Below are 230686 nucleotides of genomic sequence, written 5' to 3' on the forward strand. Positions count from 1 at the left end.
AGCGGCCCGGTGTCCTGCACGGTACCCACCGGTACTTGCCATACCAGCTTGCGGGTCTTCAGATCGATGGCCGACATAGTGCCGAACGGTGGCTTCTGGCAAGGAATACCCGCCGCCGAGAGGAAGCGCTGGCGCATGGCGCCGAACGGCGTGCCTTCCTGGGGCACCACGCCCATTTCGATGCCACTGGCACCGGCAGCGATCTGATCCCGGGGGATCATGTAGTTGGCCAGGCCCAAACGCATGTCGTTGACGAACATGTAGTTGCTGGTGGGGTCCACCGACACGCTGCCCCAGTTCATGCCCCCCAGGGAGCCTGGGAACTGCAGTGCGTGATCCAACCCTGGCGGGGTGTACACACCTTCATGGCGCATGCCTTTGAACTGAATGCGGCACATCAGTTGATCGAAGGGAGTAGCGCCCCACATATCGGATTCGGTCAGGGTCTGGTTGCCAATGGACGGCATTTCCACCGAGAACGGCTGGGTCGGCGAATAACGCTCGCCCGGCACATTGCCCTGGGGCACCGGCCGCTCTTCCACCCGAGCAATGGGCTTGCCGGTCTCGCGATTGAGCACGAAGATCTCGCCCTGCTTGGTGACTTGCGCCAGCGCCGGCTGTACACCGCCCTTGTCGTCCGGGATGTCGTACAGCAGCGGCTGCGCCGGCAGGTCGAAATCCCAGAGGTCGTGGTGGGTGGTCTGGAAGTGCCAGCGCACCTGGCCGGTCTTCACATCGAGGGCGACGATGGAGGAGTTCCACTGGTCATCGAACTCGGTGCGTTGGCCGCCGAAGAAGTCCGGGGTGGCATTACCGGTAGGCAGGTACACCAGGCCCAGCTTGGCGTCATAGGACATCGCCGACCAGACGTTCGGGGTGCCACGGGTATAGGTTTCACCCGCAGGCGGGCGCTTGGTGGTGTTGGGATTACCGGGGTCCCAGGCCCACATCAGCTCGCCACTGCGCACATCGAAGGCACGTACCACGCCCGGCGGTTCCCCAGTGGAGAAGTTGTCCGCCACCCGGCCGCCCACGATCACGACGGACCCGGCTACCAGCGGAGTGGAAGTCTGCTGGTAGTAACCCGGCTTGATTTCGCCCATGTCGGTTTTCAGGTCGACAGTGCCCCGGTCGCCAAAGTCTTCACAGGGCTTGCCGGTTTCGGCGTTGATGGCGATCAAGCGCGCATCGCCGGTGGGCAGGAACAGGCGCTTGGTGCAAGCGGCCGGTGCGGTGGCTGGTGCACTCGCGGGGGTCGCGGAGGCATCGAAGTAACCCAGGCCGCGGCAACGCTGCCAGTTCGGCGCAAAGCCTTGAGGATCGAACTTCCAGCGCTCGGTGCCGGTGTCGGCGTCCAGGGCGAACACCTTGCCATAGGCGGTACAGGTGTAGACGGTATCGCCGATCTGCAAAGGCGTGTTCTGGTCTTCGGCACCTGCGCCGTTGCTTTCAGGCAGATCGCCGGTGCGGAAGGTCCAGGCCACCTGCAGTTGATCGACATTGCCCTTGTTGATCTGGTCCAGGGCCGCGAAGCGGTTGCCCGCCGGGGTATTGCCCCAATGCGCCCAATCCTTCTGTTCAGTACCTGGCGCCACTGGCTGGATCGCCGGCACGCTGCTCGCCTTGACCACATGGGTCGGCACGAACATGTAGGCCAGGGTAGCCACCACGCCAACCCCCAAAAGCCCCGCCAGCCCATAGGCGCCGCGTCCGGCACGAGCACCGGAAGCCCGCACCAGGCTCGGGTAGATCAACGCCACCACCAGGCCGATCACGGCGAAGGTCAGCACCCGCGAAACCAGGGGCCAGTACTCCAGGCCCGCATCCCAGACCGCCCAGATCGCAGTCAGCACCAAGGCCACCGCGTACAGCCAGGCGCCACGGGGGTTACGCCGAGCGATCATTACGCCGGAAGCCACCATCGCCAGGCCCATCAGCAGAAAATAGGCACTGCCTCCCAGGCTGAGGAGGTAACCCCCGCCGCCGGCCAGACCCAACCCGATCAAGGCAATGAGAATGCCCAGTCCCCCGAGCAGCCATTTGCTGCCTGGGGCAGCCCCTGTGTTTTTCATCGTCAAACCTCAGCCATCTTTAAAACCAGGTCGCGAGAATGTACTAACCAGTTACTTATGACAACTTGTCGCAGGTCATTTGTTTCAAAAAACTTCTGACCGCGTGAGCGTAGACCCGATCCAGACAAGCTCCGGGACCAGCAGCCAGGGTTGGCGCGAGGCTGTAACATGTGCGCTCCCTCGATAGCCGTGCTGGAGCCCATCTTGTTCGATAGCCGCCCTCCCGTTCTTGACGAAGTCGACCGTCAGTTGATCGCCGCCCTGCAGATCAACGCCCGCGAAAGCGTGGCAATGCTGGCCCGGCAGTTGGGTATCGCCCGTACCACCGTGACCTCGCGCCTGGCGCGTCTGGAAAAGACCCGGGTCATTACCGGCTATGGCGTGCGCCTGGGCCAAAGGGTGGTCGACGGCGGCTTGCAGGCTTATGTGGGCATCAAGGTTCAGCCGCGCTCCGGCAAGGAAGTGCTGCGCCGCCTGAGCGGCATGGCTCAGGTCCAGCAACTGTGCGCAGTCAGTGGCGAATTCGACTACGTAGCCTGGCTGCGCACCGAATCGCCAGAACAGCTGGACCAACTGCTGGACCAGATCGGCAGCGTCGATGGCGTGGAAAAGACCACCACTTCGATCATCCTCAGCAGCAAGATCGATCGCGGGCATGCGCTATGAGGCGCATGGCCTGATAATGCCACCTCGTCAATCTGCCTCATAAATTCGTCATACTGATAAATAACAACGCATAACGACGACAGTTTGCGTCTTATTTACGTGTTTCATCCTCCCTAGAATGGCTGCCATCTTTTCCTATACTCAGCACTCTGCTGAGCCGCCCGCCAAGGTCAGCCATGAACAAGAACAATCGCCATCCTGCAGACGGTAAAAAGCCGATCACCATTTTCGGCCCGGACTTCCCTTTCGCCTTCGACGACTGGATCGAGCATCCCGCCGGCCTGGGCAGCATTCCCCAAGCCCAGCACGGCACCGAAGTGGCGATTGTCGGCGCCGGTATCGCCGGACTGGTAGCCGCCTACGAACTGATGAAGCTGGGCCTCAAGCCGGTGGTCTATGAAGCGTCGAAGATGGGCGGCCGCCTGCGCTCCCAGGTCTTCGAAGGCGCCGAAGGGATCATCGCCGAGCTGGGCGGCATGCGCTTCCCGGTATCGTCCACGGCCTTCTATCACTATGTCGACAAGCTCGGTCTGCAGACCAAGCCCTTTCCCAACCCGCTGACCCCGGCTTCGGGCAGCACCGTCATCGATCTGGAAGGGCAGACCCACTACGCACAGAAATTGGCCGACCTGCCGGCCTTGTTCCAGGAAGTCGCCGACGCCTGGGCCGACGCCCTGGAGGACGGCTCGCGCTTCAGCGAGATCCAGCAAGCCATCCGCGATCGCGATGTGCCGCGCCTCAAGGAGCTGTGGAACACCCTGGTGCCGCTGTGGGACGACCGCACGTTCTACGACTTCGTCGCCACCTCCAAGGCCTTCGCCAAGCTGTCGTTCCACCACCGTGAAGTGTTCGGCCAGGTGGGCTTCGGCACCGGCGGCTGGGACTCGGATTTCCCCAACTCGATGCTGGAAATCTTCCGCGTGGTGATGACCAACTGCGACGACCACCAGCATCTGGTGGTGGGTGGCGTCGAGCAGGTGCCCCTGGGCATCTGGCGCCACGTGCCGGAGCGTTGTGCCCACTGGCCGGCCGGTACCAGCCTCAGTTCGCTGCACAACGGTGCGCCACGCACCGGGGTCAAGCGCATTGCCCGGGCCGCCGACGGGCGCTTCAGCGTCACCGACAACTGGGGCGACACACGGGAATACGCGGCGGTACTGACCACCTGTCAGAGCTGGCTGCTGACCACCCAGATCGAATGCGAAGAGTCGCTGTTCTCGCAGAAGATGTGGATGGCCCTGGACCGCACCCGCTACATGCAGTCGTCGAAGACTTTCGTCATGGTCGACCGGCCGTTCTGGAAGGACAAGGACCCGGAAACCGGCCGCGACCTGATGAGCATGACCCTCACCGATCGCCTGACCCGCGGCACCTACCTGTTCGACAACGGCGACGACAAGCCGGGGGTGATCTGCCTGTCCTACTCGTGGATGAGCGATGCCCTGAAGATGCTCCCGCAGCCCGTGGAAAAGCGCGTGAAGCTGGCCCTGGACGCACTGAAGAAGATCTACCCCAAAGTGGACATCGCCAGCCGCATCATCGGCGATCCGATCACCGTGTCCTGGGAAGCCGACCCGCACTTCCTCGGCGCCTTCAAGGGCGCACTGCCGGGCCACTACCGCTACAACCAGCGGATGTACGCGCACTTCATGCAGGACGACATGCCTGCCGAACAGCGCGGCATCTTCATTGCGGGTGACGATGTGTCCTGGACCCCGGCCTGGGTCGAGGGCGCGGTGCAAACGTCGCTCAACGCGGTGTGGGGGATCATGAAACACTTCGGCGGTGCCACCCATGCCGAGAACCCGGGACCAGGGGATGTGTTCCATGAGATCGGGCCTATTGCCCTGGCGGATTGAACAATACTGATCACGGCTGCATCGGATAACGACGAGAAGCCCTTGCGGGGCTTGGCGCCGGACCGTACGCCAAGACCGAGACATCGGCTACAGTGCCCGGTCAGCCAGTCAGAGGAGTGAGGACCATGCGTGTCGCCCTGTATCAGTGCCCGCCATTGCCGTTGGACGTGGCGGCCAATCTGCAACGCTTGCATCAGGTGGCCATGGAGGCCACCGATGCCGATCTGCTGGTGCTGCCGGAAATGTTCCTCAGCGGCTACAACATCGGCGTGGAAGCGGTCGGCGCCCTGGCCGAGGCCCAGGACGGCCCCTCGGCCCAGCGCATTGCCGCCATCGCCCAGGCGGCGGGTACGGCCATTCTCTACGGCTATCCGGAACGCAGCGCCGACGGGCAGATCTACAACGCCGTGCAACTGATCGACGCCCACGGCCAGCGCCTGTGCAACTACCGCAAGACCCATCTGTTCGGCGACCTTGATCACTCGATGTTCAGCGCCGGCGCGGATGACTTCCCCCTGGTGGAACTCAACGGCTGGAAGCTCGGTTTCCTGATCTGCTACGACATCGAGTTCCCGGAGAACGCCCGGCGTCTGGCCCTGGCCGGTGCCGAGCTGATCCTGGTGCCGACAGCGAACATGATTCCCTACGACTTCGTCGCCGATGTGACCATTCGCGCACGGGCATTCGAAAACCAATGTTACGTGGCCTACGCCAACTACTGCGGCCGGGAAGATCAGATCCGCTATTGCGGCCAAAGCAGCATCGCCGCCCCCGACGGTAGCCGGATCGCCCTGGCCGGACTGGACGAGGCCCTGATCATCGGCACCCTGGACCGTCAGCTGATGCACGAATCCCGGGCACTGAACCGCTATCTTGCCGATCGCCGTCCCGAGCTATACGACGACCTGAGCAAGCGCTGATCCGGGGATATCCGCTAGCATGGGCGCTTCTCTGTTCTGGAAGTGCTCATGCCCGCGCTGAACCACCCTCTGCCTCACGTGGAAACCCTGGCCAATGGCCTGCGGGTGTCCTTGCGTCATGCCCCTCATTTGAAACGTTGCGCCGCTGCACTGCGGGTATCTGCCGGCAGCCACGACGTACCATCGGCCTGGCCCGGGCTGGCGCACTTCCTGGAACACCTGCTGTTTCTCGGCACCGAGCGCTTCCCCGTCGAACAGGGATTGATGGCCTATGTGCGGGGCCAGGGAGGACAACTGAACGCCAAGACCTGTGAGCGCGCGACCGAGTTCTTTTTCGAGCTGCCGGTCAGCGCCCTGGCCGGCGGCCTGGAGCGTCTGTGCGACATGCTCGTCCGACCGCGGATGAGCCTTGAGGACCAGCGCCGGGAGCGAGAAGTGCTGCATGCGGAATTTATCGCCTGGTCCCGGGATGGGGCGGCGCAACGTCAGTTCGCACTGTTCGACGGCCTGTCCGCCGCTCACCCGCTGCGGGCCTTCCATGCTGGCAACCGCTACAGCCTCAATCTGCCCAGCCAGGCTTTTCAGCAAGCGCTGCAGCAATTTCACCGAGACTTTTACCAGGCCAGGCAAATGACCCTGAGCCTCGCCGGGCCACAGTCTCTGGAAGAACTCCGCGCCCTGGTCACACGCTATGGCGCAGATCTACCGGAAGGCCAGCGTCTTGAGCAGAGCGTGCCTCCTGCACTGTCCACTACCGGCATCGGCACTTATCAACAGCTCGATGCTCACCGTCTGGACCTGCTGTTCACCCTTGAACAGCTGCCCGAGGGCGCAACGCCCGCACTGGACTTTCTCTGCACCTGGCTGCAGTCCGCCAAGCCGGGCGGGCTGCTTGCCGGACTCCAGCAACGCCAACTGGCCCAAAGCCTGAAGGCGCAGACGCTGTACGAGTTTGCCGGGCAAGCCCTGCTGCATCTGCAGTTGAACCTGAGCACAACAGAGGCGACGGCCCCGGCCCAGGTCCGCGAACAGCTAGCGGATTGGCTGGGTTTCTTCAGCGCCCAGGACGATTGGCCAGCGCTGCGAACAGAATATGCCTTGCTGCAACAACGCCAGCTGCAAGTCGGCAGCGCCCTGGAGTTGGCCCAACGGGACAGCCGGCAGACCGTCGGCGAGCTGGATGTGCAAGGACTCAAGGCCCTCAAGGTGCTGCTGGCGCAGTTGCAGCCGCAGGTTGTGGATAACTTCAGCAGCGAGTGGCGCCTGCCACCGGGTAATCCTTTCCTGCGCAGCACCGCCGAGGCACCGCGGGCAGGACTGATTCGCGGGCAGACCAGCGCACACCGGGGACTACGCACCTTCGCCCAGGATCGCTCGCGAAGCCGGCGAGAGAGCTCGGCGTTGAACCTCAGCCAGGCGCTGCCTGCGGATAACCGCGAAGGGGCCTTGATTCTGCGCTGGCGCCTGGCTTCACCCGCTCCGACCGGCTTGCACGAACGCCTGCTGCGCAGCCTGGCACCCTTGCGCGACGACGCCGGCCAGGCCGGAGTAGCCCTGAGTTTCTCCAACAGTGGCGCTGATTGGTTGCTCAGACTCAGTGGCCTGCAGCAACCCATGCCCGCGGTGCTGCAACAGGCGCTGAAACAACTGAACCAGCCCGCCGAATCGTTCTGGCTGGAGCGCGCAGCTACGACAGACGATGCCCCCTTGATGCCGATCCGTCAGTTGCTCAAGGCCTTCAGCGAGCAGCCACAACCCGGCGAGCCGACAGTTGCACAACCCCAAACCCTGCAAGTGCTGTGGGCCGGGGCTCGATGGGATGGCCTGGCCCTGGCGCTATCAGCCGGCACTCAGGAAGCCCTCGGCCAAGCGCTGCAAAAGATGCCGGGAACAGCAGAGACGACCCTGTGCCAACCCTCACCGCCAGACGCCGCCTATCGTTGGCAGACGAACCCCGGGACATCCAGCGAACAGGCCCTGCTGCTGTTTTGCCCGACGCCCGACACCCGCCTGGCCGATGAGGCGGCCTGGCGCCTGCTGGGCCAACTCTGCCAGACGCCGTTCTATCAGCGCCTGCGGGTGGAATTGCAGTTGGGCTATGCGGTGTTCAGCGGCATCCGCCAACGCAATGGCCAGACCGGCCTGCTGTTCGGCGTGCAATCCCCCAAGGCGACGCTCACGGAAATACTTCAGCACCTGGAACAGTTCCTCCAGCAGTTGCCGGAACAGCTCCAGGCGCTCAGCGAGCAGCTCTGGAACGAGCAGCGACAGGCTCTGGCTCAACAGTTCCAAGCCTCGCTCCTGCCCCTGGAGCAAGCCGCTGAACTGCTGTGGCAGGCGAAACTGGCCGGCCATCCGTCGGATTATCTGGAGCGGCTGCACGACAGCATCCTGGCCCTCACGCCCTTAGCCGTGACCCAGGCCGCCACGGCCCTGCATTCGGCGACAGGAGGCTGGACAGTGCTGGCGAACGGACCTTGTCCGGGAGCGCCCTGGCAAGCGGCAGAATGATCATTACGGGTACTGCAACGAGCTTTCTTCAGAATTGCGGGCAACCTTTTGCGGGAATTTAGTAAGATAGCCCCCTAAGCATCTGAACATCTCCCGCCGGAGGTGGACTATATGTATAGGCAATACCCGTCCCACCCACCTCAAAGGAGCATTTTTATGACCTGGTCCAAACCTGCTTACACCGACCTGCGTATCGGCTTCGAAGTCACCATGTACTTCGCCAGCCGCTGATTTCTGCCTCTGGCCAGAAAACGCAGCGCAACGCCTCGGCCCGTCCGGGGCGTTTTTATTTTCAGTTCTCCGTCTTTTTCATGCCTTCATCCCAGGGAGCGTCCATGTTTGTCCAGATTCTAGGTTCCGCCGCCGGCGGTGGTTTTCCGCAGTGGAACTGCAACTGCGTGAACTGCGCAGGGTTTCGCGACGGCAGCCTGCGGGCCCAGGCTCGCACCCAATCGTCCATCGCAATTTCCGATGACGGGGTGAACTGGGTACTGTGCAATGCCTCCCCGGACATCCGCGCCCAACTGCAGGGTTTTGCCCCCATGCAACCGGGCCGCGCACTGCGGGACAGCGGGATCAGCGCCATCATCCTCATGGACAGCCAGATCGATCACACCACCGGCCTGCTCAGCCTGCGCGAAGGCTGCCCGCATCAAGTCTGGTGCACCGACATGGTCCACGAAGACCTGAGCACCGGTTTCCCCCTGTTCAAGATGCTCAGCCACTGGAACGGCGGCCTGAACTGGAACCGCATCGAGCTCGACCAGAGTTTCACGGTTCCGGCCTGCCCCAACCTGCGCTTCACCCCCCTGCCCCTGCGCAGTGCCGCACCGCCCTATTCGCCCCATCGTTTCGACCCGCACCCAGGAGACAACATCGGCCTGATCGTCGAAGACCTGCGCAGCGGCGGTAAGCTCTTCTACGCGCCGGGCCTGGGCAAGGTGGACGCGCCGCTGCTGGAGATCATGTCCGCCAGCGATTGCCTGCTGCTGGACGGCACCCTGTGGGAAGACGATGAAATGCAGCGCCGTGGCGTCGGTACCCGCACCGGCCGGGAAATGGGCCACCTGGCCCAGAACGGCCCCGGCGGCATGCTAGAAGTGCTGGAACAGCTGCCCCGCCAGCGCAAGGTGCTGATCCACATCAACAACACCAACCCGATCCTCGACGAAGACTCCGCCGAACGTGCCGAACTGGTACGCCGAAAGGTGGAAGTGGCTTACGACGGAATGAGTATTGAGCTGTAGGCCGTATCGCCCACAAGCTCGACCCAAGAGCCTTGGCCCCTTTGCGTAGGGGCGGGCTTGCCCACGAAAGGGCAGCCCCCCGGAGAACACACATGACCGACACCTCGCTGTCCCCCGCCGAATTCGAGCAGGCACTGCGCGCCAAGGGCGCCTACTACCACATCCATCACCCCTATCACGTGGCGATGTATGAAGGCCGGGCGAGCCGCGAACAGATCCAGGGCTGGGTCGCCAACCGCTTCTACTACCAGGTGAACATCCCCATGAAGGATGCGGCGATCCTCGCCAACTGCCCGGACCGGGAAATTCGCCGCGAGTGGATCCAGCGCCTGCTGGACCATGACGGCGCCCCGGGTGAAGACGGTGGCATCGAAGCCTGGCTGCGTCTGGGCCAGGCCGTGGGCCTGGACCCGGACCAGCTGCGCTCCCAGGAGCTGGTGCTGCCCGGCGTACGTTTTGCCGTGGACGCCTACGTCAACTTCGCCCGCCGCGCCAGCTGGCAGGAAGCCGCCAGCAGTTCGCTGACCGAGCTCTTCGCCCCGCAGATCCACCAGTCGCGCCTGGACAGCTGGCCCCAGCATTACCCGTGGATCGACCCGACCGGCTACGAGTACTTCCGCACCCGTCTGGGCCAGGCCCGTCGCGATGTCGAGCACGGCCTGGCGATCACCCTGCAGCACTACACCACCCGTGCCGGTCAGGAACGCATGCTGGAAATTCTCCAGTTCAAACTGGACATCCTTTGGAGCATGCTCGACGCCATGAGCATGGCCTATGAATTGAACCGCCCGCCCTATCACAGCGTCACCGATCAGCGGGTCTGGCATAAGGGGATCACCCTATGAGTTTCGACCGCAGCAAAACCCCACGCTGGCGTCCCGGCTACCGCTTCCAGTACGAGCCGGCACAAAAGGGCCATGTATTGCTCTACCCGGAAGGCATGATCAAGCTCAATGACAGCGCCGCGCTGATTGGCGGCCTGATCGACGGCGAGCGCGACGTGGCGGCGATCATCAAGGAACTTCAGCTGCAGTTCCCAGGCGTGGCCGAGCTCGGTGACGACATCGAGCAGTTCATGGAGGTCGCCCGTGCCCAGCACTGGATCGAACTCGGCTGAATCGGTGCTGCTGCCCGACAAACCGGAAGTCGGCCTGCCATTGTGGCTGCTGGCCGAGCTGACCTATCGCTGCCCACTGCAATGCCCCTACTGTTCCAATCCGCTGGACTTTGCCGAGCAGGGCAAGGAGCTGAGCACCGAACAGTGGATCAAGGTGTTCCGTGAAGCGCGGGAGATGGGCGCGGCGCAGTTGGGCTTCTCTGGGGGCGAGCCGTTGGTGCGCCAGGACCTCGCCGAACTGATCGGCGAGGCGCGCAAGCTGGGCTTCTATACCAACTTGATCACCTCCGGCATCGGCCTGACCGAGCAGAAGATCAGCGACTTCAAGAAAGCCGGCCTGGACCATATCCAGATCAGCTTCCAGGCCAGCGACGAGCAAGTGAACAACCTGCTGGCCGGTTCCAGGAAAGCCTTCGCCCAGAAGCTGGAGATGGCCCGTGCGGTCAAGGCTCACGGCTATCCGATGGTGCTGAATTTCGTCACCCACCGGCACAACATCGACAAGATCGACCGCATCATCGAGCTGTGCATTGCCCTGGAAGCCGACTTCGTCGAACTCGCCACCTGCCAGTTCTACGGCTGGGCCCAGCTCAACCGCGTCGGCCTGCTGCCCACCCGGGAGCAACTGGTGCGCGCGGAACGCATCACTAACGAATACCGCGCCAAGCTGGAAGCCCAGGGGCACCCCTGCAAGCTGATTTTCGTCACCCCGGACTACTACGAGGAGCGTCCCAAGGCCTGCATGAACGGCTGGGGCAGCATCTTCCTCACCGTCACCCCGGACGGCACCGCCCTGCCCTGCCACGGTGCGCGGCAAATGGCGGTGAAGTTCCCCAATGTGCGCGACCACAGCATGCAGCACATCTGGTACGACTCCTTCGGCTTCAACCGCTTTCGCGGTTACGATTGGATGCCGGAGCCATGCCGCTCCTGCGACGAGAAAGAAAAGGACTTCGGCGGCTGCCGCTGCCAAGCCTTCATGCTCACGGGGGACGCCAGCAATGCCGACCCGGTGTGCAGTAAATCGGAACACCACGGGATGATTCTCAAGGCCCGCGAAGAATCCGAAACGGCCACCCAAACCATTGAACAACTGGCCTTTCGCAATGAACGAAACTCACGCCTCATCGCCAAGGGTTGAGCCCTTCAGCGCCAACCAGGCCACCACCGCCGGGATCGATTTTGCCGAGCTGCAACTGACACCCGATGGCGTGTTCTGGAATGAATACCGTCCTGCGGACGCCAGCTGCCGGATCTGGCATTGGCAGCAAGGCCAGGCCCGCTGCCTGACGCCGCCGGGGTTCAGCGTCCGCAGCCGCGTCTATGAATACGGCGGGGGCGCCTTCTGCCTCAGCGGCGACTTCCTGCTGTTCGTCAATGAAGCGGACCAGCAACTGTATCGGCAGCCACTGACAGACGGCGCGCCAGTGGCCCTGACCCAGGGCGACTGGCGCTACGGGGACCTGCATGCTCACGCCGATCAAGTACTGGCCGTGGAAGAGTGCGCCAACGAGCACCGGCTGGTGGCCATCGACATCCACAGCGGCCAGCGCCGCCTGCTCGCCGCCGGAGCCGGCTTCTATGCCGCTCCGACCTTGAGCCCCAATGGCCAACGCCTGGCCTGGATCGAATGGGATCGCCCCCATCAGCCCTGGACCAGCACTCGCCTGATGCTCGTCGAACGCCTGGCCGATAGCACTTGGGGTGATCCCCGTTGCATGGCCGGTGATGGCCAGGAAGAGTCCCTGCAACAACCGCGCTTCGATCAGCACAACCAACTCTATTGCCTCACGGATCGCCAGGGTTTCTGGCAACCCTGGGCCGAATCGGCCAGCGGCTTGCGGCCGCTGCCCTGTGCCGCAGCTGATCATGCCCCTGCCCCCTGGCAGTTGGGGTGTCGCACCTGGATGCCCCTTGGCGGGGACTCCTGGTTCGGCAGTTGGACCGAGGAAGGGTTTGGCCGTCTCGGACTGAGTCACGCCGACGGTTCGCAACAGGACTTCAGCGGCAACTACAGCCGCTTTCGCGGCCTGGCGCTGGATAAGCGCTACCTGTATTGCATCGCGGCGTCCCCTGTCAGTCCTTCGGCCATCATCGCCATCGAACGTGAAACCCGGCAGGTGCATGTGTTGGCCGGCGGTGTCGCGCCACTGCCGAAGGAGCGCATCAGCCGACCGCAACCCCTGTGCTATCCCAGCGGCGAAGGACAGGCCCACGGTTTCTTCTACCCGGCCATGAATGGCGTCAACAGACCACCTCTGGTGGTGTTCATTCACGGCGGCCCGACCTCTGCCTGCTATCCGATCCTGGACCCGCGCATCCAGTTCTGGACCCAGCGCGGTTTTGCCGTGGCCGACCTGAACTACCGGGGCAGCAGCGGTTATGGCCGGGCCTATCGCCAGGCCCTGCATCTGCGCTGGGGCGAAGTGGACGTGGAAGATGCCTGTGCGGTGGTGTCCTATCTGGACCAACAAGGGCTGATCGACCCAAAGCTGGCGTTCATCCGTGGCGGCAGCGCCGGGGGCTACACCACCCTTTGCGCCCTGGCCTTCGCCAAGGTCTTCTGTGCCGGCGCCAGCCTATACGGGGTCAGCGATCCCATTGCCCTGACCCGCTCCACGCACAAGTTCGAGGGGGATTATCTGGACTGGCTGATTGGCGATCCAGAGCAGGATAACGAGCGCTATCTGGAGCGGACGCCACTGCTGTACGCCAGCAACATCAGCGTGCCCGTGGTGTTTTTTCAGGGTGAGTTGGACGCCGTGGTGGTGCCCCAGCAAACCCGCGACATGCTCAAGGCGCTCCAGGACCAGGGCATCGCCGCCGAGGCCCATTACTACCCGGATGAGCGCCACGGCTTTCGCAAGGCGGACAATCAGGCTCATGCGCTGGAACAGGAATGGCGGTTTTATCAGAAGGTGCTGCAAGCGCAATGCTGAGCGGGTGCTGCCCGTTCCGTTGGAACGGGCAGCTTGGATAATCAGCGTTTAGCGATGATATACACCGCGTGCACGATACCGGGGATGTATCCGCACAGGGTCAGCAGGATGTTCAGCCAGAAAGCGCCGCCAAAGCCCACTTGCAGAAAGACCCCCAAGGGCGGCAAGAGAATGGCGAAGATGATGCGAATCAAGTCCATAGGGCAGCTCCTGATAGAAGTCGGGCTCGGCTGAGCCTCACCAGCAATCGACCCTGGCCGCGTGCCAGGGTTCACCGCAAATCTTGCCCTCCTGAACAGCCCGGAGACAAAAAAACGCCCCGTGCGAAAAATCGGACACGGGGCGACGCGTTATACCGCGAGACGGTTCAGGAATTCAGTCAACGTAAAGTCGGATGTGCTCGGCACCGATCGTCAGAGAATGCTTCAGGATCAGCACAGATTTCAGACAGCTACTCCCTTGCGGCATTGCAACTGCGCGGTCCGCACGCGGGAAAAGGCCCGGGTCAGGCGCAGGAGCATTTCGTCGATATTGCCCTTGCTGACACTCAAGGCCGGGGTGAAACGCAAACAGTCCGATTGCGCAGCACTGAGCAACAGGCCCTCGTGCAACGCTGCCTTGAGTACCTCCTGCGCTGAGTCGTCCGCCAGGCTCATACCCCAGAACAATCCATGCCCTCGTACCTCGCCCTGGGCATAACGGCCCGCCAGTTGGGTCAACTGCTGTCCCAGGTACTGACCGTTGCTGCGCACTTGCTGCAGAAAACCATGCTCCTGCAGACTGTCCAACACGGCCAGGCCGGCGGAGGTCATCAATGCATTGCCGTGGTGGGTGCCGTCCAGCTCGCCCTGTTCGAAACAACAGGCCTTGCCCCGTGCCAGCAACGCCGCCAGGGGCACCCCGCCGCCGAGGCCCTTGCCCAAGGTGATGATGTCAGCGCGCACGCCATACAATTGCTCGGCCAAGAGGGTGCCGCAACGGCCGATGCCGGTCTGGACTTCATCGAGGATCAACAGAATGCCCAGCTCACGACACAGGCGCTCCACCCCTTTGAGGTAGTGTTCTGTCGCCGGAATGACCCCCGCTTCACCCTGGATCGGCTCCAGCATGATGGCCACGGTCTGAGCATCCACCGCCGCGTGCAAAGCAGGCAGATCATTGAAGGGCACCTGGCTGAAGCCTGGCAGCTGAGGTTCGAAACGATTGCCCGCAGAGCCATTGCCCGCAGCCGATAGCGCGGCAAAACCACGGCCATGACAACTGCGGCTGGCAGTGATGATGCCCGCCGCGCCGCCACGATGCAGCTGGCCCCACTTGCGTGCCAGCTTGATCGCCGCCTCACAGGCTTCGCTGCCACTGCTCAGCAGATAGGCCTGGTCGCTACCAGTGCTACGGCACAGCCGGTCGGCGAGCTTGAGCATGCCGCGGTTGTAGAAGCCCGAGCCGGGATTGATCAGCGACTGGGCCTGAGCGGCGATGGCGTTGACCAGTACCGAAGGGCTGTGGCCCAGGCTGTTGGCGGCCCCGGCCTGAGTGAAGTCCAGGTAGGTGCGATCATTGCTGTCCCACAGCCAGGAGCCCTGGCCACGGACGAACACCGGTTGCGGGCGCTGCACGCTGGGCATCAGGCACTCACTGGCGCAGGCATCGTCCGAGGCGCTCGCACAGGGCTCGATAACCAGATCGTCCAGGCTTGGCGGAGTACGGCGCAGATTGAACAGATTCATGCCCGCAGCCCCTCCAACGGCAGGCCCAGCAGGCGTGAGGACCAATCCTCGACACAGCCGGTGCGCAGACGCTTGATGGCGATATCGCGCCAGCGCGAGGACAGCGCCGGACAATCAATCAGGGTTTTCAGGCCTGTGTGCTCCAGAGGCTCCTGGAAAAAACAGCGCAGGGCCCAGGCCACGGTCAAGCCGGGATAACTGCGCTGGATCAGTTCGAAGGGTTCGTCCGCCTGGACAAAGCCGGGTTTGAGTACCCGGTAGAACCAGCCGCAGCGTCCGTTGTCCTGGGCTTGCTGGGGCAGATTGACCAGGCCCCAACGCTGGCTCAGACGGTAGCAAGGGGAACGGGGCTGGCTGATCTGCAACAGCGCACCGCCCCAACGGAACATGTCCCCCAGGCACACCTGATCTTCGGTCAGGCCACGTGTCGAGAGATTTTCCCCAAAGGCCGGAGCCGTCCAATCGAACTGTGGATAACGTTTGCGCCAGTGGGCGTAATGCTCAGCGGGATAGTGGTGCAGAGCTCGCTCAGGGCCCGTATGGAAGCGCGGATCACCCTGTTCATCGCTGCCCAGGCCTTGTGGCCATAACCAGAGACGGTTTGCAACCGGGTGCTTGTCGGTGTCTATGACCAGACCCTGGCCGAGATTTTTTGCCTTGCCTATGTAAACACCATCGACGTAAACGGTATTCATCGCGCGTCTTGGCCCTGTAAGCCCTGTGAATAGGAGCTAGACTAGGCGTCTTGCGGGCTTCGGGCCATTTCGTTTTTTAAGCTTTTTCGATAAGAAATACTTATGGATTTCAAGCAACTGCGTTATTTCGTCGCGGTGTATGAAGAAGGCCACGTGGGCCGTGCAGCGGAGCGCCTGTCGATCTCACAACCGGCACTCTCCCAGCAGATCCGTCAATTGGAGCAGAACCTCGACGTCAGCCTGTTTGAACGCAGCAGCAAGCGCCTGTTGCCGACCCTGGCCGCCCATACGCTGTACAACCACGCCCTGCCTTTGCTCGACGGCCTGCAACAAGCCCGTGAGGCCCTGCGCAACTTCAAGGGCCAGGCCCTGCGCACCCTGGCCATCGGCGTACTGCAGACGGTGCATAGCAGCCTGGTGCCGCAGATGCTTGAACGAGTGCGCAAGGCCCAGCCCCACCTGGTGGTGCAGATCTACGAATTGACCGGCCTGGAGATCGAACGACGCTTGCTCAATGGCTCGCTGGACATCGGCATCAGCTACCTGCCGCCACGCCAACCAGGTTTGCATGGTGTCCCGCTGTATGAAGATGAGCTGACACTGGTCATACCCGAGCAGCATCCACTGCGCGAGTTCAAGAAGGTCTCCATGAGCCAGGCTGCAGAGTTGCCGATGCTGCTGTTGGGCGAGGAGTTTCAGATCCGCCAGATCTGGCAAGCGCAGCTGGCCAATCTGGGGCGGCGCCCCCAGGTGCAGGCGGAGCTGAACAATATGGCCGGTATTCTCGACAGCCTGCCCCATACACGACTGGCCACCGTACTTCCGGGGCGCTCACAACAACAGCACGGCAACAAGGAACTGCTGTGGAAGCCTCTGAGCGAGCCGAGGGTGCCATTGAAAGTCGGATTGGTCTGTCGGGATCTGCAGCGTCAACAAGGAACGCTGGAACTGCTAAGGACGTTATTGGAGGATTCGATGAATACCCAAGATGGGCGCTTGGGCGGCACTGCGGTGCCAGAAATCCTGGGTTGAAGTCGCGAAAATAAAAAACCCAGACAAAAGAAAACCCCGCCGAAGCGGGGCTTTGCAGACTGTTTCCCTGACATCCTTTTCACTCCGCCATCCTGGCAGAATCCTACGTGTCCATGTTGTTGCTTTGCGCTTCCTGCGCGACGTCCATGTGAAGTAGATTAGCCTCAGCCGTCATCTACCGATATGGACGATCAGCAGCACGTTATGTAAGAGATGACTTACAAACGCTCTCCTCAATTAAAACTGCTCAGCCTCTAACAGGAACAGCGATTCACTACCCGCTTTCACCGAGGCGGTCAGCGAGTGAATACGCGGCAGCAGACGGGCAAAATAGAACCGCGCAGTCCCCAGTTTGCTGGCATAGAAGTCCTCTTCCTGCTCCTTGCCCAGCGCCGCCTTGGCCATCAGGGCCCACATGTAGGCGTAGGCGGTGTAGCCAAAGACCTGCAGGTACTCCACCGAAGCCGCTCCGATCTCGTTGGGGTTACTGATGGCCCGATCCAACAGCCAGGCTGTCAGCTCATCCAGATTATCCAGAGCCTCATTCAAAGGCCGAGTGAATTCGCCCAGTTTCCCATCGGCGGTGGCGGTGAAATGGCGAATTTCATCGGCGAACAGGCTGTAGAACGCGCCGCCGCTGCCGACGATCTTGCGCCCCACCAGGTCCAGCGCCTGAATGCCGTTGGTGCCTTCATAGATCTGGGTGATCCGCACGTCGCGCACCAACTGCTCCTGGCCCCACTCACGGATGTAGCCGTGGCCGCCGAAGATCTGCTGGCCATGAACCGTGGTCTCCAGGCCAAGGTCAGTAAGGAACGCCTTGGCCACGGGAGTCAGCAAGGCCACCAGGCTTTCCGCGCGCTTGCGGGTCTCGGCATTTTCGCTGAACTTGGCGGTATCCAGCTGCATCGCCACATAGGTGGAGAATGCCCGGCCACCTTCGTTGGCAGCCTTCATGGTCAGCAGCATGCGCCGCACGTCCGGGTGCACGATGATCGGGTCGGCGACCTTGTCCTTGGCTTGTGGCCCGGTCGGCGAACGGCTCTGCAGGCGGTCACGGGCATATTCCACAGCGTTCTGATAGGAGCGCTCACCGGTGGCCAGCCCCTGGATACCCACACCCAGGCGCTCGTAGTTCATCATGGTGAACATTGCTGCCAAGCCCTTGTTCGGCTCGCCCACCAGATAACCTATGGCTTGATCGAAGTTCATCACACAGGTGGCCGAGGCCTGGATACCCATCTTGTGTTCGATCGAACCGCAGCTCACCGGGTTGCGCTCACCCAGGCTGCCATCGACGTTGACCATGAACTTGGGCACCAGAAACAGGGAGATCCCCTTGGGCCCGGCCGGCGCATCCGGCAGCTTGGCCAGCACCAGGTGAATGATGTTTTCCGTCAGGTCGTGCTCACCACCGGTAATGAAGATCTTGGTCCCGCTGATGGCATAGGAACCGTCAGACTGAGGCTCGGCCTTGGTGCGAATAATCCCCAGGTCGGTACCGGCATGGGGCTCGGTCAGGCACATGGAACCGGCCCAGACACCAGCGTACATGTTCGGCAGGTAGGTGGTTTTCAGCTCTTCGCTGGCGTGGGCGTTAATCGACAGGCAAGCCCCGGCGGTCAGCATGGGATACAGGCCGAAGGCCAGGCTCGCGGAATTGACCATTTCTTCGACCTGGGCCGATACCGCCTTGGGCATCCCCATGCCACCGAACTCCGGATCACCGCCCACACCGACCCAGCCGCCTTCGGCGTACGTCTGGTAGGCCTGTGGAAAACCTTCCGGAGTGGTCACTGTCGTGTCCTTCCAGTGACAACCTTCCTCATCGGCGCTACGGCTCAGCGGAGCGATGCTTCTGGCAGTGACTTTGCCCGCTTCCTCCAGAATCGCCTCAACCGTCTCGGCGTCCACAGTTTCGGCCAGAGCTGGCAGTTGAGCCCAGAGTTTGGCGACCTCGAAGACTTCATTGAGGACGAAGCGCATATCGCGCAGGGGCGCTTTGTAGTCAGCCATGGCAAACCTCGCAAGATCTAAACAAGCGGGCCACAACGGGCCCATTTACGAAAAGCCGAGTGTACCCGAACAACTTTTGCGACACATAGGGTCAACTCATGACTTTATTGTTAATTTTAGTCACAACCAGATCCTCGCAAGAAAAAGCCCGCGAGAAGCGGGCCTTGTCCAGGGCACATCAGCGTACTTACAAGGCGAACATCTCCGCCGGCAGGCTCATCACGCAATCACTGCCTGCTTCGATTGCCGCCAGATGGGCGCCGGTACGTGGCAGCAGGCGCTTGAAGTAAAACGCACAGGTGGCCAGCTTGGCGGTGGCGAAATCGCCGTCGCTTTCACCCGCATCGAGTTGTTGCTGAGCCACCAGGGCCATACGCAGCCAGAGATAGCCCAGGACGATGTAACCGCTGTACATCAAGTAATCCAGGGCTGCGGCACCCACTTCCTCCGGGTTCTTCATGGCGGCCATGCCCACCTGGGTGGTCAACTCGCCCCATTGACGATTCAGACCATCGAGCTGCGCAACGTGGGCCTTCAACTGCGGATGCTCGGCATTGGCCACGCAGAACTTGTGCACGATCCTGGTGAAACCCAGCAACAGCTTGCCCTGGCTACCCAGCACCTTGCGGCCCAGCAGGTCCAGGGCCTGGATACCGTTGGTGCCCTCATAGATTGGCGCGATGCGACAGTCACGCACCAGCTGTTCCATGCCCCACTCACGAATGTAGCCATGGCCGCCAAACACCTGCATGCCGTGATTGGTCACCTCCAGCCCGGTCTCGGTCATGAAGGCCTTGCAGATCGGGGTGAGGAACGCCAGGAGGTCCTCTGCCTGCTGACGCTGCGCCTGGTCGCGACTCAGATGAGCCACATCCAGCAATTGGGCGGTGAAATAGGCCAAAGCCCGGTTGCCCTCATTGAACGCCTTCATGGTCAGCAGCATGCGCCGCACGTCGGGGTGGACGATGATCGGGTCAGCCGCCTTGTCCGGCGCCTTGGGCCCGGACAAAGAGCGCATCTGCAAACGATCGTTGGCGTACTTGATCGCTCCCTGAAAGCTGGCCTCCCCCAGGCACAGCCCCTGCATTCCGGTGCCCAGGCGCGCGTGATTCATCATGGTGAACATGCAGTTCAGGCCTTTGTTGGCCTCGCCGATCAGGAAGCCCTTGGCGCCGTCGAAGTTCAGTACACAGGTGGCCGAGGCCTTGATTCCCATCTTGTGCTCGATGGAGCCGCAACTCACACCATTGCGCTCACCGACTTCACCTGCTGCGTCCGGCAGGAACTTTGGCACGATGAACAGGGAAATGCCTTTGGTCCCGGCCGGGGCGTCCGGCAGTTTCGCCAGCACCAAGTGAATAATGTTTTCACTCATGTCGTGCTCGCCGGCAGAGATGAAAATCTTGCTCCCCGATAACGCATAACTGCCATCGGCCTGTGGCACCGCGCGGGTCTTGATGATGCCCAGGTCGGTACCGCAATGGGCCTCGGTCAGGCACATGGTGCCGGTCCACTGCCCTGCGGTGAGCTTGTTCAGGTACAGCTGCTTCTGTTCGGCGGTGCCATGGGCATGAATCGCCGACATCGCACCATGGGTCAGCCCCGGGTACATGCCCCAGGAGGTGTTGCTGGAACCCACCATCTCGCTGATCACCAGCCCCAGGGAATGGGGCAGACCCTGGCCACCATAGGCAGGATCGGCGGCCAAGCCATGCCAGCCGCCTTCGACGTATTGGGCGAAAGCCTGTTTGAAACCTTTGGGGGTGGTTACGACGCCATTGTCGAAATGGCAGCCTTCCTCGTCACCGGAGCGGTTCAGCGGCGCCAGGACGTTCTCGCAGAACTTCGCCCCTTCCTCGAGGATCGCGCGGACCATGTCCGGGCTGGCGTCGCTGGCTCCCAGTGCGGCGTAACCGCCATGAAAGTCGAAGACATGATCGATCAGGAAGCACATGTCGCGCAGGGGAGCTTGATACTCGGGCATGGTGATTTCTCCGGCAGCAGGTTTCTCCAACCTACTGCCGCCGCCCTCAGCCTGCCAATGACGCTCCAGTCGCTGAATGCGCCATCATCACTCAACCCGCAGCCGTATCCATGCGCACTGCACCACGGCGATTCTGCCCGAATGCCATGACGCAGTTACGCCCCGCGCCCTTGGCGCTGTAGAGCGCCTGGTCGGCGGACTTGAGCACTTCCTCGGGAGTCCGGTGCTCCATCAGCCGCTCGGCGACACCGATACTGATGGTCACCGAAACACTGGAAGCCGCCGCAACGCCACGGCGTTGGCGGCCTTGCTGGTCGTCCTGGGGGCGATTGTCCTGGTTGCGCAACTGAATGTTGTAGGTAGCGATGATCTCGCGAATCATCTCCAGGTGCGGCATGCACTCGTCCAGGGTCTTGCCGGCAAATACCACGGCAAACTCTTCCCCGCCGTAACGATAGGCACGCCCACCGCCAGTGACTTTTGACAGTTTGCTGGCCACCAGGCGTAGCACCTGATCCCCGACATCGTGACCGTGGGTGTCGTTGAATTTCTTGAAGTGATCGACGTCAGTCATGGCCAGCACATAATTGCGTCCCAGACGCTGCATACGCTCATTAAGCGCCCGACGCCCCGGCAAGCCGGTCAACTCGTCACGGAACGCCATCTGATAAGCCTCATGGGCCACCGCCGCGGCGATCATCAGCATGACTTGACTGCACATGATGTTCAGAGTGAATGGCAGGATGAACGTCTTGGGCAGCATCCAGAACAAACCCAGCAAGCCCACCAACTGCGCTGCGTGCAGTGGGCGCGGACTGCGCCAGTACTGGATCGCCAGCAGCAGGAATGCCGCGAAAAATACTGGATACGACAACTGGATCAGGCTCATCCAACTGCCATGCAACGCCGGCCATCGGATCTCTGCCAACCAGTTCAGCAACGCCTGTGGGTAACTCTGCTCCAGGCCCAGAGCGACGCTGCCAAACGCCAATAACACGGCAAAACGCGCCACCATGTCCTGAAACAGGTGGGTGCGTTCCTGCCAGGCCGCAAACAGGCCAAATAACAAGGGTAGCAACAGGCAGCAGAGGTGGAATACCACCGCGGCATCTTCGCGGACCCGGCCGTTATCCCGGTAGAAATCGGTCTGGGTATCCAGCAGAAAGTAGGCGATGTACACCGTGACCATCAAAAACAGTTCGCGCTGGCGTCGGTACACAGCGCAATAGGCTCCGCCAAGCAATAGCACCAGTGTTGGCAGCACATTGAACAGCGAAGTGAAGAAGACGTTGAGGTCTTTGACGTAGGCGGCCGCCAGCCCCGCAAGCAGAAGCAGCAAAGACGGTAGAAAGTGACTGAAACGTACAGCGGAAGAACGCGGCAAGGGTAAAACTCCGACCCGGCTGATCAATAGATGGCATTGTGCCTTCATTTGTTGAAGTTAAGCACACGCGGTGTGACAGACATCACATTGCCATCTCTTTAACGGCAGGAAATCGCTTCTGCTTAGCGATTTAGTCGGGAATTTTCATGAAGATTCTGCAGGCACAAAAAAGCCGCCCGACCCGAAGGGCGAGCGGCTTTCTGAAAAGGTTCGGTGGGGCTTAGTAGGCCAGGCCGAAGTCCTCTTCCTTCATGTCCATCAGGTTGTTGGCACCCGACAGCATGGTTGCAACGTGAGTGCGGGTACGCGGCAGGATGCGCTGGAAGTAGAAGCGCGCAGTCTGCAGCTTGGCGGTGTAGAAAGCCTCTTCGGTAGTGCCGGCTGCCAGCTTTTCAGCCGCCAGACGGGCCATGTCGGCCCAGAAGTAGGCCAGGCAGGCATAACCGGAGTACATCAGGTAGTCCACCGAGGCAGCACCCACTTCTTCACGGTCCTTCATCGCGGCCATGCCCACTTTCATGGTCAGCTCGCCCCACTCCTTGTTCAGTGCTGCCAGCGGTGCAACGAACTCCTTCACGGACTCATTGCCTTCGTTGTTCTGGCAGAACTTGTGGACGATTTTAGTGAACCCCTTGAGGGCTTCGCCTTGCGTCATCAGAACCTTGCGGCCCAGCAGGTCCAGGGCCTGGATGCCGGTGGTGCCTTCGTACAACATCGAGATACGGCTGTCGCGAACGTTCTGCTCCATGCCCCACTCAGCGATGAAGCCGTGGCCACCGTAGATCTGCACACCGTGGTTGGCGGACTCGAAGCCAACTTCAGTCATGAACGCCTTGGCGATTGGAGTCATGAACGCCAGCAGTGCATCAGCTTTCTTCTTCTCTTCTTCATCCACACCGTATTTGACGATGTCGACCTGCTTGGCGGTGAAGTACACCATCGCCCGGTTACCCTCGGCGAAGGCTTTCATGGTCAGCAGCATGCGACGTACGTCAGGGTGCACGATGATCGGATCAGCAGCCTTGTCCGGCGCTTTCGGGCCAGTCAGGGAGCGCATTTGCAAACGATCGCGAGCGTATTTCAGACCGCCCTGGAAGCCGATCTCGGCATGGGCCAGGCCTTGCAGAGCAGTACCCAGACGAGCGGTGTTCATAAAGGTGAACATGCAGTTCAGGCCTTTGTTCGCCGGGCCGATGAGGAAACCGGTGGCCGCGTCGAAGTTCATTACACAAGTGGCGTTGCCATGGATACCCATCTTGTGTTCCAGGGAACCACAGCTCACGGCGTTGCGCTGACCGACGCTGCCATCAGCGTTGGGCAGGAATTTGGGCACGATGAACAGCGAAATGCCTTTGGTGCCGGCCGGTGCATCCGGCAGGCGGGCCAGAACGATATGGACGATGTTGTCGGCCATGTCGTGCTCACCGGCGGAGATGAAGATCTTGGTACCGGTGACTTTGTAGGAACCATCAGCCTGAGGTTCGGCCTTGGTGCGCAGCATGCCCAGGTCGGTGCCACAGTGCGGCTCGGTCAGGCACATGGTACCGGTCCACTCGCCGGACACCAGTTTGGTCAGGTAAGCCTCTTGCTGCTCAGGAGTCCCGTGCTCGGAAATGGTGTTCATCGCGCCATGGGACAGGCCTGGGTACATGCCCCACGACCAGTTGGATTCACCGACCATTTCGCTGACTGCCAGGCCCAGGGATTCAGGCAGGCCCTGACCACCGTGCTCAACGTCGTGGGCCAGGCTAGGCCAGCCGCCTTCGACGAATTGCTTGTAGGCTTCTTTGAAGCCAGTCGGGGTCTTAACGCCGGATTCACTCCAAGTACAACCTTCCAGGTCGCCTACACGGTTCAGCGGCGCCAGTACCTGCTCACAAAACTTCGCACCTTCCTCGAGAATGGCGTCAACCATGTCCGGAGTGGCGTCCTGGCAAGCCGGGAGGCTCTGATAGTGCGCCTCATAGCCGAGCAGCTCGTCACGAACGAAGCGAATATCACGCAAGGGGGCCTTGTAGTCAGGCATAGCGATAAACCTCTGCTGATGTAACCGGGAATGAACAACCGCATCGAATTTTTATGGCGGTCAAACAGTTGTTTGAAACATACGTTTACGCCTAAATCTTGTCAAGCGTCGCGCAAATGCCTTTCGTCACCAGCACAAAATCAACGCCCAGGCGAACACCCACAGCACCGGCCATGAAATTGTAGGAGCCGGCTTGCCGACGATCAGCGATGCAGAGGAATAAAACGTGTTACAGAAAGGAAAGGCATGAAGACAAGCCTGCCTTCAATGGAAAGCAGGCTTTAGCAGAGGAGTATCAAGCGTAGGTATCGATCAGCGTACCGAGGACTTCATCAGAGGCCTTGGCGACCTTCACGCCCAGTTCCACCTGGATCTTGCCCATGGACATATCGACCATGCTGCTGGCCAGGTCCGAATCCTGGCTGCGATCCACGCCACGCAGACGATTGACCGAATCCACCGACGCCTGACTGTCGGCAGAGCGCTCAACGGCGCTGCTGGCGATCTGGCTGGAACCTTGATCGACACGATTCTGCCCAGTCTGAATCGCGTTCAGTCCGGCGTAGAAAGCGCTGTTCCCGGAAATTTCCATAGGAGAACTCGACCTTGAAAATGAATGACGGATGTTATTGAAGCAGACCCGTCAAAAAAACACCCGTCAAAAACACTAATGGCAATGTGCCTTGCCATAGGCAAAATCTAGTCCAGCAGATCCAACTGCAGATGCTCGGCCACCGCCTCGGCACTGGCTGGCTTGAGTCGCGGCACCCGACCCAGGCACGGCGCGGGCAAGCGCTCGGCCAAAGTCGCGAGGTTTTCTTCCAGACGAGAGGTCTTCGGATCGATGATATTGGCTACCCAGCCCGCCAGTTGCAGACCGTCCTGGGCAATGGCCTCGGCGGTCAACAATGCATGGTTGATGCAACCCAGACGCACACCCACCACCAGAATCACCGGCAAGCCCAGCGCCATGGCCAGATCCGACAGATTGTCCTGATCCGCCAGAGGCACTCGCCAGCCACCCGCGCCTTCGATCAGGGTGAAGTCCGCGCCCTTGGCCAGAAGGTGACGCATGGGCGTCAGCAATGACTGCACTGTCAGCGCTACCCCGGCTTCTCGCGCCGCCAGGTGCGGTGCGATGGGCGGCTCGAAAGCGATCGGATTGACCTCTTCATAGCTCAATGGCAACGACGACTGTGCCAGCAACGCCAGAGCATCGGCGTTGCGCAGGCCCTTGGCGCTCAACTCGCATCCGGAGGCCACAGGTTTGCCTGCCGCGGTACTCAACCCGGCCAGCCGCGCTGCATGCAGCAACCCCGCGGCAATGGTGGTTTTACCCACATCGGTGTCGGTGCCGGTAATGAAATAGGCAGCACTCATAACGGTTTCTCCAACACGGCATACACCACCTGATAGGTCGCCGGCAGTCCCTGGGACTGACGAAAACCCTCGTAAGCCTCGATCAACCCGGCGATACGCGCCCGTCCGGTGAGGCCGCCGGGACGACCGGGATTCAGATTGTGTGCCCCCAAGGCTTTCAACTCATGGGTCAGACTACGCACATCCGGGTAATGCAGGACATGGGGAACACTCTCCAGGCTACGTACCTGCAAACCACTGGCATCGCACAAGTGGCGATAGCGTGCGAACTCACGAAAGCGATTGACGTGGACCTGCCCATCGACCCGCCCCCAGCTCTCACGCAGCTCCTGCAAGGTGCCGACACACAGACTGGCGAACGCCAGCACGCCTCCCGGTTTCAGCACCCGCCGGGCTTCACTGAGCACTGCCGCAAAATCCGCGCACCATTGCACCGCCAGGCTGGAGAAAATCAGCTCGCAGCTGCTGCTCTGCAACGGCAGGCGCTCAGCATCTCCGGCCAAGAAGTGCTCGGCGCCACCCAGAGGCCGCGCGTGCTTGAGCATGCCCTCGGCAATATCCAGAGCCAGACCCTGACTGCCGGCGAAGCGTGCCCCCAGCACTCGACTGAAATGGCCCGTACCGCAGCCCAAATCCAGCCAGCGCGCAGGCGTCCAGCCTTCAGGCAAACGGCTCAGCAATTGCTGGCCGACCGTGCGCTGCAACTCGGCAACGCTGTCGTAACTGGCTGCGGCGCGGGAAAACGAAGCCGCCACCTGACGCTTGTCAGGCAGGCCTGCGGGCAAGACAGGAACAGACAAATCAGTCATCACCGGACTCATGCAAGAAAGCCTGGATTGCCCCCGCCACTCCGTGGGGATCCTCCAGAAGAAAACCGTGGCTGGCCTGCTCAATCAGACCAACTTCTACATCCGGCAACAACGCCAGCAGCTCGCTGGCGGCCTCGACGGGCACCAAGCCATCAAGCCCGGCGAACAGGTGCAACTGCGGCCCGCCAAACTCCTGCAACGCCGCTCGACTATCCAGCTGCGCCAGCAACTCCAAGCCCGCCATCAACACCGGCCCTGGGGTCGTCGGGGCGCCGCCCAGGAGCAACCGCGACAAACCTCGTGGGTCGGCAGCACCTTGGGCACAGAGCAGAGAAAAGCGCTTGAGGGTCGTTCGCGGATCAGCGGCGCAGCCGGCCAGGAAACCGTCGAAGGTTTGCGCAGCCATGGCACTGGACCACTGCTCATGCGCGACGAAACTGGGGTTGCTGGCCAGGGTCAGCAGGCCGCAGCAGCGCTCGCCGCGACGAGCCGCCAACTCCGAAGCGAGCATGCCACCCAGAGACCAGCCCCCCAGCCAGGCATTGTCCGGTATCGCGTCATCGAGTTCGTCCAGCCATTCCTGCAGATCACTGGAGGTCAGTTCCGGCAGCGGCTCGATCTCTACCCGCAAGTGTTCGTCCAGTCCCTGCAACGCTGCCGCCAAGGGTTGCAGAGGCGACACACCCAGCCCCCAGCCCGGCAACAGAATCAGTCGATCACGCATGGCTCGGCCCCGTTTGCAGTTCACTGAAACAATCCGCCAACGCGCTTAACAATAGCTGGACCTGCGCCTCGCTGTGGGCTGCGGACAAGGTCACCCGCAGCCGCGCACTGCCGGCCGGTACAGTCGGCGGACGGATGGCCGTGACCATGATTCCCCGCGAACGGAGCATCCGTGACAACTCCACGGCCCGGGCACTGTCGCCCACCATGATCGGCTGGATCGGCGTAAAGCTGTCCATCAGCTCCAGGCCGATCTGCTCGGCGCCCTGACGGAACTGACGGATCAGGTTCGCCAGGTGCTCACGCCGCCAGTGTTCGCTGCGCAGCAACTCCAGGCTTTTCAGGGTGGCGCAGGCCAGCGCCGGTGGCTGGCTGGTGGTGTAGATATAGGGCCGGGCGAACTGGATCAGGCTTTCGATCAGCTCTTCACTGCCGGCGACAAAGGCGCCGGCGGTACCGAAGGCCTTGCCCAGGGTGCCGACCAGCACCGGCACCTCATCCAGCCCCAGGCCGAAGTGTTCCACCAGCCCGGCACCGTTGGCCCCCAGCGGGCCAAAGCCATGGGCATCGTCCACCATCAACCAGGCACCGCGGGCCTTGGTTTCCCGAGCCAGGGCCGGCAGGTCGGCGACATCGCCGTCCATGCTGAACACCCCATCGGTGACCACCAGGGTATTGCCGGTGGCCTTCTCCAGACGTTTGGCCAGGCTCTCTGCATCGTTGTGCAGATAGCGATTGAAGCGCGCACCGGAGAGCAGGCCGGCATCCAGCAGGGAAGCATGGTTGAGACGGTCTTCCAGCACCGTGTCGCCCTGCCCCACCAACGCCGTGACCGCACCGAGATTGGCCATATAGCCCGTGGTAAACAGCAACGCCCGCGGACGCCCCGTGAGTTCGGCCAGGGCTTCTTCCAAAGCGTGATGGGGAGCGCTATGACCGATCACTAGATGAGAAGCACCGCCGCCCACGCCCCAGCGGCTGGCACCGGCGCGCCAGGCTTCGATCACCTGCGGGTGATTGGCCAGGCCCAGGTAGTCGTTGTTGCAGAAAGCCAGCAATGGCTGGCCGTCCACCACCACTTGCGGCCCCTGAGGGCTTTCAAGCAGCGGACGCTGGCGATAGAGATGTTCAGCACGACGGGCTGCAAGCCGTGCTGCGAGATCAAAAGACATGCTGGCCTCGATATTGGCTCACAGACACATTACCCGTAGGAACTGGCTTGCCAGCGAAACCGCCGACGCGAAACCCGTTGGACTTACGCAGTTCGCGGGATTCGCCGGCAAGCCGGCTCCTACCACAGGAGATCAGACGGCAGCGTTGTAGAACTGCTCGCTGCTCTTCTGCTCCACCAGGGCCTGCTCGATGGCCGCCTGGTGCACTTCGTCGGCATGTTCTTCCCGGGCTTCGGGCTGGATGCCCAGGCGCGCGAACAACTGCATGTCCTTGTCGGCCTGCGGGTTGGCGGTGGTCAGCAGCTTGTCGCCGTAGAAAATCGAATTGGCACCGGCGAAGAATGCCAGGGCCTGCATCTGCTCGTTCATCGCTTCGCGGCCGGCGGACAGACGCACGTGGGATTGCGGCATGAGGATCCGTGCCACGGCGAGCATGCGGATAAAGTCGAACGGGTCCACGTCCTCAGCGTTCTCCAGCGGCGTACCGGCCACCTTCACCAGCATGTTGATAGGCACCGACTCCGGGTGCTCCGGCAGATTGGCCAGCTGGATCAGCAGGCCGGCACGGTCGTCCAGGGACTCGCCCATGCCGAGAATGCCGCCGGAACAGATCTTCATCCCGGCGTCACGCACGTAGGCCAGGGTTTGCAGACGCTCGCTGTAGGTGCGGGTGGTGATGATGTTGCCGTAGAACTCCGGCGAGGTGTCGAGGTTGTGGTTGTAGTAGTCCAGGCCAGCCTTGGCCAGGGCCTCGGTCTGGTCCTGATCGAGACGGCCCAGGGTCATGCAGGTTTCCAGGCCCATGGCTTTCACGCCTTTGACCATCTCCAGCACATAGGGCATGTCCTTGGCCGAAGGGTGCTTCCAGGCGGCGCCCATGCAGAAACGCGTAGAGCCGATGGCCTTGGCCCGAGCGGCCTCCTCCAGCACCTTCTGCACTTCCAGGAGTTTTTCCTTTTCCAGACCGGTGTTGTAGTGGCCGGACTGCGGACAATATTTGCAATCTTCCGGGCAGGCGCCGGTCTTGATCGACAGCAAGGTGGAAACCTGGACCCGATTGGCATCGAAATGCGCGCGGTGCACCGTCTGCGCCTGGAACAGCAAGTCATTGAACGGCTGGACGAACAGGGCTTTGACTTCAGCCAAAGTCCAGTCATGACGCAGGGTAGCGGTGGTGCTGGCGCTCATGGGCGATTCCTTGATTATGCTTGGCAAGCGGCGCGGGACAGGGAAAGTCCACAGCCGCAACACGGATGTTCGGCATATTTAAGGAAGAGCCATGCACTGTCAACCCGAATACAAAGGACCGGTTTACATCTGGTCAAAAAACAAACAGATCTGTTTGCTATGCGATGAACCCAGCGATTCAGCTCTGGCCCTGTGCAGTTCATGTCAGGACGAACTGCCCTGGCTCGGCGCCCAATGCTCAGTCTGCGCCCTGCCCCTGCCCGCCGCCGACCTGATCTGTGGCCAGTGCCTGCAACGTCTCCCCGCATTTCGACGGGTCATCGCCCCCTGGCGTTACGATTTTCCGGTGGACAGCCTGATCAGCCGTTTCAAACACCATGAAAAGTGGCCTTTTGGCCGTCTGATGGCCGAGCTTCTCAGCCAATACCTTCACTATCGCTACGATGAAGGCCTGCCCCGGCCAGACTGCCTGCTGCCGGTGCCGCTGTCCCGCCGACGCCTGCGCCAGCGGGGCTTCAACCAGGCCGGCATGCTGGCCCAGTGGCTGGGAGAGCAACTGCAACTGGCGGTGGAACCCCATCTGCTGCTACGTACCCAGGACACCCCGGCGCAACAAGGCCTGGGTGCCCGTGCCCGTCATCGCAACCTGAACCAGGCCTTCGCCCTCACCGCCGACGCGCCTGTGGTCGGCCGGCACCTGGCCCTGGTGGACGACGTCCTCACCACCGGTGCCACCGCCCAGGCCCTGGCCCGGCTGCTGATCAACGCCGGCGCCCGTCAAGTGGATGTCTATTGCCTGGCCCGGACCGCAAGACCCGACACCCCCGACTGACTTGACTCTCATCGCTCAAGCCGCAAACTCCCTGTCCATCTTCGGTGCCCAAAGCGTCCTTGCCATGTCCTTGCCCACTCTGTTGACCCAGCACATCGTCCGCCGCCCGCAACGCATCGCCCTGCTGCAACACATTGCCGAACAGGGCTCCATCACCCGCGCGGCCAAAAGCGCCGGCCTGAGCTACAAGGCCGCCTGGGATGCCATCGATGAGCTGAACAACCTGGCCCAGAGTCCGCTGGTAGAACGCAGCGTCGGCGGCAAGGGCGGTGGCGGGGCCAAGCTCTCCGCCGAGGGCGAACGCGTGCTGCGCCTTTACCAACGCCTGCAAGCACTGCAGGCCCAAGTGCTGGAAGCCGCAGAAGATGCCAGCGATCTCGATCTGCTGGGGCGCCTGATGCTGCGCACCAGTGCCCGCAACCAGCTGCACGGCAAGATCCGCGGGATCGAGCCTCAAGGCTGCAATGACCTGATCAGCCTGGAACTGCCAGAAGGCCTGATCCTCAAGGCGCAGATCACCCACGACAGCACCCAGCGCCTGGAGCTGGCCCCCGGCACCGAAGTGGTGGCCTTGATCAAGGCCGGCTGGCTGGACCTGCATCCTGCCGATGCTCTGGTAACAACTGGACACAATTGCCTGAGCGGAATCATCGAGCAGATTCTCGACGCAGAAGATGGCCCCTGCGAGGTGCGCATCAGCCTGCCCAACGGCCAGACCCTCTGCGCCCTGGCCGAGCCGCACCGGCTCAAGACGCTGGAAATGACCGAAGGCAAACCGGTGCAGGTGCAGTTCTCTGCCTCCCATGTCCTGCTCGGCACCCCGTTGTAACCAGAGCGCAACGACTTCTGGCTGCAACATATTCGTCATAGGCGCTCATTAAGGTGGCTGCAAAAACCCGCAGGGAGCCTGATATGAGCCTGTTAGAAGAACACCAACCCACCGACCTGGAACAGATGGTCGGCCTCAGCCGTCGGGGTTTCATCGGCGCCGGCGCCCTGTGTGGCGCCGCCCTGTTTCTCGGTGGCGGACTGTTGAGCCGCAGCGCCCTGGCCGCCAGTGTCAGCGCCGGCAATAGCCAACTGCTGGGCTTTGCCGGCATTGCGGCCGCCACCAGCGACAAGATCACCCTGCCTGCGGGCTACACATCCTCGGTGCTGATCAGTTGGGGCCAACCGCTGGCCAAGAACGGACCGGCCTTCGACCCCAGCGGCAACGGTACCGCCCGGGCTCAGGAAGTGCAGTTCGGCGACAACAACGACGGCATGAGCCTGTTCGCCTTCCCGGACGACAAGCACCGGGCGCTGATGGCGATCAACAACGAATACACCAACTACCGCTACCTCTATCCCCACGGCGGCCAGCCGCAATCCGCCGAGGACGTGCGCAAGGCCCAGGCCAGCGAAGGGGTTTCGGTCATCGAAGTGCAGCGCAAGAACGGCCAGTGGCAGTTCGTCCAGGGTTCACGCTACAACCGACGCATCCACGGCAACACGCCGATCCGGCTCAGCGGCCCCGCCGCCGGCCACGACCTGCTCAAGACCAGCGCCGACCCCAAGGGCAAGAAAGTCCTCGGCACCTTCCAGAACTGCGCCAACGGCAAGACGCCCTGGGGCACTTATCTGACCTGCGAAGAGAACTTCACCGACTGCTTCGGCAGCAGTAACGCTGAGCAGAAGTTCGACGCGGCGCAGAAACGCTACGGCGCGGTGGTGACCAGCAAGGACATCAACTGGCACCCCCACGACCCGCGTTTCGACCTGGCAAAGAACCCCAACGAGCTCAACCGTCACGGCTGGGTAGTGGAAATCGATCCCTTCGACCCGCAATCGACACCGGTCAAACGCACCGCCCTGGGCCGCTTCAAACATGAAAACGCCGCCCTGGCACAAACACGCGACGGCCGCGCCGTGGTCTACATGGGCGACGATGAGCGCGGGGAATTCATCTACAAGTTCATCAGCCGCGACAAGATCAACCACCGCAACCCCAAGGCCAACCGCGACCTGCTGGACCACGGCACCTTGTACGTGGCGCGCTTCGATGCCGGCGACGGCAACCCGGACCGTCCCAAGGGCCAGGGTCAGTGGATCGAGTTGACTCACGGCAAGAACGGCATCGACGCCAGCAGCGGCTTCGCCGACCAGGCCCAGGTACTGATCCAGGCTCGACTGGCCGCCAGCGTGGTCCAGGCCACGCGCATGGACCGCCCGGAATGGATCGTGGTCAGCCCCAAGGACGGCCAGGTCTATTGCACCCTGACCAACAACGCCAAGCGTGGCGAAGACGGTCAGCCGGTGGGCGGCCCCAACCCGCGGGAGAAGAATGTCTACGGACAGATCCTGCGCTGGCGCACCGGCGGCGACGATCATGGCGCGATGAGCTTTTCCTGGGACCTGTTCGTGGTGGCCGGCAATCCCGGCGTGCATGCCGGCCAGCCCAAGGGCGGCTCGTCCAACATCACCCCGCAGAACATGTTCAACAGCCCCGACGGCCTGGGCTTCGACAAGGCCGGACGCCTGTGGATTCTCACCGACGGCGACTACAGCAACAGCGGCGATTTTGCCGGCATGGGCAATAACCAGATGCTCTGCGCCGACCCGGACAGCGGTGAAATCCGCCGTTTCATGGTCGGACCGGTGGGCTGCGAAGTCACCGGGATCGCCTTCGCCCCGGACCAGAAGACCTTGTTCGTCGGCATCCAGCACCCGGGAGAAACCGGTGGCTCGACCTTCCCCGAGCACCTGCCCAACGGCAAGCCACGTTCCTCGGTGATGGCTATCACCCGGGAAGATGGCGGCATCATCGGCGCCTGAACCCGCCCCTCGCCAAACCGGCCCCTACGCCCGTAGGAGCCGGCTCGCTGGCGAACCCGGCGCCCAGCCGAACCACCCGCAAACCCTCCCCCCACTGGCTCCCCGTCTGCGTTACCATGCTTGGCCGGACGCGGCAGCCTGCTGCGCGCAGGAGTAAGCATGTCGCACCCGTTTGAAACACTGACCCCCGACCTGGTTCTCGACGCCGTTGAAAGCATCGGTTTTCTCAGCGACGCCCGCGTGTTGGCGCTCAACAGCTACGAAAATCGCGTCTATCAAGTCGGCATCGACGAAGGCGAACCGCTGATCGCCAAGTTCTACCGCCCCCAGCGCTGGACCAACGAAGCGATCCTGGAAGAACACCGCTTCACCTTCGAACTCGCCGAGTGCGATGTGCCGGTGGTCGCGCCGATCATCCACGACGGCGCCAGCCTGTTCGAGCACGCGGGCTTTCGCTTTGCCCTGTTTCCCCGGCGTGGCGGACGCGCACCTGAACCGGGCAACCTGGATCAACTCTATCGCCTCGGGCAATTGCTCGGTCGCCTGCACGCCGTGGGCGCCATCCGCCCCTTCGAGCACCGCGAAGCCCTGGCCGTGAAAAACTTCGGTCATGACTCACTGGCGACCCTGCTGCAAGGCAACTTCATTCCCAAGAGCCTGCTGCCGGCCTACGAGTCCGTGGCCCGGGACCTGCTCAAGCGGGTGGAAGAGGTCTACCAGGCCACCCCGCACCAGAACATCCGCATGCACGGCGATTGCCACCCCGGCAACATGATGTGCCGCGATGAAATGTTCCATATCGTCGACCTGGATGACTGCCGCATGGGCCCGGCGGTGCAGGACCTGTGGATGATGCTGGCCGGCGACCGCCAGGAGTGCCTCAGCCAGCTCTCCGAGCTGATGGACGGCTACAGCGAGTTTCATGATTTCGACCCGCGGGAATTGGCCCTGATCGAACCGCTGCGAGCCCTGCGCCTGATGCACTACAGCGCCTGGCTGGCACGACGCTGGGACGATCCGGCCTTTCCCCACAGCTTCCCCTGGTTTGGCAGCGAACGTTACTGGGGTGAACAGGTCCTGGCCCTGCGCGAACAGTTGGCGGCCCTCAACGAAGAACCGCTCAAGCTGTTCTGACCCTGCCTGCAGGAACTGGCTTGCCAGCGAAGGGCCCCATGCGCTCGCCTTCGCCGGCAAGCCGGCTCCTACAAGAATCCGCCTCGATACAACGCTAACTGTAGGAGCTGGCTTGCCAGCGAAGAGGCCCGTAAGGTCGCATTGCCCACAAGCCCTCCCCCACAGAAACCGGCAGCGCAAAAGTCAGGACAGGTCTAGACAATTGTCCTTACAATCCCATCTTTGTTAGCTGCCTAAGCAAGGATTCTGCATGCAAGCCGCCAACCCGCGCCGCGGGTACATCCTGGGTCTGACCGCGTACATCATCTGGGGTCTGTTCCCGCTCTATTTCAAAGCCATCGCCAGCGTTCCTGCCGTGGAAATCATCGTCCACCGGGTGCTCTGGTCGGCGCTGTTCGGCGCCCTGCTGCTGATGGTGTGGAAGCACCCCGGCTGGTGGCGCGAGCTGCGGGAAAACCCCAGGCGCCTGGCCATCCTGGCCCTGAGCGGCACTCTGATCGCCGCCAACTGGCTGACCTACGTCTGGTCGGTGAACAACGGGCGCATGCTCGAAGCCAGCCTCGGCTACTACATCAACCCACTGGTCAACGTGCTGCTGGGCATGCTGATTCTTGGCGAGCGCCTGCGGCGCATGCAGTGGCTGGCGGTGATCCTGGCGGCGGTGGGCGTGGCCCAACAAGTGTGGCAGGTAGGCAGCCTGCCCTGGGTCTCGCTGATGCTGGCGCTGAGCTTCGGTTTCTATGGGCTGATCCGCAAGCAGGCGCCGGTCAAGGCCCTGCCCGGCCTGGTGGTGGAAACCTGGATGCTGGTGCCCATCGCCCTGGGTTGGCTACTGCTGCATCCCGATGCCAGCAGTGCCCATGCCGAATTCTGGAGCAGTTCCCAGGCCTGGTGGCTGGTAGCCGCCGGCCCGGTCACGCTGATCCCGTTGGTCTGTTTCAACGCCGCCGCCCGGGACCTGCCCTACACCACCCTGGGCTTCCTCCAGTACCTGGCGCCAACCCTGGTGCTGCTGCAAGCGGTGCTGTTGTTTGGCGAACATCTGTCCTCCAGCACCTTGCTGGCGTTCATGTTCATCTGGGCCGGCCTGGCGGTGTACAGCGTCGATGCCTGGTTCAGCCTTCGCGGGCGCCGCTGATCAATAAATGTACAAATCCATGCAGGCCATGCCATTCGTGGCCTGCAGCGGTTCTTCCCAAGGTTATCCACAACCTGATCCCCGCCGTTTGTGCACAAGCCATTGAAACTGCTGATTTTTTGATCAGAATACGGAACGCCGCGGCGGTACTGGGCTGGCGACGGGTCTCTACAGGTTATCCACAGGCGCATGCACGGATTACTGGGATAACCTGCGGGACGGGGTTCAGACCTCGCTGCGCAGCACCAACTCCACCATCAGATCGTCGGCCAGGGTTTCCAGGCGCGACTGCAACACATCCAGGGACAAAGTCAGGGGCACCGCCAGAATCGCCTCGGCATGAAACAGCGGCTCGCTGCTCATGGGCGCCGGGCGCACCTCGGTCACCAGCCGTTCGAGGTTGACCCCCTGCTCCGCCAGCAAGCGCGTGATATCCCGGACGATTCCCGGGCGATCATTGCCCACCAGTTCCATGGCGATGGGCTTCCAGGTGCAGGACTGCTCGATACCGCTTTCGGCGATCAATACCCGGATGCCCTGGGCCGAGAGCCCCTGCAAGGCATCCACCAACTCATCGTAGGCCTCGGCCGGGACCCCGACCCGCAAGATGCCGGCAAACTGCCCAGCCATGCGCGACAGACGGCTTTCCAGCCAGTTGCCCCCGTGCTCGGCGATGCACTGGGCAATCCGCTCGACCTGTCCGGCCTTGTCCGGGGCGAATACCGTGAGAACGAGATGGTCCATGGCGCAGCCCTCTTTTCATGATGAAAGAGCAATTATAGGCAGCCTCACTCCCCGCGCCTTCCAGCCCACATCGCAGCAGCTTGTGTAGGAGCTGGCTTGCCAGCGAAAGCGTCCGCAAGGCCGACGCAAACCCCGAAGGCCCTTTCGCCGGCAATCCGGCTCCTACGAGGGTGCATAGGGCAAAACACAAATCGTGTACAACTTTTTGTATTTATATGGAACAATCCACCGGCTTTTTGAGAACATCACGTTCCCCAGCGTGACCGCACTGCATTCTTAAGTCGCGGAACGACGTATTTAGTCTAATTTTCACAACCGCAATTCATCATGTAGTATGCCGCAGCGCGCACTACATAACGTTGGAACGATGTCTGCCAAAGCCTGATCGCAACCCTCGCAACCGCCCGTCAGCAAGGCTCTGCCGTTGATTGGAAGCACCCAGCCGCCAGCAATGGCATGTACTGGTGAACAGGGTTGTGCTTTAAATGGCCGCCGGCTTCATTGTTAATTTGAAGAGCTGAAAAGCGAAATAGCTGAGCAGAGTGAGGCAAGCAATGACTGAACACGTTCAAGTCGGTGGCCTGCAGGTCGCCAGAGTCCTGTTCGACTTCGTGAACAACGAAGCCATTCCCGGTACCGGCCTCACCGCCGACGCATTCTGGGCCGGTGCCGACAAGGTCATTCACGACCTGGCGCCGAAGAACAAAGCCCTACTCGCCAAGCGCGATGATTTCCAGGCGCGGATCGATGCCTGGCACCAGTCCCGTGCCGGCCAGGCCCACGATGCCGTGGCCTACAAAGCCTTCCTGCAAGACATCGGCTACCTGCTGCCAGAAGCGGCGGATCTCCAGGCCACCACCCAGAACGTCGATGAAGAAATCGCTCACATGGCCGGCCCGCAGCTGGTAGTGCCGGTGATGAACGCGCGCTTCGCCCTCAACGCTTCCAACGCCCGTTGGGGTTCGCTGTACGACGCCCTGTACGGCACCGACGCCATCAGCGAAGCCGATGGCGCGGAGAAAGGCAAAGGCTACAACAAGGTTCGCGGCGATAAGGTCATCGCCTTCGCCCGCGCCTTCCTCGATGAGTCGGCCCCACTGACTGCCGGCTCCCACGTGGACTCCGTGAGCTACAAGATCGTCGGCGGCAAGCTGGTGGTGGGCCTCAAGGGCGGCAGCAACAGCGGCCTGCGCAACGATGCCCAACTGATCGGCTATCAGGGCGATGCCGCAGCCCCCACCGCGATCCTGCTCAAGCACAACGGCCTGCACTTCGAGATCCAGATCGACGCCACCAGCCCGGTCGGCCAGACCGACGCCGCCGGGGTCAAGGACCTGCTGATGGAAGCGGCCCTGACCACCATCATGGACTGCGAAGATTCGGTCGCTGCCGTCGACGCCGACGACAAGGTGGTGATCTACCGCAACTGGCTCGGCCTGATGAAAGGCGACCTGGCAGAAGAAGTGGCCAAGGGCGGCAAGTCCTTCACCCGCACCATGAACGCCGACCGCGAATACACCGGCGTCAACGGTGAGCCGGTGAAACTGCACGGCCGTTCGCTGCTGTTCGTGCGTAACGTCGGCCATCTGATGACCATCGATGCGATCCTCGACAAGGATGGCAACGAAGTGCCGGAAGGCATCCTTGACGGCCTGGTCACCAGCCTCGCGGCGATCCACAACCTCAACGGCAATACCTCGCGCAAGAACAGCCGCACCGGTTCGATGTACATCGTCAAACCGAAGATGCACGGCCCTGAAGAAGCGGCGTTCACCAACGAACTGTTCGGCCGCATCGAAGACGTGCTGAACCTGCCGCGCAACACCCTGAAAGTCGGGATCATGGACGAGGAGCGCCGCACCACGGTCAACCTCAAGGCCTGCATCAAGGCGGCCAGCGAGCGCGTGGTGTTCATCAACACCGGCTTCCTCGACCGCACCGGCGACGAGATCCACACCTCCATGGAAGCCGGCGCCATGGTGCGCAAGGCCGACATGAAGGCCGAGAAATGGATCGGCGCCTACGAGAACTGGAACGTCGATATCGGTCTGTCCACCGGCCTGCAAGGCCGCGCGCAGATCGGCAAGGGCATGTGGGCCATGCCGGACCTGATGGCCGCCATGCTCGAGCAGAAGATCGCCCACCCGCTGGCCGGTGCCAACACCGCCTGGGTGCCGTCACCGACCGCCGCCGCCCTGCACGTGCTGCACTACCACAAGGTCGACGTGTTCGCCCGTCAGGCCGAACTGGCCAAGCGCACCCGCGCTTCGGTGGACGACATCCTGACCATCCCTCTGGCCAGCGACACCAACTGGTCGGCCGAGCAGATCAAGAACGAACTGGACAACAACGCCCAGGGCATTCTCGGTTACGTGGTGCGCTGGATCGACCAGGGCGTGGGTTGCTCGAAAGTGCCGGACATCAACGACGTCGGCCTGATGGAAGACCGCGCCACCCTGCGCATCTCCAGCCAGCACATCGCCAACTGGCTGCGCCACGGTGTGGTGACCCAGGAACAGGTGCTGGAAAGCCTCAAGCGCATGGCCCCGGTGGTTGACCGGCAGAACGCCAGTGACCCGCTGTACCGCCCGCTGGCTCCGGACTTCGACAGCAACATCGCCTTCCAGGCCGCCCTGGAGCTGGTGATTGAAGGCACCAAGCAGCCCAACGGCTACACCGAGCCGGTCCTGCACCGTCGTCGTCGCGAGTTCAAGGCCAAGAACGGCCTGTAACACCTCGCAGCAGCGCCAATGAAAAAGCCCCGGTCTAACAACCGGGGCTTTTTTTGTGCCGTGTGCCGAGGGACGGCTACAACACCACGCCCAGCTCATGCTTGACCAGGGCCAGCAACTTGCTGGTATCGATGGGCTTGAGCAGGAAGTCCACCACGCTCAAGTGCATGGCAGCAATGGCGTCGCGCACATCGGCGTCACCGGAAATGATGATGATCGGCAGCGCCGCCCGCTCCGATTCCCGCACCTGGCGGATCAGGTCAAGGCCACTGCAGGGGGCCATGCGCAGATCGGTGATCAGCAGGCCGATGGACTTGTTCGATTCGAGCAATTCGAGGGCGGCCTTGCCGCTGGCAGCGGTAAGGCAACGAATACCATCCAGGCCAAGAATTTCCGCGAGCAGTTCCCGTGCATCCTTGTCGTCATCGGCGATCAACACCCGCTGGGCCGGCAGATCCGGCTCCAGCATGACCGCACTCAGCGCCTCGCGCTCGGCGTCACTCAAAATATCGTGGTCGGGCATACATTTCTCTACATGAACAGATCAATCCCCTAGCACAGTGGTCAGACATCGCTAAGCAGGCCTCCAATGTGCACTTCGTCGGAAAAATTGCCAAGAGCCTTGATCAGAGCTTTTTCGCATCGATTACACGCCGCTCAAAGCCAAATGTCCGGGCTGCGACCGCTACCTAGACTTACGTCCAATGGGCACCTCGCGCTGGGAGTCCGACCATTGCCGTGATCCGACCACAACAAATCCAAAAAGACTGCGGTAATCGTTATGACTAAAGCGGACGCCTTCATCCAGGCAGGGAAGACCGCGGTGTTGCAGAACATCCAGGGGACCGTGCAGTTCCTGCAGCGGTTCCCGCCCTTCAACCAGATGGAAAACCTCCACCTGGCCTATCTGGTGGAACAATGCCAGCTGCGTTTCTACGGCCCCGGCGACAGCATCATCAAGCCTGCCGACGGCCCGGTTGAGCACTTCTATATCGTCAAGCAGGGCCGCGTGGTGGGCGAGCGCACCCACGCCGCCAAAGGCAGCACCGAAACCACCTTCGAGATCACCGCCGGCGAATGCTTCCCCCTGGCCGCGTTGCTGGGCGAACGCGCCACCCGCACCGAACACCGGGCCGCCGAAGACACCTTCTGCCTGCAACTGAACAAGAGCGCCTTCATCAAGCTCTTCGCCTTGTCCGCCGAGTTCCGCGACTTCGCCCTGCGCGGAGTCAGCAGCCTGCTGGATCAGGTCAATCAGCAGGTCAAGCAAAAGGCCGTGGAAACCCTCGGCACCCAATACTCGCTGAACACCCGCCTGGGCGATCTGGCCATGCGTCATCCCGTCGCCTGCTCCCCACAGATGCCCCTGCGTGAGGCCGTGGCCCTGATGCACGAGCAACAGGTGGGCAGCATCGTGGTCGTGGACGAGCGCAAGGCGCCCCTGGGGATCTTCACCCTGAGGGACCTGCGCCAAGTAGTTGCCGACTGCACCCAGGACCTCAACCAGCCCATCGAACGGCACATGACCCAGGCCCCTTTTTTCCTCAGCCCGGACCACAGTGCCTTCGACGCCGCCATCGCCATGACCGAGCGCCATATCGCCCACGTCTGCCTGGTGAAAGACCAGCGCCTGTGCGGCGTTGTCTCCGAGCGTGACCTGTTTTCCCTGCAACGGGTCGATCTGGTGCACCTGGCGCGCACCATCCGCAATGCTCCCCGGGTGGAGCACCTGGTGGCGCTGCGAGGCGAGATCGGCCAGTTGGTGGAGCGCATGCTGGCCCACGGTGCGTCGTCGACCCAGATCACCCACATCATCACCCTGCTCAACGATCACACCGTATGCCGGGTGATCGAGTTGACCCTGGCGGACAAGGGCGACCCGGGCGTGCCCTTCAGCTGGTTGTGCTTCGGCAGCGAAGGCCGGCGCGAACAGACTCTGCACACCGACCAGGACAACGGCATTCTATTCGAGGCCCGGGACGCGGCCCACGCCGCAGAGATTCGCGGCAAGCTGCTGCCCATTGCCCAGCAGATCAACCAGAGCCTGGCCCTGTGCGGCTTCACCCTGTGCAAGGGCAACATCATGGCCGGCAATCCCGAGCTGTGCCTGTCCCGCGCCGAATGGGCCCGACGCTTTGCCGCCTTCATCCGCGAGGCGACGCCGGAAAACCTGTTGGGTTCGAGCATCTACTTCGACCTGCGGGTGGTCTGGGGCGATGAACAAGGCGCCGAGCAACTGCGCCGGGGGATCCTCGACCAAGTCGGCGACAACCGCCTGTTCCAGCGCATGCTGGCGGAAAACGCCCTGCGTCAGCGGCCACCGGTGGGCCGCTTCCGCGAATTCGTCCTGGCCAAAAAGAACGGTGAAAAAGCCACCCTCGACCTCAAGGTCCAGGGCCTCACCCCCTTCGTCGACGGCGCCCGGCTGCTGGCCCTGGCCAATGGCATCGGTGCGATCAATACCCTGGAGCGCTTGCGCCAACTGGTGTCCAGGCAAGTCATAGAACCCCTGGACGGCGCAGCGTACGAAGAGGCCTATCACTTCATCCAGCAGACCCGCATGCAGCAGCATCAACGCCAGACCCGGGAGAACCAGCCCTACTCCAATCGGGTCGACCCGGACAGCCTCAATCACCTGGACCGACGCATCCTGCGTGAGTCCCTGCGCCAGGCCCAGCGCCTGCAAAGCAGTCTGGCCCTGCGGTACCAGCTATGAGTTATCAGCTATGAGCCTGTTTGCCTGGTTCCGTCCCGCCGTCAGCGTCCTGACTGCCGAACAGCAACAACGCCGCGACCGCCTGCCCGCTTTCACCGAGCTGGGCGAGTGCAGCCTGCGGGAGCAACGCTGGGTGGTGGTGGACGTGGAAACCACCGGCCTCAACCTCAACCGCGATCAGGTGCTATCCATCGGCGCGGTGGTGATCGAGGACGGCGCCATCGACTTCAGCCAGCAGTTCGAGCGCACCCTACAGCGCGAAGGCCACAAGCTCAGCCCCAGCGTGCTGATCCATGGCCTGGGGCCCAGCGCCATCGCCGCCGGCTGCGATCCGGTGGAGGCCCTGCTGGACTTCATGGAGTTCGTCGGCGACAGCCCGCTTCTGGCGTTTCATGCCCCTTTCGACCAGCACATGCTCGGTCGGGCACTCAAGGACAGCCTGGGCTATCGCCTGCAGCATGGCTTCCTCGATGTGGCGGACATGGCCCCCATGCTCTGTCCCCAGGCCGCTGTCCGTGAGGCTGGTCTGGATGACTGGATCAACGGGTTCAAGCTGCAAGTGGCCGAGCGTCACCACGCAGCGGCCGATGCCCTGGCCACGGCAGAGTTGGCGCTGATCCTGTTCAGCCGCGCCCGCCAGCAGCAGATCCACAGCCCGCTGAACCTGCAACAACGTCTCGGCCAATGGAAACGCCGGCAGCAAGCGCCCTCGTTCTGATCCACCACGACAGTACAGATCACTGTGGCGAGGGCGCCCTCTGCAGACGCAAGTCTTCGGCACCGGCCCGCTTCAGCAACAAGGCAGCCGACCAGCGTCAATTGCGCCACTGTTTCGCCTCTGCCACAATCGCGAATAATTCTCGTTATTTTAAACTTCTCGATTGGTGAGCCCCGTTGTCGTCAGTCCAAAGCCCCCACAATGAGCTGGTTGGTGCGCTGTATCGCGACCATCGCAGTTGGCTATTGGCTTGGCTGCGGCGCAACGTTGCCTGCGCCCAACGGGCGGAGGACCTGAGCCAGGACACCTTCGTGCGCCTGCTGGGCCGCGACGAACTCAAGGCTCCACGGGAACCCAGGGCCTTCCTGGTGGCCATCGCCAAAGGCCTGCTGTACGACTACTTCCGCCGCGCCGCCCTGGAACAGGCCTACCTCAGCGAACTGATGCTGATTCCCGAGGGCGAGCAGCCTTCGCCGGAGCAACAGCAGATGATCCTCGAAGACCTCAAGGCCATCGACCGCCTGCTGGGCAAGCTGTCGAGCAAGGCTCGGGCGGCCTTCCTCTATAACCGCCTCGACGGCCTGAGCCATGCCCAGATCGCCGAGCGTCTTGGAGTCTCGGTGCCACGGGTACGTCAGTACTTGGCCCAGGGCATCCGCCAGTGCTACATCGCCCTGTACGGGGAGCCGGTATGACCCCTATCAGCTCCAAGCCGGTGTCCGCCCAGGTGCTGGATGCCGCCATTGCCTGGCAACTATCCCTGGACGGCGGCGGCAGTGCGCTGGAGCGCGAAGAGTTCGCCAAATGGCATGCTGCCCATGAAGAACACGCACGCGCCTGGCGCCAGTTGGGCATGCTCGACCAGCGTTTCAGCGTAGCGGTCGGCCCGGCCCGCAATGCCTTGGTGCAATCTCGCGAAAGCCTGCGCCGGCGCGTGCGCAAGCTTGGACGCGGGGTCGCCAGCGTGGTGCTGGTGGCAGGGCTGGCGCTGTTTGCCTCCGAGCGCTACCTGCCTGTGGACTACTGGTTGGCCGATCAGCGCACCGCCACCGGCGAGCAACGTACCCTGCGCCTCACGGACGGCACGGTGATCAACCTCAATACCCACAGTGCGCTGGATGTGCGCTTCGATGAGCAGCAGCGGCGGATCGTTCTCCAGGAAGGCGAAATTCTCATCGAGACCGGGCACAACGACAGCCGCCCCTTCATCGTCGAAACCCGCGACGGCCGGATGCGTGCCTTGGGTACGCGCTTCCTGGTCAAGCGTGAAGACCAGGGCACCCGCCTCGGTGTACTGCAATCGGCGGTGGCGGCACGAGCGCAAGCCGGCCAGGACGAACAGGTGTTCAAGGAAGGCCAGCAAGTGCTGATGCGCCGGGACGGTCTCGAGCCGCTGCAGGCGCTGAACCTGGGGGCCGACGCCTGGACCCGGGGCATGCTGGTGGTGGACAACGCCCGGCTCGGTGACCTGATTGATGAGCTGGGCCGTTATCGCCGTGGTCACCTGGGAGTGGCCCCGGAAGTGGCCGACCTGCGCATCACCGGCAGCTTCCCCTTGCAGGACACCGACCTGGCGCTCAATGCCCTGCTGCCGACCCTACCCGTGAAGATCGAGCGGCACACTGCCTGGTGGGTGACGGTGGTGGCCAAGGCCGACGCCAAGCCCTGAGGTTGGTGTCGCAGCCTTCGCCAGCAAGCTGGCTCCTACATCGATCCCGTAGGAGCAGGCTTGCCAGCGAACCACCTCGACCGATCTAAATCTAAATTATTTTCAATTCGCCCTATCACTTTTCGAATCTCGTCCGGCACCTAGGCAATTGCGAAACATTTCCATTCAGGAGCCGCCGTATGCCCCGCCCGCTAGACACCCTGTTGCGCCCCAGTCTCTTGGCCGTTGCCATCGCCCTCAGCGCCCCCCTGGCCAGCCCGGCGCTGATGGCTGCCGAACAATCTTCCAGCGTGCGCGCCTACAACCTGCCGGCCGCGCCCCTGGCCAGCACCCTGAACCAGATCGCCAGCCAGGCCGGCCTGGCCCTGAGCCTGAATCCGTCCCTGGCGGCGGGCAAGACCTCGGCCCCGGTCAAGGGCCAGTTCGATGCCCCGGGCGCCTTGCGTGAAGCCCTGCGCGGCACCGGCCTGCAGCTTGAACACAGCGATGCCGGCAGCTACAGCCTGGTGACCATCCCCGACGGCGTGGTGGCCTTGCCGGAAACCAATATCACTGGCCAGGGCAGTTATGAAACGGCCTGGGGGCCGGTTGAGGGTTACATGGCCAAACGCACGGCCGTCGGCACCAAGACCGATACCGAACTGCGCGAAGTGCCCCGCTCCATCTCAGTGGCTACCCGTGAGCAGATGAGCGACCGCGCGGTGCAGAACCTCGACGATGCCGTGCGCTACATGCCCGGCGTCACCGCCAGCAGCTACGGCAGCGACAGCCGTGCCGAATGGCTGAAAGTGCGGGGCTTCGAACCTACCCAGTTCCTCGATGGCCTGCCCCTGCCCAAAGGCACCTACACCATGCCCAAGCTGGAAACCTGGGACCTGGAGCGCGTGGCTCTGCTTCGTGGCCCGGCGTCTTCGGTCTACGGCCAGACACCGCCCGGGGGACTGCTGGACATGGTCAGCCGCCGTCCGGAGGACAGCAGCAGCCACGAAGTGCAACTGCAGATCGGCAGCTACCAGCGCAAGCAGATCAGCTTCGACAGCACCGGCCCCATCGATGACCAGGGACGCTTCCTGTATCGCGTCAGCGGCGTGGTCCGCGACAGCAACACCGCCATCGAACACAACCAGGACAAGCGCTACAACCTGGCCCCCAGCCTGACCTGGAACATCGACGAAGACACCAGGCTGACCTTCCTCAGCCAGTTCAACCGCGACGATACCGGCATCACCAGCCAGTTCCTGCCGTTGCAGGGCACCAAGCTGGCGAGCCCGGCAGGCGAGATCAAGTACCACAAGAACCTTGGCGACCCGAGCTGGGAATACTACGACAAGACTTACTACGCACTGGGTTACGCGTTCGAGCATCGCCTGGATGACGTCTGGCAGTTCCGCCAGAACCTGCGCTACACCAAGAGCGACCTGTCGTTCCAGGGCATCACCGCCGGTGGCAGCTTCTGGCCCAACAAGCCCGACCAGGCAGTGAGTGCCGACGGCACCGTGCGCCGTGGCGCCAACATCGTCAACGAGGACATCAGCCAGTTCGCCGTGGACAACAACTTCCAGGCCGACTTCAACACTGGTGAGCTCAAGCACACCCTGTTGCTGGGCCTGGATCACCAGCGCGTCAACACCAACTACAAGTGGCTGTACGGTGAAGCGCCCACCAGCAACATCATCAACCCGATCTACGGCCAGGACTTCAGCAAAGTCGCCTACTTTGCCTACAACGATTACAACCAGAAGCGCCAGGGCACCGGGCTCTATGTCCAGGACCAGATGGCCCTGGACAACTGGCGCCTGACCCTGGGCGGACGCCAGGACTGGCTGCACACCGACTCCAGGTTCTACAACATCACCAACAAGCCCCACGACGAGCGAGACGATCACGCCTTCACCGGCAACGCAGCCCTCAGCTACGTCTTCGACTCCGGCTTCACCCCCTACATCTCCTACGCCGAATCCTTCCAGGCCGAGCCCGGCGGCAACGCCAAAGGCCAGGCCTTCGAACCCAGCACTGGCAAGCAGTACGAGCTGGGCCTCAAGTACCAGCCTCCGGGCAGCGAGATGCTGTTCACTGCCGCGGTATACGACCTGACCCGGCAGAACATCGTCCTCACCGACAGCCTGGGCGTCAGCCGCCCACTGGGTGAGGCCAAGGTCCGCGGCTTCGAGCTGGAAGCGGTGGGCAACGTCAATGAGAACCTCAAGCTGACGGCCGCCTATACCTACGCCAACAGCAAGATGACCAAGGTCGGCGACCCTCAGGACAAGAACCGTCCGCTGCCATTGACCCCGGAAAACCAGGCCTCGATCTGGGCCGACTACACCTGGCACAACGGGCTGCTGGACGGTTTCGGCGTAGGCTTCGGAGCCCGCTACATCGGCGAGACCAACAACGTTCCGGCAGGCAACCTGGCCTATGTAGCCCGCAAATCCGACGGCGATACCGCGGCTTATACCGTCTATGACGCTGCGGTGCATTACGACCTCGGCCGCCTGGACAACTCGCTCAAGGGCGCCAGCGTAGCCCTCAACGCCAACAACGTATTCGACAAGGAATACATGTCGACCTGCGACGGTACCTATTGCTACTACGGCGACCGCCGCAACGTCATGGCCAGCGTGAATTACAAATTCTAAGAAGGGAAATCCCTCACCCAAGGGCCGCCTGAACCGCGGCCCTTTTGCCTGTTGGAGCCTTGATGAAAAGCAAGACAATCCGCCGCTGGTCCTTTATCCACACCTGGACCAGCCTGATCTGCACGGTGTTCCTGCTGATGCTGGCGCTTACCGGCCTGCCGCTGATCTTTCACCACGAGATCGACCACCTGCTGGGGGACTCCCCCGAGCTGCGGCAAATGCCCGCCGACACCCCGCACCTGGACCTGCAACAGCTGGTCAAGGCCGCCGAAGCCCACCGCCCCGGCGAAGTCATGCAGTACTTCGGCTGGGACGAAGACGAGCCCAACGGCGTGATGGCGATCATGGCCAAGACCGCCGGCACCGAGCCCAATTCCTCCCACACCTTCATGCTCGACGCCCGCACCGGCGAAGCCGTGGCCATGCCTTCGGCCAATGGCGGGTTGATGATGGTCATGCTGCGCCTGCATGTGGACATGTTCGCCGGGCTGCCGGGCAAGCTGCTGCTGGCCTTCATGGGCCTGCTGTTTGTGCTGGCGATCATCTCCGGCACGGTGCTCTACCTGCCGTTCATGCGTCGCTTGAAATTCGCCAGCGTGCGCCAGGACAAATCCACCCGCCTGCGCTGGCTCGACCTGCACAACCTGATTGGCGTGGTGACCTTGACCTGGGCATTGGTGGTGGGGGTGACCGGGGTCATCAGCGCCTGCGCCGACCTGATCATCGCCGCCTGGCGCAACGACAGCCTCAGCGCCATGGTCGCACCCTACCGCGACGCCCCGCCGCTGGCCGCACTGGCACCGGCCAGCCGCCTGCTGGATATCGCCCGGGACGCGGCTCCGGGCATGCAGCCGGACTTCATCGCCTTCCCCGGTACGCGCTTCTCCAGCGAGCACCACTACGCGGTGTTCCTCAAGGGCAGCAGCCACCTGACTTCGCACCTGCTGACCCCGGTGCTGATCGACGCCGGCACCCTGCAGGTCACTGCCGTGGGCACGCGCCCCTGGTACATGGATGCCATGGGCATGTCCCAGCCGCTGCACTTCGGTGACTACGGCGGCATGCCGATGAAGGTGCTGTGGGCGACCCTGGATGGACTGACCATCATTGTCCTGGGCAGTGGCCTGTACCTGTGGACAGTCCGCCGGCGTGCTGCGAAGTCGGTTGCGCAGGTGCGCCCATGAAGCCTCGGCCATCGAACTTCTGGAAAGTCTTCAGGGTGCCGCTGGCCCTGGCCCTGCTCAGCGCCGGTGGCCTGTTCGCCGCGCTGCTGGGGGATGGGTTCTGGGACAGCCTGAGTTGGCTCGGCCTCGGCCTGCCGGCGCTGATCGCCCTTCGGGGCTTGTTCAGGCGCGGGCGAGCGGCTTGACGGCAGCCGAGGGAAAACCGCGCCACAGATACACCGACAGCCCCAGGCTGATCAGCAGCACCGGAATGAACACGCGGTTTTCCAGCAGCGCCTCAGCCGCGACCAGTACGCAAAACAGCGCCAGCCCCAGCAGTGGCACATAGCTCGCCGCCAGGCTCCAACGCCAGGGCCGGGTCACCGGCTCGGGGCCACGCAGGCCCAGCAGCCCGCACACCAGAGCCGGCAGGGCCAACGCCGGCAGCGCCCAGTACCAGGCCATATAGGCAAACGCCATGATCAGCTCGGGCTCACCCTCGCCATGGCGACGAAACTCGTATTGCAGGGCCAGGTACACCGCCAGCCCACCCAACAGAGTCAGGGCCAGACTGTACAGCCCGTGCAAAAGATAGGACCTGCGCATTCATCACTCCTTGTCTGTCCCTTATGCCGCCCCTGTGGCCAGTGCCACAGGCTGCGCTAAGATCCTCGGGCCGCGAGCCTGTGCTCCGCTCCCAACCGCGAGGAATATTCATGTCTACCCCAAGCATGACGCTGTTCCACAACCGGGCATCACCTTACGTACGCAAAATCATGGTGCTGCTGCACGAAACCGGGCAGCTCAACCGTGTGGCCCTGCAAGCCTGCCAACTGACCCCGGTAAACCCGGACAGCGCGCTGAACCAGGACAACCCCCTGGGCAAGATTCCTGCCCTGCGCCTGGCCAACGGCCAAGTGCTCTACGACAGTCGGGTGATCCTCGAGTACCTGGACCAGCAACATGTCGGCAACCCACTGATTCCCCGAGAGGGTTCGGCCCGCTGGCGGCGCCTGACCCTGGCGGCCCTGGCCGACGGGATCATGGAGGCCGCCGTGCTGGTGCGTTACGAGCTGACCCTGCGGCCACCGGAACACCACTGGGCGCCGTGGCTCGAAGGCCAGCGTGACAAGATCCGGCGAGCCCTGGCAGTGCTTGAGGCCGAGGCGCTGGCCGAGCTGACCAGCCACTTCGACGTGGCCGCCATCAGCGTCGCCTGTGCCTTGGCTTACCTGGACTTCCGCCATCCGGACCTGGAGTGGCGCCAGCAACAGCCCGGCCTCGCTGCCTGGTACTTCGAGGTCAGTCAGCGGCCTTCGATGCTCGAGACCCGACCGCCGCTCTAATCGGTCAGGCGATCGGGCCTTTTCGCCGGCAAGCCGACTCCTACAGCACGGGGCGTGGCTTGCTGGCGCACCAGCCACCACGCCTCCAGCGGAAACAACTCGCCAATGCGCAGCGTCAGGCTTTCCCGCAGACGCTGATCCTCGCGCAACCCCAACGACCTACTCACGCACCACCTCCAGATCGAACTGCAAGGGTGCCGGCTCCTTGCGCAAGCCAATGCCATACCAGTCCAGCTTGCGAGTCAGCACCATGAACACGCCCAGCAGACCAAACAGCAGCAGCGAACCCATCAGCAGCGCGTAGTCCTCGGCGCTGAGCAGGCCGTAGAGCAAGCCATACAAAGCCGCCAGCCCCGCCGCAAAGGCCGCACCATTGCGCCAGCTGTGCAGCACATGGCTGACATAGAAACCGATCAGGCCGACACAGGCCGCCGCCGACAGGCCATACGCCAGCTCGAAGCCCAAGTGCTCGGACAGCGACAGCAGCAACAGGTAGAAGAACGCCAGGGCCACGCCCACCAGGCCGTATTGGATCGGATGGACCGACAGGCTCTTGAGCACCTCGAAGAGGAAGAACCCGGCAAAGGTCAGGCCGATGAACAGCAACGCATATTTGATCGCCCGATCGCTTTTCAGGTACTGGTCCACCGGGTCGATGAAGCTCACGCCAAAACTGCGGCCATTAAAGTCGCGACACTCACTGGTGATCACGCAACGATCCAGGGCCTGCTGCAGGTTGGTGGAGAAGAACGAGGTCTGCCAGAGCGCCGAAAAGCCCTGCTCGGTGACCTCCCGCTGCACCGGCAGGTAGTTGCCGACAAAGCTTGGGTGAGGCCAGTTGGCCGTCAGCAGCACCTTGCTGGTCTTGCCCACCGGCAGCACCTGCAACTGCCCGGTGCCCTGCAGGCGCAGGTCGAAGGCGAAGTCCAGGCGGGTGCCTTTCTTCAGGTCCAGGGGCGGCAGCATCACGTGCACGCCTTCATCCAGCCAACTGACGAAGGTGCCCGGGGCGAAGTCCAGGGTTTGGCCATTGAGCTGCAGTTGCAGGGCGTTTTCGATACCGCGGATATCACTGATACCCACCGCCAGGAATGGCTGGTCGAACTGGTAGTCGGCGAAGTTTTCCTTGATGCCGTACTGCTCGGGAACCACAAAGTGGCCACTGATGTGGTTGTCGGCATGGAACAGCCGCGCCTCATAGATGCCCCGGGCCCGCAGCTCGGTCTGGGCCTTGCCGTCCAGCTCGAAATGCTCCGGCAGGAAGAACAGCCGCCCTTGCTCCTCGCTGGTTTCCTGGTAGCGTTTCTTGGTTTTTTCGTCGGTTTTCCAGGTGCGCACGGTCTGGCGGTAATCCACCACCATCACCGGGCCGCTGATCTGCTGCTGGGTGCTGGAGCTGCGGGCGATATCGTCGAGCACGCCGTCGCGCAGGGACTGCCGCTCGCCGATCAGGCCACTGATCATCAAGAGCGGGATCAGCAACAGCAGGATCAGCAGGCCGATGGCCCCGAGTTTAAAGGTCAAGTTACGGTTCATGAGGCTCTCCCGGTTCGAATGGGGGAGAGTCTGGGACGCGGCCATGGGGGTTTTATGGGGACAATGTGGAGACTCTGTGGAGAATCCCCAGGGCCTGTGTGGCGAGGGCGCTTGCTCCCTCGTCACATCCCCCCTTCAAGTCCGCTTGATCAGGGCAGGCGCACGCTCACCTGTACCCCGCCTGGGACGTTGGCAATGTGCATCTGGCCGCCATGCAGTTGCACCACTTCCTCGACGAAGTTCAGCCCCAGGCCCGTACTCTTGCGCCCGCTGTCCGGGCGCGGCAGGGAATAGAAACGCTCGCACAGGCGCGGCAGGGCGTAGTCCGGAATCGGCTCGCCCTGGTTGAACAGGACCAGTTCCACGCCCTGCTCCACACGTTGCGCGCTGCAACGCAGCAGGCCGCCCACGGGACTGAAGTCCAGGGCGTTGGTCAGCAGATTGCCCAGGGCCTGGCGTAGCAGGAACGGCTCGCCGGACCAGGCCAGGTCCGCCGGCACCGTCAATTCCACCTGCAGCTGTTTGCCTTCGATACGCCCGTGCTGGCTGTCGAGCAGTTCCTTGCACAAGGGCGCCAGGGGCACGCTGATCCGCTCTTCCAGGCCCTGGCGCTGTTCCACTTGCGCCAGGTTCAACAGGCGCTCGATCAGCTGCTGCATGCGTGCGCTTTCGCTGTCGATATTGCCGACGAAGCGCTGGCGCTGCTCCAGGGGCATCTCGCTTTGCAGCAGCTCCGCCGCGCCGCGAATCGCCGCCAGGGGGCTCTTGAGCTCGTGGGTCAGGGTGTGCACGTAGCGCTCCACATAGGCCTTGCCTTCGAGCTGGGTGCGCATGTGTTCCACCGCCGTCGCCAGTTGCTCCAGCTCGCCGCCGCGATAGTGCGGCAGCTCGGCGCGACGGCCTTCGCTGACCGCCAGGGCGTAAGCGGTCATGCGTCGCAGCGCTGCGCTCAGCCACCAGGACAGCAAGGCACCAAACAGCAGGCCCATGGCGATCAGCCCGGCGCCGTACCACAGCAGGCGGCGTTCGGTGCGGTCGACATAGGGCTGCAGGGAACTGTTGGGCTTGGCCACGGTGACCACGCCGATGATCTGGCCGTTGTCACGGATCGGCGCGCCCACGTGCATCACCGAGGAGTTGGGATCGTCGGCCAGCGAGCGCGACGAACGGGCGCCGTACTGGCCACGCAGGGTCAGGTACACGTCATTCCAGCGCGAATAATCCTGGCCCACCGCCAGGCCGCTGGAGTCCAGGACCACGATGCCCTTGGCGTCGGTGACGTAGATACGGTGGTTGACCTGATTCTTCGGCAGGCCCCAGATGGTCGCTGCCGGTTGCCGCTCGCCGTAAGCGCGCAGCAGCTGCGGCCAGCGGTTTTCGCTGAGGGTGCCGGCCTTGAAATCGTCCCGCAGGATCTCCGCCAGCAGGTTGGCGGTGTCCACCAGGGTTTCCTCGGTGGACTGGCGCACGCCGGGGCGGATCTCCTTCATCACCGTGCTCAGCACGAAATAGCCAGTCAGGCTGATGAACAGCAGATAGACCAGGAAGATGCGGATGCCCAGAGTCATCAGGCGTGACTCGGGCTGTAGCTGTAGCCCAGGCCGCGATGGGTCTGGATCGGCTCGGCCTGGGCCGCCACCAGGCGCAACTTGGCCCGCAGGCTTTTGATGTGGCTGTCGATATTGCGCTCGTAGCCCACATCCGCCACCACCCCCAGGGCGTCCAGCAGTTGCTCGCGGCTGAAGACTCGCTCGGGCTGCTCCAGCAGACATTGCAACAGACGGAATTCATGCCGGGTCAGGCTCAGGGGCTGGGCCCGATAACTGATCTGCACCCGTTCCGCGTCGATAGCAAACAAGGCCATCGCCGGTTCGGGGACGGCTCGCGGGGTCATGCGCTTGAGGATCGCCTTGACCCGCGCCGCCACTTCCCGCGGGCTGAAAGGCTTGACCACATAGTCGTCGGCACCGATCTCCAGCCCCACCACTCGGTCGATCTCACCGTCCCGGGCGCTGAGGAACATCACCGGCACCTCGCTGAAGCGGCGCAGCTCCTTGCAGGTTTCAAAGCCGCTGATATCCGGCAGACCGATATCGAGGATGATCAGGTCCGCCGGGGTGGCCCGCTGATAGTCCAGGGCCCCGCGGCCCAGGCTCAGCCAAGTGGTGGTGAAACCTTCGCCTTGCAGGGCAAAGATCAGGGTGTCGGCAATCGCCGCTTCGTCTTCGACAATCAGGATATGGGGCATGGCATCCAAGCACGCAAATTCAGTGGGCGAACGGTGCCGGATGCCCAGTAAGCCGTCAATCAGCAGTCGGGCTTGTCTGCGGTATAACGCCGCGCCGGGTTCACCGCCGCGCCGAATTCACGCAGAGCCTTGGCGCCGATCAGCAGCGGGTAGTTGAAGCTGCTGCGGTCGGTGAGGTTGACCTCCACCGTGCGCTTGACGTTGCCCAGGCACATTTCCAGTTCCACCACCGGGCGCTTGGCCGACTGCGGTTCTTCAACCTCATCGCCCTCGTCGGAACGGCTCTTGATCTTGCTGATCCGCGCCACCTTGTGTTCATAGACCTTGCTCCCGGCATCCTTGGTGGCCAGGCGGAAACGCACCCAGTCCTCGCCGTCGCGGGTAAAGGTCTGGATATCCTTGGCCGACAGCGAAGCGGTCAGGGCTCCGGTGTCCATCTTGGCCTGCAGGGTTTCGCCGATTTCCGGCAGGCGGATGTATTCGTAACGGCCATACAGCGTCGGCTCGGCGGCCATCACCGGCAGCGCCAACAGAGAAACAAGAGCAAGGACAGATTTCACGACAGTGGATTCCTTGTGAGAGGGGCAGCGGGATTTTAGACCGCTGCCAACGAATTGGTTCTACCCCTGCCCTGCAGGAGCCGGCTTGCCGGCGAAGAGGCCCAGCCTGCCCAACACCCTACCCGTCCCCAAGTGAAACATTCGTCAGCACACTAGCATTTGGCCTGTCCGGCGAAGCTGCTTATCATGGCGCGCCCAAAAGATTGTAAAGAGTGCCTTATGCGCCGCCTGCTCACCGGCTGTTTCGTCACCCTGCTCCTGCTGCTCAACACCCTGGTGCTGTTCGGCCCGCTGATGGTGTTTGCCCTGCTCAAGCTGGTCCTCCCGGGGCGCCTGCGGGACTACGCTTCCGCGGCGGTGATGTGGATCGCCGAAACCTGGGCCGAAATCGACAAGCTGATCTTTGCCCTGTGCATCCCTACCCGCTGGGACATCCGCGGCGGCGAAGGCCTGCGTGAAGACACCTCCTACCTGGTGGTGAGCAACCACCAATCCTGGGTCGACATCCCGGCGCTGATCCAGACCCTCAACCGGCGCACGCCGTTCTTCAAGTTCTTCCTCAAGAAGGAACTGATCTGGGTGCCCTTCCTCGGTCTGGCCTGGTGGGCCCTGGACTACCCCTTCATGAAGCGCTACAGCAAGGCGTTCCTGGCCAAGCACCCGGAACTGCAAGGCAAGGACCTGGAAATCACCAAGGCTGCCTGCGAGCTGTTCAAGCGCCAGCCAGTGACCGTGGTCAACTACCTGGAGGGCACCCGTTTCACCCCGGCCAAGCGCCAGCAGCAGAACTCCCCCTTCCAGCACCTGCTCAAGCCCAAGGCTGGCGGCGTGGCCTTCGTTCTCGCAGCTCTGGGTGAACAACTGGACGCGGTGCTGGATGTGACTGTGGTCTATCCACAAGCACGCACCCCCGGTTTTTGGGACCTGATCTGCGGCAGCGTGCCCAAGGTGATCATCGACATCCGTACCCGCGAGCTGGACCCGTCGCTGTGGCACGGCGATTACGAAAACGACCCGGCGTTCCGCCAGCAAGTGCAGGACTGGGTCAACCGGCTATGGACCGACAAGGACCAGCGCATCAGCGAACTGCTGAGCGAAAACCGCTGATCAATCGATGATCACGTGGGGCAGGAAGCGGCTGCTGTCCTTGGTGATCGGCGAGTTGTCCTCACGAATGCCAATCCCCGCCGGCTGATCGCCGATCACCCAACTGCCGATCACTGTGTGATTACCGGCAAAGGTCGGCAGCGGCTGAAACTGCTGGCGGATACAGGGGCCACCACCGTAGGGCCCGGCTTCGATCAAACGCTCGCCACCCGCGGTGCAGATTTCCACATTGGCCCCTTCACGGGAAAAGAACGGCTTGCGCACCCAGCCCGCATTCAGGCTGGCGCAGGGGGCGTCGTCGATGAACGACGGCAGCAGGTTCGGGTGCCCCGCGTGCCGCTCCCAGAGCAGGGCCATGGCGCCCTTGTTGGACAGGATCGCCTTCCACGGCGGCTCGACAAACTGCGTGCCGCTGCCGGCAATCGCCGGGCCAAAGGCTTCGTTGAACAAATGCTCCCAGGGATAGAGCTTGAACAGGCTTTCAATGGGCGTGCCCAGCAGGTCGACAAAACGCCCGCCGGCATTCAGGCCAATCGCCTCGATATCGATCAGCCGCGTACCCAGGCCGGCCTGACGGGCGATGTCCCGCAGGTATTCGACGGTGCCGCGATCCTCAAGCGAGTCCCTGACCGAGGCGAAGTGCATCGGCGACTTGAAGCCACCCTGGACGAAGGCCTGGAGCAGCTTGTCTTCGATGCTGTTGAACTGATCGCAGCCCGCCGGCAGTTGTCCGCGCTGCATCTGCTGTTCGAGCCAGACGTACTGGAAGAAGCTCGCCTCATACAGCGAGGTCGGCGTGTCGTAGTTGGTTTCCAGGAGCTTGGCCGGACCTGCGCCGTCGTAGCACAGGTCCATGCGCCCATAGAGATGGGGCTCGCCCTGCTTCCAGGACTGGCGGATCAACTCATGGAAGGCCTCGGGGATGGCCAGGCGCTCCAGCAACTCTTCGCTGTCCACCACCTCGGCCACCAGGGCCATGCACAGCTCGTGCAGTTCCTGGGTCGGGTCTTCCAGGTCGTCCTCGATCTGTCGCAGGTTGAAGCGGTAATAGGCCGACTCGTCCCAGTAAGGCTCGCCGTCGAAGGTGTGGAAAGCGAAGCCCAGTTGTTCCGCCGTGGCCTGCCAGTCCGCCCGCGGGGTGCTGGGGATGCGTTTCAAGAACCGAAGCTCCAACTGCTGTGGCTGGAGGAACCGAAGCCGCTGCGGCTGACCACTTCATGGGCACCGGCCAGGGAGTTGCCGGCGCTGGTGAAGTGTTCTGGGCTGGAAATACCGAAGCGTCCACCGTTGGCGCCGGAGAAGGTCTTGCCGGCCTCCACCTGCTGGCTGAGGGTGCTCAGTCGCGTACCGCCGCGACCGTCGCGCTCCTGATACAGGGGCTCGCTGAAATAGCGCGGCTCCGGGGTCGAGTCCAGGCCGATCCAGCGCCAGAAGCTGGAACCGGTGCTGGAGGAGTTGCTGCTACGGCCACCACCACCACCACCACCACCACCACCACCACTGCTGCTGCTACCTGAACTGCTGCTGGAGCTGCTCTGTTGCTGTTCTTCCTCGGGCTCGACCGGCACCGTGCGCTGAGTGGTCAGGGCAAAGCCGCTGGAAAGCGGCACGTAGGCGCGGTTGTCCCGGGAGACCATGCACTTGCCCGTGAAGAACTCCTCCTCACAGCGTTGCAGATCCAGGTAACGCGGGGCCACGCTCTCTCCACGCTCGCTGGCATCAGCCCGAGCCGCCTGGCAGATCGCCAACGGGATCTGTGCTCGCTCGCATTCACTCAGACTGGTGAAGTTCTGGGTTTGGCGCACTTCCCGGGTCGCCTGGGGCTGACCGTCACAGGCGGCCAGGGCGAACGGCACGCTGCCCAGCAGCACCAGGCGCACACTTTTACTGCGCTTCATGCCGACGCCCTCAGACCGATGGGGTCATGCAGGCCGCATTCAGCAGGCCGACACCGACAGAGACCGAAGCCACCAGGATCGCTGCGGCGTTTTCCTGGTTGGCGATGCGCTGGGACAGCCCCTTGAGGATCAGGCTGACCACAAAGAACGCCAGCAACTGCACCACCGAGGCGACGCCGGCCCAGAGCAGGAAATCGATGATCGAAATGGAATGGGAAATTGCGCTGGCCACCGGAATCGCAAAGCCCAGCAAGGCACCGGACAGGGCGATCGACGCGGCACTGTTGCCCTGGCGGATCAGGGCGAATTCGTTATAAGGCGTCAGGCGCGTGTAGATGAACGCGTAGAGGGCAAAGACCAGGGCAGCGCCCAGCATGTAGAGCATGAAACCGAGCACCGCATCGGCGGGCAGAGACATCTTCAGTGCATCCATGAACATCGCGTTCAAGCTTCCTTGGAAAACGGGGCGCGAGATATAGCACAGGCCCGATTCGACGAAAACTCCAGGAAAGGTAAAGACGAGTGCATCAACAATCAGGAAAAGCCCCAACGCGCCCGGCGCCGGGGCTGCAGGGCGTTACTTGGCCACGCCCCAGATGCCGCTCAGGCTTTGCAGCAGAGAACCGCCGACGCCCTGCTGGCCCAGGTACTGCAGGATCAACGGGGCAAACTGGCCGATCATGCCGCTGTCCATGCCCAGGGCACCAAAGGCGTTGTTCAAGTCATTGGTGTCCTTGACGTTGCCCAGGGCGCTGTCCAGGCCGGCGGTTTTACCGGAAGACTGACCGAGCAGGCCGCCCAAGGCGCCCAAACTGCCCAGGGCGTTGCTGCCCGAGAGCTGGTCCAGGCCCGGTACGCTTTTGCTCAGTTGTGAATAGTCCGAACTGCTCAGTTGATTCTTCGCCAGGCCGAGCATGGCGCCGGTGCCGCCGACGGCTTGCTCAGGGGTGACATTGAGTTGCGACAGGGTGCCCAGCAGACCGGCGGTCTGGGAGGTCGGTGCGGCAGCAGCGGCCTTGTCGCCGCCCTGCATGCCGGCAATGGCATTGGCCGCATCGTTCAGGCTGAAACCGCCGGCCAAAGCCGAACCGGCTGCCAGGGTCATCAGGGTAGCCAGGGCGAAACCGCGTGGAATATTCATCGAAACAACCTCATGGGGCGAGAAACCACCCGGATTCGGGCAGCGGGAAAACAGTGTTTTGACTGAGGCCGACGGCGAATGTTCCGACACCCACCCTGCCGTCCGGCGGCTGCATCCAGGCCCGCTGCTGCTACGTATATCGTTCACAAGCGCCTATCCCAGCCCCGGCACGAGGCAACAGGACGTGAATGGAACAACCGCCCCCCCTGGACTAATCTTTGGCTGCGTCAGTCGGCGTCTGTCGTTGCCCCTTGCCCCAGTTCCTGCCAGGAGAACCGCTATCTCGACCCTCGACACCGATCAGCTGCGGCACCTGCTGGCCCAGTGTTCACTGGGCGATCGCCGGGCCTTCGAAACCCTCTATCGCAGTGTTGCGCCACGCCTGCACGGCGTCGCCCTGCGCTTCATGGGCCGCCGCGATCTGGCCGAAGAGGTGCTGCAGGAAAGCTTCGTGCGCATCTGGAACAACGCCGTGCGCTACCAGCCGCACCTGTCCGCGCCCCTGACCTGGATGATCAACATCACCCGCAACCAGGCCATCGACCAGTTGCGCAAACACCGCGAACGGCCGTTGGGCGAGTTCGAAGAACAACAGCTGGAGGATCAAAGCCCTTCAGCCCACGAACAACTGGACAGCGCGCGCCAAGCCCAGGCCCTGAACCGCTGTCTGGAAAACCTCGACGGCATGCAACGCCAATCCATCACCGTGGCCTACTTCCAGGGCCTGTCCTGCTCGGAGCTGGCCGAACACTTGGCGGCGCCCCTGGGCTCGGTGAAATCCTGGATTCGCCGGGGCATGGAACGCCTGCGCCGGTGCCTTGAAGCATGAACTATCAAACCCCTGAACGACGCCGCGCCCTGGCCGCCGACTACGCCATCGGCCTGATGCAGGGCGCCGCACGCCGGCGCTTTGAAATGCTCTTGCTGGATGACACCGCCCTGCGTGAAGAACTGGCGCAGTGGCGGGAAAGCCTGTCCCCTTTGACCGACGCCTTGCCTGAAGAGGTGGTGCCGGAGCGGGTCTGGGAGGGTATCCAGGCACGCATCGAACCCCAGGTCCTGCATGTACCGAAGAAAAATCCACTGTGGATGCGCCTGCGCCTGGCGATTGCCGCCTGCGCAGTCGTGGCGACCCTGTACATCGGCTTTATCCAGCAAAGCGATCAGGTGCGCTACAGCGCCACCCTGCTCAGCGCCGACCAGCAACCGGCGCTGCGGATCAAGGCTCACGCCCAGTACCTGCAAGTCGAACCCCTGACCCTGGCGGCTGTTGGCCTGGACCGCAGCCTGGAACTCTGGGCGATCCCTGCCGACGGCCAGCCGATTTCCCTCGGCGTGGTGCCGGTGGGGGGCAAAGGCAAGATCAACCTGAGCCCGGCCCAGCGCGAGCTGCTGGGCACCCCGATCGCCCTGGCGGTGAGCCTCGAACCCCACGGCGGCTCGCCTACCGGGCAACCCACCGGGCCGGTGCTGTACCAGGGACAACTTACAGTGCTGTAACCGGCACCCGCTGGCGTAGGAGCGGGCTTGCCCGCGAACGCCCTCAAGGTAAACTCCGCGCCCAGGCCCCCACCCACGCCTTTGCAGACAGCCCCCCTGCCTGCCATGGAAGACCCCGCGCCACCTGGCGCCATCAACCGAACGGACTCTTATGAGAGCTGCGCTATACAGCTGCATCCTGCTGGCCCTGGCAACGGCCCTGTTCCTCTGGCGAATCGGCACCCCGGTCGATAGCAGCCAATGCACCGACGCGGCCCCGGGCCTCCTGACCGGCTTCATCCGCCAGCACTTCAGCGATCGCCAGGGAGCCGACTGGCGCGACGACGGCAGTGCCTTGGGCATTCTTGGCGTTGCCGAGGCCCAGGCGTTCGCCCGCCAACCCGAGCGTTACTACTGCGAAGCCCTGAACCTGCTGCAGGACCCAGAGCGAACCCAGACGGAAAAGGTGCATACCACGGCCCTGATGCTGTCCCTGCCCCTCGACTACTACCTGGACCTCATGGACCGCAGCCACCAGCTGTACCAGCGCGGCGCCATGGACCGCCCCGTCCTGACCCTGGTGCTGATACCAAGAGGCACGGCGCTGAACTACTGGTGGCTGCCCCAGTGGCGCTCGCGCTTCCAGCGGGATGCGCCAGGCATCCTGGCCGAGACCGACATAAAGGAAATCCTGAGTGGCGAACACTGGTTCGACTACCCGGGTAGAGGCTATTGACTCACCATCCGCAACCGTTACCGAGCACTCGCCGAACAACCGACAATTCCTGCAAGACATCAACCGATGGCTGCGACCTGATGGATGTGCTGGGACGGCGCTTGTGCGCCACACTGATCGCCTGATTGAAAGTGCCCTCGCCCCAGAAGAAAAAAACGCCGCGTTCTCGGCAAGAGAAGGCGGCGTTTTAAGTGACTGACAGGCTTCAACCCAAAGGCTGACTGTCCTCAGGCAGCGCTGAACAGCTTGTGCGGGTCGATGACGAATTTCTTCGGCACGCCGGCGTCGAACTCGCCATAGCCGCGCGGGGCGTCGTCGAGGCTGATGACTTCAACCCCCACCACGTCGGCAATGTTGATGCGGTCCCACATGATGGCCTGCATCAGTTGGCGGTTGTACTTCATCACCGGGGTCTGGCCGGTGTGGAAGCTGTGGGACTTGGCCCAGCCCAGGCCGAAGCGGATGCTCAGGCTGCCCATCTTCGCCGCGGCGTCCACGGCTCCCGGGTCTTCGGTGACGTACAGGCCGGGAATGCCGATCTTGCCCGCCACCCGCACCACGCCCATCAGCGAGTTGAGCACGGTGGCCGGGGCTTCGTGCTGGGCACCGGCATGGCCGTGACCACGGGCTTCGAAGCCCACGGCGTCCACTGCGCAGTCGACTTCCGGCTCACCGAGCAAATCGGCGATCTGTTCGTGCAGCGGGGTGTCCTTGGACAGGTCGGCAATTTCAAAACCCTGGGCCTTGGCGTGGGCCAGGCGCACCGGGTTGACGTCGCCGACAATCACCACCGCCGCCCCCAGCAAGCGCGCAGAAGCGGCGGCCGCCAGACCGACCGGACCGGCACCGGCCACATAAACGGTGCTGCCCGGGCCAACGCCAGCGGTGACGGCGCCGTGATAACCGGTGGGCAGGATGTCGGAGAGGCAAGTCAGGTCGCGGATCTTCTCCATGGCCTTGTCGCGATTCGGCAGTTTCAGCAAGTTGAAGTCGGCGTAAGGCACCAGCACGTACTCGGCCTGGCCACCGGTCCAGTCGCCCATGTCGACGTAACCGTAGGCACCACCGGCGCGGGCCGGGTTGACGGTCAGGCAGACCCCGGTGTGTTGCTCCTTGCAGGAACGGCAGCGCCCGCACGCCACGTTGAACGGCACCGAAACCAGATCGCCGATCTTCAGGTTCTCGACGTCACTGCCCTTCTCGATGACTTCGCCGGTGATTTCGTGGCCCAGGACCAGGCCGACCTGGGCGGTGGTACGGCCACGGACCATGTGTTGGTCCGAACCGCAGATGTTGGTGGAGACCACGCGCAGGATGACGCCGTGCTCAATCTTCCTGCCACGCGGGTCCTGCATTTTTGGATAGTCGATTTTCCGTACTTCGACCTTGCCGCTGCCGAGATACACGACACCACGATTACCAGACATGCTTTCACCTCGCTGTTGTTGTTATGGAACCGCGTTACCCACAGGGGAAACACGTGGATTGCTCGGGTACAGATGCTGTTTCGTTTTCAAAATCGCTTTCACGCGAACAGGCGCAACGCCTGTAGGAGCGAGCTTGCTCGCGAAGGGCTGCGCAGCCGCCCCAAGAATCATCAGAGCACCACCGTGCGGTTGCCGTTCAAGAACACCCGCCGTTCGATGTGATAACCCACCGCCCGGGCCAGGGTCAGGCCTTCGATGTCCCGGCCCTTGGCAATCAGGTCTTCGGGGTAGTAACTGTGGTCCACCACTTCCACGCCCTGGGCGATGATCGGGCCTTCGTCCAGGTCGTTGTTGATGTAGTGCGCGGTGGCGCCCACCAGTTTCACGCCCTTGTTGTAGGCCTGGTGATAAGGCTTGGCGCCCTTGAAACCCGGCAGCAGGGAGTGGTGGATATTGATCGCCTTGCCATCGAGCTTGCGGCACAGCTCCGGCGACAGCACCTGCATGTAGCGGGCAAGAATCACCAGTTCGGCACCGGAGTCCTCGATCACCTGCCACACCTGACGCTCCTGGGACGGCTTGTCGTTGGGGTCGAGGGGGAAGTGGTGGTAGGGAATCTGGTGCCAGTCGGCCAGGGGTTTGAGGTCCGGGTGGTTGGACACCACCGCCACCACGTCCATGGGCAACTGGCCGATGCGCTGGCGATAGAGCAAGTCGTTGAGGCAGTGGTCGGCCTTGGAGACCATGATCACCACCTTCGGCCGGTAGTGTGGCGCGGTCAGTTCGAAGTTCATCTCGAAGGCCTTGGCTCGCTGCGCCAGGCCATCGCGAAAGCCCTGTTCGTCGAGGCCGTCGGGCTGGCGAAATTCCACGCGAATGAAGAAGCGGCCCGAGAGCCGGTCATCGAAGGAATGGTGCTCGGTGACGTAGCAGCCCTGCTCGAACAGAAAGCGGGTCACCGCGTCCACCGTGCCGAGCACGCTGGGGCAATCGGCGGTGAGAATCCATGTATCGGGGGCGCGGCTCATGGGCAGTAACTCCTGTTCGTTGGGGCAACCGCAGCGCGGTCGATTCTCTACCAAGCCAAGCTGGGTTCAGGCCTGCACGCTAAGGCCATATTCGGCCGCGGCATCCTGCAGCCACATCCACCAGTAATCGGAAAAGCTGCGGCGTACCAGCAGTTCCCAGGTGTCTTCGCCTGTACGGCGAATCACCAACTGCGACTTGGCGAACACCGTGCCCACCGCCTTGCCCACCGGAAAGTTGTTCGGGTGCACGTCGTAGCTGGTGGACTTCATCAGCACCTGACGCACGTTGGGGCCGGACAGTTCGAGGATCTGCTGGCCACCGCTGACGTTGACGATCTGGATATGCAGGTCGCCCAGGGCTGCGCGCAGGTTCTGCTCGGCGGCGAATTCTTCACCGCTGGGCACGATCAGCAACCACTCATCCGGGCCCAGCCATTGCAGGCTGCTGTCGCCCTTGACCACCACGCTCAGGGCGCCCGGCAATTCGATTCCCAGGGCCTTGTGCACGCCGGCGGCGAAGGCCGGATCGTGGCCGTCGCCACGGATCGTCAGGTGGCCGAGGAGTTTTTTCTCGCGCAGGATCACCCCGGCGTTCTTGCGGCCCTTGCCCACCAGGCTCGGCAGGTCGGCGTGGTGCAAGGACGACTCGGCCTTGGCCCCGCTGGTAGGGCGCTGTTGGTAAACGTTGACTGCGGTCATAGAGCACCTGTCCTGAATTCTGTTGATAACGCCAGCCCTGTGGGGCGGCTGTCGGCGAAGAGGCGCTTGGGCCTTGTGCCGGCCCTGAGGCCGCCTTCGCCGGCAAGCCGGCTCCTACGTGAACCGTGTTGTGCCTTAGATGTTCTGACGATCGCCTTTGGGGTCGAAGAACACCGAGGAAACGATTTCCGCCTCGATCACCCGGCCATCGGCCAGGGGCGCGAAGACCCGCTCGCCCAAGCGCTTGAGGCCGCCCTTGACCACGCCCAGGGCGAAGGAATAACCCAGGGAGTTGTGGGCGTAGCTGGAGGTCACGTGACCGACCATGCTCATGGGAATCGCCTGCTTGGGGTTGAACACCAGTTGCGCGCCTTCCGGCAGCCACTGGGTCGGGTCGATCGGCTTGAGCCCCACCAGTTGCTTGCGCTCCTCGCGCACGCAGTCTTCCCGGTTCATCCCGCGCCAGCCGATCCACGAGAACGGCTTGGTCCGGCCCACGCACCAGCCCATGTTCAGGTCGTCCGGGGTCATGGAACCGTCGGTGTCCTGGCCAACGATGATGAAACCCTTCTCGGCCCGCAGCACGTGCATGGTCTCGGTGCCATAGGGGGTCAGGTTGTACTTCTTGCCAGCCTCGACGATCTGCTCCAGCACGCCCATGGCGTAGTCGGCCTGGACGTTGACCTCGTAGGACAGCTCGCCGGTGAAGGAGATACGGAACACCCGCGCCGGCACGCCGCCCACCAGGCCTTCCTTCCAGGTCATGAACGGGAAGCCGTCCTTGTCCAGGTCGATGTCGGTGACTTCGCTCAACAGCTTGCGGCTGTTGGGGCCCGACAGGGTCATGGTGGCCCAGTGGTCGGTGACCGAGGTGAAGTACACCTTGAGGTCCGGCCATTCGGTCTGCTGGTAGATCTCCAGCCACTGCAGCACGCGAGCCGCGCCGCCGGTGGTGGTGGTCATCAGGAAGTGGTTGTCGGCCAGACAGGCAGTGACGCCGTCGTCGAAGACCATGCCGTCTTCCTTGCACATCAGGCCGTAGCGGGCCTTGCCCACGTCGAGCTTGGTCCAGGCGTTGGTGTAGATGCGGTTGAGGAATTCACGGGCGTCCGGGCCCTGGATGTCGATCTTGCCCAGGGTCGAGGCGTCCAGCAGGCCAACGCTGTCACGCACGGCCAGGCATTCACGCTTGACCGCGGCGTGCAGGTCTTCGCCGTTTTTCGGGAAGTACCAAGGGCGCTTCCACTGGCCGACGTCTTCGAACTCGGCGCCGTTCTTCACGTGCCAGGCATGCAGCGCGGTGAAACGCACCGGCTCGAAGATGTGCCCACAGTGACGACCGGCCACGGCGCCGAAGGTCACCGGCGTGTAGTTCGGACGGAACATGGTGGTGCCCATCTGCGGGATGCTGACGTTCAGCGAGCGGGCAGCAATGGCCAGGCCGTTGACGTTGCCCAGCTTGCCCTGATCGGTACCGAAGCCCAGGGCGGTGTAGCGCTTGACGTGTTCCACCGACTCGAAGCCCTCGCGGGTCGCCAGTTCGATGGCGGCGGCGGTAACGTCGTTCTGCAAGTCGACGAATTGCTTCGGCGCCCGGGCAGTGCCTTTTTCATGGGGCACCTGGAACAGCGCCAGGGTCGGTTCTTCAAGACGGGCCAGGGCTTTGGGCAGCACGCCCTCCACGCTCTGGAAGCCAGCTTCGCTGGCGGCGCGTACACCGCCCTCGAAACCATCGGCCAGGGTGTCGCCGAGGCTGTAGACGCCGTTGATGCCACCGACGCACACGCGTTTCTGCGGCGCTTCACCGGGCACAAAACCGAGGATGTCTTCACGCCACACCGGCTTGCCGCCCAGGTGCGAAGCCAGGTGCACCACTGGGCTGTAGCCGCCGGAGCTGGCGATCAGGTCGCAATCGAGCCATTCGCCAGGGCTGGTGACCTTGTGCGCCTTGACGTCGATGGCCGCTATGCGCGCGCCGGTCACGTGTTTGCTGCCACGGGCTTCGATCACCGCACTGGAAGTGAGGATGCGGATGCCCTTGGCCCGGGCTTCTTCCACCAGAGCGCCGCGGGGGTTGTGCCGCGCATCGGCGATGGCCACCACTTGCAGGCTGGCGTCGAGCCAGTCCAGGGCCACGCGGTAGGCATGGTCGTTGTTGGTGGACAGCACCAGCTTCTTGCCCGGGGCCACGCCGTAGCGGCGCACGTAGGTGGACACGGCACCGGCCAGCATGTTGCCCGGCACATCGTTGTTGCCGTAGACCAGCGGCCGCTCGTGGGCGCCGGTGGCCAGCACCACACGCTTGGCGCGAACCCGGTGGATACGCTGGCGCACCTGGCCGATCGGCGCACGGTCGCCGAGGTGATCGGTGAGACGCTCGTGAATGGTCAGGAAGTTATGGTCGTGGTAGCCGTTGACCGTGGCCCGTGGCAGCAACAACACATCCGGCAGCGACTTGAGTTCGGCGACCACGCTGGCCACCCACTCCACCGCCGGCTTGCCGTCCAGGCTTTCGCGACTGTCCAGCAGGGTGCCGCCGAACTCTTCCTGCTCGTCGGCCAGGATCACCCGGGCGCCACTGCGGGCAGCGGCCAGGGCTGCCGCGAGACCGGCGGGGCCGCCACCGACAATCAGCACGTCGCAGTGCTGGTTCATGTTGTCGTAGGTGTCCGCATCGTTCTCAGTGGGCGAACGGCCCAGGCCCGCGGCCTTGCGGATGTACTTCTCGTAGGTCATCCAGAACGATTGCGGGTACATGAAGGTTTTGTAGTAGAAGCCCGGTGGCATCAGCTTGCCGCCGACCTTGCCGAGAATCCCCATCATGTCGTTGTTGACGCTGGGCCAGCCGTTGGTGCTGGTGGCCACCAGGCCCTGGTACAGCGCCTGTTGGGTAGCGCGCACGTTGGGGATCTGGGTGGCTTCGGTGGCGCCGATCTGCAGCACCGCGTTGGGCTCTTCACAGCCCGCGGCGAAGATGCCCCGGGGCCGGGAATACTTGAAGCTGCGACCGATGATGTCCACACCGTTGGCCAGCAGGGCCGAGGCCAGGGTGTCGCCCTCGAAGCCTTTGTAGGTCTGGCCGTTGAAGGTGAAGGTGAGGACTTTGTTGCGGTCGATGCGTCCGCCGTTGGACAGGCGATTGGTCTGGCTCATACCTTCTCTCCAGCAGCCTTGGCGGTGAACTGCGGTTTGGTGCCAATCTTGTAGGTTTCAAGAATTTCGTAGGTGACGGTGTCGCGGGTGGCGTTGAAGTACTGGCGGCACCCGGCGGCGTGAATCCACAACTCGTGGTGCAGGCCGCGGGGGTTGTCGCGGAAGAACATGTAGTCGCCCCACTCCTCGTCGGTGCAGGCGTTGGGGTCCAGGGGCCGTGGAATGTGCGCCTGGCCGGACGAGTGGAACTCCTCTTCGGAGCGCAGTTCGCCGCAGTGAGGACAGAAGATATGCAACATAGGTATTTGTCCTTTTAGTGGGCGACCGCAGCAGCGCCGTGTTCGTCGATCAGCGCACCGTTGTGGAAACGGTCGATGGAGAAAGGAGCGGCCAGAGGATGCATCTCGCCCTTGGCCAGACTGGCGGCAAACACGTTGCCCGAGCCCGGGGTGGCCTTGAAGCCACCAGTGCCCCAACCGCAGTTGAAGAACATGTTCGGCACCGGCGTCTTGGAGATGATCGGGCAGGCGTCCGGGCTGGTGTCGACGATGCCGCCCCACTGCCGGTTCATGCGCACTCGGGAGAGAACCGGGAACATCTCGACGATGGCCTGGATGGTGTGCTCGATCACCGGGTAGGAGCCGCGCTGGCCGTAGCCGACCCAGCCGTCGATACCGGCACCGATCACCAGATCGCCCTTGTCCGACTGACTGATATAGCCGTGCACCGCGTTGGACATGATCACGCTGTCGATGATCGGTTTGATCGGCTCCGACACCAGCGCTTGCAGCGGGTGGGATTCGATCGGCAAACGGAAGCCCGCGAGCTTGGCCATGTGCCCGGAGTTACCGGCCGTGACCACTCCGACGCGCTTGGCGCCGATAAAGCCCTTGTTGGTCTCGACGCCGATGCACACGCCGTTTTCCTTGCGAAAGCCAATGACTTCAGTCTGCTGGATCAGGTCCACGCCCAGGGCGTCGGCGGCCCGGGCGAAACCCCAGGCCACGGCATCGTGACGGGCCACGCCGCCACGGCGCTGGACCGTGGCGCCAAGCACCGGGTAGCGGGTGTTCTTCGAGCAGTCCAGGTAAGGGATCTCGTCCGCTACCTGCTGGGTGTTGAGCAGCTCGCCGTCGATGCCGTTGAGGCGGTTGGCGCTGACCCGACGCTCGGAATCACGGATGTCCTGCAGCGTGTGGCACAGGTTGTAGACCCCGCGCTGGGAGAACATCACGTTGTAGTTGAGGTCCTGGGACAGGCCTTCCCACAATTTCATGGCGTGCTCGTAAAGCTGCGCCGACTCGTCCCACAGGTAGTTGGAACGCACGATGGTGGTGTTGCGCGCGGTGTTGCCGCCGCCCAGCCAGCCTTTTTCCACCACCGCGACGTTGGTGATGCCGTGTTCCTTGGCCAGGTAGTAGGCGGTCGCCAGGCCGTGCCCGCCACCGCCGACTATGACCACGTCATAGACTTTCTTCGGGGTCGGCGTGCGCCACATGCGCTGCCAGTTTTCATGGTGGCTGAGAGAGTGCTTGAAGAGGCCGAAGCCCGAATAGCGTTGCATAGTCATTGCTCCAGTTGCGGCTCTCAGCGGTAAACCGGGAAATCAGCGCACAGGGTCGCCACCTGGCGAGCGACATTGGCCTCGACGTCGGCATCGCCGAGGTGGTCGAGGATGTCGCAGATCCAGCCAGCCAGTTCAATGCACTGGGTGACCTTGAATCCGCGGGTGGTGACCGCCGGGGTGCCGATGCGCAGGCCGGACGTCACAAACGGCGACTGCGGGTCGTTGGGCACGGCGTTCTTGTTCACGGTGATGTGGGCACGGCCCAGGGCGGCATCAGCATCTTTGCCGGTCAGGCCCTGGCGAATCAGGCTGACCAGGAACAGGTGGTTGTCGGTGCCGCCGGACACTACATCGTAGCCACGTTTGATAAATACGCCGGCCATGGCCTGGGCGTTGTCGATCACTTGCTGCTGATAGGCCTTGAAGCCCGGCTCCGACGCTTCCTTGAAGCACACCGCCTTGGCGGCGATCACGTGCATCAACGGACCGCCCTGGGCACCCGGGAACACCGCAGCGTTGAGTTTCTTCTCGATCTCTTCGTTGGCCTTGGCCAGGATCAGGCCGCCACGGGGACCGCGCAGGGTCTTGTGGGTGGTGGTGGTGACCACATCGGCATAGGGCAGCGGGTTGGGATACAGACCAGCGGCGACCAACCCGGCGACGTGGGCCATGTCGACGAACAGCAGTGCCCCGACCTTGTCGGCGATCTGCCGGAAGCGCGGGAAATCCAGGGTCTTGGAGTAGGCCGAGAAGCCGGCGACGATCATCTTCGGCTTGTGTTCAACGGCCAGGCGCTCGACCTCGTCGTAGTCGATCAGCCCGGTGCGGGTATCGATACCGTACTGCACGGCGTTGTACAGCTTGCCCGAGGACGACACCTTGGCGCCGTGGGTCAGGTGGCCGCCATGGGCCAGGCTCATACCGAGGATGGTGTCGCCGGCCTGCAGCAGGGCCAGGTACACCTCGCTGTTGGCCGAAGAACCGGAATGCGGCTGGACGTTGGCGTAGTCGGCACCGAACAGCTGCTTGGCACGCTCGATGGCCAGGGCCTCGACCTTGTCCACATGCTCGCAGCCACCGTAGTAGCGCTTGCCCGGATAGCCTTCGGCGTACTTGTTGGTCAGCCCGCTGCCTTGCGCCTGCATCACCCGCTTGCTGGTGTAGTTCTCCGACGCGATCAGCTCGATGTGATCTTCCTGGCGTTGTTCCTCGGCATTGATCGCCGCCAGCAGTGTATCGTCGTAACCCTGGATCTGGTCTTGCTTGCTGAACATCACGTCTCTCCCAGCGGCGGCGGTGCGCCTTTCGTCTCGGTGAGGCCAGCCTTAAAGCTGTGCCCTTTGGATGCGATGGTATGACCGGCAAGGGGAACTCAAATGCCTATGGACGCCACACAAAGGTGCGTTTACGACATGCCCTGGCGCCCACGGACAAATGCCTGCCCGCGCCACCCGCCAACGGCTCTGGATCGGGCCTGTCCCTCCCCCGCCCCGCCACGCCCCTCCCCCGCAAGAGCTGGCTTGCCAGCGAACAGCCCGCCAAGCCAGGCACAAATCCGACGGACGCCTTCGCCGGCAAGCCGGGTCCTACAAAAACGGCGCCCACCTCTCCGTAGGAGCTGGCTTGCCAGCGAACAGGCCCTCAAGCCAGGCGCAAGTCCGCTGGACGCCTTCGCCGGCAAGCCGGCTCCTACAAGGAGGCGCGCAGGGCCAGTAGAAGAAGAAAATGCAGGGGATACAGCCCATACGCCCAACGCCGCATCGCCGGCGCCGGGCAACCGCGCAAGACCCGCAGCAGCATCACCCCCAACAATGGCGCCAACAGACAAGCGGCGATACCGCAGGTCGCCACCCAATTGCCCAGGCGCGCCGCCGGGAACAAGGTTTCCCATTGGTTGGCCGCCAGACACAAGGCCCCCGGCAACAGGCTGAAATACCAGGACCGACGCAGCACCAGCACCAGGGCCAACGGCAGCAACACCCCGAGCGCACCAAACATCAGCCAGCGGGAAAACCCCAGCGCCAACAGCAGGGCCGCCAAGCCAAGCGCCAACGCCAGCCCCCTGGGCCGCTGCCAGCCCCGGGCCACCAGCAGCCCCAGGGCCAGGGTCGGCAATACATTCAAGGTGTCGGGATCAGGAACGAACAGGCGATAGGGAATCTCACTGAGCCCGCTGAACAGCAGCAACCAGCCTAGGTAGCGCCATTGCCCGGACGGGCGCCCTTCGCGCTCGCCCAGGCGCATCAGATTCACCGCCATTGCCAGACAGAACCAGGGAAATGCCAGGCGCCCAGGCACATACAGCCAGTCCAGGCTCAGGCCTACATAACGCAGGTGATCGAGAACCATGCTCAGCAGCGCCAGCCACTTCAGCGCATCCAGCGCCCCATCGCGCCGGCCGTTGTCGGTTTTCAGCATCGCTTCACGCATAAATCCTTATGGGCCATGCATTATTCCGGCATAAACAGAGCGTGTGCTGGGCCATTATTCTTGGGTAAAGTGCGCACCATCATCGACCACGGAGCCGGCCATGACCGACAAGAGCCAACAATTCGCCAGCGACAACTACTCCGGCATCTGCCCTGAAGCCTGGGCCGCCATGGAGCAGGCCAACCACGGCCACGAGCGCGCTTACGGCGACGATCAGTGGACCGCTCGCGCCTCGGATCATTTCCGCAGATTGTTCGAAACCGACTGCGAAGTGTTCTTCGCCTTCAACGGCACCGCCGCCAACTCCCTGGCCCTGTCGTCGCTGTGCCAGAGTTACCACAGCGTGATCTGCTCGGAAACCGCCCACGTCGAAACCGACGAATGCGGTGCACCGGAGTTCTTCTCCAACGGTTCCAAGCTGCTGATCGCCGGCACCCAGAACGGCAAGCTGACCCCGGAATCGATCCGCGAGATCGCCCTCAAGCGCCAGGACATCCACTACCCCAAGCCGCGAGTGGTGACCCTGACCCAGGCCACTGAAGTAGGCAGCGTCTACACCCCGGAAGAAGTCCGTGCCATCAGCGCCACCTGCAAGGAACTGGGGCTGAACCTGCACATGGACGGCGCACGCTTCTCCAACGCCTGCGCCTTCCTCGGCTGCACCCCGGCGGATCTGACCTGGAAGGCCGGGGTGGACGTGCTGTGCTTTGGCGGCACGAAAAACGGCATGGCCGTGGGTGAAGCGATCCTGTTCTTCAACCACAAGCTGGCGGAAGACTTCGACTACCGCTGCAAGCAGGCCGGCCAACTGGCCTCGAAAATGCGCTTTCTCTCAGCGCCCTGGGTCGGCCTGCTGGAACACGACGCCTGGCTCAAGCACGCCCGCCACGCCAACCACTGCGCGCAACTGCTCGCCAAGCTGGTGGAGGACATTCCCGGTGTTGAGCTGATGTTCCCGGTGCAGGCCAACGGCGTGTTCCTGCAGCTCTCGGAACCGGCGATTGCCGCGCTGACCGCCAAGGGCTGGCGCTTCTACACCTTCATCGGCAAGGGTGGCGCGCGTTTCATGTGCTCCTGGGACACCGAAGAAGAGCGCGTGCGCGAACTGGCAGCCGACATCCGCACCGTGATGAGCGCCTGACCCACAAGCCAGGCGTCGATCCCGTCGACGCCTTCGCCGGCAAGCCGGCTCCTACAAGGGCCCGCGCCCTCTCCACTCCCGTAGGAGCTGGCTTGCCAGCGAAGAGGCCCGCAACCCGGGTGCCGATCTCGCCGACGCCTTTGCCAGCAAGTCCCCCTCATCAGTTCACAAATTCCTGAACTGATTATTTGCCGCCACTGATTCAACAACCGCTGCGTTTGTCCGAGACTCCGGGGTCGACCTATAAAAACAAGGCTGTAGCCCATGACGACCTCTTCTTGCGTCACCGAGAAAGCCCATCCTCCGGGCCTTGCCATCGAAACCCGTTCCATCGACTACGTGCCGCGCCATGAACGCCACGGCAAGGTCTGGCATCAAGGGCCCTTCTGGTTCACCGGCAACTTCGTACTCACCACCATGGTCACCGGCTTCACCGGCGCGGCCCTGGGCCTGAGTCTGCCCTATGCCATTCTGGCGATCGTCATTGGCGTGTGCCTGGGCACCTTCTGCATGGCCTTCCACGCCAACCAGGGCCCGCGCATGGGCCTGCCGCAGATGATCCAATCCCGCGCCCAGTTCGGCCTGCGGGGCGCCATCGTGCCATTCACTGCGGTGGTGTTCGTCTACATCGGCTTCAACGTGTTCAACGTGATCCTCGCCACCGACGCCATCAATACAGTGATCCCCGGCGCCCGGGCGCCCTGGTACACCCTGATGATCGCCCTGGCGGTGCTGATCGCGGTGGTTGGCCATGACCTGCTGCACACCGTGCAACGCTGGCTGACCTACGTGATGATCAGCGTATTCGCGGTGCTCACCGTCAGCGCTCTGCTGACCCTGCAGGCCGACTCGGCCCTGGCCGACCCGCACTTTTCCTGGTCGGCATTCCTGATCCAACTGTCGGCCGCCGCCGGTTACCAGATCAGCTATTCGGTGTACGTGTCCGACTATTCGCGCTACCTGCCGCACCAGACGCCATCGCGCCAGGTGATCTTCTGGACCTACCTGGGCGCCGCCGGCTCGGCCCTGTGGCTGATGTCCCTGGGGGCCTTCCTGGCCTCGGCCCTGCCCTCCCCCGATGCCATCGCCAGCGTGCGCGAAGTGGGCAACCGCCTGATTCCCGGCTTCGGTACTTTCACGGTACTGATCGCGGTGCCGGCACTGGTGGGCATCATGGCGGTCAACTGCTACGGCGCCATGCTCACCGGCATCAGCGCCGTCGACGGCTTCAAGTCGATCAAGCCCAACCTCAAGAGCCGGGTGACCGGCATCCTGCTGGTGGCGGTGGTGATCTTCCTGATCGCCATGAACATTCCCGAAAGCTACCTGGGCAGCTTCAACACCTTTGTCCTGCTGATGCTGTATTTCCTGGTGCCCTGGACCGCGGTCAACCTCGCGGACTTCTACCTGGTGCGCAAAGGCCGCTACGCCATCAGCCACATCTTCAATCCCGCCGGAATCTATGGCCGCTGGTCCAGCGCCGGGTTGCTGGCCTACTTCCTCGGCCTGCTGGCGATGGTGCCGTTCATGTCCCTGAGCTTCTACCGGGGCCCGCTGTCCCAGGCCCTGGGCGGCGCCGACATTGCCTTCGTGATTGGCCTGGCGGTGGCCGGGCTGGTCTACTGGGCCCTGACCCGCAACCTGGACCTGGAAGCGGAACGCCTGGCCATCCAGGCCAGCGAACAGCAACTGGAAGGAGGCGCGCAATGATCCCCCAGACATCCCTGAAAGTGGCCTGCCAGCAGCTGGCACCACGGATCGGCGACCTGGACTACAACCGCACCCTCAGCGCCGAGGCCATCCGCCAGGCCGCCGCCCGCGGCGCCCAGGTGGTGGTGCTGCCGGAACTGGTGCAAAGCGGCTACGTGTTCAGCGGTCTGGCCGAAGCCCTGGCGCTGTCCGAACGCCTCGACGGGCCGACCCTCAGCCTGTGGAAATGTCTCGCCCAAGAGCTGCAGGTGGTGATTGTCGGCGGCTTCTGCGAGCGCCTGGACGATGATCGGGTGGCCAACAGCGCCGCCCTGATCGAGCCGGAAGGAACGCTGACGGTGTACCGCAAGGCCCACTTGTGGGATCAGGAGAACCTGATCTTCACCCCGGGTGACGAGCCGCCGCCGGTGGTGGCCACGCGCTTCGGGCCGATTGCCATGATGATCTGCTACGACCTGGAGTTCCCCGAGTGGGTGCGCCTGCCCGCCCTGGCCGGGGCGGCGCTGCTGTGCGCGCCGGTGAACTGGCCGGACGGCCCGCGCCCGGTGAGCGAACGGCCGGCGGAGATGGTTCGGGTACAGGCCAATGCGGCGGTCAATCGGATGTTCGTTGCCGCTTGCGATCGCTGTGGCGAGGAGCGCGGAGTGAACTGGGTGGGCGGCTCGACCATAGTCGATGCCGATGGCTATCCGTTGGCGGGCAAGGATCGGGAGAGCCGGGAGCAACTGCTGCTGGCGGATCTGGACCTGGCCCAGGCCTGGCACAAGTCCATCAGTGAACATAACCACGTGCACCTGGATCGGCGTCCGGCGTTGTATCAGTAACCGGGTTGCCCTTGTTCGCTGGCAAGCCAGCTCCTACAGGAAACGGGTGTAGGAGCCGGCTTGCCGGCGATCAGAACTCCACGCGCACGTCGCCCTTGGGCACGCTGCAGCAGGACAGGATGTAGCCTTCGGCTTCGTCCTCCTCGGTGATCCCGCCGTTGTGTTCCATCTCCACTTCGCCGCCCAGCTTGAGCACCTTGCAGGTGCCACAGATGCCCATGCCGCAAGCCTTGGGAATCATCAGACCAAGCTTGGCCGCCGCCGCGTGCACGGTTTCTCCCGGGGCCACACGGATGCTCTTGCCGGAAGCGGTGAACTCCACCTGATGCAGGTCGGCAATATCCACTTCCGGCGCTTCGGCGGCTTGTTCGGCATGCTCCACAGCGTCAGCCCGGGCTTCGGCCGGGGTCGCACCGAAGGATTCCTCGTGGTAACGCGCCATGTCGAAACCGGCGGCTTCCAGCAGGCGCTTGACCGCACTCATGTAGGGCGTCGGCCCGCAGCAGAACACTTCCCGCTCAAGGAAGTCCGGGGCCATCAACTCCAGCATCTTGTGGTTCAGGTAACCGCGATAACCGGCCCAGGGCTCGCCCAGACCGTGTTTCTCGCAGATCAGGTGCAGGCTGAAGTTGTCGATCCGCGACGCCATGTGTTCCAGCTCGCGGTGGTAAATGATGTCTTTGGGTGAGCGGGCGCTGTGGATGAACACCATGTCGACGTTGCCGTTGGTGTCGTAGAACCAGCGCGCCATGGACATCACCGGGGTGATGCCGACGCCACCGCTGAGATAAAGCACTTTCGGGCTAGGGAAATCGATGGCGTTGAACAACCCCACCGGCCCGTGCACCGCCAGTTCCTGGCCTTCGTGCAGGGTGTCGTGGAGCCAGTTTGAAACCTTGCCCCCGGGCACGCGCTTGATGGTCACCGAGAAGCTGTAGGGCACCGACGGCGAGCTGGAAATGGTGTAGGAGCGCATCACCGGCTGGCCTTCGATTTCCAACTCCAGGGTGACGAATTGCCCCGGTTTGAAGAAGAACATGATCGGCTGGTCGGCCATGAAGCAGAAGGTCCGCACATCCCAGGTTTCCTGGATGACTTTGACGCAACGGACGATGTGACGGCCATTGGCCCAGGTCTGGGTGGTTACCGGGTTGAGGAAGGTGTTGGACATGCTGTTCTCCACGGCCGACTGTCGGCGTCTTGTCAGCGATTCTGCGTAAGGCTTCTCGCGCCCATTTACCTATCTGCGACATTCACATGCTTATCGCGACCAGCCCCCAGTTACAGGGGCTCCCCCGTCGGGAACAGATTGGGCCATGTCGCCCATGGATAAGGTTCAAGGCGCCTGCGGACCCACACTCGCCTCAAACACGACAGCCGATTTTTCGTGACTTGCGTAGCACCCACCGTAGCCACTATTTAATTCGCCGGCCGCACCGAACGGCCATGAGGACTTGAACGATGGACGTCACCGCAACCCTGAGCTTGGGCGATCCACTGGAACCCGCACGCAAGGCCACTGCACAGATGCTGCAGGAGCGCGAGCGGACCTTCTCCCTGCCGCAGCCCTTCTACTGCGATGAAAGGCTGTTCGATATCGACATGCAGGAGATCTTCCAGAAGGAATGGCTGATCGCCGGCATGACCTGCGAGATCCCCACCAAGGGCAACTACATCACCCTGCAGATCGGCAAGAACCCGATCATCGTCATCCGTGGCGCCGACGGCGTGGTCCACGCCTTCCACAACGTCTGCCGCCACCGCGGTTCACGGCTGTGCACCAGCGACAAGGGCAAAGTGGCCAAACTGGTCTGCCACTACCACCAGTGGACCTACGAGCTGGACGGGCGCCTGCTGTTCGCCGGCACCGAGATGGGCGCCGACTTCGACATGAAGCAATACGGCCTGAAACCGGTGAACGTGAAGACCGCCGGCGGCTACATCTTCATCTCCCTGGCAGAGAATCCGCCGGCCATCGACGACTTCCTCTCCACGTTGGCCCATTACATGGAGCCCTACGACATGGAGAACACCAAGGTGGCGGTGCAGACCACCTTGCACGAAAAGGCCAACTGGAAACTGGTGCTGGAGAACAACCGCGAGTGCTATCACTGCGGCGGCTCGCACCCCGAATTGCTGAAAACCCTGCTGGAATGGGACGACGTCACCGACCCCCGGGCCGACCAGGCGTTCAAGGACCACGTGGCCGCTTCCGCCGCCGCCTGGGAAGCCGAAAAGATCCCATACGCCCACGCCAGCTTCGGCCTGCGCAATCGCATCGTGCGCATGCCCCTGCTCAAGGGCACCGTGTCCATGACCATGGACGGCAAGCAGGGCTGCGCCAAGCTGATGGGACGGATCAAGAACCCGGATCTGGGCTCGATGCGCATCCTGCACCTGCCGCACTCGTGGAACCACTGCATGGGCGACCACATCATCGTGTTCACCGTGTGGCCCATCAGCGCCCAGGAAACCATCGTCACCACCAAGTGGATCGTGCACAAGGACGCGGTGGAAGGCGTGGACTACGACGTCGAGCGCATGCGCCAGGTGTGGGATGCCACCAACGCCCAGGACCGGCGCCTGGCGGAAGAAAACCAGCGCGGCATCAACTCCACCGCCTACCAGCCGGGTCCGTACTCCAAGACCTACGAGTTCGGCGTGGTCAACTTCGTCGACTGGTACAGCGAGCGCATGCTGAGCAACCTCGGTGCGGAACCGGCGCCTTACCTCAAGGGCGTGCCGGTCCACGGATAAACCCCGCCGCGCGCAATCAGCAATAAACGCTCAGACAAGAGCCCGGGGGCGGGGTGCGCCCGCCCCCGGGTGCTGCCGTTACAGCCGGTCGTTTCAAGCAAGCGGCCAACTGATGGCGCCGTTCTCGCCAACAAACGCCTCGGTGAGCGTCTCGCCCTGCAACTTCACCCTCACGTAACCGTTGCGCACCCGCAGCGGATAGTTCGGATCATCTGCCGACAAGGTTTCCGACCATTGCACCTGAGGGTTGCCCTTCAGCTCGCTGGTGGGGCCATAGGGGATCGCGCCGTGACCGATGCAGCGTCCGTACATGCCGTTACTGGGCGCGTAGCAGATGCCATTGTGCAGGTGCCCCCAATACCAGTAGTCCGGCACCCGCCCCAGAGCCGCGACCACCTGTTTGTACAGCGTGGTCTGCTGCTGACCGCTGATGTCCAGCCCCTGGTGATGACTGAGCACGATGATCCTGCGCCCCTGCCCCTTGCTGGCCACCAGGTCCTTGAGCCATTGCTGCTGCGGGGCATTGAGGTTGCCGTCCATGTACAGGTTCATTTCGTCGGCGGCATAGGCGCTGTCCAGACCGACGATCAGCCAGTGGCTATTGAACAGGGCAAAGTAGCTGGTGCCTTGCTGCCTGGGGAACAGCGCCTGGATCTCGGCGAAGTAGCCATGGGCACCGCTGTACATTTCGTGGTTGGAGTTGAGGCTGAAGGACGCCTGGCTGCCCATGGGCCAGTCCGTGAGGTCGGCGTCCTCCTCGCTGCCGGTACCGGCGTAATACACATCTCCCAGGTGGATGGTGAAGTCCGGCTTGTCCTGGGTGATCAAGTCCGCCACGCGCTGCGCTGCCGAATCGGGCTGGAAATATCCGGTGCCCCAATCCCCGGCCATGTCCAGCAGCACGTTGTCGGCCATCTCGATCAGCGCCGGGGTGGTGCCGAAGGCCGCGTGCTTGCGCAGGTTCTCGATCCAGTTGAGCAAGGCTTCGCTCCAGCGCAGGTCCAGCAGCTCCCATTGGCGACAGCCCAGCAGGGTGCCGTCCTTCATCACCTGGGTCTTCAGCTCGTCCACCGTTTGCGGCAAGGGCGAGGCGTTCCCCAGGTGCAGGACCGACAGACCGTGGGCCAGTTCCCAGGGCACCGGCGCCTGACCGGGGGGCAAGTCGCCGTGGATCAGGGCGTACTGCGCCTGGTCATGGGCGCGCTGCAACAGTTGCACGATCGCCTGCAGTTCCGCCGGCTCGAGCTGGCTACGGAGTTTTTTCCAGGCCAGGTCGAGCCTGGCCAGCAGCCCGTCGACCCGGGCTTTCACCTGTTCGTATTCATGTTCCAGATTGCTCACAAATGACATGCTGGCATCCCTCTTGATGGTCCCTTTGCACAAACGCCGGACGGGCGTCACAGGGTCTTCATGTATTCGATCAACTGCCATTTCTGCTCTGCGGAAAGCTGCGTGCCGTACAGATGGCCGCTGTTGCTGTTGCCCTCCAGGTGGGTGTCGTACTTGAAGTGGCCCGGCCCCTGCACCGTCGCACCGCTGGTGATGAAACCGACCTTCTGCGGGTCATACACATCCGAGCCGGTGTAGAACACCTGGGGCCTTAGCTCCGGTGCCTGCAACAGGTCCCAGAGGCTCGGCACCGAGCCGTTGTGCAGGTACGGCGCCCGCAGCCAGACACCGTCGGTGGGGGTGTTGCTGTAGCTCTGGGTCTTGCGATAGGCACCGAAGTCGAAAGGCGGCTTCTTGAAGCCATGGAAGGCTTGCACCAGGCCGGTGGTGAAGGAGTCCAAGCGGTGGGGATCGGTGCCCAGCGTCTGGATACTGGTGGTGACCTGCCCGGTATCGGCCTTGCCGAAGTCATGACAACCGGAGCAGTTGGCCTCCCACAGCGGCTTGCCCTGAGCGGCCTTGGCCTGATCGATGGCAAACGGCCAGGTCGGCGGTTTGTGCCCCAGCAGCCAGTTGGTGACCCGGTTGAAACTCTGCGGCAGCACCGATTCCGGGGTCGCACCCACCGCCATCGCCGCCGCGTAGTTGCGCTCGCGAATCTGGTTGTTGTTGCCGTCCCAGTGCAGGTACATCGATTCCCGGGGCTTCTGGTTCCAGATCTGCGGCAGGTCCACGGTGCCGATGGTGGAATCGTCGGGGAAGCCGAACACCACCATCTTGGTCGGGTTGAAGGTGTCGGTGCGCCCCGGGCCTTGCTGCGGCCGCAGCTTCTGCCAGGCATAGGCCTGCTTCTGCTTGAGCAGCGCGCTCTTGGCCATGGGGATGATCAGGTAGCGGTTGTACAAGCGCTCGACAAAGCCCAGCTGGAACTTGGCGTTGATCGCGTTCATCACCGCATCCACGGTGAATTTCGGATCGCTGGCACAGTCGTAGGCGAACCACTGGAAGGCCTGGAGCTGCATCAGGTTGGCCGGTGCAGTGGGCACCACCTGGGACACATCGCTGGCGCTGGCCCGGTAGGCACCGGTGTGGCACAGGGCACAGTTGGGTTCAACCGTCGGGTAGCCCAACTGCCGTTTGGCCATGCCCACCGGCAGGTCCCGGCCGTTCTCGTAGAGAAAGCCGAAGACCTCGTAGCCACCGGGCCGGGGCAGTTTCTCCGGGCACAGTTGCGGCAGCACGGCGAACAGGTAGTAAGGAATCCGCGCCTCGATCCCCAGGCCGATGGCGGCGTACTTGAAGTGATCCTCATCGGAGGCTTCCGGCGGCTGGGGCACCTCGCGAATCATGTTGACCCAGGTGGCATAACCGACCACCCCCAGGACCAACAGCAGGACCAGGCTGCCCACGCGAAAGCTGTGGCGCTTCCAGCAGGCGGCCCAGTACTGGCGCCAGTCGTGCAGCCCGGCACAGAGCAAGGCCCAGGGCCGGTTGGCCGGGGCACTGCCCAGGTACAGCAGGATGCCGAGGATCAGGAACATGCTGAGGTCGCCCATCAGCATGGGCACGAACACCTGGGCCTGGTTGCTGGTGTCGATCAGGTAGATCCAGAACGCCACGGCGATCAGCCGCGACAGCACGCACAGCCAGGAATGCACCACAAAGCGCGGCGCGTTGCAGCCCGAAGGCATGTAGAACAGGCTGATGCCCACCAGCAGCATACCGGTGTTTTCCAGCCAGGGGTCGGACAGCACCGGCGGCAAGCCGACCACCGCGGTCAGCAGCGCCGGGGCAAACAGCGCCGGCAGGGCGAACACCATGTTCATGGCGATGCCCAGCCAGATAAAGCGTTGGAACCAGCGGATATAAGCGTTCATCTGAACCTTCCCTGCATCCATGTGTAGCCGCTGCCGCAGGGCAGGCTCCAGGAGCCTGTCCTGCGGTACCTATCGCCAAGCCCGGTTGCGGCACGGGCGCACCGCAGGCCGCGAGCCGGTCGTCGTCAGCCCAGGGCGGTCTTCTCCAGGTGCGCCAGCATCAGCGGGTACACATCCACCACGGCGTTCTTGCCGAAGATGCAGTCGATGTGTCCGTAACCCGGCACCACGTGGCGGCTGAACAGCTCGGGGCCATGCAGCTGGCACAGGCGCTCATAGGTCTTCTGGGTGCTTAACGGCAGGTAGCACTGGTTGTCGGCGCCGCTGATAAAGCAGATCGGCAACTTCAGCCGGTCGAAATGCGGCATGTAGACGTCACGCCCCTTGAAGTCCACCAGGTGCCCCTTGCGACAGATCAGTGCCAGATGCTCGAAGGTCTCGATATTGGAGGCGCCGAACAGCTCGTGCAGGTTGTCGTGCAAGGTCTGGTTGAGGGTGTCGTGGCGGTACAGGGAGGCGTACATGAAGGTGATGCGGTGGCACACCGGATTGGTGCAGTAGCCCTGGGCCTCGATCCGCGCATAACCGTTGAGCGCCGTATCGTAGAGCCGGTTGAACAGGCTTTCCTTGCTGTCGGCGTAGGCCGTCAGCGACCTGATGCCGATGGCGTCGAGCATGCCCGGCAGGTGCAATCCGGCCTTGATCCCGGTAGCGGTGGCCACCACGGTGTCGGCGGCAATCTGCGAGCAGACCACCGAACGCACGTCCTGCAGGCCCGCCAGCAACGACATGAAGAAGGTCGTGGCGCCGTAGCAATGCACCACGCATTGCACGTCACGGGCCCCGGTCGCCTGCTTGATCTGGCCGATGGCGGCCTTGAAATCATAGGCCGCGATCTGGTCGCCATTGCATTCCTGCTTGCTCGCCGGCAGTAGGATGCTGACCCGGAAATCCAGGAGCCAGACGTCATAGTCGTGCTTGCACAGGTACTCCAGCAGGTTGGTCTGGATGGTGTCGGTGGAGAAGATGTTGGAGCCCACGCCCAGGCCGTGTACCAACATGACCGGGCCTTTGCTGCCGGCCTGGTAGCGGGTCAGGCGCAGCTGCACCCGGTCTTCGGTTTCGAAGAACTGCACCGTCGGCACCGGCGCATCCAGGGGCCGCTTGATCCGCGGCGGCGCGTCGGGATTGAAGTAGATGTCCCCGGCGAATACGCCGCCGTAGCTTTCCCAGAGAATCCCGGCGAAGAACTTGCCGAAGCGCGCCAGGGCCTCGATGCGCTCACGCTCGTTACGCGCATTGAGCACTTTCATGGTGGTCATCTGCTTGGCGAAGTCCGCCGGCAGAATGTGCATCACCCCGGAGCCGAGCACCGGGCCGCTCTTGTTCTGGCCGCGGTACAGGGTCACATACAGGGTGCTGGTGTCGGGCCAGATGTTCAGCACGCCGTGATCCTCGGGCACGGTCTTGAAAGCACTGAAGTAGTACTCGTTACCGTCCTCGGCGGTCAGGCGCATGTCGTAGTTCATGTGGCGCACGCCTACTTGCTGCTGGAATTCCTCGAACAGGTTGAACACCCCGTGGCTGGCCACCAGGGGCTGTGCCGACAGCGCCGGAGCCTCCAGGGTGCCCACCAGGGTGGCGGCGTGCTCGGGCTCCTTGATCATCCGGTTGAGGTCGTTGGCCGTGATGGTCAGGGTGAACTCGATGGGGGAGTTCTGCGCCTCGCCGCGCTTGGCCGCCTCCTGGTAGAGCGCCAGATCGGTGCCCTGGGGCTGGGTGAAGGCGGTGGAGAAATAGCCCTTCATGGTCTCGGTGAACTGCACGCCCAGGGTCGGCGCCGGCACCGCCTTGCTCGGGGCCGAGGGCAGGCTGTAGTCGATCTTCCAGCCGCGATCTTCGGCCAGCAGGCGCATGTTGCGCTCACTGACCGCCGAAATGGTCAGCAACGGATTGACCGCCAGCGAGGTGGGAATCACCGCGCCGTCCGCCACATACAGCCCGGGATAGACCTGGCTGCCGCTGACGCCGCTGAACACTTGGCCCTTGTGGTTGACCACCCCCTGGCCGGCGTCTTCGCCCATGACGCAGCCGCCCAACGGGTGCACCGAGACGATGCTGTGCTTGAGCAGCTTGGTCCAGATCGGGTTCTCCACCCAGACTCCGCCCAGCGCCTTGGTGCTCTGGTACAGGCGCTCGTTGCCGAGAATCACATTGGGTTGCTGACCAACCCCGGGCCAGTCGATGCGCAGCTGATCCTTGGCGTCCAGCAGCATGCGGCCGCGCCCATTGTCATGACTCATGATCAGGTAGGTCTGCATGTTGTGCAGCGCGCCGTAGTAAGGCCCCCGCAGAAAGCTTTCGGCCTCCCGCGCCTTGTAGCCCAACTGGCCGCTGAGGCTCTGGTCGGTGGCCTTGCCCAGGGTGCTGGCGAACAGCGCCATGCTGGGCACCATGGCCCGGCCCAAGGCGCCGGGAATCGACCCCTCCTCGATGACCATGCGGCTGCGCCAGTCGCCTTCGGTGCGCATGTCAATGATGGAGGTGATACACGGCCCCACGGGTTTGAGCTCACTGGCCGAATGGGTGCCGAAACCGATGCCGTTGATGGTTTGCTCACAGTTATGGCCGAACCCGAGGATGTCGCCGTTGCCGCTCATGTGCTCACCCAACTGGTCCGAGGTGGACAGGCCCTTGGCCTTGGAGCGCAGGAGGATTTCCGTGGAACCCAGAGTGCCGGCACTGAGCACGACGATGTCGGCCTTGACGAACAGGGTCGGCGCCGAGAACTTCTCGCGTCCGCTGTCCAGGTATTGGAAGTGCACGATCCAGCCATCCCCCTCCTGCTCCAGGTAACGCACCTCGGCCTGGCAGAAAATCTCGGCGCCATGATTGCTGGCATCCGGCAGGTAATTCATCAAGGTGGTGTTCTTGGCCTTGTTGTTACAGCCCGAGACACAGTCGCCACAGTGGTTGCAGGGCAGTTGCTCGACCCCGACATGGTTGAGGTTGTTGGGCAGCTTGGCGAAGGTCACGTTGATCGGCGGCTTGTAGAAGTGCGCGCCCTGCTTGAGAAACTCCGCGGACTTCTGGTTGGCCTGGAGCTTGGGCAAGGTGGGCGCCGAGTCGGGATAGGGAGTGGGCTTGAGCATCTCCCGGGCCCGGGCATACCCCTCCTTGAGCAGGGTATCGCGATGCTCGCGTACCGCCCGGGGCCAGCGCGGATCGTCGAAGACCCCGGGCTCGGGCTCAAGGGCGACGTTGGCATTGATCAGCGATGTACCGCCCAGGCCGCAACCCACTACCACGTTCTGCTGGGCATTGACGTGCAGATCGAAGAGCCCGGTACGCGAGCCGATATGGCCGTCGGGATCATGCACCTGCAACTCCTCGGTGGCCGTGGTCAGGGTGTTGGGGTACTCGCCAGGCTGGATCTCCCGCCCTCGCTCCAGCAGACAGACCCGCCGACCAGCCCGGGACAATCGGGAAGCGGCGATGCCCCCCCCGTAGCCGGAGCCGATGACAATAACGTCGTAGTGTTCCTGGATCTCGCTGATGGGGGTCGCGATCCGAGTCATGGCGGGGTTCCTCTCAGGCAGATGGGGCAACTCTGTGGTCGCCTCTAATGGGTAAAACCGATCGCGCAGCAGGCAGCCGAACGGGCAGGCCTTGGCGCCAGAAACACAAACAGTGGAATCAGTGATGGAGTCGGAGCCGTTAGCTCGCGGGCAAGGCTATAGACGAGCGCGCTGATTGGCGGCGCGGCGACGGGTACGTCGAGGTAGGGAAGTCCGGATCGGGGAAACCTGCGATAAACGACAATCCATTGCCTGCGCTCCCCCAACCGTATGTGGATAAGTAGCTGCTAAGTCCTTGTGCCATCAGTGAAGACAGGCCACTTGTCACTGTCAAGAAAGCCATTAGAACTGTATGAAATTTGATCTATTGCCGCACACGCTATGGATTACAAGGGGTACAGCCTTCCGCGAACATGTTATCCACACCTTGGCCCACAGCAACTGTGGGCAAGTGAGCGGGCATTGGGGATATTTCAGTGGGCAATGCCAAGAAAATCCGTGACTTATGGGAAAACAGCGGTTTCTCCAGCGTTTGATCAATTATTGAACAAACCTCTGAGACCCCCGTATTCAAAGGCCTGTAGCGGAAGGCGAACACCTTATCCACAGAACGGCCAACAGACTTTGGGGGCAACTGGGGCCAGAGGCGCCAGCGACTGTGGAAAACCCCTGGAAGCCGCGAAATATCGGGGCTTTACCCGAATAATCGAGCCTGAACAGCGTATTTGGATGTTTTTCGATCAACCCATTCAAAGCCAGGTTCTGCGGGGCCTGCAGCGGTAAGCGAACATCTTATCCACAGAAGCGCCAACAGACTTTGGGGGCAAGTGCTGTGCAAAAGTCTCTTCGGATAATTCCCTGCCCTGGAAAAAAAGCCATAAAAATCGCCAGCTTAGGCTGGTCAAATTTCGTACAGATGGCTGCAGGGCTTGTTCCACATGGGCTTGAGCAAGGCGCGAACACCTTATCCACAGGTACGCACACAGGGATTGTGAGTAACCCATCGCGACTCTTGTAGGCGCTGGCTTGCCAGCGAATGGCGCTGCCCAGAAATGTGCAAAACCATGACGGCCTCTTCGCCGGCAAGCCGGCTCCTACGGTGGGTACAGGCGCGATTTCCCCTGTAGGCGCTGGCTTGCCAGCGAATGGCGCTGCCCAGAAATGTGCAAAACCATGACGGCCTCTTCGCCGGCAAGCCGGCTCCTACGGTGGGTACAGGCGCGATTTCCCCTGTAGGAGCTGGCTTGCCAGCGAATGGCGATGCCCAGAGATGTGCAAAAACATGACGCCCCCTTCGCCGGCAAGCCGGCTCCTACGGTGGGTGCAGGCGCGATTTCCCTTGTAGGAGCTGGCTTGCCAGCGAACGGCACTGCCCAGAGCTGTGCATAAACCTGAGCTCAGCGGACCACGCCTTCTTCGATGAGCAATTTGAGAATCGCTTCGGCCCCGGCTTCCGGGCTGACGCCCTTGAGCACTTGCCCGGTGCCGCCGCTGGCCTTGGCGGTGGCGGCCTTCATGCGATCCGCGCCGCTCTTGGCCTTGATCACTTTCAGGCGCTTGGGCCGGGGTTTGGCCGGTTGCAGACTGGAGACTGTGAGTAACTCGTCTTCCACCACCACGACCTGATCGGCCTGCAACAGACCACGGCGCGCCGGGCCATAGGCGCTCTGGCGCGGTTTCGGCGCGGCGTTATCCACAGTGGCGAGGAATGGCAGGTGCACCTTGAGTCGCCGCCGCTGGCCTCGGGGCAAAGCTTGCAGGACGTGGGCCACGCCATCGGTCAGGGATTCGACGTGCGCCAGTCCCACCACCAGCGGCCAGCCCAGGCTCTCCGCCAGCAGGAATGGCAGCATGCCGGAGCCTTCGCCGGTTTCCGCCTGGCTGCCGGTGAGCACCACCTGAACGCCCGCGTCGCGCAGGTACTGGGTCAGGATCGGCAGGGCATCGGCGCCTGCCGGCTGTTCCAGCACATGCAACTGCTCCAGCCCCATGCCCAGGTAAGCCCGCAGAGCCGGCTCGGCGACGTCGCCGGCATGCAGCACTTGCAGCTTGTCCCCAGCCAGTTGCAGGCCCAGTTCCACCGCCCGGGCGTCCTGTTCGGCACGCCGCGGGCGACCGGAGGTCGGGTGCGCACCAATCGATACCAGGCTGATCACATTGCTGTTCATAACGTCCCCTTAAGCCGCATCGCGCTTGGCGTCGTTGCGGTAGGCCGCCACCGCCGCGATCAAGGCCTTGAGAATTTCCGCGCTGTCGCCAATCACCGACAGGTCGGCGCGTTTGATCATGTCGCAGCCCGGGTCGAGGTTGATCGCCACCACCTTGTCGCAAGCACCAATGCCCTGCAGGTGCTGGATTGCCCCGGAAATCCCCACCGCCACGTAGACCCGCGCGGTGACCCAGATGCCGCTGGCCCCCACTTGCCGGTCCCGGGCCATGAAGCCGTCGTCCACCGCCACCCGCGAGGCGCCTTCGGTGGCGCCCAGGGCCGCGGCGGTCTGGTGAAACAGTGGCCAGTCCTTGACCCCGTTGCCCCCGGAAAAGATGAACTCGGCCTCGGCCATGGGAATCGCCGCCGGGTCCACCGCCACCGCGCCCAAATCCTCGATCCGCGCCAAGCTGCGGGCCACGCTTGTGGATAACTCCACCGGCAAGGCTTCGTGGCGGGTTTCGCTGACCGGCTCGGCACATTCGGCCGCGGCCAGGATCAACCGTGCCACTGGCCGCGCCAGGTCCTGTAGACCGGCACCGGCACGGCCGATGCACTGGCCGTCCTTGACCTGCCAGACCCGGGTCGCCGGGCGTTCGCCCAGGGCCGCGGCAAAGCGCCGGCCCAGTTCGCCACCCCCGGTGCGGCTGTCAGGCAGCAGCCAATGGCGCGGGCTGAACTGGTTATCCACAGCCCGCAGGCCCTGTACCCGTTGTTCCGGTGCATAACCGTCGAACTCGCTGCCTTGCAGCACCAGCAGGCGGTCGACACCCGCCGTGGCAAAGGCCGACTCCTTGTGCTCGCCAAACACCACCGCCAGCACCGCGCCGTCCTCGCCCGCCAACTGATGGGCCAGGCCCAGCAGATCGCGGTCGTGACTGCTCAGGCGGCCGCCAACCATGTCCGGCACCACGCTGATGTAGAACGCCGGCTGCGCCACTTGATGCAGCGGCAACTGCACCTCGGCCGCCGCCGTGCGCTTGGCGCCGCCGCCCTGCTGGGCGCCACTGCGGTCGATGCGCTTGAGGCCGTTGGGGCCGATGAAACCGATGCCATGGGGATTCTTGCGGATCAGACCATTGGGCCCCATCCAGCTGTGTTGCGCCGGCTGCATGGCCGCGTGCAGCGGGTGCAGGCGGTTGCGGGCAATCCATTCGGCCCGGGGATCGCGGCGGATAATGTCGCTCATCAGTGCACCTCCGCAGGTTCAGGTTTCACCGACGCCGGCGCTTTGCCCGGAGCGGCGTCTTCGAGCAAGGCATCGGCCACCAGTTCGGCGATGTCCTTGATCATCGGCCGCGGCTCCACCACCCCTTCGAGCATGGCGGTGCACTGTGGACAACCCACGGCTACCAACTCGGCGCCGGTCTCGCGGATGTCTTCCATGCGCATGTCGGGTATCCGTTGCTTGCCCGGAATGTCGGTGATCGGCGCCCCGCCGCCACCGCCGCAGCAACGGGAACGGAAGCCCGAGCGCTGCATTTCCTTGATCTCGATGCCCAGGGCCCGCAGTACGTCCCGAGGAGCTTCGTACTCGCCGTTGTAGCGGCCCAGGTAGCAAGGATCGTGATAGGTCACGCTGCTGCCCTTGTGCTGGCCCAGGTTCAGCGCACCGGCACCAATCAACTCGGCCAGGTAGGTGCTGTGGTGCTGCACGAGGTAGTTGCCGTTGAAGGCGCCGTACTCGTTTTTCAGCACATGGAAACTGTGGGGATCGCAGGTAACGATGCGCTTGAAGCGGTACTTGGCCAGGGTCTGGATATTGCGTTTGGCCAACAGCTGGAAAGTGGCTTCGTCCCCCAGGCGTCGGGCCACGTCGCCGCTGTCGCGTTCTTCCAGGCCGAGCACGGCGAAGTCCACCTTGGCCGCCTTGAGCACTTTGACGAAGGCGCGCAGGGTGCGCTGGTTGCGCATGTCGAAGGCGCCGTCGCCGACCCAGAACAGCACGTCGGTGCTTGGTTTTTCGCTAAGCAGGGTCAGGTTCAGGTCCGCCGCCCAGTTCATCCGCCCACCGGGGTTGAAGCCGCCGGGGTTGTCGGTGGCGATGAGGTTCTCCAGAACCTCGGCGCCCTTGTTCGGGGTCGCGCCTTTCTCCAGGGTCAGGTGGCGACGCATGTCGACGATGGCGTCGACGTGCTCGATCATCATCGGACACTCCTCGACACAGGCGCGGCAGGTGGTGCAGGACCACAGGGTCTCGGCGTCCACCAGGCCGTTGACGATAGGCTGGTGCGGGTTGCCGCCATGTTCGCCAATGGCTTTGCCACTGCCGTCAAGGGATGGGTACGGGCTGCCGGCGAACTGTGCGTCGGTGCCGCCGGCCAGGCCGACCACCATGTCCTGGATCAGTTTCTTCGGGTTCAGCGGCTGGCCGGCGGCGAAGGCCGGGCATGCCGCCTCGCACTTGCCGCACTGCACGCAGGCGTCGAAGCCCAGCAGTTGGTTCCAGGTGAAATCCTTGGGCTTTTCCACCCCCAAAGGCGCGCTTGGGTCTTCCAGGTCCAACGGCTTGAGGCCAGTGGAGCGTCCGCCACCAAAGCGTTCCGCGCGCCGGTGCCAGGCCAGGTGCAAGGCGCCAGCGAAAGCGTGCTTCATCGGCCCGCCCCAGGTCATGCCGAAAAACAGCTCGGACACGCCCCACAGCACACCGACCGCCAGAATCGTCGCCAGCAACCAGCCACCGAAATGTTCCGGAAGGATGCCAGCCACCGGCAAAGTCACCAGGAAAAAACTCACCGAGAACGCCAGCAGGCTTTTCGGCAGGCGCATCCACGGGCCCTTGGACAGGCGTGCCGGTGGATTACGCCGACGCTTGGCGACGAACAGCGCGCCGACGAACATCAGCGTGGTGGCCAGCAGCAAGGCGTAGCCGAGGATGCGGTTATGCAGACCAAAACCATGAACCAGGATCGCCAGCACCGCCGCCAGGACAAAACCGCCCGCCGTGGCCACGTGGGTGTTGGCCATGTATTTGTCCCGAGCCACCACATGGTGCAGATCCACCATGTAGCGCTTGGGCATGGCCAGCAGCCCGCCGAGCAGATCGACCTTGGAGGCTCGCCCCCGGCGCCACATGGCCACGCGTCGCAGCGCGCCGAGGACCGCAAGGCCGACGGCGGCGAACAACAGAATGGGAAGAAGGGTGTTCAACATGGTGGAGCTCCCAAAGACCTGGGGCCTTGTAGGAGCTGGCTTGCCAGCGATCAGGCAGCTCGCGGTATCTCGCCAGTGCCGATCGCCGGCAAGCCGGCTCCTACAGGAATTGGCTTAGAAATCCTTGCACAGGCGCAGTGCGTCGTAGATCGCGGCATGGGTATTGCGCTGGGATACGCAGTCGCCGATGCGGAACAACAGGTAGCCCTCCCCGGTCTCGCTCAGGCACGGCTGCGGCTTGATCGCGAACAGCGCCTCGACGTCCATCTGGCCCTTGTTGCGCGATCCTTCCTTGAGCCCGTAGTAGAGTTCTTCGTCAGGACGCACGCCGTTCTCCACCACCACCTGGTCCACCACTCGCTCTTCGCGGGCGCCGGTGTATTCGTTCTCCAGCACCGCCACCAGCTTGTCGCCCTCGCGGTAGACCTTCTCCAGGGTCAGGTCCCCGGTCATGATCACTTCCTTCGGATACAGGCTGCGGTAGTAGGTGGGGAACGAGGTGCCGCCCACGGCGATACCCGGCTTGATGTCGTCGGTGACGATCTCCACTTGCGAGCCCTTGTCGGCGATGAAGTCGGTGACCGACATGCCGGTGAACTCACAGATGGTGTCGTAGACCAGCACGTTCTTGCCCGGCGCCACCTTGCCGTCGAGGATGTCCCAGCTGCTGACCACCAACCCTTGGTCGGCGCCCCAGTGCTCGTTCTGCTCGATGAACGGATGGCCGCCCACCGCCAGCACCACCACGTCGGGGCGCAGGTCGAGGATGGTCGCGGTGTCCGCGGCGGTGCCCAGGCGCAGGTCGACTTTCAGCCGCGCCAGCTCCAGTTGGTACCAGCGAGTGATGCCGGCAATCTGGTCCCGTTGCGGGGCTTTGGAGGCGGTGGTGATCTGCCCGCCAATGGCCTCTTTCTTCTCGAACAGGGTCACGTCGTGGCCACGTTCGGCGGCGACACGGGCGGCTTCCATACCGGCAGGACCGGCACCCACCACTACCACCTTGCGCTTGATGCCGGTGGTCTTCTCGATGATATGCGGCACGCCCATGTATTCACGGGACGTGGCGGCGTTCTGGATGCACAGCACGTCCAGGCCCTGGTACTGGCGGTCGATGCAGTAGTTGGCGCCGACGCACTGCTTGATCTGGTCGATCTGGCCCATCTTGATCTTGGCGATCAGGTGCGGGTCGGCCATGTGGGCGCGGGTCATGCCCACCATGTCGACGTAACCGCCTTCGAGAATCCGCGTGGCCTGGTTGGGGTCCTTGATGTTCTGTGCGTGCAGCACCGGGACCTTGACCACTTCCTTGATGCCCGCCGCCAGGTGCAGGAACGGCTCCGGCGGGAAGCTCATGTTGGGGATCACGTTGGCCAGGGTGTTGTGGGTGTCGCAGCCCGAGCCGACCACACCGAGAAAATCCAGCATGCCGGTGTCGTCGTAGTACTTGGCGATCTGTTTCATGTCCTCGTGGGACAGGCCGTCCGGGTGGAATTCGTCGCCACAGATGCGCATGCCGACGCAGAAATCATCACCGACTTCGGCGCGCACGGCCTTGAGCACTTCCAAACCAAAGCGCATGCGCTTCTCGAAGGTGCCACCCCATTCGTCGGTGCGCTTGTTGACCCGTGGGCTCCAGAACTGGTCGATCATGTGCTGGTGCACCGCCGACAGTTCGACGCCATCCAGACCGCCGGCCTTGGCCCGGCGCGCAGCCTGGGCGTAGTTGCCGATCACCCGCCAGATCTCTTCCGGTTCGATGGTCTTGCAAGTGGCGCGGTGCACCGGCTCACGTACGCCGGACGGCGACATCAGGGTCGGCCAGTTGAAGCCGTCCCAACGGGAGCGCCGGCCCATGTGGGTAATCTGGATCATGATCTTGGCGCCATGCTTGTGCATGGCGTCGGCGAGGTTCTGGAAGTGCGGAATGATGCGGTCGGTGGACAGGTTCACCGAGCTCCACCATTCCTGGGGGCTGTCGATGGCCACCACCGAGGAACCACCGCAGATGGCCAGGCCGATGCCGCCCTTGGCCTTTTCTTCGTAGTACTTCACATACCGTTCGGTCGTCATGCCGCCGTCAGTCGCGTAGACCTCAGCGTGCGCGGTGCTCAGCACACGGTTGCGGATGGTCAGTTTGCCGATCTGGATCGGCTGGAACATCGCTTCGAAAGCCATTTTTCTTAACTCCGCTTACAACGGTTTGACGACGAACAGGCCATCGTCGTGGCCTTCTTCGGAACCACCGTAAACCTGCTCTGCCACGGTGCGGATCTTGCTGCCACGGGCTTCCAGGATCTGGTCCATGGCACCGGCGAACCAGCCGGTGAACATGTAGTCCACCTTGCGCCCGACCTTGCCGTACACGTAGACGAACGCCGAGTGCTCGAGCTTGACGCTGGCGGTGCCTTGATCCAGGTCGATGTCCTGGATCTTGAACAGGCCCCAGCCGCGCTGGGACAGACGCTTCATGTAGTGCTCGAACACCGCGACGCCTTCCAGGCCGTGGCATTCGGCTTCTTTTTCGCACCAGTGCCAGGCGGACTTGTAGCCGGCCTTGTAGAGAATCTCGGCGTAGGCATCGCTGCCCAGGACTTCCTCGATGCCCATGTGGTTGTTGACGAAGAAATGCCGTGGCACGTAGAGCATCGGCAGGGCGTCGGAGGTCCAGACACCGGTTTCGCTGTCGACTTCGATAGGCAATTGCGGGGCGATCTTGGCCATGGAAACGTGACTCCAGAAATTCAGTGAATGCCCCTGCGCGAACGGCAGGGGGAAATCGGATAAGGGGGCTGGAGAGGTTTACTCGCCCCAGACGTCCTTGAGGACGTTGACCCAGTTCTCGCCCATGATCTTGCGCACCACGCGCTCGCTGTGGCCGCGTTTGAGCAGGGTCTCGGTGAGGTTGGGGAACTCGCCCACGGTGCGGATGCCCAGGGGGTTGATGATCTTGCCGAAGTTGGTCAGCCGGCGGGCGTAGCCCTTGTCGTGGGTCAGGTACTCGAAGAAGTCCTGGCCATGGCCCTGGGTGAAGTCGGTGCCGATGCCGATGGAGTCCTCACCGACGATGTTCATGGTGTATTCGATGGCTTCGGCGTAGTCGTCGATGGTGGAGTCGATGCCCTTGGCCAGGAACGGCGCGAACATGGTCACGCCAACGAAGCCGCCATGGTCGGCGATGAACTTCAGTTCTGCATCGGACTTGTTGCGCGGGTGCTCCTTGAGCCCCGACGGCAGGCAGTGGGAGTAGCAGACGGGCTTCTTGGATTCGAGGATCACTTCCTCGCTGGTCTTGGAACCGACGTGGGACAGGTCGCACATGACCCCGACGCGGTTCATCTCGGCGACGATCTCGCGGCCGAACCCGGAGAGCCCGCCATCACGCTCGTAGCAGCCGGTGCCCACCAGATTCTGGGTGTTGTAGCACATCTGCACGATGCCCACGCCCAGCTGCTTGAACACCTCGACGTAGCCGATCTGGTCTTCGAAAGCGTGGGCATTCTGGAAGCCGAAGAGGATACCGGTCTTGCCCACCTCCTTGGCCTTGCGGATATCCGCAGTGGTGCGCACCGGCATTACCAGGTCGCTGTTTTCGCGGATCAGTTTCTGGCTGGAGGCAATGTTGTTGACCGTGGCCTGAAACCCTTCCCAGACCGACACGGTGCAGTTGGCTGCGGTCAGGCCGCCCTTGCGCATGTCTTCGAACAGCTCGCGGTTCCACTTGGCAATGATCAGCCCGTCGATAACGATGCTGTCGGCGTGTAATTCGGCTGGGCTCATCAGGCTGTCCCCTTATTGGCGATTCATGCGCCGAATCGTCTGCCGGCGCTTTGGGGTCAGCATATGCTTGAGGACCAGGGCGCCCCGGTGCAAAAACGACAGGGGAATTGCCGAAAGCGTCAAGACCCGACAAAGGGCCGGATGTGGGGGCGTGGCGCCCTCTGTTCTTTGCCTGGGGCTTGCGCCAGAATTCGCCGTTCCAACGAAAGCTTCACTGGATTAGAGGCAGCGCTGCAATGAAACCGATCTTCCTGGCCTTGGTTCTGATGGCGACTGGCGTGCAGGCGGCCGAAGAAACCGACAGTTCTCCCTGCGACGGCGTGGAAAACGACGTGCAGACCCTGGAATGCGCCACCTACAACCGGACCACCGCCGAGCAGTTGCTGGCTGACAACGTGCAGAGCCTGCTGGAACGCCTCGGTACCTTGTACGGCAACGACAAGGCGCAACTGAGCGACATCAGCGCCAAGGTCAAGAACGCCCAGCAGTTGTGGCAGAAGCAGCGCGATGCCGACTGTGCGGTGGAGTCCTTCCCGGCCAAGTCCGGAACCAAGGCCTACACCATCGCCACCAATGATTGCCTGGCGCGGATGAGCGACGAGCGCTCGGAGTTCATCGAGTCCATCGCCCAGGAATGATCCGCCCCCTGTAGGAGCGGGCTTGCCCGCGAAGCATGCCCGACCCCGCCCCATGTCGCGGCGGGAAAAGCTTCGCGAGCAAGCTCGCTCCTACGCAGGTCACGGAGTCAGGCGCCGCCGCGAAAGCACGAGACGCCCCAGGCCGTCAGCTTGAACGGCAGGTGGTAGTGCTGGCGCGGGTCATCCAGGCCGAAGCGATACACCAGCACATCGAGAAACGGCACTTGCCCCGAGACCTGGCCCTGGGCTCGATAGAACGCCGCCACGTCCAGCTCCACCTCGTAGACGCCCCGGTCGAAGCGGGCCGCCAGCTCGCTCAACGGGGCCAACAGGCCGTTGTCGGCAATCTGTCCTTCACAGAGCCACTCCTCGCCCAGGCGGCGCACCCGAACCTGCATGCCCGCGGCCACCTTGCCGCTGGCGACATCCACCACGTGGATGGACACTCCGCCATTCATTTCCAGAACCCCACATGGGCCTGGGCCGCTTCGTTTTCCAGCATCGGCCCCAACACCGGGATCTGCCGCTGCCCCCGGGCAAAGACTTCACGGCATGGCAGGGAGAAGGTCGGGTTTTCCGGGTGATCGCCGGTCAGTGCCAGCAAGGCATGCTCGGACAAGGCGTAGACCACCCGGCCAATGCCGGTCCAGTAAATGGCCCCGGCGCACATGCAGCAAGGTTCGGCGCTGGTGTACAGGGTGCACTGGGCCAGCTCCTCGGGGCCCAGGAGCCTGGCGGCCTTGGCGGCAGCGGCGAGTTCGGCGTGCTGGGTCGGGTCGCCTTCGGGGGGCATGGAGTTGTTGCCGGCACTGGCAACGATCTTGCCGTTGCGGTCCGCCACCAGGGCGGCGAACGGGTGGCGGCCACGGGCCTTGGCCTCTTCGGCCAGCGCAATGCTCTGACGCAGCAGTTGCAGGTCCAGTTCGCTGACACCGGCAGGGATAGGGGAGAGAATCTGGGTCATCTTGACCTCCTTTTCATGGACAGGAACCCGCCGAAAAAGACGGGGCTGATAGCCGTCTTCAATCGCCAAGCCCGGCATGAGCTGCCAGTTCTTCGGCGGCAGACGTGCGGGGATTGAGCAACAGGTTGAGCACGATGGCGGTGATGGCGCCGAGGAAGATGCCGCTTTCCAGCAGCAGCTTGAGAGGGCCGTGGGCATGGGCGAACAACGCTGGAAAGGACATCGGCAGCACGCCGACACTGACCGACACCGCAACGATGATGCCGTTGCGCGTCCCCTCGAACTTCACCCGTGACAGCTCCTGGATGCCGGCCACGGTGGTCATGCCGAACATGACGATGGCGCAGCCGCCCAGTACCGGGGTCGGCACCGCAGCCACCAGCGCCCCGAGCTTGGGAAACAGCCCCATGAGCACCATGATTGCGCCGGCTGCCGCCACCACGAAGCGGCTCTTGATCTTGGAAAGCGCGATCAGTCCCGTGTTCTGGGTAAAGGCGTTGTAAGGGAAGCTGTTGAACAGGCCGCCGAGCATGGTGGACAGACCGTCGGCGCGAAAGGCGTTACCCAGGGTGCGCTGGGTCATGGGCTTGCCGGTGAGCTTGCCAATGGCCAGGCAGTTGCCGGTGGTCTCGGCCATGATCACCAGCATCGCCAGGGTCATGATCAGGATCGGCATCAGGGAGAATTGCGGAGCTCCGAAGGCCATGGGCGGGCTCAGCTCGAACCAGGCCGCTTCACCCACCTGGGCAAAGTGCGTCATGCCGAAGGCCGCAGCGATCAGGCTGCCCACCAGCAGCCCGATCAGCACACTGAGGTTGCCGATAAAGCCCGAGAACTTGCCGTAGATCACCAGGGTCACCGCCACCGTGGCCAGCCCCAGCAACAGGTTGGCCGGTGCGCCGAAATCCTCGGCGGCGGGGTTGCCGCCCCCCAGCCAGACGGCCGCCGCCGGCATCAGGGAAATGCCGATGATGGTAATCAGACTGCCGATCACCACCGGGGGAAAGAACCGCAGCAGACGGCTGAACAGTGGAGCCATGGCGATGGTGAGAAACCCGGCAGCGATCACCGCGCCGAACACCTCGGCCAGGCCGAACTGCTTGCCGATCATGATCATCGGCGCCAGGGCGATGAAGGAGCAGCCCTGGATCAACGGCAAGCGTGCGCCGAACCGCCAGAAACCCAGGGTCTGGATCAGGGTGGCAATGCCGGACGTCAGCAGGTTGGTATTGATCAGTAACACCACCTGGGCCGCAGTCAGGCCCAGGGCATTGCCTAGAATCAATGGCACCGCCACCGCACCGGCATACATCACCAGCACATGCTGCAAGCCGAAGGTGAACAACTGGCGGACGGGCAGGACCTCGTCCACTGGGTGAACCCGGGGAATGTTCATGTCGCAGATCTCCTGAAAGTGCAGCTCTTGTTGTTGTTCTGGCAGGCATCCGGGAGCAATGCCCCGGCAGGATGTACGAACGTCGGCGCCCATGATCTGTGCTTGAATACGATGAAACAAATGAGCAGCCATCGTTTTTAACGATGGATTGGACAACCCTGTCCTGGGGTCGGGAGACGCGATGCGCTTTTCACTGGAACAACTGCAGATGTTCGTTCAGGCCGCACAAACCGGCTCGTTCTCGGCCGCTGCACGCAAGCTGGGCAAGACCCAGTCCACGGTCAGCGTGGCCATTGCCAACCTGGAGGCCGATCTGGGGGTGGAGTTGTTCGACCGCAGCAGCCGCAGCCCGGTGCTGACCGCCAGAGGACAGAAAATGCTGCTGCAGGCTGAGGCGGTACTGGAGCGCTGCCTGACCCTGCAGGCCAATGCCGAGGGTCTGTCGCAGGCGCTGGAGCCGCAGTTGTCCATCGTGATCGAAACCCCGTACGGCCCGTTGATGCCGGCCTTGCGCGAGTTCGAGCAGGCCTTCCCCTATGTCGACCTGCTGATCCGTCACCCGCTGTCCGGAGATGCCAGCGAGCTGGTGGCCCGTGGCGATGCGGTGCTGGGGATCGCCTTTTCGCAACCGGGTTATCCCCAGGAGCTGGAGTTCCAGCAGATGGGCAAGCTGATCATGTTGCACGTCTGCCACCCGGATCATCCCCTGGCCCGTCTGGACAACGTGACCTTCGACGACCTGCATGGGCACCGGCGCCTGGCCTTCAGCGCCCATGCCGACAAGCTGCCCAGCAGCGAGTACCTGCGCTGCAGCCAATTGTGGCAAGCGGAAAACTACCTGGCGCTGCTGGAGATGGTCCGCTCCGGCCTGGGCTGGGCCACCCTGCCCCGGCAACTGATCCAGCGTGAACTGGCCCAGGGCGAACTGGTGGAACTGCAACTGGGCGCCTATCCCCACACCGACTGGCTGGTGGGCGTGGACCTGCTCTGGGCCCGACAACGAGTGATGGGCAAGGCCGAACGCTGGCTCAAGGAACGCCTGTTACGACACAAGGTGTACGAAGTGGACCGGCGCGGGCAGTCCACGACCTGGTAACGGCGGCACGGGCAACAAAGGGACAAGGTTCCGAGCTTGGCCCGACCCCGCAAGAGCACCCGGAAAAAATTGCCGCCGTCTTCGCTATACGCGCCGACCAGCTGGAGCTGTAAGCTGCGCCCCACTCAACGATTGAAAGGGTTACTCATGAGCATCTGCGGTATCGAGATCAAGGGCAGCGAAGCCATCTTCGCCCTCGCCTCCCTGCAAGACGGCGCACCGCAACACCAGGCGCTGGCCATCAAGAAAATCGCTCTGGAAGACGACGATGAAGCGGGCAACGTCCGGGCCTTCGCCGCCCAGATCGGCGCCTTTGTCCGTGAGCACGGGATTACCCGCATCGCCATCAAGAAACGCAGCAAGAAAGGCGAATTCGCCGGCGGCCCTACTACCTTCAAGATCGAAGGCGTGCTGCAGCTGCTGGAACACTGCGAAGTGACCCTGCTGTCGCCACAGACCATCAACGCCCAGTACAAGAAGCACGACTTCAGCCTGCCGGCGAGCCTCAACAAATACCAGCACGAGGCCTACAAAAGCGCCTGCGCCGCCTTGCTGAAAAAATAACCGGTAGCCGCCGGCTTGCCGGCGCAGAGGCCGCTATACGCTGCGCCGATAATGCTGCAGCCAGTCGGCGAATGAATTGTCTTCCAGGGCATAGGCGCCCCGGCTGGACTTCCACACCAGCTCCTTTTCCCGCAGGGCATCGATACAGGCTTGCACCGTCTGGGTGCCCGGTTGCGTATCGCTGCCCATGGCCTGCAACGCCTTGGCCACCGCCGCCAGGGTGTCGTCGGTAAAGGGCGCGAACGGCAGGTTGTTGCGCGAACGCTCCACCATCACTTCCAGCACCGCCCGCTGGGACAGGGTCAGACCGTTCCAGGCGCTTTCGAATTCGCTCCAGACCCCGGCTCGCAGAACCTCGGCACTGCTGCGCAACAACTCGTTGAGCTGGCTCGCCTCCCCCAGTTCCAGGGCCACCTGGCCAATGATGCTGCGAAGCATTTCCGGACGCCGGCCAACCCATTCGAAGGCCTGGTCCAGATCATCGGCATTGAACTGATTGGTGGGCGCCAGATGAGCGTTCAGATGGGCGGTGTAGGCCTTGGTGAAATCCCGTCCCAACAGCGGGAACGGGGTGATGCTCGAACCGAAGAATGGCTGGTTACGGTTGAGCACCAGATGGGCCAGCTTGTCGCGATTGGACCCGGTGAACACCAGGCGCAGGCCACTGGTGTCCATGTCCCGTCCCTGATTGAGCTGATCCCGGGCCGCCTTGAGAGCGAACATAGCATTCAACCCGGCCTCCGAGCTCAAGGCATGCTGGGCCTCGTCGATCACCAGGACCACCGTCTTGCCCGCGGCGCTGTGGAGCAATTCCAGGGCCTGGGTCAGGGTCGCGCCTTCGGGCAACTGGGACTTGCTGAAGTCCCAGGACAGGGTGCGCAGAAAGCTGAGCTTCTCCACCCCAAGGGACTTGGCCAGTTTGCGAATGCCTTTCTCGAAAGGCACCAGCGCCCCGGCAATGGCCGCGGCGATCAGCTCGGCAGGGTCTTTTTCGCGATTGGCCCAAAGGTCGACATAAACCGCCAGCCAACCACGGCTCTGGCACTCGGGCAGCAGGTCCTCTCGCAGAAAGGTGCTTTTCCCGGTGCGCCGAGGCGCCGCCAGGAACAGCCCCGAGCTGTAATCCTGAATCCCCGAGCCCACCAGGCCATCGGCAATATTGAGCGCCAGTGCAGGACGACGAAACACGAAACCGGTGTTTTTCGACATGGTTTTATACTCAATTATTGCCAGAACTATAATTTATAGTCGCGAGTATAATTGACTATAAACCCCTGTCAAACCGACTCCCGGCCGCTCCCTTGCAGGCGTCGGTCTTCACGGGGGCAGTGCACGAAACGCGCGCGGTAACTGCGGGTGAAGTAGGACGGCGACTCAAACCCACAGGCGATGCTCACCTCCAGCACGCTCATGTCGGTCTGGCGCAGCAGCTGTCGGGCCTTCTCCAGGCGCAGGCCCAGATAGAAGTTGCTCGGGGTGTCGTTCAAGTGCAGGCGGAACAGCCGCTCCAGCTGGCGCCGGGTCACCTTGATCGACTCCGCCAGGGCCAGGGTGCTCAGGGGCGGCTCGCTGTGCTGCTCCATCTCGCCGATCACCTGCACCAGTTTCTTGTTGCTGATGCCGTAGCGGCTGGCGACTTCCATGCGCTGGTGATCCTTGCGCGGGCGGATGCGCCCGAGCACGAATTGTTCGCTGACCTGGATCGCCAGTTCCGGACCGTGGGCCTGGGCGATCAGGTCGAGCATCATGTCGATGGACGCGGTGCCGCCGGCACAGGTGATGCGCCGCCGATCGATCTCGAACAGCTCCTGGGTCACGCTCAGCTGTGGATAAGACTCCTTGAAGGCCTCGATGGCTTCCCAGTGCAGGGTTACCCGGTGCCCTTCCAGCAACCCGGACTCCGCGAGAATCACGCTGCCGGTATCGATACCGCCGAGGGTCACGCCCTCCACATCCAGGCGCCGCAGCCAGTGTTCCAGAGCAGGACTCAGGAACTTCAACGGCTCGAAACCGGCCACCACCCACAAGGTTGCGCCCTTCTTCAGCGGCTCCAGGGCCGCATCGACATTCACCGACATCCCGTTGCTGGCCAGCACCGCGCCGCCATCGGCGCTGAGCACCTGCCAGCGATACAGCTCGCCACGAAAACGATTGGCCACCCGCAGCGGCTCGATGGCGGAAATGAAACCGATGGCGGAGAACCCCGGCATCAGCAGGAAGTAGCAATCCAGGGACATGCAACGCACTCCGGTGACGGCCAGCGTGGGCCCTGTGATACGCCAAATGCCCCACAGCCACAAGAGGCCAGGTCGCTGCAGTGCAAGAGTCGGTCGCCGCTGTGCGTTTACCGCCTGCGACGCCTGCGTACCTTGGCATCACCGACGCACAAAGACGCCGGGACCGACAATAACGACCTGCCGAGGGAACCACCATGAAACGACTGATCAGCCATTGTGTGCTTGCGCTAAGTGGTAGCGTTTTTCTGAGTTCAGGGGCCATGGCCGCCGACGCCGCCAGTTGCCAGAACGTGCGCCTTGGGGTGGTCAACTGGACCGACGTGATCGCCACCAGCGCCATGACCCAGGTCCTGCTCGACGGTCTCGGCTACAAGACCAAGCAGACCAGCGCCTCGCAGCAGATCATCTTCGCCGGCATCCGTGACCAGCGCCTGGATCTGTTCCTCGGCTACTGGAACCCGCTGATGACCCAGACCATCACGCCGTTCGTCGACGCCAATCAGGTCAAGGTCCTGGCCGAGCCCAGCCTCAAGGACGCCCGCGCCACCCTGGCCGTCCCCTCCTACCTGGCCGACAAGGGCCTGAAGACCTTCGCCGACATCGCCAGGTTCCAGAAGGAGCTGGGGGGCAAGATCTACGGCATCGAGCCCGGCTCGGGGGCCAATACCCAGATCAAGGACATGATCGCCAAGAACCAGTTCGGCCTCGGCAAGTTCCAGCTGGTGGAGTCCAGCGAGGCGGGCATGTTGTCGGCGGTGGCCCGAGCGGTGAAACGCAACGAAGCCATCGTGTTCTTCGGCTGGGCGCCGCATCCGATGAACGTCAACATCAAGATGACCTACCTCAGCGGCAGTGAAAACGCCCTGGGGCCCAACGAGGGCCAGGCCACGGTCTGGACCGTCACCGCACCGACCTATGCCGAGCAGTGTCCGAACGTGCACCGGCTGCTGACCAACCTGACCTTCAGCGCCGAAGACGAGAGCCGGATGATGCAACCGCTGCTGGATCACAAGGACGCCCTGGAATCTGCCAGGCAGTGGCTCAAGGATCACCCTCAGGACCAGCAGCGCTGGCTTGACGGGGTGACCACCTTCAATGGCAAACCGGCCGCCGAACACCTGCAACTGACCAACAAGTAAGCACCGCCACCAGCGCCCCGCAGCCCGCCCAGGGCTGCGCACGGCCACCTCATGCCCCCAGCAAACATGCCTGTAAGGAATCGCCCCATGAACCACGACGTCATCATCACCTGCGCACTCACCGGTGCTGGCGACACGACCGCCAAGAGCCCCCATGTGCCGGTCACCCCAAAACAGATTGCCGCCGCCGCGGTAGAAGCCGCCAAGGCCGGCGCCACGGTGGTTCACTGCCACGTCCGGGACCCTGCGACCGGCAAGTTCAGCCGTGATGTGGCGCTGTACCGCGAAGTCATGGAGCGCATTCGCGAGGCCGAGGTCGACATCATCGTCAACCTCACCGCCGGCATGGGCGGCGACCTGGAGATCGGCGCCGGCGAGCATCCCATGGAGTTCGGGCCCAACACCGATCTGGTCGGGCCGCTGACCCGCCTGGCCCATGTCGAGGAACTGCTGCCGGAGATCTGCACCCTGGACTGCGGCACGCTCAACTTCGGTGACGGCGACACCATCTACGTGTCCACCCCGGCCCAACTACGGGCCGGTGCCAAGCGCATCCAGGAGTTGGGGGTGAAAGCCGAGCTGGAGATCTTCGACACCGGGCACCTGTGGTTCGCCAAGCAGATGATCAAGGAAGGCCTGCTGGACAACCCGCTGTTCCAACTGTGCCTGGGCATTCCCTGGGGCGCCCCCGCGGACACCACCACCATGAAGGCCATGGTGGACAACCTGCCGGCGGAGGCGGTCTGGGCCGGTTTCGGTATCGGGCGCATGCAGATGCCCATGGCCGCGCAAGCGGTGCTGCTGGGGGGCAACGTGCGGGTCGGCCTGGAGGACAACCTGTGGCTGGATCGCGGCGTGCTCGCCACCAACGGCCAACTGGTGGAACGGGCCACAGAGATCCTCAGCCGCCTCGGCGCCCGGGTCCTGACCCCGGCCGAAGGCCGCCAGAAAATGGGCCTGAAGCAACGCGGCTGACCCTAATCCACCTCTCCCCCCGTAGGAGCGAGCTTGCTCGCGAAGAGGCCGTCACATCCGAGCTCGTAGCAGCCGGCTTGCCGGCGAAGAGGCCCGCAAGGCCGCCAACCGCTTCGCTGGCAAGCCCGCTTCTACCGACTCTTTTTTCAGGAAGACGCGATGACTTTTATCACCAACATCAAAACCTTCGCCGCTCTGGGCAGCGGCGTGATCGGCAGCGGCTGGGTAGCCCGTGCCCTGGCCCACGGCCTGGACGTAGTGGCCTGGGACCCGGCCCCCGGCGCTGAAGCGGCCCTGCGCAAGCGGGTCGCCAACGCCTGGGGCGCCCTGGAACAACAGGGCCTGGCACCTGGCGCCTCACAACAGCGCCTGCGCTTTGTCGCCACCATCGAAGAATGCGTGAAAGATGCCGACTTCATCCAGGAAAGCGCTCCCGAGCGCCTGGAACTCAAGCTGCAACTGCACAGCAAGATCAGCGCCGCGACCAAGCCAAACGCCCTGATCGGCTCCAGCACCTCGGGCCTGCTGCCCAGCGAATTCTACGAAGGCTCGACCCACCCGGAACGCTGCGTGGTGGGTCACCCGTTCAACCCGGTATACCTGCTGCCACTGGTGGAAGTGGTGGGCGGCAAGCACACCGCACCCGAGGCGATACAGGCGGCGATCCAGGTCTATGAATCCTTGGGCATGCGTCCACTGCACGTGCGCAAGGAAGTCCCGGGATTCATCGCCGACCGCCTGCTCGAAGCCCTGTGGCGCGAAGCCTTGCACCTGGTCAATGACGGGGTGGCGACCACCGGGGAAATCGACGACGCGATCCGCTTTGGCGCCGGCCTGCGCTGGTCGTTCATGGGCACCTTTCTCACCTACACCCTGGCGGGAGGCGACGCCGGCATGCGCCACTTCATGGCCCAGTTCGGCCCAGCGCTGCAACTGCCCTGGACCTACCTGCCGGCCCCGGAGCTGACCGACAAACTGATCGATGACGTGGTCGAGGGCACCGCCGAGCAACTGGGCACGCACAGCATTGCGGCCCTGGAGCGCTATCGTGATGACTGCCTGCTGGCAGTGCTGGAGGCGGTGAAAACCACCAAGGCCAAGCACGGCATGCACTTTCACGACTAACCCCAATCACTGTAGGAGCTGGCTTGCCAGCGAATAGGCCCTCAAGCCAGGCGCACACCCAACGGACGCCTTCGCCGGCAAGCCGGCTCCTACATTCATCCGGTGATCCTATGCCTGCCTTGACCACCTACAGCACCCGCATCATCAGCGACTGGGTCGACTACAACGGCCATCTGCGCGATGCCTTCTATCTGCTGATCTTCAGCTATGCCACCGATGCCCTGATGGATCGCCTGGGGCTCGACAGCGACAATCGCGAAGCCAGCGGCCACTCGCTGTTCACCCTGGAACTGCACCTGAACTACCTGCACGAGGTAAAGCTCGACACCGAGGTCGAAGTCCATACCCGGATCATCGGCCACGACCGCAAGCGCCTGCACCTGTATCACAGCCTGCACAAGGTCGGTGATACCCAGGAACTGGCCGGCAACGAACAGATGCTGCTCCACGTCGACCTCGCCGGCCCCCGTTCCGCGCCGTTCAGCGAGCCGCTATTGCAGCGCCTGCAAGCCATGACAGCCGAGCAGGCCGACCTGCCGCGCCCCACCTACATCGGCCGGGTGATTGGCCTGCCTACGGAAAAATGACAACCAGCCCGAACAGGAGATCGCCGTGAACATCGCCGCCCTTGCCGACTATCGCCGTTATCCGCTGATCAGCCCGTTGAGCAGCGTCCAGATCCTGCCGGACCGGGTCCAGGTGCACTGGGCCGATGGCCGCCTCAGCCCCTTTCATCATCAATGGCTGCGGGACAACTGCCCCTGCCCGGAATGCGTCTACAGCGTGACCCGCGAACAGGTGCTGGAAATCGTCGATGTCGCCGAGGACCTCGGTTGCCACGGGGCGCACATCGATAGCCAGGGCTGCCTGTGCCTCGACTGGTCGAGCGGCCACCACAGCCGCTTCGATCCCGGCTGGCTGCGGGCCCACGCCTATGACGAGCAATCCCGCAAGGAACGCCGCGCCCATGCGGCGCACAGCCGGTTGTGGGACAGCACCCTGCAGTTGCCGGTATTCGACTATCAGGCCCTGATGGACGATCCCGAGGCTCTGCTGCAATGGCTGCTGGCCCTGCGCGACACCGGCCTGACCCAGGTCCGGGGCGCCCCCACCGAGCCGGGTTCGCTGGCGCTGATCGCCCGACGTATCTCGTTTATCCGCGAGAGCAACTTCGGCGTGCTGTTCAACGTGCAATCCAAGGCCGACGCCGACAGCAACGCCTACACCGCTTTCAACCTGCCGCTGCACAGCGACCTGCCTACCCGCGAACTGCAACCGGGGCTGCAGTTCCTGCATTGCCTGGTCAATGACGCCGTGGGTGGTGAAAGCATCTTCGTCGACGGCTTCGCCATCGCCGATGCCTTGCGCCGTGAAGACCCCGAGGCCTTCCTGACCTTGTGTGAAACACCCGTGGAGTTTCGCAACAAGGACCGCCACAGCGACTACCGCTGCCTGGCGCCGATCATTGCCCTGGATGCCCTGGGCCGGGTGGCGGAGATCCGCATGGCCAACTTCCTGCGGGGGCCCTTCGACACCTCGGAGCAACAGATGCCCCGGCTGTACCGCGCCTACCGCCGGTTTATCGCCATGACCCGGGAGGCGCGGTTCCGGGTAATCCGTCGCCTCGACCCGGGCCAGCTCTGGTGCTTCGACAACCGTCGTACCCTGCATGCCCGCAACGCCTTCGACCCGTCCAGCGGCGCCCGGCATTTCCAGGGTTGCTACATCGATCGCGACGAGCTGTTATCCAGAATCCTGGTGCTACAGCGCTGATCGCCCTACCTGCTGCCCGGCTCCCGCACAGGAGCCGGGCAGCGGTGCAACGTTCCCCGGGCAAAAAAAAGCCCCGATCAAGCCGTGACAGGATCGAGGCAGGGACTACTTCTGAGGAGCTGCAGTGAGAAGGTGACCAAACCGTCACGACGCCAGCTGGTTTCAGTCTGCCCACTCTGCCTGCCCGCGAGTTAGCCGAGAGCGACCTGCTCATAGGTATTAGGGCCACTACAAGCGTTCAGATGTCCTCGGTATAGAACACCACCGTCACGTAGAAATAGCCGATCTTGTGCCAATCCCGGCGCTGGTTGTAGGGCGTCTCTTCCGAGCCCATGCCGACCTGATAATTACGCCCGGTCCTTTTATCCCTATAGGACATGAACCCCTTCGTTTCCCAGCCACAGCAGACAAACCTAAGCCCCTCCTGCAACCCCAACTCCCGTTGCAGATAACGCTCTACCTCATGGGCATCCTGACCCTTGACCCGATACCTGGCGGTCAGCGGTGCGCCCTGATCCTGCGGCTGCGACTCACATTGGAAAAACTCCAGGGACTTCGGCGGATCGCTCATGGCCCGCAAAAAATCGCCACACGCGGTGGCTGCCGCAGCCACGCTGCAAACCATCCACAACAAACAGGCCAAACCCAGGTTGAACAGCACTTTCATCCACTACAGCTCCCTATTCTTTTGCCCCAACGGCCATCCTGCCCACCCCCACCGCTTGCAGCTGGCGAGCTTGAGCGGCAGCACGGCTCAATATCCACCCTTATGCAAGCCCGGGCCATCACACGCAAGCGCCGCGAGACTTGATCGACCGCCTTTTCCAGGCGCTGTTGCAACCGGCCATGACCATCGAGTTAGCCGAAAACGACCTGTTCATAGGTAATCGGGCCATCGCGACCATCTGCCCTTGCCGTCACCCGGACGGCCTACCAGAATCGACTGACGACCACGTTACCTGAATAAGGATGAGCGTCATGATGCATGCGGATTTGATTGATCAGGACGACCTGCTGGGACAACTCCGGGCCCTGGGTTTCGAGATGCCCGCAGGCGCCAGCGCCGAGCAGGCCTGTGAGTGTGCGGTGCGGGGTTTGAGCGATGCGCGGGCCAAGGCGCTCAAGGGCATGGTGGAGCAGATGCTTACCGGCAATGCGACCATTCTTCCCGCGGTCCGCCAGGCCATCGATCGCCAGTTGCTGCCGGCCCTGGCCGAGTACCTGCAGCAAAAACGCGCCTGAGTCTCCCTGTGCCCTGAGCGGATTGCTAGAGTGCGCGTCCCTCTGGCGAAAACAGGCAAGCACTCATGATAGCGATACAACCCGGCTCATCCGCCGACGCGCCCGGCTGGCTGCAATTGCGCCTGGGCCTGTGGCCTGACTGTGCGCCCGACGAGCACCAGGCCGAAATCCGCCAGATGCTGAACGCCCCCCAGCGCTATGGCTGCTGGCTGGCCTTTGCCGAGAACGGTGAAGCCATCGGCCTGGCCGAGGCGGCGTTGCGCCACGACTACGTCAACGGCACCGAGAGTTCGCCGGTGGTGTTTCTCGAAGGGATCTATGTGGCTCCCGAGCACCGTCGCCGGGGCGTTGCCCAGCAACTGATCGAACAGGTCAGCCAGTGGGGACGCCAGGCCGGGTGCGTGGAGATCGCGTCTGACACCAGCCTGGACAATCTGGTCAGCCAGACACTGCACCACGCGCTGGGCTTCGAGGAAACCGAACGCGTGGTGTACTTCAAGAAGCGTCTGTGACTACAGACGCACGCTGGCGAAGGTCGACTCGTTGCGCGCCTGGCTCAAGGCCGACAGCGGGCCGGACAGCGGCGCCAGGACCATGGCTTGCGGCAGCGGCATCATTGCCACCTGCTGGGTGGTGTTGGAGCCGATGCGCTCGTCACGAGGCGGAATGCCAAAGTACTCGCGGTAGCACTTGGAGAAGTGCGGCGTAGAGACGAAGCCACAGACCGAAGCCACTTCGATGATCGACATCGGCGTCTGCTTGAGCAGTTGCCGGGCACGGATCAAGCGCAGCTTGAGGTAGTAGCGCGACGGCGAACAATGCAGGTACTTCTGGAACAGCCGCTCCAACTGTCGCCGGGAGACGGCCACGTAAACCGCCAGTTCGTCCAGATCGATCGGCTCTTCGAGGTTGGCCTCCATCAGCGCAACGATTTCCTGGAGCTTGGGCTGGTTGGTGCCGAGCATGTGCTTGAGCGGCACGCGCTGGTGATCCTGTTCATTACGGATGCGTTCGTAGACGAACATCTCCGAGATCGCTGCCGACAACTCACGGCCATGATCGCGGCTGATCAGGTGCAGCATCATGTCCAGCGGCGCGGTGCCACCGGAGCTGGTGAAGCGGTTGCGGTCGAGGGTGAACAGGCGGGTGCTCATGGCGACCCGGGGGAAGGCTTCCTGCATCGACGCCAGGCATTCCCAGTGCACGCTGCAATCGAAGCCGTCCAGCAGGCCGGCGCAGGCCAGGGCCCAACTGCCGGTGCACACCGCGCCGAGGCGGCGCGACTGGCGGGCCTGGCTTTGCAACCAGGACACATGTTCACGGGTCACGGTGCGCTGGATGCCGATGCCACCGCAGACGATCACGGTATCGAGGCTGGGGGCTTTGTGCATGGCCGCGTCGGGGGTGATTTGCAGGCCATCACTGGCCCAGACCTGACCGCCATCGACGCTGAGGGTGGTCCAGCGATACAGCTCGCGGCCGGACAGTTGATTGGCCATGCGCAGGGGTTCGACTGCGGAGGCCAGGGAAATCAGCGTGAAATTGTCCAGCAGCAGAAAGCCGATGGATTGAGGCGCACGGTTCTGGGGTTGGGCCCCGGAGTTGAACGACGTCATCGCGGTATCTCCTCACACAAAGCGGGTGATGGCCTCAGGCGGAGGCTCTTTTTATGTGCCCTGCTGCTCAAGAGAGGCGGGCTTGAAATTCACAGAGCAATTGCCATGCCTAAAGTTGAATGGGCATTCAATAACTCCTGAAAACGACGTCGCGACGTGTCTACATAGCCCTTGTCAATGTGCGGATAAGAAGCGCCGGAATCACCGCGCAGAAGGCGGGCGCCAGAGCGGTGAGCAGTTAGGTAGCACTTGCGCGACCGATGCGTCGGGCCAGGACTGGCGAGTGTCACTCAAAGCACAACCGGCCGACGGACGCAGAGGTCCATCAGCCCGGTTGGCCACTTGTCTATTCACGACGCGCTAAAAGGTGGCGCGCCCCTCCCCTGATGAGCAATTTGGGCGCGCCGCCAGCCCTGTGCAGCCGCCGGCGTACCGCTGCATGCGGGCTCAACACTCCACTGCACTCACCGCCAGCCCGCCGCGAGAGGTCTCTTTATATTTGTCATGCATGTCCGCCCCGGTATCACGCATGGTGCGAATCACCCGATCCAGGGAGATGAAGTGCTGGCCATCGCCGCGCAAGGCCATCTGCGCGGCATTGATCGCCTTCACCGCGGCAATCGCGTTGCGCTCGATGCAGGGCACCTGCACCAAACCGCCCACCGGATCGCAGGTCAGGCCGAGGTTATGCTCCAGGCCGATTTCCGCGGCGTTGCACAACTGCTCGGGCGTGGCCCCGAGAATCTCCGCCAACCCCGCCGCAGCCATGGCACAGGCCGAACCGACTTCGCCCTGGCAGCCGACTTCGGCGCCGGAGATCGAGGCGTTCTTCTTGCACAGGATGCCGATGGCCGCCGCGCCGAGAAAGAAGTCCACCACGTTGGCGTCGGTCACGTCCTCGCTGAACTTCATAAAGTAGTGCAGCACCGCCGGAATGATCCCCGCTGCGCCATTGGTGGGGGCGGTGACCATGCGTCCACCGGCGGCGTTCTCCTCGTTCACCGCCAGGGCGAACAGGTTGACCCACTCCATGGCGCTCAAGGTCGAGCCGATCACATTGGGTTTGTTGAGCTCCTGCAGGCTGCGATGCAACTTGGCCGCGCGACGGCGCACATTGAGCCCACCGGGCAGGATGCCTTCGTGCTTGAGCCCCTGCTCCACACAATCCTGCATGGCCCGCCAGAGCACCATCAGCCCGCTGCGGATTTCTGCCTCCGAACGCCAGACCTTCTCGTTGGCCAGCATCAGTTCGGCGACCCGCAGGTTGTGCTGCTGGCACAGGCTGAGCAGTTCCACCGCACTGGAGAAATCGTAAGGCAGCTCGCTACGGTCCAGGTCTGCCACGCCGCTGCTGGCCTGGGCCTGGTCGACGACAAAACCGCCACCCACCGAATAGTAGGTATCGCGCAACAGCTCCCCGCCTTCACCTTCAGCCACCAGGGTCATGGCATTGGGGTGAAAGGGCAGGTTCTCGTCCAGCAGGCGCATGTCCCGGGACCAGATGAAAGGCACAGGCAGCCGTCCGTCCAGCAACAGGGTCTGAGTTTCCCTGAGCTGTTCGATGCGCGGGCCGATCAACGACGGATCGATTGCATCCGGCCACTCTCCCATCAAGCCCATGATCACGGCGTTGTCGCTGCCATGGCCAATGCCGGTGGCTGACAGCGAGCCGAACAGTTGCACCTCGATCCGCCGCACCGACTCCAGCAGATGGCGTTCCTTCAATACCTGGACGAATAACGCCGCGGCGCGCATGGGCCCGACGGTGTGGGAACTGGAAGGCCCGATACCGATCTTGAACAAGTCGAAAACACTGATAGCCATTACTGCGTAACTCCTCGATGAGCACAGTCCAGGCGCTGAAAACGCCCACTGACGGAGCTGCTACGCTCAAGCTGCAATCCGCCGAGAAGGGCGCATCATCAGGCTTTTACAGCGACTCGCGACGTCTGACACCGACTCACTCATGTCCACCAACGCCGCCTGGCGCGAGGCTCGGGTTCTGGGCGTTTTTTGCGGCTCAGATGCAGGAAAAAATGCCCAAAAACACTGTAAGCGACCTCACCGACACTGGATGCGACCCTCCCTGTACTGGATACGACGCACCCTGTAGGCGACAGTTTTTCACTGGTACATGATCAGTCTCGACTCGATTGCAAGGCACGGTGGTAGAGCTGTCCCCGGCACACCAACCGCCACACTTATAAGCGCGGTCCATACGCCGCCAAAAAAACATCCAGGAGTCTCCCCTATGAAAGGTTCCCCGTCGTTGTTGTTGGCCGCCATGCTGAGTCTGCCGCTTCTGGCACAAGCCGCAGAACCGGCGCAATGCAGCACCGTAAACTTCTCCGATGTCGGCTGGACCGATATCACCGTGACCACCGCCACCACCAGCGTCGTGCTCAACGCCCTGGGCTACAAGACCAAGACCACGATGATTTCCGTGCCGGTGACCTACAAGTCCCTGGCCGACGGCAAGAACATGGACGTGTTCCTCGGCAACTGGATGCCCACCATGGAAAACGACATCAAGCCCTACCGTGATGCCGGCACCGTGGAAACCGTGCGCGCCAACCTGGAAAACGCCAAGTACACCCTGGCAGTACCCGAGTCGCTGTATGACAAGGGCCTGAAAGACTTCGCCGACATCGTCAAGTTCAAGAAGGAGCTGGACGGCAAGATCTACGGCATCGAGCCGGGCAACGACGGCAACCGCACCATCCAGACGATGATCGACAAGAACGCCTTTGGCCTCAAGGACGCAGGGTTCAAGGTGGTGGAGTCCAGCGAGGCGGGCATGCTGTCCCAGGTCGAGCGCGCGCAGCGTCGCGACACTGCGGTGGTGTTCCTGGGCTGGGAACCGCACCCGATGAACACGCGCTTCAAGATGAAGTACCTGACCGGTGGCGACGACTTCTTCGGTCCCAACTTCGGCCAGGCCACCATCTACACCAACACCCGCAAGGGCTATACCACCGAATGCAGCAACGTTGGCCAGTTGCTGAAGAACCTGTCGTTCACCCTGAACATGGAAAGCACCCTGATGGGCAACGTTCTGGACGACAAGATGAAGCCTGACGCGGCCGCCAAGGCCTGGCTGAAGAAGAATCCACAGGTGCTCGATACCTGGCTCGCTGGCGTCACCACCATTGACGGTAAACCTGGCCTGGAAGCCGTGAAAGCCAAGCTTGAACAAGCTTCGAATTAAGTAACTCGCTTACGCCGGGCGGGTTCGCCTGCCCGGGCTGTTTTTTCCTTGCATGCGGACGTTCAATACCATGCTCACTGATCAGAAAATCCCCCTGGGCCAGTACATCGCGGCTTTCGTAGAGTGGTTGACGAAACACGGTGCCAGCACCTTCGATGCGATCGCTACCACCCTGGAAACCATGATCCACGGCGTGACGTTCGCGCTGACCTGGTTCAATCCCCTGGCCCTGATCGGCCTGATCGCCCTGCTGGCGCACCTGATCCAGCGCAAATGGGGCCTGACTGTATTTGTCGTGCTGTCCTTCCTGCTGATCCTCAATCTGGGGTACTGGCAGGAAACCATGGAAACCCTGGCCCAGGTGCTGTTCGCCACCCTGGTCTGCGTGCTGATCGGCGTGCCCCTGGGAATCGTCGCCGCGCACAAGCCGCTGTTCTACACCATGATGCGTCCGGTCCTCGACCTGATGCAGACCGTTCCCACATTCGTCTACCTGATCCCGACCCTGACCCTGTTCGGCCTCGGGGTGGTGCCCGGCCTGATCTCCACGGTGGTGTTCGCCATTGCCGCACCGATCCGCCTGACCTACCTGGGCATTCGCGATGTTCCACAAGAGTTGATGGACGCAGGCAAGGCCTTTGGCTGTTCGCGCCGTCAGTTGTTGTCGCGCATTGAGCTGCCCCACGCCATGCCGAGCATCGCCGCCGGTATTACCCAATGCATCATGCTGTCGCTGTCGATGGTGGTGATCGCCGCCCTGGTCGGCGCCGACGGCCTGGGCAAACCCGTGGTCAACGCACTCAACACCGCCGACATTGCCCTGGGCTTCGAAGCTGGCCTGGCGATCGTGCTGCTGGCGATCATGCTCGACCGCATCTGCAAACAACCTGAAGCCAAAGTAGGGGGTGACGCATGAGCATAATCCGCTTCGATAACGTCGACGTTATCTTCTCCAAGGACCCACGGGAGGCGCTCAAGCTGCTGGACCAGGGCATGACCCGCAACGAAATCCTGAAGAAGACCGGGCAGATCGTGGGCGTGGAAAAAGCCAGCCTGGACGTGCAGAAAGGCGAGATCTGCGTGCTGATGGGCCTCTCCGGCTCCGGCAAATCCAGCCTGTTGCGCTGCATCAATGGCCTCAACACCGTGAGCCGCGGCAAGCTGTTCGTCGAACACGAAGGCAAGCAGATCGACATTGCCTCCTGCACCCCCGCCGAACTGAAGATGATGCGCACCCAGCGCATCGCCATGGTGTTCCAGAAATTCGCCCTGATGCCCTGGCTGACGGTGCGGGAAAACATCAGCTTCGGCCTGGAGATGCAGGGTCGCCCCGAGAAGGAGCGGCGCAAGCTGGTGGACGAGAAACTTGAGCTGGTGGGTCTGACCCAGTGGCGCAACAAGAAGCCCGACGAGCTGTCCGGCGGCATGCAGCAGCGGGTGGGCCTGGCCCGCGCCCTGGCCATGGACGCCGATATCCTGCTGATGGACGAACCCTTCTCGGCCCTCGACCCGCTGATCCGTCAGGGCCTGCAGGACGAACTGCTGGAACTGCAACGCAAGCTGAGCAAGACCATCGTCTTCGTCAGCCACGACCTGGACGAAGCCCTGAAACTGGGCAGCCGCATCGCCATCATGAAAGACGGGCGGATCATCCAGTACAGCAAGCCGGAAGAGATCGTGCTCAATCCTGCGGACGACTATGTGCGCACCTTCGTCGCCCACACCAACCCGCTGAACGTGCTCTGCGGTCGCAGCCTGATGCGCAGCCTGGACAACTGCAAACGCGTCAACGGCTCGGTGTGCCTGGACCCGGGCGGCGATTCCTGGCTCGACCTGGCCGAGGGCAACACCATCAAGGGCGCCCGACGCAACGGCTCGCAGATGGACCTGCAGAACTGGGTTCCGGGGCAAGCGGTGGAAGAACTGGGCCGGCGCCCGACCCTGGTGGACTCCAACATCGGTATGCGCGACGCCCTGCAGATCCGCTACCAGACCGGCAACAAACTGGTGCTCCACGACAACCAGCAGGTAGTGGGGATTCTCGGCGACAGCGAGCTCTACCACGCCCTGCTCGGCAAGAACCTGGGTTAAGCCGCAGACACAAAAACGCCGCGAGCAATCGCGGCGTTTTGCTTTAACCACCCACCACCTTCTGTAGGAGCTGGCTTGCCAGCGAACAGGCCCTGAAGCCTTGCAGCGCCCTTGAGGACGCCTTCGCCGGCAAGCCGGCTTCCTACAGCGGCTGGAACCGCCCCCTCGGGAGCGGCCCCTGACTTCACTCAGCTATAGACACGGCCAAGGAGCTGCCGATGGCTTTCGAACTGATCGAGCACATCACGGGTGATCTGCTCCTGGGTAAAGCCCATCAAGTCGTATTCCTGGCTGCCGTTGTGCAGGTACACCTCGGCGCGGTAGAAACGACTGCGCACTTCACTGTCCGCCCCTTCCGGCTGGGTCGATTCGCTCGGCGTCGCCAGGTAGCCGTCCAGGCTCACTTCATAGACGAAGGGATTGCCTTCATCCATTTCCACGCGCAGGCCCAGCAGGTTCTTCGACTTGCCCAGGTTGGTCTGCACTTCCAGGCTCAGGTTGCGCAGTTGCACCGCCGCTTCCTGCAGGGCCGGACTGACGTGCTTGTCCATGTAGCGCTGCACCACCGATTGGGTCGGTTGCAGGTCCAGCTGGGTCAGGCGCTCGCTGAAACCACGACGACCGCGCTCAGCCAGTTGCGCCTGCTCCTGCTCGATCTGCACGTCCTGGCGCATGGCCTTGTGCAAGCCGAACATGAAGAAGATCAGCACCACCGAGAACGGCAGGCCGGCCAGCACCACCATGGTCTGCATGGCTTCGAAGTTGCCGGCGAACAACAGGCCGATAGTCACCAGGGTGATCACCGCCGACCAGAAGATCCGCAACCAGTGCGGGGCGTCTTCGTCGACGTTGCCGCCCTTGCACGACAGGTTGGCCATCATCACCGCGCCGGAGTCGGCAGGGGTCAGGAACAGCACGAAACCGACGAAGATCGATACACCGATGACAATCTTCGAGGCCGGGTAGTGCTCAAGCAGCTGGTAGATCGCCATGGACGGCTGTTCCAGCGCCGTCTTGCCCAGCTCCACCGCGCCCTGGTTGACCACCAGGTCCAGGGCCGAGTTGCCGAAGATCGACAGCCAGGCCAGGGTGAAGCCCAGGGGAATCAGCAGCACGCCGGCCACCAGTTCACGCACGGTGCGACCACGGGAAATACGCGCAATGAACATGCCCACGAATGGCGCCCAGGAAATCCACCAGGCCCAGTAGAACAGGGTCCACAGGCCCAGCCAGCGATCGGACTTGGCACTGTCGCCTTCATACACGTAGAGATCGAAGGTCTTGAGCACCACACCGTTGAGGTAGTCGCCGATGTTCTGCACGAAGCCGTTGAGCAGGTGCAGGGTCGGGCCGAACAGCAGGACGAAAATCAACAGGCCGCTGAACAGCACGATGTTCAGGTTGGACAGGCGGCGGATGCCGTTTTCCACACCGGACACCGCAGCGATGGTGGCCACCGTGCTCATGACGATGATCACGATCAGCAGGTTGGTGTTGCTGTGCTCCATGCCGAACAGGTTTTCCAGACCGGAAGACACCTGCATCGAACCAATCCCGAGGTTGGTCACCAGGCCCAGCAGGGTCACGAACATGCCGAAACCGTCCACCGCATGGCCGGCCGCACCCTTGACCCAGCGCTCGCCCACCAGCGGATACAACGCCGAACGCAGGGCCAGCGGCTGGTTATGGCGATAGGCGAAGTACGCCACCGCCAGGCCCACCAGGGCATAGATCGCCCAGCCATGCAGCCCCCAGTGCAGGAAGGTCAGCTGCAGCGCCTGGCGTGCGGCCAGGTTGCTACCGGGTACGCCTTCAGGCGGGTTGAAGTAGTGATCCAGGGGCTCGGAAGCACCGAAGTACAAAAGCGAGATACCGATACCGGAAGAGAACAGCATCCCGGCCCAGGCACCGTAGCTGAAGTCCGGGGTGTCTTGCTTGGTCCCCAGCTTGAGCTTGCCGTAGGAGGAGAACGCCAGGCCCACCACGAACACCAGGTAGGCGGCGATCACCACCATGTAGTACCAGCCGAAGCTGCGAGACAACCAGGCCTGGGCAATGCCCAGCAGTCGGCCGGCCTCTTGCGGGGCGATGATCAGAATCGCGGTCAACAACAGGATCAACGCGGTGGAGGTGTAGAACACCCAACCGTTGACCCGCACCTTCTCCGGTGGGGTCTTTATAAGAGAGGCAGAACTCATTGCGCAGATGCTCCGGGCAGTGCGAGAGAAGGACACAAGGCAACACGGCACCCGATCAATCGGTTAGTTGGCAGCCGATCGTCGGGTGATATAAAGACACCCCGAAAACACCCGAAACCGCAAAAGCCGCGTTGCGCAACCGCATCCGGGGCCGGTGATGAACCTGCAGTTCATCGCCTGAATCCCGGAGCGTCCTGCCCCTTCAACACGTTTGTTCTCTTGCCGGTCCACGCCATGCCGCATGTAAGTTTCGGGCATTTTCGGAGGTCGTTTTTCCGCCATCTGCGAGTAGGAGAAACTCCTCAGGCAGCGACGATTTGTCGCAGATCTTATTCTTTGTTGATTGAACGTTCAATCAAAACAAAATAGACTGGCCCACAAGTCGACCGGCGTAATACGCCTGTCGACAGGCCTAAGGAGAGGTATCAGATGCCCAAGGTCGGTATGCAACCCATACGCCGCCAGCAATTGATCGAAGCCACGCTACAGGCGGTCGATCAGGTCGGAATGGGGGACGCCAGCATTGCGCTGATCGCCCGTTTGGCCGGTGTTTCAAACGGCATCATCAGTCACTACTTTCGGGACAAGAACGGCCTGATCGCAGCGACGATGGGTTACATCATGAGCATGCTCAACGAAGGCGTCAGAGCACGCCGCCAGGCCCTGACGGACGACAGCCCGCGCGCTCACCTGAAAGTGATCATCGAGGGCAACTTCGATGCCAGCCAGGTGAACGGCCCGGCAATGAAAACCTGGTTGGCCTTCTGGGCTTCCAGCATGCACCAGCCCGATTTGCACAGGTTGCAGCGGATCAACGACCACCGCTTGTATTCCAACCTGTGTTGCCAGTTCCGCCGTGCCCTGCCGCTCTACCATGCGCGCAAGGCAGCACGCGGCCTGGCGGCTTTGATCGACGGTTTGTGGCTGCGTGGTGCCTTGTCGGGTGATGAATTCGACACCGACCAGGCGATACGGATCGCTTACGAATACATGGATCTACAACTGGCTAAGCAGGAGCGCTAGAGCACAAAAGAGACGCTCGGCCCCTGACCCGCCACTGATCAACGTGCCCTGAACTTCAGGACACGCCCGGTGGTCAAGCCCACTACTTAATGCACTTGCGAGGACACTATGGCCCGTTTCGAACTGCAAAAACTCTACATCGACGGCGGCTACACCGATGCCGGCAGCGATGCCACTTTCGATGCCATCAACCCGGCCAACGGTGAAGTTCTCGCACAAGTGCAACGTGCGACCAAGGAAGACGTGGAACGCGCCGTGGTCAGCGCCGAAAAAGGCCAGAAGATCTGGGCCGCCATGACCGCCATGGAGCGTTCGCGCATCCTGCGTCGCGCTGTGGAAATCCTCCGCGAGCGCAATGACGAACTGGCCGCTCTGGAAACCATGGACACCGGCAAGGCGTTCTCCGAAACCAAGTATGTCGACATCGTCACCGGCGCCGACGTGCTGGAATACTACGCTGGCCTGGTACCGGCCATCGAAGGTGAGCAGATTCCGCTGCGCACCACTTCCTTCGTCTACACCCGTCGCGAGCCCCTGGGCGTGGTCGCCGGCATCGGCGCCTGGAACTACCCGATCCAGATCGCCCTGTGGAAATCCGCTCCAGCCCTGGCAGCCGGTAACGCGATGATCTTCAAGCCGAGCGAAGTCACCTCGCTGACCACCCTGAAACTGGCCGAGATCTACACCGAAGCCGGCCTGCCGGACGGCGTGTTCAACGTCCTGACCGGCAGCGGCCGTGAAGTCGGCACCTGGCTGACCGAGCACCCGCGCATCGAGAAAGTCTCCTTCACCGGCGGCACCGACACCGGCAAGAAGGTCATGGCCAGCGCTTCCAGCTCTTCGCTCAAAGACGTGACCATGGAACTGGGTGGCAAGTCGCCGCTGATCATCTTCGACGACGCCGACCTGGATCGCGCCGCCGACACCGCGATGATGGCCAACTTCTACAGCTCCGGTCAGGTCTGCACCAACGGTACTCGCGTGTTCGTACCGAGCCACCTGAAAGCCGCTTTCGAAGCCAAGATCGCCGAGCGTGTTGCGCGCATTCGCATCGGCAACCCGGAAGACGAAAACACCAACTTCGGTCCGCTGGTGAGCTTCCCGCACATGGAAAGCGTGCTGGGCTACATCGCCAAGGGCAAAGCAGAAGGTGCCCGCGTACTGTGCGGCGGTGAGCGCCTGACCGACGGCGAATTCGCCAAGGGTGCTTTCGTTGCCCCGACCGTGTTCACCGACTGCACCGACGACATGACCATCGTCCGTGAAGAAATCTTCGGCCCAGTGATGGCGATCCTGACTTACGAGACCGAAGAAGAAGTGATCCGCCGCGCCAACGACACCGACTTCGGTCTGGCTGCCGGCCTGGTCACCAAGGATCTGAACCGCGCTCACCGCGTGATTCACCAGCTCGAAGCCGGTATCTGCTGGATCAACGCCTGGGGCGAATCCGACGCCAAGATGCCGGTTGGCGGCTACAAGCAATCGGGTGTTGGCCGTGAGAACGGCATCAGCTCGCTGAACAACTTCACTCGCATCAAATCGGTACAGGTCGAGCTGGGCGACTACGCCTCGGTGTTCTAAGCAGCAGCCAGCTACAAGCGGCAAGCCAAGGCAACAGCCTGGCTTGCCGCCTGCTCCTCATTCAATGCCAAGCCCGCTTCGCTGCCTTCTCTTGCAGCTTGAAGCTTGAGGCTTGCAGCTCTCCACGGAGGCTCCAATGGCCCAAGAATTCGATTACATCATCATCGGTGCCGGCTCAGCCGGTAACACCCTGGCGACCCGTCTGACTGAAGACGAAGGCGTCACCGTCCTGCTGCTGGAAGCCGGCGGCCCGGACTATCGTTTCGACTTCCGTACCCAGATGCCGGCGGCACTGGCCTTTCCACTGCAAGGCCGTCGCTACAACTGGGCCTACGAGACCGATCCAGAGCCACACATGAACGGTCGTCGCATGGAGTGCGGTCGCGGCAAGGGCCTGGGCGGCTCGTCGCTGATCAACGGCATGTGCTACATCCGCGGCAACGCCATGGACTACGACGGCTGGGCCAAGCTGCCAGGCCTGGAAGACTGGACCTACCTGGACTGCCTGCCGTATTTCCGCAAGGCGGAGACCCGTGACATCGGCCCCAACGACTACCACGGCGGCGAAGGCCCGGTCAGCGTGACCACGCCCAAAGCCGGCAACAACCCGCTGTTCCACGCCATGGTCGAAGCCGGCGTGCAAGCCGGTTACCCGCGTACCGAAGACTTGAACGGCTACCAGCAGGAAGGCTTCGGTCCGATGGACCGTACCGTCACCCCTAAAGGTCGTCGCGCCAGCACCGCGCGCGGTTATCTGGACACCGCTAAAAAGCGCTCGACCCTGACCATCGTCACTCACGCCCTGACCGACAAGATCCTGTTTGACGGCAAGCGCGCCATCGGCGTGAGTTACCTGCAAGGCAGCACCGAAGAGCGCGTGGAAGCCCGCGCCCGCAAGGAAGTGATCGTCAGCTCCGGCGCCATCGCCTCGCCGCAACTGCTGCAACGCTCCGGCGTCGGCCCCCGCGCCCTCCTGGAAAGCCTGGACATCCCGGTGGTCCACGACCTGCCGGGCGTGGGTGAAAACCTGCAGGACCACCTGGAGCTGTACCTGCAGTACGCCTGTACCCAGCCCGTGTCCCTGTACCCATCGCTGCTGTGGTGGAACCAGCCGGCCATCGGTGCCGAGTGGCTGTTCAACGGCACCGGCATCGGCGCCAGCAACCAGTTCGAAGCCGGCGGTTTCATCCGTACGCGTGAAGAGTTCGAATGGCCGAACATCCAGTACCACTTCCTGCCGGTAGCGATTAACTACAACGGCAGCAACGGTGTGAAAGAGCATGGCTTCCAGGCTCATATGGGCTCCATGCGCTCGCCGAGCCGTGGTCGCGTGCAGCTCAAGTCCAAGGACCCACGCCAGCACCCGAGTATCCTCTTCAACTACATGGCCACCGATCAGGACTGGCAGGAATTTCGCGACGGCATCCGCCTGACCCGTGAAATCATGCAACAGCCGGCCCTGGACCCCTTCCGCGGTCGCGAAATCAGCCCGGGCATCGAGGTGCAGACCGACGAGCAACTGGACAAGTTTGTCCGCGAGCACGCCGAGACCGCCTTCCACCCATCCTGCTCGTGCAAGATGGGCACCGACGACATGGCAGTAGTGGATGGCCAGGGTCGCGTGCACGGCATGCAAGGCCTGCGCGTGGTGGATGCCTCGATCATGCCGATCATCACCACCGGCAACCTCAACGCGCCGACCATCATGATGGCCGAGAAAATCGCCGACAAGATCCGTGGCCGTCAGCCGCTGCCTCGCAGCAAGGCCGACTACTACGTCGCGGGCGACGCCCCGGTGCGTGGCAAGCCAATGCGCGATATCACTCCAACCGCGCAGTAAGCAGCACGGGCGCCGACCGCAACGGTCGGTGCCCTTTCTCTGTTCCCCGTATCCCCCAGAACTCCATCCTTGATCGCAGCCTTCGGCAGCGGCTACAGTTCTGCAACTTGCACATCCCCTTTCGTCCCCGAGCCCATCAGCACCTATAACCTGTAGGAGCCAGCTTGCTGGCGAAACGCGCCGGCCCGCTATCGCGCCTCACAAGGAGGTCCTCCATGTTCGACTTTCACCCCCAGCTCAAGCAGCGCTTTGCTGCCTTGCGCACGGGCGCCGAATTCTTTTCCCTGCGCTACGTGCGCGAGTCGGACCAGTACCTGTCAGTGCGCAAGAACATTGCCGAACCACCGAGCCTGGGCCGTGACGAAGGGGCGATGCTGACCGTACGGGTGCGCGGTGTGGAAGCCTACGCCGCCACCAACGACCTCTCGCAAGGCGGCCTGCAAGCCGCCCTCGACCGTGCCGAACAACAGGCTCGGGTGATTGCCGCCCACGCCCTGCTGGACCTGCGCGAGCAACCGGTATCCAGCCACCGTGCGGACTACCTTTCGCCCAACCTGGACCAGCCCTTCCCGTCCCTCAGCGACTGCTACCAACTGCTGGGCGATGAATCGGCTTCGGTGCCCAAGGACGAGCGCCTGGTGAACTGGCAAGTGGGCATCGGCGTGACCCAGGTCGAGCAGATCTACCTCAACAGTGCCGGCGCCGAGCTGCGCCAGGCTCAGCGTTTCGTCTACCCGGGCCTGGATGTCACCGCCTACGACGGTAGCGACAGTCAGACCCGCAGCCTGGGCCGGGAGAATTTCGGCCAGCAGGGCGCTGGCGATGTGATCAGCCGCTGCGGCCTGCTGGGAGCGGCGCCACGGGTGGCCGACCAGGCGTTGCAACTGCTGCTGGCGCCGAACACCCCGCAGGGCCAGCGGGACCTGCTGCTGATGCCGGACCAAATGATGCTGCAGATCCACGAGTCGATCGGCCATCCCCTGGAGCTGGACCGCATCCTCGGCGACGAGCGCAACTACGCCGGCACCAGCTTCGTCAAACAGGAAGACTTCGGCCGCCTGCAATACGGCTCGTCCCTGCTCAACGTGACCTTCGACCCGGAGATTCCCGAGGAGCTGGCCAGCTACGGACATGACGACGATGGCAGCGCCGCCAGCAAGCAGTTCCTGATCCGCGAGGGACTGCTGGTGCGCCCCCTGGGCAGCGCCCTGTCGCAGTACCGCAGCGGCCTCGACGGCGTTGCCAACAGCCGCGCCAGCAGCTGGAACCGCGCGCCCATCGACCGCATGGCCAACCTCAACGTCGAGCCCGGCGACCAGCCACTGGAACGCCTGATCGGCCAGATCGAACACGGCATCCTGATGTCCACCAACCGCTCATGGTCCATCGACGACGCCCGCAACAAGTTCCAGTTCGGCTGCGAATGGGGCCAGCTGATCGAAAACGGCGAGCTCAAGGGCGTGGTCAAGAACCCCAACTACCGGGGTATTTCCGCACAGTTCTGGCGCAACCTCAGCGCCGTCGGCGACCGCAGCACCTTCCAGGTCCTGGGCACGCCCAACTGCGGCAAGGGCGAGCCCAACCAGGTGATCCGCGTCGGCCACGCTTCGCCGGCCTGCGTGTTCAGCAAGATTGACGTATTTGGAGGAGATGCCTGATGACCAGGACGATGAATCAGGCCGAGCAGTTCAAGGCATGGGTGCAGTGGCTGCAGGACGCGATCAGGGAATCGGAACAGTTCACCCTGAGCTACGCTGCGGAGTCTTCGGAGTTCATCCGCTTCAACCACGCCAAAGTGCGTCAGGCCGGGCAGGTGCAGCAGGCCAGCCTGCATTTCAAGCTGATCGACGACGGACGCCACGCCGACTTGAGCATCACCTTGAGCAACGACCCCGAGGTCGACCGTCAGCGCCTGGTCGAAGCCCTGCAACAGCTGCGGGAAACCCTGCCGCTGCTGCCGGCGGACCCGTACCTGATGCTCAATCATGCCCAATGGCAATCCCATCACGTGCAGGACCATCCGCTGCCCAGCAGCGAGCAGGTGGTGGCACAAATCGGCCGCGCCGGGGCCGGCCTGGATCTGGTGGGCATCTATGCCGCCGGCCCCATCAGCCGAGGTTTTGCCAGCTCCGGCGGAGCGTTCGGCTGGCATCAGGCCAACAGCTTCAACTTCGACTTCAGCCTGTTCCACGAAAACGGCGAAGCGGTGAAGGCCAGCTACGCGGGACACGCCTGGGACGACGAAGCCTTCGCCCAGCGCTTCGACCAGGCCCGCCAGCAACTGGAGTTCCTTGGTCGACCGCTGCGCACCCTGGCGCCGGGGCAGTACCGCGCCTACCTGGCGCCGGCGGCCCTGGAGGAGATCATGGGCATGCTGGCCTGGGGCGGGTTCTCGGCCCAGTCCATTGCCAGCAAACACAGCCCTCTGCAGAAACTCTACGCGGGCGATGCCACCCTGAGTCCCCTGGTGTCCCTGGACGAACAGGTCAGCGGCTCCCTGAGCCCGGCGTTTTCCGATGAGGGCTACCCGCGCAGCGACCTGTCGCTGATTGCCGCGGGCAGTGCCAATGCCCAGTTGATCAACTCCCGCAGCGCCGCCGAGTACGACCTGAGCAGTAATGGCGCCGGCAGCGGCGAATACCCCAGCGCACTGAACATGGCGGCGGGCCAGCTATCCCAGCAGGAAATCCTCAAGCAACTGGGCACCGGCCTGTACATCAGCAACCTGTGGTACCTGAACTACTCGGACCTGCCGGCGGCGCGCCTGACCGGCATGACCCGCTTCGCCACCTTCTGGGTGGAGAACGGCGAGATCCAGGCCCCGGTGAGCACCATGCGTTTCGACGACAGCGTCTACAGCCTGCTGGGTTCGCAATTGGAGGCCCTGACCGAGCAACGGGAACTGCTGCTTTCGGCCAGCACCTATGGCCAGCGCCAGACCGCCTCGATGCATTTGCCAGGAGCACTGGTCAGCCGCCTGACCCTGACCCTATAGGAACTGCCCGCAAAGCTGTAGGAGCTGACTTGCCAGCGAACGACGCGACGCCCTGGCCCGAATGCAGCGCGCCCTTCGCCGGCAAGCCGGCTCCTACCTGAACTCACATCGAGGTCCCATGCCCGAACGCCCGCCTCTCGACGCTACCACCGCCCGCTGGGTGCCCTGGGTAGTGGCCATCGCCTTCTTCATGCAATCCCTGGACGGCACCATCCTCAACACGGCGCTGCCGGCCATGGCCCAGGACCTGGCGGAAGACCCGCTGCGCATGCAGGGGGTGATCATCGCCTACATGCTCACCGTGGCCCTGCTGATCCCGGCGTCTGGCTGGATCGCCGACCGCTTTGGCACCAAGAAGATTTTCTTCGGCGCCATCTTGCTGTTCAGCATCGGCTCCCTGCTGTGCGCGATGTCCAACACCCTGTCCCAACTGATCGGCGCCCGAGTGATCCAGGGCCTGGGGGGTGCGCTGATGCTGCCGGTGGGGCGGCTGGTGGTGTTGCGGGCGTACCCGCGCTCCGAGCTGGTGCGCATCATGGGTTTCATCACCATTCCCGGGCTGCTGGGCCCGCTGATCGGCCCGACCATGGGCGGCTGGATGGTGCAGTACCTGACCTGGCACTGGATCTTCCTGATCAACCTGCCAGTGGGTGCGGTGGGTTGCTACGCGGTGTGGCGTTTCATTCCCGATCTGCGGGGCAGCGAGCGCACCCGTTTCGATGGCCTGGGCTTTGTGCTGTTCGGCGCGGCGATGGTGCTGATCACCATCGCCATGGAAGGCCTGGGTGAACTGCACCTGCCGCACCTGCGGGTGATGTTGCTGCTGTTTGGCGGCCTGGCCTGCCTGGCGGCCTACTGGCTGCGAGCCGGGCATATCGACAACCCGCTGTTCGCCCCTTCGCTGTTTAAAGTGCGGACCTTTGCCGTGGGCATCCTCGGCAACCTGTTCGCCCGCCTGGGCAGCGGTGCCCTGCCCTTTCTGGTGCCCCTGCTGTTGCAAGTGGCCCTGGGTTATTCCCCCTCCCAGGCCGGGATGAGCATGCTGCCCCTGGCGGCCGCGGCGATGCTGGCCAAGTCCATTGCCCGGCCATTGATCGAGCGCCTGGGCTACCGCATCGTGCTCACCGGCAACACCCTGGCCCTGGGGCTGATGCTGGCCAGCATGGGGCTGGTCAGCGAGCACACGCCTTATCCGCTGCTGCTGGGCATGCTGGCGGTGCTGGGGGCGATCAACTCATTGCAGTTCACCGCGATGAACACCGTGACCCTGATCGACCTCGACGATGCCGCGGCCAGCAGCGGCAACAGCCTGCTGTCGGTGGTGGCGCAACTGTCCCTGAGCCTGGGAGTGGCGTGTGCCGGGGCACTGCTGGGCGGTTTTACTGCTGAAGTGGGCAATGACGGAGTCGACACCGTACTCGGCGCCTTCCAGCTGACCTTCCTCACGGTAGGAATCATGGCGATGCTGGCGGCGGCGATCTTCCTCCAGCTGTCGCCCACCGATGGCCGCCGAGCGCGCAAGGTCCAGGAGCAGCACATCGAACACTGAACCCACACACCTCTCCCCGTAGGAGCCGGCTTGCCGGCGAAGAGGCCCTTGAGCCTTGCGTCCGCCTTCGCTGGTAAGCCAGCTCCTACCCAGAACCGCCCCTGCGCGGTTGCTCGTCCAGAATTTGCAGGTTGTGGGAGCGAGACTGATACACTGCGCGACATTTTGTTTTGCAGGCCAGTCCCGTGACCACCATCGCCACCGCTTTTAATACTTTGCCCCTGTCCGCCGCCATGCTGGCTAACCTCGACTCCCTCGGTTATGCCCAGATGACGCCGATCCAGGCGCAGAGCTTGCCGGTGATCCTCAAGGGCATGGACCTGATTGCCCAGGCCAAGACCGGCAGCGGCAAGACCGCCGCCTTCGGCATCGGCCTGCTGAACCCGATCAACCCGCGCTACTTCGGCTGCCAGGCCCTGGTGATCTGTCCGACTCGCGAGCTGGCCGATCAGGTGGCCAAGGAAATCCGGCGCCTGGCCCGGGCCGAAGACAACATCAAGGTCCTGACCCTGTGCGGCGGCGTGTCCTTCGGCCCGCAGATCGCTTCCCTGGAACACGGCGCGCACATCATCGTCGGCACCCCGGGGCGTATCCAGCAACACCTGCGCAAGGGTTCGCTGGTGCTTGATGGCCTGAACACGCTGATCCTCGACGAAGCCGACCGCATGCTCGACATGGGTTTCTACGACGCTATCGAAGACATCATCGAGAAGACCCCGTCGCGCCGGCAGACCCTGCTGTTCTCCGCCACGTACCCGGTGGGCATCAAGCAACTGGCGTCGAAATTCATGCGTGATCCGCAGACGGTGAAAGCCGAAGCGTTCCACGACGACACGCAGATCGAACAGCGTTTCTACGAGATCTCCCCGGAAGAACGCATGAGCGCAGTGACCAAAGTCCTGCACCACTTCCGCCCGGCTTCCTGCGTCGCTTTCTGCTTCACCAAGCAGCAAGTGCAGGAAACCGTCGATCACCTGACCTCCAAAGGCATTTCCGCCGTCGGCCTGCACGGCGATCTGGAACAGCGTGACCGCGATCAGGTGCTGGCGATGTTCGCCAACCGCAGTACTTCGGTACTGGTCGCCACCGACGTGGCCGCCCGTGGCCTGGACATCGATGCGCTGGACATGGTGATCAACGTCGAGCTGGCCCGCGATTCGGAAATCCACATTCACCGCGTTGGCCGTACCGGTCGCGCTGGCGAAAAAGGTATCGCGGTCAGCCTCGTCGCACCGTCCGAAGCCCATCGCGCGCAAGCCATCGAACAGCTGCAGAAAGCCCCGCTGAACTGGGATCAGGTCGACAACCTCAAGTCCCAGGGCGGCGCCCCGCTGCAGCCACCGATGAGCACACTGTGCATCGCTGGCGGGCGCAAGGACAAAGTGCGTCCGGGCGATATTCTCGGTGCACTGACTGGCGACGCCGGCATCCCGGGCGCCCAGGTCGGCAAGATTGCGATCTTCGACTTCCAGTCGTATGTGGCGGTTGAACGCACCGTGGTCATGCAGGCGCTGCAGCGTTTGAACAACGGCAAGATCAAGGGCCGTTCGCTGCGCGTGCGTGTTTTGTAACTGATCTTCCATCCAAAGGAGATCCCCTGTGGGAGCGAGCCGGCTCGCTCCCACAGTTTGTTTTGTCGCGCCCCATCAAGAGGACACCGTTTTGCGTTCTACCGAAGTCGTGATCATTGGCGCTGGCGCCGCAGGCTTGATGTGCGCGCTGACCGCGGCCGGCCGCGGACGCCAGGTGCTGTTGCTGGACCACGCCAACAAGGCCGGCAAGAAGATCCTGATGTCCGGCGGTGGCCGCTGCAATTTCACCAACATGTACACCGAACCGGCCAACTTCCTCTCGCAGAACCCGCACTTCTGCAAGTCGGCCCTGGCTCGCTACACCCAGTGGGATTTCATCGGCCTGGTGGCCAAGCACGGCGTGCCCTACCACGAGAAGAAACTCGGTCAGCTGTTCTGCGATAACAAGTCCAGCGACATCCTCGGCATGCTGCTCGATGAATGCGATCAAGTGGGTGTGGACCTGCGCCTGGACACCTCGATCCAGCAGATCGAGAAGCTGGAGTCGGGCTATCTGCTGCAGACCACCCTGGGCCAGGTGCAGTGCCAGTCCCTGGTGATCGCCACCGGAGGCCTGTCGATCCCGACCCTGGGCGCCACCGGTTTCGGTTATCAGGTGGCCAGGCAGTTCGGCCATGAACTATTGCCGACCCGCGCCGGCCTGGTGCCCTTCACCATCACCGACCAGCTCAAGGAGCTGTGCGGCGAGCTGTCGGGCACTTCGGTGGATTGTCTGGTGAGCTGCAACGACCAGAGTTTCCGCGAGAACATCCTGTTCACTCACCGCGGCCTCAGCGGCCCGGCGATCCTGCAGATATCCTCCTACTGGCAGCCCGGCGACAGCGTCGAGATCAACCTGCTGCCAGACCACGACGCCCTGGGCTGGCTGCAACAACAGCAGGCCGAGCGCCCCAACAGCGAGCTCAAGACACTCCTGGGGGAAATCTTCACCAAGAAGATGGCGGGCCTGCTGGCCGATCACTGGTTCGTCTCCAAACCGATGAAGCAGTACACCCCGGCCGAGCTGGCGGACGTAGCGCAAAAACTCGGCAGCTGGCAGTTGGTACCGGCGGGCACCGAGGGCTACCGCACCGCGGAAGTGACCCTGGGCGGCGTCGACACCCGTGAGGTCTCGTCCAAGACCATGGAGTCCCTGAAAAGCCCGGGGCTGTATTTCATCGGTGAAGTGCTGGACGTCACCGGCCACCTGGGCGGCTTCAATTTCCAGTGGGCCTGGGCCTCGGGCTACGCGGCGGCCCAGTACGTCTGAGCCTGATGCGCACGTAGGAGCGAGGGGCGCGTCCTCGCTTCTCCAGTTTCTGGGTGGGAACAGAATTTGCTATCGGATGTGACGGCGGCATTGCGCCGTCGTCAATACTGGCTCAATTTAGCTGCATCGCCCCGGAAGGCCTGTCCCACTCCATGTCATCGACCTCTTTTCGTCAGTCCCTGCGCCGTCTCTGGGCGCTGGATAAATTCAGCTACAGCGTGCGGGTGTTCATCGCCCTGACCGGCAGCATGGCGCTGTGCTGGTACCAGGATGAAATGGGCCTGCTGATTCCGCTGTTCCTCGGCATCATCGCCAGCGCCCTGGCGGAAACCGACGACAGCTGGCAAGGCCGGCTCAACGCCCTGGCCGTGACCCTGGTGTGCTTCAGCATCGCCGCGCTGTCGGTGGAACTGCTGTTCCCCTATCCCTGGATCTTTGCCATTGCCCTGGCCCTGGCCAGCTTCGGCCTGACCATGCTCGGGGCCTTGGGGGAGCGCTACGGCGCCATCGCCTCGGCGACCCTGATTCTCTCGGTCTACACCATGATCGGCGTCGACCAGCGCGGTGGCGCGGTGCTCGACTTCTGGCACGAGCCGCTGCTGCTGGTAGCCGGCGCGGCCTGGTATGGCCTGCTCTCGGTGCTGTGGCAAGCGCTGTTCTCCAACCAGCCGGTGCAGCAGAGCCTGGCCCGGCTGTTCCGTGAGCTGGGTTTCTACCTCAAGCTCAAGTCATCCCTGTTCGAGCCGATCCGCCAGCTGGATGTGGAAGCCCGGCGCCTGGAGCTGGCCCAGCAAAATGGCAAGGTCGTGGCCGCCCTCAACGCCGCCAAGGAAATCATCCTGCACCGGGTGGGCAATGGCCGGCCGGGGTCGAAAGTCAGCCGCTACCTGAAGCTGTACTTCCTTGCCCAGGACATCCACGAGCGTGCCAGTTCGTCCCACTACCCCTATAACGCCCTGACCGACGCCTTCTTCCACAGCGACGTGCTGTTCCGCTGCCAGCGCCTGTTGCGCCAGCAGGGCAAGGCCTGCCGCGCCCTGGCGGAATCCATCCAGCTGCGCCAGCCGTTCGTCTATGACGCCAGCTTTGCCCAAGCCCTGGGTGACCTGCACGCCTCCCTGGAACACCTGCGCATCCAGAGCAATCCGGCCTGGCGCGGGCTGCTGCGCTCGCTACGCGCCCTGGCGGCCAACCTCGGCACCCTCGACCGACTGCTCAGCGACGCCAGCAACCCCGACGCCCTGGCCGATGCCACCGACAGCAGCCTGCTGGACCGCTCGCCGCGCAACCTCAAGGATGTCTGGACTCGGCTGCGCACCCAGCTGACGCCGACCTCGCTGCTGTTCCGCCATGCACTGCGCCTGCCCCTGGCGCTGAGTATCGGCTACGGCATGGTGCATCTGATCCACCCTTCCCAGGGCTACTGGATCATCCTCACCACGCTGTTCGTCTGCCAGCCCAACTACGGCGCCACCCGGCGCAAGCTGGGGCAGCGGATCATCGGCACCGCCATCGGCCTGACCATCGCCTGGGCGCTGTTCGACCTGTTCCCGAGCCCCTTGGTGCAGTCGCTGTTCGCCATCGCCGCCGGGGTGGTGTTCTTCACCAACCGCACCACCCGCTACACCCTGGCCACGGCCGCCATCACCCTGATGGTGCTGTTCTGCTTCAACCAGGTGGGCGACGGCTACGGGCTGTTCCTGCCGCGGCTGTTCGATACCCTGCTGGGCAGTCTGATCGCCGGGCTGGCGGTGTTCCTGTTCCTGCCGGACTGGCAGGGCCGGCGCCTGAACAAGGTGCTGGCCAATACCCTGACCTGCAACAGCATCTACCTGCGGCAGATCATGCAGCAGTACGCCGCCGGCAAGAGCGACGACCTGGCCTATCGCCTGGCCCGGCGCAACGCCCACAACGCCGATGCGGCGCTGTCCACCACCCTGGCCAACATGCTCATGGAGCCGGGGCACTTCCGTAAGGAGGCAGACGTGGGGTTCCGCTTCCTGGTGCTGTCCCACACCCTGCTCAGCTACCTGTCGGGATTGGGCGCGCACCGGGAAACCCAACTGCCGGGGGAAGTCCGCGAGCACCTGATCAACGGTGCTGGGGTCAGCCTGGCGGCGAGCATCGACGAGATTGCCCAGGGCCTGGCCGACAAGACCCCGATCGCCATCCAGAGCGATGCAGAGGAAGCACTGGCCAATGAACTGGAGCAGATGCCGGATGAAATCGACGAAGGCCAGCGCCTGGTGCAGACCCAGCTGGCGCTGATCTGCCGCCAGCTAGGCCCGTTACGGACCCTGGCGGCACACCTGATCAAAGACACCAGCGACACCGCAGAAGCGTAGGAGCCGGCTTGCCGGCGAAAGAGGCCTGAGGACTTACCCCACATTCAGGGCCGCGTTCGCTGGCAAGCCAGCTCCTGCAAGCCAGCCCCTGTTCGGTTACATACCGTGCTGGCGTAGCAGGCGGTCGTAGCTGCCGTCGGCCTTCATGGCGGCGATTTCCTGGTCGAACCGGGCCACGATCTGCGCGTGCTCGGGGTTCTTCAGGCTGACCAGAATATGCAGGCTGTTCTCGCTCAGAGGCTTGGGCAGGAACTCCACGGCATTGCGCACCCGCGGTGATTCCCGAGCCAGGTAGTAACGCGCCACGTATTCATCTTCCAGGGTCAGCTTGACCCGATCCGCCGCCAGCATGCGCACCGCCATGGCGAAGTTGTGCACCGGCACCTTCTGCAGGTCCGGGTCATTGTCGAATTCAGGGGAGTAGGCGTAGCCACGTACCACCGCCACCGGGTACTCATGCAGTTGCTTGAGGTTGCTGTATTCCAGCGGAGCGTCCTTGCGCTTGATGAAGCGCACCCGGTTGAGCATGTACTCCGAGGAGAACTGCCCCAATTGGGTGCGCTCTTCGTTGTACCAGGCATTGACCAGCACGTCGTAGCGCCCCTCGCCAATACCCAGCAGGGCTCGGGCCCAGGGCACCTGTTCGAACTCGCTGGCATAGCCGGCACGGGACAGGGCAGTGCTGACGATATCGGTGGCCACCCCGCCGTTGACCAGGGTCGCGTCAGTAAAGGGGGGCCAGGCGTCAGCGACCAGTCGCAGCTTCTCTGCAGAAGCGCTCTGGCCCAGCAACAGCAATCCGATCAAAGCCAAAGCTCGATGCAATCGCAGCATGCTAAAAGATCCTTAGCGGGCCTAGGGCCCAGCGCGTTCCAGCCGACACTCGAGGGCCCCTACCGGTATTCGACAGGGCAGCCCAGCTCCTAACATTAGCTCATCAATACCGCTGTACAGGACTTGAAAACAGATTACACAAAGAAGACAAATGCCAGTAACAACAATGGTGGCATTTTGACCTAACTCACAGAAACAGCCTCTTGGTAATGCTCGACAAGACATCCCGCGGCGATGTGCTTAGTATTTCGCGCAGCACTTTCTACAGGATATGAAGATGACCATCGAATGGGTCTGCAAGCATCACACCGATCTGGGCAAGGAACAGTTGTACGCCATCCTGCAACTGCGCACCGAAGTCTTTGTCGTGGAACAGAAATGCCCCTACCAGGAAGTGGACGGCCGCGATCTTGAAGGCGATACCTGCCACTTGATGGCCTGGGACGACGACCGCCTGCTGGCCTATCTGCGCCTGTTGGACCCGATCTCCCAGGGCGGCGACGTAGTGATCGGCCGCGTAGTGATCGCCGAACAGGCCCGTGGCCAGGGCCTGGGCCATGCCCTGATGGAGCAGGCGCTGAAACAGGCACAACGACACTGGCCAGAAACCCCGATCTACCTCTCGGCCCAGGCCCATCTACAGGATTACTACGGACGCTACGGCTTCATCGTCGCGGGCGAGGAGTACCTGGAAGACGGCATTCCCCATATCGGCATGCGCCGGGCCTGAGACTCAGGGATAACCCAGCACCGTCTTGATTTGCCGCAGATTGGGCTCGATCCAGCCCTTGTCGATGGCACCCCAACTATGGATCCGGTAGCGCCCGGCATGATTGCGGGCGCCGTCCTGCTGCTCGAACTCGCAGAGGATATCCAGGTCCGCCAGGGCGGCGATGGTGTCCTGGGCCGTGCGTCGAGGCATGCCCGTGACTTCGGTCAGCGCCGGCACACTGCTGGCCAGGCCGCTGTCGATCAGATACGCCACATACAGGCGGCGGTAGAAACTGCTCTTGGTCTTGCTTACATCCATCGCCTACTCCCTTTCACTAAGCACTAATCCGCCGCTCCCGCCTTGGCATGCAGGTCGCGCCAGGTCAGGTAGACCCGCAGGTCGAACTCCAGCTGGTGATAGCCCGGCAGCATATGCTCGCAGAGCTTGTAGAACGCCTTGTTGTGGTCCGACTCCTTGAAGTGCGCCAGCTCGTGCACCACGATCATCCGCAGGAACTCCGGCGCCGCCTCCTTGAACAGGGAGGCGATGCGGATCTCCTTCTTGGCCTTGAGCTTGCCGCCCTGCACCCGTGACACCGTGGTGTGCAGGCCCAGGGCGCGGTGGGTCAGGTCCAGGCGGTTATCGAACAGCACCTTGTCGATGGCCGGGGCGTTGCGCAGGTACTCCTGCTTCAGCTCCAGAGCGTAGCTGTACAACGCCTTGTCGCTCTGCACCGCGTGCTTGTTCGGATAACGCCGACTCAGGTAGTCCCCCAGGCGATCTTCGTCGATCAGCTGGCGCACCTGCTGTTGCAGGGCGACGGGGTAGGCCTGGAGGTATTTGAGTGCAGTCATGAAGGGGCAACGCAAGGTGCAAAGAGCGCCAGTGTAGCGAATTCAGGCCGGCAACGCGCTCCAGTCAAAAGGCTGGGCAAATTGGCTGGCACTGTTGGCAGTCAGGGGGCGAGCCACCAGGAAACCCTGCACGTATTCACAACCGTTGGCCTTGAGCCACTCGTATTGTTCGAGGGTTTCCACGCCTTCGGCAATCACCAGCAGGCCGAACTGTTTGCACAGGTCGATTACGCTGCGGGCGATGGCGGCATCTCGCGGCGAAGTGAGCAGGCGAGCGATCAGGTGCCGGTCAAGCTTGAGGGTGTCCAACTGCAGGTCGCGCAGGTACGCCAAACAGCAACTGCCTGAACCGAAATCGTCCAGGGCGACCCGCACCCCCAGTTCATGCAGCTGTTGCAACTGTTTGCGGGTCTCGTCCAGGTTCTGGGTCAGTGCCGCCTCGGTAACCTCCACCTCCAGCTGACGAGGCTGCAGGCCATGGCGCAACAGCACCTGGCGCAGTTCGGTAACCAGGTTGGGCATGCCGAACTGAGTAGCGCTGAGGCTGACCCCCAGCACCAGGTCCGGGCTGAACACCTGCTCCCAATCCTTGCGCTGAGCGGCCCCCTGTTGATAGATCCAGCTGCCCAGGCGGCTGATCAACCGCGCCTCTTCCAGCAACGGTAGAAACAGCCCCGGCGGTACATCGCCGACACTCGGGTGCCGCCAGCGCAGCAACGCCTCGAATCCCCGCAAGCGGCCATCGGCAATGGCCACCTGGGGTTGATACACCAGGGTGAACTCCTTGCGTTCCACCGCGCTGCGCACGCTTTCTTCAAGCATCAGCCGGGAACGGGCACGGCCGTTCATTTCATGATCGTAGTAACGGTATTGCTGACGGCCGGCACGCTTGGCCTCGTACATGGCGATATCCGCTGCCCGCAACAGGCCTTCCAGATTGGAACCGCAGTCAGGGTAGATGGCGATGCCAATGCTGGCTCCCAGCACCACCTCCATGCCATCGATTTGCTGGCTGATGGACAGGCGCTCGATCAGCTTCTCGGCGATCTTTGCCGCTTGCTCCGGGAAGCTTAGCTCCAGCAGGGCCGTGAACTCGTCGCCGCCCATGCGCCCGAGAATGTCGAACGAATGCAGGCATTCCTTCAACTGTTCGGAGACCCAGCGCAGCACCCGGTCGCCGGCATCGTGCCCCAGGGAGTCGTTGACCCGCTTGAAGCCATCCAGGTCCAGATAGAGCAGGACCAGAGACTTTCCCGAGCGATCGCTGCGCAGCAGGATGTTCTCCACCGTCTGATAGAAACCGCGCCGGTTGAGCAGGCCCGTCAGCGGATCGGTAACGGCCTGGTACTCCAGCTGTTGATGCAGGTGTCGTACCTCGGACATGTCCAGCAAGGTCACCACCATGGCCTTCTGCTCGCTGGGCAGGGGCGCGCAGGACAGGGCCACGCTGAGCTGCTGACCGGGGACGGTACGCAACAGGGCATCATGCAGACGATAGGTCTCGCCCCGGCGGTAGCAGGCATAGAGTTCGGATTCGTTCCAGTCGGGGACGTGGGGCTTTTGCAGATAGTCGAGGAAGGGCGAGCCTTCCAGATCTTTCACCTGGGCATTGAGCAAGCGCGAAACCGCTGGATTGGCGAAGCGCACATGGCCGCCCTCGTCCACCACCAGGATGCCTTCGGCGGCGTTATCCAACACCGAGGCATTGAACGCTCGCGCCACCTCCAGGTCATGGCTGAGGTGCTGCAGGGCCCGGCGATTGCGCTGGTGCTCCAGCAGGGCCTGGACCTTGGGCTTGAGGATCTGCGGATCGAAGGGTTTGAACAGGTAGTCCACCGCGCCACTGGCATAGCCCTTGATCACGGCGTCCTGGGACTGTTCGTTCGCGGTGAGAAAGATGATTGGTGTCAGCCGGGTACGCTGGCTGCCGCGCATCAGGCGAGCCACCTCAAAACCATCCATCCCGGGCATCTGCACATCCAGCAGCACCAGATCCACTTCATGCTCGAGCAACAGGCCCAGGGCCTCGACACCGGAGGCAGCGGTCATCACCTGCCAGTCCTGACGCTGCAACAACGCGCGCATGCTTAGGAGATTTTCAGGATAGTCATCAACGATCAGGAGAGTGGAGTGGCCTTCGGCTACCTCCGGGTGCACGCATTCCATGCTGCTTCTCTTGTCTGTAATAAGACTGAACGGGTGAGAAAACCTGACTAAAACTGTGGACTCACTCTAGACCCGGTTCTTCAAAAGCAGAAGCTGCCATCACGCCATCACTCCACCAATGGCACCGGCTCCCGACTAACGGTCACAGTTTTGCCTCATAAAAACCGGGAAAGATGGCATTTCGACATTTTGCTGACGTCATATATCCGCCGTACGGACCTCGCCCGGCATCAGTTCTGCGCTATAAAGACGCCCGAAGAAGCGCAGGCTAAAGCCCTCGGCGACCTGCTCCAGACCTATCCTTGCGGACCCCTCACCATGATCGATCTGGCAACCTGGAACCTCAGCGTTCCCGTCGGCAGCCCACCGGCAACCATTGACACCCCAACCCTGGTCAAAGGCTTCAAGGACCAGTACTTCCACTCCGACAGCGGCACCCTGTTCTTCTGGTCACCGGTCACCGGCTCGAAAACCGAGAACGCCATTTACCCACGCACCGAGCTGCGGGAAACCTATTCCAACGGCAACCTGCGCAACTGGACCTATCCCGAAGCCGACAACCTGCTGTACGCCACCCTGGCGGTGAAACAGGTGCCCTCGACGGGCAAGATCGTCGTTGGCCAGATCCATGCCTACAACAGCACCAAGCCCCTGGTGAAAGTGGAGTACCAGTACAAGGCCAGCAAAGGCAGCGGCAATATCGTGGCCAAGGTGCGCATGCGTCCGGATGACGACGAAGGCCGGGTCATTACCCTCGCCAAGAACGTGCCGTTGGATCGTGAATTTTCCTACCTGATTCATCTGAGTCCCGGTGGCGCCCTGGGGATCAGTGCGGCAGGCTATCAATGGGATGGCCAGCTGAGCGCCACCTGGCGCGACAAGCCGCTGTATTTCAAGGCAGGGGTTTATGTCCAGGACAACAGCGGCTACACCAGCGAGGGCGGCAAAGTGACCTTCTCCAAGCTGGATATCGACCACAACAAAATCTGACCCCCTTCTCCTGCAGGAGCCGGCTTGCCGGCGAAAGCGCCCTTGAGCCCAGCGCATGCCCAAAGGCCCTCTTCGCTGGCAAGCCAGCTCCTACAAAAAAAACACCTCGACCACCTGTCGGAGCCGGCTTGCCGGCGAAGGCGCCCTTGAACACAGCGCAATCCCAAAGGTCCTCTTCGCTGGCGAGCCAGCTCCTACAAAAAAAACACCTCGGCCACCTGTAGGAGGCGGGAATTGCGGGCACAAAAAAGCCCGCATCGCTGCGGGCTTTCCGGATGACGCTAAGGCTTAGTTGACCTTGGCGTTCAGCTCACCCTTGAGGTAACGCTGGAACATCGCTTCCAGGGAGATCGGCTTGATCTTCGAAGCGTTGCCGGCAGTACCGAAGGCTTCGTAACGCGCGATGCACACGTCGCGCATGGCGGTTACGGTGGCACCGAAGAACTTGCGCGGGTCGAACTCGCTCGGGTTGGTGGCCATCAGACGACGCATGGCACCGGTGGACGCCAGGCGCAGGTCGGTGTCGATATTGACCTTGCGCACGCCGTACTTGATGCCTTCGACGATTTCTTCAACCGGCACGCCGTAGGTTTCTTTGATGTCGCCGCCGTACTGGTTGATGATCGCCAGCCACTCTTGCGGAACCGACGAAGAACCGTGCATCACCAAGTGGGTATTGGGGATGCGCTTGTGGATTTCCTTGATGCGGTCGATGGCCAGCACGTCGCCGGTAGGCGGCTTGGTGAACTTGTAGGCACCGTGGCTGGTACCGATGGCGATGGCCAGGGCGTCGACCTGGGTCTTCTTGACGAAGTCCGCAGCCTCTTCCGGGTCGGTCAGCATCTGGCTGTGATCCAGCACGCCTTCGGCGCCGATGCCGTCTTCTTCACCGGCCATGCCGGTTTCCAGGGAACCCAGGCAGCCCAGCTCGCCTTCTACTGACACGCCGCAGGCGTGGGCCATGGCCACGGTCTGCTGGGTGACGCGCACATTGTATTCGTAGTCGGTCGGGGTCTTGCCGTCTTCGCCCAGGGAGCCGTCCATCATGACCGAGGAGAAGCCCAGCTGGATCGAGCGCTGGCAGACGTCAGGGCTGGTGCCGTGGTCCTGGTGCATGCACACCGGGATATGCGGGAATTCTTCGATCGCCGCCAGGATCAGGTGACGCAGGAACGGCGCACCGGCGTACTTGCGCGCACCGGCCGACGCCTGAACGATCACCGGGGAGTCAGTCTTGTCAGCGGCTTCCATGATGGCGCGCATCTGCTCAAGGTTGTTGACGTTGAAGGCTGGAACGCCGTAGCCGAACTCGGCTGCGTGGTCCAGCATCTGGCGCATGCTGATGAGTGCCATTGTGTGTGTCTCTCCCGGTCGAGGGTCGTTAATCGTGCAAGCCTGCCGTAGCGGCGACTGCTATTCAAGTGATTGCAGATCGGGGGTCAGCCCGCCCTGCTCTATCCGTTAAAACCAAATCTCTACAGCCCTGTAGGAGCCGGCTCGCCGGCGAAAGGGGCCTTGAACCTTGCACAGGTCTGGAGGCCGCCTTCGCTGGCAAGCCAGCACCTACATGGCCTTGCAGCCGCGGCCGATCAGGTCGTTGGTGGCGACCCAGTAGACCAGGCCCTCCTCGCCCTTGACGTGAAACGCCAGCATGTCATCGCTGTACAGCGAACCCGAACCACTGGGCTCAAGCTTCAGGCGCCGAACCTGATCGTCGCCCCCCAGGCGCACATCGACCGCCTTGCGGCTATCGTCGGTGTAGCGCCAGAGCACCTGGGCCTGGCTGTCACAGGTCCAGGTCGTCCAGTTGTCAGTGGTCGGCGACTTGAGCAGGTTCAGGTTGGCGCAACCTGCCAGCAAGCCCAGCATCGCCACGGCGATCAAACCTTTCATCGATGTTCCTCGGCCGGCAGCCCACAGGCCCCAGCGCGTTGCGTTATCCAATCCGACCCGTCAAGGGCAACCCTGTTCCCTGGTCTTTGACGGTGTCTCGTACTTCTCCAGACCCTCAGGGCCCAGGCGCTTGTTAATCACCGGTGCCGTCTCGGCCTGCCAATCGGCCTGGTAGCAGCCCTTGTCCGGCTCGCCGGCCTCATCGGCCGACTTTGCCTGTGGAGTGCCGGAGCACCCCGCCAGCAAAGCCACGGCGATCAACAGTGGCAATGTCTTGACCATCAGAACACTCCTTTGCCCGGCCAACGGGAATCTCAGGCCTTGGCCCGGGCTTCCAGGACTTCAACCGCCGGCAGCACCTTGCCCTCGACGAACTCGAGGAAGGCGCCGCCACCGGTAGAAATGTAGGAGATCTGCTGGGCAACGCCATACTTGTCGATGGCCGCCAGAGTGTCGCCACCGCCGGCAATGGAGAACGCGGCGCTGTCGGCGATGGCCTGGGCCAGTACCTTGGTGCCGTTGCCGAACTGGTCGAATTCGAACACACCTACAGGACCGTTCCAGAGGATGGTCTTGGAGGTTTTCAGCAGTTCGGCGAACTGGGCCGCGGTTTGCGGGCCGATGTCCAGGATCATGTCGTCAGCGGCCACGTCGGCAATCAGCTTGACGGTAGCTTCGGCGCTGTCGGCGAATTCCTTGGCCACGACCACGTCCACCGGCAGCGGTACGCTGACCTTGGCGGCGATGGCGCGGGCGGTGTCCAGCAGGTCCGGCTCGTACAGCGACTTGCCCACCGGATGCCCGGCAGCGGCCAGGAAGGTGTTGGCAATGCCGCCGCCGACGATCAACTGGTCGCAGATCTGGCTCAAGCTATTGAGCACATCCAGCTTGGTGGACACCTTGGAACCGGCAACGATGGCCGCCATCGGCTTGGCCGGGTTGCCCAGGGCCTTGCCCAGTGCGTCCAGCTCAGCAGCCAGCAGGGGACCTGCAGCGGCCACTTTGGCGAACTTGGCCACGCCATGGGTCGAACCCTCGGCGCGGTGCGCGGTGCCGAAAGCGTCCATCACGAACACGTCGCACAGGGCAGCGTATTGCTGAGCCAGCTCGTCGGCGTTCTTTTTCTCGCCCTTGTTGAAGCGCACGTTCTCGAACAGCACGATGTCGCCGGCCTTGACCTCGACACCACCCAGGTAGTCGGCCACCAGCGGCACTTCACGGCCCAGGGCACGGCTCAGGTAGTCAGCTACCGGCTTGAGGCTGTTCTCGGCGGAGAACTCGCCTTCGGTCGGGCGGCCCAGGTGCGAGCAGACCATCACTGCCGCGCCTTTTTCCAGGGCCAGCTTGATGGTCGGCAGCGAAGCCAGGATCCGCGCATCGCTGGTGACAACACCGTCCTTGACTGGGACGTTGAGGTCTTCGCGGATCAGCACGCGCTTACCTTGCAGATCGAGGTCGGTCATCTTCAACACGGTCATGGGTCGCAATTCCTGGGTTACTGTTCTTCAGAAACAGAGAGTTTAGAGTCAGAGCGTGGAGTGGCTGTCTGCAGGTAGTGCCCAGCAACATCCAGCATCCGGTTGGCAAAACCCCATTCGTTGTCGAACCACGCCAGGATGTTCACCAGCCTGGGGCCGGAAACGCGGGTCTGACTGGCATCGACGATCGCCGAATGGGGATCATGATTGAAATCACAGCTGGCGTGGGGCAGCTCGGTATACGCCAGCAGGCCCTTGAGCGGACCGCTGGTGGCGGCCTCGCGAAGGATCCGGTTGACCTCGGTGGCGTCGGTATCGCTCACGGTCTGCATGGTGATATCCAGGCAGGACACGTTGACCGTCGGCACTCGCACAGCTTTGGCCTGAATTCGCCCGGCAAGTTCCGGCAACAGGCGCTCGATACCACGCGCCAGACCAGTGGACACCGGGATCACCGACTGGAACGCCGAACGGGTACGGCGCAGGTCCTCGTGGTGATAGGCATCGATCACCGGCTGGTCGTTCATCGCCGAGTGAATGGTGGTGATCGACACGTATTCCAAGCCGATGGCCTGATCCAGCAGGCGCAACAGCGGCACACCGCAGTTGGTAGTGCAGGAGGCGTTTGAAACCAGCAGCTCGGCGCCGGTCAGGCACTCCTGATTCACCCCATAAACGATGGTGGCGTCGACATCCGCCTCGCTGGCCATCGGCTGGGAGAACAGCACCCGCGGCGCGCCGGCGTCGAGAAAACGCTGGCCGTCTTCACGGGTGTGGTAGGCGCCGGAGCATTCCAGCACCAGATCGACGTCCAGGGACGCCCAATCGATGCCTTCAGGGGTGGCACTGCGCAGCACTTTCACGCAGTTGCCATTGATATGTAGACAGTCGCCATCGACCTTCACCTCGCCGGGAAACCGGCCGTGGGTGGAGTCGAAGCGTGTCAGGTATTCGACACTGGCCATGTCGGCCAGATCGTTGATTGCAACGATCTCGAATCCGGCCGCAGCCCCCCGCTCGAACAGAGCACGCAAGACGCAACGACCAATCCGGCCGTAGCCGTTGAGTGCAACTTTATAGGGACGCGGTTGAGGCATGGGGTTCTCGATCAGGCACAGGCAGACGAACTTGTTATACGCACCCCATCGTAGGAGCTGGCTTGCCAGCGATCAGCGGTGTGCCAGGCAGACCGCGAATCGCTGGCAAGCCAGCTCCTACAAAGGGATCGCGGTGGCTGGGCCACCGCGTGCTTTTTTAGTCTTCCAGCAGCTCTTCAGCCTGGCCCAGGATGTTGTCCAGGGTGAAGCCGAACTCTTCGAACAAGGCCGGCGCTGGCGCCGACTCGCCGTAGGTGGTCATGCCGATCACACGGCCTTCCAGACCCACGTACTTGTACCAGAAGTCAGCGTGAGCAGCTTCGATGGCGATCCGCGCGCTGACCTGCAACGGCAGAACCGATTGCTTGTAGCCCGCATCCTGGGCATCGAACACGCTGGTGCACGGCATGGAAACCACGCGCACCTTGCGGCCTTGCTCAGTCAGCTTGTCGAAAGCCTGGACCGCCAGGCCCACTTCCGAACCGGTGGCGATCAGGATCAGCTCAGGCTCGCCTGCGCAGTCTTTCAACACATAGCCACCACGGCTGATGTCGGCGATCTGCCCGGCATCACGGGTTTGGTGCTGCAGGTTCTGGCGGGAGAAGATCAGCGCCGATGGGCCGTCCTTGCGCTCCAGGGCGTACTTCCAGGACACCGCCGATTCCACGGCATCGGCTGGACGCCAGGTGTCGAGGTTCGGGGTGGTGCGCAGGCTGGTCAGTTGCTCGATCGGCTGGTGAGTCGGGCCGTCTTCGCCCAGACCGATGGAGTCGTGGGTGTAGACGTGGATCACTCGCTGCTTCATCAGCGCCGACATGCGCACTGCGTTGCGTGCGTATTCCATGAACATCAGGAAGGTCGCGCCGTAAGGCACCAGGCCACCGTGCAGGGCAACGCCGTTCATGATGGCGGTCATGCCGAACTCGCGCACGCCGTAGTACATGTAGTTGCCGCTGGCGTCTTCAGCGCTGACACCCTTGCAGCCTTTCCACAGGGTCAGGTTGGAACCGGCCAGGTCAGCCGAACCGCCGAGGAATTCAGGCAGCAGCGGGCCGAAGGCGTTCAGGGTGTTCTGGCTGGCTTTACGGCTGGCGATGGTTTCGCCCTTGGCCGCGACTTCAGCGATATAGGCGTCGGCCTTCTCGGCGAAGTCCGCCGGCAGGTCACCCGCAAGGCGACGTACCAGTTCATTGGCTTCGGTTGGGAAGGCCGCAGAGTAGGCAGCGAAGCGCTGATCCCACTCGGCTTCCACGGCGCGACCGGCTTCCTTGGCGTCCCACTCGGCGTAGATATCAGCCGGGATTTCGAACGGGCCATGGTTCCACTTCAGCGCAGCGCGGGTCAGGGCGATTTCCTCGGCACCCAGTGGCGCGCCGTGGCAGTCTTCCTTGCCTTGCTTGTTCGGCGAACCGAAACCGATGGTGGTCTTGCAGCAGATCAGGGTTGGCAGCGGGCTCTTGCGCGCGGTGTCGATGGCGGTCTTGATCTCTTCCGGATCGTGGCCGTCGACATTGCGGATCACCTGCCAGTTGTAGGCTTCGAAACGCTTCGGCGTGTCGTCGGTGAACCAGCCTTCGACTTCGCCGTCGATGGAAATGCCGTTGTCATCGTAGAAAGCGATCAGCTTGCCCAGGCCCAGGGTACCGGCCAGGGAAGCGACTTCATGGGAAATGCCTTCCATCATGCAGCCATCACCCAGGAACACGTAGGTGTGGTGATCGACGATGTTGTGCCCTGGACGGTTGAACTGCGCCGCCAGGACTTTTTCCGCCAGGGCGAAGCCCACGGCATTGGCCAGGCCCTGGCCCAGTGGGCCAGTGGTGGTTTCCACACCTGGGGTGTAGCCGAATTCCGGGTGGCCCGGAGTGCGGCTGTGCAGTTGGCGGAAGCTTTTCAGGTCATCGATCGACAGGTCGTAGCCGGTCAGGTGCAGCAGCGAGTAGATCAGCATCGAGCCGTGACCGTTGGACAGCACGAAGCGGTCACGGTCGGCGAAGGATGGATTGCTCGGGTTGTGCTTCAGGTAGTCACGCCAAAGTACTTCGGCGATATCCGCCATACCCATAGGGGCACCTGGATGGCCGCTGTTGGCTTTTTGCACGGCATCCATGCTGAGGGCACGAATGGCGTTGGCACGCTCACGACGGCTGGGCATCGCTGATCTCCTGAGGATTGAATAAAACGAAACGGAAAAAAGGCCTGCATTTTCCCTCAGGCGTCTGGCGGGGGCAATGACAGATAGTCACTCAGGCATGTTTTTCCCATGGATAAGCCTCAATCCACTGGAGAAACCCGCTTGCCGTTCGTTGACAAGGCAACGAACAGCTCTGGCAAAGGCCCCCGCAACACCAATATCAAAACTTTTTGATATTGGTGTTGCAGGCGTTTGCAGGCACCTCTAGACTGCGCCCCTATGAACCTGCACGCACCCTCCATTGAGCATGACGATTGCGACGAACTGGCAGCCCTGTGCAAGGCCGGCGGCGATCCTCTACGGCTCAATGTCTTGCGCGCACTGAGCAACGACTCGTTCGGCGTACTGGAGTTGGCTCAGATCTTTGCGATCGGCCAGTCCGGCATGAGTCACCACTTGAAGGTCCTGGCCCAGGCCGGCCTGGTGGCGACCCGCCGTGAAGGCAATGCGATTTTCTATCGCCGTGCCCTGCCCCATACCGAACTTCTGGGGGGCAAGCTCCACGCAGCCCTGCTGGACGAAGTCGACCAGGTACGGCTGCCGGTGGATGTCCAGGGCCGGATCGGCCTGGTGCACCGGCAACGGGCCGCGGCCAGCCAAGACTTCTTTTCCCGGGTGGCGGAGAAATTCCGCGCCCAGCAGGACCTGATCGCAGGACTGCCCCAGTACCGCGACAGTGTTCTCGCGCTGCTGGACAAGCTGAGTTTCAACCCAATGGCCACAGCCATTGAAGTGGGTCCCGGTGACGGTGGATTTCTCCCTGAACTGGCCCGACGCTTTGCCCGGGTAACCGCGCTGGACAACAGTCCGGCAATGCTTGAACTGGCGCGCCAGCTGTGTGAGCGCGAAACATTGGCTAACGTCAGCCTGCAACTGGCCGATGCATTGGATGGCGTACAGCTGACGGCCGATTGCGTAGTGCTGAACATGGTCCTGCACCATTTCGCCGCACCGGCCGAAGCCCTCAAGCAGATGGCCCAATTGCTGCAACCAGGCGGTAGCCTGTTGGTAACAGACTTGTGCAGCCACAACCAGAGTTGGGCCAAAGAGGCTTGCGGCGATCTCTGGCTAGGGTTCGAACAAGATGATTTGGCTCGTTGGGCCACCGCTGCGGGACTGACTCCCGGGGAAAGTCTCTATGTAGGCTTACGTAATGGTTTCCAGATCCAGGTCCGCCATTTTCAGCGACCGGCTGGCGACACTCACCATCGGTAAATTTTAGGAAACCGTCGAGATGAGCGAATACTCCCTTTTCACCTCCGAGTCCGTGTCTGAAGGGCATCCGGATAAAATCGCTGACCAGATTTCCGATGCGGTGCTGGACGCCATCATTGCCCAGGACAAGCACGCCCGCGTAGCGGTGGAAACCCTGGTCAAGACCGGTGTTGCCATCGTCGCCGGCGAAGTCACCACCAGCGCCTGGGTCGACCTGGAACAGATCGTCCGCGACGTGATCTGCGACATCGGCTACACCAGCTCCGACGTCGGCTTCGACGGCGCCACCTGCGGCGTGATGAACATCATCGGCAAGCAGTCCCCTGACATCAACCAGGGTGTCGACCGTGCCAAGCCTGAAGATCAGGGCGCCGGCGACCAGGGTCTGATGTTCGGCTACGCCAGCAACGAAACCGCAGCGCTGATGCCGGCTCCGATCGCGTTCTCGCACCAGCTGGTACATCGCCAGGCTGAAGCGCGCAAATCGGGTCTGCTGCCATGGCTGCGCCCGGACGCCAAGTCCCAGGTCACCTGCCGCTATGAAAACGGCATCGTGGTCGGCATCGACGCGGTAGTGCTGTCGACCCAGCACAACCCGGAAGTGTCCTACAACGACCTGCGCGAAGGCGTGATGGAACTGATCGTCAAGCACGTGCTGCCAGCTGAACTGCTGCACAAAGACACCCAGTTCCACATCAACCCGACCGGCCAGTTCATCATCGGTGGCCCAGTGGGCGACTGCGGTCTGACCGGCCGCAAGATCATCGTCGACAGCTACGGCGGCATGGCCCGTCACGGCGGCGGCGCGTTCTCCGGCAAGGATCCATCCAAGGTCGACCGTTCGGCAGCCTACGCCGGCCGCTATGTCGCCAAGAACATCGTCGCCGCTGGCCTGGCCGAGCGTTGCGAGATCCAGGTGTCCTACGCCATCGGCGTGGCGCAACCGACTTCGATCTCGCTGAACACCTTCGGCACCGGCAAGATCAGCGACGACAAGATCGTCAAACTGGTCCGCGAGCACTTCGACCTGCGTCCTTACGCGATCACCACCATGCTCGACCTGCTGCACCCGATGTACCAGGAAACCGCGGCCTACGGTCACTTCGGCCGTGCGCCACAAACCAAGACCGTGGGTGAGGACACCTTCACCACCTTCACTTGGGAAAAAACCGACCGCGCCGACGCCTTGCGCGCTGCTGCCGGCCTGTAAGCTTCACCTGGCAACATCCAAAGCCCCGCCCGGCTCTCTCGGCGGGGCTTTTTTGTGGCTGAAGGTTTCCTTCCAAAGCCAGCCGACAACCGTCGATACAGGGCTCCGGGCCATTGACGACGAGTGTTGGCGCCCGATGAAACACCCGGCAAACACCTTCGTCCAAGCCCGCCGCCAATCCCCTCTAGCCTTTAGCGCATGCCCATCAGAGCAAGGATGCTCCCCATGCTGCCAAGACTCTTCCTGCTGCTTCTGGCCCTCGCAGGCCTACCCGCCCTGGCCCAATGCCCCAACTGGCCAACGTCCCAGGCCGACCTGGAAATCAGCGCCCTGCAACAACAGCTCAAGAACTGGGACACCCGCTACCACCGGCACGGCCAATCGCCTGTAGCCGACGAACTCTACGACCAGTCCCGTCAGCGCCTGGCCAACTTGCAGCGCTGCTTCCCACAGATACCCGTGACTGCTGACCGGCCGTTGCTTGACGCCCGGGGCAGTATCCCTCACCCCATTGCTCACACCGGAGTGGAAAAACTCCCCGACGACAACGCCGTACAGCTCTGGCTAAAAGGCCGCGAAGGTATTTGGGCGCAGCCCAAGATCGACGGCGTGGCCGTGACCCTGATCTACCGTCAGGGCCGCTTCCACCAGGCATTAAGCCGAGGTGACGGGGTGCTGGGCCACGACTGGAGCGCCAATGCCCGACAGATCCCGGCCATTCCCAAACAATTGCCACAACCCGTGGATCTGCTGCTGCAAGGGGAGCTGTATCAACGACTGGATCAACACATCCAGGCCCGCGCAGGCAGTCTCAATGCTCGCAGCCGGGTCGCCGGATGGCTGGCGCGCAAACACCTGTCGATGGCGGAGGCAGAGCAGATCGGCCTGTTTGTCTGGGACTGGCCCCAAGGCCCCGCTACCTTGAGTGAACGCCTGGAGCAACTGGCGCAACTAGACTTTGCCGAAGGCCGCGAATACAGCCGGCCCATCAACGGGTTCAGCGAGGCCCGGCAATGGCGGGAGCACTGGTACCGTTCGCCCCTGCCCTTTGCCAGCGACGGCATCATTCTGCGACAGAGCCAGCGCCCGGCCGCCGAGCGCTGGCAGGCCAAAGCCCCGCATTGGATTGCCGCGTGGAAATATCCCTACGCCCAGGCCCTGGCCAATGTGCGCCAGGTGCGATTCCGGATCGGCCGCACCGGACGCATCACCCCCTTGCTGGATGTCGAGCCTGTCACCCTCGATGACCGACAGATCCGTCGCGTCAGCGTCGGCTCGCTACAACGCTGGCGAGCACTGGATATAGTGCCCGGCGATCAAGTGGCCATCAGCCTTGCCGGACTGACCATTCCGCGCCTGGAGGATGTGGTACTCAGGAGCCCGCAACGCCAGGCCATCCAGGCTCCGGCCCAGGAGGACTTTCATGGTTTGAGCTGCTGGCAGCCATCTCCCGGTTGCGAGAGTCAGTTTCTCGCGCGACTGACCTGGCTCAGCAGCAGGCAGGGCCTGGACCTGCAGAATATCGGCGAGCAAACCTGGACCAGGCTGGTTGAAACAGGGCGTATCAAAGGCCTGTTGGATTGGCTGACCCTGGATCAGGCAGAGCTTGCTAACATTGCCGGCTTCGGCAAACGCAGCAGCTCTCGTTTGCTCGAGAGCCTGCACCGGGCAAGGCAGCAACCCTTCCCTCGCTGGCTGAAATCCCTCGGATTGCCACCCAGTGGCTCAGCTGACCTGAGCGGGCCATGGCAAACCCTGGCGCGCAAAAGCAGCCAGGACTGGCAGGACGAAGCAGGAATAGGAGCGGAACGTGCTGCGCAACTGACGGCATTCTTTCGTGATTCACAGGTACTGGCCCTGCGTGCCACCTTGAGTGAAGCGGGTATCGATGGTTTTTAATCCGTCATCCTGGGGCGCAGGTTGAACCACCCAGACGGGATTGGGTTCCAACAACCCACTCCCGATACCAGCGTCAATATTTAAATTGGTTATTTTTTGATCTTTTTTTTCACTTGGAGCCTTCCATGAAACTGTTTCCATCCCTCGCTGCCCTGACCCTGTGCAGCCTGATGAGCGCGCCCCTGCTGGCCGCCGAGCAAGCACCGCAACTGACCGGTTGCGCCGCCAAGCGCCAAGCCATCATGACCCAGATCGAACAGGCCAAGGCCCATGGCAACAGCAATCAGCAAGCCGGCCTGGAGCGCGCCCTGAGCGAAGTCACCGCCCACTGCACTGATGCCTCGCTGAAGAAGGATCGGGAAAACAAGGTGCTGGAAGCCAAGCACGAAGTCAGCCGGCGCCAGGCCGACCTGGAAAAGGCCATGAAAAAAGGCGACTCGGAGAAGATCAACAAGCGCAAGGACAAGCTCGCCGAGTCCCGCAAGGAACTGCAGCAAGCCCTGGACGAACTGGACAAGTAAGCGGCGCTTGTCGTGGCGAGGGAACTTGCTCCCTCGCCAGCGCAAACCAGCTTGTCAGAAGCGCCACTCAGTGATTGCGGAATTCTTTGTGGCACGCACTGCAGACGTCTTCAACCTTCTGCACTGCCGGCCCCAGGTTACTGGCCTTGTAAGGCTGAACCTGGCTGATGGTCACCAGTTCGCCGGTGGCCGCCTCGAGGTTGCGCGCCAGCTCCTGGAATCGCGCCTGCTTGCGCCAGACGTCATCGGTGGCGCTGGTGTGATCCTCTTCCTTGACCTCAGGGAAGTGCTTCCAGGGTTCATGGGACAGGCTGTCGAGCTTGACCGCACCTTCGGCAAAACGTGCACCGTCGAAAGGAATCCGCCCACGCAGCATGCCTCCCAGGTCCTCGCCGGTCTTGAGCATCTGTTTGAAGATCGCCTTGCGCTGACCCAGGGGAGAGTTGGGGTCGACACCGCCACAGGCGGAAAGCGTCAGGCAGGCCAGCAATACAACAGAAAGTCTTTTTAGCGTCATGGTGGCTTCAGGTCAGGTCACGGAAACGGCGGCCAGTATCCTCGCCTCCCCGGCAAACACCAATAGCCCTATTAATAATAGGGGTTGTTCGCAGTCACGCAGTCTGTGGATAACTCTTAAAGGAAATACAGCATGAACCCGAGCTTCCCCCGCTGGCGTCGCCACCTGCTCTGGACCCTGCCGGCCCTGGCACTGCTCGCCGGCTGCAACGGCGGCGACAACGGCAAGCCTGCGCCAACTCACGCCTTGGCCACCTACAACAGTGCGCCGTGGGACTCTCTGCCCAGTGTTGCCGATAACGACCTGCTGGCCGGTTTCGGCTCCTGGCGCAGCGCCTGCACCCGCCTCAAAGCCGACCCGGTGTGGGGCGCCACCTGCGCTGCAGCAGCCAACGTGCCACAGACCCCGGCCGCTATCCGCGATTTTCTCAAGGAGCACCTGGAGGTCTATGGGCTGCGCTCGGGCAGCGGCAGCAGCACCGGCTTGATCACCGGCTATTACGAACCGGTGTATCCCGGCAGCCTGACCCAGACCCAGACGGCCAATGTGCCAGTGTACGGCGTGCCGGACGACATGATCATCGTCGCTCTGGACAGCATCTATCCGGAGCTCAAGGGCAAGCGCCTGAGGGGCCGCCTCGAAGGCAGGGTCCTCAAGCCCTATGACGATGCCGCGACCATCGAGACCAAGGGGGTGAAGGCTCCGGTGCTGGCCTGGCTGACTGATCCGATGGACCTGCAATTCCTGCAGATCCAGGGCTCGGGAAGGATCCAGCTGGATGACGGACGCCAACTGCGGATCGGCTATGCCGACCAGAACGGCCATCCCTACCGGCCCATCGGCCGCTGGCTGGTGGAGCAGGGGGAACTGAAAAAAGAAGACGTGACCATGGGCACCATCGCCGCCTGGGCCAAGGCCCATCCGACGCGGATTCCCGAACTGCTGGGCAGCAACCCGAGCTACGTGTTCTTCAATCGCAACCCGGACAGCAACGAAGGCCCCAGGGGCTCGCTGAACGTACCGCTGACCTCTGGCTACAGCGTCGCAGTGGATCGCAAGGTCATCCCCCTGGGCAGCCTGTTGTGGCTGTCCACCACCCGTCCCGACGGCAGCAGCCTGGTACGTCCCGTGGCCGCCCAGGACACGGGCGGCGCTATCACCGGCGAAGTGCGCGCCGACCTGTTCTGGGGCACTGGCGACGCCGCCGGACAACTGGCCGGCGACATGAAGCAGTCCGGCCAGATCTGGATGCTCTGGCCCAAGGGGGCGGCGCTGCCCAAAGTACCGGAAGTTCCCAATACCCCTTAACCCCGTGTAGGAGCCGGCTTGCCGGCGAAGACGATCTTGCGGGTGCCTCTGCCCGCAGCCGGCTCCTACGAAGGCAAGGGTCAGACTGAAACGAAGAAGAAACTGGCGATCAGGCCCATGCCCACGAACCACACCAGGGAGCGCAGGATCGCCCAGTCCGCCAGATAGCAGATCATGTACAGCAGGCGGCTGGTGACAAACAACACCGCCAGCACGTTGATAGTCACGAGTTCGGCGTTACCCGCCACATGGGCGATGATCACCGCCGCAGCGAATGCCGGGGTCACCTCGAAGCCGTTGAGCTGCGCGTTGTGCGCACGCTTGGGCAGACCCTCCAGGGTACTCAGGAACGCCCGTGGGTCATGGTTGTAGCGGAGCCCGTATTTGCCGGCGCCCTTGGCGATGGCGGTACACAGATAGGGCAGAACAATTGCGATCAACACACACCAGAAAGCGACAGTCATGGAGCAAATCCTTTTTTAGAATTTTAGGGAGTGTTCAGAACTTCATCACCAACATGCCAATCAGCACCAATCCACAGGCTAAGAGCCGTGGCCGGCCGAAAGGTTCTTTCAGGTAGCGCATACCGAACAGCACCACCAGAATCACACTGATTTCACGCAGCGCCGCCGCTTCTGCAATCGAGCCCAACTGCATGGCCCAAAGCACCAGAGCGTAGCTGAACAGTACACAGAAGCCGACGCTCAGCCCCAGGCGCCATTGTTCACGCCAGAACTGCACAAACGCGGGCCGTTTCCACACCACGGCCACCAGGGGAAAAGGCCAGGCGCTGAGCAGCGTGACCCAGGTCAGGTAGTCCAGCGGGTGCGACCAGCGGCGCAGGGCCTGGCCATCGATAAAGGTGTAGCAACCGATGCACAGGCCGATCAGCGCCACCACCGGCAGCATGCTCCAGGGCAGGCGCGCGCCACCTCCGCCCTGCCAGAGCAGGCAAAGCATGCCGAAGGGAATCAGCAGGATGCCGAGGATTTGCTGAGTGCTCAGGGCCTCGCCGGCAAAGATCAGGGTCAGGGCCAGCACCACCAGGGGCGACAAGCCGCGCATCAGTGGATAGACCAGTCCCAGGTCGCCTACCCGATACGCCTGGATCAGCAAATAGCGGTACAAGAGCTCGAAGGCCGCCGAGGCAATGATCCAGGGCCAGATTTCCAGCGGCGGCCATTGCAGGAAAAACAGCATGATTGCCACGAACAGCAGCGCCACGCTATCCATGCAGGCCACCACCAGCAATCGTTCACCGCTGAACTTGATCAGGGTGTTCCATGCCGCATGCAGCAGCGCCGCCACCAGAACCAGACTTGTCGCTAGCACCTCGCACTCCCTGTTTGCCTGAAGGTCATCGAATCTCGTGCGGTACAGCCATGCCTGGCCAGAGCGCCCAACCACAGAGGGGGAATCCTCGCATGGCAGCTGCCCGGCTTGCACTGGCCGCCGGCATTTTTGGCAGTGGCGGCAGCGAATTCGGCAGCATGGGCCTGCCCGGGGCTTTTTTCCGTTAGACCTGCAACGTCACCCCCGCGCTGCGGTCAATGGGTGCGACTGAACAGCACTGCCATGGCAAGGGAGCAGATGCCCGCGCCATAACAAACTGTGTCCCGTCCCGCCGCTGGCACATCAAACCTTTGGCCTGAAAGAGTTCAGGCTGCTTTTCCTGTGATCATCCAAAGGAGTCCGGATGCTTGAACTTGTCGCTGCCTTTATCTGCCTGACCACCCTGCTCACCTACGTCAATTTCCGCTTTATCGGCCTGCCGCCGACCATCGGCGTGATGGTCACCGCCCTGCTCTTCTCCTTGCTGCTGCAGGGATTGAGCTACCTCGGCTTCCCCGGCCTGGAGGAACATGTCGAGGAACTGATCGGCAAGATCGACTTCGGCGACCTGCTGATGAACTGGATGCTGTCGTTCCTGCTGTTCGCTGGCGCCCTGCACGTCAACCTCAACGATCTGCGCAGTTACCGCTGGCCCATCGGCCTGTTGGCCACCGTCGGCGTGCTGATCGCCACCTTCGTCATCGGCAGCCTGGCCTACTGGATCTTCGGTCTGTTCGGCTGGCATGTGAGCTTCCTCTACTGCCTGCTGTTCGGCGCACTGATCTCCCCCACCGACCCCATCGCAGTGCTGGGCGTACTGCGGACTGCCAACGCCTCCAAGCCGCTGAAGACCACTATCGTCGGCGAGTCGCTGTTCAACGACGGCACAGCGGTAGTGGTGTTCACTGTACTGCTGGGCATCGCCCAACTGGGTGAGACCCCGACGGTGGGCGCCACTGCCTGGCTGTTCGTGCATGAAGCCATTGGCGGCGTAGTGTTCGGCGGCCTGATCGGCTACCTGGTGTACCTGATGATCAAGAGCATCGAGCAGCACCAGATCGAAGTGATGCTGACCCTGGCTCTGGTGATCGGCGGTTCGGCCATGGCCAGCGAGATCCACGTATCGGCGCCGATCGCCATGGTGGTAGCCGGCCTGATCATCGGCAATCTGGGGCGCAACCTGGCGATGAACGACATGACCCGGCGTTACCTGGATGGTTTCTGGGAGCTGCTGGACGACATGCTCAACGCCCTGTTGTTCGCCCTGATCGGCCTGGAACTGTTGCTACTGCCGTTCAACTGGCTGCACCTGGCGGCCGCCAGCCTGCTGGCCATGGCCATCTTGCTGTCGCGCCTGCTCACCGTGGCCCCGGCAATCCTCCTGCTGCGCCGCTGGCGCAGCGTGCCCCGGGGCACCATTCGCGTACTGACCTGGGGCGGCCTGCGCGGTGGCGTCTCGGTGGCGCTGGCGCTGGCTCTGCCCCTGGGGCCGGAGCGCGACCTGGTACTGAGCATCACCTACATCGTGGTGCTGTCCTCGATCCTGCTGCAGGGCCTGAGCATCGGCAAGCTGGTGCGTCACGTTACCCAGGATGCCCCGGTAGCCAAGACCGAGGCCCACTGATCACTTCTTGATCTGTCGCGGATCGGGCGCCGCTGCCCGATCCGCGTTTTTGTTCGCTGTGCCGCTCTCGCTGCGCACCTGGGCATGGCTGATCAGGGCGAAGATGAAACTGCCACCGATGATGTTCCCCGCCAGGGTCGGCCCGGCGAAAACCTGCCAGAAATCCCGCCACCCCAGCTCGCCGGCAAACACCAGATAAGAGACCTCGGCCGACCCCACCACGATGTGGGTGAAATCCCCCAGCGCCATCAGGTAGGTGATGAGGATGATGATCCACATCTTGGCGCTCTCCATGGACGGAATCATCCAGACCATGGTGGCGATCATCCAGCCGGAGATGATGCCCTTGGCGAACATCTGCGAGCTGTCGTTCTCCATCACCTTGCGGCCGATTTCCAAAAAGGCCTGGTCGGTCCGGCTGTCGAAGATTGGCAGATGCAGCATGACGTAAGCCACCAGCAGGGTGCCGCACAGATTACCCACCAGCACCACGCCCCATAAGCGCAACAACCGCCCGAAGTTACTCAGGCTCGGCTTGCTCATCACCGGCAGTACCGCGGTCAGGGTGTTTTCCGTGAACAGTTGCTGGCGCGCGAGAATCACCGCCAGAAAGCCCGCGCAGTAGCCGAAGCTGGCGATCACCTTGAAGGCTTCGCCATCCGGCAGACGGGAGTTGAGCAGGCCCATGCCCATCAGGGACAGGCCCATGGTCAGGCCGGCCGCCAGAGCCGACCACCACAGGGCGGCGACGCTGCGCTCCAGCTCCTGATCGCCCTGGGTGCGGATGATTTCGTGCAGGACCGCCGCGCGGGGCGGCTGGTTGCGGTCGACGTCCTGCTGCTCCGCGGCCGAAAGACCGGGGGTTTTACCGTCGTTTCGAGTGTCCATGAGAGTCCTGAACCAAGTGGGCCGTATGAGTTACGACATGCGGGGTTCAGGGCTGTTCCGTCCTGCCTGGCGAATGGCATCAAGGCCCTCGCCGGCGAGTGGTTTCAGGCTTCGTCCTTGAACTGGTCCTTGACGTACTTGATCTCGGTGCGGCCATGGGGCGCCGGCAGGCCATCTTCACCGAGGTTGACGAAGACCATCTTCTCTACGGTGAGAATGGATTTGCGGGTGATCTTGTTGCGCACTTCGCAAGTCAGGGTAATAGACGTACGACCGAACTCGGTGGCGGTGATGCCCAGCTCAATGATGTCGCCCTGGCGTGAGGCACTGACGAAGTTGATTTCCGAGATGTACTTGGTAACCACTCGCTGGTTGCCCAGCTGGACAATGGCGTAGATCGCCGCTTCTTCGTCGATCCAGCGCAACAGGCTGCCGCCGAACAGCGTGCCGTTGGGGTTGAGGTCTTCGGGTTTTACCCACTTGCGGGTGTGGAAATTCATATGCACTCCTGACCGTCCTGCCAATTGATGCCCGGCATAATGGCAGACCGGGCAGTCATGCTCTATGCAACATCGACTATGGTCGCGATTAACGATCTTCATCCAGGCAACAGAAACACTTTTGGAAGTCTGGCCCAGGCGGCTATAATCGCCACCGTTTCAAAACGGTCATCTGCACTTGATACCGTTTTCCCGCCACCTGTCCGAGGGGCGCTGCAGCAGGCATGACCTGTCAGGCTCGGATGGGGCGTTGTCGGTACAGGCTTCCCTGTACGGACACTAAACGCACAACGGCGCCCATTCGCACATTACGAATGGAGGCTCTTCATGAGCGCTGTAAACACGCCTGCAGATTTTACCGATTACAAAGTCGCCGACATTTCCCTGGCCGCCTGGGGCCGCCGCGAAACCATCATCGCCGAGTCGGAAATGCCGGCCCTGATGGGTCTGCGCCGCAAGTACCTGACCGAACAGCCGCTCAAGGGCGCGAAAATCCTCGGTTGCATCCACATGACCATTCAGACCGCCGTGCTGATCGAAACCCTGGTTGCCCTGGGTGCCGAAGTTCGCTGGTCGTCCTGCAACATCTTCTCGACTCAGGACCAGGCCGCCGCCTCCATCGCCGCCGCCGGCATCCCTGTGTTCGCCTGGAAAGGTGAGACCGAGCAAGAGTACGAGTGGTGCCTGGAGCAGACCATCCTCAAGGATGGCCAGCCTTGGGACGCCAACATGATCCTCGACGACGGCGGCGACCTGACCCAACTGCTGCACGACAAGTATCCACAGGTGCTGGAGCGCGTTCACGGCGTGACCGAAGAAACCACCACTGGCGTACACCGCCTGCTGGACATGCTGGCCAAGGGTGAGCTGAAGGTTCCTGCGATCAACGTCAACGACTCGGTGACCAAGAGCAAGAACGACAACAAGTACGGCTGCCGTCACAGCCTCAACGACGCCATCAAGCGCGGCACCGACCACCTGCTGTCCGGCAAGCAAGCGCTGGTCATCGGCTACGGTGACGTGGGCAAGGGCTCGGCCCAGTCCCTGCGCCAGGAAGGCATGATCGTCAAGGTTTCGGAAGTCGACCCGATCTGCGCCATGCAAGCCTGCATGGACGGTTTCGAACTGGTTTCGCCGTTCATCGACGGTATCAACCACGGCACCGAAGCCAGCATCGACAAGGCCCTGCTGGGCAAGATCGACCTGATCGTGACCACCACCGGTAACGTCAATGTTTGCGACGCAAACATGCTCAAGGCCCTGAAAAAGCGCGCCGTGGTCTGCAACATCGGCCACTTCGACAACGAAATCGACACCGCTTTCATGCGCAAGCACTGGGCATGGGAAGAAGTGAAGCCACAGGTACACAAGATCCACCGTACCGGCCATGGCGATTTCGACCCACAGAACGACGACTACCTGATCCTGCTGGCCGAAGGCCGCCTGGTAAACCTGGGCAACGCCACCGGTCACCCAAGCCGCATCATGGACGGTTCGTTCGCCAACCAGGTTCTGGCGCAGATCTTCCTGTTCGGCCAGAAGTACGCCGACCTGTCGCCGGCCCAGAAAGCCGAGCGCCTGACCGTTGAAGTACTGCCGAAGAAACTCGACGAAGAAGTGGCCCTGGAAATGGTGCGCGGCTTCGGCGGCGTGGTCACTCAACTGACCAAGCAACAGGCTGACTACATCGGCGTGACCGTTGAAGGTCCGTTCAAGCCAGACGCTTATCGCTACTAAGAGCAGTTGCAAGCGTTGAGCTTCAAGCGGCAAGCCAGGGCCACAAGCCAGGCTTGCCGCACAAAGCCTCAAGCTTTGCCCCTATTTGCTTAAACAGCGTCAGGCAACAGGCTCCAGAATCAGGAGATGAGCGCACCCACGCTTCTCTTGGCGTTTGCAGCTTGTGACTTGTAGCTGGAGGTTGCTTCCATGTCCCAAGATCGTCGCTACAGCTTCGAGTTCTTTCCGACCAAGACCGATGCTGGGCATGAAAAACTGCTCGCCACTGCCCGTCAGCTGGCTGGCTACAACCCCGACTTCTTCTCCTGCACCTACGGTGCCGGCGGCTCGACCCGTGATCGTACGGTCAACACCGTGCTGCAACTGGAGAGCGAAGTAAAAGTCCCTGCCGCTCCGCACCTGTCTTGCGTTGGCGACAGCAAGGACGACCTGCGCGACCTGCTGCAGCAATACCAGGCAGCCGGCATCAAGCGCATCGTAGCCCTGCGCGGCGACCTGCCTTCGGGCATGGGCATGGCCAGCGGCGAGCTGCGCCACGCCAATGATCTGGTGAGCTTCATTCGTGAAGAAACCGGCAGCCACTTCCATATAGAAGTCGCCGCCTACCCGGAGATGCACCCGCAAGCACGCAACTTCGAAGACGATCTCACCCATTTCGTACGCAAGGCCAATGCCGGTGCCGACAGTGCGATCACCCAGTACTTCTTCAATGCCGACAGCTACTTCTACTTCGTCGAGCGCGTGCAGAAGATGGGTGTGAACATCCCGATCGTGCCGGGCATCATGCCGATCACCAACTACAGCAAGCTGGCGCGCTTCTCCGACGCCTGCGGCGCCGAGATCCCTCGCTGGATCCGCAAGCAGCTGGAGGCCTACGGTGACGACAGCGCCAGCATCCAGGCTTTTGGCGAGCAGGTCATCAGCGAGATGTGCGAGCGCCTGCTGCAGGGCGGCGCCCCAGGACTGCACTTCTACACCCTGAACCAGGCCGACCCGAGCCTGGCAATCTGGAACAACCTGAAGCTGCCGCGCTGATCGGCAACGCTTCACCAGGCCCCGGCGCAAACCGGGGCCTTTTTATTTGCCTCAGCCTTGATCTAGAGCGGCTGGAACTGCCCCTAGCAATTGCACGTTCTCTCGTCGTAATCTCCAGCAATGTCCGTCATTGCCCAGCTGCTGACAGCCCTCCTCTGCACTTGCCTGAGCCTCGCCGCCCATGGCGAGAAGCTGCGCGTTGTCACCGAACCCTGGGCACCTTATGTCTATGAGGAAAACGGCAAGGCCCGGGGGCTGGACTACGAAACCACGGCCATTGTCTTTCAGCGCCTGGGGATAGAAGTGGAGTGGCAGTTCCTGCCGTGGAAACGCTGCCTGGCCATGCTGGAAACCGGCCAGGCCGACGGAGCCCTGGATATCTTTCATAGCGACCAGCGCGACAGCACCCTGCTCTACCCCAGCGAGCCTCTCTCGGACGTGGAATTCGTGATGTTCTACGCCAAGCAGCGTCCCCATCCGTTCAAGCACCTGGATGAACTCAAGGGGCTGACCATCGGTACCTCTCCCGGCTATCTGTATAGCGATGACTTCAGCAACTCGACCCTGTTCAACCGCGAGCCGGCACCGACCCATGAAGCCAACTTCGGCAAGCTGCTACTGGGGCGGATCGACCTGCTGATTACCGATAAGCGAGTGGGTCAGCATCTGCTGGACAGCCTGGGCATTCGCGATCAGGTCAGCCAGAACCCCGCGGTCATCAGCCGCCAAAGCCAGTACCTGGCGGTACGCCGCAACGCCGGGATGGACCTATTGGTGCAACGCTTCGGCGCCGAACTCAAGCGCTTCAAGCGCGAACCGGCTTACGCCGAGTTGAGCGCCAAGTACGGAGCGGAACCTGTGCTGCCCCCTGTCAGGTCCTCCTCCACCCGGGAGTCAGAAAAAACCGTTGAGCAGCAGGAAAGCAGCGCACACTGATTGCTCTGTTATACTCCGGCCTCCCGCCAGGCTTACGCCCGGACGCTGGACCCTGTTCAAGGCATCTCCACCCCGCTACGGCGCAGCCAACCGGCCCGCGCGAGCCTGCGATGGATGAGTCTTCAGGCCAGCAGGACCGGACGGGATTGCGTCCTCTTAAACGCGATTCACGCTCGGCAAGATTATCCCTTTGGGCCAAGCCCTCACTAAAACAGGATTACTCATGTCCTTTGCTTCCCTCGGTCTCTCCGAGGCTTTAGTCGGTGCCATTGAAGCCGCCGGCTACACCCAGCCTACTCCGGTGCAACAGCGGGCCATTCCCGCCGTGTTGCAAGGTCGCGATCTGATGGTCGCGGCACAGACAGGTACTGGTAAAACCGGCGGTTTCGCCCTTCCGATCCTGGAGCGGTTGTTTCCCAACGGTCACCCGGACAAATCCCAGCGTCACGGCCCGCGCCAACCGCGCGTACTGGTCCTGACCCCGACTCGCGAACTGGCCGCGCAAGTGCATGACAGCTTCAAGCTGTACGCCCGCGACCTTAAGTTCGTCAGCGCCTGCATCTTCGGCGGCGTCGGCATGAACCCGCAGGTCCAGGCCATGGCCCGTGGCGTCGATGTGCTGGTGGCATGCCCCGGCCGTCTGCTGGACCTGGCCGGCCAAGGCAGCGTCGATCTGTCCCACGTGGAAATCCTCGTGCTCGACGAAGCCGACCGCATGCTCGACATGGGCTTCGTCCATGACGTCAAGAAGGTCCTCGCCCGCCTGCCTGCCAAGCGTCAGAACCTGCTGTTCTCCGCGACCTTCTCCAAGGACATCACGGACCTGGCCGGCAAGCTGCTGCACAACCCCGAGCGCATCGAAGTCACCCCGCCGAACACCACGGTGGAGCGTATCGAGCAGCGGGTGTTCCGCCTGCCTGCCAGCCACAAGCGCTCGCTGCTGGCGCACCTGATCACCGCCGGTGCCTGGGAACAGGTGCTGGTGTTTACCCGTACCAAGCACGGCGCCAACCGCTTGGCCGAGTACCTGGACAAGCACGGCCTGAGCGCTGTGGCGATCCACGGTAACAAGAGCCAGAACGCCCGTACCAAGGCCCTGGCCGATTTCAAGGCCGGCGACGTACGCATCCTGGTCGCCACCGATATCGCCGCCCGCGGCCTGGATATCGACCAACTGCCCCACGTGGTCAACTTCGAACTGCCTAACGTCGACGAAGACTACGTGCACCGTATCGGTCGTACCGGCCGCGCCGGCCGCTCGGGGGAGGCCATCTCCCTGGTAGCCCCTGACGAAGAAAAACTGCTGAAAAGCATCGAGCGCATGACCAAGCAGAAGATCGCCGACGGCGACCTGATGGGCTTCGATGCCAGCGCTGTGGAAGCCGAGAAGCCGGAAGTGCGCGAGCGTCCGGATGTGCGCAACCCGCGCAACTCCCGCGGCCCTCGTGGCGATGGCCCGAACGGTGGCGGTGGCGGCGGTGGTCGCAAGGACAAGGGCAAGGACAAGGGCGGCAAAGACAAGCCGGCCCGTGGCGAGCGCCCAGCCCGCGAGCAGAAACCTCGTGAAGGCACTCCGGCCCGCGAACAGCGCCAGCCGACTCCACGTGCCGACCGGGCACCGGATGAGTTCCTCGACGACGACGTGGATAACTTCGGTAACCGCGCTGACTACGTCAGCCCGTACCAGAACAAGAACAACCAGGGCCGTGGTCGCCGTCCAGGGGCTCCGGCCCAGGGCGCAGGCGCCGGTGCCGGCAATCCGCCACGCGGCGGTGCTGGTGGTGGCGCTGGTGGTGGCCAGGGTCGTTCCGGCAACCCACGCAACAGCAACGGCAGCACCACTGGCACCGCGCCGGCCAAGCGCAGCGGCGGCCCACGCAACGGCGCCCCTCGTGACAGCCAGGGCCGTCGCGACGAATCGCGCAATCGTCGCCCGAACCGTGACGAACAGCCACGCCAGGAACCGGCAGTGCAGAATCCTCGGGGCAATCAGCCGAAGATCATGCACAAGGAGTCTAAGGCCGATCGCTTCCCGACGCCTGAGCAACTGGACCAGTTGCCAAGCCGCCCACGGGGCGAGAAGCCGGCACTGCTGACCCGCAATCGCTGAGTCCGCAGGTTGAAATGAAAAACGCCCCGGGTCGCAAGACCCGGGGCGTTTTTCGTAGGGGCCAGCTTGCCGGCGAACACTCGCTAACGCTCAGCGCCGCCTTCGCCAGCAAAGCAAAACGCCGACACAAGGTCGGCGTTTCGTGACTACCAGCGAGATTTACTTCGCTTTCACACCTTCGAAGCTGATGTACAGGTCGACGTTGTTGGACGCCGGGCCCAGGTCCATCATCTTGCCGAAATCCTGGCGATTGATGCTGGTGGTGCCTTCGAAGCCGGCACGGTAGCCGCCCCATGGGTCCTTGCCTTCACCCAGGAAGGTGGCCTTGACCACGACCGGCTTGGTCACGCCGTGCAGAGTCAGGTCGCCAGCCACGTCAGCGGTCAGCTTGCCGTCGGCATTCTTGCCGGTAGGCTTGACGCTGGTGGAGACAAACTTGGCATCGGCAAACTTGCCAGCGTCGAGGAAGTCCTTGCTGGTGATGTGCTTGTCACGTTCGGCGTGGTTGGTGAACACGCTGGCGGTGCGCACGTTGACTTCAATCTTGGCGTCTTCAGGCTTGGCCGCGTCGAAGCTGAACTTGCCGTCCAGGTCCTTGAAGGTACCGGTGATGAAGCTGTAGCCCAGGTGGCTGATCTTGAAGTCGACGAAGGCGTGCTGGCCTTCCTTGTCGATCACGTAGTCCGCTGCCATTACTTGACCGGCCGCCAATACAGCAGATCCGATTGCCAGAGCGGCGAGAGTCTTTTTCAACATGCTTTCTATTCCTTTTGAGTCAAGGTTGAACATCAGGCTTTGCGACCCAGCATTCGGGTGAGGGTCGCATCACGATCGATAAAGTGGTGCTTCAAGGCAGCCAGGCCATGGATACCGGCAAAGATCACCAGCGCCCAGGCCAGGTACAAATGCACCACACCTGCTACATCTGCCTGGTCCGGCAGTCCGGAAACCAGGGCAGGAACTTCAAACAAGCCAAACACCGGGATACCGACGCCGTCTGCGGTGGAGATCAGGTAACCGGCCATCATGACCGCGAACAGGCCAAGGTACAGGAACCCATGTCCCAACTTGGCCCCCAGGCGGGTCAGACGTCCATGATTGGCCGGTGCCGGTGGTGGTGGGCTGATAAAACGCCACAACACCCGCAGCAGCATGATCGCAAACAGCGTCAGGCCAATACTCTTGTGCAGGTCCGGGGCGTCCTTGCGCCAGGTGCTGTAGTAGTCGAGACCGACCATCCACAGGCCCAGAGCGAACAATCCGAAGACTGCCAGTGCCACCCCCCAGTGCAGAACAATGCTTACCCAGCCGTAGCGCGAAGAAGAATTACGTAACTGCATCTAGTTGCATCCTGTAAGAAACGCTGACCAAGACTAGCGATTTACCTATCGAATTAAAGCGGAAATTTTTGCTTTGAAATATCGAGAAATACGATCGATAGTCTGGACTGGGCTCGTTAAGAAAAGATTAAGGGGATTTTCAGAAGAATCAGGGATAACCAAGGGCGGGTGCCCTGGCAGCTCTCAGACACGTCTTTGCGTACAGAGTGCGGCTGTCTGACCGCCGCACCACACAATAGGTTGTCCCGCGGCCATGCATTGCATAGGCTTGCCCGATTCCGCCTCCAGGAGACTCTACATGGGCCTGAATAATCAGTGGATGCAACGCGATCTCGCGGTGCTGTGGCATCCCTGCACCCAGATGAAAGACCACGAACAACTGCCTTTGATCCCCATCAAGCGCGGTGAAGGCGTCTGGCTGGAAGACTTCGAAGGCAAACGTTACCTGGACGCGGTCAGCTCCTGGTGGGTCAATGTGTTTGGCCACGCCAATCCGCGCATCAACCAACGCATCAAGGATCAGGTGGACCAGCTGGAGCACGTGATCCTCGCCGGTTTCAGCCACCAGCCGGTGATCGAGCTGTCCGAGCGCCTGGTGAAGATCACCCCCGAAGGCCTGACCCGCTGCTTCTACGCCGACAACGGTTCGTCGTGCATCGAAGTGGCGATGAAAATGAGCTTCCACTACTGGCTCAACCGCGGTCAGCCGGCCAAGAAGCGCTTCGTCACCCTGAGCAACAGCTACCACGGCGAGACCATCGCCGCCATGTCGGTGGGCGACGTACCGCTGTTCACCGAGACCTACAAGGCCCTGCTGCTGGACACCCTCAAGGTGCCCAGCCCGGACTGCTACCTGCGTCCCGAAGGCATGAGCTGGGAAGAGCATTCGCGAAACATGTTCGCCGCCATGGAACAGACCCTGGCCGAACACCACGACACGGTAGCCGCGGTCATCGTCGAGCCATTGATCCAGGGCGCCGGCGGCATGCGCATGTACCACCCGGTGTACCTCAAGCTGTTGCGCGAAGCCTGCGACCGCTACGGCGTGCACCTGATCCATGATGAGATCGCTGTGGGCTTCGGCCGTACCGGGAGCATGTTCGCCTGCGAACAGGCCGGCATCCGTCCGGATTTCCTGTGCCTGTCCAAGGCCCTGACCGGTGGCTACCTGCCCCTGGCCGCATGCATGACCACCGACGAGGTCTACAGCGCCTTCTACGATGACTATCCAACCCTGCGCGCCTTCCTCCACTCCCACAGCTACACCGGCAACCCGCTGGCCTGTGCGGCGGCGCTGGCGACCCTGGACATCTTCGAACAGGACAACGTCATCGAGAACAACCGGGCCCTGTCCCAGCGCATGGCCAGCGCCACAGCGCATCTGGTGGATCACCCCCACGTGGCCGAAGTGCGCCAGACCGGCATGGTCCTGGCCATCGAGATGGTCCAGGACAAGGCCAGCAAGAGCGCCTACCCGTGGCAGGAACGTCGCGGCTTGAAGGTTTTCCAGCACGCTCTGGAACGCGGCGCCCTGTTGCGCCCCCTGGGCAACGTGGTGTATTTCCTGCCGCCCTACGTGATCACCCCGGAGCAGATCGACTTCCTCGCCGAAGTCGCCAGCGAAGGCATCGACATCGCCACCCGCGACACCGTCAGCGTGGCCGTGCCCAAGGACTTCCACCCGGGCTTTCGCGATCCGGGCTAGAGCGGTTCATTGACTGTGGCGAGGGAGCAAGCTCCCTCGCCATAGAATGCTGTTTACCGATTCACATTCAACAGAGAAACCAGATGAGATTGTCCCGCTTCTTTATCGATGCCCCCTTGAGCCTCGGCGAACACGAACTGCCGGAAGCCCAGGCCCATTACATCGGACGCGTGCTGCGCATGGCCGAAGGTGATGCGCTACAGGTGTTCGACGGCTCGGGCATGGAGTTTCGCGGCACGCTGGTGGAAGTGGGCAAGAAGCGGGTACGGGTCCAGCTGGATGAAAGCTTTGCCGGCCAGGACGAATCACCACTGCAGATTCACCTGGGCCAGGGCCTGTCCCGGGGCGAGCGCATGGACTGGGCGATCCAGAAAGCCACCGAGCTTGGGGTCAGTGAAATCACCCCGATCTTCAGTGAGCGTTGTGAAGTACGGCTCAAGGACGAACGCGCAGACAAACGCCTGCTGCATTGGCGCCAGGTGGCCATCAGCGCCTGTGAGCAATGCGGTCGTTCCCGCGTTCCGCTGATTCATCCACCGGTATTGCTGGCGGACTGGGTCAAGCAGACTCAGGCGGACCTGAAACTGGTCCTGCATCCGGTGGCCCAACCCCTGGAAAGCCATGCCAAACCGCAGACCCTGGCCTTCCTGATTGGTCCGGAAGGCGGCCTGTCCGATGCCGAAGTGGAGCAGGCCCACGGCGCAGGCTTCCTGCCCGCCCGCCTTGGCCCTCGCGTGCTGCGCACCGAAACCGCCCCCGTGGTCGCCCTGGCCGTGGCCCAGCAACTGTGGGGCGATTTCTGAGCCCAGCAAGGCCGGTTTGGGTAGGAGCTGGCTTGCCAGCGAAGGCGCCCATCAGTCCTGTACACGTCTCAAAGTCACCTTCGCCGGTTATTGCACCGGGTCACTGGTGGGCTGGGCAATGATCGCCTTCAGCTCGGCAGTCATGGGGAACTCCAGATTCAGGCCCTTGGGCGGAATCGGCTGCTGGAACCAGCGCTGATAGATGCCGTTGATCTCTCCACTGCGATACAGATCCGCCAGGACGCCGTTGACCAGGGCCAGGAACTGCGGGTCATCCTTGCGCACCATGCAGCTGTAGATCTCCCGCGACTGCTCCTCCCCCACCACGACCCAGTTGTGTGGGTCCCGCGCCTTGGCCCGCTCGCCGTAAAGCAGCGCATCATCCATATAGAACGCCGCCGCACGCCCCGACTGCAGCATCTGGAACGCCTCGCCGTGGTCCTTGGCGCTGATCACGAACATGTCGATCTTGTGCTCGACGTTGTAACTCTTGAGAAAACGCTCGTTGGTGGTTCCCGCCGTAGTCACCACGTTCTTGCCCCGCAGGTCGGCGAAGCTTTTGATTCCGCTGTCCTTGGCCGTCAGCAACTGACCTTTGACGTAGATGAAGCCATAGGAAAACGCCACCTGCTTCTGCCGCTCGGCCGTCACGCCGGTGGAACCGCACTCCAGGTCCACGGTGCCGTTCTGCACCAGGGGAATGCGCGTCTGGGAGGTCACCAGGTTGTACTTCACTGCGAGTTTGGGCAGGTGCAACTGTTGCTGGATGCGCTCCACCACCTTGCCCGCCAGTTCCACCGAATACCCCATGGGCTGGCCACTGTTGTCGCCGACATAGGAGAACGGCACCGATGCATCGCGATAACCCAAGGTAATGGTGGAGCTATTGGCGATCTTGGCCAGGGTGCCGTCCAGGGGCACTTCGCTGGCGTGGGAAATGGCGCTGAACAACAGTCCCAGGGTGCAGCCGAGCAACGTGATCTTATGCATTGTTATTCTCCGTTGTGGGTAGAAGTGATTCAGCGGCGAACAGCGATGACGCTGATTTCGATGAGGATCTCCGGACGTGCCAGGGCCGCCTGCAAGGTAGTGCGAGCCGGTGCCTGGCCCGGAGACAGCCAGGCCGACCAGACCACGTTCATGGCCGCGAAGTCCGCCTGGATGTCCTTGAGGTAGAGCGTTGCGCTGAGCAGATGATCCTTGTCGCTGCCGGCTTCGACCAGCAAGGCGTCGATCTTCTCCAGGACCTCCCGGGTCTGACCGCCGATGTCGCTGCTAGAGCCCGGCACCTGGCCGGAAAGGAACACCAGTTCGGCAAAGGTGACGGCGCCGCTGAGGCGATTGTTGCTGTGGATACGCTGGATACTCATCTGAAGACTCCTGTTGAACATTCAGGCGACGCGGGGTGCCAGGCCCTGCATGTCGATGCTGGTGGAACGCTGGCCGATCAGTTCGCCAAGCAGCTGGCCACTGCCGCAGGCCAGGGTAAATCCCAGCGCGCCGTGGCCAAGGTTGAGCCACAGATTGCGATAGGCGGTGGCTCCGATCAGCGGCACGCCGCTGGGAGTGGCGGGACGCATACCGGCCCATTCGATGGCTGCCGCATAATCACCGGCGGCGGCGAAGGTCTGCTCGGCCTGACGCCGCATCAAGGCCAGCCGAGCCGGGTCCGGGGACGGGTCGAAGCCGACGATGTCGACCATGGCCGCCACCCGCAATTGCTGGCCGATCCTGGCGTAGACGATCTTGCGGTTGTAGTCGGTGATGCTGATATCCGGCGCCCGGTGCTGCGGGCCGATGGGCACGCTGAGGCTGTAGCCCTTGAGCGGATACAGCGGCAGCTTGAGCCCGGGCAGGCGCAGCTCGGCGCTGCGGTGACCGGCCGCCAGCACCAAGTGCTCCACAGGTAAGTGCCGGTCGCCCAGATCGATGGCCTGAACCCGGTCGCCCTGGTGATGAATGGCCCGGACTCGCTGGCCCAGGAGCATCTCGCAACGCCCGGAAGCCCGCAGCCGCGCCGCCAGTTGCTGGCAGAACGCGTGACAGTCGGCCACTTCCTCGTCGGGGGTGTAGATGCCGCCCACAAAAGACCTGTCGCCCAACGTCGGCTCCAGCGCGGAACATTCGGCGGCGGACAACACCTGCTGCTGGCGGCTGTCCGCCAGGTTGTGCCGAGCATGCTCGAAGCTGCCGGGCTCACGAAAGGTCACCAGCTTGCCGTTGCGCCGCCAGTCGAAGCCCTGCAGGCCATCCTCTTCGCGCCAGCGTTGCAGGGTGCTCTGACTGAGCAATGCCAAACGCAGCAGGTGGGCGCCATTGCGCTGGTTCACCGAGTGCCGGCAGGCACCGAGAAACCCCGCCAACCAACGCCATTGCGCCGGGTCCAGGCGCGGGCGCAGCTTGAGCGGCGAGTCGCCCTTGAGCATCCAGCCCAGGGCCTGCCAAGGCACACCGGCATCAGCCAGGGGCGCGACATAGCGATAGGACAACTGTCCGCCATTGGCGAAGCTGGTCTGGCTGCCGAGGGCGTCCTGGGCTTCCACCAGCGTCACTTCCAGGCCCTGACGAACCAGGGCATAGGCGCTGGCCAGGCCAATGACTCCACCGCCGATGATGCAAACCCGCTGACTCATGACCGTCCCCGACCGCTTGTTGAGTGACGCAAGGTTAGGGGCAGGTGACAGGCGCCGAACAATGAATAAAGATGGACCTCCCATAAACAAAGGTTATGGACTGCCCATGCGACTGCGTCACATCGAAATCTTCCAGGCCATTCGCCAGACCGGCTCCATCAGCGGCGCCGCGCAGCTGCTGCACGTCTCCCAGCCGGCAGTGAGCAAGGTCCTGCAGCACGCCGAACTGCAACTGGGTTTTCCGTTGTTCCTACGGGTACGAGGCAAGTTGCAGCCCACGCCCGAAGCCCTGGAGCTGGAGCGGGAAGTGGACAAGGTCAGCGAAAGCCTGCAAGGGGTACGGCGGCTGGCGCAGAACCTGCGCCGGACACCGGGCCTGAGCCTGCGCATCGGCGCCACCCCGGCCCTGGCCCTGGCGCTGCTGCCACCGGCCATCAGCGAATGGACCCGCCGCTACCCGGACAGCCTGTGCGAACTGTCCAGTGCCCATAGTCGCGAACTGGTGCAGAACCTGCTGATGCGGGAAATCGATGTGGCCCTGACCCTGCAGCGGCCGGATCACCCCGGCTTGAACGGGCAGGCCCTGGCCCAGGGCGTACTGGTGGCCCTGGCACCGCTGGACTACTGGCCTGAGCCAACCCGGGGCCAGCCACTGGCCCTGATGGAATTGGCGGATGCACCGCTGATTGGCCTGAGCAGCACCGATCCGCTGTCGGCCCGGCTCGACAGCTACCTCAAGACCGTGGAACCGCCGCCTCGGGTGAGCATTGCCGTACAGACCTACTCCCTGGCCCGGGCCATGGTGGAGTCCGGTGCCGGGCTGGCCTTGATCGACCCCTTCACCGCCCTGGGCGCTTCACCGGCCAGCACCGCCATCCGTCCCCTGAGCCCGCCCCTGCCCATCACCCTGTACGCCGTGACCCGCGCCGCCGAACCGCCGCCCCACACCCTGGCCAGCCTGCTGGAGATTTTCTCCCGCCAGGCCCAAGCCCAACTCGACCGCCCTTTGTAGGAGCTGGCTTGCCAGCGAAAGCGCCCACAAGCCCGGCGCAAATCCCGAAGGCCCCTTCGCCGGCAAGCCGGCTCCTACAACCGCCCGGCTCCTACAGGACGTAGAACAGGATGGCGATGAAGTGCAGCAGGCTGCCGGCGATCACAAACAGGTGCCAGATCCCGTGGGCATGGCGCAGTCGGCTATCCAGGGCAAAGAAGATGATGCCCACGGTGTACAGCACCCCACCCGAGGCCAGCCAGGCAAAACCGGCGAGGCCCAAAGCCGCCAGCAGCGGCTTGACCGCCACCAGCACGATCCAGCCCATGACCGCGTAGATCACGATGGACAGAATCCGCGCCTCGGAACGCGGCTTGATCTCCTGGAGGATGCCGATCAGCGCCAGCCCCCAGACAATCCCGAACAGGGTCCAGCCCCAGACCCCTCTCAGGGTCACCAGACAGAACGGCGTGTAACTGCCGGCAATCAGCAGGTAGATGGAAAAGTGATCGACCTTCTGCATGATGCCTTTGGCCCGCCCACGCACGCTGTGGTAGACCGTGGACACGCTGTAGAGCACCAGCAAGGTGAAGGAATAGATCGCCACACCGACGATCTTCCACGGGTCGCCATCGAGACTGGCCATCACCACCAGCCAGATCCCGCCGACGAATGCGGCGATCGCTCCCAGCAAGTGGGTCCAGGCGTTGAATCTTTCTCCGTGATACATCTGTCGCTCACCCTTGAAACATTGAAAAAACACGCAAGGCTCAGGCCTGCAGCTTGAAAGCGCAATATGTCTATTGGGGCGCGGCCAATAAAAAACCAGCGGCCACGCCCTGACTCATCGGGCATCATCAGCCCCTCATCATCAGAGTCCGGACCATGCTCATCGACGAAGAGTTGACCCTGAAAAAGCTCGAAGTGTTTCTGGCCTTCATGCGCACCGGCAATCTGGCCCGCGCCGCCGCCGAGTTGCAGACCAGCAATGTCAGCGTGCACCGGGCCATCCACTCCCTGGAAAGCGCTCTGCGCTGCCCGCTGTTCAAGCACGAGGGGCGCAATCTGACGCCGCTGGAAAGCGCCTTCGTACTGGAAGAGCGGGCCCAGAAACTGGTCCAGGACGTGGTCGAGAGCGTGCGCCTGACCCGTGAAGCAGCGGGCTTCTCGGCAGAACGTTTCAAGCTCGGCGCGCTTTACTCGTTGACGGTGAAAACCGTGCCGCAGTTGATCATGGGCCTGAAGCTGCGCCGCAGCGAACTGAACATCGACCTGATCCTGGGCTCCAACATCGACCTGCTGTACAAGCTCAAGAACATGGAAGTGGACGCCATCCTGATTTCCCTGGACGACAGCGTCAACGACCCGGACTGCGAACAACTGCCACTGTTTTCCGACGATATTTTCCTTGCCACCCCCGCCGATTCGCCCTTCGCCCAGCAGCACGAAGTGGACCTGGCGGACGTACGGGATGCCACCTTCATCACTCTGACTCAGGGCTTTGCCACCCATCAGGACGGGGTGCGGGTGTTCAAGCAGGCGGGGTTCGAACCCAAGGTAGCGATGCAGGTCAACGACATCTTCACCTTGCTGAGCATGGTCAGCTCAGGGGTGGGTTACGCCTTGCTGCCGGGGAGGATCGCGGCCGTCTACGAGAACCGCGTGAAACTGATACCGCTGCAGGCGCGCTACCGCCTGCAGCAACATATCGGCGTGGTGTTTCTCAAGGCCAAGGAACGCGACCCGAACCTGCTGGCACTGCTGGCCGAATGCCGGATGTACGCCAACCGCCAAGCCCCGTCCTGACACCGCGCGCCCGTAGGAGCTGGCTTGCCAGCGAAGGCGTCCGCAAGAGCGGCGCACGTCTCAGGGGCCTGTTCGCCGGCAAGCCGGCTCCTACAGGGGGTTATCCCACCAGGCCGCGGACGATGAAGAACAGCAGCGACGGCCCCAGCAGGCAACCCAGGCCGGTGTGGAAGGTTGCCGTCAAGGCGCCGTAAGGCACCAGCCGCCGGTCGGTTGCCGCAAGCCCCGCTGTCACCCCGCTGACCGTGCCGGCCAGACCGCCAAAGACCATCGCCGAACGTGGATTGTCCAGGCCCATCCAGCGCGCCGCCATCGGCGTGCCCACCATCACCAGGATGGCCTTGATCAGGCCCGTGGCAATCGACAAAGCCACCACATCGGAGCTGGCACCAATGGCCGCGCCAGTCACCGGGCCGACGATGTAGGTCACGGCCCCCGCGCCGATGGTGGTCATGCTCACCGCATCACGGTAACCGAAAGCCCAGGCAATGCTCGCACCGACAATGAACGGCAGCACCGTGCCCAGGAGCAGCGCCACTGCACCGATCATCCCAGCCTTGCGAGCCTCGGTGGCCTGCACCTCAAAGGCCGTGGCGACGATGGCAAAGTCCCGCAGCATAGCCCCGCCCATCAGGCCGATACCGGAGAACAATGCCAGATCCGCCAGGCCCTTCTGTCCACCGGTCACGGTGCCGCCGACCCAGGCCAGCACCAGGCCGATGACAATGGCGATCGCCGAGCCGTGAATGCGGCCGAATGTCAGGCGCTTGGACAGCAGCACCGAGATCCACATGATCACCCCGACGAAAGCGAAGGCCGTGACCAGACCATTGTGTTCCAGGCCTTTCTCGATCAGATCCCACATGTCAGCGCCCCCCTGCCGGAGCGGCGTCAGCGCCCGGCTCCAACGGCTCGGCCGGCAATGGCTCGCCTTTGTGGGTCCGGCTGATCAAGGCAATGGTGCAACCGCAGAGCACCACCGAACCTATGGCGGCCAACACGGCGACGGGCCCGCCGTGCAACGCGGTGACCACGTTCTGCTGGGCGGCCATGGCCACCACCACCGGGATGTACATGGCACCCCAGAAGCCGACGCCCATCTCACAATCCTTGGTCATGCCGCCGCGCTTTTGCATCCACAGGCGCGCGCAGATCAGCAGGATCATGGCGATACCGACCCCACCGACGTTGGACTTCACTCCCAGCAACACGCCGAGCATGTCACCGATAATCACGCCCGCCAGCGTACAGATCGCCAGCAAGGCCACACCGTAGATAATCATTGTTGTTGTCCTCAAAGTGCATCGTCGAAGTTGTTGTTTTTGTGCTTCGTCAGCCTGAGTCGGTGCTCTATCGGTCGCGGCTTCCCTCCTCACGCAACAGCGCCTGCAAGGTGTCCAGGCGCGCGCCGTCGAAGGCGATCACCGAACCTTGTTCAAACACCCGGCGTGCCAGTCCGGTGAGCACCGCACCAGGCGGCAGCTCGATCTGCAGGCGCACCCCGCGCTCGTAGGCGCTTTGTACGGTGCCGCGCCAATCCACGACCCGGCACATGTTGAAGGCCAGGTCGTCACGCAGCTGCTCCACCGAGCGCATCGGCCGCGCCCGACTGCCACTCAGGTAGCCCAGCCTGGGCACCTGCAAAGACACCGCGGCAAAAGCGGCGGCCAGGGTCCGGGCCGGGTGTTCCAGCAACGGGCAATGGGACGGCACGCTGACGGCCAGGCGCCTGGCCACACCGACCCCGCAACCCCGGGCCAATTCGGCCACGGCGTGCATCGCCGCATCGCTGCCGGCGATCACCACCTGGTTGTCGGCATTGATATTGGCCAGGTACACCGGCCTCTGCCGGCTGTGAACCTGGGCCAGCAGCCCTTCCACCGCGCCCAGATCGAGGCCGATCAACGCGGTCATGCCATAACCCTGTGGATAAGCCTGTTGCATCAGTTCGCCCCGCAGGCTCACCAGACGCAAGGCGTCGGCGAACTCCAGGGCCCCAGCCACCACCGCCGCCGGATAGGCGCCAATGGACAGGCCCGCTACATAGTTCACCGTGGCTTCCGAGCGCAGCAGGGTCCGGGCGCTGGCCACCCCGGCGATCAGCAGGCACAACTGCACTGCGCGGGTAGTGGCCAGGGCCTCTGCGCAATCCAGAGTCAGAGCATCCTCGCCCAGCACCTCGCTGGCTTCTTGCAGGCAAGCCAGCACCTCAGGAGTCTGCGGCAAGCGCCGGAGCATCCCCGGCTGCTGCGCGCCCTGGCCGGGAAACACCAACAAGCTACTCATGCGGCACACTCCACGGCGCACCAGGGATCGCTCACCAGCCTGGCGCCCCGGGCACTCTTGAGCAGCACGCGTTGCGCCGATCCCGCCCACTCGCGCAAAGCCAGGGCCCCGGCCGGCACCTGCAATTGCAGGTCCACCGGGCAACCGACGCTGTCCAGCAGCCCCAGCAACTCACGGGCCCGGAGCCGGGTAAAAGGCTCGTCGGTGCGCAGGATCAGATCCAGATCACTCAGTTGATGCAACGCCTGGACTCCAGAGGCCAGCTCGAAACCGGCACTGCCACTGACGCCCCAAGCCAGGCCCAGAGCGTCCAGTGCGCTGCGCAGTTGCTGCAGCGCCCGGAGCGCCGGCCAGGGCTGTGAAAAAGGCACATGGCACAGATCCTCAGGACGCACGCCCCGCTGCACCGACTCCAGCGCCAGCAGCGCCGGATAGCGCTGCTCCCGAGACGTGCCCCGCAGCCCCACGGCGATCAGCCCGGGGGCGGCCAGGGCCCGCCGCACCACCACCGGCTGCCCTGCCTCCAATACCGCAAAGGCCCAGTCCGGAGCATCGGCCGCCAGCTGCCCGGGGGTCATGCCCCAGAGCAGATCGTGGGGCAGCCAAGGACCGAGCCCGTTCACCACTGTTCCCGCAGCAATTGGCGGACCCGGCTCGACGCCGCCCGGTTCACCGCACCCAGGCGACTGCCGAGGTGGGCCCCCTTGGCCCGCACATCGGCAATCGCCGCCAGCAGGCATTCCTGGACGACCGTCAGATCCTCCACCGTCGGCTGTTCGATCTGCCTGACCGAGAGGGTTTCCCAGAGCAGCCCGAGGCTGGCGTAGCTGTCGATGTCATAGGCCATGGGCGGCACGCTGGCGGCCAGGGCTTCCAGCTCCTCGACACTGCGCAGGGTGACCCGCGCCGCCGACGCCTTGCCCATGGCATGCACCATCACCCCGGGATCGCGCAGGGCGATCAAACGGTTGGCCTGATAACCGTGGGCCAGAAAGGCCCCGGACATGGCCTTGCCCACCAGTAGGGCAATCACCGGGTGCCCGGCCAGCCGCGCCCGGGCGTAGCTGTCGGCAGCGGCGGCCAGGGCCTGATGGATGCCCAGGGCCTCTTCACGACGGCCATAGGCCTGGCTCGGCACATCGACAATGGCGATCAGCGCTCGCTTGTGCGGCTGATCGCGGTCAGTGCTGATCAGCTCCTCCACGGCCTTGGCCAGGCCCCAGCCTTCCAGCAGTCCGACTTCACCCTGGCGGGCGCGGGGAAAACGATTGTCCGGGTCGGCCACCACGGCGATAAAGCGGGCCGGCTGGCCACCCAGTTCGGCGTCGGCCACCCGCAACGATGGCGGCAGGCCGGCAACCGGAGCGGCGCTGCCACTCAAGGCCTGGAGCCAGTTCAGGCCCCTCAGGGAACAAGCACTCATGAGCGGTCTCCTTGATACAGATCGCGAACCGTCGCCGCATCGATCTGCGGTGCCGTGTCCAGGCGGGCCAGACGTTGCAGGTAGAGATCGGCCTCGCGGCTGCGTTGCCGCTCGGGCAAGCCAAGGGCCAGCAACTCGCGGACCTGAGCCTGGATCTGTGCCACATCGTCGGCCACGTAACGGTCCACCAGGCCACTGGCGAAACGCTGCTCGCCGCCGGTCAGGCTCCAGATGAACGGCCGGTCCCGGGAGTCGTATTCCTCAAGCCCGGCTTCCTGTTCGATCACTTGCGGGCCGTTGAGCCCCAGGCGCGCTTCCTGGGTGACCACGAGATAACTGCACAGCCCGGCGGCAATCGACATGCCGCCAAAACAGCCGACGCTGCCGGCCACCAGACCGATCACTGGCTGGTACTGACGCAAATCGACGATCGCCGCATGGATATCGGCAATCGCCGCCAGCCCCAGGTTGGCTTCCTGCAAGCGCACGCCACCGGTTTCCAGCAGCAGCACGGCGCGGGTCGGGATGCCGTTGCGGTTGTCCTCGGCGGCCAGTTCCAGGGCCCCGGCGATCTTCGCCCCGCCCACTTCACCCAGGCTGCCGCCCTGGAACGCGCCTTCGATGGCGGCTATCACCACCGGCAAACCGGCGATGCTGCCCTTGGCGATTACCACGCCGTCGTCGGCCTGGGGCACCACGCCCTGACGCGCCAGCCAGGGCGACATGACCCGCTGGAACGGGTCCAGCAGCTCGCGAAAACTGCCGGCATCCAGCAAGGCCCGGGCCCGCTGCCGGGCGCCCAGTTCGACGAAGCTGTGCTTGCTCAACAAACCTGCGCTGTCAGTCATGGCCGATCTCCTCGAAGCCCTGTTCCAGGCGCAGGCGCACCACCCCGGGAGTGGCGCCGAAATCATGGATGTCGATCAGCAGCGCAGGTGGCGTCTGGCCGTCGAACATGCGTTCGAACAGGTGCTGCCAGCGCGAAGCACTGCCGTTGACCGAGGTTTGCACCTGGATCGTCAGCTTGCCGGGCTGGCCCGGCTCCAGCAGCACTTCCAGGTCACCGGAGCCGACACAGCCCACCAGGGCGCGGCCACGGCCGGGCTGGCCGGCGGGGAATTCAAAAGACAAGGTTTCCATTACAGCGCTCCCTGGATAAAGGCGTCGGCGGATTCGATCCGGTCCAACAGCAGGCTGGCCGCCAGCAAATCAGCGGCACCGCCGGGCGAGGCATTCAAGGTCAGCAGTTGCAGGTCCAGCTCATGCAAACGCCGACGACCGGCGAGGCTGGCGCTGCCGCCCGCATCGAGCACCGCCTGGGCGCCCTGTTGCATGGCCTGCAAGCCCTGTTCACCGGCGCGATACAGCACGCAGGTGTCCGCCAGCCGGCTCATGATCGCCAGCAAGGCATCGAGCCGGGCGTTCTGTTCGCCGTGGCCCTGGGCACGACTGTGCTTGAGCTGGGGCAGCCCCCGTTGCAGCACCGCGGGGAAGCCTTGCTGGGCTTCTTCCCGAGCGCCGCGCACGCCGTAGCGCAGCGCCACCTGGGCGCCATGACTCAAGGGCCGTGGTGCATAACGATCCTCCAGCAGAGCCAGACGCGCGGCCCGCAGCGCAACGCTGCCGGCCCCTGTGGATCGGGGTTCCAGCGCGGCCGCAGCCACCAGCAGGCCCAGGGCCCAGATCGCTCCGCGATGGGTGTTCACCCCCGCCGTGGTGGCGAGCATGGCCTGCTCGCCTTCGCGGCCAATACGGCCCAAGGCTTCGCGCAAGGGCAGGCCGACTTCGCCGAACTCCAGCGCCGCTTCGGCCATTTCCTTGAAGGCCGGCCACAGTGACAAGGCCGAAGCGTGCATCAAGCCCAGGTGCAGGTCGCTATGGGCGCCATTGCCGCGACGGTCCACCAGGGCCGGCTTGGGCGACAGGTCCGCCTCATCGATCAGCGCGTCCACCGCCAGGTCCGCCAGGCGTTCGGCCAGACTCAGGGTGTGTGATTGCAGGTTGAATGCGCGCATTACCAGCTCCTGAACTTGGCCGGCGGGTTGTACAGGCCACCCGACCACTCCACCAGATCGGCGACGCTTTTCGCTGCCAGAAGCTCGCGGCTGGCATCGGTGCGCCGGATGCCGAGGTCTTCTGGCAAGGCGATCAGCCCTTCACGGCGCATGCGGGCGGTGTCTTTGGGGTTGTGGCGCAAGCCGATGGCGGTCACCCCGGCCACGGCGGCGATCATCGCTTGGCGTTCTTCCAGGGAGCGGGCCTTGTACAGGTAGGCGATGCCTTCCTCGGTCAGCAGGTGGGTGACGTCGTCGCCGTAGATCATGATCGGCGCCAGGGGCATGCCGCTCTTGCGCGCGACTTCCACTGCGTCGAGGGTTTCGACAAAGGTCGGCTTGCCGCCTTCCTGGAAGGTTTCCACCATCTGCACCACCAGCTTTTTGCCCCGTTCCAGCATGGCCTGGGGCGCATCGCTCTGGTCGACGCGCATGTCCAGCCAGGCCGGAGTACCGTGACGCCGCCCGCGCGGGTCGTGGCCCATGTTCGGTGCCCCGCCGAAACCGGCCAGACGGCCACGGGTCACGGTGGAGGAATGGCCATCGCCATCGACCTGCAAGGTGGCGCCGATAAACAGGTCCACCGCGTATTGCCCGGCCAGTTGGCAGAACATCCGGTTGGAACGCAGGGAACCGTCGCGGCCGGTAAAGAACACGTCCGGGCGCGCAGCGATGTAGTTCTCCATGCCCAGTTCGGTGCCGAAGCAATGCACGCTTTGCACCCAGCCGCTTTCGATGGCCGGGATCAGGGTCGGATGGGGATTGAGGGTCCAGTTGCGGCAGATCTTGCCCTTGAGCCCCAGGGATTCGCCGTAGGTCGGCAGGATCAGCTCGATGGCCGCGGTGTTGAAACCGATGCCGTGGTTCAGCGACTGCACATTGTGTTTTTCGTAGATGCCGCGGATCGCCATCATCGCCATCAGCACGTGCACCGGCTTGATATGCCGCGGATCGCGGGTGAACAGCGGTTCGATGTAGAACGGTTTGTCGGCCACCACCACGAAATCCACCCAGGACGCGGGAATATCCACCCGGGGCAGTTCGCTGACGTCATCCACCAACTGGTTGACCTGGACGATGACAATGCCGTCGCTGAAGGCCGCCGGCTCGATCAGCGCGGGCGTGTCCTCGGTACTGGGGCCGGTGTAGATGTTGCCGGCGCGGTCGGCCATGAACCCGGCGGAAAGCACCACATTGGGGATCAGATCCACCACCAGCCGCGCATAGAGTTCGATGTAGGTATGAATGGCGCCGACTTCCAGCAGCCCGTCCTCCAGCAACTGGCTGATGCGCAGGCTCTGGGTGCCGGCGAAGGAGAAGTCCAGCTTGCGGGCGATGCCGCGCTCAAAGAGGTCCAGGTGCTCGGCACGACCGACGCTGGGCATGATCATGTGCAGGTCATGCAGCTTGGCCGGGTCGGCCTTGGCCAGGGACCGAGACAGAAAGTCCGCCTGCTTCTGGTTATTGCCCTCCAGCACCACCCGGTCGCCGGGCAGGATCAGGGCTTCCAGGGCAGCGACAATCTTGTCGCTCGGCAACACCACGCCATCGGCGATGGCCCGCACCTGTTCGAGGCGCCGCTGCTTTTCGCTGCGCCGCCGCGACCAGCGCGCGTCGGGGGATATTGTTGTTGTCATGCTCACTCCACGGGTTCGCTGTCGTGGCAGTCACCATAGGAGTGAAACCCTGGGGCATCAATCAAGCCCGGCGCTGGATAGTTACGCTGAGCGTAACGATTGCCACGCCAATGGCGCCGTTTCTCGCTCTCGGTACACAATGCCCACCGGACCGGCCAACCCATGGCCTGAGCAGACAATGATGAGAGTCAGCATGGACACACCGATTCGCTCGAACCAGGCGTTGCTGGAACAGATCACGCACGGCCTGAAGCCCGACTACCTGATGTTCTGGGGGCACCAGCCGACCCGGGACGGGCGCATTTCCCCGAGTTGCTTCAGCCAGTGGTTTGACGCTGGTTTCGAGATCGAGGGCATCCACTATCCCAGCGCCGAGCACTTCATGATGGCCGGCAAGGCCTTGCTGTTCGACGACCGGGAAACCCACGGGCGAATTCTCAAGGCGGTGACACCCGCTGACGTCAAGCAGCTGGGGCGTGAGGTGCGCGGCTTCGACGACGCCCGCTGGACTGAGGCGCGCTTCGACATCGTGGTGCGCGGCAACCTGGCCAAGTTCAGCCAGCACTCGGCCCTGGGTGAGTACTTGCGGTCCACCCGGGATCAGGTGCTGGTGGAAGCCAGCCCGGTGGACCGGATCTGGGGCATCGGCCTGGCCGCCGACGACGCCAAGGCCAGCCGGCCGGAACAATGGCGCGGCCTGAACCTGCTGGGCTATGCGCTGATGGAAGTGCGGGACAGGTTGCGTACGGCCTGAGGCGCTGCGTTCGCTGGCAAGCCAGCGCCTACAGGCGGTGTTGGGTAGGAGCCGGCTTGCCGGCGAACAGCCCCTAAAGGGCCTCCACCAGCAACTCTTCCAGCGCCTGCAGGTCCGGCACCTTGGCCACCAGCTCGGCCACCTGTACTGCCGCTTTCTCCAGGGGCGCCAGGGGCACGTCGACATAGCTCAGTTGGCTGTCGAGCTTGCAGGAGCGGGGAATGCCCTGCACCAGCAAGGCGATGAACTTCAGTTCCGGGCGCCCACCCAGGGCATTGAGCACAACGATGCGAGCCCGCTCGCCAATCACGGTCCTGCCGCCGCAGGCCGACTCGAAGCTGATCAGCGGAATCCGCCGCTCGCGCCACAGCACCCGGCCCAGGTACCAGGGCGGTGAATCCAGGTCGAAGGTGCCCTGCTGATAGTCGATCAACTCGGCCACGGCCACGTTGGGCAGGATCAGGGTGCGGTCGGCCAGGGGCAGCAGCAGCCCGGTGAGGGTGCTGGAGCGGTGATCAAGCATGGTTCTTGCTCCACAGGGCGATGCTTTCCAGCAACACCGACTCTTGATAAGGCTTGCCGAGGTAGTCGTTGACGCCAATGGCCATGGCCCGGTCGCGGTGTTTCTGACCGGTCCGGGAGGTGATCATGATGATCGGCAAGCGCTGCAGACGGGGGTCGTTGCGCACCTGGATCGCCACTTCAAAACCGTCCATGCGCGGCATCTCGATATCCAGCAGCATCAGGTCCGGGGTGTGCTCGGCCAGCACCGCCATGGCATCGACTCCATCCTTGGCGGTGAGCACGTTCATGCCGTGGCGCTCCAGCAAGCGGCTGGTGACCTTGCGCACGGTCACCGAGTCGTCCACCACCAGCACCAGCATCGGCCGTGGCGGCTCCACCTCGCTGACCGCCTCCTCCCCGGCCGGACGCGGCACGGGCGCCTGCAACTGCTGTGCGCGGATATGCGCCAGCAGGTCGAGAATCAGCACCACCCGGCCATCGCCAAGAATGGTCGCGCCGGACAGGCCCTGCACCGCCGCGAACTGTGGCCCCAGGCTCTTGACCACGATCTCCCGGGTGCCGGCCGTGGTGTCCACCTGCACCGCGATGCGCTGCTCGTTGCAATGCACCAGCAGCACCGGCAACGGCAGTACCTGGCCCAGGAGCTTGGGTCGCGGCACGGTGTGCAGCAGCTCCCCCAGGTAGCACAGGTCATAACGCTGGCCGGCGTATTCATAGCGCGGCGGGTCGAGTTGGTAATAGGCGTCCAACTCACCCGGCAGGACCCGGACTATGCCTTCCACGGTGTTCAGCGGGATGGCGTACTGCTCGTCGGCGCACTGCACCATCAATGCCCGGTTGACCGAAACGGTGAATGGCAAACGAATACGGAAATGCACCCCCTGGCCGGCAACCGAATCGATGCTCATGCTGCCGCCCAGTTGGCGCACTTCTTCATGGACCACGTCCATGCCCACGCCGCGCCCGGAGATCTGGGTGATCTTCTCGGCGGTGGAGAAGCCCGGTTGCATGATGAACTGCAGCACCTCGCGGTCGCTGATGGGCGCCTGCGGGTCCAGCAGGCCGCGCTTGATGGCCTTGTTGCGCACCGCCTCCAGGGGCACCCCGGCACCGTCGTCGCGCATGTCGAAGATGATGTCGCCGCCCTCCCGGGACAGGTCGAGGGTGATCCGCCCCTGTCGCGGCTTGCCGGCGGCAAGCCGCGCCTCGACGGATTCCAGGCCGTGGTCCACGGCGTTGCGCAGCATGTGCTCCAGGGGCGCGACCATGCGTTCGAGGACATTGCGGTCCATTTCCCCCTCGGCGTTGCCCACCACGAATGCCACGTCCTTGCCCAACTCTTCGGCCACTTGGCGCACGATGCGCTTGAGCCTTGGCACCATGCGTTCGAAAGGCACCATGCGGGTGCGCATCAGGCCTTCCTGCAATTCGGTATTGATGCGCCCCTGCTGCTGCAACAGGTTCTCGGCGTCATGGTTGCGCCGGTCGAGGGTTTCCTTGAGGTCCAGCAAGTCCGAAGCCGACTCGAACAGGGCCCGAGACAGCTGCTGCAACTGCGAGTGCCGATCCATTTCCAGGGGGTCGAACTCCTCGTAGCCCAGGCGCTCGGCCTCCACCTGCTGGCGGCTGAGAATCCGTCCCTGGGTCTCGGTGTCCAGGCGGCGCAGTTGGTCGCGCATCCGTTCGATGGTGGTTTCCATCTCGCCGAGGGCCACTCGGGCATCGTTGACCTGTTGTTCGATGCGGCCACGGAAGATCGACGTCTCCCCGGCCAGGTTCACCAGATCGTCCAGCAACTCCGCCGATACCTTGACCATGTCCCCGGCTGCCGCCGCTTCCGGAGCGGGTGCAACAGGCTCGGGCTTGCTCGCCGGCAACGGGCTTGGCACACCAGGCGTGGACGGCACACGGGGATGGCTCAGGTCGTGGATGGCATCGATGAGCTTCTGCGCCGCCTCGATGGGCTGGCCGGCCCGGGCGGCGTCGAGCATCTGCGCCAGGCGATCGTGACTTTTCTGCAACAGGGTGAACAGCGCCGGGCTGGGTTGCAGCAGGCCGGCGGACAGGCCTTCGCAGAGAAATTCCAGCTCGTGGGCCAGATCGCCGATGGGGGCAATTTCCACCATCCGCGCACCGCCCTTGAGGGTGTGCAGGTCCCGCAGCAGGGTTTCCACTTCCTGGCGGGCCTGGGGGTCGGCCTGCCAGCGACCCAGGGCCGCGGCGGAGCTGTCGATGATGTCGAAGCCCTCTTCGAGGAAAATCTCCAGCAGCTCCGGGTCCTGACCGGCACTGTCTTCCTGCGCCGCGCTCGGCGCCGGCTCCGCAGGGCTCGCAGCCTGCTGCCGGTAGGCCCGCACGGCATCGACCTGGGCCCGGGAATCGTCCAGCGGCCGCTGCCCCTGCAATTGCTCCAGCAGCAGCGCCAATTGCTCATGGCTGCTGCGCAATAGCAGGCCCAGATGCTGACTGTGGCTGTAGCGTCGGTCCACCAGCCCCTCGTACAGCGACTCCAGCTCATGGGCCAACTCTGCCACCGGGGCCACTTCGGCCATGCGCGCACCGCCCTTGAGGGTATGCATGTCCCGCTGCAGGGACGACAGCGGTGCAGCATTTTCGGGATCGGCCAGCCAGCGCTGCAGGGCCTGATCGGCGCTTTCGAGGATATCCACCGCTTCTTCGAGAAAGATTTCGACGATCTCGTCATCGGCTTGCGAAGGAGCTGAAACCTGCTCCAGGCGAGCCGTGGCCGCCCCCAGCTCGCTGATACTCAAGACGCGACTGCCATCGCTCCTGATCAAACCGGTAGCGGACGGATCGAGGCCCTGGTGCAGCAGTGCGCGCAGGGCCTCGACCCGCTCCGGCCGCGGGCTGACTTCCTGGCCCGCCGCCAGTTCGTCGAGCATGTTGATCAAGGCTTCATGGGCGCTTTCGGCTTCCTGGAAGAAGCCCTCGCTGACCGCCAGGCTGCTTTCCTCCACGGCGCCATAGAGATCGAGCAGGGCCTCGCACAGCTCATCCACCGGATGCAGGTCGGCCAGGTGCGCGCCTTCGCCGAGGGTGGTCAGTTCATCCAGCAAGGCGCTGAGCTCCTGGCGCTCGCCGGGATGCTGCTGCCAACGCCGCAACAGGCTTTCGGCATCCAGCAGGATGTCCATGCCCTGGGCTAGAAAGTTATTGATCAGTTGCGGATCGCGCTTGGCCCGGGGGGCACTGTCCGGGGCGTTGAGCAGTGCCTCCAGACGCTCCCCCAGCAGCGCCAGGGCGCGACCGACCAATGAACGGGCACCGTCGATGGGCGCCAGCGGATCACTGTCCAGCTGCCGCAGGCCACGGCGCAGCAGGCCTTCGGCCTCCAGCAACAGTTCCACTTCGTCCAGGTCCAGGGGAATCAGGTGCGCCCGGTACTCGCGGGCCAGTTGATCGAAGGGCCCGGCCAGTTCGGCGATGGGCAGCACTCCGGCCATGGAGGCGCTGCCCTTGAGGGTGTGCAGGGCACGCTGCAGTTCGTCGCTGGCCTGCAGCGGCACGTGCTCGGCGGCCTGATCGAGAAAACGGTTGAGGCTGTCCAAATGGGTCTGGGCCTCGGTGCGGAAGATTTCCAGCAATTGCGGGTCGAGGGCGTCGTCCGGTGGCACGCTGGCGGGCTCCTCGGCGCCCTTGGCCAGGGCATGGGCACGCGCCGCCAGGCGATCGACATCATCGCGCTGACGCTGAGCCTGGACGGCGAATTCGGCGATCAACTCAGGCAACAGCTGCAGCGTGTCCTCCACCAGCTGCAGGACCTCAGTACCGGGGGCCACGCTATGTTCCAGTACTCGATTGAGGAGGTTCTCCACCGCCCAGGCCAACTCCCCCAGCACCAGCGCTCGCACCATGCGGCCGCTGCCCTTGAGGGTATGAAAGGCCCGGCGCAACTCACTCAGGGCGGACTTGCCCTGGGGATCGGCCGCCCAGCGCGGCAGGTACTCGCGGAGCATTTCCAGCACTTCCTCGGTTTCTTCGAGGAACACTTCCCGCAGTTCGTCGTCCACGGGCTCCTCGTCCCGAGGTGGCGGCAGCAGACTGCCCGGGGTGATCAGGGCCGGCGGGTTGAGGGCCGATACCGGCACCGCCAGCACATCCCCCAGGGACTGCACCATCTGGGGATCATCCAGGTCCTGCATGACCTGGGCCTCGTTGGGACTCAGGGGCTGATCCAGCAACGGCACCTGTTCCACCGGTACGTAACCGAGGGCGGCCAGACCTTGCTCGGCAACGTCGAGGATCTTTTCCCCCGGGGCTTCATGGTCCTCGCTCAAGCGCTCGAGGTAGTACTCCAGGCTGGTGATCACGTCAGCCAGATGGTCCAGTTGCTGCCAGTCAGGGCGGGGTTGCGCCAACAGCAGATGCTCGATGATGAACTGGTTGCAGGCTTCCATCAGGCTGGCCGCACGGGGCAGCGGAATCATCGCCAGGGCACCGCGCACCTGGGTCAGCAGCTCCGGTACCGAAATCAGCGGCTCGCGCTCCCAGTCACCTTCGATGCACTCGATGATCAGGTCCTTGGCCTGCTGCAGGCAGAGCCGCGCCTCCCTGATCACCAGTTGGTGGATCTGGGTCAGGTCGGTGGTGGGCAGACGGCTTTCTTCACGACTCTCCGGCTCCACAGTGCCGACCATCCCGGCCAGGGTCGCCTCGACATACAACAGGGCACCGGCCACGTCCATCAACACCGCGTCGTCCGGCGCCCGCTGGCCCTGAGCCAGACTCTGGACCACCGCCAACTGGTCGATGATCACCTTGCGCGGCTGGCCGAAGCCCAGCACCGCCAGGGTGTCGGCGATCTGCCGCAGCGGCGACAGCAGGCTGTCCAGGTCGCCGGCGTGCTGGCGATCGCTGCGCACGAACAGATCGAGGCGCTCCTTGACCCGCACCAGGCCGTCGCACAACGCTGCCAGCACCGAACGCATGGCGTCGCGATCGGGGCCGGCCATGCGGGCCCGCTCCTCGTCGACCACCGCGCTGTCGGGCAAGGCGTCGTCCAGTCCGTAACGTTCTTTCATGGTCAGCATCAATGGGGTGGGATGGCGCGCCTTGGCGATGTAGAACAACAGGCTCTTGAGCAACTCGGCGGGAGCCGCCTGGTTGATGCCGGGCATGCCCTGCTCCAGGAGCCGCTTGAGCTCCTTTTCGGCGTCCTTGAGCAGGCTGCGCACCGCCGGGCTGTTGGCGATCTCGTTCTGGCGCATGCCTTCCACCAGGGCCGAGGCGATATGCCACAAAGGCGCCAGCGGCGCATCCTGGCACAGGGCCTCCAGGCGCTCGAAGACCTTGGCCATGTGGCCCAGGCAACTTTCGGCGTCCTGTTCACGCAGCAGGTCCACCAGCGCGGTCTGCAGCATGTGTCGCAGCTTGCGCAACTGGGTCGGGAACTCCAGGGGTTCCAGGGCCATCAGGACCTTGTCGGAAAGAGGCGGCAGGCTGGGCAATTGCGGGCTGAACAGGCTGGTTTCCGAAAGCAGGCTTTCACCTCGGGCGCTGCGCAGGTCGTTGAGCAGCGGCAGCACCACCAACGGCAGGTCGCGCCGCGCGCTCTGCACCCGGTCCAGGTACTGGGGCAACTGGCTGATGGCCTGGCGCAGCAGGCGCAGGGCTTCGTCACGCTGGGCTACCCGCTGTTGCTGCAGGGCCAGGGCGAGTTTCTCCATTTCCTCGGCCAGCAGCGCGGCACCGTAGAACTCCACCATCTGCAGGCTGCCATGGACCTGATGAATCCCCTCCAGGCACTGGCCGAGGGCATCCAGGGCCTGGGGCTCGTCCGCCAGGTGCTCCAGTGCCTGATAGGCCTGTTTCAAGGTCTCGGCAATTTCGCCCTTGACCCATTCCAGGGCCACATAGTCATGCCGGTCAACCATAACCACTCCAGTCAAAACCTTCTGTGCTCGCCAGATCGCAAACGGGTTCCCAGCGTCAGCGGTTGTCATTCGGGGCCGGTCCCCGGGTCGCCGGCAGGGTAAAGCCGGACACAGAGCGACGCAGTTGGCTGGCCATCTTCGCCAGGTTGCCGATGCTCTCGGCGGTCGCGGTGGAGCCGGACGAGGTTTGCGAGGTGATCTGCTGGATCACGTTCATGGTCAGGGAAATCTGTCCGGCCGAGGAGGTCTGTTGCTGGGCCGCATTGGAGATGCTCTGGATCAGCGCCGCCAGGGTCTTGGATACGCCCTCGATTTCTTCCAGGGCCACACCGGCGTCCTGGGCCAGACGCGCACCGCGCACCACTTCGGTGGTGGTCTGCTCCATGGAGATCACCGCTTCGTTGGTGTCGGTCTGGATCGCCCGCACCAGGGTCTCGATCTGCCGGGTGGCCGCCGAGGAACGCTCCGCCAGCCGCTGCACTTCATCGGCCACCACGGCAAAACCGCGCCCGGCATCCCCGGCCATGGAGGCCTGGATCGCCGCGTTGAGGGCCAGGATGTTGGTCTGGTCGGCAATGTCGTCGATCAGGCTGACGATATCGCCGATTTCCTGGGAGGACTCACCCAGGCGCTTGATGCGCTTGGCAGTGTCCTGGATCTGTTCACGAATGTTGTCCATGCCGTGGATGGTGTTGTGCACCACCTCGTTGCCCTTGTTGGCGATCTCCACCGAGCGCTCGGCCACCGCCGAGGATTCCGCGGCGTTGGCCGAGACCTGGTCGATGGATTGCGCCATGTCGTTGATCGCCGTGGAGGCTTCGGAAATCTGCTGCGCCTGGTGTTCCGAGGCTTCCGCCAGTTGCATGGCGGTGGCCTGGGTTTCCTGCACCGCACCGGCCACCTGACCGGCAGTGAGGTTGATGGTGGCCACCAGGTCCCGCAGTTGGTCGACGGAATAGTTGATGGAATCGGCAATGGTGCCGGTGAAGTCCTCGGTGACCGAGGCGGTCACCGTCAGGTCGCCGTCCGCCAGGTCCTCGATCTCGTCCAGCAGACGCATGATCGCGTTCTGGTTGCGCTCGTTCTTCTCGGCGGTTTCCCGCAGTTGGCGGTTGGTTTCACGGACCATCACCAGGCCGATGAGAATGATCGACGCCAGCGCCAGCAGGCCCAGGACGTAGCCACCAATGGTGTCCAACTTGCGGCTGCCGGCCAGGTTCTCGAAGCCGGTGGCCAGCAACGAAGCTTCGTCCAGCAGGGTCTGGGACAGGCTGAAGATGTTGCTCGCCGACTCGCGCACCTGGAACAGCTCGGGAGAGGTTTCGAGAATCTCGTCCACGGAACCGGAAACGAACTCGAACAGTTCGGAAATCTCCGCCAGACGAGACCGGGCGTCGGGGTCTTCGACCTGGCTGATCTTCAATCCCGGGTTGCCTTGCAGCATGCCGTTGAGCACCTGGCCGAAACGCGCGGCATCACGGCCAAAGGCATCGGCGGCCTGCACGGCGTTTTCGTCGCCGGCCAGCACCGTATTCACCGCACCGAGAATCCGTTCAGCCAACAGCGACTGGCGCTGGGCCATGGCCACCTGGGCAGCCGGGGCGCCGCGCTGGAGCAGGATCTCCACCACCTTTTCGTATTCCACCTGCAACTGCGGCACGGTTTCCGCCAGGGTCGCGGCCACCTGATGCAGGGACAGCACCGTCTGTTCGCTGGCCAGGATCGCGTCGGTGTTCTTCAGCAGTTTTTCCCAGTCCAACTGCACGGCGCGCATTTCCTGACGCAGGACCACCGGGGCGCCGGGCAGGCCAGTGGCCGGGTCGCCCTTCTTCAGATAGCCCCAGCGCTGGGCAAAGTCGTTGCGCGCATCTCCCAGCAGCTTGAACGCCGCGGCCTTGCCCGCCGCCGCCTCGGTGGCGTTCTTGGCGATGCGCTGGGACAGCACCCGCAGCTCGCCGGCATGGCCGATGTACTGCTTGTCGTAGGTGGCCTGGGTATTGAGGTAAGCGAAGTTGGCGAACAGCAGCATGATGAACACGATCAGTGCGATGAACAGCACGATGATCTGCGAGCGACTGCGGGAGCCTTCCAGGGGCTTTCCGGTTTTGGCTTTGGTCATCGATCAGGCCTGTGGCGAGCGGGCGGTCCCGCATTCGGCTCCCCGGGACGCACGCATCGCCAGGGCAGCATGGGTTGATCCAGGAAGGCACGAGCCTGCCATGGCACTGCAAAAGGGCTGCACAGGCACCGGGCAAGCATTCACGCCGCCACCTCCAGGAACTCGGGAGAACGGGCCAGGGCAAAGGGGCTGAACACCTGCCAGACCTGATCACGACGAAACTGCCCTTGCAGGTAGGGATTGATCGCTGCGTCGCAGAACCCGCCAAGGCCGGGCTCCAGGCTGTCCTGGGCAAAGTGCTGCAGGCCGGCTACCTCATCCACCAGCAGGCCGGCGAACAGTTCTTTGTACTCCACCACCAGCACTCGCCGCTGCTTGCGCAGGGGCGACAGTTCATGACCGAAAAAACCGCACAGGTCCATGATCGGCAGCAGGCGTCCGCGCAGGTTGGCCACGCCCTTGACCCAGGGCTTGACCCCGGGCAGCAGGGTGTAACGCGGCTCGTGCAGGACTTCGCTGATCTCGCCCATGGCCGCGACATACCAGTGCTCGCCCAGGCGAAAACCGATACCGCTCCAACTGTGCTGGCGGGTTTCCTGGGACGGCAGGTCGGCGGCCAGCAGGCGACAGCGCTGGTCGATCTCCAGCAGCAGCTCGAAGGCGGTCTGGGATTCGCTCATGGCCGGGGCGGTCAGCCGGCCAGGACGTTGTTCAGGGTCTTGATCAGAGTCTCTTCGTCCACCGGCTTGGTCAGGTAGTCCTTGGCGCCCTGGCGGGTGCCCCAGACCTTGTCGGTTTCCTGATCCTTGGTGGTGATGATGATCACCGGGATGTGGCTGGTCTCGGCATCCTTGGTCAACTGGCGGGTGGCCTGGAAGCCATTGAGACCGGGCATGACGATGTCCATCAGCACGGCGTCGGGTTTTTCTTCCCGGGCCAGGGCCACGCCGTCGGCACCGTTCTCGGCCTTGAGCACTTCATGGCCGTGCTTTTCCAGCATGCCGGTGAGTTTGTACATTTCAGTCGGCGAGTCATCGACGATCAGAATACGAGCCATGGTCTTCCCCATACGGTATAGGCGCGCAGCCTGCTGGCCGGACGCCGTTGTGCGTGTCTACTGTGGCGCAAGCGCGACAAAGTCCGGAACGTGGGCCTTGATTGCGCTCAGCAGTTCTTCCTTGCTGAAGGGTTTGGTCAAAAACTGATCGGAGCCGACGATGCGCCCCTTGGCCTTGTCGAACAGGCCGTCCTTGGAGGACAGCATGATCACGGGAATGGACTTGAACGCGCTGTGATTCTTCACCAGCGCACAGGTCTGATAACCGTCGAGCCGCGGCATCATGATGTCGACGAAAATGATTCCGGGGTGGTGGTCGACGATCTTCGACAGCGCTTCGAAGCCGTCCACTGCGGTAATGACTTCACAGCCGACGTTCTTCAACAGCATTTCGGCCGTGCGGCGAATCGTCTTCGAATCGTCGATCACCATCACCTTCAAGGCATTGGAATGCTGTTCCATATCTGCTCTGCCATCGCCCCAGCGAATGATTTGATCCGGTACCGCTGGCCAACGCCCCAAACCCTTGAACTTCAAGGCTTCGGCCCGGCATGCGAGCCTTTTTAGCACACTCTCCCCCCTGCAATCTATGGACCACGCCAGGCAGTGGTTTTTCCTTGACCCAGGCCCCTGTCAGCGCCACTCTGACGCCACTTTTTTTGCCTTGCTTCCACTCATTTTCTTAAAGGAATCCACCCATGAGCGTTCGCGTCGGGATTGTCATGGACCCTATCGCCAGCATCTCCTACAAGAAGGACAGCTCGCTGGCCATGCTGCTGGCCGCCCAGGAGCGCGGCTGGACCCTCTTCTATATGGAGCAGCGCGACCTGTACCAGGGCGCCGGCGTGGCCCGGGCCCGCATGCGTCCGCTGCAAGTCTTCGCCAACCCGCAGAAATGGTTCGAGCTGGATGCCGAGATCGACTGCCCCTTGAGCGATCTGGACGTGATCCTGATGCGCAAGGACCCGCCCTTCGACATGGAGTTCGTCTACTCCACCTACCTGCTGGAACAGGCCGAAAGCGCCGGCGTGCTGGTGGTGAACAAGCCCCAGAGCCTGCGTGACTGCAATGAAAAGCTGTTTGCCACGCTGTTCCCCCAGTGCACCCCACCCACCGTGGTCAGCCGTCGCGCCGATGTATTGCGCGAGTTCGCAGCCCAGCATGGCGATGTGATTCTCAAGCCCCTGGACGGCATGGGCGGCACCTCGATCTTTCGTCACCGCGCCGGCGACCCGAACCTGTCGGTGATCCTGGAAACCCTGACCATGCTCGGCAGCCAGCAGATCATGGCCCAGGCCTACCTGCCAGCCATCAAGGACGGCGACAAGCGCATCCTGATGATCGACGGCGAACCGGTGGATTACTGCCTGGCGCGCATCCCGGCGGCCGGTGAAACCCGTGGCAACCTGGCCGCTGGCGGTCGTGGCGAAGCCCGCCCACTGAGCGACAAGGACCGCTGGATTGCCGCCCAGGTCGGCCCGACCCTGCGGGCCAAGGGTCTGCTATTCGTCGGCCTCGACGTGATCGGCGAGCACCTGACGGAAATCAACGTCACCAGCCCCACCTGCATCCGTGAAATCGACAATGCCTTCGGCACCAACATCGGCGCACTGCTGATGGATGCCATCGATCAGAAGCTCAAAGCCAAGTGATGTAGAACAACCAAGCACCAACCAACATTGCGTTATCATGCGCCGCCTGTGAAACCGTGATGTTGGTTGTGTAATGCCTCCTGTGATGTCGAACCGTCGATGAGCCTCCCGTCCGATCTGCCCCCCGAGCTGGCCCATAGCGGCGTGCGCGCGGCCGATCGCCTGGGATTTACCCTGTTCCTGGCGGCGCTCCTGCACCTGGCACTGATCCTCGGCCTGGGCTTTTCCTTCGCCGAACCCAAAGCGATCAGCAAGACCCTGGAAATCACCCTGGCCACCTTCAAGAGCGAGACCAAGCCGAAGAAGGCCGATTTCCTCGCCCAGGACAACCAGGAAGGCAGCGGCACCCTGGACAAGAAGGCCATTCCGAAAACCACCGAAGTCGCCCCCTTCCAGGACAACTCGGTGAAAAAGGTCGTGCCGCCGCCGTCGGTCAAACCTGAAGTCAAGGAAGCCGCGCCCAAGGCCGCCGTCGCCACGACGGCGCCCAAGCCGAAAAAGACCGTGACCCAGCGTGAAGAGGTCAAGAAGGACCCGACGCCCAAGGCCGACACCCCGAGCTTCGACAGTTCTCAACTGTCCAGCGAGATTTCCAGCCTGGAAGCCGAACTGGCCAACGAACAGCAGCTGTATGCCAAACGCCCGCGCATCCACCGCCTGAGCGCCGCCTCCACCATGCGCGACAAGGGCGCCTGGTATAAGGACGAATGGCGCAAGAAGGTCGAGCGCATCGGCAACCTCAACTACCCCGAGGAAGCCCGGCGCAAGCAGATCTACGGCAATTTGCGGCTGATGGTCTCGATCAACCGCGACGGTTCCCTGTACGAAGTGCTGGTGCTGGAGTCCTCCGGCCAGCCGCTGCTGGACCAGGCCGCCCAACGCATCGTGCGCCTGGCGGCGCCGTTCGCGCCCTTTACCGGCGACCTGTCGGACATCGACCGCCTGGAAATCATCCGCACCTGGCGCTTCGCCCGGGGCGACAAACTGTCCAGCAACTGATCCGCCCCTGCCAGGCAGGCGTAAACAGCAACGTCCCCCGTAGGAGCCGGCTTGCCGGCGAAGAGGCACGCCAGCCCGACGCAAACCTCAACGACACCTTTGCTGGCAAGCCAGCGCCTGCACAGGGTTGCGCTTGTCAGCCGGGCCCGCCACCGCCACACTAGCGCTCATGAAAAATGTCAGCCCCAGCTATCTCAAGCATCACTTCCTGATCGCCATGCCGCATATGGCCGACCCGAATTTTGCCCAGACGTTGACCTATATCGTCGAGCACAATGCCAGCGGCGCCATGGGCCTGGTGATCAATCGGCCCCTGGACCTGAGCCTGGCCGATATCCTTGAACAATTGCGCCCCGACGAAGAACCGTCGCTGCTGTGCCAGCATGTGCCGATCTTCAGCGGCGGCCCGGTGCAGACCGATCGCGGCTTTGTCCTGCACCCCAACGGCCCGATCTACCAGGCCACGGTGGAGTTCGAAGGGCTGTCCCTGTCTACCTCCCAGGATGTGCTGTTCGCCATCGCCGACGGCGTGGGCCCGGCCAAGAGCCTGATCGCCCTGGGCTATGCCGGCTGGGAAGCCGGGCAGCTGGAAGCCGAACTGGCGGACAACGCCTGGCTGACCTGCCCCTTCGACGCCGACATCCTGTTCAACACCAGCAGCGAATTGCGCCTGGAAGCCGCCGCCCGGCACCTGGGGGTCAACCTCAGCCTGCTCACCAGCCAGGCGGGGCACGCCTGATGGCCTTGCGACTGATCCTCGGCTTCGACTACGGCACCAAGCAGATCGGCGTCGCCGTGGGCCAGGCCATCACTGGCCAGGCCCGGGAGCTGTGTACCTTGAAGGCGCAGAACGGTGTGCCCGACTGGAATCAGGTGCAAGCCCTGATCGAGGAATGGAAACCCGACGCCGTGGTGGTGGGCCTGCCCCTGAACATGGACGGCAGCCCCAGCGACATGTGCCTGCGCGCCGAGAAGTTCGCCCGGCGCCTGAACGGCCGCTTCAACGTGCCCTTCTATACCCACGATGAACGCCTGACCACCTTCGAGGCCAAGGGCGAACGCCTGGCCCGGGGCGGGCAGAAAGGCAGCTACCGCGACAACCCGGTGGACGCCATCGCCGCGGCCCTGCTACTGCAGGGCTGGCTCGACGAAAACGCCACGCTGTTGAATACCTGAGACCCAGAATCCTGAAGATGCGCGGCCCCAAGCTGCGCGCCTCCTGGCCCAACACCAGCCGTAAGTTCCCGTGCCCTGCTGCCCGGCAGCAGGCGCGAGCCCACGAAGGAGCCACCATGAGCCTGCCCAATCCCGCCGCCCTGATCAGCCAGATGGCCGCTGATCTCAACGCCCACCTGACCCAGCGCGCCATCAGCGAGCCGCGCTTCATCGGTATCCGTACCGGTGGCGTCTGGGTGGCCCAGGCCCTGTTGGAAGCCCTGGGCAGCGACGCGCCCCTGGGCACCCTGGATGTGTCCTTCTACCGTGACGACTTCAGCCAGAACGGCCTGCACCCGCAAGTTCGCCCTTCGGAGCTGCCGTTCGAGATCGAGGGTCAGCATCTGGTGCTGATCGACGACGTGCTGATGAGCGGCCGGACCATCCGCGCGGCCCTCAACGAGCTGTTCGACTATGGCCGCCCGGCCAGCGTGACCCTGGTCTGCCTACTGGACCTGAACGCCGCCGAGCTGCCGATTCGTCCGAATGTGGTGGGTGCAACCCTGTCGCTGGCCGCCCACGAGCGGGTAAAATTGTCCGGTCCTGCGCCGCTTCAACTCGAGCTCCAAGACCTCGCCCTCTAACTCGCCCTTTTAAGAGTCCATTGCGATGACGCCTCTAGACGCCAAGCGCCCGCTGCAGCTCAACGATCAGGGCCAGCTGCGCCATTTCCTGTCCCTCGACGGCCTGAACCGCGAGCTGCTGACAGAAATCCTCGACACCGCCGACTCCTTCCTCGAAGTCGGCGCCCGGGCGGTAAAGAAAGTCCCGCTGCTGCGCGGCAAGACCGTGTGCAACGTGTTCTTCGAGAACTCCACCCGTACCCGCACCACCTTCGAACTGGCGGCACAGCGCCTGTCGGCGGACGTGATCACCCTGAACGTCTCGACCTCCTCGGCGAGCAAGGGTGAAACCCTGCTGGACACCCTGCGCAACCTGGAAGCCATGGCCGCCGACATGTTCGTGGTACGCCATGGCGATTCCGGCGCCGCACACTTCATCGCCGAACACGTGTGCCCCCAGGTGGCGATCATCAACGGCGGCGACGGCCGTCACGCCCACCCGACCCAGGGCATGCTCGACATGCTGACCATCCGCCGACACAAGGGCGGCTTCGAGAACCTCTCGGTGGCCATCGTCGGCGACATCCTGCACTCGCGGGTGGCGCGCTCCAACATGCTGGCGCTCAAGACCCTCGGCTGCCCGGACATTCGCGTGATCGCACCGAAAACCCTGCTGCCCATCGGCATCGAACAGTACGGGGTCAAGGTCTACACCGACATGACCGAAGGCCTGAAAGATGTGGACGTGGTGATCATGCTGCGCCTGCAGCGTGAACGCATGCAGGGCGGTCTGCTGCCCAGCGAAGGCGAGTTCTACCGCCTGTTCGGCCTGACCACCGCACGCCTGGCCGGGGCCAAGCCCGACGCCATCGTCATGCACCCGGGCCCGATCAACCGCGGTGTGGAGATCGAGTCGGCGGTGGCCGACGGTCCGCACTCGGTGATCCTCAACCAGGTGACCTACGGCATTGCAGTGCGCATGGCGGTACTGTCCATGGCCATGAGCGGGCAGACCGCCCAGCGACAATTCGAGCAGGAGAACGCCCAGTGAAGCTCAGCATTCTCGGCGCCCGCGTCATCGATCCAAGCAGTGGCCTGGATCAAACCACCGACCTACACCTGGAAGCCGGCAAGATTGTTGCCATCGGCGCCGCGCCCGGCGGCTTCAATGCCGTCACTAGCATCGACGCCAAGGGCATGGTGGCCGCGCCCGGCCTGGTGGACCTGAGCGTCGCCCTGCGCGAGCCGGGCTACAGCCGCAAGGGCAGCATTGCCAGCGAAACCCGCGCCGCCGCTGCCGGTGGCGTCACCAGCCTGTGCTGCCCGCCGCGTACCAAACCGGTACTGGATACCTCGGCCGTGGCCGAACTGATCCTCGACCGCGCCCGGGAAGCCGGCAACAGCAAAGTCTTCCCCATCGGGGCCTTGAGCAAGGGCCTGGAAGGCGAACAGTTGGCCGAGCTGATTGCCCTGCGCGACGCCGGCTGCGTGGCCTTCGGCAATGGCCTTGAAGGCTTCCGCAGTACCCGCACCCTGTGCCGTGCCCTGGAATATGCCGCCACCTTCGACCTGACAGTGATCTTCCACTCCCAGGACCGCGACCTGGCCGAAGGCGGCCTGGCCCACGAAGGCCCCACCGCGAGTTTCCTCGGCTTGCCGGGGATTCCCGAAAGCGCGGAAACCGTGGCCCTGGCCCGGGACCTGCTGCTGGTGGAACAAAGCGGCGTGCGTGCTCACTTCAGCCAACTGACCAGCGCCCGGGGCGTGGAACTGATTGCCCAGGCCCAGGCCCGCGGCCTGCCAGTGACCGCCGATGTGGCGCTGTATCAGCTGATCCTGACCGATGAGGCGCTGATCGACTTCTCCAGCCTGTATCACGTGCAACCGCCGCTGCGTTCGCGGGCCGATCGTGATGCCCTGCGTGAGGCGGTGAAGTCCGGGGTGGTGCAAGCCATCTCCAGCCATCACCAGCCCCATGAACGCGATGCCAAGCTGGCGCCATTCGGTGCCACTGAGCCGGGCATCAGCAGCGTCGAGCTGCTGCTGCCACTGGCCCTGACCCTGGTTCAGGACGGTTTGCTGGACCTGCCGACCCTGCTGGCGCGCCTCAGCGCCGGTCCGGCCGAGGCATTGCGCCTGCCGGCGGGCAAGCTGGTGGAAGGTGGTGCAGCGGACCTGGTGCTGTTCGACCCGGCCAGCTCCACCGTGGCCGGCGAGCGCTGGCTGTCCAAGGGCGAGAACTGCCCGTTCCTCGGTCATAGCCTGCCGGGGACGGTGCGTTACACCCTGGTGGATGGGCATATCAGCTATCAGGGCTGAGGTCCGCAGCGCCTGTGTTCAACCGGCGAGCCGGCTCCTACGTGGGGCCGGCTTGATCCGTCAGCGGCGTTTGGCGTTTTCCAGGGAGACCTGATCGTTCAGGGTCCAGAAGTCGTACAGCACTCCCAGGAAGAACAGGCCGCCGGTGAACAGGTAGATCACCCCGCTCAGCCACTTGCCCTGGTACATGCGGTGTACGCCGAAGACTCCGAGGAAGGTCAGTAGAATCCAGGCCACGCTGTATTCCACAGGACCTGCGGTGAACCGAAGGTCCGCTTCCCGGTCCATGGACGGGATCAGGAACAAGTCGATCAGCCAGCCAATGCCCAATAGACCGAAGGTGAAGAACCAAATGGTCCCGGTCACCGGCTTGCCGTAATAGAAGCGGTGAGCGCCGGTAAAACCGAAAATCCACAACAGGTAACCGATTACCTTGCTGTGGGTGTCATGGGTGGATGCATCCTGACGATAGGTGTTCATTAAGAGCCTCTTGCTGGGTGATAGATAAATATTCTTAAAAACTTTGTGACTTTTTTACAGGCTTTCGACGTGTGGACAATGTTACCTTCTGTTCCGTCAAAGCCTTGTACTGCCTGACTTCTGACGGTTTTCTGCGTCAAGTTGCCACCTCTTTGCCGAAGTTGACCCCAAGGTTGAATCGACAAACGGCCACGGAAGTGACCTGAAAGCTGTTATAAAGTTGCGCGCAAACCAAATAAGAGCCTTGCCTAATGCGACCATTTTTCAAGACATGGCTAACCATTTGCCTATTAATGCCACTGGCCGCCCACGCCACCAACCGTGAGCAACGACTTCCCAACGTTAATGGCTACACCCCGAAATCCCATGTTTCGACGGTCACCGCCAAGAACAAGACCACCATCAAACACCCCACCCGCCTGAGCAAGGCCGACAGCAAGCTGGTGGCCAACAACGCCGGTCGGCCAAGCACTACTGTCCTCAGCCGTGCGGTCAATGTACTGGGCACCCCCTATCGTTGGGGCGGCAGCAGCCCAAGTAAAGGCTTCGATTGCAGCGGCCTGGTGCGCTACGCCTTCAATGACGTCGCCGCCGTGGACCTGCCACGCACCTCCAACGCCATGGCCAGCGGCCACGGACAGAAGGTCGAGCGCAAGGACTTGAAGCCGGGCGATCTGCTGTTCTTCAACATCAAGAGCCGCAAGGTCAACCACGTCGCCATCTACCTGGGCGAAGACCGCTTTATCCATGCCCCGCGGCGCGGCAAGGCGGTGACCATCGACACCCTGAAGAAACCCTACTGGCAGAGCCACTACGTGGTTGCCAAGCGGGTCCTGCCCAAGGAACACGCGCCTCTGCGGGTCGTACAGCGCTAATCTGCTGATTCGCCCATTCGCCGGCAAGCCGGCTCCTACGCCCACCTGTAGGAGCCGGCTTGCCGGCGATTGCATTTCCAGCCCTGTCAAAAGCTCTCCGGCATCCGTGCCTGCTCCCGCGCCTGCTCTCGACTGATCAGCCCCTGCCCCAGCAATGCCTTGAGACTCATGTCCAGGGTGCGCATGCCCTGGGCTCCACCGGTCTGGATCGCCGAATACATCTGCGCCACCTTGTCCTCGCGGATCAGGTTACGGATCGCCGCATTGCCCAGCATGATTTCGTGCGCCGCCACCCGACCACCGCCGATCTTCTTCAGCAACACCTGGGCAATGACCGCCTGCAGCGACTCGGCCAGCATCGAGCGCACCAGGGCCTTTTCTTCCCCCGGGAACACGTCCACCAGCCGGTCGATGCTCTTGGCCGCGGATGAAGTGTGCAGGGTGGCGAACACCAGATGCCCGGTTTCGGCGGCAGTCAGGGCCAGGCGAATGCTGTCCAGGTCACGCAACTCTCCCAGCAGAATCACGTCAGGGTCTTCGCGCAGCGCCGCACGCAAGGCGGTGGCGAAACTGCGGGTATCGCGCGGCACTTCACGCTGGTGGATCAGACAGCTTTTCTGCGGATGAATGAACTCGATGGGGTCTTCGAGGGTGAGGATGTGCTGCTGCCGATGCTGGTTCAGGTGATCGATCATCGCCGCCAGGGTGGTGGACTTGCCGCTGCCGGTGGGCCCGGTGACTAGCACCAGCCCTCGGGGCGCCTCGGCAATCTGCTGAAACACTTGCCCCAGTCCCAACGCCTCCAGGCTCTGCACCCGTGACGGAATCAAGCGCAGCACCGCCCCCGCTCCCCGAGCATGCTGGAAGGCATTGACCCGGAACCGCGCCACGCCCGGCAGTTCGTAGGCGAAGTCCAGATCCTGCTGGCTGGCGAACGCCTGCCGCTGTGGCTCGCTCATCAGGCCATGCATCAGGGCCAGCACCTGCTGTGCATCCAGAGCCGGGCTGTCGAGCGGACGAATATCGCCATCAATGCGCAACATCGGCGCCAGCCCGGCAGACAGATGCAGGTCGGAAGCGCCCCGGGAAACGCTCAAGGTCAGGAGTTCGGTGATGTCCATAGTGCCCCCCAATTCCAGTAGAATGCCGCGAGCTTCAGACCCGCCCGCTATCCCGGGCAATGACCCGCGCGGCCCTCGAGCGATGCTCGGGCCGGTCGACAATCAGGGTCTGGTGGATTCATGCGGCGGTTGGCGGCCAAGGTCACAGGCTCCCGGTCGCCGGTACTTTTGAGACGAAATCGAATGTCCACGATAGCAGACAACATTGCCCGGCTAGCCGAGCGTATCCGCAGCGCCTGCCAGGCCGTACAGCGTGCCCCGGACAGCGTCCTGCTGCTGGCCGTCAGCAAGACCAAACCCGCCGCCGCCCTGCGCGAAGCCTATGCCGCCGGCCTACGGGACTTCGGCGAGAACTACCTGCAGGAAGCCCTGGGCAAACAGCAGGAACTGGCGGACCTGCCCTTGAGTTGGCACTTCATCGGCCCCATTCAGTCGAACAAGACTCGCGCCATTGCCGAGCATTTTGCCTGGGTGCATTCCGTGGATCGCTTGAAAATCGCACAACGCCTGTCCGAGCAACGCCCTGCCGAGCTGCCGCCGCTGAACATCTGCATCCAAGTGAATGTCAGTGGCGAAGCCAGCAAGTCCGGCTGTGCTCCGGCCGACCTGCCGGCCCTGGCCAGCGCCATCAGCGCCTTGCCACGCCTGCAACTGCGTGGGCTGATGGCGATTCCCGAGCCCACCGAGGACCGTACCGCCCAGGAAGCCGCCTTCGCTGCGGTGCAGGCCTTGAACAACCAACTGCGGGACAGCCTCAAGCTGCCCCTGGACACCCTTTCCATGGGCATGAGCCACGATCTCGAAGCGGCCATCGCCCAAGGCGCCACCTGGGTGCGGATCGGTACCGCGCTGTTTGGTGCCCGCGACTACAGTCAGTCCTGATGCGACTGACACTGACCTCTCATAAGGACCTGTCATGAACACGACTCGTATCGCTTTTATCGGTGCCGGCAACATGGCGGCCAGCCTCATCGGTGGCCTGCGGGCCAAAGGCCTTGAGGCAGCACAGATCCGTGCCAGTGACCCCGGCGCCGAAACCCGGGCCAAGGTGGCTGCCGAACACGGCATCCAGGTATTCGCCGACAACGCCGAAGCCATCGCCGGCGTCGACGTGATCGTCCTGGCGGTCAAGCCCCAGGCCATGAAAGCCGTGTGCGAAGCCCTGCGCCCGAGCCTGCAGCCCCACCAACTGGTGGTTTCCATCGCCGCCGGCATCACCTGCGCCAGCATGAACCACTGGCTCGGCGAGCAACCGATCGTGCGCTGCATGCCCAACACCCCGGCGCTGCTGCGCCAGGGCGTCAGCGGCCTGTATGCCACCGCCCAGGTCAGCCCCGAGCAGCGCCATCAGGCCGAGGAACTGCTGTCCGCCGTAGGCATCGCCCTGTGGCTGGATCAAGAGCAGCAACTGGACGCAGTGACCGCAGTATCCGGCAGCGGCCCGGCGTATTTCTTTCTGCTGATCGAAGCCATGACCGCCGCTGGCGAAAAGCTCGGCCTGCCTCGAGAAACCGCCGCCCAACTGACCCTGCAGACTGCCCTGGGGGCGGCCCACATGGCGGTGTCCAGTGACGTCGACGCCGCCGAGCTGCGCCGCCGCGTGACTTCACCGGCCGGCACCACGGAAGCCGCGATCAAATCGTTCCAGGCCAACGGCTTTGAAGCCCTGGTGGAAAAAGCATTGGGTGCCGCCGCGCACCGCTCGGCCGAAATGGCCGAACAACTCGGTCGTTAACTCGCCCCTACAAAGGAATCGATAATGTTCGGACTCAACGACGCTGCCATTTTTGTGATTCAGACCCTGGGCAGCCTTTACCTGCTGGTGGTCCTGCTGCGCTTCATGCTGCAAGTGGTACGGGCGAACTTCTACAACCCTATCTGCCAGTTCATCGTGCGTGCCACCCAGCCACTGCTCAAGCCCCTGCGCCGGGTGATCCCCAGCATGTTCGGGCTCGACATGTCCTCGCTGGTCCTGGCCCTGATTGTACAAATGGCGCTGTTCGCCATCATCCTTACCCTCAGCCACATCTCCTTCAATGCCCTGGGACTGCTGCTGTGGGCGCCAATCGGCATCTTCGCGCTGTTCCTGAAGATCTGGTTCTTCGCCATGATCATCAGCGTGATCCTGTCCTGGGTCGCTCCTGGCAGCCAGAGCCCGGGCGCGGAACTGGCCTACCAGATCAGCGAGCCGCTGCTGGCCCCGTTCCGGCGCATCGTGCCCAACCTGGGCGGCCTGGACATCTCGCCGATCCTGGCCTTCATCGTGATTCAGCTGGTGCAGCAGTGGCTGATTCCACGCATGGCGTTCTACACCTTCATGCCCCCTGAGTTGTTCGGGCTGATCTGATGAGCTATTTCCGCTGGGACGGTGACGATCTGATCCTCGATTGTCACCTGCAACCCAAGGCCAGCAGCGACGAGTTCGCTGGCCTGCATGGGGAGCGGTTGAAGATCCGCCTCACCGCCCCGCCTGTGGAAGGCAAGGCCAACGCTCACTTGATGGCGTTCCTGGCCAAGGCTTTCGGTATTCCCAAGAGCAACGTCAGCCTGGTCAGTGGCGAATTGAATCGGCAGAAGCGCGTGCGCCTGCAAGCGCCGAAAAAGCTGCCGGATCTGCCGGGGCTGGGGCGCCCCGTCTGATTCGCCGGCAAGCTGGCTCCTGCGCCCCAGGTCCGCGGTAGGAGCTGGCTTGCCAGCGAACCTCCCGCGCCATTTTTCCCAACCAAACACAGCCCCGGGCTTTGCTTGCCGCTGGGAGCAGCGGTCTTTAGACTTACGCCTCATTTAAATGAGAGCAGGGTCGATGCCAACTGCCTTTCCCCCCGATTCTGTTGGTCTGGTCACGCCAGAAATAGCGCACTTCAGCGATCCTCTGGCCCTGGCCTGCGGACGCGCGCTACCGGCCTACGACCTGATCTACGAAACCTATGGTGAGCTCAACGCCAGCGCCAGCAACGCGGTGCTGATCTGCCACGCCCTGTCCGGCCATCATCACGCCGCCGGCTACCACAGCGTCGACGACCGCAAACCCGGTTGGTGGGACAGCTGCATCGGCCCTGGCAAGCCCATCGACACCAACAAGTTCTTCGTGGTCAGCCTCAACAACCTCGGCGGTTGCAACGGCTCCACCGGCCCCAGCAGCCTCAATCCGGACACCGGCAAGCCCTTCGGCGCCGACTTCCCGGTATTGACTGTAGAAGACTGGGTCCATAGCCAGGCGCGCCTGGCGGATCGCTTGGGCATCAGCCAGTGGGCCGCAGTGATCGGCGGCAGTCTGGGCGGCATGCAGGCTTTGCAATGGACCATCACCTACCCGGACCGGGTACGGCACTGCCTGGCCATTGCTTCGGCGCCCAAGCTCTCGGCGCAGAACATCGCCTTCAACGAAGTGGCGCGCCAGGCGATTCTCACCGACCCGGAATTCCACGGCGGCTCGTTCCAGGAACAAGGGGTGATCCCCAAGCGCGGGCTGATGCTGGCGCGGATGGTGGGGCACATCACCTACCTGTCCGATGACTCCATGGGCGAGAAATTCGGCCGTGGCCTCAAGAGCGAGAAGCTCAACTACGACTTCCACAGCGTCGAGTTCCAGGTGGAAAGCTACCTGCGCTATCAGGGCGAGGAGTTCTCCGGGCGTTTCGACGCCAACACTTACCTGCTGATGACCAAGGCCCTGGACTACTTCGACCCGGCGGCGAACTGCGACGACGACCTGGCCAAGACCTTCGCCCATGCCACCGCCAAGTTCTGCGTGATGTCCTTCACCACCGACTGGCGCTTCTCCCCTGCCCGTTCCCGGGAGCTGGTGGACGCGCTGATGGCGGCACGCAAGGACGTCTGCTACCTGGAGATCGACGCACCCCAGGGGCACGACGCCTTCCTGATCCCGATCCCGCGCTACCTGCAGGCGTTTAGTCACTACATGAACCGCATTACCTTGTGAGGACACGATGAGAGCCGATCTGGAAATCATCCAGGAATGGATCCCCGCCGGCAGCCGCGTCCTCGACCTGGGCTGCGGTAACGGCGAGCTGCTGAGCTGGCTGCAGGAACACAAGCAAGTCACCGGCTACGGCCTGGAAAACGACCCGGACAACATCGCCGAGTGCGTGGCCAAGGGCATCAACGTCATCGAGCAGGACCTGGACAAGGGCCTGGGCAACTTCGCCAGCAACAGCTTCGATATCGTGGTCATGACCCAGGCCCTGCAGGCCGTGCACTACCCGGACAAGATCCTCGACGAAATGCTCCGGGTCGGCCGCCAGTGCATCATCACCTTCCCCAACTTCGGCCACTGGCGCTGCCGCTGGTACCTGGCCAGCAAGGGGCGGATGCCGGTCTCGGAATTCCTCCCGTACACCTGGTACAACACGCCGAACATCCACTTCTGCACCTTCGAGGACTTCGAAGAGCTGTGCCGCGAGCGTGAAGCCCGGGTGATCAACCGACTTGCCGTCGATCAACAACACCGCCACGGGTGGGCCAGTAAGCTATGGCCTAATCTGTTGGGAGAGATCGGCATCTACCGCGTCAGCAGTCCCGGCCTGCAGGATCACAAGGTCGCGGTATAAACCACGTTGCATCGAGGAGAACCACCATGGGACGTCTGGTTACATTTCTATTGGCCGCCTGCCTGAGCCTCAGCGCCCTGGCCGCGGACCCGATCAAAGGCGAGCGCCAGGAAGTCTTTGGCGACATCACCGTGCACTACAACACCTTCAACTCCACCTACCTGCAGCCTGACATCGCCAGGGCGGCGGAGCTGATCCGCAGCAAGAACCAGGGCGTGATCAACGTGTCCCTGATCAAGGACGGCAAACCGCTGGTCGGCCAGGTCAGCGGTACGGTCAAGGACCTGACCAGCAAGAGCATCCCGCTGAAGTTCCGCCAGATCACCGAACAGGGCGCGATCTACTACATCGCCCAGTTCCCGGTGGAACAGCAGGAAAACCGTACGTTCACCATCACTGTGCAAACGGGTGGTGACACCAACAGCTTCAGCTTCAACCAAGAGCTATTCCCGGGCGAATAATGAACCTCACGCAACTCGTACTGGCCAGCCACAACGCCGGCAAACTCAAAGAACTCCAGGCCATGCTCGGCGCCTCGGTGCAACTGCGCTCGATCGGCGAGTTCAGCAGCGTCGAGCCGGAAGAAACCGGTCTGTCGTTCGTCGAAAACGCCATCCTCAAGGCGCGCAATGCCGCGCGTATTTCCGGCCTGCCGGCACTGGCGGACGACTCGGGCCTGGCGGTGGACTTCCTCGGCGGCGCGCCGGGCATCTACTCGGCGCGCTATGCCGACGGCAAGGGCGATGCGGCGAACAACGCCAAGTTGCTCGAAGCCTTGAAGGACGTACCCGAAGCGCAGCGCGGCGCGCAGTTTGTCTGCGTCCTGGCCCTGGTGCGGCACGCCGACGATCCACTGCCGATCCTCTGCGAAGGCCTGTGGCACGGGCGCATCCTCACTGCCGCCAGTGGCGAACACGGTTTCGGCTACGACCCGCTGTTCTGGGTGCCGGAACGTGACTGCTCCAGCGCCGAACTGGGCCCCGTGGAGAAAAACCAGCTCAGCCACCGCGCCCGCGCCATGGCCATTCTGCGGCAACGCCTGGGCCTGAAATGAGCCAAGACCGATCCGCGTCGCCGCTGATTCTCGGCGGCGCGCAAACGCCCCGGGCGGCGCTGCCCCAATTGCCGCCCCTGGCGCTGTACATCCACATCCCGTGGTGTGTACGCAAATGCCCCTATTGCGACTTCAACTCCCACGCCGCCAGCCCGACGCTGCCGGAAGAAGAGTACGTCGACGCCCTGCTGGCCGACCTCGACCTGGACCTGCACGCCGTCCATGGCCGCGAGCTGAGTTCGATCTTCTTCGGCGGCGGCACCCCGAGCCTGTTCAGCGCCCAAGCCCTGGGCCGCTTGCTCAAGGGTGTGGAACAGCGCATCCCGTTTGCCAGCGACATCGAAATCACCCTGGAAGCCAACCCCGGGACTTTCGAGCAAGAGAAATTCACCGCCTATCGCGCCCTGGGGATCAACCGCCTGTCTATCGGCATCCAGAGCTTCCAGGAACAGAAGCTCAAGGCCCTGGGCCGCATCCACAACGGTGACGAAGCGATACGCGCCGCCGGCATGGCACGCCAGGCCGGGTTCGACAACTTCAACCTGGACCTGATGCACGGCTTGCCGGATCAGTCCCTGGAGGATGCTCTGGGCGATCTGCGCCAAGCCATCGCCATGAAGCCGACCCACCTGTCCTGGTACCAGCTGACCCTGGAGCCCAACACGGTGTTCTGGAACCAGCCGCCGGTGCTGCCGGAGGACGACACCCTGTGGGATATCCAGGAAGCCGGCCAGGCACTGCTGGCCGAGCATGGCTACGCCCAGTACGAAGTCTCGGCCTACGCCCAACCCGGGCGCGCTGCGCGGCACAACCTGAACTACTGGAGCTTCGGCGACTTCATCGGCATCGGTGCCGGTGCCCATGGCAAGCTCAGCCACCCGGACGGGCGCATTCTGCGCACCTGGAAGACCCGCCTGCCCAAGGATTACCTGAACCCGGCCAAGCCGTTCAAGGCCGGCGAGAAGGCCCTGAGCAACGAGGAGCTGCCGTTCGAGTTCCTGATGAACGCCCTGCGCCTTACCGACGGTGTGGACGCGGCGCTATTCGCCCAACGCACTGGCCTGGATCTGGCCAGTCTTGCCGAAGGTCGGCGCCAGGCCGAACAAAGCGGCTTGTTGCAGGTCGAACCGTCACGCCTGGCGGCCACGGCCCGCGGGCAACTCTTCCTCAATGACCTGCTGCAATACTTTCTGATCTAAGGAAATCACATGGATCTGGTACTCGATCTGCTTGCCACCGTGTCCCGCTGGAGTCGCAGCAACCTCTCGGAAATCGCCCTGGCATTGGTGGGCTGCCTGCTGGTGCTGTTCGGCGCGGACATCAAGGGCTGGGTCGAGCAACGCCTGGGCGGCATAGCCGGTGCCCTGCGCGTACCGCTGATGGCCCTGCTGTGCATGGTAGGCAGCGGGCTGGCGCTGATCTATGCCACGCCATGGATCGTCCGCGGCCTGAGCCAGTTCAACAACTACAGCCTGGCGCCGGTGCTGCTGGTGGTGCTGGTGCTGATTGGCGTGGTCGCTGATCGTCGCTGATTCGCAGGGCCCCTTCGCCGGCTTGCCGGCGAGCGCAATCCAACGGCTGCCCCCGTTATCAAGGAAGAACATGAGCAAGAAAGTCATCGAGGAAACCAGCAAGTTCCTCAGCTACGTGCTGCGCCACGAGCCCCAGGCCATCGGCCTTGAGCTGGACAGCGAAGGCTGGGGGGATATCGGCCAGCTGATCGAGGGTGCGGCCAGAGATGGCCGGCAACTGAGCCGGGAACTGATCGAGCTGGTCGTCGAAGGCAACGACAAGAAGCGCTTCGCCCTCTCGGCTGACGGCCAGCGGATACGTGCCGTTCAGGGGCATTCCAACAAGACCGTGCAATTGCAGCTTGAGGCAAAGCAACCACCCGCCGTGCTCTACCACGGCACCGCCACACGCTTCATGGATTCGATCAATGAGAAAGGGCTGATCCCGGGTTCACGGCACCACGTGCACCTGTCCCAGGAAATCGAAACCGCCAAGGCCGTGGGCCAGCGTTACGGCAAGGTGGTGATCCTGCAGATCGACGCCCAGGCCATGCAGGCTCAGGGCTTCACCTTCTATCAGGCAGAGAATGGGGTGTGGCTGACCGACCAGGTGCCGGTCAGTTTCATCAAAGCCCTGTAGCAGCCAGCTTGCTGGCGAAGGCGTCCTTGCGGGGCTCTTCGCTGGCAAGCGGAACGCCGCCCGGCCAGCTCCTACAACAGCGGGTCCGCGTGGCTCAGGCCAGCTTTTCGAACTTCAGATCCCACACGCCATGACCCAGGCGCTCGCCACGACGCTCGAACTTGGTGATCGGGCGTTCGGCCGGGCGCGGTACGCACTTGCCGTCTTCGGCCAGGTTGCGGTAACCCGGAGCGACGTTCATCACTTCCAGCATGTATTCGGCATAGGGCTCCCAGTCGGTGGCCATGTGCAGAATGCCGCCAACCTTGAGCTTGCTGCGCACCAGCTCAGCGAAGGAGGCCTGGACGATGCGGCGCTTGTGGTGCCGGCTCTTGTGCCACGGATCGGGGAAGAACAGCATCAGCCGATCCAGGCTGTTGTCAGCGATGCAGCGATTGAGCACTTCAATGGCGTCGCAATCGTAGACCCGCAGGTTGGTCAGGCCCTGAGTCAGCACGCCATTGAGCAGCGCACCGACGCCCGGACGGTGAACTTCCACACCAATGAAATCCTGCTCCGGGGCCGCCGCCGCCATTTCCAGCAGCGAGTGGCCCATGCCAAAGCCGATTTCCAGGGAGCGCGGCGCCGAACGGCCAAACACCTGGTCGTAATCCACTGGGGCATCGGCCAGGGGCAGCACGTACAGCGGCGCGCCCTGGTCCAGGCCACGTTGCTGGCCTTCGGTCATGCGCCCGGCGCGCATCACGAAACTCTTGATACGGCGGTGTTGGCGCTCGTCGCCGGCTTCCGGCTCGATTGGCGTGTCGTTTGATTCAGTCATCAATGGCTCTTACTTGATCAGACCATCCAGCGGCGAGGAGGCGCTGGCATAGAGTTTCTTCGGCATGCGACCGGCGAGGTACGCCAGGCGGCCCGCGACAATTGCGTGTTTCATGGCTTCGGCCATCAGCACCGGTTGCTGCGCATGGGCGATGGCCGAGTTCATCAGCACCGCTTCACACCCCAGCTCCATGGCGATGGTGGCGTCGGAGGCGGTACCGACACCGGCATCCACCAGCACCGGGACCTTGGCTTCTTCGAGGATGATCTGCAGGTTGTAAGGGTTGCAGATCCCCAGCCCGGTGCCGATCAGGCCCGCCAGGGGCATGACCGCGATGCAGCCCATTTCCGCCAGTTGGCGAGCGATGATCGGGTCATCGCTGGTGTAGACCATCACGTCGAAACCTTCCTTGACCAGCACTTCGGCGGCCTTGAGGGTTTCCAGTACGTTGGGAAACAGGGTCTTCTGGTCGGCCAGAACTTCCAGCTTGACCAGGTTGTGGCCGTCCAGCAGTTCGCGGGCCAGGCGACAGGTGCGCACGGCTTCCACGGCGTCATAGCAGCCGGCGGTATTGGGCAGGATGGTGTAGCGATCCGGCGGCAGGATATCCAGCAGGTTCGGTTCGCCCGGGTTCTGGCCGATATTGGTCCGGCGCACGGCGACGGTGACGATCTCGGCGCCCGAGGCCTCGATGGCCAGGCGGGTTTCTTCCATGTCGCGGTACTTGCCGGTGCCTACCAGCAAACGCGACTGGTACGTCCGACCGGCCAGGACGAAAGGCTTGTCACTACGAACGTTGCTCATCGGAAATCCTCTGTTGGGGTGAGGTTCTTGCAGAATTCTTTTTCAGGCCCGGGGCGCTGGAGCCCTCATTCCGGGGCCGGTGAACGCTTCTTCCATGGAAGAGGCCCGGAGCCGGGCCAGAGCGCTGCACAGATAAGTGGCAGCGCGATTGACGCCAGTGACTAGCCGCCGCCGATGGCGTGGACCACTTCCACCTGGTCGCCCTCGTTGAGAGCGGTCTCGGCGTGCTGGCTGCGCGGAACGATATCCAGATTGAGTTCCACCGCGATCCGCCGTCCGGTCAGTTCCAGATGGCTCAGCAGGGCCGCAACGGTCGAGCCGTCGGGCAGTTCAAAGGATTCACCGTTCAACTGAATGCGCATGCCAAGGCCGCCATCATTTTTAGGGGCCAGCATTCTAGCCCGATCATGACCTAAAGGTCAGCTACAAGCGTCAGCCGGCACCTTGCAAGCGCCAGGCGGCAAGGCCCAGCAGGAACCAGCCAATGAGGAACGCCAGACCACCGAAGGGAGTGATGATGCCCAACTTGCTGATGCCGCTCAGGGTCAGCAGATACAGGCTACCGGAGAACAGCAGAATGCCCAGGGTGAACGCAACGCCGGCCCAAGTCACCAGCCGCCCTGGAATATGGGCCGCCAGCAAGGCGACGCCGAACAGCGCCAGGGTATGCACCAACTGGTAAGTGACCCCTGTATGAAAAATAGCCAGGTACTCGGTGCTCAGACGGTTTTTCAGACCGTGAGCGGCAAAGGCGCCGAGGGCGACCCCGGTGAAACCGAAGAAAGCGGCCAACATCAGGAAGCCACGCAACATGAGGAACTCCAGTCAGATTCAGCGCAAAGGGTCTGTATAATGGCGCGCTCAACGGGTTCGGCCAAGCCATCTCTATGCTGCGTTATCTGTTTCGTCGCCTTGTAAAAGCCTTGATGTGGTTCGTGGTCGGCAGCGTGCTGCTGGTGCTGCTGTTCCGTTTCGTGCCGCCACCGGGCAGCGCCCTGATGGTGGAACGCAAGGTCGAGTCCTGGATCGACAACGATCCCATCGACCTGCAGCGCACCTGGAAGCCTTGGGATGAAATCTCCGACAACCTCAAGGTGGCGGTGATCGCCGGCGAGGATCAGAAATTCCCCGAGCACTGGGGCTTCGATATCGATGCAATCCAGGCAGCGTTGATCCACAACGAAAGGGGCGGCTCGATCCGTGGCGCCAGCACCTTGAGCCAGCAAGTGTCGAAAAACCTGTTCCTCTGGTCCGGCCGCAGCTACCTGCGCAAGGGGCTGGAAGCCTGGTTCACCGCGCTGATCGAGGTGTTCTGGCCCAAGCAGCGGATTCTTGAGGTCTACCTCAACAGTGTCGAATGGGATGAAGGGGTATTCGGGGCAGAAGCCGCGGCGCGCCATCACTTCGGTGTCAGTGCGGCCAACCTGTCGCGCCAGCAAGCCAGCTTGCTGGCCGCTGTCCTGCCCAATCCAAGGGTGTGGAGCGCAGCACGGCCCAGCACTTACGTGATGCAGCGGGCGGGCTGGGTTCGGCGGCAGATGAGCCAGTTGGGTGGCGCCGATTACCTGAATCGGCTGAACGAGTCGCGCAGGGCGCCCTGGGCGGAGTAACCCGGATCTGGCTTTGCGCCGGCTCTTCTTGAGCATGTTCGAGTTGGGTGCTGGGCTGGGGATTCGCCGGCATGCCGGCTCCTACGACAACCGCACAAGCAAAAACGCCCCGAGTTGATCGGGGCGTTTTGCGTGGTGCCTGGCAATCTCAAGCGGCGATGGACAGTTTCAGCTTGTTCATCGCGCTCTTTTCCAGCTGGCGGATACGCTCGGCCGAAACGTTGTACTTCTGCGCCAGGTCATGCAGCGTGGCTTTCTCTTCTGCCAGCCAGCGCTGGTAGAGGATGTCACGGCTGCGCTCATCCAGCACTTCCAGCGCTTCGTGCAGGTTGTTGGTGGAATTGTCGCTCCAATCGGCATCTTCCAGCTGCAGCGCCGGGTCGTAGCGATGATCTTCCAGGTAGTTGGCCGGCGATTGGAAGGCGCTGTCGTCATCCGCTTCAGCAGCCGGATCGAAGGCCATGTCCTGGCCGGTCAGACGGCTTTCCATCTCCCGCACTTCGCGGGGCTCGACGCCCAGGCTCTCAGCCACGCGATGCACTTCTTCGTTGTTCAGCCAGGCCAGACGTTTCTTCTGGCTACGCAGGTTGAAGAACAGCTTGCGCTGAGCCTTGGTGGTCGCAACTTTCACAATCCGCCAGTTACGCAGGATGAACTCGTGAATTTCCGCCTTGATCCAGTGCACCGCAAAGGACACCAGACGCACACCCATTTCCGGGTTGAAGCGTTTCACGGCTTTCATCAGGCCAACGTTGCCTTCCTGGATCAGGTCAGCCTGGGCCAACCCATAGCCGGAATAGCTACGGGCGATATGTACGACAAAACGCAGGTGGGCGAGCACCATCTGCCGAGCCGCCTCAAGATCCTGCTCATAGTAGAGACTCTCGGCCAGTTCACGCTCCTGCTCGGGCGTCAGCAATGGAATGCTGTTCACCGTGTGCACATAAGCCTCCAGGTTTGCGCCTGGAACCAATGCGTAAGCAGGTTGCAAAGAAGTGGTCATACGAAAAAACCTCCGACTCACATAACTCGTGCAGTTCAGCACTGCGAAAATTGACCGGAAACCGCGAAACAAGTTCCCAAATATTCTGAAAGGTCAATACAAGCAAAAAGACATTACTTCGGTGCCAGCTCCCTCAGGTGGCGGGCCACCGCAATCCACGCACCGATATAACCCAACAGCACCGCACCAAGCAAGAGCGATAGACCATCGGCAACCGGCACCCCCGCAAGGGCAAAATCACTGCCGTACAAGCCGGCCAAGCCGATCACCGCGTCGTTCAGCCAGTTCAAGCCGAACGCCAGTACGCCCCAGGACAGAATCCCCGCACCGAAGCCATACAGCGCGCCCATATAAAGGAAGGGACGTCGCACATAGCTGTCTGTGCCGCCGACGAGTTTAATCACTTCTATCTCTGTGCGGCGGTTTTCAATATGAAGACGAATGGTATTGCCTATCACCAAAAGTAATGCAGAAACCAGGAGCACCGTCAGGCCGAAGACAAAGCGGTCCCCCAGCTTGAGGATGGCCGCCAGCCGCTCGACCCATACCAGGTCCAACTGCGCCAGTTGCACCTTGGGCATTTCCGACAACCGCTGGCGCAAGGCCTCCAAGGTTGCCTTGTCCACTTCGTTCGGGGTTACCAGCACTACGCCCGGCAGCGGGTTGTGGGGCAGCTCGCGCAAAGCCTCACCCAAACCGGACTGCTGCTGGAACTCTTCCAGAGCCTTTTCCTTGCTGATGAACTCGGCATCCGCCACACCGGGCAGGCCCTTGATCTCTTCGCCAAGCTTCTCGCCCTCGCTGGCAGAAGCCCCCAGATCCAGGTACAGCGAAATCTGCGCTGCCCGCTGCCAGGAGCCGCCCAGGCGCTCGACGTTGTTGAGCAGCAACGACAGCCCCATGGGCAAGCTCAGGGCCACGGCCATCACCAGACAGGTAAAGAAGCTGCCGATGGGTTGTTTGCCCAGGCGCCGCAGGCTGTCCAGCAAGCTGGCACGATGGCTTTCGATCCAGGCGTGCAGCAGGGTGCCAAAATCCGGACCGTCATCCTCGTCGCGTTTTTTCTTCGGTGGCGGTGCTTCGGATGCCTTGGGCGCTACGCGCTCCGCCACTTTAGGGGTACGTGTGGCACTCATACGCCGGCCTCCCCGTCGCCGATCAATCGGCCGCGTTGCAGGGTCAGCATGCGGTGACGCATGCGGGCGATCAGCGCCAGGTCGTGACTGGCGATCAGCACGCTGGTGCCCAGGCGGTTGATGTCTTCGAACACGCCCATGATTTCCGCCGCAAGACGCGGGTCGAGGTTACCCGTGGGTTCGTCCGCCAGCAGCAGAGCTGGACGATGGACGATGGCCCGAGCAATACCCACGCGCTGTTGCTGACCGGTGGACAGATCACCCGGGTAGAGATCGGTTTTGTCCGACAAGGCCACCCGCTCCAGGGCCGAATCCACGCGCTTGGCGATTTCCGCCTTGGACAGACCAAGGATCTGCAGCGGCAGCGCGACGTTGTTGAAGACCGTGCGATCGAACAGCAACTGGTGATTCTGGAACACCACGCCGATCTGCCGCCGCAGGAAAGGGATCTGTGCATTGCTGATCTGCCCCAGGTCCTGGCCCGCCAGCAGCAATTTGCCGGTAGTCGGGCGCTCCATGGCCAGCAGCAGGCGCAGCAAGGTGCTTTTACCGGCGCCGGAATGGCCGGTGACAAACAGGAATTCGCCGCGACGGACGCGAAAGCTCAGCTCATGCAGGCCAACGTGGCCATTGGGATAGCGCTTACCGACCTGTTCGAAACGAATCATGAACGCTCCCGCTCGGCAAACAGTGCCTGGACAAAGGGTTCTGCTTCAAAAGTACGCAAGTCATCGATGCCTTCACCGACCCCGATATAACGGATCGGCAGACCGAATTGCTTGGCCAGGGCGAAGATCACCCCGCCCTTGGCGGTGCCATCGAGCTTGGTCAGGGCCAGGCCGGTCAACTCCACGGTCTGGTTGAACTGTTTGGCCTGGTTGATGGCGTTCTGGCCGGTACCGGCGTCCAGCACCAGCAACACCTCGTGGGGCGCGTCGGCATCGAGCTTGCCGATCACCCGGCGAACCTTCTTCAGCTCTTCCATCAGGTTGTCTTTGGTGTGCAGGCGCCCCGCCGTGTCGGCGATCAGCACATCGATACCACGGGCTTTGGCAGCCTGGACGGCGTCGAAGATCACCGAGGCGGAATCGGCACCCGTGTGCTGGGCGATGACCGGGATCTTGTTGCGCTCGCCCCAGACTTGCAGTTGCTCCACCGCCGCGGCGCGGAAGGTGTCGCCGGCCGCCAGCATGACTTTCTTGCCTTCCAGCTGCAGCTTCTTCGCCAGCTTGCCGATGGTGGTGGTCTTGCCGGCGCCGTTGACACCCACCACCAGGATCACGAAGGGCTTGTTCTGGGCGACGATTTTCAGCGGCTGCTCCACCGGCTTGAGCATGCCGGTGAGTTCAGCCTGCAACGAGGCGTACAGCGCGTCGGAGTCGGTGAGCTGCTTGCGCGCCACCTTCTGGGTCAGGTTCTGGATGATCACCGAAGTCGCTTCGACCCCGACGTCAGCCGTCAACAGACGGGTTTCCAGGTCTTCCAGCAGTTCGTCATCAATGGCTTTCTTGCCCAGGAACAGGCTGGCCATGCCTTCGCCGATGCTGGCACTGGTCTTGGACAGGCCCTGCTTCAACCGGGCGAAGAAACCGACCTTGCTCTCTTCACTGGAGCGAACAGGCTCGGCGACGGGCTCGGCCTGCGCAGCCACGGCAACCGGCTCGGCTACAGGAGCAGGAGCAGGAGCAGGAGCAGGAGCAGGAGCAGGAGCAGGAGCAGGAGCAGGAGCAGGAGCAACAGGCTCCGGCGCAACGAATACCGGTGCTACCGGAGTTTGCGCTTCGAACACCGGAGCCGGGGCGACAACCGGGGCTTCGACCAGCGGTTCAAGCGCAGCGGTCAGGGCTGGAATCGGTGGAGTGACATGTTCCGCCTGAGCGTCCTCCACCAGTGCCACCGGCTCTTCCGCCACCGGCAGAGGCGGCCAGGGCTTGTGCTCCGTGGGTGGGGTCAACGGCAGCTCAGGCACGGCGGCCGCTACCGGCTCAGCCTCGACCCGGGGTTGCAACACCGGTTCGGCGATCGGCAGCACCACCGGTTCGGCCGGGGCGATGCTGGGTGCGGATTCAATGGCAGGAGCCGACGCCGGCTCGACAGGCACTTGCGGCTGTTCGACGACGGGTTCCTGCGGCTTTTTGCGCAGCCATCCGAACAGGCCTTTCTTCTCGCCAGCCGCGGCTGGGGTCTTTTTGTCGTCGTTGGAACCAAACATGGAGACGGCTATCTCAAGGTAGCGATGCGCCAGTGGGCGCTTCGGTAAATAAATATTCGATGCAGAACAGACTGTGTTTCATCCAGCTTGTTCACGCGCAACATGTTGTCGAAATGCCCAAAAGCACTTCAAGGATCGATTTTACTTAAGGACTGGAACGGCAAAATCGGCGAAAAGTCGAAGTTTAGCTGACAAATCAAGGCTTTTTGCCGGTAACTCATACAACCTGCTCAAGCACACTCTGATCCGTGCAAGCCTGATAGGCGTGGCCGCCAGTAAAACGGATCAGTATCCTAGCACCTCCTCGCCCGCTGACGCTAAGAACACGCGGGCAGCCCAACAGGTTTAAAAACGAATGAATGCTCTAGCCCGCCGCGCCGCAGGCCTGCTGCTCAGCACAGTTTGTCTGCCCCTTGCAGCCCTGGCTGCCGACCCGCAACCCACCCACGAATTCACCCTCGACAACGGCCTCAAAGTGGTGGTCCGCGAAGACCATCGTGCACCGGTAGTGGTGTCCCAGGTCTGGTACAAGGTCGGCTCCAGCTACGAAACCCCGGGCCAGACCGGTTTGTCCCACGCCCTGGAACACATGATGTTCAAGGGCAGCGAGAAGGTCGGCCCGGGCGAAGCCTCCCTGATCCTGCGGGACCTGGGCGCCGAAGAGAACGCCTTCACCAGCGACGACTTCACCGCTTATTACCAAGTCCTGGCACGGGACCGCCTGGGCGTGGCCCTGGAGCTGGAAGCCGATCGCATGGCCAGCCTGCGTCTGCCGGCCGACGAGTTCACCCGCGAGATCGAAGTGATCAAGGAAGAACGCCGCCTGCGCACCGACGACAAGCCGATGTCCAAGGCCTATGAGCGTTTCAAGGCCATGGCCTACCCCGCCAGCGGCTACCACACGCCGACCATCGGCTGGATGGCCGACCTGAACCGGATGAAGGTCGAGGAACTGCGCCACTGGTACCAAGCCTGGTACGTGCCGAACAACGCCACCCTGGTGGTGGTGGGCGACGTCACCCCGGATGAGGTCAAGACTCTGGCCCAGCGCTACTTCGGCGCCATCCCCAAACGCGACGTGCCACCGGCGAAGATCCCCCTGGAACTGGCCGAACCCGGCGAGCGCCTGATCACCCTGCACGTGAAGACCCAACTGCCGAGCCTGATGCTGGCCTTCAACGTGCCGAGCATCGCCACGGCTGAAGACAAGCGTTCGGTCAACGCCCTGCGCCTGGCCTCGGCCCTGCTGGACGGCGGCTACAGTGCCCGCATCCCGACCCAGCTGGAGCGCGGCGAAGAGTTGCTGTCCAACGGCTCGAGCAGCTACGACGCCTACAGCCGGGGCGACAGCCTGTTCATGCTCTCGGCCACCCCCAACAGCCAGAAGAAGAAAACCATCGCCCAGGCCGAGGCCGGGCTGTGGCGCCTGCTGGACCAGCTGAAGACCACCCCGCCGTCCGCCGAGGAACTGGAGCGGGTCCGAGCCCAAGTGATTGCCGGGCTGGTCTACGAGCGTGACTCGATCACCAGCCAGGCCAGCGCCATCGGCCAGCTGGAAACCGTCGGCCTGTCGTGGAAGTTGATGGACACCGAGCTTGCGGAACTGCAAAGCGTGACCCCGGAAGACATCCAGAAAGCCGCCCGCACCTATTTCACCCGGGAGCGTATGAGCGTGGCCCATGTACTGCCTGAGGAGTCCGCTCATGAGTAAGCGCAAGAATGCTTCACCGGTCCTGCTGGGCCTGGCCCTGGTCGCCCTGCTCACCGCCGGCGGCCTGTACCTGTCGCGCTCCGGCGAGAGCAATGCCAGCCAGGCCCTGGACAACGCCAAGACCAGCCAGAAGCTGCAGTCCCTGGCCGAGTTGGATGGCAAGGCTCCCAGCCACCGCAACCTCAATGTGCAGACCTGGAGCACTGCCGAAGGCGCCAAGGTGCTGTTCGTCGAAGCCCGCGAGCTGCCGATGTTCGACATGCGCCTGATCTTCGCCGCCGGCAGCAGCCAGGACGGCAACACTTCCGGCCTGGCCCTGCTGACCAACGCCATGCTCAACGAAGGTGTGCCCGGCAAGGATGTTGGCGCCATCGCTCGGGGCTTTGAAAGCCTGGGCGCGGATATCGGCAACGGCGCCTACAAAGACATGGCCGTGGTCTCGCTGCGCAGCCTCAGCGCTGTTGATAAACGCGAACCGGCCCTGAAGCTGTTCGCCGAAGTGGTGGGCAAGCCAACCTTCCCTGCCGATTCCCTGGCGCGGATCAAGAACCAGTTGCTCGCCGGCTTCGAGTACCAGAAGCAGAACCCTGGCAAGCTGGCCAGCCTGGAGCTGATGCAGCGCCTGTACGGCAGCCATCCCTACGCGCATGCCAGCGAAGGCAATGCCAAGAGCGTTCCGAGCATTAGCCTGGCGCAACTGCAAGCATTCCACGCCAAGGCCTATACCGCCGGTAATGTGGTGATCGCTCTGGTGGGCGACCTGTCCCGCAGCGACGCCGAGGCGATTGCCGCACAAGTCTCCGCCGCCCTGCCCAAAGGCCCGGCCCTGGCGAAGATCGAGCAACCCACTGAACCCAAGGCCAGCATCGGCCATATCGAGTTCCCATCGAGCCAGACCAACCTGATGCTGGCGCAACTGGGGATCGACCGTGACGATCCGGACTACGCCGCCGTGTCCCTGGGCAACCAGATCCTCGGCGGTGGCGGTTTCGGCACCCGGCTGATGAGCGAAGTACGCGAGAAGCGCGGCCTGACCTACGGCGTCTACTCGGGCTTCTCCCCGATGCAGGCCCGCGGCCCGTTCATGATCAACCTGCAGACCCGCGCGGAAATGAGCGAAGGCACCCTGAAGCTGGTGCAGGACGTGTTTGCCGACTACCTGAAGAACGGCCCGACCCAAAAGGAGCTGGACGACGCCAAGCGCGAACTGGCCGGCAGCTTCCCGCTGTCCACCGCCAGCAACGCCGATATCGTCGGCCAGCTGGGCGCCATGGGCTTCTATAATCTGCCGTTGAGCTACCTGGAAGACTTCATGCGTCAATCCCAGGAACTGACGGTGGAACAGGTCAAGGCCGCCATGAACAAGCACCTCGGCGTCGACAAGATGGTCATCGTCAGCGCAGGCCCGACCGTCGCGCAAAAGCCGTTGCCGCCCCCCACTGACAAACCCGCCGAGCAGCCGCTCGGGGTTCCGGAGCATTAATGGCCCGTCCAGCCCGTCCCAGCAAGAAGCCCGTCCACAACCAGCACAATGGCGTGGGCCAGCTGCGCATCATCGGCGGCGAATGGCGCAGCCGTAAGCTGAGCTTCCCCGACCTGCCGGGGTTGCGCCCGACCCCCGACCGGGTGCGTGAAACCCTGTTCAACTGGTTGGCGCCCTATGTGGCCGGGGCCAAGGTCCTCGACCTGTTCGCCGGCAGCGGTGCAGTGTTCCTCGAAGCCCTGTCCCGTGGCGCCGCCACGGGGCTGGCCCTGGACAGCAGCAGCGTGGCGATCTCCAGCCTGCGCGAGCACCTGGGCACCCTGCGTTGCACGGTGGGCCAGGCGCAGACCGCCGACGCCCTGCGCTATCTGGAAACCCAGCCGGCGACGCCGTTCGACCTGGCGTTCCTCGACCCACCGTTCAACCAGAACCTGCTGCCCGCTGCCTGCGCTTTGCTGGAAGAGCGCGGCTGGCTGGCGGACGACGCCTGGATCTACACCGAAAGCGAAACCGCACCGTCGACCCTGGGCCTGCCCGGGAGCTGGCGCCTGCACCGTGAACAAAAATCCGGGCAGGTGTATTACTCCTTGTGGCAACGTATGGCAGACAGCCCCGCGTAGAACCTGTTTACGCTCGGCCGGAACAAGGAGCGCAGCCCGCCCGGGCTGCGCTGCGCCGCATCGAGACCCACCCCGTGCCCAACTCACCTGATCGTTTCACCCCCGCCTTCGGCCTTGGCAACCCGCACCTGCAGACGCTGTGGGGCCCGCTGTGGCGCCCGACTACCCACCTTGAGCGCCAGCGCGAGCGTCTATGGCTGGATGACGGCGACTTTCTCGATCTTGACTGGCACGGCCCCCATAGCGCCGAGGCCCCACTGGTGCTGGTGCTGCATGGACTGACCGGTTCTTCCAACTCACCTTATGTGGCCGGCCTGCAACAGGCCCTGGCCAGCCAGGGCTGGGCCAGCGCAGCGCTGAACTGGCGCGGCTGCTCCGGCGAACCCAACCTGCTGCCCCGCAGCTACCACTCCGGCGCCAGCGAAGACCTGGCTTCGACCATTGCCCATCTGCGAGCCCAGCGCCCCCAGGCACCGCTGTACGCGGTGGGCTACTCCCTGGGGGGCAATGTGCTGCTCAAGTACCTGGGGGAAAGCGGCAGCGCCAGCCCGCTGCAAGGGGCCACGGCAGTGTCGGTGCCGTTTCGCCTGGACCAGTGCGCCGACCGCATTGGCCAGGGGTTCTCCAAGGTCTATCAGGCCCACTTCATGCGCGAGATGCTGGCCTACATCAAGAACAAGCAACGCCAGTTCCAGCACGACGGCCGCCATGAAGGCCTGGCGACCCTGGCGCAACTGGGCCCCCTGACCAAGATGCGCACCTTCTGGGACTTCGATGGCCGGGTCACCGCGCCGCTGCATGGCTTTGCCGATGCCCAGGACTACTACCGCCGTGCTTCCAGTCGCTATTTCCTCGGCGAGATCCGCACCCCGACCCTGATCATCCAGGCCACGGACGATCCCTTTGTGTTCCCCCACAGCCTGCCCGAGGCCGGCGAACTGTCCGCCAGCACCCAATTCGAACTGCAGGCCAAAGGCGGTCACGTGGGCTTTGTCGGGGGCTCTCTGAAACACCCGAGCTACTACCTGGAACAACGCATTCCGCAATGGCTGACCGGCCTGGGCCGCCATGGATAAGTCCGCCCGGGAGTCGATCCGCTTCTGGCAGACCGCGCCCCTGGCCGGGGTCGAATTGCTGGCCGCGCGTTATATCGAACAGCGCTTCGTGCCCCACGTGCACGAGGGTTACGTGATCGGCATGATCATGGCCGGCGCCCAGCGCTACCGCTATCGCGGGGCCGAGCACCTGGCGGGCAGCGGCACCCTGGTGCTGATCAACCCGGATGAATTGCACACCGGGGCCAAGGGCGTCGAAGACGGCTGGCTGTATCGGGCCTTTTACCCGGACAACCGGCAGATTCTCGGCTTGCTGGATGAACTGGAACTGCCCAGCGGCAGCCTGCCGGCCTTTGGCGCCACCCTGTATCGGGACCCGGATCTGGTGCAGGGTTTTGCCCGCCTGCACCACCTGCTGGAAAGCCCGGCCACCGCCCTGCAACAACAGACTCAGTGGCGAGAAATGCTGCTGTTGCTGCTACAGCGTCATGCCGGGGTCCGGGCGCTGGGCGAACCCGGGCAAGAGCACCGGGCGATTGTGCAGGCCAAGGAATTGCTGCGCTCGCAGTTGACGGCGCCACCGTCGTTGGAGGAGTTGGCGGCGGCAGTGAACCTGTCGCCGTTCCACTTTGCCCGGGTGTTTCGCCGGGCTACCGGAATTCCGCCCCACACCTGGCTGATGCAGCAGCGCATTGCCAAGGCCCGCGCCTTGCTGCGCGACGGCTGCCTGCCGCTGGAAGTGGCGACGCAGTTGGGGTTTGCCGACCAAAGCCATCTCAGCCGGCAGTTCAAGCAGGTGTATGGGGTGGCGCCGGCGGCTTACCGCAGCGCCGTTCTTCTGTAGGGCGGCGCGGCTTTCGCGAGCAAGCTCGCTCCTACAGGTCGGCGTGGCCCTGCGGGCCCTAGGAGCTGGCTTGCCAACGAAGAGGCTGGCAGAGTGCTGCCCGTCAGTCGCCAGTGGCGACAGGCCGTTGGGGATCGGTGATCCATTCGCTCCACGAACCCGCGTACAACCGCGCCAGGGGGTAGCCGGCCAGGCACAGGGCGAACAGGTTGTGGCAGGCGGTGACGCCAGAGCCGCAGTAAGCCACCAAGTGCTCCGGGGAGCGCCCGGCGAGCTTTTGCGCGAAACGCTGCTTGAGCTGGTCGGCCGCAAGGAAGCGCCCGTCCTCGCCCAGGTTGTCGGTGAATGCCGCACATTGGGCACCGGGAATATGCCCGGCCACCGGATCGATGGGCTCCACGTCGCCACGGAAACGCGGCAGGCCACGAGCATCCAGCAGGGTCAGGTCTGCCTGGCCCAGGCGCTTGCGCAAGTGCTCGGCATCCAGCAACAGACTGTGGTCGGGTTGACCGTTGAAGTGTCCGGGAACGCCGGCCGGAGCATCCAGACTCAGGGGCAGGCCGGCGGCATGCCAGGCTTTCAGGCCACCATCGAGAATGAATACGCCATCACGCTTGCCCAACCAGGCCAACAACCACCAGGCGCGAGCGGCGTAGGAGCCGGGGCCGTCGTCATAGAGCACGATCTCGCTGTCGTTATCGATGCCCCAGGCCTGCAGGCGCAGCACCAACTGCGCCGGCTCCGGCAACGGATGCCGGCCGGTCACGCCCTTGATCACCGGCGCGCTCAGGTCCCGGTTCAGATCGGCGAAATGCGCCCCGGCGATATGCCCGTCGGCGTAACTGCGCTGGCCGTAATCCGGGTCTTCCAGAGCAAAGCGACAATCCAGAATCACCAGACCGGGCTGCTGTTTCTTCTGGTCCAGGGCAAGCGGGCTGATCAACTGCGCGAGGGACATAGCGGGCTCCTGTGAATAAGTCGGAGGTTGATCCTACTGCACTTCTTCCAGGGCTTGGGCCAGGGGCACGTAAAACTCTTCGAACAGGCCGTTGACCGCTTCCCGGGCCTGGTCGGTGACAAAACCGGCTTCCAGCACCAGCACTTGATAGACGCCGCGCTTGATGGCTTCCTCGCTCAGGTGGGTGGAGCTCTCCCGGGTGGTGCACAGAAAGCGCACCCAGGACGTGAGGATGATCCAGGCATTGAGGGTCAGGGACTCGATCTGCACCTTGTCCATGGCGACGATCCCGGCCTCGACGAAGCGCCCGTAAATGGCCATGCCCTGGATCAGGCAGCGCTGGGAGAAGCGCCGGTAGCGGGCCGCCAGTTCGGCGTCGCTGTCCAGCAGGTGCTCCAGGTCGCGGTGCAGGAAGCGATAGCGCCACATGGCCGCCAGCAGCGCCTGCAGGTAATAGCGCTTGTCTTCCACGGTGACCGCACGCCCGGGGGGTGGGCGCAGGAAGCTGTCCACCAGGCTCTCGTACTCGGCGAACAGCACGGCGATGATCGCCTGCTTGTTGGGGAAGTGGTAGTACAGGTTGCCCGGAGAAATCTCCATGTGCGCCGCAATATGGTTGGTACTGACGTTGCGCTCGCCCTGTTGGTTAAACAGCTCAAGACTGAACTGAACGATGCGTTCGCGGGTTTTTATGCGTGGGGCCATGGGCGTGGGCTTTAATCAGAAGGCTGAGGTGCATCTTACGTTCTATCCCCCTGAGGATAAATCGCGACCGGCACCGGATGGTATTTGACAATTTAGAGCATAAGCTCTAAAAAACTAGCCACCCTATAAAAACCGGAGCCCGTCCATGTCTGCCGAAATCGCTTACCTGCAGGATTCCCTTGAGCAACAGGACGAGCTGCATGAGCTGTTCGAAGCCCAGCGCCGGGCCTTCGCCGCCAATCCCATGCCACCGGCCGCACAACGCCAACAATGGCTCAAATCGCTGCAGAATCTGCTCGACACCGAACGCCAGGCGCTGATCGACGCCATCAGCCAGGACTTCAGCAACCGCAGCGCCGATGAAACCCTGCTGGCCGAGCTGATGCCCAGCCTGCATGGCATCCACTACGCCAGCAAGCACCTGAAAAAATGGATGAAGCCCTCTCGCCGCGCCGTGGGCCTGGCCTTCCAGCCGGCCTCGGCCAAGGTGGTCTATCAGCCGCTGGGGGTGGTGGGCGTCATCGTGCCGTGGAACTACCCGCTGTACCTGTGCATGGGGCCGTTGGTAGGGGCCCTGGCCGCCGGCAACCGGGTGATGCTCAAGCTCAGTGAATCCACCCCGGCCACCGGCCAGTTGCTCAAACAATTGCTGGCCCGGGTGTTCCCCGAGGATCTGGTGTGCGTGGTGCTGGGCGAAGCCGAAGTGGGCATGGCCTTCTCCAAGCTGCGTTTCGACCATCTGCTGTTCACCGGCGCCACCAGTATTGGCAAGCACGTGATGCGCGCAGCGGCAGAGAACCTGACCCCGGTGACCCTTGAGCTGGGAGGCAAGTCCCCGGCCATCGTGTCCCACACCGTGCCCCTCAAGGACGCTGCCGAACGTATCGCCTTCGGCAAGACCCTGAACGCCGGGCAGACCTGCGTCGCCCCGGACTACGTGCTGGTACCTGAAGATCGAATCGGCGCCTTTGTCGAAGCCTATCGCCAGGTGGTGCGCGGTTTCTTCCCGACCCTGGCGGACAACCCCGACTACACCGCGATCATCAACCAGCGCCAGCTGACGCGGCTCAACGGCTACCTGAGTGATGCCACCAGCAAGGGCGCGCTGTTGGTGTCGCTGTTCGAACAGAGCCAGGAGCGGCGCCTGGGCCACAGCCTGCTATTGAATGTCACCGACGAAATGACCGTGATGCAGGACGAGATCTTCGGCCCGATCCTGCCCATCGTGCCCTACAAGACCCTGGACCAGGCCCTCGCCTACATCACCCAGCGTCCGCGCCCCCTGGCCTTGTACTACTTCGGTTACGACAAGTCCGAACAGCAGCGGGTACTCAACGAAACCCACTCCGGCGGCGTGTGCCTCAACGACACCCTGCTGCATGTGGCCCAGGATGACCTGCCGTTCGGTGGCGTCGGCCCTTCCGGCATGGGTCACTACCACGGGCATGAAGGCTTCCTGACCTTCAGCAAGGCCAAGGGGGTGTTCATCAAGCAGCGCTTCAATGCAGCTCGCCTGATCTATCCGCCGTACGGCAAGTCGATCCAGAAGCTCATTCAAAAGCTGTTCATCCGCTAAAGAACCTCAACCAGTACATCGCCGGGTAATAACAACAATGACCCCTAGCCTGTCTGAAACACCCGCGCTGTCACGGCGCGGCCTGCTGAAAATCAGCCTTTGCGCCAGTGCTTTCCTGGCCACCGCAGGGCTGGGCGCGAGCCTCAGCGGTTGCTCCGCCAGCACGCCCGCCAGCGGTTTTACCCTGTTGCGCAGCAATGACCTGCCGTTTTTGCGGGCGCTGATCCCGGTGATGCTTGAAGGCGCCGTGGCGGCGGACAAGATGCCCGCCGCCATCGACGGCACCCTGGCCAACCTGGACAACGCCCTCAATCACCTGTCGCCGGAAATGTTCAAGCTCACCCAGCAGTTGTTTGATGTGCTGGGCATGGCAGTCACCCGCGGCCCGCTGACGGGGATCTGGGGCAGTTGGGAAAACGCCAGCGCCGAGGCCATCCGCAACTTCCTCAGCCGCTGGGAAAACAGCTTCCTGGCCCTGCTGCGCATGGGCCATGCCTCGTTGCTGCAACTGGTGATGATGGCCTGGTACACCCGCCCCGAATCCTGGGCCCACTGCGGCTACCCCGGGCCGCCCAAGGTCTGATCCGACTCGTCCCGGCGCACCATCCATAATAAGAGAGCACCGAATATGCCCGTACCTGATCTGTTCCGCGAAGGCCTGAAGCGTGGCTGGAAAACCTACAACGGCTCGCAGCTGGAGCAGGACCTGACCCTGGAAGCCGATGTCGCCATCATCGGCAGCGGTGCCGGGGGTGGCACCACCGCCGAAATCCTCAGCGCCGCCGGCTACAAGGTGCTGCTGATCGAGGAAGGCCCGCTCAAGACCAGCGACGATTTCAAGATGCTGGAGGACCAGGCCTATACCAGCCTGTATCAGGAAGGCATCGGGCGCATGAGCAAAGACGGCGCCATCACCATCCTCCAGGGCCGCGCCGTGGGCGGCACCACGCTGATCAACTGGACATCGAGCTTCCGCACTCCCGACCCGACCCTGGAACACTGGGCCCGGGAGCACGGGGTGGTGGGCCACAGCTCAGCCGAGATGGCGCCCTGGTTCGAGAAGATGGAGCAGCGCCTGGGGGTCGCGCCCTGGGTCATGCCACCCAATGCCAACAACGACGTGATCCGCAAGGGCTGCGAAGCCCTGGGCTACAGCTGGCATGTGATTCCGCGCAACGTCCGCGGCTGCTGGAACCTGGGCTATTGCGGCCTGGGCTGCCCCACCAACGCTAAGCAATCGATGCTGGTGACCACCATTCCGGCGACCCTGGAGAAAGGCGGCGAGCTGCTGTACCTGGCCCGGGCCAATCGCCTGCAGCTCAAGGATGACCAGGTCAGCAGCCTGCAATGTGTGGCCATGGATGCCCGTTGCGTGGCGCCCACGGGACGAACCATCACCGTCAAGGCCAAGCATTACGTGCTGGCTGGCGGCGGCATCAACAGTCCGGCCCTGCTGCTGCGCTCCGATGCCCCGGACCCGCATTCGCGCCTGGGCAAGCGGACCTTCCTGCACTTGGTAAACTTCTCCGCCGGCCAGTTCGACGAGGTGATCAACCCGTTCTACGGCGCCCCCCAGTCGATCTACTCCGACCACTTCCAGTGGCAGGACGGCACCACCGGCAAGATGTCCTACAAACTCGAAGTGCCGCCCCTGCAACCGGCCCTGGCCAGTACCCTGCTAGGCGGTTTCGGGCCGCAGAGCGGGTTGTCCATGGAGCAACTGCCCCACACCCACGCCATGCTGGCCCTGTTGCGGGACGGCTTCCATCCCGACAGCACTGGCGGCAACGTCGAACTGCGGGGCGACGGCACACCGGCGCTCGACTATCAGGTCTCGCCCTACGCCTGGGATGGCCTGCGCCGGGCCTTCCACAGCATGGCGGAGATCCAGTTCGCCGGCGGTGCCAAGGCGGTCAAGCCGCTGCACAGCGACGCCCGCTTCGCCAAGACCCTGAATGAAGTCCGCTCGCAGATCGACGGCCTGGACCTGGCGCTGTACCGCACCCGCCTGGGCAGCGCCCACGTGATGGGCGGCTGCGCCATGGGCGAAGACCCGAAGAACGCCGTGGCCGACAGCCTCGGGCGTCACCATCAACTGCGCAATCTGTCGATCCACGACGGCTCGCTGTTTCCCACCAGCATCGGTGCCAACCCACAGCTGTCGGTCTACGGCCTGACGGCGCAACTGGCCACGGCCCTGGCGGAGCGCTTGAAAACGGCGTGAAAAAGCGGGGTATTTTCGTCGTCTATAGTGCTTTCTTCCCTAAAAGGCGACTTGGCCGACCGGGAAGGCTGCGATACCATCCGACTCCCCAACGGATTCCCGCCAGGACGACGCGATGAACCGAGTGTTGTACCCAGGTACCTTCGACCCTATTACCAAGGGCCACGGCGATCTGGTCGAGCGCGCCTCGCGGCTGTTCGACCACGTGATCATCGCCGTTGCTGCCAGCCCCAAGAAAAACCCGCTGTTCCCCCTGGAACAACGCGTGGAACTGGCGCAAGAGGTGACCAAGCACCTGCCCAACGTTGAAGTCGTCGGCTTCTCCACCCTACTGGCGCACTTTGCCAAGGAGCAGAACGCCAATGTCTTTCTGCGGGGCCTGCGAGCGGTTTCGGACTTTGAATACGAGTTCCAGCTGGCCAACATGAACCGCCAACTGGCGCCGGACGTGGAAAGCCTGTTCCTGACTCCGTCGGAGCGCTACTCGTTCATTTCCTCGACGCTGGTTCGTGAAATCGCGGCCCTGGGCGGTGATATCACCAAGTTCGTCCATCCGGCCGTCGCCGATGCACTGACCCTGCGCTTCAAGAAATAAGCCGTGCGGCCCCGCAGAGGGGCCCTTGCCAGGCGTCAGCCATCGCGCCCGCGTGCACTGCGGGCGTCAATACGGCACAATTGCGCGCATTCGTTTTTACATGCCAGGGCCTGCCGCCCAGGCCGGAGTCCCCCATGTCCCTGATCATCACCGACGATTGCATCAACTGCGACGTCTGCGAACCCGAGTGCCCCAACGCGGCCATTTCTCAAGGCGAGGAGATCTACGTGATCGATCCGAACCTGTGCACCCAGTGCGTCGGCCACTACGACGAGCCACAGTGCCAACAGGTGTGCCCGGTGGATTGCATTCCACTGGACGAAGCGCGTCCGGAAACCGAAGAAGAGTTGATGGCCAAGTACCGGAAGATCACCGGCAAGGCTTGAGTGATATGACGCCCTTTCGGCTCCCACAAACACCTGTAGGAGCCGGCTTGCCGGCGAAGCTTCTCAGCTCTGGCAACGTGGGCAATAGACGCTGGCCCGCTGGCCCAGCTTGATTTCCCGCAGCCCCGTGCCGCAGACCTTGCAGTGCTCCCCGCCACGTCCGTAGACGAACAGCTCCTGCTGGAAGTACCCCGGCTGACCGTCGCCGCCGATAAAATCGCGCAGGGTGGTGCCACCGCGCTCGATGGCCGCCGCCAGGATGCGTTTGATCTCGATCGCCAGCTGCAGATAGCGGGCCCGGGAAATGCCCTTGGCCTCACGACGCGGATCGATGCCCGCGGCGAACAACGCCTCGGTCGCATAGATATTGCCCACCCCCACTACCACCGCGTTGTCCATGATGAACGGCTTGACCGCCATGGAACGTCCCCGGGACAGCTGGAACAGGCGCTCACCATCGAACAGGTCAGTCAACGGTTCCGGTCCCAGGCGCGCCAGCAGCTCGTGATTCAACGGGTCCAGGCTCCAGAGCATGGCGCCAAACCGCCGCGGGTCGGTGTAGCGCAGGGCCAGGCCCGACTCCAGTTCGATATCCACATGTTCGTGCTTGGCCGCCGGCAGGCCAATTTCCACCAGGCGCAGATTGCCCGACATGCCCAGATGACTGATGAGGGTGCCGACTTCGGCATTGATCAACAGGTACTTGGCCCGACGATCCACCTGGACGATGCGCTGCCCGGACAGGCGCACATCCAGATCCTCGGGGATCGGCCAGCGCAAACGCCGGTCACGGACGATGACCCGACTGACCTTCTGGCCTTCCAGGTGCGGTGCGATCCCGCGCCGAGTGGTTTCGACTTCAGGTAATTCAGGCATATCCGCCCCTGGCAATCATCACGAAATGAACGATCAGTGTGCGCCCAGCTCGCGCACGGTTTCCTTGAGGTTCTCGAAGTCGTAATCCGACAGACCGACGTAATCGAGAACCAGATGGCCAATGCTGTTCCACTCGTGATCTTCCACCTGGTTGCCCAGGACCCGATAGGACGCGCAGATGTGCTCGGCCATCTTCAGGATCGCCAGCAGATTCTTCAGTTGGCTGTTGCGCGAGGACTCGTCGCTGAAGATCGCCAGGGCGTTGTGGTGATTGGCGATGGCATTGGTCACATGTTCCGGCAAGCGCCAGGACTTGGCGGTGTAGTAACCCACCACCGCGTGGTTGGTGTTGAAGGCACGGTTTTCCGTGTCCACCACTCGCTGCTCCGGCCCGGCGCTGCCATAGGCCTCTTCCAGCACGGTCATGTAGTCGGGGAAACGCTTGAGCATCAGCGGCACGCCGCAGTCGTGGAACAGCCCCAGGGCATAGGCTTCATCCACCGCCTGGGAGCCGGTGCGCTTGGCCAGGGTCAGGCAGGTCATGGCCACATCCTGGGCGGTGTCCCAGAAGCGGTTGAGGGTGACGATGGTTTCGTCACTCATCTCGCCCTTGATCGACTGCGCGTTGATCAGATTGATGATCGAGCGGCTGCCCAAGAGATTCACCGCGCGCTGGATCGAGGCGATCTTGTTGCTCAGGCCGTAATACGGCGAGTTGACGATCTTCAGCAGTGCGCCGGACAGGCCCGGGTCCTGGGATATCAGCTTGGCAATCACTTCCAGGTCGGGGTCGGGCATGTACTGCTCCATCTGCAAATCCACCATGATTTGCGGTTGAGGCGGCACGCTGATGCCTTGCAGGGCCTGTTGAATCTGTTCGGCTGATAGCTCTTGGGACATAAGTACACACTCTGGCTGAGGCGGCGATTCTAACCCCTAACCACACAATGTTGGGCGAACGGACAGGAACTTTACCCCGCGACTTGGTTACACGGCCCTGGCCGCAGGTCCATTGGCCATCGCTTGGGCCCCGCGAAGGGGTATAATCGCGCCCTTTTTTCCGGAGCGACGTCATGTCCCTGCCAAGCCTGCGCCTCAAAGCCAACGCCGATCGCCGCCTGCGCGCCGGCCACCTGTGGGTCTACAGCAACGAAATCGATGTAGCCGCCACCCCTCTGCACGGCTTCAAGGCAGGCGACCAGGCGGTACTGGAAGCCGCCGGCGGCAAGCCTCTGGGCGTGGTTGCCATGAGCCCGAACAACCTGATCTGCGCCCGCCTGCTGTCCCGGGACGCCAAGCTGGCCCTGGACAAGTCGCTGCTGGTGCACCGCCTGAACGTGGCCCTGTCCCTGCGCGAGCGGCTGTTCGACAAGCCGTTCTACCGCCTGGTCTACGGCGACTCCGACCTGCTGCCGGGCCTGGTGGTCGACCGTTTTGGCGACATCCTGGTGGTACAGATCGCCTCGGCGACCATGGAAACCCACAAGGACGACGTGATTGCGGCCCTGACTCAGGTGCTCAAGCCCAGCGGCATCCTGTTCAAGAACGACTCCGCCGCCCGTGACGCCGAAGGCCTGAGCCGCTACGTCGAAACCGTGTTCGGCCTGGTACCGGAGTGGGTTGCTCTGGAAGAGAACGGCGTGAAGTTCGAAGCCCCGGTGATCCAGGGCCAGAAAACCGGCTGGTTCTACGACCACCGCATGAACCGCGCCCGCCTGGCGCCTTACGCCAAGGGCAAGCGCGTGCTGGACCTGTACAGCTACATCGGCGGCTGGGGTGTGCAAGCCGCGGCGTTCGGCGCCAGTGAAGTGTTCTGCGTCGATGCCTCGGCCTTCGCCCTCGATGGCGTGGAGCGCAACGCGGCGCTGAACGGTTTCGCCGAGAAAATGACCTGCATCGAAGGCGATGTCTTCGAAGCCCTGAAAGAGCTGAAAGCCAGTGAAGAACGCTTCGACGTGATCGTTGCCGACCCACCCGCCTTCATCAAACGCAAGAAAGACCTGAAGAACGGCGAAGGCGCCTACCGCCGCCTGAACGAACAAGCCATGCGCCTGCTCAACAAGGACGGCATCCTGGTCAGCGCCTCATGCTCGATGCACTTGCCCGAGGACGACCTGCAGAACATCCTGCTGACCAGTGCCCGCCACCTGGACCGCAATATCCAACTGCTGGAACGCGGCGGCCAGGGCCCGGATCACCCGGTGCACCCAGCCATCCCGGAAACCCGCTACATCAAGAGCATCACCTGCCGCCTGCTGCCCAACAGCTGAGCCCGGGCCGACGGCCATTCCCGCCCTGCGCGGGAATGGCCAGCGCCACCGATTGACTTTGCAACGCCACGACTGGATTCTCGGCCCCTCTCAAGGACCGAGACGCCGCACCATGGGCCACTCCCCCGCCACCGCGAAAAAGACATCAGCGATCATCCTGCTGCTGACCATGACCCTGCTCGGGGTTTTCCCGCTGGACGTCATCCTCCCCTCCTTTCCCGCCCTGGCCGAACGCTTCCAGACCTCCAGCGTCGATATCGCGCTGTCCATCAGCCTGTTCGCCATTGGCTTGTCATTTTCCCTGTTGGTGGTCGGACCGCTGTCAGACACCCTAGGGCGAAAGAAGCTGCTACTGGCAGGCATGAGCGTGGCCATCGCCGGGGCGCTCGGTTGCATGACCGCCAGTGAGTACAGCTGGTTTCTGCTGTTTCGCGTGGTCCAGGCAGTCGGCTGTGGCTGCTTCGTACTGTCCCAGGCACTGGTGCAGGACATGTTCGTCGGCAAGCAGCAGGAGCGCTTGCGCATCGCCATGGTCACCGCCAGCGGTCTCTTCATTTCCCTGTCACCGCTGTTAGGCACCTGGCTGCAGGCCCACCTGGGCTGGCAGGGCAGCTTCGAGGTATTTGTCGGCCTCAGCCTGTTGGTCATCCTCAAGGCCTGCTTCCTGCTGGAGAACACCCCAGGCACGGCGGCGGCACGTCAGCGGAATATCTTCACGGCCTACCGGCTGGTGTTTGCCGACCTGTCGTTCGTCGGCTACTGGCTGATCTCGGCACTGGCCTTCGCCTGCCATTTCTCGTTCATCGTCGTTTCACCGATCATTTTCATGGAGCAGTTGCAGCTCTCGCCCTACCAGTACTCGCTGGCACTGCTGCTGTATGGAGCCGCCTACGTATTGGGCGGCATCGGCGCCGGGGTGATGAACCGTTACCTGCAAGCCAGCACCCAGATCGTCACCGGCCTGGGGCTGATCGCCCTGTCCGGCCTGCTGATGCTGTTGTTGCAGCCGTTCGAGCGGTCCGTCGCCACGGTCCTGGTGCCGATGATCATCTGCACCGCCGGCACCACCATCACCCGCCCGGTGGCAACCTCGCGGGCCATGGGCATTTTTCCGCAGAACGCAGGAACCTCGGCTTCGGCGGGCAACATGATCATCTTTATCAGTGGCGGCCTGATCAGTGGCTTCATCAACCTGAGCAGCAGCAACCTGGTGACGGCGCTGGGCCTGTGCTTTCTGCTGCTGAGTGCTGCCGCCCTGGGCCTGAACAGCCTGGTCAACCGTCGTTATCAGGGCGCTTGCGTCTGAAGATCGCGCAAACGGCACAAATCCCTGAGGTACAGGACAAAGGAGAATGCCAAGGGTGGCCCGGTGAAGTAGCGCAAGGACAGGAACCCGCTCTTGAAGGGGTCCAGATGGTGTTCGTGGGTCCAGAAATCGAACAACGCCTGCACCAGCCACGCAGCGGAAAGGGCCACCAGCATCCAGGCTCCGTCACCCAACAGCCGTCGTTTAAAACCGTCACGTCCCGGCAGCCAAGTGGCGCTGAGCAGCGTCATCAGCAGCAGGAGCACCACCACGCTGTAGATCACCCCACGGGTGGAGGGCAATTCACTGCAGGCCTGCACCAGCACCGCCGCCGCGAAGGCGAGCAGCAGGGCGGCTCGCCAGGTGCGCCACTGGCGGCGCTGCTCGGCCAGCAGTTGCACGAACCCGCCGCCCGTCAGCAGCGCGGCGCCCACCACGGCCATGGCACTGCCCGGCCAGTCGCTGTAGAGCACCAGCCACATCAGCAGCAGACCCTGCAGCAGGCCAGTGCCCAGGTAGAACCTCAGGGATCGCATGTTCGCGGACATTCCAGCTCCATTGGAAGGGGATCGAGGGGCGGCGAGTCTAAACCAGGAGCGGCCAGGCTGGCAGCCTCCCTGTCAGATCCAGGCAATCGCACGCCACAGAGCGGCCACGGCATTCCTTCCTGACGCCAGCGGTGTAGAATCGGCAAATTCATCGCCAGTCATCCCCCGGCGGGTTTATGAGCTCAGGCTGAGGCGCGCGGCGATCCCGCGACGTCATCGGCAGCTTTCGGACACACGGCCATTTCTGAGTGTTCCCGAGGTCAATAGAAGCTCACTCCCCATTTGTTCCCTGATTAGCCGCCCGGAGTGCTCCATGCCTGATTACCGCTCGAAAACATCCACCCACGGCCGCAACATGGCCGGCGCCCGCGCACTGTGGCGCGCCACGGGGATGAAAGATGACGACTTCAAGAAGCCGATCATTGCCATTGCCAACTCCTTCACCCAGTTCGTCCCGGGGCACGTGCACCTGAAGGACCTGGGCCAGCTGGTCGCCCGTGAGATCGAACGCGCCGGTGGCGTGGCCAAGGAATTCAACACCATCGCCGTGGACGACGGCATCGCCATGGGCCACGACGGCATGCTGTATTCGCTGCCGAGCCGCGAGATCATCGCCGACTCTGTGGAATACATGGTCAACGCCCACTGCGCCGACGCCATCGTGTGCATTTCCAACTGCGACAAGATCACCCCCGGCATGCTGATGGCCGCCCTGCGCCTGAACATCCCGGTGATCTTCGTCTCCGGCGGCCCGATGGAAGCCGGCAAGACCAAGCTCGCCAGCCACGGCCTGGACCTGGTGGACGCCATGGTCATCGCCGCCGACTCCAGCGCTTCTGACGAGAAGGTTGCCGAGTACGAGCGCAGCGCCTGCCCGACCTGTGGTTCGTGCTCCGGCATGTTCACCGCCAACTCCATGAACTGCCTGACCGAAGCTCTGGGCCTGGCCCTGCCGGGCAACGGTTCGACACTGGCCACCCACAGCGACCGTGAGGAACTGTTCCTGCGGGCCGGACGCACCATCGTCGAGTTGTGCCAGCGCTACTACGGCGACAACGACGAGTCGGTACTGCCGCGCAACATCGCCAACTTCAAGGCGTTCGAGAACGCCATGACCCTGGACATCGCCATGGGCGGTTCCACCAACACCATCCTGCACCTCTTGGCCGCTGCCCAGGAAGCCGAGATCGACTTCGACCTGCGGGACATCGATCGCCTGTCGCGCCACGTGCCACAGCTCTGCAAAGTGGCGCCGAACATCCAGAAGTACCACATGGAAGACGTGCACCGCGCCGGCGGTATCTTCAGCATCCTCGGCGAATTGGCCCGTGGCGGCCTGCTGCACACCGACCTGCCCACCGTACACAGCAAGACCATGGCCGAGGGCATCGCCCAGTGGGACATCACCCAGACCACGGACGAAGCCGTGCATCACTTCTTCAAGGCCGGCCCGGCGGGCATCCCGACCCAGACCGCCTTCAGCCAGTCGACCCGTTGGGACAGCCTCGACGACGACCGTGAAAACGGCTGCATCCGCAGCGTCGAACATGCCTATTCCAAGGAAGGCGGCCTGGCCGTGCTCTACGGCAACATCGCCCTGGACGGCTGCGTGGTGAAGACCGCCGGTGTCGACGAGTCGATCCACGTCTTCGAAGGTAACGCCAAGATCTTCGAAAGCCAGGACAGCGCCGTGCGCGGCATCCTCGCTGACGAAGTGAAAGCAGGCGACATCGTGATCATTCGTTACGAAGGTCCGAAAGGCGGCCCGGGCATGCAGGAAATGCTCTATCCGACGTCCTACCTGAAATCCAAGGGCCTGGGCAAAGACTGCGCGCTGCTCACCGACGGCCGCTTCTCCGGCGGCACTTCGGGCCTGTCCATCGGCCACGCCTCACCAGAAGCGGCAGCCGGCGGCGCCATTGGTCTGGTGCAGGACGGCGACAAGGTCCTGATCGACATCCCCAACCGCTCGATCAACCTGTTGGTCAGCGACGAGGAACTGGCAGCCCGCCGTGTCGAGCAGGACAAGAAAGGCTGGAAACCGGTGGAGGCACGCCCACGCAAGGTGACCACGGCACTGAAAGCCTACGCCCTGCTGGCCACCAGCGCCGACAAGGGTGCGGTGCGCAACAAGGCCATGCTCGACGGCCTCTGATCGCATTGCCCTGAAATGAAAATGCCCCGCCAAGTGCGGGGCATTTTTTTGGCCTTGCGTCGCCCTTGCGGATGCCTTCGCTGGCCAGCCAGCTCCTACAGCAGCATTCGGGGTGGTGGCGCCGCCACCGTTGAAGCCGGTGGCCGGGGGCTCAGGGCATGCGTTCGCCCAACTGCCCGCGCAGGAAGCGGTACAGGCCATCGGCACTCTTGCGATAGCCATCAGCGGTCAGGTGCACCAAGTCGTTACGCGCCAGGTCGCTGCCCTGCCATTTGCTGATCGAACAATCCCCGCCCATGAACGCCTGCCAGTCCCAGAACAGCGTGCGGCTGTTCTTCGCCACGTCCTTCTGGATCTGCACGATCTGCCGCAGCGGTTGCGGCTGCGATGCCGCACAACTCCCGGCATTGCGGCGCTTGATGGAGTCCGGCGGGCCCACCAGCAGGATCACGGTCTTGGGCAGATTCTTGCGCAGCAGCGTGACTTTTTCCTGCAACTGACTGCGGTACAGCTGCAGATCCAGATCGTCATCGAACGCCTCGTTGGTGCCGTAGGCCAGCACCACCATGTCCGGGCGCAGGGCCTTGAGGGTTTCCAGCCAGCCGGGCTGCCACTTGTCCAGCACATCCAGGCGTGCGCCATTGATGCCCAGGGAGGAGTAGATCACCCCGGCACTCTTCTGCCCGAGGATGTTCCAGCCGCCCAGGGCCAGGCCCTGGTTGTTGGCCACGTTAAAGTCCAGCGGCAGGGTCAGGTTGTTGAACGGCGGGCTGAAACGCCACTGTCCACCGGTAGCGGCCAGCATGCGACTGCTCTTGTTGAGGTTGTCCCGGGCGGTCAGGGTGTTGTTGCTGGACGCCTGGTACAGAGCGGAAATGCGGTACTGCTGGTTGCTCGGCTGGCGCTCGGCGATATGCACCCGAGCCCCCGGCGTCATCGGCAGCGACAGGTAGCCCCCCAGGGGAAACTGCGTGCTCTGCTGGTTACGCGCCGACACCAGGGACCACTGACGCTTGGCCGCCCCGAGGATCACCCGTTCATAGCGAGTGCCGGGCACCGGTGTTGCCGCCACGAAACCAATGCCGCCATCGCCGTACTGCGCTTGCAGCAGGCGTCGCACCTCACCGCTGAACAGGTCGGCAGCGGTGTGGGAATCCCCCAGTTGCACAATGTTGATGGGGGTGCGGTTGGAGGTGCTGAACTTGCGTGCCAGCAACGCCAGGTTCGGGTCGCTGCCAGTGGTCACGACCTTCTTCGCTCCGGTTCCGGACCTGGCCAGGGCCGAGGCCGGTGTGGCCTGGACCTCGGTGGTCGGGCTGCAACTGCTCAGCAAGGTGATGCCCAGCAACAGCGCAATGCCTTGCAGTCGCCCCATATCAGTGCTCCGTCAATTGTTGACTGGGAAAGTTGATCAGCGAGATCACACGCTCAGCGATCAGCTTCTGCCCAGTGGTGGTGAAATGAATACCGTCGTCGACCCGGGTCTTGACCTTCTTGCCATCGCCGGTGGTGCGGTAATAGGAAAATTCGTCGCTCTGGTAGCCAAGGATCTCGTTGGCCGAAACGAAATGCTGGTGATACTGCTCGATCTGGCTCTTGTACAGGTCGCTCAGGTAAGCCATGGCCGTAGACAGCTTGGGCTTCTCCATGTTCGGCGGGCCGACCCAGATCACTTGCACATTGTGGGCCTGGGCGGTGTCGAGGATCGAATCGATGCGCTGGCGATAGGCTTCCTCCCAG

211 protein-coding genes and 1 riboswitch (2 of these 212 running past the window's edge) are annotated in these 230686 nt (G+C 63.1%); of the genes, 105 read left to right on the plus strand and 106 right to left on the minus strand.

Translation table 11 applies throughout. The annotated features are described in order from the left end of the window. On the minus strand, positions 1-2072 hold the 5' portion of the coding sequence (locus P7C00_RS29470) for a glucose/quinate/shikimate family membrane-bound PQQ-dependent dehydrogenase (RefSeq protein WP_404937790.1). Its footprint begins 295 nt before the window's first position; only the first 2072 of its 2367 coding nucleotides appear in the window; its start codon is at positions 2070-2072; its stop codon lies beyond the left edge, outside the window. Between the two features lie 204 nt (positions 2073-2276). On the opposite strand from P7C00_RS29470, the gene P7C00_RS29475 reads away from it, so the two are divergent. The 10 genes from P7C00_RS29475 (at position 2277) to P7C00_RS29520 (ending at position 13331) form a co-directional block, all read left to right on the plus strand. Beyond that, positions 2277-2738, plus strand: coding sequence for an Lrp/AsnC family transcriptional regulator (locus tag P7C00_RS29475; RefSeq protein ID WP_346633103.1), 462 nt, complete (start codon positions 2277-2279; stop codon positions 2736-2738). Between the two features lie 176 nt (positions 2739-2914). Next, positions 2915-4597, plus strand: coding sequence for a flavin monoamine oxidase family protein (locus tag P7C00_RS29480; RefSeq protein ID WP_404937791.1), 1683 nt, complete (start codon positions 2915-2917; stop codon positions 4595-4597). 125 nt (positions 4598-4722) lie between these two features. Further along, positions 4723-5517 carry a carbon-nitrogen hydrolase family protein gene (locus P7C00_RS29485; protein ID WP_346633105.1) on the plus strand — a complete coding sequence of 265 codons (795 nt, stop codon included), beginning with the start codon at positions 4723-4725 and terminating at the stop codon, positions 5515-5517. Positions 5518-5565: 48 nt separating this feature from the next. Then, positions 5566-8028 (plus strand): pyrroloquinoline quinone biosynthesis protein PqqF, encoded by a 2463-nt coding sequence (gene pqqF, locus P7C00_RS29490; RefSeq protein WP_404937792.1) that lies wholly within the window; start codon positions 5566-5568, stop codon positions 8026-8028. A 156-nt stretch (positions 8029-8184) separates the two neighbouring features. After that, positions 8185-8259 carry a pyrroloquinoline quinone precursor peptide PqqA gene (gene pqqA / locus P7C00_RS29495; RefSeq protein WP_003194766.1) on the plus strand — a complete coding sequence of 25 codons (75 nt, stop codon included), beginning with the start codon at positions 8185-8187 and terminating at the stop codon, positions 8257-8259. A gap of 104 nt (positions 8260-8363) precedes the next feature. Then, positions 8364-9275 (plus strand): pyrroloquinoline quinone biosynthesis protein PqqB, encoded by a 912-nt coding sequence (pqqB, locus tag P7C00_RS29500; RefSeq protein WP_102881051.1) that lies wholly within the window; start codon positions 8364-8366, stop codon positions 9273-9275. 92 nt (positions 9276-9367) lie between these two features. Beyond that, a complete protein-coding gene (pqqC, locus tag P7C00_RS29505; protein ID WP_404937793.1) occupies positions 9368-10120 on the plus strand; it encodes a pyrroloquinoline-quinone synthase PqqC in 753 nt (250 codons plus the stop codon). After that, positions 10117-10392: a pyrroloquinoline quinone biosynthesis peptide chaperone PqqD gene (pqqD, locus tag P7C00_RS29510; protein WP_346633109.1), complete on the plus strand. Its 276-nt coding sequence runs from the start codon at positions 10117-10119 to the stop codon at positions 10390-10392. The genes pqqC and pqqD overlap by 4 nt, the downstream gene beginning before the upstream one ends. After that, positions 10364-11533, plus strand: a complete 1170-nt coding sequence (gene pqqE, locus P7C00_RS29515) for a pyrroloquinoline quinone biosynthesis protein PqqE (RefSeq protein ID WP_404937794.1) — start codon at positions 10364-10366, stop codon at positions 11531-11533. The genes pqqD and pqqE overlap by 29 nt, the downstream gene beginning before the upstream one ends. Next, entirely contained in the window at positions 11499-13331 is a 1833-nt protein-coding gene (locus tag P7C00_RS29520) for a S9 family peptidase (protein ID WP_404937795.1), read from the plus strand. The genes pqqE and P7C00_RS29520 overlap by 35 nt, the downstream gene beginning before the upstream one ends. A 41-nt stretch (positions 13332-13372) precedes the next feature. On the opposite strand, the gene P7C00_RS29525 is transcribed toward P7C00_RS29520, so the two are convergent. The 3 genes from P7C00_RS29525 to P7C00_RS29535 form a co-directional block, all read right to left on the minus strand. Further along, positions 13373-13531: a YqaE/Pmp3 family membrane protein gene (locus P7C00_RS29525; RefSeq protein ID WP_011063854.1), complete on the minus strand. Its 159-nt coding sequence runs from the start codon at positions 13529-13531 to the stop codon at positions 13373-13375. 243 nt (positions 13532-13774) lie between these two features. After that, positions 13775-15058 carry an aminotransferase class III-fold pyridoxal phosphate-dependent enzyme gene (locus P7C00_RS29530; RefSeq protein ID WP_346633112.1) on the minus strand — a complete coding sequence of 428 codons (1284 nt, stop codon included), beginning with the start codon at positions 15056-15058 and terminating at the stop codon, positions 13775-13777. Next, complete coding sequence (locus tag P7C00_RS29535; protein WP_404937796.1) at positions 15055-15753, minus strand: MOSC domain-containing protein; 699 nt, start codon at positions 15751-15753, stop codon at positions 15055-15057. The genes P7C00_RS29530 and P7C00_RS29535 overlap by 4 nt, the downstream gene beginning before the upstream one ends. Before the next feature lie 102 nt (positions 15754-15855). Between P7C00_RS29535 and P7C00_RS29540 the strand changes: the two genes are divergently transcribed. Then, on the plus strand, positions 15856-16785 hold the full coding sequence (locus P7C00_RS29540) for a LysR family transcriptional regulator (RefSeq protein WP_346633114.1): 930 nt from the start codon (positions 15856-15858) through the stop codon (positions 16783-16785). Between the two features lie 237 nt (positions 16786-17022). On the opposite strand, the gene P7C00_RS29545 is transcribed toward P7C00_RS29540, so the two are convergent. From P7C00_RS29545 to bioB, 10 genes are all read right to left on the minus strand, one after another. After that, complete coding sequence (locus tag P7C00_RS29545; RefSeq protein ID WP_404937797.1) at positions 17023-18801, minus strand: acyl-CoA dehydrogenase C-terminal domain-containing protein; 1779 nt, start codon at positions 18799-18801, stop codon at positions 17023-17025. Positions 18802-18988: 187 nt separating this feature from the next. Further along, the gene (locus tag P7C00_RS29550; protein ID WP_404937798.1) at positions 18989-20785 is read right to left on the minus strand and encodes an acyl-CoA dehydrogenase C-terminal domain-containing protein; all 1797 of its coding nucleotides are present in this window, start codon (positions 20783-20785) and stop codon (positions 18989-18991) included. Positions 20786-20876: 91 nt separating this feature from the next. Then, complete coding sequence (locus tag P7C00_RS29555) at positions 20877-22169, minus strand: GGDEF domain-containing protein (protein WP_102861949.1); 1293 nt, start codon at positions 22167-22169, stop codon at positions 20877-20879. A 220-nt stretch (positions 22170-22389) separates the two neighbouring features. Then, positions 22390-24195, minus strand: coding sequence for a phenylacyl-CoA dehydrogenase (locus P7C00_RS29560; protein WP_346633117.1), 1806 nt, complete (start codon positions 24193-24195; stop codon positions 22390-22392). Between the two features lie 295 nt (positions 24196-24490). Continuing rightward, a complete protein-coding gene (locus P7C00_RS29565) occupies positions 24491-24787 on the minus strand; it encodes a pyrroloquinoline quinone biosynthesis protein PqqE (RefSeq protein WP_346633118.1) in 297 nt (98 codons plus the stop codon). A 107-nt stretch (positions 24788-24894) separates the two neighbouring features. Further along, positions 24895-25575: a dethiobiotin synthase gene (gene bioD / locus P7C00_RS29570; RefSeq protein ID WP_346633119.1), complete on the minus strand. Its 681-nt coding sequence runs from the start codon at positions 25573-25575 to the stop codon at positions 24895-24897. Further along, on the minus strand, positions 25572-26384 hold the full coding sequence (bioC, locus tag P7C00_RS29575; RefSeq protein WP_404937799.1) for a malonyl-ACP O-methyltransferase BioC: 813 nt from the start codon (positions 26382-26384) through the stop codon (positions 25572-25574). The genes bioD and bioC overlap by 4 nt, the downstream gene beginning before the upstream one ends. After that, complete coding sequence (locus P7C00_RS29580; RefSeq protein WP_404937800.1) at positions 26377-27108, minus strand: alpha/beta fold hydrolase; 732 nt, start codon at positions 27106-27108, stop codon at positions 26377-26379. Before P7C00_RS29580 ends, bioC begins: the two co-directional genes overlap by 8 nt. After that, complete coding sequence (gene bioF / locus P7C00_RS29585; protein WP_346633122.1) at positions 27101-28279, minus strand: 8-amino-7-oxononanoate synthase; 1179 nt, start codon at positions 28277-28279, stop codon at positions 27101-27103. Before bioF ends, P7C00_RS29580 begins: the two co-directional genes overlap by 8 nt. Before the next feature lie 132 nt (positions 28280-28411). Then, positions 28412-29467: a biotin synthase BioB gene (gene bioB, locus P7C00_RS29590; RefSeq protein WP_346633123.1), complete on the minus strand. Its 1056-nt coding sequence runs from the start codon at positions 29465-29467 to the stop codon at positions 28412-28414. Between the two features lie 91 nt (positions 29468-29558). Between bioB and P7C00_RS29595 the strand changes: the two genes are divergently transcribed. From P7C00_RS29595 to rarD, 5 genes are all read left to right on the plus strand, one after another. Beyond that, positions 29559-30299, plus strand: a complete 741-nt coding sequence (locus tag P7C00_RS29595; protein ID WP_404937801.1) for a ComF family protein — start codon at positions 29559-29561, stop codon at positions 30297-30299. Between the two features lie 64 nt (positions 30300-30363). Then, positions 30364-31128 (plus strand): TOBE domain-containing protein, encoded by a 765-nt coding sequence (locus P7C00_RS29600; RefSeq protein WP_346633125.1) that lies wholly within the window; start codon positions 30364-30366, stop codon positions 31126-31128. Between the two features lie 83 nt (positions 31129-31211). After that, complete coding sequence (locus tag P7C00_RS29605) at positions 31212-33113, plus strand: PhoX family phosphatase (protein ID WP_346633126.1); 1902 nt, start codon at positions 31212-31214, stop codon at positions 33111-33113. 159 nt (positions 33114-33272) lie between these two features. Next, positions 33273-34247, plus strand: a complete 975-nt coding sequence (locus P7C00_RS29610) for a serine/threonine protein kinase (protein WP_404937802.1) — start codon at positions 33273-33275, stop codon at positions 34245-34247. A gap of 250 nt (positions 34248-34497) precedes the next feature. Then, entirely contained in the window at positions 34498-35385 is an 888-nt protein-coding gene (gene rarD, locus P7C00_RS29615; RefSeq protein WP_346633128.1) for an EamA family transporter RarD, read from the plus strand. A gap of 225 nt (positions 35386-35610) precedes the next feature. Here rarD and P7C00_RS29620 read toward each other — a convergent pair whose 3' ends face one another. Further along, entirely contained in the window at positions 35611-36129 is a 519-nt protein-coding gene (locus P7C00_RS29620; protein ID WP_060841413.1) for a glycine cleavage system protein R, read from the minus strand. Positions 36130-36683: 554 nt separating this feature from the next. Between P7C00_RS29620 and P7C00_RS29625 the strand changes: the two genes are divergently transcribed. Next, positions 36684-38861, plus strand: coding sequence for a malate synthase G (locus P7C00_RS29625; protein WP_404937803.1), 2178 nt, complete (start codon positions 36684-36686; stop codon positions 38859-38861). A 76-nt stretch (positions 38862-38937) separates the two neighbouring features. On the opposite strand, the gene P7C00_RS29630 is transcribed toward P7C00_RS29625, so the two are convergent. Further along, positions 38938-39384, minus strand: coding sequence for a response regulator (locus tag P7C00_RS29630; RefSeq protein WP_346633130.1), 447 nt, complete (start codon positions 39382-39384; stop codon positions 38938-38940). Positions 39385-39642: 258 nt separating this feature from the next. Between P7C00_RS29630 and P7C00_RS29635 the strand changes: the two genes are divergently transcribed. The 7 genes from P7C00_RS29635 to P7C00_RS29665 all read left to right on the plus strand — a co-directional run bounded on the left by P7C00_RS29635 (position 39643) and on the right by P7C00_RS29665 (position 47972). Continuing rightward, positions 39643-41577 carry a putative nucleotidyltransferase substrate binding domain-containing protein gene (locus P7C00_RS29635; protein WP_346633131.1) on the plus strand — a complete coding sequence of 645 codons (1935 nt, stop codon included), beginning with the start codon at positions 39643-39645 and terminating at the stop codon, positions 41575-41577. A 10-nt stretch (positions 41578-41587) separates the two neighbouring features. Further along, complete coding sequence (locus tag P7C00_RS29640; RefSeq protein WP_346633132.1) at positions 41588-42295, plus strand: 3'-5' exonuclease; 708 nt, start codon at positions 41588-41590, stop codon at positions 42293-42295. A gap of 176 nt (positions 42296-42471) precedes the next feature. Next, entirely contained in the window at positions 42472-42990 is a 519-nt protein-coding gene (locus tag P7C00_RS29645) for an RNA polymerase sigma factor (RefSeq protein ID WP_346633133.1), read from the plus strand. Then, positions 42987-43964 (plus strand): FecR family protein, encoded by a 978-nt coding sequence (locus P7C00_RS29650; protein ID WP_346633134.1) that lies wholly within the window; start codon positions 42987-42989, stop codon positions 43962-43964. The genes P7C00_RS29645 and P7C00_RS29650 overlap by 4 nt, the downstream gene beginning before the upstream one ends. 179 nt (positions 43965-44143) lie before the next feature. Then, complete coding sequence (locus tag P7C00_RS29655) at positions 44144-46603, plus strand: TonB-dependent siderophore receptor (RefSeq protein ID WP_346633135.1); 2460 nt, start codon at positions 44144-44146, stop codon at positions 46601-46603. Positions 46604-46665: 62 nt separating this feature from the next. Further along, complete coding sequence (locus tag P7C00_RS29660) at positions 46666-47787, plus strand: PepSY-associated TM helix domain-containing protein (protein WP_346633136.1); 1122 nt, start codon at positions 46666-46668, stop codon at positions 47785-47787. Further along, positions 47784-47972, plus strand: coding sequence for a hypothetical protein (locus P7C00_RS29665; protein WP_346633137.1), 189 nt, complete (start codon positions 47784-47786; stop codon positions 47970-47972). Before P7C00_RS29660 ends, P7C00_RS29665 begins: the two co-directional genes overlap by 4 nt. On the opposite strand, the gene P7C00_RS29670 is transcribed toward P7C00_RS29665, so the two are convergent. Then, the gene (locus P7C00_RS29670) at positions 47950-48372 is read right to left on the minus strand and encodes a hypothetical protein (protein WP_346633138.1); all 423 of its coding nucleotides are present in this window, start codon (positions 48370-48372) and stop codon (positions 47950-47952) included. The genes P7C00_RS29665 and P7C00_RS29670 overlap by 23 nt on opposite strands. Positions 48373-48482: 110 nt before the next feature. Here P7C00_RS29670 and P7C00_RS29675 point away from each other — a divergent pair, with 110 nt between their 5' ends. Continuing rightward, positions 48483-49112, plus strand: coding sequence for a glutathione S-transferase (locus P7C00_RS29675; RefSeq protein WP_404937804.1), 630 nt, complete (start codon positions 48483-48485; stop codon positions 49110-49112). On the opposite strand, the gene P7C00_RS29680 is transcribed toward P7C00_RS29675, so the two are convergent. From P7C00_RS29680 to P7C00_RS29700, 5 genes are all read right to left on the minus strand, one after another. Continuing rightward, positions 49109-49279: a hypothetical protein gene (locus P7C00_RS29680; protein ID WP_404937805.1), complete on the minus strand. Its 171-nt coding sequence runs from the start codon at positions 49277-49279 to the stop codon at positions 49109-49111. The genes P7C00_RS29675 and P7C00_RS29680 overlap by 4 nt on opposite strands. Next, complete coding sequence (gene creD, locus P7C00_RS29685) at positions 49272-50648, minus strand: cell envelope integrity protein CreD (RefSeq protein ID WP_346633141.1); 1377 nt, start codon at positions 50646-50648, stop codon at positions 49272-49274. The genes P7C00_RS29680 and creD overlap by 8 nt, the downstream gene beginning before the upstream one ends. A gap of 149 nt (positions 50649-50797) precedes the next feature. Then, entirely contained in the window at positions 50798-52216 is a 1419-nt protein-coding gene (gene creC, locus P7C00_RS29690; protein WP_404937806.1) for a two-component system sensor histidine kinase CreC, read from the minus strand. Further along, positions 52216-52896, minus strand: coding sequence for a two-component system response regulator CreB (gene creB, locus P7C00_RS29695; protein ID WP_404937807.1), 681 nt, complete (start codon positions 52894-52896; stop codon positions 52216-52218). Before creB ends, creC begins: the two co-directional genes overlap by 1 nt. A 59-nt stretch (positions 52897-52955) precedes the next feature. After that, entirely contained in the window at positions 52956-53456 is a 501-nt protein-coding gene (locus tag P7C00_RS29700) for an ATP-dependent zinc protease (RefSeq protein WP_346633144.1), read from the minus strand. 219 nt (positions 53457-53675) lie between these two features. On the opposite strand from P7C00_RS29700, the gene P7C00_RS29705 reads away from it, so the two are divergent. Then, positions 53676-54563, plus strand: coding sequence for an acyltransferase (locus P7C00_RS29705; RefSeq protein WP_346633145.1), 888 nt, complete (start codon positions 53676-53678; stop codon positions 54561-54563). Here the strand turns inward: P7C00_RS29705 and P7C00_RS29710 are convergent, their stop codons facing one another. From P7C00_RS29710 to P7C00_RS29725, 4 genes are all read right to left on the minus strand, one after another. Continuing rightward, on the minus strand, positions 54564-55721 hold the full coding sequence (locus tag P7C00_RS29710) for a glutathionylspermidine synthase family protein (protein WP_346633146.1): 1158 nt from the start codon (positions 55719-55721) through the stop codon (positions 54564-54566). Then, positions 55718-56461: a DUF1190 domain-containing protein gene (locus P7C00_RS29715; protein WP_404937808.1), complete on the minus strand. Its 744-nt coding sequence runs from the start codon at positions 56459-56461 to the stop codon at positions 55718-55720. Before P7C00_RS29715 ends, P7C00_RS29710 begins: the two co-directional genes overlap by 4 nt. 10 nt (positions 56462-56471) lie before the next feature. Then, on the minus strand, positions 56472-56900 hold the full coding sequence (locus P7C00_RS29720; protein WP_346633148.1) for a DUF350 domain-containing protein: 429 nt from the start codon (positions 56898-56900) through the stop codon (positions 56472-56474). 138 nt (positions 56901-57038) lie between these two features. Further along, the gene (locus P7C00_RS29725; protein ID WP_123726552.1) at positions 57039-57602 is read right to left on the minus strand and encodes a DUF2780 domain-containing protein; all 564 of its coding nucleotides are present in this window, start codon (positions 57600-57602) and stop codon (positions 57039-57041) included. Positions 57603-57786: 184 nt separating this feature from the next. Between P7C00_RS29725 and P7C00_RS29730 the strand changes: the two genes are divergently transcribed. The 3 genes from P7C00_RS29730 (at position 57787) to P7C00_RS29740 (ending at position 59817) form a co-directional block, all read left to right on the plus strand. Next, a complete protein-coding gene (locus tag P7C00_RS29730; RefSeq protein ID WP_404937809.1) occupies positions 57787-58431 on the plus strand; it encodes a sigma-70 family RNA polymerase sigma factor in 645 nt (214 codons plus the stop codon). Next, entirely contained in the window at positions 58428-59102 is a 675-nt protein-coding gene (locus tag P7C00_RS29735) for an anti-sigma factor domain-containing protein (RefSeq protein WP_404937810.1), read from the plus strand. The genes P7C00_RS29730 and P7C00_RS29735 overlap by 4 nt, the downstream gene beginning before the upstream one ends. A 151-nt stretch (positions 59103-59253) precedes the next feature. Continuing rightward, complete coding sequence (locus P7C00_RS29740) at positions 59254-59817, plus strand: hypothetical protein (protein WP_404937811.1); 564 nt, start codon at positions 59254-59256, stop codon at positions 59815-59817. Between the two features lie 227 nt (positions 59818-60044). Here the strand turns inward: P7C00_RS29740 and fdhA are convergent, their stop codons facing one another. The 8 genes from fdhA to P7C00_RS29780 form a co-directional block, all read right to left on the minus strand. Further along, positions 60045-61244, minus strand: coding sequence for a formaldehyde dehydrogenase, glutathione-independent (gene fdhA / locus P7C00_RS29745; protein WP_015637296.1), 1200 nt, complete (start codon positions 61242-61244; stop codon positions 60045-60047). Positions 61245-61414: 170 nt separating this feature from the next. Next, the gene (gene purU, locus P7C00_RS29750; RefSeq protein ID WP_041752650.1) at positions 61415-62272 is read right to left on the minus strand and encodes a formyltetrahydrofolate deformylase; all 858 of its coding nucleotides are present in this window, start codon (positions 62270-62272) and stop codon (positions 61415-61417) included. A 66-nt stretch (positions 62273-62338) separates the two neighbouring features. Next, the gene (locus P7C00_RS29755) at positions 62339-62971 is read right to left on the minus strand and encodes a sarcosine oxidase subunit gamma (protein WP_041120156.1); all 633 of its coding nucleotides are present in this window, start codon (positions 62969-62971) and stop codon (positions 62339-62341) included. A 135-nt stretch (positions 62972-63106) separates the two neighbouring features. Then, positions 63107-66124 (minus strand): sarcosine oxidase subunit alpha, encoded by a 3018-nt coding sequence (locus P7C00_RS29760; protein WP_404937812.1) that lies wholly within the window; start codon positions 66122-66124, stop codon positions 63107-63109. Then, the gene (locus P7C00_RS29765; RefSeq protein WP_011063902.1) at positions 66121-66423 is read right to left on the minus strand and encodes a sarcosine oxidase subunit delta; all 303 of its coding nucleotides are present in this window, start codon (positions 66421-66423) and stop codon (positions 66121-66123) included. The genes P7C00_RS29760 and P7C00_RS29765 overlap by 4 nt, the downstream gene beginning before the upstream one ends. A 14-nt stretch (positions 66424-66437) precedes the next feature. Next, positions 66438-67688, minus strand: coding sequence for a sarcosine oxidase subunit beta family protein (locus P7C00_RS29770; protein ID WP_011063903.1), 1251 nt, complete (start codon positions 67686-67688; stop codon positions 66438-66440). A 23-nt stretch (positions 67689-67711) separates the two neighbouring features. After that, on the minus strand, positions 67712-68965 hold the full coding sequence (locus P7C00_RS29775; RefSeq protein WP_404937813.1) for a serine hydroxymethyltransferase: 1254 nt from the start codon (positions 68963-68965) through the stop codon (positions 67712-67714). A gap of 415 nt (positions 68966-69380) precedes the next feature. Then, a complete protein-coding gene (locus P7C00_RS29780) occupies positions 69381-70121 on the minus strand; it encodes a TraX family protein (protein WP_404937814.1) in 741 nt (246 codons plus the stop codon). A gap of 100 nt (positions 70122-70221) precedes the next feature. Here P7C00_RS29780 and P7C00_RS29785 point away from each other — a divergent pair, with 100 nt between their 5' ends. The 3 genes from P7C00_RS29785 to P7C00_RS29795 all read left to right on the plus strand — a co-directional run bounded on the left by P7C00_RS29785 (position 70222) and on the right by P7C00_RS29795 (position 73796). Continuing rightward, on the plus strand, positions 70222-71262 hold the full coding sequence (locus P7C00_RS29785; RefSeq protein ID WP_346633155.1) for a low specificity L-threonine aldolase: 1041 nt from the start codon (positions 70222-70224) through the stop codon (positions 71260-71262). Between the two features lie 264 nt (positions 71263-71526). Further along, positions 71527-72972 (plus strand): purine-cytosine permease family protein, encoded by a 1446-nt coding sequence (locus P7C00_RS29790; protein ID WP_404937815.1) that lies wholly within the window; start codon positions 71527-71529, stop codon positions 72970-72972. Beyond that, positions 72969-73796: a nitrilase-related carbon-nitrogen hydrolase gene (locus tag P7C00_RS29795; protein WP_404937816.1), complete on the plus strand. Its 828-nt coding sequence runs from the start codon at positions 72969-72971 to the stop codon at positions 73794-73796. The genes P7C00_RS29790 and P7C00_RS29795 overlap by 4 nt, the downstream gene beginning before the upstream one ends. A 70-nt stretch (positions 73797-73866) precedes the next feature. On the opposite strand, the gene gbcB is transcribed toward P7C00_RS29795, so the two are convergent. Then, positions 73867-74967, minus strand: a complete 1101-nt coding sequence (gene gbcB, locus P7C00_RS29800; protein ID WP_346633158.1) for a glycine-betaine demethylase subunit GbcB — start codon at positions 74965-74967, stop codon at positions 73867-73869. Between the two features lie 290 nt (positions 74968-75257). Between gbcB and gbcA the strand changes: the two genes are divergently transcribed. Then, entirely contained in the window at positions 75258-76553 is a 1296-nt protein-coding gene (gene gbcA, locus P7C00_RS29805) for a glycine-betaine demethylase subunit GbcA (RefSeq protein WP_346633159.1), read from the plus strand. 93 nt (positions 76554-76646) lie between these two features. On the opposite strand, the gene P7C00_RS29810 is transcribed toward gbcA, so the two are convergent. The 9 genes from P7C00_RS29810 to P7C00_RS29850 form a co-directional block, all read right to left on the minus strand. Then, positions 76647-77903: a metallophosphoesterase family protein gene (locus tag P7C00_RS29810; protein ID WP_404937817.1), complete on the minus strand. Its 1257-nt coding sequence runs from the start codon at positions 77901-77903 to the stop codon at positions 76647-76649. 47 nt (positions 77904-77950) lie between these two features. Then, positions 77951-79819, minus strand: a complete 1869-nt coding sequence (locus P7C00_RS29815) for a hypothetical protein (protein ID WP_404937818.1) — start codon at positions 79817-79819, stop codon at positions 77951-77953. 125 nt (positions 79820-79944) lie between these two features. Further along, complete coding sequence (locus P7C00_RS29820; RefSeq protein ID WP_404937819.1) at positions 79945-83397, minus strand: GMC oxidoreductase; 3453 nt, start codon at positions 83395-83397, stop codon at positions 79945-79947. Between the two features lie 1397 nt (positions 83398-84794). After that, the gene (locus P7C00_RS29825) at positions 84795-85565 is read right to left on the minus strand and encodes an electron transfer flavoprotein subunit beta (RefSeq protein WP_404937820.1); all 771 of its coding nucleotides are present in this window, start codon (positions 85563-85565) and stop codon (positions 84795-84797) included. A gap of 9 nt (positions 85566-85574) precedes the next feature. Further along, the gene (locus P7C00_RS29830) at positions 85575-86795 is read right to left on the minus strand and encodes an electron transfer flavoprotein subunit alpha/FixB family protein (protein ID WP_404937821.1); all 1221 of its coding nucleotides are present in this window, start codon (positions 86793-86795) and stop codon (positions 85575-85577) included. Then, positions 86795-88759, minus strand: a complete 1965-nt coding sequence (dgcB, locus tag P7C00_RS29835; protein ID WP_346633165.1) for a dimethylglycine demethylation protein DgcB — start codon at positions 88757-88759, stop codon at positions 86795-86797. The genes P7C00_RS29830 and dgcB overlap by 1 nt, the downstream gene beginning before the upstream one ends. 114 nt (positions 88760-88873) lie before the next feature. After that, the gene (dgcA, locus tag P7C00_RS29840; RefSeq protein WP_346633166.1) at positions 88874-90934 is read right to left on the minus strand and encodes a dimethylglycine demethylation protein DgcA; all 2061 of its coding nucleotides are present in this window, start codon (positions 90932-90934) and stop codon (positions 88874-88876) included. A gap of 15 nt (positions 90935-90949) precedes the next feature. After that, complete coding sequence (locus P7C00_RS29845) at positions 90950-91480, minus strand: DUF5943 domain-containing protein (RefSeq protein ID WP_346633167.1); 531 nt, start codon at positions 91478-91480, stop codon at positions 90950-90952. Between the two features lie 78 nt (positions 91481-91558). Beyond that, positions 91559-92536: a dipeptidase gene (locus tag P7C00_RS29850; protein ID WP_123726579.1), complete on the minus strand. Its 978-nt coding sequence runs from the start codon at positions 92534-92536 to the stop codon at positions 91559-91561. A gap of 236 nt (positions 92537-92772) precedes the next feature. Between P7C00_RS29850 and P7C00_RS29855 the strand changes: the two genes are divergently transcribed. Continuing rightward, complete coding sequence (locus P7C00_RS29855) at positions 92773-93174, plus strand: lysozyme inhibitor LprI family protein (RefSeq protein WP_346633168.1); 402 nt, start codon at positions 92773-92775, stop codon at positions 93172-93174. Positions 93175-93281: 107 nt separating this feature from the next. Here P7C00_RS29855 and P7C00_RS29860 read toward each other — a convergent pair whose 3' ends face one another. Genes P7C00_RS29860 through P7C00_RS29870 form a run of 3 tightly spaced genes read right to left on the minus strand, consistent with a single transcriptional unit; the run spans position 93282 to position 95534 of the window. Continuing rightward, positions 93282-93620, minus strand: coding sequence for a hydroxyisourate hydrolase (locus P7C00_RS29860; RefSeq protein WP_346633169.1), 339 nt, complete (start codon positions 93618-93620; stop codon positions 93282-93284). Between the two features lie 8 nt (positions 93621-93628). Next, positions 93629-94138, minus strand: a complete 510-nt coding sequence (locus P7C00_RS29865; RefSeq protein WP_346633170.1) for a nucleoside deaminase — start codon at positions 94136-94138, stop codon at positions 93629-93631. Between the two features lie 58 nt (positions 94139-94196). Then, positions 94197-95534 carry a nucleobase:cation symporter-2 family protein gene (locus P7C00_RS29870; protein ID WP_404937822.1) on the minus strand — a complete coding sequence of 446 codons (1338 nt, stop codon included), beginning with the start codon at positions 95532-95534 and terminating at the stop codon, positions 94197-94199. Positions 95535-95715: 181 nt separating this feature from the next. Here P7C00_RS29870 and P7C00_RS29875 point away from each other — a divergent pair, with 181 nt between their 5' ends. Together P7C00_RS29875 and P7C00_RS29880 are read left to right on the plus strand one after the other, a co-directional pair. Continuing rightward, positions 95716-96630: a LysR family transcriptional regulator gene (locus P7C00_RS29875; protein ID WP_404937823.1), complete on the plus strand. Its 915-nt coding sequence runs from the start codon at positions 95716-95718 to the stop codon at positions 96628-96630. A 147-nt stretch (positions 96631-96777) separates the two neighbouring features. Beyond that, positions 96778-97194, plus strand: coding sequence for a DUF3010 family protein (locus tag P7C00_RS29880; RefSeq protein ID WP_404937824.1), 417 nt, complete (start codon positions 96778-96780; stop codon positions 97192-97194). Between the two features lie 33 nt (positions 97195-97227). Here P7C00_RS29880 and P7C00_RS29885 read toward each other — a convergent pair whose 3' ends face one another. Next, positions 97228-98403 (minus strand): AAA family ATPase, encoded by a 1176-nt coding sequence (locus tag P7C00_RS29885; protein WP_346633174.1) that lies wholly within the window; start codon positions 98401-98403, stop codon positions 97228-97230. Positions 98404-98471: 68 nt separating this feature from the next. Further along, entirely contained in the window at positions 98472-99431 is a 960-nt protein-coding gene (locus P7C00_RS29890; RefSeq protein ID WP_404937825.1) for a GlxA family transcriptional regulator, read from the minus strand. A 194-nt stretch (positions 99432-99625) separates the two neighbouring features. Here P7C00_RS29890 and P7C00_RS29895 point away from each other — a divergent pair, with 194 nt between their 5' ends. The 5 genes from P7C00_RS29895 (at position 99626) to P7C00_RS29915 (ending at position 104443) form a co-directional block, all read left to right on the plus strand. Then, positions 99626-100570: a choline ABC transporter substrate-binding protein gene (locus P7C00_RS29895; RefSeq protein WP_346633176.1), complete on the plus strand. Its 945-nt coding sequence runs from the start codon at positions 99626-99628 to the stop codon at positions 100568-100570. 87 nt (positions 100571-100657) lie between these two features. Next, positions 100658-101545: a 3-keto-5-aminohexanoate cleavage protein gene (locus P7C00_RS29900; protein ID WP_346633177.1), complete on the plus strand. Its 888-nt coding sequence runs from the start codon at positions 100658-100660 to the stop codon at positions 101543-101545. A 159-nt stretch (positions 101546-101704) separates the two neighbouring features. Next, positions 101705-102670: an L-carnitine dehydrogenase gene (locus P7C00_RS29905; protein ID WP_404937826.1), complete on the plus strand. Its 966-nt coding sequence runs from the start codon at positions 101705-101707 to the stop codon at positions 102668-102670. Positions 102671-102780: 110 nt separating this feature from the next. Continuing rightward, the gene (locus P7C00_RS29910) at positions 102781-103257 is read left to right on the plus strand and encodes a thioesterase family protein (protein WP_404937827.1); all 477 of its coding nucleotides are present in this window, start codon (positions 102781-102783) and stop codon (positions 103255-103257) included. Between the two features lie 25 nt (positions 103258-103282). Continuing rightward, entirely contained in the window at positions 103283-104443 is a 1161-nt protein-coding gene (locus P7C00_RS29915; protein WP_404937828.1) for a gamma-butyrobetaine dioxygenase, read from the plus strand. A gap of 238 nt (positions 104444-104681) precedes the next feature. Here P7C00_RS29915 and P7C00_RS29920 read toward each other — a convergent pair whose 3' ends face one another. After that, complete coding sequence (locus tag P7C00_RS29920; protein WP_346633181.1) at positions 104682-105110, minus strand: DUF4952 domain-containing protein; 429 nt, start codon at positions 105108-105110, stop codon at positions 104682-104684. Between the two features lie 311 nt (positions 105111-105421). Here P7C00_RS29920 and P7C00_RS29925 point away from each other — a divergent pair, with 311 nt between their 5' ends. Continuing rightward, positions 105422-105685 carry a hypothetical protein gene (locus P7C00_RS29925; RefSeq protein WP_025131152.1) on the plus strand — a complete coding sequence of 88 codons (264 nt, stop codon included), beginning with the start codon at positions 105422-105424 and terminating at the stop codon, positions 105683-105685. A gap of 65 nt (positions 105686-105750) precedes the next feature. Continuing rightward, the gene (gene aac(6') / locus P7C00_RS29930; protein WP_346633182.1) at positions 105751-106197 is read left to right on the plus strand and encodes an aminoglycoside 6'-N-acetyltransferase; all 447 of its coding nucleotides are present in this window, start codon (positions 105751-105753) and stop codon (positions 106195-106197) included. Here the strand turns inward: aac(6') and P7C00_RS29935 are convergent, their stop codons facing one another. Beyond that, positions 106198-107301, minus strand: a complete 1104-nt coding sequence (locus tag P7C00_RS29935; RefSeq protein ID WP_011063935.1) for a GlxA family transcriptional regulator — start codon at positions 107299-107301, stop codon at positions 106198-106200. A 447-nt stretch (positions 107302-107748) separates the two neighbouring features. Next, positions 107749-109125, minus strand: a complete 1377-nt coding sequence (locus P7C00_RS29940) for an L-serine ammonia-lyase (protein ID WP_404937829.1) — start codon at positions 109123-109125, stop codon at positions 107749-107751. A gap of 427 nt (positions 109126-109552) precedes the next feature. Here P7C00_RS29940 and P7C00_RS29945 point away from each other — a divergent pair, with 427 nt between their 5' ends. From P7C00_RS29945 to choV, 3 genes are all read left to right on the plus strand, one after another. Next, positions 109553-110509, plus strand: a complete 957-nt coding sequence (locus P7C00_RS29945; RefSeq protein WP_346633184.1) for a choline ABC transporter substrate-binding protein — start codon at positions 109553-109555, stop codon at positions 110507-110509. A 70-nt stretch (positions 110510-110579) separates the two neighbouring features. Beyond that, positions 110580-111425 (plus strand): choline ABC transporter permease subunit, encoded by an 846-nt coding sequence (gene choW, locus P7C00_RS29950; protein WP_060841472.1) that lies wholly within the window; start codon positions 110580-110582, stop codon positions 111423-111425. After that, positions 111422-112600, plus strand: coding sequence for a choline ABC transporter ATP-binding protein (choV, locus tag P7C00_RS29955; RefSeq protein WP_346633185.1), 1179 nt, complete (start codon positions 111422-111424; stop codon positions 112598-112600). Before choW ends, choV begins: the two co-directional genes overlap by 4 nt. A gap of 188 nt (positions 112601-112788) precedes the next feature. Here the strand turns inward: choV and P7C00_RS29960 are convergent, their stop codons facing one another. Next, on the minus strand, positions 112789-114741 hold the full coding sequence (locus P7C00_RS29960; protein ID WP_346633429.1) for a BCCT family transporter: 1953 nt from the start codon (positions 114739-114741) through the stop codon (positions 112789-112791). A gap of 486 nt (positions 114742-115227) precedes the next feature. On the opposite strand from P7C00_RS29960, the gene betI reads away from it, so the two are divergent. The 9 genes from betI (at position 115228) to yccS (ending at position 128972) form a co-directional block, all read left to right on the plus strand. Continuing rightward, the gene (gene betI, locus P7C00_RS29965; RefSeq protein ID WP_123726597.1) at positions 115228-115821 is read left to right on the plus strand and encodes a transcriptional regulator BetI; all 594 of its coding nucleotides are present in this window, start codon (positions 115228-115230) and stop codon (positions 115819-115821) included. A gap of 108 nt (positions 115822-115929) precedes the next feature. Then, entirely contained in the window at positions 115930-117402 is a 1473-nt protein-coding gene (gene betB / locus P7C00_RS29970) for a betaine-aldehyde dehydrogenase (protein ID WP_404937830.1), read from the plus strand. A 136-nt stretch (positions 117403-117538) separates the two neighbouring features. Beyond that, positions 117539-119242 carry a choline dehydrogenase gene (gene betA / locus P7C00_RS29975; RefSeq protein WP_346633186.1) on the plus strand — a complete coding sequence of 568 codons (1704 nt, stop codon included), beginning with the start codon at positions 117539-117541 and terminating at the stop codon, positions 119240-119242. Positions 119243-119457: 215 nt separating this feature from the next. Further along, a complete protein-coding gene (locus P7C00_RS29980; RefSeq protein ID WP_404937831.1) occupies positions 119458-120900 on the plus strand; it encodes a TldD/PmbA family protein in 1443 nt (480 codons plus the stop codon). Then, a complete protein-coding gene (locus P7C00_RS29985; protein ID WP_404937832.1) occupies positions 120900-122237 on the plus strand; it encodes a TldD/PmbA family protein in 1338 nt (445 codons plus the stop codon). Before P7C00_RS29980 ends, P7C00_RS29985 begins: the two co-directional genes overlap by 1 nt. Positions 122238-122355: 118 nt before the next feature. After that, positions 122356-123786, plus strand: a complete 1431-nt coding sequence (gene mdtD, locus P7C00_RS29990) for a multidrug transporter subunit MdtD (protein WP_404937833.1) — start codon at positions 122356-122358, stop codon at positions 123784-123786. A gap of 233 nt (positions 123787-124019) precedes the next feature. Beyond that, positions 124020-125357, plus strand: coding sequence for an ATP-dependent RNA helicase DbpA (gene dbpA, locus P7C00_RS29995; protein ID WP_346633430.1), 1338 nt, complete (start codon positions 124020-124022; stop codon positions 125355-125357). Between the two features lie 91 nt (positions 125358-125448). Next, on the plus strand, positions 125449-126627 hold the full coding sequence (locus tag P7C00_RS30000) for an NAD(P)/FAD-dependent oxidoreductase (RefSeq protein WP_346633190.1): 1179 nt from the start codon (positions 125449-125451) through the stop codon (positions 126625-126627). Positions 126628-126779: 152 nt separating this feature from the next. After that, a complete protein-coding gene (gene yccS, locus P7C00_RS30005) occupies positions 126780-128972 on the plus strand; it encodes a YccS family putative transporter (protein WP_346633191.1) in 2193 nt (730 codons plus the stop codon). Positions 128973-129068: 96 nt separating this feature from the next. Here the strand turns inward: yccS and P7C00_RS30010 are convergent, their stop codons facing one another. Beyond that, complete coding sequence (locus P7C00_RS30010) at positions 129069-129806, minus strand: transporter substrate-binding domain-containing protein (protein WP_346633192.1); 738 nt, start codon at positions 129804-129806, stop codon at positions 129069-129071. Between the two features lie 277 nt (positions 129807-130083). On the opposite strand from P7C00_RS30010, the gene P7C00_RS30015 reads away from it, so the two are divergent. Next, positions 130084-130536: a GNAT family N-acetyltransferase gene (locus P7C00_RS30015; RefSeq protein WP_102862028.1), complete on the plus strand. Its 453-nt coding sequence runs from the start codon at positions 130084-130086 to the stop codon at positions 130534-130536. Between the two features lie 3 nt (positions 130537-130539). Here P7C00_RS30015 and P7C00_RS30020 read toward each other — a convergent pair whose 3' ends face one another. From P7C00_RS30020 to P7C00_RS30030, 3 genes are read right to left on the minus strand one after another with little or no spacing between them, the layout of a single operon-like run. After that, complete coding sequence (locus P7C00_RS30020; protein WP_102862029.1) at positions 130540-130836, minus strand: helix-turn-helix domain-containing protein; 297 nt, start codon at positions 130834-130836, stop codon at positions 130540-130542. 23 nt (positions 130837-130859) lie between these two features. Continuing rightward, complete coding sequence (locus P7C00_RS30025) at positions 130860-131372, minus strand: M48 family metallopeptidase (RefSeq protein ID WP_346633193.1); 513 nt, start codon at positions 131370-131372, stop codon at positions 130860-130862. Between the two features lie 42 nt (positions 131373-131414). Beyond that, positions 131415-133538: an EAL domain-containing protein gene (locus P7C00_RS30030; protein ID WP_346633194.1), complete on the minus strand. Its 2124-nt coding sequence runs from the start codon at positions 133536-133538 to the stop codon at positions 131415-131417. 318 nt (positions 133539-133856) lie between these two features. Here P7C00_RS30030 and P7C00_RS30035 point away from each other — a divergent pair, with 318 nt between their 5' ends. Beyond that, positions 133857-134528 carry a polysaccharide lyase family 7 protein gene (locus tag P7C00_RS30035; protein WP_346633195.1) on the plus strand — a complete coding sequence of 224 codons (672 nt, stop codon included), beginning with the start codon at positions 133857-133859 and terminating at the stop codon, positions 134526-134528. Between the two features lie 288 nt (positions 134529-134816). On the opposite strand, the gene fba is transcribed toward P7C00_RS30035, so the two are convergent. The 6 genes from fba to tkt all read right to left on the minus strand — a co-directional run bounded on the left by fba (position 134817) and on the right by tkt (position 141151). Next, a complete protein-coding gene (fba, locus tag P7C00_RS30040; RefSeq protein ID WP_003229012.1) occupies positions 134817-135881 on the minus strand; it encodes a class II fructose-bisphosphate aldolase in 1065 nt (354 codons plus the stop codon). A 210-nt stretch (positions 135882-136091) separates the two neighbouring features. Next, positions 136092-136421: an MliC family protein gene (locus P7C00_RS30045; RefSeq protein WP_011063956.1), complete on the minus strand. Its 330-nt coding sequence runs from the start codon at positions 136419-136421 to the stop codon at positions 136092-136094. Positions 136422-136481: 60 nt separating this feature from the next. Continuing rightward, positions 136482-136703, minus strand: a complete 222-nt coding sequence (locus tag P7C00_RS30050; RefSeq protein ID WP_346633196.1) for a hypothetical protein — start codon at positions 136701-136703, stop codon at positions 136482-136484. A gap of 32 nt (positions 136704-136735) precedes the next feature. After that, on the minus strand, positions 136736-137899 hold the full coding sequence (locus tag P7C00_RS30055; RefSeq protein ID WP_265577614.1) for a phosphoglycerate kinase: 1164 nt from the start codon (positions 137897-137899) through the stop codon (positions 136736-136738). 17 nt (positions 137900-137916) lie between these two features. Further along, the gene (epd, locus tag P7C00_RS30060; protein ID WP_346633198.1) at positions 137917-138996 is read right to left on the minus strand and encodes an erythrose-4-phosphate dehydrogenase; all 1080 of its coding nucleotides are present in this window, start codon (positions 138994-138996) and stop codon (positions 137917-137919) included. Positions 138997-139153: 157 nt separating this feature from the next. After that, positions 139154-141151, minus strand: a complete 1998-nt coding sequence (gene tkt, locus P7C00_RS30065; protein WP_346633199.1) for a transketolase — start codon at positions 141149-141151, stop codon at positions 139154-139156. A gap of 258 nt (positions 141152-141409) precedes the next feature. Between tkt and P7C00_RS30070 the strand changes: the two genes are divergently transcribed. The 4 genes from P7C00_RS30070 to P7C00_RS30085 all read left to right on the plus strand — a co-directional run bounded on the left by P7C00_RS30070 (position 141410) and on the right by P7C00_RS30085 (position 146035). Further along, positions 141410-142405, plus strand: a complete 996-nt coding sequence (locus P7C00_RS30070; RefSeq protein WP_346633200.1) for a metalloregulator ArsR/SmtB family transcription factor — start codon at positions 141410-141412, stop codon at positions 142403-142405. A 19-nt stretch (positions 142406-142424) separates the two neighbouring features. Beyond that, the gene (gene metK / locus P7C00_RS30075; RefSeq protein ID WP_110594377.1) at positions 142425-143615 is read left to right on the plus strand and encodes a methionine adenosyltransferase; all 1191 of its coding nucleotides are present in this window, start codon (positions 142425-142427) and stop codon (positions 143613-143615) included. A 225-nt stretch (positions 143616-143840) separates the two neighbouring features. Then, positions 143841-145514, plus strand: a complete 1674-nt coding sequence (gene ligB, locus P7C00_RS30080; protein ID WP_404937834.1) for an NAD-dependent DNA ligase LigB — start codon at positions 143841-143843, stop codon at positions 145512-145514. Between the two features lie 125 nt (positions 145515-145639). Then, the gene (locus tag P7C00_RS30085; protein ID WP_346633203.1) at positions 145640-146035 is read left to right on the plus strand and encodes a DUF1090 domain-containing protein; all 396 of its coding nucleotides are present in this window, start codon (positions 145640-145642) and stop codon (positions 146033-146035) included. Between the two features lie 67 nt (positions 146036-146102). Here P7C00_RS30085 and P7C00_RS30090 read toward each other — a convergent pair whose 3' ends face one another. Further along, positions 146103-146552, minus strand: a complete 450-nt coding sequence (locus tag P7C00_RS30090) for a cytochrome c (RefSeq protein WP_025131121.1) — start codon at positions 146550-146552, stop codon at positions 146103-146105. A 132-nt stretch (positions 146553-146684) separates the two neighbouring features. On the opposite strand from P7C00_RS30090, the gene P7C00_RS30095 reads away from it, so the two are divergent. Beyond that, complete coding sequence (locus P7C00_RS30095) at positions 146685-147860, plus strand: murein transglycosylase A (RefSeq protein ID WP_346633204.1); 1176 nt, start codon at positions 146685-146687, stop codon at positions 147858-147860. 80 nt (positions 147861-147940) lie between these two features. On the opposite strand, the gene P7C00_RS30100 is transcribed toward P7C00_RS30095, so the two are convergent. Both P7C00_RS30100 and P7C00_RS30105 read right to left on the minus strand, forming a co-directional pair. Beyond that, complete coding sequence (locus tag P7C00_RS30100; RefSeq protein WP_102862043.1) at positions 147941-148324, minus strand: MAPEG family protein; 384 nt, start codon at positions 148322-148324, stop codon at positions 147941-147943. 34 nt (positions 148325-148358) lie between these two features. Then, on the minus strand, positions 148359-149192 hold the full coding sequence (locus tag P7C00_RS30105; RefSeq protein ID WP_404937835.1) for an EamA family transporter: 834 nt from the start codon (positions 149190-149192) through the stop codon (positions 148359-148361). A gap of 364 nt (positions 149193-149556) precedes the next feature. On the opposite strand from P7C00_RS30105, the gene P7C00_RS30110 reads away from it, so the two are divergent. Continuing rightward, positions 149557-150816 (plus strand): cation:proton antiporter, encoded by a 1260-nt coding sequence (locus tag P7C00_RS30110; RefSeq protein WP_404937836.1) that lies wholly within the window; start codon positions 149557-149559, stop codon positions 150814-150816. On the opposite strand, the gene P7C00_RS30115 is transcribed toward P7C00_RS30110, so the two are convergent. Then, on the minus strand, positions 150817-151704 hold the full coding sequence (locus P7C00_RS30115; RefSeq protein ID WP_346633207.1) for a formate/nitrite transporter family protein: 888 nt from the start codon (positions 151702-151704) through the stop codon (positions 150817-150819). Positions 151705-151808: 104 nt separating this feature from the next. Then, positions 151809-152204, minus strand: a complete 396-nt coding sequence (locus P7C00_RS30120) for an acyl-CoA thioesterase (RefSeq protein WP_060841501.1) — start codon at positions 152202-152204, stop codon at positions 151809-151811. 199 nt (positions 152205-152403) lie between these two features. Then, positions 152404-152510: riboswitch (S-adenosyl-L-homocysteine riboswitch) on the plus strand. A gap of 21 nt (positions 152511-152531) precedes the next feature. Between P7C00_RS30120 and ahcY the strand changes: the two genes are divergently transcribed. From ahcY to P7C00_RS30140, 4 genes are all read left to right on the plus strand, one after another. Then, complete coding sequence (ahcY, locus tag P7C00_RS30125) at positions 152532-153941, plus strand: adenosylhomocysteinase (protein ID WP_123726624.1); 1410 nt, start codon at positions 152532-152534, stop codon at positions 153939-153941. A gap of 189 nt (positions 153942-154130) precedes the next feature. Continuing rightward, positions 154131-154976, plus strand: a complete 846-nt coding sequence (gene metF / locus P7C00_RS30130; protein ID WP_346633208.1) for a methylenetetrahydrofolate reductase [NAD(P)H] — start codon at positions 154131-154133, stop codon at positions 154974-154976. Between the two features lie 120 nt (positions 154977-155096). Next, complete coding sequence (locus P7C00_RS30135; RefSeq protein ID WP_346633209.1) at positions 155097-155912, plus strand: transporter substrate-binding domain-containing protein; 816 nt, start codon at positions 155097-155099, stop codon at positions 155910-155912. Positions 155913-156135: 223 nt separating this feature from the next. Then, positions 156136-158022 (plus strand): DEAD/DEAH box helicase, encoded by a 1887-nt coding sequence (locus P7C00_RS30140; RefSeq protein ID WP_346633210.1) that lies wholly within the window; start codon positions 156136-156138, stop codon positions 158020-158022. Between the two features lie 159 nt (positions 158023-158181). Here the strand turns inward: P7C00_RS30140 and P7C00_RS30145 are convergent, their stop codons facing one another. Together P7C00_RS30145 and P7C00_RS30150 are read right to left on the minus strand one after the other, a co-directional pair. After that, on the minus strand, positions 158182-158778 hold the full coding sequence (locus P7C00_RS30145; RefSeq protein WP_011063976.1) for a YceI family protein: 597 nt from the start codon (positions 158776-158778) through the stop codon (positions 158182-158184). Positions 158779-158810: 32 nt separating this feature from the next. Next, a complete protein-coding gene (locus tag P7C00_RS30150; RefSeq protein WP_404937837.1) occupies positions 158811-159362 on the minus strand; it encodes a cytochrome b in 552 nt (183 codons plus the stop codon). A 298-nt stretch (positions 159363-159660) separates the two neighbouring features. Between P7C00_RS30150 and P7C00_RS30155 the strand changes: the two genes are divergently transcribed. Both P7C00_RS30155 and P7C00_RS30160 read left to right on the plus strand, forming a co-directional pair. Then, a complete protein-coding gene (locus P7C00_RS30155) occupies positions 159661-161067 on the plus strand; it encodes an adenosylmethionine--8-amino-7-oxononanoate transaminase (RefSeq protein WP_346633212.1) in 1407 nt (468 codons plus the stop codon). Between the two features lie 83 nt (positions 161068-161150). Beyond that, complete coding sequence (locus tag P7C00_RS30160; protein WP_346633213.1) at positions 161151-161870, plus strand: 16S rRNA (uracil(1498)-N(3))-methyltransferase; 720 nt, start codon at positions 161151-161153, stop codon at positions 161868-161870. Positions 161871-161957: 87 nt separating this feature from the next. On the opposite strand, the gene P7C00_RS30165 is transcribed toward P7C00_RS30160, so the two are convergent. Genes P7C00_RS30165 through P7C00_RS30175 form a run of 3 tightly spaced genes read right to left on the minus strand, consistent with a single transcriptional unit; the run spans position 161958 to position 164503 of the window. After that, a complete protein-coding gene (locus P7C00_RS30165; protein WP_346633214.1) occupies positions 161958-162860 on the minus strand; it encodes a transporter substrate-binding domain-containing protein in 903 nt (300 codons plus the stop codon). Between the two features lie 29 nt (positions 162861-162889). Beyond that, on the minus strand, positions 162890-163240 hold the full coding sequence (locus P7C00_RS30170; RefSeq protein WP_015637347.1) for a RidA family protein: 351 nt from the start codon (positions 163238-163240) through the stop codon (positions 162890-162892). Positions 163241-163261: 21 nt separating this feature from the next. After that, positions 163262-164503 carry a D-amino acid dehydrogenase gene (locus tag P7C00_RS30175; RefSeq protein WP_404937838.1) on the minus strand — a complete coding sequence of 414 codons (1242 nt, stop codon included), beginning with the start codon at positions 164501-164503 and terminating at the stop codon, positions 163262-163264. A 106-nt stretch (positions 164504-164609) separates the two neighbouring features. On the opposite strand from P7C00_RS30175, the gene P7C00_RS30180 reads away from it, so the two are divergent. Then, positions 164610-165515 (plus strand): LysR substrate-binding domain-containing protein, encoded by a 906-nt coding sequence (locus P7C00_RS30180; protein ID WP_346633216.1) that lies wholly within the window; start codon positions 164610-164612, stop codon positions 165513-165515. Positions 165516-165606: 91 nt separating this feature from the next. Here P7C00_RS30180 and P7C00_RS30185 read toward each other — a convergent pair whose 3' ends face one another. After that, on the minus strand, positions 165607-166224 hold the full coding sequence (locus P7C00_RS30185; RefSeq protein ID WP_346633217.1) for a hemolysin III family protein: 618 nt from the start codon (positions 166222-166224) through the stop codon (positions 165607-165609). A gap of 155 nt (positions 166225-166379) precedes the next feature. Between P7C00_RS30185 and P7C00_RS30190 the strand changes: the two genes are divergently transcribed. Continuing rightward, a complete protein-coding gene (locus P7C00_RS30190; protein WP_346633218.1) occupies positions 166380-167300 on the plus strand; it encodes a LysR substrate-binding domain-containing protein in 921 nt (306 codons plus the stop codon). A 100-nt stretch (positions 167301-167400) separates the two neighbouring features. Here the strand turns inward: P7C00_RS30190 and madM are convergent, their stop codons facing one another. The 9 genes from madM to mdcA form a co-directional block, all read right to left on the minus strand. Continuing rightward, positions 167401-168165: a malonate transporter subunit MadM gene (madM, locus tag P7C00_RS30195; protein ID WP_123726636.1), complete on the minus strand. Its 765-nt coding sequence runs from the start codon at positions 168163-168165 to the stop codon at positions 167401-167403. A gap of 1 nt (position 168166) precedes the next feature. Next, positions 168167-168583, minus strand: coding sequence for a malonate transporter subunit MadL (gene madL, locus P7C00_RS30200; RefSeq protein ID WP_123726637.1), 417 nt, complete (start codon positions 168581-168583; stop codon positions 168167-168169). A 67-nt stretch (positions 168584-168650) separates the two neighbouring features. Further along, positions 168651-169586 carry a malonate decarboxylase subunit epsilon gene (gene mdcH, locus P7C00_RS30205; protein ID WP_404937839.1) on the minus strand — a complete coding sequence of 312 codons (936 nt, stop codon included), beginning with the start codon at positions 169584-169586 and terminating at the stop codon, positions 168651-168653. Next, on the minus strand, positions 169583-170209 hold the full coding sequence (locus P7C00_RS30210) for a malonate decarboxylase holo-ACP synthase (protein ID WP_404937840.1): 627 nt from the start codon (positions 170207-170209) through the stop codon (positions 169583-169585). The genes mdcH and P7C00_RS30210 overlap by 4 nt, the downstream gene beginning before the upstream one ends. Next, the gene (gene mdcE, locus P7C00_RS30215) at positions 170206-171009 is read right to left on the minus strand and encodes a biotin-independent malonate decarboxylase subunit gamma (RefSeq protein WP_404937841.1); all 804 of its coding nucleotides are present in this window, start codon (positions 171007-171009) and stop codon (positions 170206-170208) included. Before mdcE ends, P7C00_RS30210 begins: the two co-directional genes overlap by 4 nt. Continuing rightward, on the minus strand, positions 171006-171857 hold the full coding sequence (locus P7C00_RS30220; protein ID WP_346633223.1) for a biotin-independent malonate decarboxylase subunit beta: 852 nt from the start codon (positions 171855-171857) through the stop codon (positions 171006-171008). The genes mdcE and P7C00_RS30220 overlap by 4 nt, the downstream gene beginning before the upstream one ends. Continuing rightward, the gene (locus P7C00_RS30225; RefSeq protein WP_047289704.1) at positions 171850-172149 is read right to left on the minus strand and encodes a malonate decarboxylase subunit delta; all 300 of its coding nucleotides are present in this window, start codon (positions 172147-172149) and stop codon (positions 171850-171852) included. The genes P7C00_RS30220 and P7C00_RS30225 overlap by 8 nt, the downstream gene beginning before the upstream one ends. Beyond that, positions 172149-173024 carry a triphosphoribosyl-dephospho-CoA synthase gene (locus P7C00_RS30230; RefSeq protein WP_404937842.1) on the minus strand — a complete coding sequence of 292 codons (876 nt, stop codon included), beginning with the start codon at positions 173022-173024 and terminating at the stop codon, positions 172149-172151. The genes P7C00_RS30225 and P7C00_RS30230 overlap by 1 nt, the downstream gene beginning before the upstream one ends. Beyond that, a complete protein-coding gene (mdcA, locus tag P7C00_RS30235) occupies positions 173024-174700 on the minus strand; it encodes a malonate decarboxylase subunit alpha (RefSeq protein WP_346633225.1) in 1677 nt (558 codons plus the stop codon). Before mdcA ends, P7C00_RS30230 begins: the two co-directional genes overlap by 1 nt. Before the next feature lie 193 nt (positions 174701-174893). Between mdcA and P7C00_RS30240 the strand changes: the two genes are divergently transcribed. Continuing rightward, positions 174894-175454, plus strand: a complete 561-nt coding sequence (locus P7C00_RS30240) for an NADAR family protein (protein ID WP_346633226.1) — start codon at positions 174894-174896, stop codon at positions 175452-175454. 73 nt (positions 175455-175527) lie between these two features. Here P7C00_RS30240 and P7C00_RS30245 read toward each other — a convergent pair whose 3' ends face one another. The 6 genes from P7C00_RS30245 to pilG form a co-directional block, all read right to left on the minus strand. Beyond that, positions 175528-175977 carry a chemotaxis protein CheW gene (locus P7C00_RS30245; RefSeq protein ID WP_346633227.1) on the minus strand — a complete coding sequence of 150 codons (450 nt, stop codon included), beginning with the start codon at positions 175975-175977 and terminating at the stop codon, positions 175528-175530. Further along, entirely contained in the window at positions 175970-181873 is a 5904-nt protein-coding gene (locus P7C00_RS30250; RefSeq protein WP_404937843.1) for an Hpt domain-containing protein, read from the minus strand. Before P7C00_RS30250 ends, P7C00_RS30245 begins: the two co-directional genes overlap by 8 nt. Before the next feature lie 55 nt (positions 181874-181928). Then, on the minus strand, positions 181929-183992 hold the full coding sequence (locus tag P7C00_RS30255) for a methyl-accepting chemotaxis protein (RefSeq protein ID WP_346633229.1): 2064 nt from the start codon (positions 183990-183992) through the stop codon (positions 181929-181931). 140 nt (positions 183993-184132) lie between these two features. Continuing rightward, complete coding sequence (locus tag P7C00_RS30260; RefSeq protein ID WP_253128481.1) at positions 184133-184672, minus strand: chemotaxis protein CheW; 540 nt, start codon at positions 184670-184672, stop codon at positions 184133-184135. An 11-nt stretch (positions 184673-184683) separates the two neighbouring features. Then, positions 184684-185049: a twitching motility response regulator PilH gene (gene pilH / locus P7C00_RS30265; RefSeq protein WP_011064000.1), complete on the minus strand. Its 366-nt coding sequence runs from the start codon at positions 185047-185049 to the stop codon at positions 184684-184686. 57 nt (positions 185050-185106) lie between these two features. Continuing rightward, entirely contained in the window at positions 185107-185511 is a 405-nt protein-coding gene (pilG, locus tag P7C00_RS30270; RefSeq protein WP_025131048.1) for a twitching motility response regulator PilG, read from the minus strand. Positions 185512-185747: 236 nt separating this feature from the next. Between pilG and gshB the strand changes: the two genes are divergently transcribed. From gshB to P7C00_RS30305, 7 genes are all read left to right on the plus strand, one after another. Beyond that, a complete protein-coding gene (gshB, locus tag P7C00_RS30275; protein ID WP_346633230.1) occupies positions 185748-186701 on the plus strand; it encodes a glutathione synthase in 954 nt (317 codons plus the stop codon). A 99-nt stretch (positions 186702-186800) separates the two neighbouring features. Further along, positions 186801-187700: an energy transducer TonB gene (locus P7C00_RS30280; protein ID WP_346633231.1), complete on the plus strand. Its 900-nt coding sequence runs from the start codon at positions 186801-186803 to the stop codon at positions 187698-187700. Positions 187701-187869: 169 nt separating this feature from the next. After that, entirely contained in the window at positions 187870-188439 is a 570-nt protein-coding gene (locus tag P7C00_RS30285) for a YqgE/AlgH family protein (protein ID WP_102862072.1), read from the plus strand. Further along, the gene (gene ruvX / locus P7C00_RS30290; RefSeq protein ID WP_346633232.1) at positions 188439-188876 is read left to right on the plus strand and encodes a Holliday junction resolvase RuvX; all 438 of its coding nucleotides are present in this window, start codon (positions 188439-188441) and stop codon (positions 188874-188876) included. Before P7C00_RS30285 ends, ruvX begins: the two co-directional genes overlap by 1 nt. Before the next feature lie 116 nt (positions 188877-188992). Then, positions 188993-189499, plus strand: coding sequence for a bifunctional pyr operon transcriptional regulator/uracil phosphoribosyltransferase PyrR (gene pyrR / locus P7C00_RS30295; protein WP_346633233.1), 507 nt, complete (start codon positions 188993-188995; stop codon positions 189497-189499). A gap of 25 nt (positions 189500-189524) precedes the next feature. Further along, positions 189525-190529, plus strand: coding sequence for an aspartate carbamoyltransferase catalytic subunit (locus P7C00_RS30300; RefSeq protein WP_011064007.1), 1005 nt, complete (start codon positions 189525-189527; stop codon positions 190527-190529). Beyond that, complete coding sequence (locus tag P7C00_RS30305; RefSeq protein ID WP_346633234.1) at positions 190526-191797, plus strand: dihydroorotase; 1272 nt, start codon at positions 190526-190528, stop codon at positions 191795-191797. Before P7C00_RS30300 ends, P7C00_RS30305 begins: the two co-directional genes overlap by 4 nt. A gap of 60 nt (positions 191798-191857) precedes the next feature. Here the strand turns inward: P7C00_RS30305 and P7C00_RS30310 are convergent, their stop codons facing one another. Beyond that, a complete protein-coding gene (locus tag P7C00_RS30310) occupies positions 191858-192277 on the minus strand; it encodes a TM2 domain-containing protein (protein ID WP_011064009.1) in 420 nt (139 codons plus the stop codon). Positions 192278-192528: 251 nt separating this feature from the next. Between P7C00_RS30310 and P7C00_RS30315 the strand changes: the two genes are divergently transcribed. After that, a complete protein-coding gene (locus P7C00_RS30315) occupies positions 192529-193152 on the plus strand; it encodes a C40 family peptidase (RefSeq protein WP_346633235.1) in 624 nt (207 codons plus the stop codon). An 86-nt stretch (positions 193153-193238) separates the two neighbouring features. Here P7C00_RS30315 and P7C00_RS30320 read toward each other — a convergent pair whose 3' ends face one another. Next, complete coding sequence (locus P7C00_RS30320) at positions 193239-194273, minus strand: type IV pilus twitching motility protein PilT (RefSeq protein ID WP_346633236.1); 1035 nt, start codon at positions 194271-194273, stop codon at positions 193239-193241. A 183-nt stretch (positions 194274-194456) separates the two neighbouring features. Between P7C00_RS30320 and P7C00_RS30325 the strand changes: the two genes are divergently transcribed. From P7C00_RS30325 to P7C00_RS30375, 11 genes are all read left to right on the plus strand, one after another. Further along, positions 194457-195155, plus strand: a complete 699-nt coding sequence (locus P7C00_RS30325; RefSeq protein WP_404937844.1) for a YggS family pyridoxal phosphate-dependent enzyme — start codon at positions 194457-194459, stop codon at positions 195153-195155. Between the two features lie 34 nt (positions 195156-195189). Continuing rightward, positions 195190-196008 (plus strand): pyrroline-5-carboxylate reductase, encoded by an 819-nt coding sequence (gene proC / locus P7C00_RS30330; RefSeq protein WP_346633238.1) that lies wholly within the window; start codon positions 195190-195192, stop codon positions 196006-196008. A 24-nt stretch (positions 196009-196032) separates the two neighbouring features. Then, positions 196033-196620, plus strand: a complete 588-nt coding sequence (locus P7C00_RS30335) for a YggT family protein (protein WP_123726657.1) — start codon at positions 196033-196035, stop codon at positions 196618-196620. Then, the gene (locus P7C00_RS30340; RefSeq protein ID WP_404937845.1) at positions 196620-196913 is read left to right on the plus strand and encodes a DUF167 domain-containing protein; all 294 of its coding nucleotides are present in this window, start codon (positions 196620-196622) and stop codon (positions 196911-196913) included. Before P7C00_RS30335 ends, P7C00_RS30340 begins: the two co-directional genes overlap by 1 nt. A gap of 163 nt (positions 196914-197076) precedes the next feature. Beyond that, positions 197077-198216, plus strand: coding sequence for a homoserine O-acetyltransferase (locus tag P7C00_RS30345; protein ID WP_346633240.1), 1140 nt, complete (start codon positions 197077-197079; stop codon positions 198214-198216). A 7-nt stretch (positions 198217-198223) separates the two neighbouring features. Next, positions 198224-198844, plus strand: a complete 621-nt coding sequence (gene metW, locus P7C00_RS30350; protein ID WP_123726659.1) for a methionine biosynthesis protein MetW — start codon at positions 198224-198226, stop codon at positions 198842-198844. A 26-nt stretch (positions 198845-198870) separates the two neighbouring features. Next, positions 198871-199305, plus strand: coding sequence for a DUF4426 domain-containing protein (locus P7C00_RS30355; RefSeq protein WP_123726660.1), 435 nt, complete (start codon positions 198871-198873; stop codon positions 199303-199305). Then, positions 199302-199898, plus strand: coding sequence for an RdgB/HAM1 family non-canonical purine NTP pyrophosphatase (gene rdgB / locus P7C00_RS30360; RefSeq protein WP_346633431.1), 597 nt, complete (start codon positions 199302-199304; stop codon positions 199896-199898). Before P7C00_RS30355 ends, rdgB begins: the two co-directional genes overlap by 4 nt. Next, the gene (gene hemW, locus P7C00_RS30365; RefSeq protein ID WP_346633242.1) at positions 199895-201097 is read left to right on the plus strand and encodes a radical SAM family heme chaperone HemW; all 1203 of its coding nucleotides are present in this window, start codon (positions 199895-199897) and stop codon (positions 201095-201097) included. Before rdgB ends, hemW begins: the two co-directional genes overlap by 4 nt. A 9-nt stretch (positions 201098-201106) precedes the next feature. Continuing rightward, positions 201107-201430 carry a DUF3392 domain-containing protein gene (locus P7C00_RS30370; RefSeq protein WP_011064021.1) on the plus strand — a complete coding sequence of 108 codons (324 nt, stop codon included), beginning with the start codon at positions 201107-201109 and terminating at the stop codon, positions 201428-201430. A gap of 70 nt (positions 201431-201500) precedes the next feature. Beyond that, the gene (locus tag P7C00_RS30375) at positions 201501-202049 is read left to right on the plus strand and encodes an RNA 2'-phosphotransferase (protein ID WP_346633243.1); all 549 of its coding nucleotides are present in this window, start codon (positions 201501-201503) and stop codon (positions 202047-202049) included. Positions 202050-202143: 94 nt separating this feature from the next. Here P7C00_RS30375 and trmB read toward each other — a convergent pair whose 3' ends face one another. The 4 genes from trmB to P7C00_RS30395 all read right to left on the minus strand — a co-directional run bounded on the left by trmB (position 202144) and on the right by P7C00_RS30395 (position 204486). Continuing rightward, positions 202144-202869 carry a tRNA (guanosine(46)-N7)-methyltransferase TrmB gene (gene trmB / locus P7C00_RS30380; protein ID WP_346633244.1) on the minus strand — a complete coding sequence of 242 codons (726 nt, stop codon included), beginning with the start codon at positions 202867-202869 and terminating at the stop codon, positions 202144-202146. A gap of 9 nt (positions 202870-202878) precedes the next feature. Further along, entirely contained in the window at positions 202879-203673 is a 795-nt protein-coding gene (locus tag P7C00_RS30385; RefSeq protein ID WP_007921204.1) for a thiazole synthase, read from the minus strand. Between the two features lie 161 nt (positions 203674-203834). Next, positions 203835-204035: a sulfur carrier protein ThiS gene (gene thiS / locus P7C00_RS30390; protein ID WP_011064025.1), complete on the minus strand. Its 201-nt coding sequence runs from the start codon at positions 204033-204035 to the stop codon at positions 203835-203837. Positions 204036-204105: 70 nt separating this feature from the next. Then, on the minus strand, positions 204106-204486 hold the full coding sequence (locus P7C00_RS30395) for a DUF423 domain-containing protein (protein WP_346633245.1): 381 nt from the start codon (positions 204484-204486) through the stop codon (positions 204106-204108). A gap of 74 nt (positions 204487-204560) precedes the next feature. Between P7C00_RS30395 and mtgA the strand changes: the two genes are divergently transcribed. Then, entirely contained in the window at positions 204561-205283 is a 723-nt protein-coding gene (gene mtgA, locus P7C00_RS30400; protein WP_404937846.1) for a monofunctional biosynthetic peptidoglycan transglycosylase, read from the plus strand. 148 nt (positions 205284-205431) lie between these two features. On the opposite strand, the gene rpoH is transcribed toward mtgA, so the two are convergent. The 4 genes from rpoH to ftsY all read right to left on the minus strand — a co-directional run bounded on the left by rpoH (position 205432) and on the right by ftsY (position 209634). After that, entirely contained in the window at positions 205432-206286 is an 855-nt protein-coding gene (gene rpoH, locus P7C00_RS30405) for an RNA polymerase sigma factor RpoH (RefSeq protein ID WP_068575472.1), read from the minus strand. A 113-nt stretch (positions 206287-206399) separates the two neighbouring features. After that, complete coding sequence (gene ftsX / locus P7C00_RS30410) at positions 206400-207422, minus strand: permease-like cell division protein FtsX (protein ID WP_346633247.1); 1023 nt, start codon at positions 207420-207422, stop codon at positions 206400-206402. After that, on the minus strand, positions 207419-208090 hold the full coding sequence (gene ftsE / locus P7C00_RS30415) for a cell division ATP-binding protein FtsE (protein WP_011064030.1): 672 nt from the start codon (positions 208088-208090) through the stop codon (positions 207419-207421). The genes ftsX and ftsE overlap by 4 nt, the downstream gene beginning before the upstream one ends. Further along, on the minus strand, positions 208087-209634 hold the full coding sequence (gene ftsY, locus P7C00_RS30420) for a signal recognition particle-docking protein FtsY (RefSeq protein ID WP_404937847.1): 1548 nt from the start codon (positions 209632-209634) through the stop codon (positions 208087-208089). The genes ftsE and ftsY overlap by 4 nt, the downstream gene beginning before the upstream one ends. A 355-nt stretch (positions 209635-209989) precedes the next feature. Between ftsY and P7C00_RS30425 the strand changes: the two genes are divergently transcribed. From P7C00_RS30425 to P7C00_RS30445, 5 genes are all read left to right on the plus strand, one after another. After that, positions 209990-211345: a pitrilysin family protein gene (locus P7C00_RS30425; RefSeq protein ID WP_346633249.1), complete on the plus strand. Its 1356-nt coding sequence runs from the start codon at positions 209990-209992 to the stop codon at positions 211343-211345. Beyond that, positions 211338-212828, plus strand: a complete 1491-nt coding sequence (locus tag P7C00_RS30430; RefSeq protein ID WP_404937848.1) for a M16 family metallopeptidase — start codon at positions 211338-211340, stop codon at positions 212826-212828. Before P7C00_RS30425 ends, P7C00_RS30430 begins: the two co-directional genes overlap by 8 nt. Further along, positions 212828-213448, plus strand: coding sequence for a 16S rRNA (guanine(966)-N(2))-methyltransferase RsmD (rsmD, locus tag P7C00_RS30435; RefSeq protein WP_404937849.1), 621 nt, complete (start codon positions 212828-212830; stop codon positions 213446-213448). The genes P7C00_RS30430 and rsmD overlap by 1 nt, the downstream gene beginning before the upstream one ends. Before the next feature lie 74 nt (positions 213449-213522). After that, on the plus strand, positions 213523-214524 hold the full coding sequence (locus tag P7C00_RS30440) for a hydrolase (RefSeq protein WP_404937850.1): 1002 nt from the start codon (positions 213523-213525) through the stop codon (positions 214522-214524). Then, positions 214517-215347, plus strand: coding sequence for an AraC family transcriptional regulator (locus tag P7C00_RS30445; RefSeq protein WP_346633253.1), 831 nt, complete (start codon positions 214517-214519; stop codon positions 215345-215347). The genes P7C00_RS30440 and P7C00_RS30445 overlap by 8 nt, the downstream gene beginning before the upstream one ends. Before the next feature lie 103 nt (positions 215348-215450). Here the strand turns inward: P7C00_RS30445 and P7C00_RS30450 are convergent, their stop codons facing one another. Then, a complete protein-coding gene (locus P7C00_RS30450; RefSeq protein WP_346633254.1) occupies positions 215451-216305 on the minus strand; it encodes a sulfurtransferase in 855 nt (284 codons plus the stop codon). 33 nt (positions 216306-216338) lie between these two features. Then, a complete protein-coding gene (locus P7C00_RS30455) occupies positions 216339-217010 on the minus strand; it encodes a TetR/AcrR family transcriptional regulator (protein WP_161758648.1) in 672 nt (223 codons plus the stop codon). A gap of 145 nt (positions 217011-217155) precedes the next feature. On the opposite strand from P7C00_RS30455, the gene P7C00_RS30460 reads away from it, so the two are divergent. The 5 genes from P7C00_RS30460 to P7C00_RS30480 all read left to right on the plus strand — a co-directional run bounded on the left by P7C00_RS30460 (position 217156) and on the right by P7C00_RS30480 (position 221791). Beyond that, positions 217156-218586: a coniferyl aldehyde dehydrogenase gene (locus P7C00_RS30460; RefSeq protein ID WP_346633255.1), complete on the plus strand. Its 1431-nt coding sequence runs from the start codon at positions 217156-217158 to the stop codon at positions 218584-218586. Between the two features lie 37 nt (positions 218587-218623). After that, positions 218624-219169 carry a twin-arginine translocation pathway signal protein gene (locus tag P7C00_RS30465; RefSeq protein ID WP_346633256.1) on the plus strand — a complete coding sequence of 182 codons (546 nt, stop codon included), beginning with the start codon at positions 218624-218626 and terminating at the stop codon, positions 219167-219169. Between the two features lie 45 nt (positions 219170-219214). After that, on the plus strand, positions 219215-220810 hold the full coding sequence (locus tag P7C00_RS30470) for a GMC family oxidoreductase N-terminal domain-containing protein (protein ID WP_404937851.1): 1596 nt from the start codon (positions 219215-219217) through the stop codon (positions 220808-220810). Between the two features lie 115 nt (positions 220811-220925). Next, on the plus strand, positions 220926-221405 hold the full coding sequence (coaD, locus tag P7C00_RS30475; protein ID WP_003195136.1) for a pantetheine-phosphate adenylyltransferase: 480 nt from the start codon (positions 220926-220928) through the stop codon (positions 221403-221405). A 134-nt stretch (positions 221406-221539) separates the two neighbouring features. Beyond that, entirely contained in the window at positions 221540-221791 is a 252-nt protein-coding gene (locus P7C00_RS30480) for a YfhL family 4Fe-4S dicluster ferredoxin (protein ID WP_011064042.1), read from the plus strand. A 63-nt stretch (positions 221792-221854) separates the two neighbouring features. Here P7C00_RS30480 and mutM read toward each other — a convergent pair whose 3' ends face one another. Beyond that, positions 221855-222667: a bifunctional DNA-formamidopyrimidine glycosylase/DNA-(apurinic or apyrimidinic site) lyase gene (gene mutM / locus P7C00_RS30485; protein WP_346633258.1), complete on the minus strand. Its 813-nt coding sequence runs from the start codon at positions 222665-222667 to the stop codon at positions 221855-221857. 33 nt (positions 222668-222700) lie between these two features. Continuing rightward, positions 222701-223513, minus strand: coding sequence for an HDOD domain-containing protein (locus P7C00_RS30490; RefSeq protein WP_185073746.1), 813 nt, complete (start codon positions 223511-223513; stop codon positions 222701-222703). Positions 223514-223740: 227 nt separating this feature from the next. Between P7C00_RS30490 and P7C00_RS30495 the strand changes: the two genes are divergently transcribed. Together P7C00_RS30495 and P7C00_RS30500 are read left to right on the plus strand one after the other, a co-directional pair. Continuing rightward, positions 223741-224937 carry a class I SAM-dependent rRNA methyltransferase gene (locus P7C00_RS30495; protein ID WP_346633259.1) on the plus strand — a complete coding sequence of 399 codons (1197 nt, stop codon included), beginning with the start codon at positions 223741-223743 and terminating at the stop codon, positions 224935-224937. 112 nt (positions 224938-225049) lie between these two features. Continuing rightward, positions 225050-226243 carry an MFS transporter gene (locus P7C00_RS30500; protein ID WP_346633260.1) on the plus strand — a complete coding sequence of 398 codons (1194 nt, stop codon included), beginning with the start codon at positions 225050-225052 and terminating at the stop codon, positions 226241-226243. Here the strand turns inward: P7C00_RS30500 and P7C00_RS30505 are convergent. Then, on the minus strand, positions 226225-226791 hold the full coding sequence (locus P7C00_RS30505) for a hypothetical protein (RefSeq protein WP_404937852.1): 567 nt from the start codon (positions 226789-226791) through the stop codon (positions 226225-226227). The two genes, P7C00_RS30500 and P7C00_RS30505, sit on opposite strands and share 19 nt — an antisense overlap. Before the next feature lie 313 nt (positions 226792-227104). On the opposite strand from P7C00_RS30505, the gene ilvD reads away from it, so the two are divergent. After that, positions 227105-228946 (plus strand): dihydroxy-acid dehydratase, encoded by a 1842-nt coding sequence (ilvD, locus tag P7C00_RS30510; protein WP_346633262.1) that lies wholly within the window; start codon positions 227105-227107, stop codon positions 228944-228946. 151 nt (positions 228947-229097) lie between these two features. Here ilvD and P7C00_RS30515 read toward each other — a convergent pair whose 3' ends face one another. Then, a complete protein-coding gene (locus P7C00_RS30515) occupies positions 229098-230321 on the minus strand; it encodes an SGNH/GDSL hydrolase family protein (protein ID WP_346633263.1) in 1224 nt (407 codons plus the stop codon). Position 230322: 1 nt separating this feature from the next. Further along, a protein-coding gene (locus P7C00_RS30520) for an SGNH family hydrolase (protein ID WP_346633264.1) crosses the window boundary here: on the minus strand, positions 230323-230686 show its end. Its footprint extends 776 nt past the window's final position; 364 of the gene's 1140 nt are visible here — the last part of the coding sequence; its start codon lies beyond the right edge, outside the window; the stop codon is at positions 230323-230325.

Source organism: Pseudomonas sp. JDS08PS003, from assembly GCF_045013505.1.
GTDB lineage: Bacteria > Pseudomonadota > Gammaproteobacteria > Pseudomonadales > Pseudomonadaceae > Aquipseudomonas > Aquipseudomonas protegens_B.

Bases quoted from the DNA above. Each gene is read 5' to 3' on its own strand.
- P7C00_RS29480 (WP_404937791.1), top strand. From the start codon at position 2,915: ATGAACAAGAACAATCGCCATCCTGCAGACGGTAAAAAGCCGATCACC.
- P7C00_RS29485 (WP_346633105.1), top strand. From the start codon at position 4,723: ATGCGTGTCGCCCTGTATCAGTGCCCGCCATTGCCGTTGGACGTGGCG.
- pqqF (WP_404937792.1), top strand. From the start codon at position 5,566: ATGCCCGCGCTGAACCACCCTCTGCCTCACGTGGAAACCCTGGCCAAT.
- pqqB (WP_102881051.1), top strand. From the start codon at position 8,364: ATGTTTGTCCAGATTCTAGGTTCCGCCGCCGGCGGTGGTTTTCCGCAG.
- pqqC (WP_404937793.1), top strand. From the start codon at position 9,368: ATGACCGACACCTCGCTGTCCCCCGCCGAATTCGAGCAGGCACTGCGC.
- pqqD (WP_346633109.1), top strand. From the start codon at position 10,117: ATGAGTTTCGACCGCAGCAAAACCCCACGCTGGCGTCCCGGCTACCGC.
- P7C00_RS29520 (WP_404937795.1), top strand. From the start codon at position 11,499: ATGAACGAAACTCACGCCTCATCGCCAAGGGTTGAGCCCTTCAGCGCC.
- P7C00_RS29525 (WP_011063854.1), bottom strand. From the start codon at position 13,531: ATGGACTTGATTCGCATCATCTTCGCCATTCTCTTGCCGCCCTTGGGG.
- P7C00_RS29530 (WP_346633112.1), bottom strand. From the start codon at position 15,058: ATGAATCTGTTCAATCTGCGCCGTACTCCGCCAAGCCTGGACGATCTG.
- P7C00_RS29535 (WP_404937796.1), bottom strand. From the start codon at position 15,753: ATGAATACCGTTTACGTCGATGGTGTTTACATAGGCAAGGCAAAAAAT.
- P7C00_RS29540 (WP_346633114.1), top strand. From the start codon at position 15,856: ATGGATTTCAAGCAACTGCGTTATTTCGTCGCGGTGTATGAAGAAGGC.
- P7C00_RS29545 (WP_404937797.1), bottom strand. From the start codon at position 18,801: ATGGCTGACTACAAAGCGCCCCTGCGCGATATGCGCTTCGTCCTCAAT.
- P7C00_RS29550 (WP_404937798.1), bottom strand. From the start codon at position 20,785: ATGCCCGAGTATCAAGCTCCCCTGCGCGACATGTGCTTCCTGATCGAT.
- P7C00_RS29560 (WP_346633117.1), bottom strand. From the start codon at position 24,195: ATGCCTGACTACAAGGCCCCCTTGCGTGATATTCGCTTCGTTCGTGAC.
- P7C00_RS29565 (WP_346633118.1), bottom strand. From the start codon at position 24,787: ATGGAAATTTCCGGGAACAGCGCTTTCTACGCCGGACTGAACGCGATT.
- bioD (WP_346633119.1), bottom strand. From the start codon at position 25,575: ATGAGTGCTGCCTATTTCATTACCGGCACCGACACCGATGTGGGTAAA.
- bioC (WP_404937799.1), bottom strand. From the start codon at position 26,384: ATGACTGATTTGTCTGTTCCTGTCTTGCCCGCAGGCCTGCCTGACAAG.
- P7C00_RS29580 (WP_404937800.1), bottom strand. From the start codon at position 27,108: ATGCGTGATCGACTGATTCTGTTGCCGGGCTGGGGGCTGGGTGTGTCG.
- bioF (WP_346633122.1), bottom strand. From the start codon at position 28,279: ATGTCTTTTGATCTCGCAGCACGGCTTGCAGCCCGTCGTGCTGAACAT.
- bioB (WP_346633123.1), bottom strand. From the start codon at position 29,467: ATGAGCGCCAGCACCACCGCTACCCTGCGTCATGACTGGACTTTGGCT.
- P7C00_RS29595 (WP_404937801.1), top strand. From the start codon at position 29,559: ATGCACTGTCAACCCGAATACAAAGGACCGGTTTACATCTGGTCAAAA.
- P7C00_RS29600 (WP_346633125.1), top strand. From the start codon at position 30,364: ATGTCCTTGCCCACTCTGTTGACCCAGCACATCGTCCGCCGCCCGCAA.
- P7C00_RS29605 (WP_346633126.1), top strand. From the start codon at position 31,212: ATGAGCCTGTTAGAAGAACACCAACCCACCGACCTGGAACAGATGGTC.
- P7C00_RS29610 (WP_404937802.1), top strand. From the start codon at position 33,273: ATGTCGCACCCGTTTGAAACACTGACCCCCGACCTGGTTCTCGACGCC.
- rarD (WP_346633128.1), top strand. From the start codon at position 34,498: ATGCAAGCCGCCAACCCGCGCCGCGGGTACATCCTGGGTCTGACCGCG.
- P7C00_RS29620 (WP_060841413.1), bottom strand. From the start codon at position 36,129: ATGGACCATCTCGTTCTCACGGTATTCGCCCCGGACAAGGCCGGACAG.
- P7C00_RS29625 (WP_404937803.1), top strand. From the start codon at position 36,684: ATGACTGAACACGTTCAAGTCGGTGGCCTGCAGGTCGCCAGAGTCCTG.
- P7C00_RS29630 (WP_346633130.1), bottom strand. From the start codon at position 39,384: ATGCCCGACCACGATATTTTGAGTGACGCCGAGCGCGAGGCGCTGAGT.
- P7C00_RS29635 (WP_346633131.1), top strand. From the start codon at position 39,643: ATGACTAAAGCGGACGCCTTCATCCAGGCAGGGAAGACCGCGGTGTTG.
- P7C00_RS29640 (WP_346633132.1), top strand. From the start codon at position 41,588: ATGAGCCTGTTTGCCTGGTTCCGTCCCGCCGTCAGCGTCCTGACTGCC.
- P7C00_RS29650 (WP_346633134.1), top strand. From the start codon at position 42,987: ATGACCCCTATCAGCTCCAAGCCGGTGTCCGCCCAGGTGCTGGATGCC.
- P7C00_RS29655 (WP_346633135.1), top strand. From the start codon at position 44,144: ATGCCCCGCCCGCTAGACACCCTGTTGCGCCCCAGTCTCTTGGCCGTT.
- P7C00_RS29660 (WP_346633136.1), top strand. From the start codon at position 46,666: ATGAAAAGCAAGACAATCCGCCGCTGGTCCTTTATCCACACCTGGACC.
- P7C00_RS29665 (WP_346633137.1), top strand. From the start codon at position 47,784: ATGAAGCCTCGGCCATCGAACTTCTGGAAAGTCTTCAGGGTGCCGCTG.
- P7C00_RS29670 (WP_346633138.1), bottom strand. From the start codon at position 48,372: ATGCGCAGGTCCTATCTTTTGCACGGGCTGTACAGTCTGGCCCTGACT.
- P7C00_RS29675 (WP_404937804.1), top strand. From the start codon at position 48,483: ATGTCTACCCCAAGCATGACGCTGTTCCACAACCGGGCATCACCTTAC.
- creD (WP_346633141.1), bottom strand. From the start codon at position 50,648: ATGAACCGTAACTTGACCTTTAAACTCGGGGCCATCGGCCTGCTGATC.
- creC (WP_404937806.1), bottom strand. From the start codon at position 52,216: ATGACTCTGGGCATCCGCATCTTCCTGGTCTATCTGCTGTTCATCAGC.
- creB (WP_404937807.1), bottom strand. From the start codon at position 52,896: ATGCCCCATATCCTGATTGTCGAAGACGAAGCGGCGATTGCCGACACC.
- P7C00_RS29705 (WP_346633145.1), top strand. From the start codon at position 53,676: ATGCGCCGCCTGCTCACCGGCTGTTTCGTCACCCTGCTCCTGCTGCTC.
- P7C00_RS29715 (WP_404937808.1), bottom strand. From the start codon at position 56,461: ATGAAGCGCAGTAAAAGTGTGCGCCTGGTGCTGCTGGGCAGCGTGCCG.
- P7C00_RS29720 (WP_346633148.1), bottom strand. From the start codon at position 56,900: ATGTTCATGGATGCACTGAAGATGTCTCTGCCCGCCGATGCGGTGCTC.
- P7C00_RS29725 (WP_123726552.1), bottom strand. From the start codon at position 57,602: ATGAATATTCCACGCGGTTTCGCCCTGGCTACCCTGATGACCCTGGCA.
- P7C00_RS29735 (WP_404937810.1), top strand. From the start codon at position 58,428: ATGAACTATCAAACCCCTGAACGACGCCGCGCCCTGGCCGCCGACTAC.
- P7C00_RS29740 (WP_404937811.1), top strand. From the start codon at position 59,254: ATGAGAGCTGCGCTATACAGCTGCATCCTGCTGGCCCTGGCAACGGCC.
- fdhA (WP_015637296.1), bottom strand. From the start codon at position 61,244: ATGTCTGGTAATCGTGGTGTCGTGTATCTCGGCAGCGGCAAGGTCGAA.
- purU (WP_041752650.1), bottom strand. From the start codon at position 62,272: ATGAGCCGCGCCCCCGATACATGGATTCTCACCGCCGATTGCCCCAGC.
- P7C00_RS29755 (WP_041120156.1), bottom strand. From the start codon at position 62,971: ATGACCGCAGTCAACGTTTACCAACAGCGCCCTACCAGCGGGGCCAAG.
- P7C00_RS29760 (WP_404937812.1), bottom strand. From the start codon at position 66,124: ATGAGCCAGACCAATCGCCTGTCCAACGGCGGACGCATCGACCGCAAC.
- P7C00_RS29765 (WP_011063902.1), bottom strand. From the start codon at position 66,423: ATGTTGCATATCTTCTGTCCTCACTGCGGCGAACTGCGCTCCGAAGAG.
- P7C00_RS29770 (WP_011063903.1), bottom strand. From the start codon at position 67,688: ATGCAACGCTATTCGGGCTTCGGCCTCTTCAAGCACTCTCTCAGCCAC.
- P7C00_RS29775 (WP_404937813.1), bottom strand. From the start codon at position 68,965: ATGTTCAGCAAGCAAGACCAGATCCAGGGTTACGACGATACACTGCTG.
- P7C00_RS29780 (WP_404937814.1), bottom strand. From the start codon at position 70,121: ATGCGTGAAGCGATGCTGAAAACCGACAACGGCCGGCGCGATGGGGCG.
- P7C00_RS29785 (WP_346633155.1), top strand. From the start codon at position 70,222: ATGACCGACAAGAGCCAACAATTCGCCAGCGACAACTACTCCGGCATC.
- P7C00_RS29790 (WP_404937815.1), top strand. From the start codon at position 71,527: ATGACGACCTCTTCTTGCGTCACCGAGAAAGCCCATCCTCCGGGCCTT.
- P7C00_RS29795 (WP_404937816.1), top strand. From the start codon at position 72,969: ATGATCCCCCAGACATCCCTGAAAGTGGCCTGCCAGCAGCTGGCACCA.
- gbcB (WP_346633158.1), bottom strand. From the start codon at position 74,967: ATGTCCAACACCTTCCTCAACCCGGTAACCACCCAGACCTGGGCCAAT.
- gbcA (WP_346633159.1), top strand. From the start codon at position 75,258: ATGGACGTCACCGCAACCCTGAGCTTGGGCGATCCACTGGAACCCGCA.
- P7C00_RS29810 (WP_404937817.1), bottom strand. From the start codon at position 77,903: ATGTCATTTGTGAGCAATCTGGAACATGAATACGAACAGGTGAAAGCC.
- P7C00_RS29815 (WP_404937818.1), bottom strand. From the start codon at position 79,819: ATGAACGCTTATATCCGCTGGTTCCAACGCTTTATCTGGCTGGGCATC.
- P7C00_RS29820 (WP_404937819.1), bottom strand. From the start codon at position 83,397: ATGACTCGGATCGCGACCCCCATCAGCGAGATCCAGGAACACTACGAC.
- P7C00_RS29825 (WP_404937820.1), bottom strand. From the start codon at position 85,565: ATGAACAGCAATGTGATCAGCCTGGTATCGATTGGTGCGCACCCGACC.
- P7C00_RS29830 (WP_404937821.1), bottom strand. From the start codon at position 86,795: ATGAGCGACATTATCCGCCGCGATCCCCGGGCCGAATGGATTGCCCGC.
- dgcB (WP_346633165.1), bottom strand. From the start codon at position 88,759: ATGTTGAACACCCTTCTTCCCATTCTGTTGTTCGCCGCCGTCGGCCTT.
- dgcA (WP_346633166.1), bottom strand. From the start codon at position 90,934: ATGGCTTTCGAAGCGATGTTCCAGCCGATCCAGATCGGCAAACTGACC.
- P7C00_RS29845 (WP_346633167.1), bottom strand. From the start codon at position 91,480: ATGGCCAAGATCGCCCCGCAATTGCCTATCGAAGTCGACAGCGAAACC.
- P7C00_RS29850 (WP_123726579.1), bottom strand. From the start codon at position 92,536: ATGAGCCCAGCCGAATTACACGCCGACAGCATCGTTATCGACGGGCTG.
- P7C00_RS29855 (WP_346633168.1), top strand. From the start codon at position 92,773: ATGAAACCGATCTTCCTGGCCTTGGTTCTGATGGCGACTGGCGTGCAG.
- P7C00_RS29865 (WP_346633170.1), bottom strand. From the start codon at position 94,138: ATGACCCAGATTCTCTCCCCTATCCCTGCCGGTGTCAGCGAACTGGAC.
- P7C00_RS29870 (WP_404937822.1), bottom strand. From the start codon at position 95,534: ATGAACATTCCCCGGGTTCACCCAGTGGACGAGGTCCTGCCCGTCCGC.
- P7C00_RS29875 (WP_404937823.1), top strand. From the start codon at position 95,716: ATGCGCTTTTCACTGGAACAACTGCAGATGTTCGTTCAGGCCGCACAA.
- P7C00_RS29880 (WP_404937824.1), top strand. From the start codon at position 96,778: ATGAGCATCTGCGGTATCGAGATCAAGGGCAGCGAAGCCATCTTCGCC.
- P7C00_RS29885 (WP_346633174.1), bottom strand. From the start codon at position 98,403: ATGTCGAAAAACACCGGTTTCGTGTTTCGTCGTCCTGCACTGGCGCTC.
- P7C00_RS29890 (WP_404937825.1), bottom strand. From the start codon at position 99,431: ATGTCCCTGGATTGCTACTTCCTGCTGATGCCGGGGTTCTCCGCCATC.
- P7C00_RS29895 (WP_346633176.1), top strand. From the start codon at position 99,626: ATGAAACGACTGATCAGCCATTGTGTGCTTGCGCTAAGTGGTAGCGTT.
- P7C00_RS29900 (WP_346633177.1), top strand. From the start codon at position 100,658: ATGAACCACGACGTCATCATCACCTGCGCACTCACCGGTGCTGGCGAC.
- P7C00_RS29905 (WP_404937826.1), top strand. From the start codon at position 101,705: ATGACTTTTATCACCAACATCAAAACCTTCGCCGCTCTGGGCAGCGGC.
- P7C00_RS29910 (WP_404937827.1), top strand. From the start codon at position 102,781: ATGCCTGCCTTGACCACCTACAGCACCCGCATCATCAGCGACTGGGTC.
- P7C00_RS29920 (WP_346633181.1), bottom strand. From the start codon at position 105,110: ATGAAAGTGCTGTTCAACCTGGGTTTGGCCTGTTTGTTGTGGATGGTT.
- P7C00_RS29925 (WP_025131152.1), top strand. From the start codon at position 105,422: ATGATGCATGCGGATTTGATTGATCAGGACGACCTGCTGGGACAACTC.
- P7C00_RS29935 (WP_011063935.1), bottom strand. From the start codon at position 107,301: ATGACGTCGTTCAACTCCGGGGCCCAACCCCAGAACCGTGCGCCTCAA.
- P7C00_RS29940 (WP_404937829.1), bottom strand. From the start codon at position 109,125: ATGGCTATCAGTGTTTTCGACTTGTTCAAGATCGGTATCGGGCCTTCC.
- P7C00_RS29945 (WP_346633184.1), top strand. From the start codon at position 109,553: ATGAAAGGTTCCCCGTCGTTGTTGTTGGCCGCCATGCTGAGTCTGCCG.
- choW (WP_060841472.1), top strand. From the start codon at position 110,580: ATGCTCACTGATCAGAAAATCCCCCTGGGCCAGTACATCGCGGCTTTC.
- choV (WP_346633185.1), top strand. From the start codon at position 111,422: ATGAGCATAATCCGCTTCGATAACGTCGACGTTATCTTCTCCAAGGAC.
- betI (WP_123726597.1), top strand. From the start codon at position 115,228: ATGCCCAAGGTCGGTATGCAACCCATACGCCGCCAGCAATTGATCGAA.
- betB (WP_404937830.1), top strand. From the start codon at position 115,930: ATGGCCCGTTTCGAACTGCAAAAACTCTACATCGACGGCGGCTACACC.
- betA (WP_346633186.1), top strand. From the start codon at position 117,539: ATGGCCCAAGAATTCGATTACATCATCATCGGTGCCGGCTCAGCCGGT.
- P7C00_RS29980 (WP_404937831.1), top strand. From the start codon at position 119,458: ATGTTCGACTTTCACCCCCAGCTCAAGCAGCGCTTTGCTGCCTTGCGC.
- P7C00_RS29985 (WP_404937832.1), top strand. From the start codon at position 120,900: ATGACCAGGACGATGAATCAGGCCGAGCAGTTCAAGGCATGGGTGCAG.
- mdtD (WP_404937833.1), top strand. From the start codon at position 122,356: ATGCCCGAACGCCCGCCTCTCGACGCTACCACCGCCCGCTGGGTGCCC.
- dbpA (WP_346633430.1), top strand. From the start codon at position 124,020: ATGCTGGCTAACCTCGACTCCCTCGGTTATGCCCAGATGACGCCGATC.
- yccS (WP_346633191.1), top strand. From the start codon at position 126,780: ATGTCATCGACCTCTTTTCGTCAGTCCCTGCGCCGTCTCTGGGCGCTG.
- P7C00_RS30010 (WP_346633192.1), bottom strand. From the start codon at position 129,806: ATGCTGCGATTGCATCGAGCTTTGGCTTTGATCGGATTGCTGTTGCTG.
- P7C00_RS30015 (WP_102862028.1), top strand. From the start codon at position 130,084: ATGACCATCGAATGGGTCTGCAAGCATCACACCGATCTGGGCAAGGAA.
- P7C00_RS30020 (WP_102862029.1), bottom strand. From the start codon at position 130,836: ATGGATGTAAGCAAGACCAAGAGCAGTTTCTACCGCCGCCTGTATGTG.
- P7C00_RS30025 (WP_346633193.1), bottom strand. From the start codon at position 131,372: ATGACTGCACTCAAATACCTCCAGGCCTACCCCGTCGCCCTGCAACAG.
- P7C00_RS30030 (WP_346633194.1), bottom strand. From the start codon at position 133,538: ATGGAATGCGTGCACCCGGAGGTAGCCGAAGGCCACTCCACTCTCCTG.
- P7C00_RS30035 (WP_346633195.1), top strand. From the start codon at position 133,857: ATGATCGATCTGGCAACCTGGAACCTCAGCGTTCCCGTCGGCAGCCCA.
- fba (WP_003229012.1), bottom strand. From the start codon at position 135,881: ATGGCACTCATCAGCATGCGCCAGATGCTGGACCACGCAGCCGAGTTC.
- P7C00_RS30045 (WP_011063956.1), bottom strand. From the start codon at position 136,421: ATGAAAGGTTTGATCGCCGTGGCGATGCTGGGCTTGCTGGCAGGTTGC.
- P7C00_RS30050 (WP_346633196.1), bottom strand. From the start codon at position 136,703: ATGGTCAAGACATTGCCACTGTTGATCGCCGTGGCTTTGCTGGCGGGG.
- P7C00_RS30055 (WP_265577614.1), bottom strand. From the start codon at position 137,899: ATGACCGTGTTGAAGATGACCGACCTCGATCTGCAAGGTAAGCGCGTG.
- epd (WP_346633198.1), bottom strand. From the start codon at position 138,996: ATGCCTCAACCGCGTCCCTATAAAGTTGCACTCAACGGCTACGGCCGG.
- tkt (WP_346633199.1), bottom strand. From the start codon at position 141,151: ATGCCCAGCCGTCGTGAGCGTGCCAACGCCATTCGTGCCCTCAGCATG.
- P7C00_RS30070 (WP_346633200.1), top strand. From the start codon at position 141,410: ATGAACCTGCACGCACCCTCCATTGAGCATGACGATTGCGACGAACTG.
- metK (WP_110594377.1), top strand. From the start codon at position 142,425: ATGAGCGAATACTCCCTTTTCACCTCCGAGTCCGTGTCTGAAGGGCAT.
- ligB (WP_404937834.1), top strand. From the start codon at position 143,841: ATGCTGCCAAGACTCTTCCTGCTGCTTCTGGCCCTCGCAGGCCTACCC.
- P7C00_RS30085 (WP_346633203.1), top strand. From the start codon at position 145,640: ATGAAACTGTTTCCATCCCTCGCTGCCCTGACCCTGTGCAGCCTGATG.
- P7C00_RS30090 (WP_025131121.1), bottom strand. From the start codon at position 146,552: ATGACGCTAAAAAGACTTTCTGTTGTATTGCTGGCCTGCCTGACGCTT.
- P7C00_RS30095 (WP_346633204.1), top strand. From the start codon at position 146,685: ATGAACCCGAGCTTCCCCCGCTGGCGTCGCCACCTGCTCTGGACCCTG.
- P7C00_RS30100 (WP_102862043.1), bottom strand. From the start codon at position 148,324: ATGACTGTCGCTTTCTGGTGTGTGTTGATCGCAATTGTTCTGCCCTAT.
- P7C00_RS30110 (WP_404937836.1), top strand. From the start codon at position 149,557: ATGCTTGAACTTGTCGCTGCCTTTATCTGCCTGACCACCCTGCTCACC.
- P7C00_RS30115 (WP_346633207.1), bottom strand. From the start codon at position 151,704: ATGGACACTCGAAACGACGGTAAAACCCCCGGTCTTTCGGCCGCGGAG.
- P7C00_RS30120 (WP_060841501.1), bottom strand. From the start codon at position 152,204: ATGAATTTCCACACCCGCAAGTGGGTAAAACCCGAAGACCTCAACCCC.
- ahcY (WP_123726624.1), top strand. From the start codon at position 152,532: ATGAGCGCTGTAAACACGCCTGCAGATTTTACCGATTACAAAGTCGCC.
- metF (WP_346633208.1), top strand. From the start codon at position 154,131: ATGTCCCAAGATCGTCGCTACAGCTTCGAGTTCTTTCCGACCAAGACC.
- P7C00_RS30135 (WP_346633209.1), top strand. From the start codon at position 155,097: ATGTCCGTCATTGCCCAGCTGCTGACAGCCCTCCTCTGCACTTGCCTG.
- P7C00_RS30140 (WP_346633210.1), top strand. From the start codon at position 156,136: ATGTCCTTTGCTTCCCTCGGTCTCTCCGAGGCTTTAGTCGGTGCCATT.
- P7C00_RS30145 (WP_011063976.1), bottom strand. From the start codon at position 158,778: ATGTTGAAAAAGACTCTCGCCGCTCTGGCAATCGGATCTGCTGTATTG.
- P7C00_RS30150 (WP_404937837.1), bottom strand. From the start codon at position 159,362: ATGCAGTTACGTAATTCTTCTTCGCGCTACGGCTGGGTAAGCATTGTT.
- P7C00_RS30155 (WP_346633212.1), top strand. From the start codon at position 159,661: ATGGGCCTGAATAATCAGTGGATGCAACGCGATCTCGCGGTGCTGTGG.
- P7C00_RS30160 (WP_346633213.1), top strand. From the start codon at position 161,151: ATGAGATTGTCCCGCTTCTTTATCGATGCCCCCTTGAGCCTCGGCGAA.
- P7C00_RS30165 (WP_346633214.1), bottom strand. From the start codon at position 162,860: ATGCATAAGATCACGTTGCTCGGCTGCACCCTGGGACTGTTGTTCAGC.
- P7C00_RS30170 (WP_015637347.1), bottom strand. From the start codon at position 163,240: ATGAGTATCCAGCGTATCCACAGCAACAATCGCCTCAGCGGCGCCGTC.
- P7C00_RS30175 (WP_404937838.1), bottom strand. From the start codon at position 164,503: ATGAGTCAGCGGGTTTGCATCATCGGCGGTGGAGTCATTGGCCTGGCC.
- P7C00_RS30180 (WP_346633216.1), top strand. From the start codon at position 164,610: ATGCGACTGCGTCACATCGAAATCTTCCAGGCCATTCGCCAGACCGGC.
- P7C00_RS30185 (WP_346633217.1), bottom strand. From the start codon at position 166,224: ATGTATCACGGAGAAAGATTCAACGCCTGGACCCACTTGCTGGGAGCG.
- P7C00_RS30190 (WP_346633218.1), top strand. From the start codon at position 166,380: ATGCTCATCGACGAAGAGTTGACCCTGAAAAAGCTCGAAGTGTTTCTG.
- madM (WP_123726636.1), bottom strand. From the start codon at position 168,165: ATGTGGGATCTGATCGAGAAAGGCCTGGAACACAATGGTCTGGTCACG.
- madL (WP_123726637.1), bottom strand. From the start codon at position 168,583: ATGATTATCTACGGTGTGGCCTTGCTGGCGATCTGTACGCTGGCGGGC.
- mdcH (WP_404937839.1), bottom strand. From the start codon at position 169,586: ATGAGTAGCTTGTTGGTGTTTCCCGGCCAGGGCGCGCAGCAGCCGGGG.
- mdcE (WP_404937841.1), bottom strand. From the start codon at position 171,009: ATGAGTGCTTGTTCCCTGAGGGGCCTGAACTGGCTCCAGGCCTTGAGT.
- P7C00_RS30220 (WP_346633223.1), bottom strand. From the start codon at position 171,857: ATGACTGACAGCGCAGGTTTGTTGAGCAAGCACAGCTTCGTCGAACTG.
- P7C00_RS30225 (WP_047289704.1), bottom strand. From the start codon at position 172,149: ATGGAAACCTTGTCTTTTGAATTCCCCGCCGGCCAGCCCGGCCGTGGC.
- P7C00_RS30230 (WP_404937842.1), bottom strand. From the start codon at position 173,024: ATGCGCGCATTCAACCTGCAATCACACACCCTGAGTCTGGCCGAACGC.
- mdcA (WP_346633225.1), bottom strand. From the start codon at position 174,700: ATGACAACAACAATATCCCCCGACGCGCGCTGGTCGCGGCGGCGCAGC.
- P7C00_RS30240 (WP_346633226.1), top strand. From the start codon at position 174,894: ATGGACACACCGATTCGCTCGAACCAGGCGTTGCTGGAACAGATCACG.
- P7C00_RS30245 (WP_346633227.1), bottom strand. From the start codon at position 175,977: ATGCTTGATCACCGCTCCAGCACCCTCACCGGGCTGCTGCTGCCCCTG.
- P7C00_RS30250 (WP_404937843.1), bottom strand. From the start codon at position 181,873: ATGGTTGACCGGCATGACTATGTGGCCCTGGAATGGGTCAAGGGCGAA.
- P7C00_RS30255 (WP_346633229.1), bottom strand. From the start codon at position 183,992: ATGACCAAAGCCAAAACCGGAAAGCCCCTGGAAGGCTCCCGCAGTCGC.
- P7C00_RS30260 (WP_253128481.1), bottom strand. From the start codon at position 184,672: ATGAGCGAATCCCAGACCGCCTTCGAGCTGCTGCTGGAGATCGACCAG.
- pilH (WP_011064000.1), bottom strand. From the start codon at position 185,049: ATGGCTCGTATTCTGATCGTCGATGACTCGCCGACTGAAATGTACAAA.
- pilG (WP_025131048.1), bottom strand. From the start codon at position 185,511: ATGGAACAGCATTCCAATGCCTTGAAGGTGATGGTGATCGACGATTCG.
- gshB (WP_346633230.1), top strand. From the start codon at position 185,748: ATGAGCGTTCGCGTCGGGATTGTCATGGACCCTATCGCCAGCATCTCC.
- P7C00_RS30280 (WP_346633231.1), top strand. From the start codon at position 186,801: ATGAGCCTCCCGTCCGATCTGCCCCCCGAGCTGGCCCATAGCGGCGTG.
- P7C00_RS30285 (WP_102862072.1), top strand. From the start codon at position 187,870: ATGAAAAATGTCAGCCCCAGCTATCTCAAGCATCACTTCCTGATCGCC.
- ruvX (WP_346633232.1), top strand. From the start codon at position 188,439: ATGGCCTTGCGACTGATCCTCGGCTTCGACTACGGCACCAAGCAGATC.
- pyrR (WP_346633233.1), top strand. From the start codon at position 188,993: ATGAGCCTGCCCAATCCCGCCGCCCTGATCAGCCAGATGGCCGCTGAT.
- P7C00_RS30300 (WP_011064007.1), top strand. From the start codon at position 189,525: ATGACGCCTCTAGACGCCAAGCGCCCGCTGCAGCTCAACGATCAGGGC.
- P7C00_RS30310 (WP_011064009.1), bottom strand. From the start codon at position 192,277: ATGAACACCTATCGTCAGGATGCATCCACCCATGACACCCACAGCAAG.
- P7C00_RS30315 (WP_346633235.1), top strand. From the start codon at position 192,529: ATGCGACCATTTTTCAAGACATGGCTAACCATTTGCCTATTAATGCCA.
- P7C00_RS30320 (WP_346633236.1), bottom strand. From the start codon at position 194,273: ATGGACATCACCGAACTCCTGACCTTGAGCGTTTCCCGGGGCGCTTCC.
- P7C00_RS30325 (WP_404937844.1), top strand. From the start codon at position 194,457: ATGTCCACGATAGCAGACAACATTGCCCGGCTAGCCGAGCGTATCCGC.
- proC (WP_346633238.1), top strand. From the start codon at position 195,190: ATGAACACGACTCGTATCGCTTTTATCGGTGCCGGCAACATGGCGGCC.
- P7C00_RS30335 (WP_123726657.1), top strand. From the start codon at position 196,033: ATGTTCGGACTCAACGACGCTGCCATTTTTGTGATTCAGACCCTGGGC.
- P7C00_RS30340 (WP_404937845.1), top strand. From the start codon at position 196,620: ATGAGCTATTTCCGCTGGGACGGTGACGATCTGATCCTCGATTGTCAC.
- P7C00_RS30345 (WP_346633240.1), top strand. From the start codon at position 197,077: ATGCCAACTGCCTTTCCCCCCGATTCTGTTGGTCTGGTCACGCCAGAA.
- metW (WP_123726659.1), top strand. From the start codon at position 198,224: ATGAGAGCCGATCTGGAAATCATCCAGGAATGGATCCCCGCCGGCAGC.
- P7C00_RS30355 (WP_123726660.1), top strand. From the start codon at position 198,871: ATGGGACGTCTGGTTACATTTCTATTGGCCGCCTGCCTGAGCCTCAGC.
- hemW (WP_346633242.1), top strand. From the start codon at position 199,895: ATGAGCCAAGACCGATCCGCGTCGCCGCTGATTCTCGGCGGCGCGCAA.
- P7C00_RS30370 (WP_011064021.1), top strand. From the start codon at position 201,107: ATGGATCTGGTACTCGATCTGCTTGCCACCGTGTCCCGCTGGAGTCGC.
- P7C00_RS30375 (WP_346633243.1), top strand. From the start codon at position 201,501: ATGAGCAAGAAAGTCATCGAGGAAACCAGCAAGTTCCTCAGCTACGTG.
- trmB (WP_346633244.1), bottom strand. From the start codon at position 202,869: ATGACTGAATCAAACGACACGCCAATCGAGCCGGAAGCCGGCGACGAG.
- P7C00_RS30385 (WP_007921204.1), bottom strand. From the start codon at position 203,673: ATGAGCAACGTTCGTAGTGACAAGCCTTTCGTCCTGGCCGGTCGGACG.
- thiS (WP_011064025.1), bottom strand. From the start codon at position 204,035: ATGCGCATTCAGTTGAACGGTGAATCCTTTGAACTGCCCGACGGCTCG.
- P7C00_RS30395 (WP_346633245.1), bottom strand. From the start codon at position 204,486: ATGTTGCGTGGCTTCCTGATGTTGGCCGCTTTCTTCGGTTTCACCGGG.
- mtgA (WP_404937846.1), top strand. From the start codon at position 204,561: ATGCTGCGTTATCTGTTTCGTCGCCTTGTAAAAGCCTTGATGTGGTTC.
- rpoH (WP_068575472.1), bottom strand. From the start codon at position 206,286: ATGACCACTTCTTTGCAACCTGCTTACGCATTGGTTCCAGGCGCAAAC.
- ftsX (WP_346633247.1), bottom strand. From the start codon at position 207,422: ATGAGTGCCACACGTACCCCTAAAGTGGCGGAGCGCGTAGCGCCCAAG.
- ftsE (WP_011064030.1), bottom strand. From the start codon at position 208,090: ATGATTCGTTTCGAACAGGTCGGTAAGCGCTATCCCAATGGCCACGTT.
- ftsY (WP_404937847.1), bottom strand. From the start codon at position 209,634: ATGTTTGGTTCCAACGACGACAAAAAGACCCCAGCCGCGGCTGGCGAG.
- P7C00_RS30425 (WP_346633249.1), top strand. From the start codon at position 209,990: ATGAATGCTCTAGCCCGCCGCGCCGCAGGCCTGCTGCTCAGCACAGTT.
- P7C00_RS30430 (WP_404937848.1), top strand. From the start codon at position 211,338: ATGAGTAAGCGCAAGAATGCTTCACCGGTCCTGCTGGGCCTGGCCCTG.
- rsmD (WP_404937849.1), top strand. From the start codon at position 212,828: ATGGCCCGTCCAGCCCGTCCCAGCAAGAAGCCCGTCCACAACCAGCAC.
- P7C00_RS30445 (WP_346633253.1), top strand. From the start codon at position 214,517: ATGGATAAGTCCGCCCGGGAGTCGATCCGCTTCTGGCAGACCGCGCCC.
- P7C00_RS30450 (WP_346633254.1), bottom strand. From the start codon at position 216,305: ATGTCCCTCGCGCAGTTGATCAGCCCGCTTGCCCTGGACCAGAAGAAA.
- P7C00_RS30455 (WP_161758648.1), bottom strand. From the start codon at position 217,010: ATGGCCCCACGCATAAAAACCCGCGAACGCATCGTTCAGTTCAGTCTT.
- P7C00_RS30460 (WP_346633255.1), top strand. From the start codon at position 217,156: ATGTCTGCCGAAATCGCTTACCTGCAGGATTCCCTTGAGCAACAGGAC.
- P7C00_RS30465 (WP_346633256.1), top strand. From the start codon at position 218,624: ATGACCCCTAGCCTGTCTGAAACACCCGCGCTGTCACGGCGCGGCCTG.
- P7C00_RS30470 (WP_404937851.1), top strand. From the start codon at position 219,215: ATGCCCGTACCTGATCTGTTCCGCGAAGGCCTGAAGCGTGGCTGGAAA.
- coaD (WP_003195136.1), top strand. From the start codon at position 220,926: ATGAACCGAGTGTTGTACCCAGGTACCTTCGACCCTATTACCAAGGGC.
- P7C00_RS30480 (WP_011064042.1), top strand. From the start codon at position 221,540: ATGTCCCTGATCATCACCGACGATTGCATCAACTGCGACGTCTGCGAA.
- mutM (WP_346633258.1), bottom strand. From the start codon at position 222,667: ATGCCTGAATTACCTGAAGTCGAAACCACTCGGCGCGGGATCGCACCG.
- P7C00_RS30495 (WP_346633259.1), top strand. From the start codon at position 223,741: ATGTCCCTGCCAAGCCTGCGCCTCAAAGCCAACGCCGATCGCCGCCTG.
- P7C00_RS30500 (WP_346633260.1), top strand. From the start codon at position 225,050: ATGGGCCACTCCCCCGCCACCGCGAAAAAGACATCAGCGATCATCCTG.
- P7C00_RS30505 (WP_404937852.1), bottom strand. From the start codon at position 226,791: ATGTCCGCGAACATGCGATCCCTGAGGTTCTACCTGGGCACTGGCCTG.
- ilvD (WP_346633262.1), top strand. From the start codon at position 227,105: ATGCCTGATTACCGCTCGAAAACATCCACCCACGGCCGCAACATGGCC.
- P7C00_RS30515 (WP_346633263.1), bottom strand. From the start codon at position 230,321: ATGGGGCGACTGCAAGGCATTGCGCTGTTGCTGGGCATCACCTTGCTG.